General features: G+C 61.1%; 206 protein-coding genes and 1 pseudogene (2 of these 207 cut by a window edge). 127 read left to right on the plus strand and 80 right to left on the minus strand.

What is annotated here, in order from left to right:
- A protein-coding gene (locus BLS41_RS18385) for an SDR family NAD(P)-dependent oxidoreductase (RefSeq protein ID WP_074767370.1) crosses the window boundary here: on the plus strand, positions 1-441 show its 3' portion. It extends 336 nt beyond the left edge of the window; 441 of the gene's 777 nt are visible here — the last part of the coding sequence; its start codon lies beyond the left edge, outside the window; it ends in the stop codon at positions 439-441.
- Between the two features lie 82 nt (positions 442-523).
- Here the strand turns inward: BLS41_RS18385 and BLS41_RS18390 are convergent, their stop codons facing one another.
- Positions 524-922 (minus strand): hypothetical protein, encoded by a 399-nt coding sequence (locus BLS41_RS18390; RefSeq protein WP_074767373.1) that lies wholly within the window; start codon positions 920-922, stop codon positions 524-526.
- 354 nt (positions 923-1276) lie between these two features.
- Between BLS41_RS18390 and BLS41_RS18395 the strand changes: the two genes are divergently transcribed.
- A complete protein-coding gene (locus BLS41_RS18395; protein WP_074767376.1) occupies positions 1277-2581 on the plus strand; it encodes an MFS transporter in 1305 nt (434 codons plus the stop codon).
- On the opposite strand, the gene BLS41_RS18400 is transcribed toward BLS41_RS18395, so the two are convergent.
- Positions 2556-3479 (minus strand): LysR family transcriptional regulator, encoded by a 924-nt coding sequence (locus tag BLS41_RS18400; protein WP_074767379.1) that lies wholly within the window; start codon positions 3477-3479, stop codon positions 2556-2558. The two genes, BLS41_RS18395 and BLS41_RS18400, sit on opposite strands and share 26 nt — an antisense overlap.
- Positions 3480-3621: 142 nt before the next feature.
- Here BLS41_RS18400 and BLS41_RS18405 point away from each other — a divergent pair, with 142 nt between their 5' ends.
- The 4 genes from BLS41_RS18405 to BLS41_RS18420 are packed head-to-tail and all read left to right on the plus strand — an operon-like array spanning position 3622 to position 7935.
- The gene (locus BLS41_RS18405; RefSeq protein ID WP_074767382.1) at positions 3622-4959 is read left to right on the plus strand and encodes an MFS transporter; all 1338 of its coding nucleotides are present in this window, start codon (positions 3622-3624) and stop codon (positions 4957-4959) included.
- 22 nt (positions 4960-4981) lie between these two features.
- Positions 4982-6157, plus strand: coding sequence for an L-rhamnonate dehydratase (locus tag BLS41_RS18410; RefSeq protein WP_074767385.1), 1176 nt, complete (start codon positions 4982-4984; stop codon positions 6155-6157).
- A gap of 31 nt (positions 6158-6188) precedes the next feature.
- Positions 6189-7190: a 4-hydroxythreonine-4-phosphate dehydrogenase PdxA gene (locus BLS41_RS18415; RefSeq protein ID WP_074771037.1), complete on the plus strand. Its 1002-nt coding sequence runs from the start codon at positions 6189-6191 to the stop codon at positions 7188-7190.
- A 19-nt stretch (positions 7191-7209) separates the two neighbouring features.
- Positions 7210-7935 carry a haloacid dehalogenase type II gene (locus BLS41_RS18420; protein ID WP_074767388.1) on the plus strand — a complete coding sequence of 242 codons (726 nt, stop codon included), beginning with the start codon at positions 7210-7212 and terminating at the stop codon, positions 7933-7935.
- A gap of 34 nt (positions 7936-7969) precedes the next feature.
- On the opposite strand, the gene BLS41_RS18425 is transcribed toward BLS41_RS18420, so the two are convergent.
- The gene (locus tag BLS41_RS18425) at positions 7970-8992 is read right to left on the minus strand and encodes a LacI family DNA-binding transcriptional regulator (RefSeq protein ID WP_074767391.1); all 1023 of its coding nucleotides are present in this window, start codon (positions 8990-8992) and stop codon (positions 7970-7972) included.
- 204 nt (positions 8993-9196) lie between these two features.
- Here BLS41_RS18425 and BLS41_RS18430 point away from each other — a divergent pair, with 204 nt between their 5' ends.
- The 6 genes from BLS41_RS18430 to BLS41_RS18455 all read left to right on the plus strand — a co-directional run bounded on the left by BLS41_RS18430 (position 9197) and on the right by BLS41_RS18455 (position 16863).
- Positions 9197-10336, plus strand: coding sequence for an ABC transporter ATP-binding protein (locus BLS41_RS18430; RefSeq protein ID WP_074767394.1), 1140 nt, complete (start codon positions 9197-9199; stop codon positions 10334-10336).
- A 133-nt stretch (positions 10337-10469) separates the two neighbouring features.
- Positions 10470-11729, plus strand: coding sequence for an ABC transporter substrate-binding protein (locus BLS41_RS18435; protein WP_074767397.1), 1260 nt, complete (start codon positions 10470-10472; stop codon positions 11727-11729).
- 64 nt (positions 11730-11793) lie between these two features.
- On the plus strand, positions 11794-12699 hold the full coding sequence (locus BLS41_RS18440; RefSeq protein ID WP_074767400.1) for a carbohydrate ABC transporter permease: 906 nt from the start codon (positions 11794-11796) through the stop codon (positions 12697-12699).
- 19 nt (positions 12700-12718) lie between these two features.
- Positions 12719-13570 (plus strand): carbohydrate ABC transporter permease, encoded by an 852-nt coding sequence (locus BLS41_RS18445; protein ID WP_074767403.1) that lies wholly within the window; start codon positions 12719-12721, stop codon positions 13568-13570.
- A 38-nt stretch (positions 13571-13608) separates the two neighbouring features.
- Positions 13609-15573 (plus strand): beta-galactosidase, encoded by a 1965-nt coding sequence (locus BLS41_RS18450; protein WP_074767406.1) that lies wholly within the window; start codon positions 13609-13611, stop codon positions 15571-15573.
- A gap of 114 nt (positions 15574-15687) precedes the next feature.
- Complete coding sequence (locus tag BLS41_RS18455; RefSeq protein WP_074767409.1) at positions 15688-16863, plus strand: glycoside hydrolase family 53 protein; 1176 nt, start codon at positions 15688-15690, stop codon at positions 16861-16863.
- 68 nt (positions 16864-16931) lie between these two features.
- Here the strand turns inward: BLS41_RS18455 and BLS41_RS18460 are convergent, their stop codons facing one another.
- Positions 16932-17261 (minus strand): hypothetical protein, encoded by a 330-nt coding sequence (locus BLS41_RS18460; protein ID WP_074767412.1) that lies wholly within the window; start codon positions 17259-17261, stop codon positions 16932-16934.
- Positions 17262-17919: 658 nt separating this feature from the next.
- Here BLS41_RS18460 and BLS41_RS18465 point away from each other — a divergent pair.
- Positions 17920-19005, plus strand: a complete 1086-nt coding sequence (locus BLS41_RS18465; protein ID WP_143026312.1) for a hypothetical protein — start codon at positions 17920-17922, stop codon at positions 19003-19005.
- Between the two features lie 105 nt (positions 19006-19110).
- Here BLS41_RS18465 and BLS41_RS18470 read toward each other — a convergent pair whose 3' ends face one another.
- From BLS41_RS18470 to prpR, 3 genes are all read right to left on the minus strand, one after another.
- A complete protein-coding gene (locus tag BLS41_RS18470) occupies positions 19111-20469 on the minus strand; it encodes an MFS transporter (protein ID WP_074767418.1) in 1359 nt (452 codons plus the stop codon).
- Positions 20470-20538: 69 nt separating this feature from the next.
- Positions 20539-21759: a porin gene (locus tag BLS41_RS18475; RefSeq protein WP_074767420.1), complete on the minus strand. Its 1221-nt coding sequence runs from the start codon at positions 21757-21759 to the stop codon at positions 20539-20541.
- Positions 21760-22162: 403 nt separating this feature from the next.
- Entirely contained in the window at positions 22163-24124 is a 1962-nt protein-coding gene (gene prpR, locus BLS41_RS18480) for a propionate catabolism operon regulatory protein PrpR (protein WP_074767423.1), read from the minus strand.
- Between the two features lie 219 nt (positions 24125-24343).
- Here prpR and prpC point away from each other — a divergent pair, with 219 nt between their 5' ends.
- From prpC to BLS41_RS18500, 4 genes are all read left to right on the plus strand, one after another.
- Positions 24344-25513: a bifunctional 2-methylcitrate synthase/citrate synthase gene (gene prpC, locus BLS41_RS18485; RefSeq protein WP_074767426.1), complete on the plus strand. Its 1170-nt coding sequence runs from the start codon at positions 24344-24346 to the stop codon at positions 25511-25513.
- Between the two features lie 284 nt (positions 25514-25797).
- The gene (gene acnD, locus BLS41_RS18490; RefSeq protein ID WP_074767428.1) at positions 25798-28395 is read left to right on the plus strand and encodes a Fe/S-dependent 2-methylisocitrate dehydratase AcnD; all 2598 of its coding nucleotides are present in this window, start codon (positions 25798-25800) and stop codon (positions 28393-28395) included.
- A gap of 104 nt (positions 28396-28499) precedes the next feature.
- Entirely contained in the window at positions 28500-29681 is a 1182-nt protein-coding gene (gene prpF / locus BLS41_RS18495; protein ID WP_074767430.1) for a 2-methylaconitate cis-trans isomerase PrpF, read from the plus strand.
- A 158-nt stretch (positions 29682-29839) separates the two neighbouring features.
- Entirely contained in the window at positions 29840-30085 is a 246-nt protein-coding gene (locus tag BLS41_RS18500) for a hypothetical protein (RefSeq protein WP_074767432.1), read from the plus strand.
- A gap of 118 nt (positions 30086-30203) precedes the next feature.
- On the opposite strand, the gene BLS41_RS18505 is transcribed toward BLS41_RS18500, so the two are convergent.
- Positions 30204-30836 (minus strand): TetR family transcriptional regulator, encoded by a 633-nt coding sequence (locus tag BLS41_RS18505; protein WP_074767434.1) that lies wholly within the window; start codon positions 30834-30836, stop codon positions 30204-30206.
- A gap of 249 nt (positions 30837-31085) precedes the next feature.
- Between BLS41_RS18505 and BLS41_RS18510 the strand changes: the two genes are divergently transcribed.
- The 5 genes from BLS41_RS18510 to BLS41_RS18530 all read left to right on the plus strand — a co-directional run bounded on the left by BLS41_RS18510 (position 31086) and on the right by BLS41_RS18530 (position 40439).
- Positions 31086-32255: an efflux RND transporter periplasmic adaptor subunit gene (locus BLS41_RS18510; RefSeq protein ID WP_074767436.1), complete on the plus strand. Its 1170-nt coding sequence runs from the start codon at positions 31086-31088 to the stop codon at positions 32253-32255.
- 12 nt (positions 32256-32267) lie between these two features.
- On the plus strand, positions 32268-35414 hold the full coding sequence (locus BLS41_RS18515) for an efflux RND transporter permease subunit (RefSeq protein ID WP_074767438.1): 3147 nt from the start codon (positions 32268-32270) through the stop codon (positions 35412-35414).
- Between the two features lies 1 nt (position 35415).
- The gene (locus BLS41_RS18520; RefSeq protein ID WP_074767440.1) at positions 35416-36945 is read left to right on the plus strand and encodes an efflux transporter outer membrane subunit; all 1530 of its coding nucleotides are present in this window, start codon (positions 35416-35418) and stop codon (positions 36943-36945) included.
- Between the two features lie 411 nt (positions 36946-37356).
- Complete coding sequence (locus BLS41_RS18525; RefSeq protein WP_074767442.1) at positions 37357-38682, plus strand: MFS transporter; 1326 nt, start codon at positions 37357-37359, stop codon at positions 38680-38682.
- A complete protein-coding gene (locus tag BLS41_RS18530) occupies positions 38679-40439 on the plus strand; it encodes a winged helix-turn-helix domain-containing protein (protein ID WP_074767444.1) in 1761 nt (586 codons plus the stop codon). The genes BLS41_RS18525 and BLS41_RS18530 overlap by 4 nt, the downstream gene beginning before the upstream one ends.
- A gap of 44 nt (positions 40440-40483) precedes the next feature.
- Here BLS41_RS18530 and BLS41_RS18535 read toward each other — a convergent pair whose 3' ends face one another.
- A complete protein-coding gene (locus BLS41_RS18535; protein WP_074767446.1) occupies positions 40484-40753 on the minus strand; it encodes a hypothetical protein in 270 nt (89 codons plus the stop codon).
- A gap of 291 nt (positions 40754-41044) precedes the next feature.
- Here BLS41_RS18535 and BLS41_RS18540 point away from each other — a divergent pair, with 291 nt between their 5' ends.
- Positions 41045-41608, plus strand: coding sequence for a hypothetical protein (locus BLS41_RS18540; RefSeq protein WP_074767448.1), 564 nt, complete (start codon positions 41045-41047; stop codon positions 41606-41608).
- Here the strand turns inward: BLS41_RS18540 and BLS41_RS39380 are convergent.
- Positions 41593-41955, minus strand: a complete 363-nt coding sequence (locus tag BLS41_RS39380) for a hypothetical protein (protein ID WP_074767450.1) — start codon at positions 41953-41955, stop codon at positions 41593-41595. The genes BLS41_RS18540 and BLS41_RS39380 overlap by 16 nt on opposite strands.
- A gap of 225 nt (positions 41956-42180) precedes the next feature.
- Positions 42181-45714 carry an autotransporter domain-containing protein gene (locus BLS41_RS18550; protein WP_074767452.1) on the minus strand — a complete coding sequence of 1178 codons (3534 nt, stop codon included), beginning with the start codon at positions 45712-45714 and terminating at the stop codon, positions 42181-42183.
- 375 nt (positions 45715-46089) lie between these two features.
- On the opposite strand from BLS41_RS18550, the gene BLS41_RS18555 reads away from it, so the two are divergent.
- Complete coding sequence (locus tag BLS41_RS18555) at positions 46090-47322, plus strand: MFS transporter (RefSeq protein WP_074767454.1); 1233 nt, start codon at positions 46090-46092, stop codon at positions 47320-47322.
- Positions 47323-47431: 109 nt separating this feature from the next.
- Here BLS41_RS18555 and copM read toward each other — a convergent pair whose 3' ends face one another.
- Together copM and BLS41_RS18565 are read right to left on the minus strand one after the other, a co-directional pair.
- Positions 47432-47830, minus strand: coding sequence for a CopM family metallochaperone (gene copM, locus BLS41_RS18560; RefSeq protein WP_074767456.1), 399 nt, complete (start codon positions 47828-47830; stop codon positions 47432-47434).
- A gap of 94 nt (positions 47831-47924) precedes the next feature.
- Complete coding sequence (locus BLS41_RS18565; RefSeq protein WP_074767458.1) at positions 47925-48122, minus strand: heavy-metal-associated domain-containing protein; 198 nt, start codon at positions 48120-48122, stop codon at positions 47925-47927.
- A gap of 260 nt (positions 48123-48382) precedes the next feature.
- Between BLS41_RS18565 and BLS41_RS18570 the strand changes: the two genes are divergently transcribed.
- The 4 genes from BLS41_RS18570 to BLS41_RS18585 all read left to right on the plus strand — a co-directional run bounded on the left by BLS41_RS18570 (position 48383) and on the right by BLS41_RS18585 (position 53105).
- Positions 48383-49990, plus strand: coding sequence for a tetratricopeptide repeat protein (locus tag BLS41_RS18570; protein WP_253189709.1), 1608 nt, complete (start codon positions 48383-48385; stop codon positions 49988-49990).
- A gap of 275 nt (positions 49991-50265) precedes the next feature.
- On the plus strand, positions 50266-51240 hold the full coding sequence (locus BLS41_RS18575; RefSeq protein ID WP_074767460.1) for an O-fucosyltransferase family protein: 975 nt from the start codon (positions 50266-50268) through the stop codon (positions 51238-51240).
- A 191-nt stretch (positions 51241-51431) separates the two neighbouring features.
- The gene (locus tag BLS41_RS18580) at positions 51432-51743 is read left to right on the plus strand and encodes a heme-degrading protein HmuQ (RefSeq protein ID WP_074771039.1); all 312 of its coding nucleotides are present in this window, start codon (positions 51432-51434) and stop codon (positions 51741-51743) included.
- Positions 51744-52097: 354 nt separating this feature from the next.
- On the plus strand, positions 52098-53105 hold the full coding sequence (locus tag BLS41_RS18585; RefSeq protein WP_074767462.1) for a zinc-dependent alcohol dehydrogenase family protein: 1008 nt from the start codon (positions 52098-52100) through the stop codon (positions 53103-53105).
- Positions 53106-53177: 72 nt separating this feature from the next.
- Here the strand turns inward: BLS41_RS18585 and BLS41_RS18590 are convergent, their stop codons facing one another.
- The 3 genes from BLS41_RS18590 to BLS41_RS18600 form a co-directional block, all read right to left on the minus strand.
- Complete coding sequence (locus tag BLS41_RS18590; RefSeq protein WP_074767464.1) at positions 53178-53801, minus strand: ABC transporter ATP-binding protein; 624 nt, start codon at positions 53799-53801, stop codon at positions 53178-53180.
- A gap of 62 nt (positions 53802-53863) precedes the next feature.
- Positions 53864-54706, minus strand: coding sequence for a shikimate dehydrogenase family protein (locus BLS41_RS18595; RefSeq protein WP_074767466.1), 843 nt, complete (start codon positions 54704-54706; stop codon positions 53864-53866).
- 93 nt (positions 54707-54799) lie between these two features.
- Positions 54800-55687, minus strand: coding sequence for an NAD-dependent epimerase/dehydratase family protein (locus BLS41_RS18600; protein WP_074767468.1), 888 nt, complete (start codon positions 55685-55687; stop codon positions 54800-54802).
- 146 nt (positions 55688-55833) lie between these two features.
- On the opposite strand from BLS41_RS18600, the gene BLS41_RS18605 reads away from it, so the two are divergent.
- The 7 genes from BLS41_RS18605 to BLS41_RS18635 all read left to right on the plus strand — a co-directional run bounded on the left by BLS41_RS18605 (position 55834) and on the right by BLS41_RS18635 (position 65811).
- Positions 55834-57627 (plus strand): FAD-dependent oxidoreductase, encoded by a 1794-nt coding sequence (locus BLS41_RS18605; RefSeq protein WP_074767470.1) that lies wholly within the window; start codon positions 55834-55836, stop codon positions 57625-57627.
- 118 nt (positions 57628-57745) lie between these two features.
- Positions 57746-59539, plus strand: a complete 1794-nt coding sequence (locus BLS41_RS18610) for an FAD-dependent oxidoreductase (RefSeq protein ID WP_074767472.1) — start codon at positions 57746-57748, stop codon at positions 59537-59539.
- Positions 59536-60147, plus strand: a complete 612-nt coding sequence (locus BLS41_RS18615) for an NIPSNAP family protein (protein WP_074767474.1) — start codon at positions 59536-59538, stop codon at positions 60145-60147. The genes BLS41_RS18610 and BLS41_RS18615 overlap by 4 nt, the downstream gene beginning before the upstream one ends.
- A 47-nt stretch (positions 60148-60194) precedes the next feature.
- A complete protein-coding gene (locus tag BLS41_RS18620; protein ID WP_074767476.1) occupies positions 60195-61028 on the plus strand; it encodes a sugar phosphate isomerase/epimerase family protein in 834 nt (277 codons plus the stop codon).
- A 93-nt stretch (positions 61029-61121) separates the two neighbouring features.
- Positions 61122-62525, plus strand: a complete 1404-nt coding sequence (locus tag BLS41_RS18625; protein WP_083380022.1) for an MFS transporter — start codon at positions 61122-61124, stop codon at positions 62523-62525.
- 89 nt (positions 62526-62614) lie between these two features.
- The gene (locus tag BLS41_RS18630; RefSeq protein WP_074767478.1) at positions 62615-63469 is read left to right on the plus strand and encodes an IclR family transcriptional regulator; all 855 of its coding nucleotides are present in this window, start codon (positions 62615-62617) and stop codon (positions 63467-63469) included.
- Between the two features lie 437 nt (positions 63470-63906).
- The gene (locus BLS41_RS18635; protein WP_074767480.1) at positions 63907-65811 is read left to right on the plus strand and encodes an AAA family ATPase; all 1905 of its coding nucleotides are present in this window, start codon (positions 63907-63909) and stop codon (positions 65809-65811) included.
- A 74-nt stretch (positions 65812-65885) separates the two neighbouring features.
- Here BLS41_RS18635 and BLS41_RS39635 read toward each other — a convergent pair whose 3' ends face one another.
- From BLS41_RS39635 to BLS41_RS18650, 3 genes are all read right to left on the minus strand, one after another.
- The gene (locus BLS41_RS39635) at positions 65886-66152 is read right to left on the minus strand and encodes a hypothetical protein (protein WP_074767482.1); all 267 of its coding nucleotides are present in this window, start codon (positions 66150-66152) and stop codon (positions 65886-65888) included.
- 54 nt (positions 66153-66206) lie between these two features.
- Positions 66207-67007: a sulfite exporter TauE/SafE family protein gene (locus BLS41_RS18645; RefSeq protein WP_074767484.1), complete on the minus strand. Its 801-nt coding sequence runs from the start codon at positions 67005-67007 to the stop codon at positions 66207-66209.
- A 228-nt stretch (positions 67008-67235) separates the two neighbouring features.
- Positions 67236-68432 (minus strand): acyltransferase family protein, encoded by a 1197-nt coding sequence (locus BLS41_RS18650; protein ID WP_074767486.1) that lies wholly within the window; start codon positions 68430-68432, stop codon positions 67236-67238.
- Between the two features lie 594 nt (positions 68433-69026).
- Between BLS41_RS18650 and BLS41_RS18655 the strand changes: the two genes are divergently transcribed.
- Together BLS41_RS18655 and BLS41_RS18660 are read left to right on the plus strand one after the other, a co-directional pair.
- A complete protein-coding gene (locus BLS41_RS18655; protein ID WP_074767487.1) occupies positions 69027-70163 on the plus strand; it encodes an OpgC domain-containing protein in 1137 nt (378 codons plus the stop codon).
- Entirely contained in the window at positions 70160-71863 is a 1704-nt protein-coding gene (locus tag BLS41_RS18660; protein ID WP_074767488.1) for a tannase/feruloyl esterase family alpha/beta hydrolase, read from the plus strand. Before BLS41_RS18655 ends, BLS41_RS18660 begins: the two co-directional genes overlap by 4 nt.
- 220 nt (positions 71864-72083) lie before the next feature.
- Here BLS41_RS18660 and BLS41_RS39385 read toward each other — a convergent pair whose 3' ends face one another.
- Entirely contained in the window at positions 72084-72497 is a 414-nt protein-coding gene (locus BLS41_RS39385) for a hypothetical protein (RefSeq protein WP_074767489.1), read from the minus strand.
- Between the two features lie 274 nt (positions 72498-72771).
- Here BLS41_RS39385 and BLS41_RS18670 point away from each other — a divergent pair, with 274 nt between their 5' ends.
- Positions 72772-73698 (plus strand): ABC transporter ATP-binding protein, encoded by a 927-nt coding sequence (locus BLS41_RS18670; protein ID WP_074767491.1) that lies wholly within the window; start codon positions 72772-72774, stop codon positions 73696-73698.
- Entirely contained in the window at positions 73695-74456 is a 762-nt protein-coding gene (locus tag BLS41_RS18675) for an ABC transporter permease (protein ID WP_074767493.1), read from the plus strand. The genes BLS41_RS18670 and BLS41_RS18675 overlap by 4 nt, the downstream gene beginning before the upstream one ends.
- A gap of 142 nt (positions 74457-74598) precedes the next feature.
- Here the strand turns inward: BLS41_RS18675 and BLS41_RS18680 are convergent, their stop codons facing one another.
- The gene (locus tag BLS41_RS18680; RefSeq protein ID WP_074771041.1) at positions 74599-75615 is read right to left on the minus strand and encodes a helix-turn-helix transcriptional regulator; all 1017 of its coding nucleotides are present in this window, start codon (positions 75613-75615) and stop codon (positions 74599-74601) included.
- 85 nt (positions 75616-75700) lie between these two features.
- On the opposite strand from BLS41_RS18680, the gene BLS41_RS18685 reads away from it, so the two are divergent.
- The 4 genes from BLS41_RS18685 (at position 75701) to BLS41_RS18700 (ending at position 81495) form a co-directional block, all read left to right on the plus strand.
- Positions 75701-76147, plus strand: a complete 447-nt coding sequence (locus BLS41_RS18685; RefSeq protein ID WP_074767495.1) for a helix-turn-helix domain-containing protein — start codon at positions 75701-75703, stop codon at positions 76145-76147.
- 199 nt (positions 76148-76346) lie between these two features.
- A complete protein-coding gene (locus BLS41_RS18690; RefSeq protein ID WP_074767497.1) occupies positions 76347-76772 on the plus strand; it encodes a DUF3830 family protein in 426 nt (141 codons plus the stop codon).
- A gap of 225 nt (positions 76773-76997) precedes the next feature.
- Positions 76998-78218 (plus strand): sensor histidine kinase, encoded by a 1221-nt coding sequence (locus BLS41_RS18695; protein WP_074767499.1) that lies wholly within the window; start codon positions 76998-77000, stop codon positions 78216-78218.
- A gap of 550 nt (positions 78219-78768) precedes the next feature.
- Entirely contained in the window at positions 78769-81495 is a 2727-nt protein-coding gene (locus BLS41_RS18700; RefSeq protein ID WP_253189710.1) for a YadA family autotransporter adhesin, read from the plus strand.
- 167 nt (positions 81496-81662) lie between these two features.
- Here BLS41_RS18700 and BLS41_RS18705 read toward each other — a convergent pair whose 3' ends face one another.
- The 3 genes from BLS41_RS18705 to shiA all read right to left on the minus strand — a co-directional run bounded on the left by BLS41_RS18705 (position 81663) and on the right by shiA (position 84917).
- The gene (locus BLS41_RS18705; protein WP_074767503.1) at positions 81663-81791 is read right to left on the minus strand and encodes an MFS transporter small subunit; all 129 of its coding nucleotides are present in this window, start codon (positions 81789-81791) and stop codon (positions 81663-81665) included.
- 10 nt (positions 81792-81801) lie between these two features.
- Complete coding sequence (locus BLS41_RS18710; protein WP_074767505.1) at positions 81802-83205, minus strand: L-lactate MFS transporter; 1404 nt, start codon at positions 83203-83205, stop codon at positions 81802-81804.
- A gap of 392 nt (positions 83206-83597) precedes the next feature.
- Complete coding sequence (gene shiA / locus BLS41_RS18715) at positions 83598-84917, minus strand: shikimate transporter (protein ID WP_074767507.1); 1320 nt, start codon at positions 84915-84917, stop codon at positions 83598-83600.
- Between the two features lie 383 nt (positions 84918-85300).
- On the opposite strand from shiA, the gene BLS41_RS18720 reads away from it, so the two are divergent.
- From BLS41_RS18720 to BLS41_RS18745, 6 genes are all read left to right on the plus strand, one after another.
- Positions 85301-85540 carry a hypothetical protein gene (locus BLS41_RS18720; RefSeq protein ID WP_074767509.1) on the plus strand — a complete coding sequence of 80 codons (240 nt, stop codon included), beginning with the start codon at positions 85301-85303 and terminating at the stop codon, positions 85538-85540.
- On the plus strand, positions 85518-86237 hold the full coding sequence (locus tag BLS41_RS18725; protein ID WP_012427873.1) for a GntR family transcriptional regulator: 720 nt from the start codon (positions 85518-85520) through the stop codon (positions 86235-86237). Before BLS41_RS18720 ends, BLS41_RS18725 begins: the two co-directional genes overlap by 23 nt.
- Positions 86238-86797: 560 nt before the next feature.
- Positions 86798-88564 (plus strand): thiamine pyrophosphate-binding protein, encoded by a 1767-nt coding sequence (locus BLS41_RS18730; protein ID WP_074767511.1) that lies wholly within the window; start codon positions 86798-86800, stop codon positions 88562-88564.
- Positions 88565-88588: 24 nt separating this feature from the next.
- Positions 88589-89836, plus strand: a complete 1248-nt coding sequence (frc, locus tag BLS41_RS18735) for a formyl-CoA transferase (protein WP_074767513.1) — start codon at positions 88589-88591, stop codon at positions 89834-89836.
- A gap of 64 nt (positions 89837-89900) precedes the next feature.
- Positions 89901-90713, plus strand: coding sequence for a fumarylacetoacetate hydrolase family protein (locus tag BLS41_RS18740; protein ID WP_074767515.1), 813 nt, complete (start codon positions 89901-89903; stop codon positions 90711-90713).
- A gap of 56 nt (positions 90714-90769) precedes the next feature.
- Entirely contained in the window at positions 90770-91528 is a 759-nt protein-coding gene (locus BLS41_RS18745; protein WP_074767517.1) for an NAD(P)(+) transhydrogenase (Re/Si-specific) subunit beta, read from the plus strand.
- 68 nt (positions 91529-91596) lie between these two features.
- Here BLS41_RS18745 and BLS41_RS18750 read toward each other — a convergent pair whose 3' ends face one another.
- On the minus strand, positions 91597-91896 hold the full coding sequence (locus BLS41_RS18750; protein ID WP_074767519.1) for an HAD family hydrolase: 300 nt from the start codon (positions 91894-91896) through the stop codon (positions 91597-91599).
- A gap of 96 nt (positions 91897-91992) precedes the next feature.
- Positions 91993-92940 (minus strand): LysR family transcriptional regulator, encoded by a 948-nt coding sequence (locus BLS41_RS18755; protein WP_074767521.1) that lies wholly within the window; start codon positions 92938-92940, stop codon positions 91993-91995.
- A 387-nt stretch (positions 92941-93327) separates the two neighbouring features.
- On the opposite strand from BLS41_RS18755, the gene oxlT reads away from it, so the two are divergent.
- The 3 genes from oxlT (at position 93328) to BLS41_RS18770 (ending at position 97243) form a co-directional block, all read left to right on the plus strand.
- Complete coding sequence (gene oxlT, locus BLS41_RS18760; protein WP_074767523.1) at positions 93328-94671, plus strand: oxalate/formate MFS antiporter; 1344 nt, start codon at positions 93328-93330, stop codon at positions 94669-94671.
- Positions 94672-94726: 55 nt separating this feature from the next.
- Positions 94727-95710, plus strand: coding sequence for a LysR family transcriptional regulator (locus BLS41_RS18765; protein WP_074767525.1), 984 nt, complete (start codon positions 94727-94729; stop codon positions 95708-95710).
- An 81-nt stretch (positions 95711-95791) separates the two neighbouring features.
- A complete protein-coding gene (locus BLS41_RS18770; protein WP_074767527.1) occupies positions 95792-97243 on the plus strand; it encodes an aldehyde dehydrogenase family protein in 1452 nt (483 codons plus the stop codon).
- Positions 97244-97309: 66 nt separating this feature from the next.
- Here the strand turns inward: BLS41_RS18770 and BLS41_RS18775 are convergent, their stop codons facing one another.
- The 4 genes from BLS41_RS18775 to BLS41_RS18790 form a co-directional block, all read right to left on the minus strand.
- Positions 97310-98287 (minus strand): 2-dehydropantoate 2-reductase, encoded by a 978-nt coding sequence (locus BLS41_RS18775; protein ID WP_074767529.1) that lies wholly within the window; start codon positions 98285-98287, stop codon positions 97310-97312.
- Positions 98288-98535: 248 nt separating this feature from the next.
- Positions 98536-99156: a LysE family translocator gene (locus BLS41_RS18780; protein WP_074767531.1), complete on the minus strand. Its 621-nt coding sequence runs from the start codon at positions 99154-99156 to the stop codon at positions 98536-98538.
- Positions 99157-99292: 136 nt separating this feature from the next.
- Entirely contained in the window at positions 99293-99832 is a 540-nt protein-coding gene (locus tag BLS41_RS18785) for a hypothetical protein (protein ID WP_074771042.1), read from the minus strand.
- Between the two features lie 332 nt (positions 99833-100164).
- Positions 100165-100749, minus strand: coding sequence for an IMPACT family protein (locus tag BLS41_RS18790; RefSeq protein WP_143026314.1), 585 nt, complete (start codon positions 100747-100749; stop codon positions 100165-100167).
- Positions 100750-100969: 220 nt separating this feature from the next.
- On the opposite strand from BLS41_RS18790, the gene BLS41_RS18795 reads away from it, so the two are divergent.
- Positions 100970-101608, plus strand: a complete 639-nt coding sequence (locus BLS41_RS18795; RefSeq protein WP_074767533.1) for a LysE family translocator — start codon at positions 100970-100972, stop codon at positions 101606-101608.
- 41 nt (positions 101609-101649) lie between these two features.
- Here the strand turns inward: BLS41_RS18795 and BLS41_RS18800 are convergent, their stop codons facing one another.
- Positions 101650-101841 (minus strand): hypothetical protein, encoded by a 192-nt coding sequence (locus tag BLS41_RS18800; RefSeq protein WP_074767535.1) that lies wholly within the window; start codon positions 101839-101841, stop codon positions 101650-101652.
- Positions 101842-101865: 24 nt separating this feature from the next.
- Here BLS41_RS18800 and BLS41_RS18805 point away from each other — a divergent pair, with 24 nt between their 5' ends.
- A complete protein-coding gene (locus tag BLS41_RS18805) occupies positions 101866-102507 on the plus strand; it encodes a 2-hydroxychromene-2-carboxylate isomerase (RefSeq protein ID WP_074767537.1) in 642 nt (213 codons plus the stop codon).
- Positions 102508-102543: 36 nt separating this feature from the next.
- Here the strand turns inward: BLS41_RS18805 and BLS41_RS18810 are convergent, their stop codons facing one another.
- Positions 102544-102801 (minus strand): DUF2866 domain-containing protein, encoded by a 258-nt coding sequence (locus tag BLS41_RS18810; protein WP_074767539.1) that lies wholly within the window; start codon positions 102799-102801, stop codon positions 102544-102546.
- Positions 102802-103062: 261 nt separating this feature from the next.
- On the opposite strand from BLS41_RS18810, the gene BLS41_RS18815 reads away from it, so the two are divergent.
- Positions 103063-104187 (plus strand): GGDEF domain-containing protein, encoded by a 1125-nt coding sequence (locus BLS41_RS18815; protein WP_074767541.1) that lies wholly within the window; start codon positions 103063-103065, stop codon positions 104185-104187.
- 139 nt (positions 104188-104326) lie between these two features.
- Here BLS41_RS18815 and BLS41_RS18820 read toward each other — a convergent pair whose 3' ends face one another.
- From BLS41_RS18820 to BLS41_RS18830, 3 genes are all read right to left on the minus strand, one after another.
- Positions 104327-105790, minus strand: coding sequence for a catalase (locus tag BLS41_RS18820; protein ID WP_074767543.1), 1464 nt, complete (start codon positions 105788-105790; stop codon positions 104327-104329).
- Between the two features lie 239 nt (positions 105791-106029).
- Positions 106030-107781: a peptidoglycan D,D-transpeptidase FtsI family protein gene (locus BLS41_RS18825; RefSeq protein ID WP_074771044.1), complete on the minus strand. Its 1752-nt coding sequence runs from the start codon at positions 107779-107781 to the stop codon at positions 106030-106032.
- Positions 107782-108054: 273 nt separating this feature from the next.
- Positions 108055-109596, minus strand: a complete 1542-nt coding sequence (locus BLS41_RS18830; protein WP_074767545.1) for a methyl-accepting chemotaxis protein — start codon at positions 109594-109596, stop codon at positions 108055-108057.
- Between the two features lie 604 nt (positions 109597-110200).
- Here BLS41_RS18830 and aepX point away from each other — a divergent pair.
- From aepX to BLS41_RS18845, 3 genes are read left to right on the plus strand one after another with little or no spacing between them, the layout of a single operon-like run.
- Complete coding sequence (gene aepX, locus BLS41_RS18835) at positions 110201-111922, plus strand: phosphoenolpyruvate mutase (RefSeq protein ID WP_074767547.1); 1722 nt, start codon at positions 110201-110203, stop codon at positions 111920-111922.
- Entirely contained in the window at positions 111919-113082 is a 1164-nt protein-coding gene (aepY, locus tag BLS41_RS18840; RefSeq protein ID WP_074767549.1) for a phosphonopyruvate decarboxylase, read from the plus strand. Before aepX ends, aepY begins: the two co-directional genes overlap by 4 nt.
- Positions 113083-113098: 16 nt before the next feature.
- Entirely contained in the window at positions 113099-114166 is a 1068-nt protein-coding gene (locus BLS41_RS18845) for a 2-aminoethylphosphonate aminotransferase (RefSeq protein ID WP_074767551.1), read from the plus strand.
- 263 nt (positions 114167-114429) lie between these two features.
- Here the strand turns inward: BLS41_RS18845 and BLS41_RS39070 are convergent, their stop codons facing one another.
- The 7 genes from BLS41_RS39070 to BLS41_RS18875 all read right to left on the minus strand — a co-directional run bounded on the left by BLS41_RS39070 (position 114430) and on the right by BLS41_RS18875 (position 122056).
- A complete protein-coding gene (locus BLS41_RS39070; protein ID WP_008921009.1) occupies positions 114430-114582 on the minus strand; it encodes a hypothetical protein in 153 nt (50 codons plus the stop codon).
- A gap of 110 nt (positions 114583-114692) precedes the next feature.
- On the minus strand, positions 114693-115397 hold the full coding sequence (locus BLS41_RS18850) for a PIG-L deacetylase family protein (protein WP_074767553.1): 705 nt from the start codon (positions 115395-115397) through the stop codon (positions 114693-114695).
- Between the two features lie 300 nt (positions 115398-115697).
- A complete protein-coding gene (locus tag BLS41_RS18855) occupies positions 115698-117155 on the minus strand; it encodes a UdgX family uracil-DNA binding protein (protein ID WP_074767555.1) in 1458 nt (485 codons plus the stop codon).
- A 112-nt stretch (positions 117156-117267) separates the two neighbouring features.
- Positions 117268-117855: a nucleotidyltransferase family protein gene (locus BLS41_RS18860; protein ID WP_074767557.1), complete on the minus strand. Its 588-nt coding sequence runs from the start codon at positions 117853-117855 to the stop codon at positions 117268-117270.
- A 217-nt stretch (positions 117856-118072) separates the two neighbouring features.
- Complete coding sequence (locus tag BLS41_RS18865; RefSeq protein WP_074767559.1) at positions 118073-120286, minus strand: xanthine dehydrogenase family protein molybdopterin-binding subunit; 2214 nt, start codon at positions 120284-120286, stop codon at positions 118073-118075.
- The gene (locus tag BLS41_RS18870; RefSeq protein WP_074767561.1) at positions 120283-121284 is read right to left on the minus strand and encodes an FAD binding domain-containing protein; all 1002 of its coding nucleotides are present in this window, start codon (positions 121282-121284) and stop codon (positions 120283-120285) included. The genes BLS41_RS18865 and BLS41_RS18870 overlap by 4 nt, the downstream gene beginning before the upstream one ends.
- A gap of 13 nt (positions 121285-121297) precedes the next feature.
- Complete coding sequence (locus tag BLS41_RS18875) at positions 121298-122056, minus strand: 2Fe-2S iron-sulfur cluster-binding protein (RefSeq protein ID WP_074767563.1); 759 nt, start codon at positions 122054-122056, stop codon at positions 121298-121300.
- A 280-nt stretch (positions 122057-122336) separates the two neighbouring features.
- Here BLS41_RS18875 and BLS41_RS18880 point away from each other — a divergent pair, with 280 nt between their 5' ends.
- Positions 122337-122561, plus strand: a complete 225-nt coding sequence (locus tag BLS41_RS18880; protein ID WP_074767565.1) for a hypothetical protein — start codon at positions 122337-122339, stop codon at positions 122559-122561.
- Positions 122562-122596: 35 nt separating this feature from the next.
- A complete protein-coding gene (locus tag BLS41_RS18885; RefSeq protein ID WP_083380024.1) occupies positions 122597-123532 on the plus strand; it encodes an exodeoxyribonuclease III in 936 nt (311 codons plus the stop codon).
- A gap of 32 nt (positions 123533-123564) precedes the next feature.
- Here the strand turns inward: BLS41_RS18885 and BLS41_RS18890 are convergent, their stop codons facing one another.
- From BLS41_RS18890 to motA, 4 genes are all read right to left on the minus strand, one after another.
- On the minus strand, positions 123565-123840 hold the full coding sequence (locus BLS41_RS18890) for a CsbD family protein (protein WP_074767567.1): 276 nt from the start codon (positions 123838-123840) through the stop codon (positions 123565-123567).
- Between the two features lie 204 nt (positions 123841-124044).
- Entirely contained in the window at positions 124045-124728 is a 684-nt protein-coding gene (locus tag BLS41_RS18895; protein ID WP_074767569.1) for a Pr6Pr family membrane protein, read from the minus strand.
- Between the two features lie 95 nt (positions 124729-124823).
- Positions 124824-125828, minus strand: coding sequence for a flagellar motor protein MotB (motB, locus tag BLS41_RS18900; RefSeq protein ID WP_074767571.1), 1005 nt, complete (start codon positions 125826-125828; stop codon positions 124824-124826).
- Between the two features lie 22 nt (positions 125829-125850).
- A complete protein-coding gene (gene motA, locus BLS41_RS18905; protein ID WP_074767573.1) occupies positions 125851-126720 on the minus strand; it encodes a flagellar motor stator protein MotA in 870 nt (289 codons plus the stop codon).
- Positions 126721-127109: 389 nt separating this feature from the next.
- Here motA and BLS41_RS18910 point away from each other — a divergent pair, with 389 nt between their 5' ends.
- The 8 genes from BLS41_RS18910 to BLS41_RS18945 all read left to right on the plus strand — a co-directional run bounded on the left by BLS41_RS18910 (position 127110) and on the right by BLS41_RS18945 (position 134515).
- Positions 127110-128522 (plus strand): DUF2252 domain-containing protein, encoded by a 1413-nt coding sequence (locus BLS41_RS18910; RefSeq protein ID WP_074767575.1) that lies wholly within the window; start codon positions 127110-127112, stop codon positions 128520-128522.
- A 225-nt stretch (positions 128523-128747) separates the two neighbouring features.
- Positions 128748-129512, plus strand: a complete 765-nt coding sequence (locus tag BLS41_RS18915) for an SDR family oxidoreductase (RefSeq protein ID WP_074767577.1) — start codon at positions 128748-128750, stop codon at positions 129510-129512.
- Between the two features lie 131 nt (positions 129513-129643).
- Positions 129644-129814: an oxidoreductase-like domain-containing protein gene (locus tag BLS41_RS18920; RefSeq protein ID WP_074767579.1), complete on the plus strand. Its 171-nt coding sequence runs from the start codon at positions 129644-129646 to the stop codon at positions 129812-129814.
- An 88-nt stretch (positions 129815-129902) separates the two neighbouring features.
- Positions 129903-130784 carry an NAD-dependent protein deacetylase gene (locus BLS41_RS18925; RefSeq protein WP_074771045.1) on the plus strand — a complete coding sequence of 294 codons (882 nt, stop codon included), beginning with the start codon at positions 129903-129905 and terminating at the stop codon, positions 130782-130784.
- A gap of 136 nt (positions 130785-130920) precedes the next feature.
- Positions 130921-131526, plus strand: a complete 606-nt coding sequence (locus BLS41_RS18930) for a pyridoxamine 5'-phosphate oxidase family protein (protein WP_074767581.1) — start codon at positions 130921-130923, stop codon at positions 131524-131526.
- A 14-nt stretch (positions 131527-131540) separates the two neighbouring features.
- Positions 131541-132173: a DUF938 domain-containing protein gene (locus BLS41_RS18935; RefSeq protein ID WP_074767583.1), complete on the plus strand. Its 633-nt coding sequence runs from the start codon at positions 131541-131543 to the stop codon at positions 132171-132173.
- Positions 132174-132518: 345 nt separating this feature from the next.
- Positions 132519-133928, plus strand: coding sequence for an NADP-dependent phosphogluconate dehydrogenase (gene gndA, locus BLS41_RS18940; RefSeq protein WP_074767585.1), 1410 nt, complete (start codon positions 132519-132521; stop codon positions 133926-133928).
- 266 nt (positions 133929-134194) lie between these two features.
- Positions 134195-134515: a DUF4148 domain-containing protein gene (locus BLS41_RS18945; protein ID WP_074771046.1), complete on the plus strand. Its 321-nt coding sequence runs from the start codon at positions 134195-134197 to the stop codon at positions 134513-134515.
- 123 nt (positions 134516-134638) lie between these two features.
- Here BLS41_RS18945 and BLS41_RS18950 read toward each other — a convergent pair whose 3' ends face one another.
- Positions 134639-134959 carry a hypothetical protein gene (locus BLS41_RS18950; protein WP_074767588.1) on the minus strand — a complete coding sequence of 107 codons (321 nt, stop codon included), beginning with the start codon at positions 134957-134959 and terminating at the stop codon, positions 134639-134641.
- Positions 134960-135204: 245 nt separating this feature from the next.
- Between BLS41_RS18950 and BLS41_RS18955 the strand changes: the two genes are divergently transcribed.
- The 5 genes from BLS41_RS18955 to BLS41_RS18980 all read left to right on the plus strand — a co-directional run bounded on the left by BLS41_RS18955 (position 135205) and on the right by BLS41_RS18980 (position 139827).
- A complete protein-coding gene (locus BLS41_RS18955; protein WP_074771047.1) occupies positions 135205-135516 on the plus strand; it encodes a cupin domain-containing protein in 312 nt (103 codons plus the stop codon).
- 193 nt (positions 135517-135709) lie between these two features.
- Positions 135710-136477: a peptidoglycan DD-metalloendopeptidase family protein gene (locus tag BLS41_RS18960; protein ID WP_074767590.1), complete on the plus strand. Its 768-nt coding sequence runs from the start codon at positions 135710-135712 to the stop codon at positions 136475-136477.
- Between the two features lie 548 nt (positions 136478-137025).
- On the plus strand, positions 137026-137355 hold the full coding sequence (locus BLS41_RS18965; RefSeq protein ID WP_074767592.1) for a hypothetical protein: 330 nt from the start codon (positions 137026-137028) through the stop codon (positions 137353-137355).
- Positions 137356-138250: 895 nt separating this feature from the next.
- Positions 138251-138481, plus strand: a complete 231-nt coding sequence (locus BLS41_RS40100; protein WP_366486876.1) for a phosphotransferase — start codon at positions 138251-138253, stop codon at positions 138479-138481.
- A gap of 704 nt (positions 138482-139185) precedes the next feature.
- Positions 139186-139827: a hypothetical protein gene (locus BLS41_RS18980; protein ID WP_074767596.1), complete on the plus strand. Its 642-nt coding sequence runs from the start codon at positions 139186-139188 to the stop codon at positions 139825-139827.
- Positions 139828-139864: 37 nt separating this feature from the next.
- On the opposite strand, the gene BLS41_RS18985 is transcribed toward BLS41_RS18980, so the two are convergent.
- Positions 139865-140749: a LysR family transcriptional regulator gene (locus tag BLS41_RS18985; protein ID WP_074767598.1), complete on the minus strand. Its 885-nt coding sequence runs from the start codon at positions 140747-140749 to the stop codon at positions 139865-139867.
- Between the two features lie 112 nt (positions 140750-140861).
- Between BLS41_RS18985 and BLS41_RS18990 the strand changes: the two genes are divergently transcribed.
- Entirely contained in the window at positions 140862-141380 is a 519-nt protein-coding gene (locus BLS41_RS18990) for an SRPBCC family protein (protein WP_074771048.1), read from the plus strand.
- A gap of 214 nt (positions 141381-141594) precedes the next feature.
- Positions 141595-142602: a low-specificity L-threonine aldolase gene (gene ltaE, locus BLS41_RS18995; RefSeq protein ID WP_074767601.1), complete on the plus strand. Its 1008-nt coding sequence runs from the start codon at positions 141595-141597 to the stop codon at positions 142600-142602.
- A gap of 92 nt (positions 142603-142694) precedes the next feature.
- Here ltaE and BLS41_RS19000 read toward each other — a convergent pair whose 3' ends face one another.
- Positions 142695-144062 carry an MFS transporter gene (locus BLS41_RS19000; protein WP_171910268.1) on the minus strand — a complete coding sequence of 456 codons (1368 nt, stop codon included), beginning with the start codon at positions 144060-144062 and terminating at the stop codon, positions 142695-142697.
- Between the two features lie 755 nt (positions 144063-144817).
- Here BLS41_RS19000 and BLS41_RS19010 point away from each other — a divergent pair.
- Complete coding sequence (locus tag BLS41_RS19010) at positions 144818-147271, plus strand: glycogen/starch/alpha-glucan phosphorylase (protein WP_074767607.1); 2454 nt, start codon at positions 144818-144820, stop codon at positions 147269-147271.
- Between the two features lie 115 nt (positions 147272-147386).
- Here the strand turns inward: BLS41_RS19010 and BLS41_RS39075 are convergent, their stop codons facing one another.
- From BLS41_RS39075 to BLS41_RS19025, 4 genes are all read right to left on the minus strand, one after another.
- Positions 147387-147563 carry a hypothetical protein gene (locus tag BLS41_RS39075; protein WP_171910269.1) on the minus strand — a complete coding sequence of 59 codons (177 nt, stop codon included), beginning with the start codon at positions 147561-147563 and terminating at the stop codon, positions 147387-147389.
- Between the two features lie 162 nt (positions 147564-147725).
- A complete protein-coding gene (locus tag BLS41_RS19015) occupies positions 147726-148832 on the minus strand; it encodes a hypothetical protein (protein ID WP_074767609.1) in 1107 nt (368 codons plus the stop codon).
- Positions 148833-149281: 449 nt separating this feature from the next.
- Positions 149282-149665, minus strand: coding sequence for a DUF6232 family protein (locus BLS41_RS19020; protein WP_074767611.1), 384 nt, complete (start codon positions 149663-149665; stop codon positions 149282-149284).
- Between the two features lie 245 nt (positions 149666-149910).
- On the minus strand, positions 149911-150402 hold the full coding sequence (locus tag BLS41_RS19025) for a tyrosine-type recombinase/integrase (protein WP_074767613.1): 492 nt from the start codon (positions 150400-150402) through the stop codon (positions 149911-149913).
- Between BLS41_RS19025 and BLS41_RS40105 the strand changes: the two genes are divergently transcribed.
- Positions 150322-150783 (plus strand): transposase, encoded by a 462-nt coding sequence (locus BLS41_RS40105; protein ID WP_366486497.1) that lies wholly within the window; start codon positions 150322-150324, stop codon positions 150781-150783. The two genes, BLS41_RS19025 and BLS41_RS40105, sit on opposite strands and share 81 nt — an antisense overlap.
- A gap of 605 nt (positions 150784-151388) precedes the next feature.
- Here the strand turns inward: BLS41_RS40105 and BLS41_RS19035 are convergent.
- Entirely contained in the window at positions 151389-153749 is a 2361-nt protein-coding gene (locus BLS41_RS19035; protein ID WP_074767615.1) for a glycosyltransferase, read from the minus strand.
- Between the two features lie 701 nt (positions 153750-154450).
- On the opposite strand from BLS41_RS19035, the gene BLS41_RS19040 reads away from it, so the two are divergent.
- The 7 genes and pseudogenes from BLS41_RS19040 (at position 154451) to BLS41_RS19065 (ending at position 163016) form a co-directional block, all read left to right on the plus strand.
- Positions 154451-155479, plus strand: coding sequence for a glycosyltransferase family 2 protein (locus BLS41_RS19040; RefSeq protein WP_074767617.1), 1029 nt, complete (start codon positions 154451-154453; stop codon positions 155477-155479).
- Positions 155480-155584: 105 nt separating this feature from the next.
- On the plus strand, positions 155585-157288 hold the full coding sequence (locus BLS41_RS19045; protein WP_074767619.1) for a glycosyl hydrolase family 28-related protein: 1704 nt from the start codon (positions 155585-155587) through the stop codon (positions 157286-157288).
- Positions 157289-157357: 69 nt separating this feature from the next.
- Entirely contained in the window at positions 157358-159607 is a 2250-nt protein-coding gene (locus BLS41_RS19050) for a polysaccharide biosynthesis tyrosine autokinase (protein ID WP_074767621.1), read from the plus strand.
- Positions 159604-160644, plus strand: a complete 1041-nt coding sequence (locus tag BLS41_RS19055; RefSeq protein ID WP_074767623.1) for an EpsG family protein — start codon at positions 159604-159606, stop codon at positions 160642-160644. Before BLS41_RS19050 ends, BLS41_RS19055 begins: the two co-directional genes overlap by 4 nt.
- Before the next feature lie 263 nt (positions 160645-160907).
- Complete coding sequence (locus BLS41_RS38480; RefSeq protein WP_143026316.1) at positions 160908-161102, plus strand: hypothetical protein; 195 nt, start codon at positions 160908-160910, stop codon at positions 161100-161102.
- A 124-nt stretch (positions 161103-161226) separates the two neighbouring features.
- Positions 161227-161823 (plus strand): annotated as a pseudogene (locus tag BLS41_RS19060) (sugar transferase); the annotation flags it as partial.
- Positions 161824-161885: 62 nt separating this feature from the next.
- The gene (locus tag BLS41_RS19065; protein WP_074767627.1) at positions 161886-163016 is read left to right on the plus strand and encodes a glycosyltransferase; all 1131 of its coding nucleotides are present in this window, start codon (positions 161886-161888) and stop codon (positions 163014-163016) included.
- Between the two features lie 111 nt (positions 163017-163127).
- Here BLS41_RS19065 and BLS41_RS19070 read toward each other — a convergent pair whose 3' ends face one another.
- Positions 163128-164018, minus strand: coding sequence for a polysaccharide deacetylase family protein (locus BLS41_RS19070; RefSeq protein ID WP_074767629.1), 891 nt, complete (start codon positions 164016-164018; stop codon positions 163128-163130).
- 287 nt (positions 164019-164305) lie between these two features.
- Here BLS41_RS19070 and BLS41_RS19075 point away from each other — a divergent pair, with 287 nt between their 5' ends.
- The 5 genes from BLS41_RS19075 to BLS41_RS19095 all read left to right on the plus strand — a co-directional run bounded on the left by BLS41_RS19075 (position 164306) and on the right by BLS41_RS19095 (position 170316).
- Positions 164306-165316, plus strand: coding sequence for a glycosyltransferase (locus BLS41_RS19075; RefSeq protein ID WP_171910270.1), 1011 nt, complete (start codon positions 164306-164308; stop codon positions 165314-165316).
- Positions 165317-165338: 22 nt separating this feature from the next.
- Positions 165339-166148 (plus strand): hypothetical protein, encoded by an 810-nt coding sequence (locus BLS41_RS19080; RefSeq protein WP_074767633.1) that lies wholly within the window; start codon positions 165339-165341, stop codon positions 166146-166148.
- A gap of 593 nt (positions 166149-166741) precedes the next feature.
- A complete protein-coding gene (locus BLS41_RS19085) occupies positions 166742-168316 on the plus strand; it encodes an amidase (protein WP_074767635.1) in 1575 nt (524 codons plus the stop codon).
- Positions 168317-168551: 235 nt separating this feature from the next.
- On the plus strand, positions 168552-169700 hold the full coding sequence (locus BLS41_RS19090; protein WP_074767637.1) for a transporter substrate-binding domain-containing protein: 1149 nt from the start codon (positions 168552-168554) through the stop codon (positions 169698-169700).
- Between the two features lie 10 nt (positions 169701-169710).
- A complete protein-coding gene (locus BLS41_RS19095; RefSeq protein ID WP_074767639.1) occupies positions 169711-170316 on the plus strand; it encodes an ANTAR domain-containing response regulator in 606 nt (201 codons plus the stop codon).
- 58 nt (positions 170317-170374) lie between these two features.
- On the opposite strand, the gene BLS41_RS19100 is transcribed toward BLS41_RS19095, so the two are convergent.
- Both BLS41_RS19100 and BLS41_RS19105 read right to left on the minus strand, forming a co-directional pair.
- Positions 170375-170983 carry an ANTAR domain-containing response regulator gene (locus BLS41_RS19100; RefSeq protein ID WP_074767641.1) on the minus strand — a complete coding sequence of 203 codons (609 nt, stop codon included), beginning with the start codon at positions 170981-170983 and terminating at the stop codon, positions 170375-170377.
- Positions 170980-172146: a transporter substrate-binding domain-containing protein gene (locus BLS41_RS19105; RefSeq protein WP_074767643.1), complete on the minus strand. Its 1167-nt coding sequence runs from the start codon at positions 172144-172146 to the stop codon at positions 170980-170982. Before BLS41_RS19105 ends, BLS41_RS19100 begins: the two co-directional genes overlap by 4 nt.
- 368 nt (positions 172147-172514) lie before the next feature.
- Between BLS41_RS19105 and urtA the strand changes: the two genes are divergently transcribed.
- The 5 genes from urtA to urtE all read left to right on the plus strand — a co-directional run bounded on the left by urtA (position 172515) and on the right by urtE (position 177240).
- On the plus strand, positions 172515-173705 hold the full coding sequence (gene urtA / locus BLS41_RS19110; protein WP_074767645.1) for an urea ABC transporter substrate-binding protein: 1191 nt from the start codon (positions 172515-172517) through the stop codon (positions 173703-173705).
- A gap of 68 nt (positions 173706-173773) precedes the next feature.
- Entirely contained in the window at positions 173774-174676 is a 903-nt protein-coding gene (urtB, locus tag BLS41_RS19115) for an urea ABC transporter permease subunit UrtB (protein WP_074767647.1), read from the plus strand.
- A gap of 4 nt (positions 174677-174680) precedes the next feature.
- Positions 174681-175814 carry an urea ABC transporter permease subunit UrtC gene (gene urtC / locus BLS41_RS19120; RefSeq protein WP_074767649.1) on the plus strand — a complete coding sequence of 378 codons (1134 nt, stop codon included), beginning with the start codon at positions 174681-174683 and terminating at the stop codon, positions 175812-175814.
- Positions 175811-176548, plus strand: coding sequence for an urea ABC transporter ATP-binding protein UrtD (urtD, locus tag BLS41_RS19125; RefSeq protein ID WP_074767651.1), 738 nt, complete (start codon positions 175811-175813; stop codon positions 176546-176548). The genes urtC and urtD overlap by 4 nt, the downstream gene beginning before the upstream one ends.
- 2 nt (positions 176549-176550) lie before the next feature.
- Positions 176551-177240 carry an urea ABC transporter ATP-binding subunit UrtE gene (gene urtE / locus BLS41_RS19130; RefSeq protein ID WP_074767653.1) on the plus strand — a complete coding sequence of 230 codons (690 nt, stop codon included), beginning with the start codon at positions 176551-176553 and terminating at the stop codon, positions 177238-177240.
- A 144-nt stretch (positions 177241-177384) separates the two neighbouring features.
- Here urtE and BLS41_RS19135 read toward each other — a convergent pair whose 3' ends face one another.
- The 5 genes from BLS41_RS19135 to BLS41_RS19150 form a co-directional block, all read right to left on the minus strand.
- Positions 177385-178551 carry a porin gene (locus BLS41_RS19135; protein ID WP_074767655.1) on the minus strand — a complete coding sequence of 389 codons (1167 nt, stop codon included), beginning with the start codon at positions 178549-178551 and terminating at the stop codon, positions 177385-177387.
- Between the two features lie 19 nt (positions 178552-178570).
- Entirely contained in the window at positions 178571-178900 is a 330-nt protein-coding gene (locus BLS41_RS38490; protein ID WP_143026319.1) for a hypothetical protein, read from the minus strand.
- A gap of 186 nt (positions 178901-179086) precedes the next feature.
- Entirely contained in the window at positions 179087-180202 is a 1116-nt protein-coding gene (locus BLS41_RS19140) for a succinylglutamate desuccinylase/aspartoacylase family protein (RefSeq protein WP_074767657.1), read from the minus strand.
- Between the two features lie 280 nt (positions 180203-180482).
- A complete protein-coding gene (locus BLS41_RS19145; protein ID WP_074767659.1) occupies positions 180483-181265 on the minus strand; it encodes an ABC transporter substrate-binding protein in 783 nt (260 codons plus the stop codon).
- A 249-nt stretch (positions 181266-181514) separates the two neighbouring features.
- Entirely contained in the window at positions 181515-181766 is a 252-nt protein-coding gene (locus BLS41_RS19150; protein ID WP_074767661.1) for a hypothetical protein, read from the minus strand.
- Positions 181767-182470: 704 nt separating this feature from the next.
- On the opposite strand from BLS41_RS19150, the gene BLS41_RS19155 reads away from it, so the two are divergent.
- Both BLS41_RS19155 and BLS41_RS19160 read left to right on the plus strand, forming a co-directional pair.
- On the plus strand, positions 182471-183460 hold the full coding sequence (locus BLS41_RS19155) for an extracellular solute-binding protein (RefSeq protein ID WP_253189712.1): 990 nt from the start codon (positions 182471-182473) through the stop codon (positions 183458-183460).
- Positions 183460-185277, plus strand: coding sequence for a diguanylate cyclase domain-containing protein (locus BLS41_RS19160; RefSeq protein ID WP_074767663.1), 1818 nt, complete (start codon positions 183460-183462; stop codon positions 185275-185277). The genes BLS41_RS19155 and BLS41_RS19160 overlap by 1 nt, the downstream gene beginning before the upstream one ends.
- Before the next feature lie 49 nt (positions 185278-185326).
- Here BLS41_RS19160 and BLS41_RS19165 read toward each other — a convergent pair whose 3' ends face one another.
- Positions 185327-186460: an alpha-D-ribose 1-methylphosphonate 5-triphosphate diphosphatase gene (locus BLS41_RS19165; protein WP_074767665.1), complete on the minus strand. Its 1134-nt coding sequence runs from the start codon at positions 186458-186460 to the stop codon at positions 185327-185329.
- A 226-nt stretch (positions 186461-186686) separates the two neighbouring features.
- Here BLS41_RS19165 and BLS41_RS19170 point away from each other — a divergent pair, with 226 nt between their 5' ends.
- The gene (locus BLS41_RS19170) at positions 186687-187421 is read left to right on the plus strand and encodes a DUF1045 domain-containing protein (protein WP_074767667.1); all 735 of its coding nucleotides are present in this window, start codon (positions 186687-186689) and stop codon (positions 187419-187421) included.
- 106 nt (positions 187422-187527) lie between these two features.
- Positions 187528-187989 carry a hypothetical protein gene (locus tag BLS41_RS19175; RefSeq protein WP_074767669.1) on the plus strand — a complete coding sequence of 154 codons (462 nt, stop codon included), beginning with the start codon at positions 187528-187530 and terminating at the stop codon, positions 187987-187989.
- Between the two features lie 80 nt (positions 187990-188069).
- Here the strand turns inward: BLS41_RS19175 and BLS41_RS19180 are convergent, their stop codons facing one another.
- From BLS41_RS19180 to BLS41_RS19185, 3 genes are read right to left on the minus strand one after another with little or no spacing between them, the layout of a single operon-like run.
- A complete protein-coding gene (locus BLS41_RS19180; protein ID WP_074767671.1) occupies positions 188070-188336 on the minus strand; it encodes a hypothetical protein in 267 nt (88 codons plus the stop codon).
- Between the two features lie 7 nt (positions 188337-188343).
- Entirely contained in the window at positions 188344-188685 is a 342-nt protein-coding gene (locus tag BLS41_RS38495) for a hypothetical protein (RefSeq protein ID WP_143026320.1), read from the minus strand.
- Positions 188686-188710: 25 nt separating this feature from the next.
- On the minus strand, positions 188711-189166 hold the full coding sequence (locus BLS41_RS19185; protein WP_074767673.1) for an NUDIX hydrolase: 456 nt from the start codon (positions 189164-189166) through the stop codon (positions 188711-188713).
- Between the two features lie 285 nt (positions 189167-189451).
- On the opposite strand from BLS41_RS19185, the gene BLS41_RS19190 reads away from it, so the two are divergent.
- Entirely contained in the window at positions 189452-190354 is a 903-nt protein-coding gene (locus BLS41_RS19190) for a CHAD domain-containing protein (protein ID WP_074767675.1), read from the plus strand.
- 18 nt (positions 190355-190372) lie between these two features.
- Here BLS41_RS19190 and BLS41_RS19195 read toward each other — a convergent pair whose 3' ends face one another.
- Both BLS41_RS19195 and pstS read right to left on the minus strand, forming a co-directional pair.
- Complete coding sequence (locus BLS41_RS19195; protein WP_074767677.1) at positions 190373-190621, minus strand: hypothetical protein; 249 nt, start codon at positions 190619-190621, stop codon at positions 190373-190375.
- A 158-nt stretch (positions 190622-190779) separates the two neighbouring features.
- Positions 190780-191799, minus strand: coding sequence for a phosphate ABC transporter substrate-binding protein PstS (pstS, locus tag BLS41_RS19200; RefSeq protein ID WP_074767679.1), 1020 nt, complete (start codon positions 191797-191799; stop codon positions 190780-190782).
- A 564-nt stretch (positions 191800-192363) separates the two neighbouring features.
- On the opposite strand from pstS, the gene BLS41_RS19205 reads away from it, so the two are divergent.
- The gene (locus BLS41_RS19205) at positions 192364-192702 is read left to right on the plus strand and encodes a hypothetical protein (RefSeq protein ID WP_074767681.1); all 339 of its coding nucleotides are present in this window, start codon (positions 192364-192366) and stop codon (positions 192700-192702) included.
- A 50-nt stretch (positions 192703-192752) separates the two neighbouring features.
- On the opposite strand, the gene BLS41_RS19210 is transcribed toward BLS41_RS19205, so the two are convergent.
- On the minus strand, positions 192753-193097 hold the full coding sequence (locus BLS41_RS19210; RefSeq protein WP_074767683.1) for a hypothetical protein: 345 nt from the start codon (positions 193095-193097) through the stop codon (positions 192753-192755).
- A gap of 757 nt (positions 193098-193854) precedes the next feature.
- Between BLS41_RS19210 and BLS41_RS19215 the strand changes: the two genes are divergently transcribed.
- Positions 193855-194931, plus strand: a complete 1077-nt coding sequence (locus BLS41_RS19215; protein WP_074767685.1) for an H-NS family nucleoid-associated regulatory protein — start codon at positions 193855-193857, stop codon at positions 194929-194931.
- A 188-nt stretch (positions 194932-195119) separates the two neighbouring features.
- On the opposite strand, the gene BLS41_RS19220 is transcribed toward BLS41_RS19215, so the two are convergent.
- Positions 195120-195431: a hypothetical protein gene (locus BLS41_RS19220; RefSeq protein ID WP_074767687.1), complete on the minus strand. Its 312-nt coding sequence runs from the start codon at positions 195429-195431 to the stop codon at positions 195120-195122.
- A gap of 280 nt (positions 195432-195711) precedes the next feature.
- Here BLS41_RS19220 and BLS41_RS19225 point away from each other — a divergent pair, with 280 nt between their 5' ends.
- Entirely contained in the window at positions 195712-196902 is a 1191-nt protein-coding gene (locus BLS41_RS19225) for a M20 aminoacylase family protein (RefSeq protein WP_074767689.1), read from the plus strand.
- A gap of 64 nt (positions 196903-196966) precedes the next feature.
- Here the strand turns inward: BLS41_RS19225 and BLS41_RS19230 are convergent, their stop codons facing one another.
- Positions 196967-197791 carry an IclR family transcriptional regulator gene (locus tag BLS41_RS19230; protein WP_074767691.1) on the minus strand — a complete coding sequence of 275 codons (825 nt, stop codon included), beginning with the start codon at positions 197789-197791 and terminating at the stop codon, positions 196967-196969.
- A 207-nt stretch (positions 197792-197998) separates the two neighbouring features.
- Here BLS41_RS19230 and BLS41_RS19235 point away from each other — a divergent pair, with 207 nt between their 5' ends.
- From BLS41_RS19235 to BLS41_RS19270, 8 genes are all read left to right on the plus strand, one after another.
- A complete protein-coding gene (locus BLS41_RS19235; protein WP_074767693.1) occupies positions 197999-198703 on the plus strand; it encodes a FadR/GntR family transcriptional regulator in 705 nt (234 codons plus the stop codon).
- A gap of 98 nt (positions 198704-198801) precedes the next feature.
- Entirely contained in the window at positions 198802-199692 is an 891-nt protein-coding gene (ltnD, locus tag BLS41_RS19240) for an L-threonate dehydrogenase (protein ID WP_074767695.1), read from the plus strand.
- A gap of 15 nt (positions 199693-199707) precedes the next feature.
- Complete coding sequence (gene otnK, locus BLS41_RS19245) at positions 199708-201012, plus strand: 3-oxo-tetronate kinase (protein WP_074767697.1); 1305 nt, start codon at positions 199708-199710, stop codon at positions 201010-201012.
- The gene (gene otnC / locus BLS41_RS19250) at positions 201009-201671 is read left to right on the plus strand and encodes a 3-oxo-tetronate 4-phosphate decarboxylase (protein WP_074767698.1); all 663 of its coding nucleotides are present in this window, start codon (positions 201009-201011) and stop codon (positions 201669-201671) included. Before otnK ends, otnC begins: the two co-directional genes overlap by 4 nt.
- A 167-nt stretch (positions 201672-201838) precedes the next feature.
- Complete coding sequence (gene otnI / locus BLS41_RS19255; protein WP_074767700.1) at positions 201839-202630, plus strand: 2-oxo-tetronate isomerase; 792 nt, start codon at positions 201839-201841, stop codon at positions 202628-202630.
- Between the two features lie 43 nt (positions 202631-202673).
- Positions 202674-203654, plus strand: a complete 981-nt coding sequence (gene denD, locus BLS41_RS19260) for a D-erythronate dehydrogenase (RefSeq protein WP_074767702.1) — start codon at positions 202674-202676, stop codon at positions 203652-203654.
- A gap of 422 nt (positions 203655-204076) precedes the next feature.
- On the plus strand, positions 204077-205279 hold the full coding sequence (gene pcaF, locus BLS41_RS19265) for a 3-oxoadipyl-CoA thiolase (RefSeq protein WP_074767704.1): 1203 nt from the start codon (positions 204077-204079) through the stop codon (positions 205277-205279).
- 191 nt (positions 205280-205470) lie between these two features.
- Positions 205471-206055 carry a hypothetical protein gene (locus tag BLS41_RS19270; RefSeq protein ID WP_436972006.1) on the plus strand — a complete coding sequence of 195 codons (585 nt, stop codon included), beginning with the start codon at positions 205471-205473 and terminating at the stop codon, positions 206053-206055.
- A gap of 40 nt (positions 206056-206095) precedes the next feature.
- On the opposite strand, the gene BLS41_RS19275 is transcribed toward BLS41_RS19270, so the two are convergent.
- Entirely contained in the window at positions 206096-206476 is a 381-nt protein-coding gene (locus tag BLS41_RS19275; RefSeq protein WP_074767706.1) for a DUF2917 domain-containing protein, read from the minus strand.
- A 307-nt stretch (positions 206477-206783) separates the two neighbouring features.
- Here BLS41_RS19275 and BLS41_RS19280 point away from each other — a divergent pair, with 307 nt between their 5' ends.
- The 3 genes from BLS41_RS19280 (at position 206784) to BLS41_RS19290 (ending at position 208853) form a co-directional block, all read left to right on the plus strand.
- Positions 206784-207155 carry a lysozyme inhibitor LprI family protein gene (locus tag BLS41_RS19280; protein WP_074767708.1) on the plus strand — a complete coding sequence of 124 codons (372 nt, stop codon included), beginning with the start codon at positions 206784-206786 and terminating at the stop codon, positions 207153-207155.
- A 235-nt stretch (positions 207156-207390) separates the two neighbouring features.
- Positions 207391-208434 carry a hypothetical protein gene (locus BLS41_RS19285; protein WP_074767710.1) on the plus strand — a complete coding sequence of 348 codons (1044 nt, stop codon included), beginning with the start codon at positions 207391-207393 and terminating at the stop codon, positions 208432-208434.
- A gap of 11 nt (positions 208435-208445) precedes the next feature.
- A complete protein-coding gene (locus tag BLS41_RS19290) occupies positions 208446-208853 on the plus strand; it encodes a hypothetical protein (protein ID WP_143026321.1) in 408 nt (135 codons plus the stop codon).
- A gap of 33 nt (positions 208854-208886) precedes the next feature.
- Here BLS41_RS19290 and BLS41_RS19295 read toward each other — a convergent pair whose 3' ends face one another.
- A complete protein-coding gene (locus BLS41_RS19295) occupies positions 208887-209375 on the minus strand; it encodes a GNAT family N-acetyltransferase (protein ID WP_074767714.1) in 489 nt (162 codons plus the stop codon).
- A 64-nt stretch (positions 209376-209439) separates the two neighbouring features.
- Positions 209440-210657 (minus strand): sensor histidine kinase, encoded by a 1218-nt coding sequence (locus tag BLS41_RS19300; RefSeq protein ID WP_074771052.1) that lies wholly within the window; start codon positions 210655-210657, stop codon positions 209440-209442.
- 291 nt (positions 210658-210948) lie between these two features.
- Here BLS41_RS19300 and BLS41_RS19305 point away from each other — a divergent pair, with 291 nt between their 5' ends.
- Positions 210949-211290 carry a response regulator gene (locus tag BLS41_RS19305; protein ID WP_253189715.1) on the plus strand — a complete coding sequence of 114 codons (342 nt, stop codon included), beginning with the start codon at positions 210949-210951 and terminating at the stop codon, positions 211288-211290.
- A 27-nt stretch (positions 211291-211317) separates the two neighbouring features.
- On the opposite strand, the gene BLS41_RS19310 is transcribed toward BLS41_RS19305, so the two are convergent.
- Positions 211318-212208 (minus strand): LysR family transcriptional regulator, encoded by an 891-nt coding sequence (locus tag BLS41_RS19310; protein ID WP_074767718.1) that lies wholly within the window; start codon positions 212206-212208, stop codon positions 211318-211320.
- 114 nt (positions 212209-212322) lie between these two features.
- Here BLS41_RS19310 and BLS41_RS19315 point away from each other — a divergent pair, with 114 nt between their 5' ends.
- A complete protein-coding gene (locus tag BLS41_RS19315) occupies positions 212323-213201 on the plus strand; it encodes an aldo/keto reductase family oxidoreductase (protein WP_074767720.1) in 879 nt (292 codons plus the stop codon).
- A gap of 7 nt (positions 213202-213208) precedes the next feature.
- Here BLS41_RS19315 and BLS41_RS19320 read toward each other — a convergent pair whose 3' ends face one another.
- A complete protein-coding gene (locus BLS41_RS19320) occupies positions 213209-214117 on the minus strand; it encodes a LysR family transcriptional regulator (protein ID WP_074767722.1) in 909 nt (302 codons plus the stop codon).
- 86 nt (positions 214118-214203) lie between these two features.
- On the opposite strand from BLS41_RS19320, the gene BLS41_RS19325 reads away from it, so the two are divergent.
- Positions 214204-214980, plus strand: coding sequence for an NAD(P)H-dependent oxidoreductase (locus tag BLS41_RS19325; RefSeq protein WP_074767724.1), 777 nt, complete (start codon positions 214204-214206; stop codon positions 214978-214980).
- 255 nt (positions 214981-215235) lie between these two features.
- Positions 215236-216084: an alpha/beta hydrolase gene (locus tag BLS41_RS19330; RefSeq protein WP_074767726.1), complete on the plus strand. Its 849-nt coding sequence runs from the start codon at positions 215236-215238 to the stop codon at positions 216082-216084.
- Between the two features lie 15 nt (positions 216085-216099).
- On the opposite strand, the gene BLS41_RS19335 is transcribed toward BLS41_RS19330, so the two are convergent.
- Positions 216100-217392 carry an aspartate carbamoyltransferase gene (locus BLS41_RS19335; protein WP_074767728.1) on the minus strand — a complete coding sequence of 431 codons (1293 nt, stop codon included), beginning with the start codon at positions 217390-217392 and terminating at the stop codon, positions 216100-216102.
- Positions 217393-217800: 408 nt separating this feature from the next.
- Here BLS41_RS19335 and dapA point away from each other — a divergent pair, with 408 nt between their 5' ends.
- The 4 genes from dapA to BLS41_RS19355 all read left to right on the plus strand — a co-directional run bounded on the left by dapA (position 217801) and on the right by BLS41_RS19355 (position 220974).
- Positions 217801-218679: a 4-hydroxy-tetrahydrodipicolinate synthase gene (dapA, locus tag BLS41_RS19340; RefSeq protein WP_074767730.1), complete on the plus strand. Its 879-nt coding sequence runs from the start codon at positions 217801-217803 to the stop codon at positions 218677-218679.
- Between the two features lie 384 nt (positions 218680-219063).
- Positions 219064-220050 (plus strand): M23 family metallopeptidase, encoded by a 987-nt coding sequence (locus tag BLS41_RS19345; RefSeq protein WP_074767732.1) that lies wholly within the window; start codon positions 219064-219066, stop codon positions 220048-220050.
- Positions 220043-220429: a hypothetical protein gene (locus BLS41_RS19350; RefSeq protein ID WP_074767734.1), complete on the plus strand. Its 387-nt coding sequence runs from the start codon at positions 220043-220045 to the stop codon at positions 220427-220429. The genes BLS41_RS19345 and BLS41_RS19350 overlap by 8 nt, the downstream gene beginning before the upstream one ends.
- 92 nt (positions 220430-220521) lie before the next feature.
- The gene (locus BLS41_RS19355; RefSeq protein ID WP_074767736.1) at positions 220522-220974 is read left to right on the plus strand and encodes a bactofilin family protein; all 453 of its coding nucleotides are present in this window, start codon (positions 220522-220524) and stop codon (positions 220972-220974) included.
- Positions 220975-221133: 159 nt separating this feature from the next.
- Here BLS41_RS19355 and BLS41_RS19360 read toward each other — a convergent pair whose 3' ends face one another.
- Both BLS41_RS19360 and BLS41_RS19365 read right to left on the minus strand, forming a co-directional pair.
- Positions 221134-221940 carry a hypothetical protein gene (locus tag BLS41_RS19360; protein WP_074767738.1) on the minus strand — a complete coding sequence of 269 codons (807 nt, stop codon included), beginning with the start codon at positions 221938-221940 and terminating at the stop codon, positions 221134-221136.
- 142 nt (positions 221941-222082) lie between these two features.
- On the minus strand, positions 222083-224158 hold the full coding sequence (locus tag BLS41_RS19365; RefSeq protein WP_074767740.1) for a putative bifunctional diguanylate cyclase/phosphodiesterase: 2076 nt from the start codon (positions 224156-224158) through the stop codon (positions 222083-222085).
- A gap of 315 nt (positions 224159-224473) precedes the next feature.
- Between BLS41_RS19365 and BLS41_RS19370 the strand changes: the two genes are divergently transcribed.
- From BLS41_RS19370 to BLS41_RS19380, 3 genes are all read left to right on the plus strand, one after another.
- A complete protein-coding gene (locus BLS41_RS19370; RefSeq protein WP_074767742.1) occupies positions 224474-224884 on the plus strand; it encodes a rhodanese-like domain-containing protein in 411 nt (136 codons plus the stop codon).
- Positions 224885-224954: 70 nt separating this feature from the next.
- Entirely contained in the window at positions 224955-225926 is a 972-nt protein-coding gene (gene ftrA / locus BLS41_RS19375) for a transcriptional regulator FtrA (RefSeq protein ID WP_074767744.1), read from the plus strand.
- Between the two features lie 382 nt (positions 225927-226308).
- Positions 226309-227241, plus strand: a complete 933-nt coding sequence (locus BLS41_RS19380) for a tetratricopeptide repeat protein (protein ID WP_143026322.1) — start codon at positions 226309-226311, stop codon at positions 227239-227241.
- A gap of 50 nt (positions 227242-227291) precedes the next feature.
- Here the strand turns inward: BLS41_RS19380 and BLS41_RS39975 are convergent, their stop codons facing one another.
- The gene (locus tag BLS41_RS39975) at positions 227292-227414 is read right to left on the minus strand and encodes a hypothetical protein (protein ID WP_290439526.1); all 123 of its coding nucleotides are present in this window, start codon (positions 227412-227414) and stop codon (positions 227292-227294) included.
- An 87-nt stretch (positions 227415-227501) separates the two neighbouring features.
- On the opposite strand from BLS41_RS39975, the gene BLS41_RS19385 reads away from it, so the two are divergent.
- The 3 genes from BLS41_RS19385 to BLS41_RS19395 form a co-directional block, all read left to right on the plus strand.
- Positions 227502-228719 carry a DUF2252 domain-containing protein gene (locus BLS41_RS19385; RefSeq protein WP_074767748.1) on the plus strand — a complete coding sequence of 406 codons (1218 nt, stop codon included), beginning with the start codon at positions 227502-227504 and terminating at the stop codon, positions 228717-228719.
- 314 nt (positions 228720-229033) lie between these two features.
- Positions 229034-230446, plus strand: coding sequence for a GH1 family beta-glucosidase (locus BLS41_RS19390; protein WP_074767750.1), 1413 nt, complete (start codon positions 229034-229036; stop codon positions 230444-230446).
- Between the two features lie 93 nt (positions 230447-230539).
- Positions 230540-230686, plus strand: partial view of an ABC transporter substrate-binding protein gene (locus BLS41_RS19395; RefSeq protein WP_074767752.1) — the start only. 1092 nt of this gene lie beyond the right edge of the window; the window shows 147 of its 1239 coding nt (coding positions 1-147); its start codon is at positions 230540-230542; the stop codon falls past the right edge of the window.

The raw sequence follows: 230686 nt of genomic DNA on the forward strand, positions 1-230686 counted from the left end.
GCCGTGTTTCTGACGGTCCAGGCCGCGCTTCCGTTGATGAGCGCGGGCGGAGCAATCGTTCTGAACGGCTCCGTGATGCGCGAACTCGGCGCGCCAGGCTCGGCTGCCTATTCCGCCACGAAGGCGGGAATTACGGGCATGGCGAAGGTGTTTGCCTCCGAACTCGTGCAGCGCGGTATTCGCGTGAATACAGTGATTCCTGGCGGCACGCGTACGCCGATCTGGACGCGTGGTGCAAGAGAAGGTGCCACGCTTGACGGAACGGAGCAGGCTCTGGCGCCACGTGTTCCAATGCAACGTCTTGCCGCGCCGGAAGAAGTGGCGGCAGCGGTGCTGTTTCTTGCTTCGGGTGACGCTTCAGGAATTACCGCTGCGGAGATTGTTGTCGATGGCGGCACGATCGGTGCCCCGTGGGGTGCACCGCTTTTCCGCGTGGCTTGATTGAGTGAATCGAGTGCTCTGAATACTTAAACGATCGATTGCCGGAATGGCATTTCCGGCAATCGGTCAATAAACACATGCGTCACTCTGACAAAGGCACATCTTCGATCAACTCCGCCTTTACCGCGCGAATCCGGCGATCGACAAAATACCCGCCGCCTTCGACATAGCGCAGATAAAGACGCCGGCAAGTCGTGCATTGCCAGACGCCGCAGCGGTTATACGGAAAGTACCGCGGCGCTATAGGGGCGTTCTCTGCCCAATAAGTCGTTTTGTCCGGCAAGTACTCGCTGTATGTCGGCTCAGGATTGTCTTCCGGCAGTAACGTGCCAATTTCCTCGAGTTGAGTTTCGTCGAGCGACAATGGCTGCGATTGCCAGCCGTCCAGTGGTGTTCGGGTACACGAACAGGGCTCGGGCGCGCGCAGTTGCGCGGCGCGTGCGAGGTCGAGGAAGGTTGCAGCATTCAGATATTGCGCCATGTGCCCCACAGTCAATTGTTTCTTATCCGGTCCCGATGGAAGAGGCTCGTGCACGGTCGATGACGTGCCGCGCGTCTTCTTCGTTCATTGTCGCTAATGATATCGCCTGGACGCGTCGTTGCGCGGAATCAGGGATTTCTCTTCAATCACCGCAGACTCCCCCCTTAGCGATAACCCCGGGTAATCGCAGTATCGAAAGAATTCATTGGTCAATTATCGCTGAGGTTCAGATAATGGTCCGGTAAAAAACTGAGCGCCGCGTCTGCAATCTCTGCATACAGCGCGGCTAAAGGAATCAGGTAAGCCCGAGCCTCGCGTTCTGACGTGAGTGCCGAGGCAAAACCGGAGGAGACAATGTTCCATCGACCCAAGGTCAGCAGGGCGATTCTCGCGATCATGTGCGCGATGTCGTTCATCATGTATCTCGACCGCGTCAATCTGTCGGCGGCTGCGGGTTTGATCCGCGACGATCTGCATCTCAGCAATACACACGTCGGCCTCGTTTTCGCGGCATTCGCGTACACCTACACAATCTGTCAGGTTATCGGCGGATGGGTTAGCGACCGTTTCGGTGCAAAGGTAACGTTGATTACCTGCGCGAGCATCTGGATCGTCGCAACGATCGCCACCGGTCTGGCGGGCGGCATCGTGTCGCTGTTCTGCGCGCGCATGCTGCTGGGTGTCGGCGAAGGCGCGGCGTTGCCAGCCCAGGCCAGAGCGCTGACCAACTGGTTTCCGTCCAGCAAACGCGGCTTCGTACAGGGACTGACGCATTCGTTCTCCCGCCTTGGCAATGCCATTACGCCACCGTTCGTGGCGTTGCTCGTCGCGTATTCGTCATGGCGTGCATCGTTTCTCGCAGTCGGGGCATTGACGTTTGTGTGGGTCGTGGTCTACGCATGGTATTTCACCGACAACCCGCGCAAGCATCGCCATATGACGGCGCAGGAGGAACTGGAATTGCCGCCTGCGGCCAAGGTGGTCGTCGAAAAAACGCGTGAGCCGACGCCGTGGCTGCGTTTGCTCAAACGCATTGGCCCGACCATGCTCGTGTACTTCTGCTACGGCTGGACCGGCTGGTTGTTCTTCACCTGGTTGCCCACGTTCTTCATGCACGGTCGCGGTCTCGATCTGAAAAGCTCGGCGATGTTCTCGGCCGGTGTGTTTCTATCCGGCGTGATTGGCAATACAGCGGGCGGAGTAATCAGTGACCGTGTGCTGAAGCGCACGCGCAATGTGGTCGCCGCGCGGCGCAACGTGATCATCACGGCCTTTCTCGGCGCATTGATCTTCCTCGCACCAGTGATGGTGGTGAAATCGTTGCCGGTGATGGCGGCGTGCATGAGCCTGTCGTTCTTCTTCCTCGAAATGACGATCGGGCCGATCTGGGCCGTGCCGATGGACATCACGCCGATGCACGTCGGCGTAGCAAGTGGCCTGGTCAATGCAGGCTCGGCAGTCGCGGGGATTTTTACGCCGATTGTGTTCGGTCTCGTCGTCGATCACACGGGTAGCTGGACGCTCCCGTTTGCCGGCTCGCTCGGTTTGCTGGCGGTGGGTATCGTCGCGACGTTCTTCATGCGGCCGGATATTCCGCTTGATTCGATCATCACTCCGGCCACCGAAGCGGGCCTCACGCCGCGCGTATCGAGTCGATGACCAGTTGCGTGGCAGGCGTGATACGGCGGTTCTTGCGCAGAATCAGCCCGTAGGGTGCAAGCCGTCCGCGCAGCGGCGTGGCGACCGCTGCAATCGCGTTCAACTCGACGTAATACTGCGCGACCGAACTCGGCAATACCGCGAGCATGTCCGAGTCGCGCAGTAGCGACAACGTGGTGAGGATCGACGACGTTTCTACCGTGCTGACGGGCGGCGCGACACGCGACTCGCGGAAGGTCTGATCGATCACTTGCCGCATCGGGCTCGGATGCGGCTGAATGATCCACGGGTAGCGTGCGAGTTCGGCGAGTTTGGGGCGCACCGCAGCGTGTGCCATCGGATGGTCGGGGCGTACCACGATCGACAGTGCCTCTTCAGCCAGGGTCTCGAAACTGAGATCGAGCGCCGGGAAGCTATCCGGGATGCGGCCGATCACGATATCCAGCTGGTCCTGCTGCAACGATTGCACGAGCACGTCGCTGGTGTCGATCGTGACGGACATCTGCAAACGAGGATGCGCCTCCTTCAATTTGACGATGGTTTGCGTCAGCAATTCCGGTGATGGCGCCATCACCGCGCCAATCCGAACCTTGCCGATATCACCGGCTTCGATGCCGGCCAGTTCCTCGCGCAATTCGTCGAGATCTTCGAACACCACGCGTGCATAGCGCATGACCGCTTCGCCGAAGATGGTCGGTTCCATGCCGCGCGCGTGCCGCACGAATAGCGATACGCCGATCGTGTCCTCCAGTTCCTGTAAGGCTTTTGTAGCCGCAGGCTGGGTCATCGCCATTTCGTCGGCGGCCCGGCGCAACGATTCGGTTTCCGACAACGCGACCATCAATTGCAGATGGCGAAGACGCAGACGTTTGCGTATGGTGGAGGCGGGCGCGATCATGTGAGCGATAACTCCAGTGAATCAGCTGATTCGATTTATTCAGTGGTCAGTTATTGGATAGTCTCTCACACTAGCGCCTAAGGAACGACTCGCGGATAACACCGAGACGCGGGCCGATTAAAAAAATCCAGGAGACAAATGAATGACGACGATTGCCGGTCCGGCGCTCGACAGCGCGATTGCCAAAGCGCGCACGAGACTGCTGCCGTTTCTGATCCTGATGTACTTGCTGGCTTTCATCGATCGCGCCAATGTGGGCTTCGCGAAGAACGTGCTTCAGGCCGATACCGGTTTGAGCGACGCGGCTTTCGCATTCGGCGCCGGCATCTTCTTTGTGGGTTACGCGGTATTTGAAGTGCCGAGCAATCTTCTCATGTACCGATTTGGCGCACGTGTGTGGATGAGCCGGATCATGGTCACGTGGGGCATTGTTTCCGCGTGTACCGCGCTGGTTCACGACGCATCGAGCTTCTACATTCTGCGCACGCTACTCGGCATTGCCGAAGCGGGCTTCTTCCCCGGCATCATTCTCTTTCTGTCGAACTGGTTTCCGTCGAAGATCCGCTCGCAGGCCCTGGGCATGTTCTATTTCGGCTTCCCGCTTGCCATGCTGCTTGGCAGCCCGGTGTCGGGCATTCTGCTCGATACGGGTAACCCATTCGGTATGCATCCGTGGCAGTGGTTGTTTGTTGTCGAGGGTCTCGCGGCGTCGGTGGTTGGCGTCATCGCGTACTTCTATCTGACGGACCGTCCGTCGAAAGCATCGTGGCTCGATGAAGCGCAACGTCAGGCGCTCGATGGCGCATTGCAGAAAGAAGACGAACATAAGTTGGCGCATGGTCCGGCTTCAGTTATCGGCGCATTGCGCGACTCACGTGTGCTGTTCTGCGGCCTGATCTATTTCGCGGTTCAGATGAGCGTGTACGGCGTGGTGTTTTATCTGCCGACTCGCATTGCAGGACTCACGGGCGGACATGTCGGCACAAAAGTCGGCTTGCTGACCGCTATTCCGTGGATCGTGGCAATCGCCGGCACGTTCGTGGTCACTCGCACGGCCGACCGCTACGGTCATCACCGGACATGGGCCGCGGCCATGCTCGCACTCGCGGCGGTGGGTATCGGTGCAAGTGCGCTCACGTCGTCGGTCACGCTCGCGATTGCGGCATTCTGCGTCGCCGGAATCGGCTTTGTCGCCGTACAGCCGCTCTTCTGGACGCTGCCGACCGGTTATCTCGGCGGCGCGGCGGCCGCAGGCGGTATCGCGCTGATCAACTCGATCGGCAATCTCGGTGGGTTCGTCGCACCCAATCTGAAGGGGCTGGCCGAACACCTTGCCGGTTCCACCCAGGCCGGCATGCTGTCGCTCTCGGCAGTCGGCCTGATTGGTGCCGTACTCCTGCTTACTTTCCGGATGACGCCAGATTCATCCGCAGCCATTTCCCATCGCCCTGTACCGCTCGGCGAACGCCCGGGCCACTAAATTTTTTCGAGGAATCAACGATATGAAAATCAAGCATATCCGCACGCGCGTCTTTGAATGGAAGGGTAAGGTCGTGCCACCGCAAGCGCATTTCTGCACAAATGCGGTAGATATTCTTTACGAGCGCGGCGATGCAATGGGGTCGTTCCGTTTCCACGGCTGGCTGGTGGTGGAAATCGAATGTGACGACGGCACGGTTGGCATTGGTAATTGCGCGCTTGCGCCGCGCATCGCCAAGCAGATCATCGACGAATACCTCGCGCCGATTGCAATTGGCGAAGACCCGTTCGATAACGAGTACATCTGGCAGAAGATGTATCGGCGCACGCTTGCGTGGGGACGCAAAGGAATCGGCATGGCGGCGATTTCGGCTGTGGATATCGCGCTGTGGGACATCATGGGCAAGGCGGTGAAGAAGCCGGTGTTCAAATTGCTGGGCGGCCGCACCAAAGAGAAGATCTGGTGCTATGCGTCGAAGCTCTATAACAACGACGACCGCGATGCATTTCTCGGCGAGGCTCAGGGTTATCTGGAAGACGGTTTCACCGCGATGAAAATGCGCTTCGGCTACGGTCCGAAAGACGGCCCGAAGGGAATGGCAAAAAACATCGAACAGGTACGCCTGTTGCGCGAACTGGTCGGCGACGAAGTCGACATCATGCTCGAATGCTATATGGGCTGGACGCTCGAATACGCGCGACGCATGCTGCCCCGCCTCGCCGAATTCAACCCGCGCTGGATCGAAGAGCCGGTGATTGGCGACGACGTGGAGGGCTACCAGGAACTGAAGAAGCTGAACATCATGCCGATCTCCGGCGGCGAGCATGAATTCACGAGTTACGGTTTCAAGGATCTGCTCGAGCGTCGCGCGATCGACGTGATCCAGTACGACACGAACCGTGTCGGCGGCATTACGGCAGCGCGCAAGATCAATGCGATGGCCGAAGCCTGGTCGGTGCCGGTGATCCCGCACGCGGGTCAGATGCATAACTATCATCTGACCATGGCGAGTACTGCGAGCCCGATGTCGGAGTTCTTCCCGGTGTTCGATGTGGAAGTCGGCAACGAATTGTTCTACTACATCTTCGACGGCGAGCCGCGTCCCGAGAAAGGTTTCCTGCAATTGTCGGACGACACGCCGGGCCTCGGCATTACATTGAGCGACAAGCATCTCGCCGATTTCAACATCGTCGAATAAGACGTTGCGCTACACGAACAGGATCATCAATATGAATCCACGTATTGCAGTTCTTCTCGGCGATCCCGCCGGCATCGGCCCGGAACTGATCGCACGTTTGTTGTCGAAACCTGCGAACCGGGCGCGCGCCGAGCTTCTTATCATCGGCGACCGGCGTGAGCTTGAAACCGGCATGAAGATCGCGGATCAACGCTTCGAATATCAGGTAGTAAATAACGCCGAAGCAGCATTTCAGCAAACAGGCGTACCCTCGCTAATCGATTTTCGTCTGACCGACGACGAGCCTTTCGAACGCGCGACATCGACCGAACGCGGCGGACGTTACAGTCTCGACGCATTCAGAAAAGCACTCGCGCTGACGCAGAAGAACGTCACGCAAGGGATGCTGTTCGCGCCGGTCAACAAGACCTCGCTGCATATGGCTGGCATGGAAACCGGCGACGAAATGGAATGGTTCGCGCGGCAACTCGATTACCCGGGCAGCTTCTGCGAATTCAACGTGCTCGATGAGTTGTGGACCTCGCGCGTCACGTCGCATATGGCGCTCAAAGACGTCAGCGAAAAATTGTCGGTAGAGCGGATAGTCGGTGCAGTGCGGCTGATTCACGACGGCCTGAAACGCGCGGGCAATCCGGCTCCCCGCATCGCAGTGTGCGGGTTTAATCCGCACAATGGCGACAACGGCGCTTTCGGACGTGAGGAAATCGACGTGATTGCGCCTGCCGTCGAAGCTGCGCGCGAACTCGGCTACGATGCACAAGGACCGTTTCCCGCCGACACGATCTTCGTTCGCGCTCGCGACCAGAAGGCATTTGACGGCGTGGTGACGATGTATCACGATCAAGGCCAGATCGCGATGAAGCTGATGGGTTTCTGGCGCGGCGTCACGGTACATGGTGGCTTGCCTGTGCCGATCGCGACACCGGCGCATGGCACCGCATTCGACATACATGGGCAGGGGAAGGCCGACGTCGGCGCGACACAGAAGGCTTTCGACATCGTGACGAAGATGGCGATGGATCGAATGGGTTGAACAACCGCGAGAAACAGGCATGCAACTGACTGACTTCGACACGCTTACCTTTGATTGCTACGGCACCTTGATCGACTGGGAGACCGGTATCTTCGAAGGATTGCGGCCGCTTCTCGAGCGTGTCGAATCGCCGCTCACGCGCGACCAGGTACTTGAGGCGCATGCGCGGCACGAGTCGTCGCAACAGAAGTACACGCCGCACCGGCGTTATCAGGAGTTGCTGCCTGTCGTGTACAAGCGTCTTGCTGAAGAATGGCAGACGCCGTACACACTGGCCGAATGCGTTGCATACGGCCAGTCCATTCGCAACTGGCCCGCATTCGACGATTCAGCGGACGCGCTGCGTTATCTGAAGCAGCATTACAAGCTCGTCATTCTGTCGAATGTCGATAACGAGAGCTTTGCGTTTAGCAACGAAAAATTGCAGGTTGAATTCGACGCGATCATCACGGCGGAAGATGTCGGTTCCTACAAGCCGTCACCGCGCAATTTCGAATACATGCTGGAGAAGCTGGCGGAACGCGGCCTTCATAAGGACAAGATTCTTCACACCGCCGAGAGCCTGTTTCACGATCACAAGCCCGCGAACGAATTCGGACTGGCTTCGTGCTGGATTTATCGACGGCACGCGAAAGAGGGTTTCGGTGCGACGATGAACCCCGGCTCGCAGCCGAAGATCGACTTTCGCTTCAACAGCATGGCTGATTTCGTGAAAGCGCACGAGGCACAATTGCGCAGGCAATAGTGTTCGATCGGTGTGCTGCTGCGGCGTGCGCCGATCACAAATAACCCTTCCTGCAGGGCCCCGTTGATGCCCGGACCACCAGTTCCGGCGGTGGACCGATCACCATCGACGGCGATTGCTCAGGTGTCTGGATCAACCGGATCAGGCAGTCAATCGACAACTCCGCGATTGCCGCTGTCTGGATCGCGACGGTCGTCAACGCCGGGTGAACCTGATGCGCGAGTTGAATGTCGGTAATGCCGATCACCGACACGTCGTCCGGTACTCTGCGGCCCAGCGTGATCAATGCCTGCACGGCGCCGATCGCGAGCAGGTCGTTGGTCGCGAAAATCGCGCTCAGGTGCGGCCGGTTCGCCATCAATTGCATGCACGCGGCGTAGCCCGCGTCGATCGAGTCGCGGATTTGCAGCACCGCCGCTGCATCCGCTTCGATGCCGGCGGCGCGCATGGCCGCGCGAAAGCCGTTTGAACGCGCATCCTGCAAACCGCCGCAACCGTCGCCGATCAACAGGCCGATTTCACGGTGACCGAGTTCGAGTAGGTGCCGCGCGGCCAGTTCGCCCGCCAACGCGAAATCCACGGCAACGCAGGGCAGAGCAGGAGGCGATTCGGGGTGTTCCCACATCGCCAGCAAAATCGGCGCGCTATGCGTGGCCGACGCGCAGAGATCGTTGATCGCGATGTCCGTGTTCATCACCAGCACGCCGTCGGCCAGCGTGCCCGCGATCTGGTTCAGATACGCGCGGCCGATCTCGGCGTCGTCGTCGGTATTGCAGACCATCAGGAAATGGCCCGTTTTACGCGCGGCGCGTTCTGCGGCCAGCACGAACTCCGGATAGAACGGGTTCGAGATATTCGACAACATCAACGCAAGCGTCGACGAGCGACCCTCGGCCAATGCGCGTGCATTCAGATTGGGCCGGTAACCCAATTCGTCGATTGCTTTCAGCACGCGCTCGGCCGTTTCCGGGCGCACTTTCTCGCGATTGCGCAGCACGTTCGAGACGGTGGCGGCAGTGACGTGCGCGCGTTTCGCGACTTCAGACAGCGTGACCATATTCGAGTTATCCCATATTTAGGGAAAGTGATTCAAATGTTGCAAGCGTGCGCCGACGTTGATAAGTTTCTGAAAAACATCCAGGAGACACCCGCCATGACCTTTTCCCTTAAACTCGAATTTAAGCGATTAAATGCCGACCGCACAAGGCCCGGCTGCTTATTTTTTTGTAAAATTTAAGCGGTTAAATCCTACGGAGGCAGCATGGCGACAATTCGTTTGACGGACGTGCAGAAGTCATACGGCGATCATCCGCCGGTGATCCGGCGCGTCAATCTCGAGATCGCGCAGCACGAGTTCTGTGTATTTCTCGGCCCGTCGGGTTGCGGCAAGTCGACCCTGTTACGGATGATCGCCGGTCTGGAAGACCTGAGCGAAGGCGAACTGCATATCGGCGGAAAGCTGGTGAACGATGTGCCTTCGGCACAGCGCGGCGTGGCAATGGTGTTCCAGAGCTACGCGCTGTTCCCGCATATGACCGTGTTCGACAACATGGCGTTTGGCCTGAAGCTCGCGAAGCAGCCGAAGGACGTGATCGATCGCAAGGTTCGCGAAGCTGCGCGCATCCTGCAACTGGACAGCTTGCTGGATCGCTATCCGAAAGCATTGTCAGGCGGTCAGCGGCAACGTGTTGCGATTGGCCGCGCGATTGTGCGCGAGCCGGGCGTGTTCCTGTTCGACGAACCGTTGTCGAATCTCGACGCTGCGCTGCGTGGCCAGACCCGCGTCGAAATCGCGCGCCTGCACCAGCGTTTTGCGGATGCGAGCGTGGTCTACGTGACACACGATCAGGTCGAAGCAATGACGCTCGCCGACCGCATCGTGTTGCTGCATGCAGGCGCCGATGCTGAGCGTTACGGCAGCATCGCGCAGACCGGTGCGCCGCTCGAGTTGTATCACCACCCGAAGTCGCGTTTCGTGGCGGGTTTTATCGGCTCGCCGCGGATGAATTTCATCGATGCAACGGTTGATTCGATTGCACCCGGCAGCGTCACCGTGACGTTGCCGCAAAGCGGCGAGAAACTGGTCGCCAACGTCGACGGCCAGCGTCTTCAACGCGGCCAGAAAGTTACGCTCGGCGTGCGGCCGGAGCACTTGCGGCTCGACGGCGACGAGCAGTTTGTTCAGTGCGCGACGGTGTTGTCCGAGCGACTCGGCGAGCACAGCTACATTCACGCGGATCATGCCACCGGCACGCTGATCGCCAAGGCCATCGGCGATACGCCTATCGGTTCGGGGGAGCGCATTCGCATTCACGTTCCGCCTTCCGCGTGTCATCTGTTCGACGCGGACGGGATCGCTCTGCGGCGCAGTGCGTTCGAGCCTGAACGCGTGGCCGCGTGAACGGTCGGGTAGGGTGCTGAACTTTGCATCGACGGGTTCAGCAGGTTGAATTCCGCCACAGAGCGGGTTACTTCGCTGGCAGCCGTGCGCAAACGCTCGCTGTCAGTCAACAAGGTAGTCAAGGAGACACAAGATGATTGCTCTTCGCCTTCGCCGTTTTGCCCAGTTGTCGGTTGCCGCCGCACTGGTCGCCGGCACCTTCGCCAGCGTGTCGGCCGATGCCGACGCCGCCACGCTCACCGTCAACGTATCGGCGCGCGGTAATCAGCGCTCGACATGGCAGGACGCGTTCGACCAGTTCAAGAAAGCCAATCCCGACATCGATCTGAAAGTGACGTACATCACCGAGGAAGCGTACAAGGTGCAGATGGGCGGCTGGCTCGCCACCGATCCGCCTGATGTGGTGTCGTGGCACGACGGCGAACGCATGGCGTATTACGCGCAGCGCGGCCTGCTCGAAGATCTGTCGCCGGACTGGAGCAAGAACGGCTGGTCGCAACAGTATGCGTCGGTGAAGGAAGCATCGACGTATAAGGGCAAACAGTACGCAGCGCCGCTCGGCTACGACGCGTATGGCTTCTTCTATCGCAAGGATCTGTTCGAGAAGGCCGGCATCAAGAGCGAGCCGAAAACGTGGGATGAGTTTCTCGAAGCGAACAAAAAGCTGAAGGCAATCGGTGTTGCACCGATTGCCGTGGCCGCGCGCGATAGCTGGACGCTCGCCGCGTGGTTCGACTATCTGAACCTGCGTATTAACGGCAATGCGTTCCATCAGCAATTGATGGCCGGTGAAATTCCGTACACCGATCCGCGCGTGAAGAAGGTCTACACCACGTGGAAGACGTTGATCGACGATCACTACTTTATCGACAACGCGCTGTCGTACGATCTCGATTCGATCGCACCGTTCCTCGTGAACGGCAAGGCGTCGATGATGCTGATGGGCACGTTCTTCTCGGCAAGCATTCCACCGTCGATCAAGGCGCAAACCGGCTTCTTCCGATTCCCGGTAATCGACGCGAACGTGCCGATGGCCGAAGACGGCCCCGTCAACGTGCTGCTGGTTCCGGCGAAGGCAAAGAACAAGGCCGACGCGCGCAAGTTGCTGGCCTTCATGGAGCAGCCGAAGATCAACGCGGAACTCGCGAAGGGCTGGGGTCAACTGCCGTCGAACAGTCAGTCGGCTGAACCTGAAGATGCAATCTCGAAGGTCGGCTTTCAGACGCTCGCGAATACGAAGGGCGGCATTGCGCAGTTCTACGACCGCGACATGCAGAAGGAAATGGCCGACGAGGGCATGAAGGCGATGCAGCAGTTCTATAGCGATCCGTCGCAGCTCGACACGGTGCTCGCCCACCTCGAAGCAACGCGCAAGCGCATCTATCAGAAGTAATCCCGAAGTGCCGGCCATGAAGCATGGCCGGCACTCGCCTTAGATTTCCGACGAGGCTCGATCCATGTCTCATTCCGCAGCGAGCCGCCTACCCGCGGCCCGGCGCCGTCACGCCTCTACGACGCGCCGTCATCAGCACCGTGCCGCGTTTTTCTTTCTGTTGCCGGGCTGTGCATTGTTTTGTCTGTGCGTGGTTTATCCGATTATCAGCAGCATCTCGCTCAGTTTCTTTAACTGGGACGGAATGACGCCAAAGACCTTTATTGGTCTCGGCAATTACATTGAGCTATTTCATTCGGATACGTTTTATACGGCGTTGAAGAACAACCTGATCTGGCTTGCGCTATTCCTGCTGGCGCCACCGCTTGGTTTGATGTTCGCGCTATATCTGAATCAGCATGTCCGTGGAATGCGCGTCGTGAAGTCGCTTTTTTTCGCGCCTTTTGTGCTCTCGGGCGTGGTGGTCGGGTTGGTGTTCAGCTGGTTCTACGACCCTGGATTCGGTCTTCTGCGATTGATCGTCGGCCATGGCATTCCGGTACTTGGCGATCCCCATACAGTGACATTCGGGATTATTTTCGCTGCACTCTGGCCGCAAACGCCGTTCTGCATGGTGCTGTATCTGACGGGGCTGACGGGTATCAATCCTGAAGTCGTCGAGGCGGCGCGCATGGAAGGCGCGAAAGGTTTGCGTCTCTTGTGGCACGTGATTCTGCCGCAGTTGCGCCCCGCGACTTTCATGGCCGTCGTGCTGACCGTGATCGGCGCATTGCGCAGTTTCGACCTGATTGCGGTGATGAGCGGCGGTGGTCCTTTCGACAGTTCTACTGTGCTCGCCTATTACATGTACGACCAGGCGATCAAGTACTACCGCGAAGGTTATTCGGCCGCAATTGCCGTCGTGCTGTTCGCCATCATGCTCGTCTACATCGTGTTCCATCTTCGCCGCATGCTGCGCGAAGAGCGCTGATTTTCAGGAGTGATGTGTCATGTATCCGCTTCCCGTTGAACGCTGGAAACCGCTCAATCGCGCGCTTTATAAAGTGTCGTTGCCGATTTCTCTGCTGATCTGGCTATTGCCGATGCTCGCCGTTCTCGTGACGTCGATCCGTTCTTCCGACGAGTTGTCGCAAGGCGATTACTGGGGCTGGCCGAAGCATTTTGCGCTGATCGAAAACTACGGCACCGCACTCACGCAAACGCCGATGCTGCATTACTTCACGAATAGCGTGCTGATTACGGTGCCTTCGGTGATCGGCGCAATCGTGCTGGCGTCGATGGCGGGCTTTGCGTTAGCGACCTACAAATTTCCCGGCAATACAGCGGTGTTATTCGCATTCGTCGCCGGTAATTTTGTGCCCATCCAGATCCTGATGATTCCCGTGCGCGACATGGCGCTGAAAGTGGGACTCTTCAACAGCGTGTGGGCACTGGTGATTTTCCACGTGTCGTTCCAGACTGGCTTCTGCACGCTGTTTCTGCGTAACTTCATCAAGCAGTTGCCGTTCGAGATGATCGAGGCGGCGCGCGTGGAAGGCGCGAGCGAGTGGATGGTTTACTGGCGCATCGTATTGCCGCTGATCCGTCCGGCCCTCGCCGCGCTTGGCATTCTGGTGTTCACGTTCGTGTGGAACGACTATTTCTGGGCACTGTGTCTCACGCAGGGCGACGACGCCGCGCCGATCACCGTGGGCGTCGCCGCGCTCAAAGGGCAATGGACGACCGCGTGGAATCTGGTCGCCGCCGGTTCGGTTCTCGCCGCATTACCTTCCGTGCTGATGTTCTTCGCGATGCAACGGCATTTCGTCGCCGGCCTGACTTTTGGTGCGAGCAAAGGCTGAGCGCCCGCTCGACGTCAACTAACAACGAGACTTCTCTCATGCAACTTGGTGTGTGTTATTACCCGGAACAATGGCCGCGCGACATGTGGGCCGACGACGCAAAGCGTATGGTCGAACTCGGCATTACGCATGTACGTATCGCTGAATTCGCGTGGAGCCGAATGGAGCCGCGCACCGGCGAATATGAATGGCAATGGCTCGACGAAGCCGTCGAAACGCTCGCGAGCGCGGGGCTGAAACTCGTGCTCGGCACGCCGACCGCGTCGCCGCCGAGGTGGCTGATCGACGCGCATCCGGACGTGTTGCCGGTACGTGCCGACGGAACGCGCTGGAATTTCGGCTCGCGCCGTCATTACGACATTTCGAGCGAGACGTATAGGCGCGAATGTCTGCGTATCGTCGACGTGATGGCCGCGCGTTACGGACAGCATCCGTCTATCGTTGCATGGCAAACCGATAATGAACTCGGTTGCCATGAAACCGTGCCGAGTTACTCGCCGGCCGCACTCGAACGTTTCCAGAAGTGGCTCAAGCAGCGCTATGAAACCATCGCGTCGTTGAATGACGTCTGGGGCAATGTGTTCTGGAGCATGGAGTACCCGTCGTTCGAATCGATTGGTTTGCCGAACCTCACGCCGACCGACGCGAATCCGATTCACCTGCTCGACTTCCGCCGCTTCATGTCCGATGAGGTATCGAGTTTTCATCGCGAGCAGATCGATGTATTGCGAGCTCACGCGCCGAATGCGGATTTGCTGCATAACTTCATGGGCTTTTTCACCACGTTCGACCATTACGATTTCGCGAAAGACAACGCGATCGACGTCGCGACCTGGGACAGCTATCCGATCGCTCGCACTGAATCGATCGCATTGCCTGAAGAACAGAAAGCGCGATATGCACGCACCGCGCATCCCGATGTTTCCGCATTCGATCACGACCGTTATCGCGCCATTGGCGGCGGCCGTTTCTGGGTGATGGAGCAGCAGGCGGGTCCGGTCAACTGGGCGCCGTGGAATCCGGTTCCCGCGAAGGGCATGGTGCGTTTGTGGGCGTATGAGGCGTTCGCGCACGGCGCGGAACTGGTGTCGTATTTCCGCTGGCGTCAGTGCCCGTATGCGCAGGAGCAGATGCATTCGGGGCTTAATCTGCCGAACAACGAGTTGTCGCCGGGCGGACTGGAAGTGCAGCAGGCGGCGCGCGAGATTGCGAATTCCGCAGCCTTGTCCACACTCGGTGCGCCCGTGCGTGCAGCTGTCGCGATTCTGTTCGATTACGAAACGCAATGGATGTTCGAGATTCAGCGTCATGGCAAGACGTTCGATTATCAGACGCTGGTGTTCGACTACTACGAATCGCTGCGCGAACTGGGCCTCGATGTCGATATCGTATCGAGCCGCGCCGATCTTTCCGGGTATCGCCTGATCGTTGTGCCGAGCCTTGCTGTGATCGACGACACACTCGTTGCGCAGATCGAGCGCAGCGACGCGCAATGGGTTTTCGGCCCGCGCAGCGGCTCCAAAACAGAAGCCTTTGCGATCCCCGGCAACTTGCCGCCGGGCGCACTGCAGCGCGTTCTGCCGATGCAGGTGCTCGAAGTCGAATCGCTGCGGCCGTCGCTGACGCCTGCGTTGTCGGTCGGCGGCGCGAACGGCACGGCGATCTACTGGCGCGAGCATGTTCGCGCCAACGGCGCGACCCGAGTCGTCGCGCAGTTCGACGATGAATGGCCCGCGATCCTCACGCACGGCAAGGTTCGATATCTGGCGGCGTGGCTGTCGCATGAGTTGCATCGCACGGTGCTGGAGCAGGCCGCTCGCGATGCGGGCCTCGAAACGCAATTGCTCGCCGATGGTTTGCGCATCCGGCGTCGCGGCGATCTGACGTTTGCGTTCAACTTCGGCGCACAGCAGGTGCAGGCGCCCGCGCCCGCAAATGCCGTCTTCGTACTCGGACAAGCCGGACTGAATACCGGCGATGTGTGCGTATGGAAAGACGCCTGAACGGAATCACGTCGTAAGAAGGTGTTGCTGGAAGATTGGCATTCAGTTTCAGACGCTTCAACCCGGACCAGGCAGCCCTGAGAGAGCTGCCATTCAATAGATGGAGGATGACGGATGAACCGAAGAGAAATGCTGGGATGGCTGGCTTCGACAGCGGCAGCGGCAGGCGTCGGCGCGACGGTGGGAGCACCCGCCGCAGCGTCGGCGGCGGAGCGCGAGCCGTCGGCGAAACCGCTCCATGGCAGCCGCTTTGCAATGGGTGCGGACGTGTCGACGCTGCTCGAACTGGAAGCGAACGGTGCTAAATTTTACGAGCACGGCGTACGGCAAGACTGTCTGCGGCTTCTGAAAGACCACGGTGTCGATTCGATTCGAATCAAGGTCTGGAATGATCCTGGCAATCCGAACTTTTTTCCTGCAGACCAGAGTCCTGCAGCCGGTTATAACAATGCAGAACATGTGCGAGTTCTGGCGCGTCGTGCTGCCGCGCTCGGACTGCGCGTACTGATCGATTTCCACTACAGCGACTGGTGGGCCGATCCGGGCAAGCAGTATCCGCCGCATGCGTGGGCCGGTAAGGACATCGTGGAAACCTGTGCGCTGTTGTACGAGTACACGTCGAATGTGCTGAAGATGCTGGCACACGACGGCGTTCGCCCGGAGTGGGTGCAGATCGGCAACGAGATCACTGGCGGCATGTTGTGGCCGCTCGGCAAGTACGATCAACTCGACAACCTCGCGCAATTGCTGAAAGCGGGACATGACGCCGTGAAGTCGGTCGACGAGCGCACCAAGGTCATGTTGCATATCGACAGCGGCGGCGACAACGCGAAGAGCCGCTGGTGGTTCGACGCGGCAACGCAACGAGGCGTGACGTTCGACGTGATTGGCCTGTCGTACTACCCGCAGTGGCAGGGTTCGCTGAGCGATCTGCAGAACAATGCGAACGATCTGGCGACGCGCTACGACAAGGACGTGATGGTGGTGGAAACCGCGTATCCGTGGACCACCAGCGATGGCGATTCCGAGCCCAACGCAATGACCAATGTCGGAACCTCGACTTTCCCGCAGACGCCGGCAGGCCAGGCGCAATTCCTCGGCGCGGTGACGGATATCGTGAAGGCGATTCCCGATGGTCACGGCAAGGGCGTGTTCTGGTGGGAGCCGGAGTGGATTCCGACGCCGAACGTCGGCTGGAAAGTCGGTGCTGGAGATCAGTGGGACAACAACACCGTGTTCGACTTCAAGGGTAATGCGCTGACGTCGATCGACGCGTTCCGCAAGCGCTGATTAGCCGCTGGCAAGCGCGGCGGCAGAGAAAAAATTCTCCGCCGCGCGAAGCTCGCCTGGGCCGCACATTACTGCGCGGCCTTTTGACCTTTTTGCTGATTGGCACACTCCGCCGACACCGCCATGCTCGCCTGATCGGGCGTCATGTGCGGCGCGTCGGGCGCATAGATTTTCTCGATGATCGCGTTGACCGCCTGACGGTCGGCGCTGTCCTGGTAGTACTTGGCCGCCTGATTGAGCGCCTGCGCCTTGGTCTTCTTGTGTGCGCGCCACGACGCAACCTGCCCGGCGATATCGCCGAGCGCAAAACATTGATCGCTGACTGTCTGCGCCACGGCCTGAGCGGCCGGTTGCGCGAGGCACACCGCCAGCAGCGCGGATACGACTACGCGTTTCATTACGGATCCTGTATTTAGATGAGCGACGGTGCGGCCGGGGAGCGACTGACGACTGCGGCGGCCGAAACGGTAAATAGCCGCGTAGTTTACCGGGAAGTGGCGGGGCGCGTTCTTTTTCGGGGATTGGAGGCGCCGCGTATCGGGCCTATCCGCAATGCGTGCGACGCCTTGTCGCAAAGAATGGGCCTTCTGCGCAGGGGCTTTCCCCGGGATGTTCGTATTTAGGGACGATCCGGCGGATGAGCGGATTTGCTATTTATCAATCGGATTGGCCTGATTTTAATTGTCGTTGTCAGTCCACATCAGATTGACTCAGCGCTTCATTTAAGCTAATTTTCGCGCTCGAAAGAAATTGTAAGTCGAGATCGACGAGAACGCATTCAGGCTGGGTTTGGGCGATGCCGGGGCATCGCGGTTGCGGTGAAAAACGCAACCCGGACTTCTAACCTGAGTTACTCATGAAATCAGAGCAAAGCTGGCGGCTCTGCGGCTCGCAACCGTGATGTCGCAGCCTTGTCGCGGTCATCAAAAAGAAATGAAAGCCCTGAATGGATAGTGCAGCATGAATATAAATAACAAAAATCGAACATTGGCCTTCTGTCGATTCTCAATCGTATTTGTCCTGCTGCTCATATGCGCGGGAAATGTCACCAACAGCGTGTTGCTGAAATTCGGCTTTCGCGACGATCACAAGGTAGAAGGCTACACACAAAGTCTCACGCTGGTCAGCATGATGGAGGGCACGGCTCCGCGTCCCTACGTGTACCGGTCGGCCTTTGCAAAGGCGGCGAAATATGCGGCCGGCCAGCTCAGCCCGGCGCTTCAGCAAAAACTGTTCAAGTCCATCAGCCGTTACGACTCGCTACGCCACAGCTATTTCAGCTACATTCCGGACCTGTACTGGACACCGGTCATCGCCCTGGCGTATCACCTCGTCTACTTTGCGGTGGTGCTGTCCACGATATTGACGCTGTTACTGGTCTATAAACTCGCGCGAATGAACGGACTTTCATTTGCTACGGCTCTCGGATTTCTGGCCGCCTTCAGTTTTATCTATCCGCTCACGTTTCAACAGGGTGGCTATTACTACGATTTCATCGAAATACTGGGTGCTTTCAGTGCCTGCTACTTCATGCTGAAACGCCGGATGATCGCTTGCACGCTGATCATTGCGCTGTTCTCGTTCAACAAGGAAACGTTCTTTCTGGTTCCTCTCGCGCTGCTGTTTCTACACACGAAGGAAGTGCCGATGCGCAACCGGCTTGGCTGGCTGGCGCTTCAGTTGGGATGCTGTATGGTGACCCGGCACTACATCATGAGCGGCTATGAATTGAATAGTGGCTCGTTTATTGAGTTTCACGCGAAAGAGAACCTGCTTTTCTGGCTCAATCCGGCTTCGTATACGCGTTTCTACAATCTGATTGCGAAAGGCATTTTTACGCCGAGTTTGCAGAATCCGCTGATCCTCGTGCCGGCCGCGGTGTATTTTCGCACTGCATGGCGCTCGACCGCGCCGCGCTACAAGCGCTACTTTTTCGCGGCGTTTCTTCCGGTCGCGTTTCTGTTCGCACTATTCGGCTATATCGACGAAGTGCGGGCCTTCTCGATAGCATTTCCCGCGATCGTGCTAATCGCACTGAATGGCGCGAACAAGTTTGGCCAGATCTTCACGGAGACGGATTTCGACAGGGCGCCTGCCGTATCGCGTGCACGCGTCACCGTGGAAGCATCCAGCGCAGTTTGACAAAGAAAAAGCGGTATCCCTCGACTTGATGGATACCGCCTCATTCAGCGTGTCTGGCGACGTTTGCGCGCCACGGCTGCTGCGCGCGCACCAGCCAGCATTCAATCAATGCCCGAACGACTCCGTCTTCGCGGCATTCCCCGTCGCCACATGCGGCCGTGCAGCCTGCTTGATCAGCAACGCCACGCACGCAATCAATCCCGCCACCGCGACCATCGCGAAAATCCCGCCAAACGTGAAGTGACGGCGCGTCAGTTCAGCCACCAGAAACGAACCGGCAATGCCGCCAAAACGCCCGATACCGAGCATCCACGCGACGCCGGTGCCGCGACCCTGGGTCGGATAGAACGCGGCGGCGAGTGCGGGCATCGACGATTGCGCGGTGTTCATCAACACCCCGGCGACGAACACGATAAACACCAGCGCGCCCACATTGCCGACCGCCTGGCCGATGAAGTACACGCTCACCGCAGTCAGCGCATAGCATGCAGCAATGATGCGGTTAGCGTTGAATCGATCCATCAGCACGCCGCACAGCACCGCGCCAACGCCGCCGAGCGGGAACAGCGCCGAAATCAGCGTCGCGCGCGCGGGCGTAAGACCGGCGTCCTTCAGCAGGATCGGCATCCAGTTGATCGACGCATAGAAGATCACGAGGCCCATGAAGTAGGCCACCCACAGCATCACCGAGCCGACGATGTACGAGCGCGACAGCACCACGCCCAGACCCTTGCCGCCGGTTTGCGGCGCGGTCTCGGTCATCGTGAAGACGCCGGCTTGCACGGCGTCGCCGGAAATGCGCGCGAGCGCCGCGCGAATCCGCTCCACCGGCTTGTTGTTCGCCACCATGTAGCGCACCGACTCGGGCAGTTTGGTGAGCAGCAGGATCATCAGCAGAAGCGGGGCGATGCCGCCCAGCATCAGCACGCTGCGCCAGCCGAAATGCGGAATCATCCACGCGGCCAGGAAGCCGCCGAACGCCGCGCCTAGCGGAAAGCCGCAGAACATCAGGTTGATCACGGTCGCGCGACGACCGTCCGGACAGTATTCGCCCATCATCGTGACAGCGTTCGGCATAGCCGCGCCCAGGCCGACGCCGGTGATGAAGCGCAAGACGGTCAGTTCCTCGATGCTGGTCGAGAACGCCGAGCCGAAGCACGCTACGCCGAACAGCAGCACGGAGCCGAGCAGCATCGAGCGTCGGCCGAGCCGGTCGGATAGCGGCCCCGAACCGAGCGCGCCGCAAGCGAGGCCGAACAACGCGGCGCTCAGCACCGGCGCGAGCGCCGGTCGGGCGATGCCCCATTCGGAGATCAGCGAAGGCGCAATGAAGCCGATCGCGGCGGTGTCAAAACCGTCCAGCAGGACGATGATGAAGCACATGAAAAAGATCAGCCACTGGAACGGCGAAAACGGATGTTCGTTGATGAAGGTTTGAACGTTCACAGCGTTGCTGCGGTTCATATCGGGTCTCCTGATTGCGAAAAGGCCCGTCAATACGAGCCTTTTCTTTCTTATAGATCGTACGCCGTTTTAGAAGCGGTGCACGATGCCTACGCCCGCGGCAAACTGGCTGCGCGACGAGGACGGCGCGCTCTGGAAGCCGTCGCCGATCGTTGCCGTGGCGCTGATGACATGTCCTGCGCCTGCGTTGCCGAGCGTATTGCCGTTGGTGCGCTGGAATGCCTGCAACGCATAAAGGCCGGTACGCTTGGACAGTGAATAATACTCGGACAGATTGACCTGCTGGTACTGCGCGGAACTCGTGATGCCGTTGGCGCGCGTCGCACGAGTGTAGCTGTAGCCGGTTGCGAAATCCCACACGACCGACGGCTTCCAGTGCAGCACGAGCCCGCCCGTGTTGAAGATCGCCGTATCGTGGAAGCTCGAGCCGACGCCCGGAATGTACTGCACGTTCGAATACGCGCCCGAGATATCCCAGCCGTTGCCGAAGTTATAACCGCCCGTGACCGCGAAGCGCTGTTGCGCCTGCGCCGTCCGGTAACCGTTCGTCACCGCCGACACGCCAACCTGCTGGCCGTTGTTGCCCGCGGTCGACGCCGTGCCCCAGTCGCCGCCGCCTGGCGTCGAATTGTTGATCCGCATGATGCCGACCGCAATCCCGACCGGACCGTTGATGTACTGCGCCGCGCCGCTCCACGTTGAGCCGCTGTTGAAGCTGCCGGGCACGCCGCCGAGCGAATACGAACCGCTGAACGTGAAGCCGTACCATTTCGGCGACGTATAGACCAGCGAGTTGCTCGCGCGGTAGATCGTATCGAGCGCGTCGAGGTCGCCCGGATGCGCGCCGTAGAAACCGGTGAGCCACGTGGTCGGGCTATATGGCGACAGCATCGTGTAGTACGCGGTGTACTGGCGGCCTGCCTGGAACGTACCGTAGCTGTTGTTCGTCACGCCGATCCACGCCTGACGGCCGAACAGCGCGTTGGTGAACTGGGCGCCGCCGGTCGCCGAATTGAAGCCCGACTCCAGCTGGAAAATGGCCTTGGTGCCGCCGCCGAGATCTTCCGAACCCTTCAGGCCGAAGCGGCTGCCCGCCCATACCCCTTGCACCATCTTCGTGTTCGACCGGCCGCCCGAAGTCGCGCCGAGCGTCGGCGCCTGGCTGCTCTGATAGCCGATGCCGTTATCGACGATACCGTACAGCGTGACGTTGCTTTGCGCGAAAACAGGAGCGCTGGCGAATGCTGCAACTGCGAACGCGATCCGGGTCATGGTGATGGTGTGCTTCATGCTGCGTTCTCCAAATTCGATCTGCGAGAAGTCGGGCGACCGGGTCTTCGATAAATTATTTATTTGAAAATGTTCGTATCTAGAACCGAGATTCGTAAAGCGAACGATCGAACTGTAAGCAATCTGACAATGAAGGGCCAATGCGGGAATACCCGAGCGTGTTGCGTATGCACATCGAATGAAAAAATACGTGGACGGCGGGCATGGACAGACGGCCGCAAATGCCGTGTGCGTGGGGCTGGAGGGGAGGGAGACGGACAGGAGCGGAGCCGGTTTTTCGAGCCGGCGGGTATTCGGAAAGTTTCAATAAGCCATCGGAAAACTCACAACAAGCTTTTCCGTAGGAATGCCATCACTTTCTCTCGCCGGGACAGACACCCGGCGGCCGATGGCAACGCGGCCTTTATTCGCCGCGTCCCGCATTCAGCTTGCGCCACAACGTCGTTTTGCTGATACCGAGTGCCTTGCACACCGCATCGCGATCGCCTTCATGCGCTGCGAGCGCAGCGCGAATCTGATCGGCCTCCACGTGACGGCTGCTTTCGCGCAACGTCAGCGGAGTCTGTTTCGTGCGTGCCTGCTGTTCGATTATTTCGGGCGCGACGGTGCGTAGCATGTCGCGCGTGAAAACCGCTTCGCCTGCGGGTAACGTATCCGCATCGGCGAGTTCGACCGCAATGCGTTCGATCACGTTCTGCAACTCGCGCACATTGCCCGGCCACGTATAACGCCGCAACGGCGCGGCAAGCGTCGCGAGCACGCGTTCGGCGGCGGCTGCATCGGGCAGGCGCGCTGCGAGCCTCGGCTCGCGCGTCGCGGCTTGCAGCAGCAATTCGACGGCGAGCGGCAGCAGGTCGGAAGGACGTTCGCGCAGCGGCGGCAACGCGATGCTGAGAATGTTGAGCCGGTAGTACAGATCGGCCCGAAAACTGCCCGCCGCGATGCCTTCGGTCAACGCGCGATGCGTCGCCGCGACGACGCGAATATCCACGCGCATCGGCTCCGTCGAACCGAGCCGTACCACCTCACGTTCCTGTAGCACGCGCAACAGTCTGCTTTGCAGCGACAACGGCATTTCGCCGATTTCGTCGAGAAACAGCGTGCCGCGATGCGCGACTTCGATCAGCCCCGCCTTGCCGCCTTTGCGCGCGCCCGTGAAGGCGCCTTCTTCATAGCCGAACAATTCGCTTTCCAGCAATGCTTCGGGAAACGCGCCGCAATTGATCGCGACAAACGCGAAGTCGCGCCGCGCGCTCAACTGATGCATGCTCTGCGCGACCATTTCCTTGCCGGTTCCGCTCTCGCCGAGAATCAGCACGGTAGCGTCGGACCTCGCGTAGCGTTGCACGAGAGTCCGCACCCGTTCGATCGATTCCGATGCGCCGACGATATCGCCGAGCCGGTAACGCGCGCTGAACTGCTGCACGCGTTGCCGTGAACGCAACGTGCGATCGAGCCGTTCGACAGCGCGCGATTCCTGAAACGTCAGCACGGTTCCGGCCGCTGCGCCGCTGGTGGCGAGCGGTCCGCGATGCACGACGTAGCTCGCGCCACGTACCGTGCAGAACGTGTCGCCGTCCGAGTCCGGCAGACTGCCCGCGAGATCGGGTGCGAGATCGAGCAGCGCGCGGCCCACGGCTTTCGTCGCGTCGATGCCGAGCACGCTGGCGAGGCGCTGATTCATCGCTTCGACACGGCCTTGCGCGTCGAGTGCGACGACGCCGTCGCGCAGATGTTGCAGCAGATTGTCGAGCCGCTGTCGGCGCACCGACTCGCGCCGCGTGGCCTGCGCGACTTCGAGCGCAGTGTCGAACGCGGTGCGCACCGATGCGCGCGAATAGAGAAACACCGCGCCCATGCCCGCGTTGGCTGCGAGATCGGTGACGAGTCCGGGGCCGACCACCACGTCGACCCCGCGATCGCGCAGATCGAGCACGACGCTCTCCGCGTCCTGAGCCGACTGGTACGACGCGAACGTGACATCGAGCGCATACGCGGACGTGAAGCGCTGTACTTCGTCGGGCGCATTGCCGTGCGTGACCAGCGCGACCTTCGCGCCATCACGCCGCGCGCGGGCGAGCGCATGCATCACGTCGAAACCGGTCGGGTTGATCCGCACGACAGGCACCGACACACGCGTTTTCAGATAGGCGCCGTTCGAGCCGCCCGCGATCACGACATCGGGACGACCCGCGCCCGCGCCTTCGATCTCGCGCACCGCGTCTTCGAAAGCGTGCGACACGATGCGCAGATCCGCGCGTTCGACGTACTCGCCCGCGATGTCGAAAAACAGATCGCGCAGACGGCTGATGCTCAACGCCCAGATGCGCGGGCGCTGGGCGGATTCGAACGGAGTTGTGCTCAAGGCGGGCGGCTCGCGAGAGGCTTGGAAGGGTTCATCATTATGCGCGCGTCCATTTCCAATTTGAAATCGAAATTCCATTTGTGAAATCGCGCGCGGGCGGTGCCGTCAGGCCGTCTTTCATGAAATCAGGCACTTAGCGCAGGTGGGCGCGGCTGGCCCATTCTTTGCATTTAAGGGTTCCAGAGCCAACGCTACCCCCACAAATCTGGAGACATGCACATGAGCGAAGCAGACAACAGCACACCGGCCGCGGGCGCGTTCAAGCCCAAAAAATCCGTCGCCCTGTCCGGCGTGACGGCGGGCAATACCGCGCTGTGCACGGTCGGCAAGACCGGCAACGATCTGCACTATCGCGGCTACGACATTCTCGACATCGCGAGCGCGTGCGAATTCGAAGAAATCGCGTATCTGCTGGTCCACGAAAAGCTACCGACGCAGACCGAGCTTCAGGCGTATAAAACCAGACTCAAAGGCATGCGCGGGCTGCCCGCCAACGTCAAGGCCGCGCTCGAGTGGATTCCCGCCGCCGCGCATCCGATGGACGTGATGCGCACCGGCGTGTCCGTGCTCGGCACCGTGCTGCCGGAGAAGGACGGCCACAATCTGCCGGGCGCGCGCGATATCGCCGACAAGCTGATGGCGTCGCTCGGTTCGATGCTGCTGTACTGGTATCACTATTCGCACAACGGCAAGCGCATCGAGGTCGAAACCGACGACGATTCGATCGGCGGCCACTTCCTGCATCTGCTGCATGGCGTCGAGCCGTCGAAGGCTTGGGTCGATGCGATGCATGTGTCGCTGAACCTCTATGCAGAGCATGAATTCAACGCGTCGACCTTCACGGGGCGCGTGATTGCAGGCACGGGGTCCGACATTTACTCGGCGATCACCGGCGCGATCGGCGCATTGCGCGGCCCGAAGCACGGCGGCGCCAACGAAGTCGCGTTCGAGATCCAGTCGCGCTATCAGACGCCCGACGAAGCAGAGGCCGATATCCGCAGGCGCGTTGAAAACAAGGAAGTGGTGATCGGCTTCGGCCATCCGGTGTACACGATCTCCGATCCGCGTAACGTGGTCATCAAGGACGTGGCGAAAAAGCTGTCGAAAGAAGCGGGCAACACGAAGCTGTTCAACATCGCCGAGCGGCTCGAATCGGTGATGTGGGACGCGAAGAAGATGTTCCCGAATCTCGACTGGTTCAGTGCGGTGTCGTATCACATGATGGGCGTGCCGACGGCGATGTTCACGCCGATTTTCGTGATCGCGCGCACGGCCGGATGGAGCGCGCACATCATCGAGCAGCGGGTCGACAACAAGATCATCCGACCCAGTGCGAACTACACCGGACCTGAGAATTTGAAGTACGTGCCGCTTGCCAAACGCGTTTAATCGCGCGGCGTTTCTCCTCGATTGCATTTCCGGAAACGGCGATGCAACGAAGTTAGGCCTTGGCTCGTCAATACCCCGGGCCAGGGCTGTTTTTTGCGGAAACGGATGTGATCGCCAAGCCGCCGCCTGAGCAGCGAAACGCTCAACCGGCTACGCATCAACCAGCGATAAACTACCCAGACTGTCCGCCTGATCCACCAGCGCAATCCCGCTGGAAAAAAGGCTCGGCGGATTGCGAATGGCCGCCGCCATCGTCCCCGGATCAATACTGTTTTCACTACGCCATGAATACTGCAAACCGCAAACGCCTTCCCGGCACCTCGCTGGACTTCTTCGATACGCGTGCTGCGGTCGATGCGATCCAGCCCGGCGCTTACGATACATTGCCGTACACGTCGCGCGTGCTGGCCGAGAATCTCGTGCGCCGCTGCGATCCCGCCACGCTGACTGCGTCGCTCACGCAAATTATCGAACGCAAGCGCGAACTGGATTTTCCGTGGTTTCCGGCGCGCGTGGTGTGTCATGACATTCTCGGGCAGACCGCGCTGGTCGATCTCGCCGGTTTGCGCGATGCGATCGCTGCGCAAGGCGGCGACCCCGCGATGGTGAATCCGGTCGTGCCGACGCAACTCGTGGTTGACCATTCGCTCGCGGTCGAGTGCGGCGGTTTCGATCCCGATGCATTCGACAAGAACCGCGCAATCGAAGATCGCCGCAACGAAGACCGTTTCGATTTCATCAACTGGACAAAGCGCTCGTTCAGGAATGTCGACGTGATTCCGCCGGGCAACGGCATCCTGCATCAGATCAATCTCGAACGGATGAGTCCGGTCGTGCAGGTGAAAGACGGCGTGGCGTTTCCCGACACGCTGGTCGGTACCGACTCGCATACGCCGATGGTCGACGCGCTCGGCGTAATCGCGATCGGTGTCGGCGGACTTGAAGCCGAGAGCGTGATGCTCGGGCGTGCGTCGTATATGCGGCTGCCGGATATCGTCGGCGTGGAACTCACCGGCAAGCCCGGTGAAGGTATTACCGCAACCGACGTCGTGCTGTCGCTGACCGAATTCCTGCGTAAAGAAAAAGTAGTCGGCGCGTACCTCGAATTCTATGGCGAAGGCACGAGCAAACTGACGCTCGGCGACCGCGCGACGATCGCGAACATGGCGCCCGAATTCGGCGCGACGGCCGCGATGTTTTATATCGATGAACAGACCATCAAGTACCTCAAGCTCACGGGTCGCGACGATGAACTCGTGAAACTGGTCGAGACGTACGCGAAGGAAACCGGCTTGTGGGCCGATACGTTGAAGCGCGCCGAATACGAGCGCGTGCTGAGCTTCGATCTGTCGAGCGTGGTGCGTACGCTGGCGGGTCCGTCGAATCCGCATCGACGTTTGCCGGTTGCGGATCTGGCGGCGCGCGGGATTAGCGGCAAGGTCGAGAACGAGCCTGGCCTGATGCCCGATGGCGCGGTGATCATCGCGGCGATTACGAGCTGCACGAATACCAACAATCCCCGCAACATGATCGCGGCGGGTTTGATCGCGCGTAACGCGAACCGGCGCGGATTGACCCGCAAACCGTGGGCCAAAACTTCGCTCGCGCCGGGATCGAAAGCGGTGACGTTGTATCTGGAAGAAGCCGGCTTGCTGCCCGAACTGGAGAAGCTCGGCTTCGGCGTGGTCGCTTATGCGTGTACGTCGTGTAACGGCATGTCCGGCGCGCTGGACCCGGTCATCCAGAAAGAGGTGATCGAACGCGATCTGTATGCGACTGCGGTGCTGTCCGGCAATCGCAATTTCGACGGACGTATTCATCCGTATGCGAAGCAGGCTTTTCTCGCATCGCCGCCGCTAGTGGTCGCGTATGCGATTGCAGGCACGATCCGTTTCGACATCGAGAAAGACGTACTCGGTATCGACGCCGACGGTCATGCGGTGACGTTGAAAGACATCTGGCCGACAGATGAAGAGATCGATGCAGTCGTCGCGGCGAGCGTGAAGCCCGAGCAATTCCGTAAAGTGTACGAACCGATGTTTGCCGTTTCCGTCGATACCGGTGAGAAGGCCAATCCGCTTTACGACTGGCGCGAAATGAGCACGTACATTCGACGTCCCCCGTATTGGGAAGGTGCGCTTGCAGGCGAGCGCACATTGAAGGGCATGCGTCCGCTTGCCGTGCTCGGCGACAACATCACGACCGATCACCTGTCGCCGTCGAACGCGATTCTGCCTGACAGTGCTTCAGGCGAATACCTCGCGAAAATGGGCCTGCCTGAAGAGGATTTCAATTCGTACGCGACTCACCGTGGCGATCATTTGACCGCGCAACGCGCGACTTTTGCGAACCCCACGTTGAAGAACGAGATGGTGCTCGAAGACGGCAAGGTGAAGGCGGGTTCATTGGCGCGCATCGAACCCGAAGGCACGATCACGCGGATGTGGGAAGCGATCGAAACCTACATGGAACGCAAGCAGCCACTGATCGTGATTGCCGGGGCCGATTATGGCCAGGGGTCGTCGCGCGACTGGGCGGCCAAGGGCGTGCGTCTTGCCGGTGCGGAAGCGATTGTGGCGGAAGGCTTCGAACGGATTCACCGCACGAACCTGGTCGGCATGGGCGTGTTGCCGCTGGAATTCAAGGCGGGCGTGAACCGGCTGACACTCGGCATCGACGGCACCGAAACTTTCGATGTGATCGGCGAGCGCACGCCGCGCGCGGACCTGACGCTGGTGATTCATCGAAAGAGCGGTGAGCGTGTGGACGTGCCGGTGACGTGTCGCCTCGACACCGCGGAAGAGGTGTCTATTTACGAAGCCGGCGGCGTGTTGCAACGCTTTGCGCAGGACTTTCTCGAGTCGTCGAAGGCGGCGGCCTGAATGGCTGCATGCCGTTCGGCGACCAACGTAATTACGTAACGCAAGACAGGGCGATATGCGCTTAAGTGCCTGCCGCCCGCTTATCTCATCAGGATGCGATTGTCATGGCCCATCGACCACAGATCAAAATTCCGGCCACCTACATGCGTGGCGGCACCAGCAAAGGCGTGTTCTTCCGCTTGCAGGATTTGCCCGAAGCCGCGCAGGTGCCGGGCGCCGCGCGCGACGCGCTGCTGATGCGCGTGATTGGCAGCCCCGATCCGTATGGCAAGCAGATCGACGGCATGGGCGGCGCGACGTCGAGCACCAGCAAGACGGTGATCATCGCCAGAAGCAGCAGGCCCGATCACGATGTGGACTACCTGTTCGGACAGGTATCGATCGATAAAGCTTTTGTCGACTGGAGCGGTAACTGCGGCAATCTTTCCGCTGCGGTGGGGCCGTTTGCGATTAGCGCGGGGCTGGTCGACGCGAGCCGTATTCCGCGCGACGGCGTTGCGACCGTACGCATCTGGCAGGCCAACATCGGCAAGACGATTATCGGACACGTGCCGATGACCGACGGCGCCGTGCAGGAAACCGGCGACTTCGAACTGGACGGCGTCACGTTTCCCGCCGCCGAAGTGCAACTCGAATTCATGGATCCGGCCGCGGAAGAAGAAGGCGCGGGCGGCTCGATGTTCCCGACTGGCAATGTGGTCGACGATCTCGACGTGCCGGGCGTCGGCACGTTGAAGGCGACGATGATCAACGCAGGCATCCCCACCATTTTCGTGGAGGCGCACGCGATCGGCTACGCAGGCACCGAGTTGCAGGACGCGATCAATAGCGACGAAAAAGCGCTCGCAATGTTCGAAACGATTCGCGCACACGGCGCGTTGCGAATGGGCCTGATCAAGGATCTGAACGAGATCGCGACACGGCAGCACACGCCGAAGGTCGCGTTCGTCGCGCGGCCCGCTGACTATGTGGCGTCGAGCGGCAAGCAGGTGGCGGCAGGCGATATCGATTTGCTGGTGCGCGCGATGTCGATGGGCAAACTGCATCACGCGATGATGGGAACGGCAGCGGTCGCAATCGGCACGGCCGCTGCGATTTCAGGGACGCTGGTGAATCTTGCGGCGGGCGGCGGCGAGCGGGAGGCGGTGCGATTTGGGCATCCGTCGGGGACGTTGCGCGTGGGCGCGGAGGCTCGGCAGGAAGGCGGCGAATGGACCGTCACCAAGGCGATCATGAGCCGGAGCGCGCGCGTTTTGATGGAGGGATGGGTGCGGGTGCCGGGGTGAGGATTCCCTCACATTACAAAGCGAAATCCCGCTAAATTACAAAAACCCTTCGCGCTGCCCGCGCCACTGAACGAATTTTTCCTCCGTGCTACGCTTGGCACCTTTCTCGCCGCACCAGCAGTCGAGTACTTTCAATCAAGCAGTATGCCGGAGGAAATGTGGCATTAGAGCATCGTGGTTTTCGGGTCAACGTAGACGTAGCAGCAGACGAACAGGGCGTGCAGTGGGTGTGCCGCTCGAGCATCGAGCGCATTGACGGCAACAGCGCAGAAGGCGCGCCCGCCGGTGACGAACTCACCATCCCCAAGCTGAAAATCGATCCGCTCATGGCAATTCATACGCTCGAGCATCGCGCAGTCGCCGAGATCGACGAGTTCTACGATCGCGTGCACGCCGCAGCCTGAAGCGCATCGACATGCGCCATATTGTCGCAGTCTGACTGATCCACAATTAGCCAGGCTCGACGATAACCCTCTCCCGACAGTCATCAAACCCGTAACAGCTTATTAGCCTGGTTTACAGTTAATTACGCCCTGCATTGCCAATCGACACACAATCGATACAACGCAACGCAATCTCCACGATCTGCTCGATCTCCGAGTCGGTACTCGCGCACGGCATCATCAACCGCTTGCGAAAATAGCCGCTCAGCGCTGCATGAATGAACGCTGCTGCCTGCTTCGTATCGAGATCGTCACGTAGTTGACCACGACGCACCGCGCAATTCAATGCCGCTTCGATCTGCGTCTCGGCCCGCACGCCCGCCATATGAATGCGCTCGCAGAACTGCAGCGTCTCCGGTGCGCTTTCACATTTGGTAAACGCAATGCTGTAGAGACGCCGCGCGTGCGTGACCTGCAATGCGTCGCGCAGACGCCGATGAAGATCGGCTCTTAACTGACTCAGCGGATCGCCGTCGCTGTTGCACGGCGCAATCGCGAACGGGTCGAGCGGCAAATCGGAACACTCGAACATCGCGTGAAACACGGCCTCCTTGTTCTTGAAGTGGCCGTACACCGCGCCGCGCGTCACGCCGGCTTCCTTTGCTATGTCGTCCAGCGACGTGCGCGTCGCGCCGCGCAAAAAGAACGCGCGCTCTGCCGCGTCGATGATTCTGGCGCGCGTATCGAGCGCCTGCTGCCTGGTCCGTCTCATCCTTCACTTCGCCTTTCCAGCGAATCCCGGTGCGCAAAAGCACCTGGACACTGCTGCCGGTTTAAACACCGTTGCATCTTAATTGAGCGGTCCTGGCTGTTTCATTAATGAATCTTACTGACGGTTTGCAGCAGTAACCCAGCCTCGCGCGATCTCCACTATTGTCGGTCCCCTGACGCGTCCGTGCGTGCTTTTGCTTGTTCATTTCGCGTGCGCGGCGGCTCCTGTCCAACTATTTTCAGGTCGTCCATGCCCAATCCCCTGCATCCGTTTTCCATTCGTCTTGTCGCGGCGCTGGCCGCCGTGTCGTTTGTCGCCGCCTGCGGCGAGAAGCCCGCGGCACCCGCTGCGCAGGTTCCCGAAGTAGGCATCGTTGTCGCTAAACCCACGCCGGTTCCGGTGGTCGTCGAATTGCCCGGCCGGGTCAGCGCGTTCCTCGTTGCGCAGATCATCGCGCGCGTGGACGGCATCGTGCTGAAGCGGGAATTCGTGGAAGGCAGCCAGGTGAAAGCAGGACAGCATCTCTATCAGATCGATCCGGCGCCGTACATCGCCTCGCTGGATAGCGCGAAGGCCACGCTCGCGAAGGCGCAGGCCACGCTGGTGTCCGCGCATGCGCAAACGCAGCGCTACAAGGTGCTGGTCGCGGCCAACGCGGTCAGCAAGCAGGACTACGACAACGCGGTCGCCGCCGAAGGCTCGGATGCTGCGGACGTCGCCGCCGGCAAGGCTGCGGTCGAAACCGCGCAGATCAACCTCGGCTATACGGACATCACGTCGCCGATCACCGGACAGATCGGCAAATCGGCGGTGACGGTGGGCGCTTATGTGCAGACGAGTTCGGCTACAGTGCTTTCGACCGTGCAGCAACTCGATCCCGTCTATGTCGACCTGACGCAGTCGAGTCTCGTCGGACTGAAATTGCGCCGCGATATGCAGGAAGGGCGTCTAAAAACCACCGGCCCGGATGCGGCGAAGATCAAGCTGATTCTCGAAGACGGCCGCGCGTACGACCTGCCCGGCACGCTCAAATTCTCCGACGTGACGGTCGATCAGACGACCGGCTCCGTGACGGTTCGCGCGACGTTCCCGAATCCGAAAAACATCCTGCTGCCCGGCATGTTCGTGCGTGCGGAGATTCAGGAAGGCGTCAACGAAAACGCCATCGTGGTTCCGCAGATCGGCGTGACGCACGATCAGAAGGGCAATCCAACCGCGCTGGTGGTCGACGCGAATAACAAGGTCGAATTGCGTCAACTGGTCACGTCGGGCACCGACGGTTCGAACTGGATCGTCGAGAGCGGCGTGAAGGAAGGCGATCGCGTGATCGTGCAGGGCACCGCGAAGGTGACGCCGGGCATGACCGTGAAGACTGTCGACGCGCAGATGCCGGCCACGCCCGCATCCGCCGCGCAATAAGCGGAGCGTCTGATGGCAAAATTCTTTATTGATCGACCGATCTTTGCATGGGTGATCGCGATCATCCTGATGCTCGCGGGTGTCGCGTCGATTTTCAATCTGCCGGTCGCGCAGTATCCGACCATCGCGCCGCCTTCGGTGCAGATCAGCGCCACCTATCCGGGCGCATCGGCGAAAACGGTGGAAAACACCGTCACGCAGGTGATCGAGCAGCAGATGAGCGGTCTCGACCACTTGCTGTATCTGTCGTCCACCTCGGACGACTCGGGTACCGCCACCATCACGCTGACGTTCGCGGCGGGCACGAATCCCGATATCGCGCAGGTGCAGGTGCAGAACAAGCTGCAACTCGCCACGCCGTTGCTGCCTGAAGCCGTGCAGCAGCAGGGCACCAAGGTTACGAAGTCGAGCAGCAGCTTCCTGATGGTGATGGCGTTCGTTTCGACGGACGGCAGCATGGACCGCTACGACCTCGCGAACTATGTCGCGTCGCACATCGAAGATCCGGTGAGCCGGGTTGACGGCGTGGGTACGGTGCAGCTGTTCGGCACGCAGTTCGCGATGCGCGTGTGGCTCGATGCAGACAAGCTCAACAAGTACAGCCTCACGCCGGTCGATGTCGAAACGGCGTTGACCAACCAGAACGTGCAGATCGCGGGCGGCTCGCTCGGCGGCACGCCGTCGGTGCCGGGCCAGGTATTGCAGGCCACGATCACGCAGGCCACGCTGTTGCAGACGCCCGAGCAGTTCGGCAACGTCTTGCTGAAGGTGAATCAGGACGGCTCGCAGGTGCGGATTCGCGACGTCGGTCACGTTGACCTCGGCGGTGAAAACTACAACTTCGACACCAAGTTCAACGGTCAGCCGACCGCAGGCTTCGGTATTCAGCTCGCTACCGGCGCGAACGCGTTGCAAACCGCAGCCGCGGTCCGCGCGAAGCTCGCCGAATTGTCGAAGAATTTCCCGCACGGTCTGAAGGTGAATTACCCGTACGACACGACGCCGTTCGTCAAGCAGTCGATTGAAGAAGTCGTAAAGACGCTGCTCGAAGGCATCGTGCTGGTGTTCCTGGTGATGTACCTGTTCCTGCAGAACCTGCGCGCGACGTTGATTCCGACGATCGCCGTGCCGGTGGTGCTGCTGGGCACGTTCGCGATCATGAACGTGGCGGGCTTCTCGATCAACACGCTGTCGATGTTCGGGCTCGTGCTGGCCATCGGTCTGCTGGTGGACGACGCGATCGTGGTGGTGGAAAACGTCGAGCGGGTGATGGCGGAAGAAGGCTTATCGCCTCGCGAAGCCACGCGTAAAGCGATGGGCCAGATTACCGGCGCGCTGGTTGGCGTGGCGCTGGTGCTGTCGGCGGTGTTCGTGCCGGTGGCATTCTCGGGCGGCTCGGTCGGCGCCATTTACCGCCAGTTCTCGCTGACGATCGTCGCGGCGATGGTGTTGTCCGTGCTGTGCGCACTGGTGTTGACGCCGGCGTTGTGCGCAACGATTCTCAAGCCGATCCCGCAAGGCCATCACGAAGAAAAGAAGGGCTTTTTCGGCTGGTTCAACCGTACGTTCGATTCGAGCCGCGACAAGTATCACGGCGGCGTGCAACACGTGATCAAACGTTCGGGCCGCTGGCTGATCATTTATCTCGCGGTGATCGCGGCGGTCGGCGTGCTGTTTGTGAAGCTGCCGAAGTCGTTCCTGCCTGACGAAGACCAGGGCCTGATGTTCGTGATCGTGCAGACACCGCCGGGATCGACGCAGGAAACCACGGCAAAGACGCTGAAGAACATCTCCGACTACATGCTCAGCAAGGAGAAAGATGTCGTCGATTCCGTGTTTACGGTGAACGGCTTCAGCTTCGCAGGGCGTGGTCAGAACTCGGGTCTCGTGTTCGTGCGCCTGAAGGATTACTCGCAACGTCAGCGCGCGGATCAGAAGGTGCAGGCGCTGGTCGGCAGAACGTTCGCGCATTACGGGTCGTATAAGGACGCAACGGTGATCGCGGTGAATCCGCCGTCGATTCCCGAGTTGGGCACGGCTTCGGGCTTCGACTTCGAACTCACCGATAACGCGGGCCTCGGCCACGAAGCGCTGATGAACGCGCGTAACCAGTTGCTCGGCATGGCGGCCAAAGATCCGTCGCTCGCGCTGGTGCGTCCTAACGGTCTGAGCGACACGCCGCAGTTCAAGGTGAACATCGACCGCGAAAAAGCGGAAGCACTCGGTGTGTCCGTCGCCGATATCGACCAGACGTTCTCGATTGCGTGGGCTTCGGCATACGTGAACAACTTCCTCGATACGGACGGCCGGATCAAGAAGGTCTACATGCAGGGCGACGCGAAATTCCGCATGAACCCGGAAGACGTCAGCAAGTGGTACGTGCGCGGCAGTTCCGGTTCGATGGTGCCGTTCTCGGCGGTCGCGTCGGGTGAATGGACTTACGGTTCGCCGAAGCTCGAACGCTACAACGGTATTTCGGCAGTGGAAATTCAGGGCGCGGCAGGCGGCGGCAAGAGTACCGGCCAGGCGATGGACGAGATGCAGAAGCTCGCCGCGAAGTTGCCCGCAGGTATCGGCTACGACTGGACCGGGTTGTCGTTCCAGGAGCGTCAGTCGGGCTCGCAGGCGCCGATTCTGTACGGCATCTCGATCCTCGTCGTGTTCCTGTGTCTGGCTGCGCTGTATGAAAGCTGGTCGATCCCGTTCGCGGTGATCATGGTGGTGCCGCTCGGCGTGATCGGCGCACTGCTCGCGGTCACGTTGCGCGGTCTGGAGAACGACGTGTTCTTCCAGGTCGGCTTGCTGACCACCGTCGGGTTGTCCGCGAAGAACGCGATTCTGATCGTCGAATTCGCCCGCGAATTGCAGATGGAGCAGGGGATGTCGCCGGTTGCAGCGGCCATCGAAGCAGCGCGTCTGCGACTGCGCCCGATTCTGATGACATCGCTCGCGTTCATTCTCGGCGTGTTCCCGCTCGCGATCAGCAACGGCGCGGGCTCCGCGAGCCAGCACGCAATCGGCACCGGTGTGATCGGCGGGATGCTGACGGCGACCTTCTTCGCGATTTTCATGATCCCGATGTTCTACGTCGTGATCCGTTCCAAATTCTCCAGTGACGACGCGCCGAAGCTCGACGACGCGAAGCACGAAGGACATTGACATGCAGAAACACGCACTGATCGTGCTCGCAGTCGCGGCATTGGCGGGCGGCTGCACGCTGGCTCCGACGTATCACCGGCCGGACGCGCCGGTGTCCAGCAGCTTCCCGAAAGGCGGCGTGTACGACACGCAGCCGGACGCGTCGTCGTCGGCGCAGGGCGCTAACGGGCGCAGCGCGCAGGGGCGCGCGGCCACCGATATCGGCTGGAGCGATTTCTTCAACGACCCGCGTCTCAAGAGCATCATCCAGCTCGCGCTGCATAACAACCGCGACCTGCGCGTCTCGGTGCTTCAGGTGGCCGAAGCGCGCGACCAGTACCGCGTCGAACGCGCGAACCTGCTGCCGACGTTATCTGCGTCCGGCACCGGCACGCGCACCCGCACGCCGGCAAACCTGTCGTACGTGGGTTACGCGACGACCTCCAGTGAGTACGTGGCCGAAGGCAGCGCGTCGTGGGAACTGGATCTGTTCGGCAAGGTACGCAGCCTGTCCGAGCAGGCAATGCAGACGTATCTGTCGACCGCGCAGGCGCGCAAGGCCGCCGAAATCGCGCTGGTGTCGAGCGTCGCCGATCAGTATCTGACGATGGTCGCCTACGACGACATGTTGAAGGTGACGAAATCGACGCTCGACGTCGCGACGAATTCGTACAAGCTGACCAAGCTTGAATTCGACAACGGCACGGGCTCGGAACTCGATCTGCGTGAAGCGGCCGGCACGATGCAGCAGGCGCAAGCCAACTACGAAAGCCAGCAGCGCTCGCGCGCGCAGGCCGAAAATGCGCTGGTGCTGCTGGTCGGCGAACCGCTGCCGGCCGATCTACCCGCCGGCTTGCCGCTGTCCGACCAGAACCTGCTCGCCGATATTCCGGCGGGGCTGACGTCGGATCTGCTCGCACGCCGCCCCGACATTATGGAAGCGGAAGCGACGCTGAAGGGCTATAACGCGAACATCGGCGCGGCGCGCGCGGCGTTTTTCCCGAGCATCTCGCTGACTGGTAGCGCAGGTGCCGCGAGCCTGAGTCTGGGCACGCTGTTCAAGCCCGGCCAGGCGGCGTGGAATTTCGGCCCGACGATCACGGTGCCGATTTTCAGCGGCGGCGCGAACAAGGCGAACCTCGATCTCGCGCACCTCGAGAAGAACGTGGCGATCGCACAGTATGAAAAAGCGATCCAGACGGCGTTCCGTGAAGTGGCCGACGGTCTCGCGGCACGCGGTACGTACGACCGGCAGATCGCGGATTTGCAGGCTTATGCGCAGTCGCAGCAGCGCCGCTATGACTTGTCGGATCTGCGTTACCGCAACGGCGTCGACAATTATCTGACGGTGCTGACCGCGCAAACCGATCTGTATTCCGCGCAACAGTCGTTGATTACCGCTTCGTTGTCGCGGTTGACCAACCTCGTCGATCTGTATCAATACCTCGGCGGCGGCTGGATCGAACATTCCGGCGACAAGGAACGTGCGCCGGATGCGCCGCTTTATAGCGCGCCTGCGGTTACGCAGACGGCAGGAACCACGACGCAGTAAAGCGTGATGTGATGCAATGAAGTCGCGAAACCGCCCGCCTGCGATTCCCGCAGGCGGGCGTTTCTTTTGGGTCATTCACGGCACGCAGATGAAACAGGACGCTCGATAACATCCCGTGCGCAGACGACCAGAAGCACCACGGTTGTGCGCGATCTGAAATTGGTTATCCTGATCATTCGCGCGATCATTCTCAATTGCCGTGTAGTGATTTGGCGCATCGAATTTTTCTTTACGCGCTCCACGGCGAGCGTGCGAAATCTCCCATCAAACAGGCACAAAAACCTGTGCCCTGCGAATCTCCCGACCTATTCTGTAGATAAATTGTCCGGCAGCGGACAGGCGTGGCGCGCACGATAGCCGGTGGCGCCCAGTTATCCGGCGCGGCCTGGTTATTTGCGATCGGGGTTCGGCATGGCTCACGAATCAACCGCTTCGTACAACGGGCGCATGAGCGCCCACCAACGCTGGATGATCGCGATCGCCAGCACGGGCGGCGCGCTCGAAGTATTCGACTTCGTCATTTACGGGTTTTTCGCGCAGAACATCGGCCGGGCCTTCTTCTCTGCGTCCACGGGTATTGCACCGGCGACGCTGTCGTTTCTCGTACTCGCGACGGGCCAGTTGGCGAGGCTCACGGGCGGCATGCTGCTCGGACGGCTCGGCGATCTTTACGGCCGCCGCCTCGTATTCGCTGCATCGGCGATGATCGCGGGTATTTCCACGCTGCTGATCGGCGTCATTCCACCTTACGCGGTGCTTGGAATCGCGGCGCCTGTCCTGTTGATTCTGCTGCGGATCGCACAGGGGTTTTGTCTCGGCGGAGAGTTGCCCGGCGCAGTGATTTACGCGGTCGAAACAGCCCACGCGCGACGCGGGCTCTTATGTGGGGTGGTGTTTTTTGCGGTGAATATCGCGTTGCTGCTTGCGTCAGGCGGCAATCTGCTTCTTCATATGCTGCTCACACCCGCGCAGATCGACATGTACGGCTGGCGCATCGGCTTTCTCGCAGGCGGCGTGTTTGGTCTCGCCAGTTTCTTTCTGCGCCGCAATCTGACCGAAACCGACGAGTACATCCGCGAATTTCGCGCGCACGGCAACGAGCCTTTGCGCGTGCTGTTCTCCGCGCAACTCGCGCCGACGGTGCGCGGTGTCGCGGCGGCGTCTCTCGTCGGCGTGTCGGGCGGACTGCTGGTCGCGCATTTGCCTGCGTGGTTGCAGGCATTGCATTACGATTCGGCGTCGATTGCCCGCGCGCAATTGTTCTATGCGCTGCTGATTTCTTTCGGTATCCTTGCAACCGCCTATCTCGGCGACTGCGTCCCGCGACGCTATGTGTTTCGCGCAGGCACTGTCATGTGGATGGTGTTCGCGCCGCTTTTCTATCTCGCCGTTCATGCACATGTCGCGAGTCTCACGCTGCTGTTTTCGGCGACGGCTGTCGTCGCGTCGTTCGTGAACGGCACTTATGCGTGTGCAATCGCCGAAATGTTTCCCGTCGACGTGCGGTTCAGCGGTCTCGCGATGGCAATCAACCTGGGCCTCGCGATTCCGATGGGCATTGCGCCGCTCGTCGCGAGCCTGCTGTCGGCTCATCTACGCTCCTCGATCGCGCCTGCACTGCCGATTGTCGTGTGCGCGATGTTCGCGTTCACCGCCTCGTTCGGAATGAATCGTGACGCTTCATCGCAAATAGCACGCACACGGGGGGGCGCGTCGCTGTCGGCTGGTTCCGAATGAATACGCGTTCGATCTTCCGGATCGCCGATATCGAACTCGATGTCGAGCGCTATGAATTGCGGCGCGGCGGCGTGCAGATTCCGCTTGAGCGGCAGCCGATGGAACTGCTCATCATGATGGCGCTGCGTCACGAACAACTGGTGACGCGCGCCGACATTGCGCGTTCGCTATGGGGCGGCAGTGCGTTTCGTGAAACGGATAACGGCATCAACACGGCGATCCGCAAGATTCGCGTCGCGTTGGGCGAGTCGCCGGATCAGCCGGAGTATCTGGTCACGGTCAAGGGCAAAGGGTATCGGCTGAATGTCACGCCGTCGGCGGGCGAAGAGGTAGTGTCGCTGCCTGGCGATGCGTTGCGAATGCTGGTGCTGCCGTTCTCGAATCACACGACGAGCCGCGCGCTCGACCCGTTTTGCGATGCGCTCGCCGACGAAGTATCGGCGGCCATCGGTGCGGTGGACCCGGCCCATGTGCTCGTGATCGCGCGAACCACCGCGGCTCAGTACCGGACCATCACGCACGGTATCGCCGATATCGGCCGCCACCTGTCGCTCGATTACATTCTGGAAGGTTCGGTCGCCATCGACGGAGCGCAGATGCGGATTCTCACTCAACTCGTGCGCTGCATGGATCAGGTGCAGGTATGGAGCGCCGCGTACGAACCTGTGTCGCAAGCTCATTTCGACATTTGCCGGGAAGTGCGGTCCGCATTCGCGCGAGACGTGATGGGCGCACTGACCACGCCGGGATTGCATCCGCTGAGCCGGCGCTCGCCGATCAATCCCGCCGCGCACGACGACTGGTTGCGCGGCCGTTTTTACTGGACCCGTCGCGTGCATTTCGATGCGGGCTTCGCCGCGCATCACGCGTTGAGTGATGAGGATTTCGTGCGCGCGCTGGCTTATTTCGAAAGCGCGGTGGAGCGTGATCCGACTTATGCGCTGGGTTATGTCGGCTTGTCGAACGTGTTCGGCTCGACGGCGGCGCACGGTTTCTATGCGCCTAAAGACGGCTATCCGCGAGCGCGCGAAGCTGCGCTGCACGCGTTGCAACTCGACGCGAATCTGCCCGAAGCGCATCAGGCGCTGGCGGGCGTGCACTATTTCTACGACTGGGACTGGCGATCCGCCGAGGCCGAGTTTCTCGAAGCGTTGCGGATCAACCCGTCGCATGCGGAAACCAGCCGCCTTTATGCACGCCTTTTGCTGGTGCAAGGCCGCGATGCCGAAGGCCGCGCGCAATTCGAACGGGCCGAGCGGGCCGATCCGATCGGCTTCGAAGGCTCGCGTGTGTTCGGTCTGGTCCAATCGGGCCAGTACGACGAAGCGATCGCCGAATACTGCCTACACGAACGGCGCGCGCATTCACCGCTGGTGCATCAACTGGTGGCGACCGCGTTCGAGATTCGCGGTCTCTATGACGACGCCGTCGAGGCCACCGTCGAAGCCCTGTTCTGCAGCAACGCATTCGCGCGCGCGGAAAAGATCCGTGAAGCGTGGGACGCAGGCGGTTATCGCGACGTGCTGCAGTGGTATTTGCGCGATCTGACGGCGCGCGCGGCGCAGCGCTATATCTCGCCGTTTCTGTTCGCCGAACTCTATGCGCGGCTCGCGCAGCCCGAGCCGATGTTTCGCTGGCTCGAAGCGTCGCTGGCTGAACGTTCGCCGCGCATGTGCGAACTGAGGACCAATCCCTGGTTCAGACGGTTCAGGTCGATGGGACGTTTTCGCAGTGTCGAGAAGCGGATTGGCCTTTGACGCACGAGGTGTTCCGTGGTGCCGCCTGGTTGCGTCGCGCAGTGTCAGTTGCCGTGATACAGGTCATGCATCAAACGCGCCTGCTCGCCGGATTGCTCCGAATGGATCAGATCCTGATAGACCTGCTGTCGGCTCGTCGCCGGAATGCCAGCGCCCGAACCCATTGCATTTCCCACTCCACCGACGTCCGCCGAGGGTGGCGCGGCCGAGGTGTCCGACAGGGTGTCCGTCGTCGGGGCTGGCGCGTTTTGCGCCCAGGCGCTGCCAGTCAATGCAGCAACTGCGCAGATCGCCGCAAGTCGTAGAGCTTTCATTTTGTTCACTCCTTTCCTACCCGGGTTGAAATGACAGCAGCGGGCAAACGCACCCGCTGGAGTCCGATAGTGCGCGCAGTGACTCAACCTCTCTATTGATTCAGTCTGAAGAAATCGTTAACTGTCGCGTTGCCGCGAAGGGTGTTGGCGCGTGCATCGGCATGGCGACCGTAATGCTCGCGCGGATTGCCCGCGTTTTCTCGCGTCACGCGCGCCGGGAACCGCGTCCGACGTTGCCGCCAGCACGGTCTATAACGATTACGCCATCCGGCCACCGATAAGGAGATGATCATGAATAGCCATCGTTTGAGTGTTCTTCCGGCAACCGCTGTTGCACTGCTGGCTTTTGGCGGAACAGCGTCGGCCGCAGGTCTCTGTTCGAACCAGACGCTAAGAGGCCCGTATGGGTTCAGCGCGAAAGGGGAGGTTCTCGGTCTGCTCGATGCGAACAAACTGCTGCATCCGTTCACCACGCCCGTGCCGCTCGACGACGTCGCGCTGGTCAACTTCGACGGCAACGGCCATATCGCGCGAACCGACTTCGGCAATGTCAACGGAACGCCTAAAGGCGGGCAGGTGAGTTTCAATCCGGCACAGAACGGCAGCTACAAGGTGAATTCCGATTGCACCGGCAACATGACGATCAAATACGACAACGGTGTGGAGCTGGATCTGCAGATGGTCGTCGACGGCGATGCGAGCGATGTCCAGGCGATCATCGCCACCGAATATGTGCCTGGCGCTGCCAATGCGGCTGATGGAACAGTCTGCGAAACGTCCGGCGTGTCCGGCTGCTGGGAGGGTGTGCAGGTGAGTCTGGAAGGGAAGAAAGTGCTGGTCTACGGGTTCCGGTGATCAGGCGCGTGTTCGATTCGCATCATGCTCATGCGCTGACCGTTAGCGAGCCTCTGCGCGCGCGGCGTAGGATCGAGTGACGGCTCGCTGCGGGAAATCCACGCGAGTCCGTCGCCTTCGATATAAACGGTGAGCGGCCGGTCGGCGCGTGCGATACGCGTGAACGCGGTCAGCTCGAAAGGGCGGGTGTGAATCTGTTCACGCTGAAGACCGGCATTGGCGGCCAGTGCATTGGCGCGTTCGTTGCGATCGGGCAGCGCGCAACCGGCGAGCAGCAGCGCGACGAGAAAGCTGCCCAGCCGCCGCGATAGTGAGGCGCGGTGACGTGCATGAGCCGTCATCGTCATCGAGGCGCGAAGCCTGGCCGCGCCGGTTTGCAAAACCGACGCGGCCCGACAACGATGCTGCGCAAACTGCACGGGCCGTGCAAGTTGCAGAGGCCGCACAAGCCGCACAAGCCGCACAAGCGGTACAAGCCGTACGAGTTGCACAAGCCGAACAAGCCACCCGCGCCACACCAATCGCGTCAATCGCATCGCACCAACTCTTCGAACAGCGTGAACGCGTACCGCCTAGAACATCTGACGCAGTTTCAACGAACCGGTCTGCGAGAGGAAGTGCGAACCCGCCTGCACTTCATAGCGGGCGGTCAGGCTCAGATTGTTCGCACGCAGCAAGGTCACGCCCAACTGGATATCCGCGAAATCGGCGATCGGCGTCGCGCCGACCGTCGTGAACGCGCTCCCGCCGGTCGGATCGGCGGCGAAACTTGCGCCCGTCACCAGTCGAGAGTGGTCGTACTCGTGCGTCCATTGCGCCTGCAGATACGGCACGATGTCGCCGTAACGGCTTGAGAAGCCCTTCTCCAGCTTCAGGCCCGCGTTGCTGCGCACGGAAGTGGTATGCGCGGAATCGACGGCCAATGCCGCGCCGTTGCCGCCGCTTTCCGTGTACGAGCCCTGATGCAGATAGCTGTACGACAGGCTCGCCAGCGGCGTCAGCGTGATGCCGCTGCCGACCGCGAGCGGATAGCCGAACTCCGCGCTCGCCACATATTGCTGACCGTTGAACTGGCCGTTCGCTTCGCCCGAGAAGCCGGTGAAATCGACCACGCGGGTCGAGTCGTAGCGCTGCAGCACCGCGCCCGCCGCGAGGTTCACATACCACGGGTTGCCGCTGTAGCTCGCATAGCCGATCAGGCCGTACGCGTTGACGCGGGTCGAGTCGCCCGCGCTGTTGTCGGTGTTGTTGACGGCGGTATTCGAATAGCTGAACACGCCGCCCGCGCGCCAGTTGTCGGTGATCGAGCGGTCGACGCCGAGCAGCAGGCCGCCATAGTTCGCGCTATAGCCGTCCACGCCGTCCATTTCGCCCTGACCCGCGTGACCGCCGAACGCCTGGCCCCACACGCCCCAGGCGGGCGGTGCGTCGCCGGTGGCGATGCCGGTCGCGCTGTCGGCCTGCGCGAGGCGCAGGCTGTCGGCGTGAGAGCTGACGATGTTCAGTGCGTCGAGCGTCGGCGCTGCGGCGGCGCGGCCCAGCGACATCTGCGCGGCCGGGCTGAGTTGCACGCCCGCTTTGGTGGCCGCCGCGCTCGAGCCGAGGCTCAGTGCGGTCGCCGCGTTGTACAGGTTCAGCAATTGCGCGCTGATGCCGGTGTATTTCGCAAGACCCGCGAGCGACGAGTTGGCATTCGACGTCGTTGCTAGCGAGCTGGCCGGCTGGCCCGCGAGGCTGACCACCAGATCGCTGCGGCCATCCACGTTGACGGCGGTGCCGAACAGCAGGCCGCTATAGCCGAGCGCCGAATAGTCGAGCGTGCTCTCGTTGTAGTTCGTGCCGCTCGCCGACGCGTCGATCACGACGAAGCGCTGGCCCGCCGCGAAGCCGTACGAGCCGGTGTTCACCAGCGCCACCGACGAACCCGCCGCGAGCGTCGCGCTGCCGCCGACGACAAGGTGGCCGTAGCCGCTGTCGGTGCTCAGGTTGCCGGTCGCGACGGCATTGCTGCCGACCCCGACGCTCAACGTCGCGGCCGCGCTTTGCGTGTAATTGCCGGTGATGCTGAGACTGCCGCCGCCGCTCGCGGCCGATACCGTGCCCTGGTTGTCCACGTCGCCGTCGATCGTGCCGTAGCCGGACAGCGTCGCGCCCGATGCCACGTCCACGTCGCTGGTCAGCGAGGCCGTGCTGGACGCGCTGCTGCCGAGCTGGAGCGTGCCCGCCTGCACCGTGGTCGTGCCGGTGTAGGTGTTCGCGCCGTTCAGCACGAGCGTGCCCGTGCCGGTTTTGTCGATGCCGTAGCTGCCGCCCGACTGCCCGATCGCACCGTTTTGCGCCGCCGTATCCGTGCCGTTCACTTCGAGCGTCGTGTCGCCGCCGAGGCTCACCGTGTTCGCCAGCGCCACGCCGTTCAGATACACCACCGCCGAGCCGGACCCGGCCGTGTCGAGCTGGCCGCTGCCGATCGCGCTGCTGTTGCCAAGCACCAGCGTGCCGCCGGTGAGCGTGGTCGTGCCGACATAGGTGCTCGCGCCGTACAGCGTGACGGTGCCCGCGCCGATCGACACGCTCGCGAAGTTCGAGATCGAGTCGTGATAGGTGAAGCTGTTGCCCGCGCCGGGGATGATCGTCAGCGTGCTGGTGCCGGTGCCGCCCGAGATGCTGCCGTTGATCACGGCCGCGCCGCCGAGAATCTCCAGCGTGCTGTTGCCGCTGCCGAGATCGACCGCGCGGCCGCTGCTGTCGGCGGTGATGGTGCCGTAGTCGATCACGGTCGAGTTCTGCGCGCCGGTGCTGATCGCCGCTGCCGTCGCGCCGCCGCCTTCGATCACGCCGCCCGCCAGGTTGGTGATGGTCAGCGAGTACGCGGTCGCCGCGCCGGTCACGGCAATGCCCGAGTCGCTGTCGCCCTTGATCAGGCCGCTGTTGGTGACGGTCGTGTTGCCGTAAATGCCTTGCACAGGAATCGCGTCGCCGGTGGTCGGGTCCTTGTCGAGACCGGCCAGCGTGATGCCGCGGCCCGTCCCCGTGTTGGCCGTGCCGTCGGCATTGGTCGCCGAGTTGATGCCTTCGATCGTGCCCGAGTTGACGATCGTGCCGCCGCCGACAGTCACGCCTTCGCTGGTGTCGTCGTAGGCGTGCAGCGATTTGATCGTGCCGGTGTTGGTCAGGTTGACGAGGCCGTCCACGTCCACGCCGTCGCCGTCGGCGGTGACGCCGTTGCCGGTGATCGTGCCGTGGTTGACGATCGTCACCACTTCGTTGCCGTTGAAACCGTCGATGTTGATGCCCGAGCCGTTGTCACCCTGGATCGTGCCGCCCTGGTTGTTGGTGACGCTCATCGTGAAGGTGCCGTCGGTGGTCACGTCGGTATTGCCGCCCGTGATGCCGTGCCGCGCGCCTTCGATCAGACCCGTCCCCGGCGTGGTCGCCGTGCCGGTCGTCGCGTTGACGATCGTGATGCCGCTGTTGCTTTGCGCGTCGATACCGTCGCTGCCGTCGGTGCTGCCGGGGTTGTTGGTCGAGCGGATCGTGCCGTCGTTGTACACGTAGCCGTTCACGCCGGGACGCACGGCGTCCGCCTCGTTGGCCTGGATCAGACCGGTCGCCGTGTTGATCAGAATGTTGGTGCCGGTGGTGATGGCGTTGAAGTCGATCGCCTGCGAACCGCCCGCCGATGCGTTCAGCGAAGTCAGCGTGCCCGCGTTATAGAACGTGATGTTGCTGTTCGGCTCATTCATCTGGATCACGTCGGCGTCGGCGGTCTGGATCGTCGCGCCCGCGTTGTTGGTGACCGTGAGCGTCAGGCCGCCCGTGTTGTCGCGGATCGCGCGGCCCGTGCCGGTTTGCGTGATGGTGCCGTTGTTGGTGATGGTGGCGTCGCCGGTCACGGTAATCGCCACCGTGCTGCCCGATACCGCGAGGGTGCCGGTTGCGTCGACGGTGCCGGTCGTGCCGCCCGCGCCGAGGCTCTGCGCGGTGCTGGTGGTCGTGCCGCTGCTCACCTCGAAGCTCGCGTTGGAGACGGACTTGGCCCAGACGTGGCCCTGCTCGAAAGCGGCCAGTGCGCCGAGCATGGCCAGGATGATCTGTTTCTTTTGCATGCGTTGGTCGTAGCGTGTAGTTGAAATTCTTCTTACGGGTGCGCACAACGCATCCGGGCCAGCAGGGCGTCGCCGCCAGCATGCGCGGCGTGAGCGGGCCTGAAAGGACACAGCCGTGGCGTGAGAGCGCTGCGTGGTTTGCAGCGTGGAGCAGGGCGCCGCCGGTGAGCAGCGTAAATGGGCCATGATTCTGTCGCGCGGCTGTGACATCGCCGTGACTGTGGCGACGAGCGGGGAGTGGACTGGCCGTCCGCGAGAACCTATAGTCGCGCGGATAAGCCGCGTTCGCGCGGCAACCGGCGGCACGTTGGCGACGCCATATACGACGCGCCGTGCGGACGATGAGAGGACGACAGGCGGTACAGAGGAGGCAGGATGCAGGACAGGCCGGACCCGGCGGATAACGCAGCGCAGACGGCACACGCCCGTCGCGCCGTGCTCGTGATTGCGCTGGCCCAGTTGCTGGGAACCTCGCTGTGGTTCAGCGCGAATGGCGCGATGCGCGACTTGCAGGCCGTCTGGCAATTGAACGCGACCGGCATCGGCTGGCTGACGAATGCGGTGCAGGCCGGCTTTATCGTCGGCACGCTGATTTCGGCGACGACCGGACTCGCGGACCGGATGTCGGCGAGCAAGGTGTTTGCGGTTTGCGGCGTGGCCGGAGCGCTGCTGAACGCGTTGTTCGCGCTGTGCAGCAGCGGGCTGGCTTCGGCTATCGTGTTCCGCTTTGGCGTGGGCGTCGCGCTCGCGGGCATCTATCCGCTCGGGATGAAGCTGCTGGTCACGTGGGACCCGCGCCGCGCCGCGCAAACGCTCGCGTTGCTGGTCGCGATGCTGACGCTCGGCACGGCGTCGGTGCATGCGATACGCGCGTTGTTCCCCGGTGTGCGGTGGCAGGCGGTGGTGCTGGCGTCGTCGGGGCTGGCGGTGATCGGCGCGGCGTTGGTGCTGGCGCTTGGCGAAGGGCCGCATGCGCGTCGCTCGGGCAAACGTCGGGCGGGGTTATCCGCGGGGATCGGCGAAGTGCTGCGGATCAGCGAGTTTCGCGCGGCGGCCCTCGGCTATTTCGGGCACATGTGGGAGCTTTACGCGTTCTGGACCCTGACGCCGCTTCTCGTGCAGCGGGCGTTCGCGCACGACGTTTCCGCGCCCGCGTCCGCCAGTACGGTCGCGATGTGGTCGTTCCTGATTATCGCGGTCGGCGCGGCGGGCTGCGTGCTCGGCGGCAAGCTCAGCCAGTCGGTGGGAAGCGCGCGCACCGCTGCGCTCGCGTTGACGGTGTCGGGATTCCTGTGCGCGGTCTATCCGCTTTCTTCGTCGCTCGGGACGGCGGGGCAACTCGCATTGCTGCTGGTGTGGGGGATCAGCGTGATCGCGGATTCGCCGCAGTTTTCGGCGTTGTCGGTGAAGGCGTGTCCGGCCGACAGGATCGGCGGCGCGCTGACCTTGCAGAACAGCTTCGGCTTCTTTCTGTCGGCGTGTTCGATTCTGTGGTCGACCAGCGCCTACCATTCGCTCGATGCACGGGTCGCGTGGCTCCTGCTGCCCGGACCCGTCATCGGTTTGATCGCGATGACACCGTTACTGCGCAAACGGCCGCGCTGGTGATGGATGTCGTTGCGGCGGCATCGATCGCGTCACGCCGCGCGCTCAGGTTACGCGGCGTTATCAGGATCGATTCGACGCCTGGTCGCCGGTCACCCGTTCTTCAAGACGTTCACTTGGCGCCGTGCTTTGCCTGCCAGCGGTGCATGAACTCGATTTCATCGTGCTGGGCCTTGATGATGTTGCGTGCGAGGCGCTTCAACTCCGGGTCCTTGCCGTACTTCAATTCCGTCTGCGCCATTTCGATCGCCCCCTGATGATGCGGGATCATGTGCGCGACGAAATCCTTGTCGGCGTCGCCGGTGTACTCGGGCGCGGTCATGTCGTGCATCATTTTGTCGTCGGCGGCCTTGAACGCCTGCGTTGAGCCGTCAGCGCCGCCGTGAGCCGCACCGGACATGTCCATGCCCTGCATCGCGGCCGGTTGTTCGGCATGGGCGGGCAGGGTCGCTACAGCAAACGAAAGACCGCTGAACAGGCAGAGAGCGTGAAAGGCGCGAAGGTTTTTCATAGTGGATGTCCGTGGTTGAATGGTTGTGTCGAGCGGCGCTGCTATCGGGAAGCGGAAGTTTAGCCGGATTCATGCGTGTTCCGGCATGGTGCGCTCAGGCTCTCAACGAGGGATGAAACCCAGCCGCCTCGATTGTCTCGGCGAGCCGTTGCGCCGGCAGCGTCGACGTGATTCTGACCGTTTTGACGGGCACGTCGATGTCGAGCGTCGCGTCTGGGTCGAGCTGGTTGACCGCGCGGGTGATGGCCCTGGCGCAGCCGCCGCAGGTCATGTCGGGAATGGCGAATTCCATCGTTTATCTCCAGTAAGGAAGAGGTGTCAGCCTCAAGCGTGGACCTTCCCACGGCGGTAAGGTCAAGCGCTCTCCGCGTGATCGTTGCGAGGCCGTTTCGGAGCGCTCCTGGAGACGGCCTTTCATGCAATGTCGATAATCCGGCCCGGTAACGCGCAAACCGCCGACAAGTCGGTCCGCGAGCGTTACCCGCCGCACATCCTCATTGCCGTGCGTCGATCCAATATCACCGTCTACGGCGCCCTCGCGCAGTCCGCTCAATGCAACTCCACTCGCCGACCATGCCAAGCCAACCTCCGCCGCCGCCCGAAGCTATCGCGATCTGGTTCACCGAAGCCGAAGAGGCGCGCCATGCGGGTCATTTCGACGTAGCGCGCGCGAGGCTCGACCAGGTGCTCGCGCACGACCCCGCTCACGCACGCGCGATGCATGCGCAAGCGCAGGTGGCGCTCGCGTCGAATGAGTTGGAACCGGCGCAGCAATGGGTGACGCGCGCCATCGCGACGCACGCCGAGGCTGCGTTTTACGGCACGTTATGTGTCATCCAGATCAGGCAGGGCGCGTATGCGGAGGCATTGCAAACGGCGCAACGCGGGCTCGCACTGGCGCCGGAATCGACCGCGCTTCTTTACTATCAGGCGCTGATGCTGCAAGTACACGGCAGCCCCGACGAGGCCGCCAGGGTCTACTTCACGCTGCTCGAACTTGAGCCGGACCATCCGCGAGCGCTGGCGAACCTGGGCGTGGTTCTCAAAGACCTAGGGTCGTTGAGCGAAGCTGAGCGGTATCTGAGGCAGGTGATCGACATCGAGCCGTCCAACCGTGGCGCGCGGGCCAATCTCGGGCTGGTTCTGCTGGCGGCGGGCCATTACGAAGAGGCGTGGCCGTATTTCGAAGACCGCGCAGCCAATTTCGTCGATGCAGAGGGGCGGCCCATCGCGAGCAACGTGCGGCTGCCGCTGCCCGAATGGCGCGGCGAGCGCATCGACGGTGCAAATGAAGACGATGCAGCGGCAAGCAGCGGCAAACGTCTGCTGGTCGTTCCCGAGCAGGGCTTCGGCGACAGCCTGCAATTCGTCCGCTATCTGCCGCTGTTGCTCGAACGCTTTTCACAGGTCGGCTATATCTGCCGGCAACCCTTGCGGCGTCTTTACGAACAGTCGCTGTCCGCTCGCTGGCCCGGCCTCGTCATGCTCGACGACGCCTATCCCGATGTAAGCGACTGGGATTATCAGTGCCCGTTAATGTCTCTGCCGATGGCGTTCGGCACACGCGTCGAGACGATCCCCGCGTCGGTCTATCTGCACGCGGACGCGGAGCACAGCGCGGCATGGCGCGCGCGGCTCGACGCGTTGCCCGAAGCGGGCTTGCCGCGCGTCGGGATCGTGTGGGCCGGCGGCCATTCCGGTTTGACCGACGACATGGCGCGCAGCCTCACGTTCGCGCGGATCGCGCCGTTGCTGGCGACGCACGGCGTCCGCTGGATCAGCCTGCAAAAGACCGACGACGACACCAGGCGAGCCGACGCCGGAACGAGTAGTACGCGCCTGATCGACTGGATGGACGAAGTCACCGATTTCGCCGATACCGCCGCACTGATCGACAATCTCGATCTGGTGATCGCGGTCGATATATCGGTCGCGCATCTGGCTGCTGCGATGGGCAAACCTGTGTGGCTGCTCAATCGTTTTGCGGGCTGCTGGCGCTGGCTGCGTCAACGGGATGACAGCCCGTGGTATCCGGGCGTGCGCATTTTCACGCAACCGCAACGCGGCGACTGGAACGACGTGCTGAGCCGCGTGGCGATCGCGTTGCAGCAACGCTACTTGCTGGGTGACGGCTCGGGGGCGCCGATGACGAAGCATTAATCTGCGGATTGAAAAGCGCGATAGATCCTTCTTTCAGAAGACCGGCGATATATGGTCGTTCACGTTTACGGCACCCGCGCCTACATGGAGCGAGCCTCGCCATTCCATTTGACAATCCGGGGAAAACCTTACCGGTGCTATGTGCGCTTGCTCACCCACGCAGGCCAAACTTACTCGACGCGCTGTTCTGAACTGCTATTCTGGGTCCGTTCAATTTTCTGCGGTAACGGGCCACATGCCTTATCGAACAAAACCTAATTGATCAGGAGTTCGGCATGTTGAAAAAGGTAGTCGACCGGGCCAGACAGATCCGGCGCAGCGAGGGTTTCAAGCATTCCGTGGCGACGCCTTTGCGGCTTTCGCTACACGCGCGGCAGCGCTTCAATCGCGGTGTGTTTGCCATCGAGATTCAGGAGAACTCCGGCTTCTTCTCCGTGATGCAGATGGTCCTGTTCATCCTGATGCATTGCGACGAAAAACGCCTCACGCCCTGCATCAGCGCGCGCGGCGGTCTCTATGGCGATGCTGAACGCAGGATCGACTGGTTCTCCCATTTCTTCGAACCGGTCATGACATCGTCGGCGGTGGAGGCGACGCAGAAGATCAGGACGTCGACGGTCCGGGACCTGGTGCAACTGGGATTTCGTCAGCGCTACGAAGCGCGGCTGCGACTCGGTAGCGCGAGCGAACTCTTCTTCTCGCACTACCGGCTGGCTTCGCACATCGAAGCGGAAGTCGATGCGATCTGTGCGGCACTCGACATCAATACGCGTACGCTCGGCGTGCATTTCAGAGGCACCGATAAAGCGCTGGAAGCCATTCCGGTTTCGTGGAGCAATTTCTGCCGCCAGGTGGACGCGACGCTCACCGATAATCCGCATCTCGCCAACGTCTTTGTTTCGAGCGACGAACCCGCATTCCTCGACTACTTCGCCGCATGGCCGTTTCGCAAGCCCGTCAGGATCGCGCCCGCGAAACTGCTTGCGCGGGGTAACACGCCGGTTCATTTCAGCGGCTATCCAGGGCTGGAGATAGGCCGCGAAGCACTGGTGTCGAGTCTGCTGTTATCGCGTTGCGGATTTCTGATCAAGACGCCTTCGTATCTGTCCGCGTGGTCGAAGATATTCAATCCTTCTTTGCCGGTCAAACTCGTTTCGCCGCCACGTCAGGACGCATTCTGGTTTCCCGATAGCCGCATCTGGCTCGAACAGGCCGCTCACGAAAAGGCGGCGCAAGAAAAGGCCGCTTGAGCGCGCGCGGCGCATTGGCTTCTTTGCAACCGGGCAACACGGCTGGCGGATTCAGCAGACGCAGCGGACGCTTCAAAAAAGACCTGCGGAGGCAGGCCTATAATCGACGTTCGCTTCGCGAGCTGCGTGCGATTATTTTGCGCGAGCCCGCAACCTGCCAACTGTATTGCTACCGCAAAGAGGCTGACAGTATGTATATCGCCATGAACCGTTTCAAAGTGAGCCCGGGTTCCGAGACCGCGTTCGAGGAGCTTTGGACGACTCGCGACACCCATCTGAAAGAGGTTCCGGGCTTCGTCGAATTTCATCTGCTGAAGGGGCCGCAGCGGGAAGATCATGTGCTGTATTCGAGCCATACGATCTGGCGCGATCATGCGTCGTTCGATGCATGGACAAAGTCGGAAGCCTTCCGGGCCGCGCACCGGAATGCGGGCGATAACCGCGTGCATTATCTCGGGCATCCGGAATTCGAAGGCTTTGAAGTGGTTCAGACTGTGAAGTGAATGTTGCAGGTAGGCGGCCTGCAGTTCGCGTGCGAATGATGCGCGTGAGGTGCGGGCCGCGGCTTTACAATCGCCTCGTTTTACCTTCTTTCGCCGCGTGCGCTGAAAAGCCTTAGGCAAATGCAGGGCGCTTCCAAAAGCGCCACGTTCGCAAACGGCGTAACTATTGGTCACATTGCTTCGCCCCGCGAATCGCGACGATGCACCTCGTCGCGGCTATCAACGCCCCCCCCACTCGAACACTCCTGAGCATCCGCCGACGCGCAAATCGGCCTTGCGGTATGCTTTTCGGCTCGCAGGGCAAGCTTCAATCCTGCCGCCGTGCGTCTGTGCAACAACCAGAGGAACGAATCCATGAAAGCCGTCAAAATCGGGTCGCCCGCCACCGTGGCGAATCTGCAAGTGGTCGATATCGCGGACCCTGGTCAACCCGCAGCGGGTCAGATTCGCGTGCGCATTCACGCGAACTCGCTGAATTTTCACGACTACGGAGTCGTCACCGGCAATCTGCCCGCCGACGCGGGCCGCATTCCGATGGCCGACGGCGCGGGCGTCGTCGAAGCAGTCGGTGAAGGTGTAACCGGATTCAAGCCGGGCGATCACGTGGTGTCGTGCTTTTTCCCGTTCTGGGAAAACGGGCCGCCCGCTATCGCCGATTTCAGCACGACGCCCGGCGATGGCGTCGACGGCTACGCGCGCGAAGTCGTCGTGCTGCCGGGCCATTACTTCACACATGCTCCGCGCGGCTACAGCCACGCTGAAGCTGCCACGCTCACCACGGCCGGACTCACCGCGTGGCGTGCGCTCATCGTGGACGGTCAGCTGAAAGCAGGCAGCACGGTGCTCGTGCTCGGCACGGGCGGTGTGTCGATTTTCGGCTTGCAGCTGGCGAAAGCGATGGGGGCGTCGGTGATCGCCACGTCTTCATCGGATGCCAAACTCGCGAAGCTGCGCGAACTGGGCGCGGACCATACGATCAACTATCGCGACAACCCCGAATGGGGCAAACAGGTTCGTCAATTGACCGATGGACGCGGTGTCGATCACGTGATCGAAGTGGGTGGTCCGGGCACCTTGCCGCAATCGATCACCGCTTGCCGGATCGGCGGCCATATCGCGTTGATCGGCGTGCTGACCGGACGCGCGGGTCCGGTGCCGACCGCCGCGCTGATGGCGCGGCAGCAGCGTTTGCAAGGGTTGATTGTCGGCAGCCGCCAGGATCAGCTCGATATGATTCGCGCGCTCGAAGTAACGGGCATTCGACCCGTGATCGACAGTACGTTCGCTCTGGAGAAGTTGGGCGATGCGTTCACGCACGAAGCGTCGGGCGCGCACTTCGGCAAGATTTGCGTGGCGGTTTGAGCGGCTTTTTCGCGCGGAAATAGTTCGGATCTTTCCGGTTCTATTTCCGCAAATCGATTGCTCAACTTCGGTCTAGGCTTTTCTCGCGAGGTCGGTGAATTGAATGCTCGCCGCCTCGCAAGTTTCGGTGAACGCCGTGTCGTAGCTCGTGAAAAACACGGTACGTGTACGGGATAACGTTCTGAACAGATCGGCCAGCACTGCGCGAGCCGACGCGTCGAGTCCACCTGCGGGTTCGTCTGCGATCAGCACATGGGTTTCGCCAAGCACCGACGCCGTTAAAAATATCTTCTTGCGCGTACCGAACGACATTTGCTCGAAGCGTTTGTCGAGATGCGGCGTGAGGCCGAAGCGATCCGCGAGATCGAGCGTGTCGGCAGCGAGCGCTACTTTTCGCTCCAACGCCACCTGATTCAAATACTCGCGACCGGTCTGCGTCGAATACGGCATGCAGTCTTCCGGCACATACGTCAGCGAAGATTTTGCGGCCAGCGGCTCGGTGCGCAGCGAATGTCCACCGAGCCATACTTCGCCCGAGTCGGCTGCGAGCTCGCCCGCGAGAATGCCGAGCAACGTCGATTTGCCGCTGCCGGATTCGTCGTTCAACGCGACGCAGCCCGATGCCGCGTCGTAGTGCAATCCTTGAAAAATAACGCGGTCGCTGTACCGCTTGCTGAGGTTCTCGAATCGAAGCATGGGGTCGAGCGTGGGTCCGTTGGTTGGCGTCGCGCAAGTGTAGCAGCGCAACGCCGCCGGAATTACTGGCCCGCTTCGAGCAGGAACGTCACCATCCGGTCGCACACGCGTCCGAACATCTGCGTGCCGGTGACAGTCGGACAGCCGCGCGCGCGAGCCGCTTCGATCAGCGGCGTGAGCGGCGGTTTCGTCACGACATCGCCGACGAAGGTGCTTGCCTGGAAATCCGACACATCGATAGGAAGCGGATCGTCCGCGCGCATGCCGAGCGGCGACGCGTTCACCACGACGTCGTACTCGTGCGCTGCCACGCTGGCCGGCACGCTGCGCGCTTCGCCCTGGCCGAGCGCGTTCAGACGGCTGGTCAGCGAAGCAGTGCGGTCGGCGTCGTTATCGCGCACGTCGAGCGAACCTACGCCGCTTTGAACCAGCGCGTGTCCGATCGCCGATCCCGCGCCACCTGCGCCAATTAACAACGCGCGTTTACCGCGCAATTCGCAGCCCGCATCGACGAGCGCGGCGACAAAACCCGTGCCGTCGAACATGCCGCCGTGCCACTGGCCGTCCGCCGTGCGGCGCAGCGTGTTGACCGCGCCGAGGAACGACGCCTCGGTCGACAGCGTCGCGCAATATTCCGCCGCGCTGAACTTGTGCGGCACGGTAATGATGATGCCGTCGACATTGCGCATCGGCGTGACGCCCGCGAAGAACGCGGGCAGGTCGGCGGGGGCGACGTGCGCGGGAACCACCAGCGCATCGCGGCCTGCCGTGCGCAAAGCGGCCGTCACGCCGGACGGCGAACGCACCTGCGCAATCGGATCGCCGACGATGAAATACACGCGGGTCGCGCCGCTCAGACCCTCGTCGAGCGAGGCGGAAAAAGAAACTGCGTCGGTTTGCGTCATGTTCAACTTCTCCTGAAAGTGGAGCCTGTAGGTATCGTGCACGATACCGGACTGTCCTGCCTGATTGGGTGATCGGGCTAGCGGCTTAGCGGGTTAGCGATAGAACGCCACGGTTTCGCGCAATCCCTGTTCGAGCGATGTGTGCGGTAAATCAGGCAGCCATTGCGCGAGCAACGGATCGGCAGGAAACGAAGTGGCAATGGGCAACGGCGCACCGTTTGCGTCGATTCGAGCACTGGGCACGATCGCACCGATTCGTGCGATCACCTCATTGACTTCGACGATGTCGCCCGCGAGCGTGAATGCGTGTGCACCGCGAGGCGCCGCGAATAGCGCGGCTTCGTAAGCGGCGGCGACGTCGCCCGCGTAAACGAGACCGGTCGAGCCGGTGAACGGAATCGCGTACGGCTCGCCGCGTGCCGCGGCGCGGCACGCGAGGCTCGGCCCGGCGCTCGATCCGGTTTCGCGGCCCGCGCCATACACGACCAGCGGCCGGAAACCGATGCTGGCGATGCCGTGATCGTGCCAGTACGCGCGCGCCGCGCCTTCGCACGCGAGCTTGAACGCGCCGTATAAGGTCTGCGGAGAGGGCACGGCGCCATCGTCGGGGCCGAACACCCCCGCGCTGCTCGCGTACAGCACGTTTTCCAGATTGGCGGCGCGCGCTGCCTCGAACACATTGAGTGTGCCGATCAGATTGATTTGCGCACCGCGCACCGGGTCGAGCGCGCAGGCCGGGGTCAGGATTCCCGCAAGATGAATGACCGCGTCGCAACCGTCCATTGCGCGTGATACGTCGCTGGCGAGGGCGATATCGCCGGTCGACCATTGCACCGCCGCAGCCCATTCCGGCGCGAGCGATTCCAGCAGTGGCGAGCCCGCGCGCAAGTCGAAAGCCCTCACGCTCAGGCCTCTGTCAAGCAGGCGCCGCATGATCCACGCCGCCAGAAAACCACTTCCTCCTGTTACCAGTACGCGCATTGCTGTGTCTCCGTCAATGTTCGAATGCTTTGCTTTTTTGCTATTTCAGAATAGTATTCCAATATCAAAGCAAATTCTAGTTGATGCGGTGAACAGGAAAAACGCCTGATTCGTCGCCCGCAAAAAAGGGACGCAAGGAGCACGTCATGGTGGAGACACTCAGCGGTTTGAAGCAGGATGAAACGTTCGACGTCGTGGTGATCGGCGCGGGCGGGGCAGGGATGTCGGCGGCGCTGTTCGCGGCTATCGACGGCGCGCGCGTGCTGCTGGTCGAGAGCACGGAATACGTGGGCGGTACGACGGCCTACTCGGCGGGCACCACATGGATACCGGATTCGATGCACGGTCCGGCGATCAATCCCGATGACAGCAGCGCGAATGCCGAAGCCTTTCTGCGTCGCGCGGTCGGCGAGCGCAGCAGCGAGGCGCTGCGCCGCGCGTTCCTGAAAGCCGGGCCGCAGGCCGTCGCGCATATCGAGGCGAATTCGGACGTGAAGTACCGCGCGCGGCCATTTCACCCGGACTATCTATCCGAACTCGAAGGATCAACGCTGCGTGGCCGCGCGCTCGAACCGCTCGCGTTCGACGGCCGCAAGCTCGGCAACGCGTTTTCGCTGATCCGCCCGCCGATCCCTGAGTTCACGGTGCTGGGCGGCATGATGGTCGATCGCGACGATGTCGGGCATCTGCTGAACATGACGAAGTCGTTCAGGTCGCTGCGTCACGCGGTGAAACTGCTCGCACGTCATGGCAGCGACCGTATCCGCTGGCCGCGCGGCACGCGTCTCGTGATGGGGAATGCGTTGATCGGCCGTCTGTTGCATTCGCTGCTCGCACGCGATGTCACCGTGCTGGTGAGTACGAAACTGGAGTCGTTGCGGACCGGGCGCGATGGTCAGATCGACGGCATCACGCTGAGCCAGAACGGCCAGCGCCGTCAAATCACGGTGACAGGTGGCGTGATTCTCGCGAGCGGCGGTTTCAACCGTCATCCGCAACGGCGTCGCGCGATGCTGCCGGGCGTCGATTCGAGCTGGTGCCCGGGAGCGCCGGGACACACCGGCAGCGCACACGATCTCGCGCTCGCAATCGGTGCGCGTTATGGCGAAGGCGCGTTGAGCAACGCGTTCTGGGCGCCGGTCTCGGTGCGCAAACGCAGTGACGGCACGACCGCCGTTTTCCCTCACTTCATGATGGATCGCGGCAAACCTGGCATGGTCGTGGTCAACAAGGAAGGCCGGCGCTTTCTGAACGAAAACACCTCGTATCACCTGTTTGGTATCGCGATGCAGGAAGCGAACCGCAAGGTGCCGTCGGTGCCCGCCTATCTCGTCACGGACGCGGAAGGCCTGCGCAAATACGGGCTGGGCATGGTGCGCCCCGGCGGCAAGGGCCTGCAGCCGTTCCTCTCTGATGGCTATCTGGTGCGCGCCGACACGCTTGCCGAACTCGCGGCGAAGCTCGATATCGATCCCGCCGGACTCGCCGACAGCGTTGCGCGCATCGGCGAATACGCGAAGACGGGTGTCGATCCCGATTTTCAGCGCGGCACCACCGACTACCAGCGCGCCAACGGCGACGCGAACTGGCACGGGCCGAATCCCTGCCTGGGCCCGATCCGGCAAGCACCTTTCTACGCAGTGCGGCTTTATCCGGGCGATATCGGCGCGGCCACGGGGCTCGTCAGCGACGACACGGCTCGCGTGCTGGATCGCGGCGATCGACCGATTGGCGGCCTCTACGCGTGCGGCAACGATATGCAATCGGTGATGGGCGGCGTGTATCCGGGCCCCGGCATCACGCTGGGGCCGGGGCTCGCGTTTGCCTATCTCGCGGGACGTGACGCGGCAGCGCGCGCGAAGGCCGCGCAAACATCGCTGTCTTCATCCACGCGCAGAGATGAAGCGCCGCAGCGCGCAAAAGAAAAGATCACCGGATAAACCAGGGCGTCACCTGGTTTGGATGCACGTTATAAAGTGGAATAGTATTCAACAAATGAGTTATGCCCGATCTTTTTCCCGTGATTCAAACGTATCCAGCGAACGAAGCAAACTGACGATGAAGCGCGAACCGATTCTCGAATGCGATGTACTGGTGCTGGGTTCTGGCGCGGCCGGTCTCGCCACGGCCGTGACGGCAGCGACGCGCGGTTTGCGCGTGATAGTGGCGGAGAAGGCCGACGTGTTTGGCGGCACGAGCGCATGGTCGGGCGGCTGGATGTGGATTCCCGGCAACCCGCTTGCCACGCGCGCCGGAATTATCGAGGAACCCGAAGCATCGCGCACGTATCTTCGTAACGAACTCGGCGCGCATTTCGATGCAGACAAGGTCGACGCATTGCTCGAATCCGGTCCTGAAATGGTGGAGTATTTCGAGCGGCACACGTCGATGCGTTTTATCGATGGCAATCGTGTTCCCGATTTTCATACGACGCCGGGTGCTGCAACCGGCGGCCGTTCGGTTTGCGCGATGCCGTTCGATGGTCGCGAACTTGGGCCGCTGATCGACCGGCTGCGCCCACCGCTTGGCGTCGTGACGATCAAAGGCATGGCGATCGGCTCAGGTCAGGATCTCGCGCATTTTTTCAACGCGACGCGCTCGGTGCGCTCGGCGTGGCACGTGTTGCGGCGGCTCGCTGCGTTTGCGGGTCACAAGCTGCGTCATGGCCGCTCGATGTATCTGGTGAACGGGAATGCGCTGGTGGCGCGTCTGCTGAAATCGGCGCACGACCTCGGGGTCGATCTGCGCACCCATGCGAAGGCGGTGGCATTGCTGCGCGAGCCGGGCGATGCAGCGGGCCGCGTGACTGGCGCAACGGTCGAGATCGAAGGCGTCGTGCATCAGGTGCGGGCCACGCGAGGCGTCGTGCTCGCGTGCGGTGGCTATCCGCACGATCTTTCGCGCCGCGCGCAGACCTTCGCTTATACGCCGTCGGGGCGCGAGCACTGGTCCGCTGCGCCGTCGACCAATACCGGCGACGGTATTCGTCTCGGCGAATCGATCGGCGGGCATTTCGACGCGTCGCTAGAAACACCCGCCGCGTGGGCGCCGGTTTCGCTCGTGCCTCAAGGCAGCGGGCAACCCGCTGTCGCGTTCCCGCATCTGATCGAGCGCGCGAAGCCTGGTGTGATTGCGGTGACGCGTGCCGGGCAACGCTTTGTCAACGAGGCGTCGTCGTATCACGACTTCATCAACGCGTTGATCGGCACGACGCCCGCCGGTGAACAGGTCTGCGCGTGGCTGATTGGCGATCATCGTTTCCAGCGCCTTTACGGGCTCGGTTTTTCGAAGCCGTTTCCGTTTCCCACTGGCCCGTATCGACGGTCGGGTTATCTGAAACGCGCGAGCAGCCTCGCCGATCTGGCCGTGCAATGCGGGATCGATCCGCAAGGACTCGAAAGCACGGTGGCCGCGTACAACAGCTACGCGAAAGACGGCTTCGATCCGCAATTTCACAAAGGCTCGACGCCGTATAACCGCGTGCAGGGCGACGCCCGGCACACGCCGAACCCCTGCCTCGCGCCGCTTGAAAACGGCCCGTTCTACGCGGTCAAGCTGCTGCCCGGCAGCCTCGGCACGTTCGCGGGTCTTGCCACCGACGCCAACGCTCGCGTTCTCGACGACGCAGGTCAGCCGATGCCCGGTCTCTACGCGGTCGGCAACGACGCCGCCAGCATGATGGGCGGTTGCTATCCGAGCGGCGGCATCACGCTCGGTCCCGCGATGACCTTCGGTTATCGCGCGGGCCTTTTCCTCGCCGAAGCAGACGCCGAAGCGGATCAATCAACGCCGCCCACAGCGGCCACCCAATCGACGAATCCCACTATTCATTCACAAGGACACATGCAATGACTCTCTACGACACAGTCACACTCACCGTGAAAATCGGCGCGAATGCGCAGGTCTTTGAAAGCATCAAGGCAAGCGGCGATCAACCCGGCTCGAAGCTGCTCGGCTGCTGGTACTCCGACATCGGCGCGCTGGGCCAGGTGATGGTATTGCGCGGATTCGATTCGGAAGCCGCGCTCATCGCCGAACGCAAACGGCTGCTGCTCGAAGGCAATCCGTTCGGCTGCGGCGAATTCGTCACCGACGTGAAGATCGACAGCTATGCGCTGTTCCCGTTTCTTCCGCCGATCGAACCGGCGGTCCACGGCGGCATCTACGAGATGCGGGTGTACGGCACGAAGCTAGCGAGCCTGCAACACACCATCGACGCATGGGAGAAAGCGGTGCCCGAGCGCACGCAGCGCTCGCCGCTCGTCGGCGCGATGTATTCGCTCGACGGCACCGTGCCGCGTTTTCTGAACATCTGGCCGTATGCGAGCGTCGACGAACGCTCGCGGATTCGCGCCGAAGCGGTGAAAGACGGCATCTGGCCGCCGAAGGGCGGCCCCGCGCATCTGACGACGATGGAGTCGACTATTTACGTGCCCGCGCCTTTCTCGCCGCTGCGTTAAACGCTGAACGCCATTGGCCGAGCCACGGCCAGAACTCAGGAGACAACATGACCCAGCACCATTCGCGCGCGCTTTCCCTATCCGCGTTGACCGTGCTCGAACTCACGCCGCCGCAGATGGTGGAGTGCGCGGCGCAGGCGGGCTACGACTTCGTCGGACTGCGCCTCGTGCCCGCCACCGATCATGAAGTGCGCCACGAGATCGTCGGCGCGACGCCGTTGAAGCGCGAAACGCTCGCGCGTTTGCGTGACACCGGCATCAAGGTGCTCGACGTCGAGATCTTGCGACTCAAGCCCGATACCGACGTGAACGCGTGCAAGCCGATGCTCGACACCGCCGCCGAATTGGGCGCGCGCTACGTGCTGGTGGCGGGCAACGATCCCGACGAAGCGCGCACCGCCGAGCGGCTCGCGCAATTGTGCGATCTCGCCGCGCCGCTCGGGCTGTCGCCGTCGCTCGAACCGATGCCGTGGACGGACGTGAAGGACATCACGCAAGGCGCGCGCATCGTGAAGGCGGCGGCGCGGGCTAACACGGGGCTGATCGTCGATCCGCTGCATTTCGACCGCGCGGGTTCGTCGACGCAAACCTTGCATGCGTTGCCGCGTGAGTACTTCGGCTACGTGCAGTTTTGCGACGCGCCGGCCGAGCGTCCTACCGATCTCGACACGCTGCTGTTTCAGGCCCGTTGCGAACGGATGATTCCCGGCGAGGGTGGTCTCGATCTCACGGGCATTCTGCGCGCGCTGCCGGATCACTTGCCAGTCAGCGTCGAAGTCCCCACTCAGCAATGGGCGCAAACCGCGCCCGCACTCGAGCGCGCCCGCAAGCTGCGCGACGCGACGCTCGGCGTACTCGAACGGACTTACGCGATGACGTAAGCCGTATATCGCGCGCCGGTCCCCCTCAACGCACGATAAAGATGCGACGGGGACGACGCGCCCATCCGATAGAGAAGACGGTCTGGAGACACCATGAAACCTTCGATCACGACGGCGGGGCCGAACACGCCTGTTGCATCCCTATCACCCGTTTCACGCGCCATCGATGTGCAGCAGTTGCTCGACGAACAACCCGTCGGCCGCTTTCAGATTCTCATGTTGCTGATGTGCATGTTCATTGTCACGCTCGATGGACTCGACACCGTGATGGTCGGTTTCATCGCGCCCGCGTTGTCGAACGCATGGGCGATTCCGCGCGACGCGTTGGGGCCGGTGATGAGCGGCGGCCTGCTCGGCCTCGCGTTCGGCGCGCTGGGCGCAGGGCCGCTCGCGGACCGCTTCGGCCGCAAAACGGTGATGACCGGCGCGGTGCTGTTCTTCGGCATCTGGAGTCTCGGCTCGGCGTTCGCGACCAACATCACCGAGCTGACCGCGCTGCGCTTTCTAACCGGCCTCGGTCTCGGCGCATCAATGCCGAATGCCGCGACGCTGATGGCCGAATACGCGCCGCAACGCTGCCGCGCGCTGATGGTGACGACCGTGTTCTGCGGTTTCACGCTCGGCGCGGCGAGCGGCGGCTTCGTGAGCGCGTGGCTGATCGCATCGCACGGCTGGCACTCGGTGCTGGTTCTCGGCGGCGTACTGCCCATTCTTTACGTGCCGTTCATGATCAGGTGGCTGCCCGAGTCGGCGCGTTTTCTGGCGCTGAAAGAGAGCCGCCGCGCACGCCTCGTCACGGTGATGAACCGCCTCGAACCCGGCATGGCCGATCACACGACGCGCTTCGTCGCGCATGAAACACCGCAGCGCGAGCGCAGCCCGGTCCGTCTGATCCTGTCGCGCGAATACGCGTTCGGCACCTTGATGCTGTGGGTCTGCTACTTCGCCGGCCTGCTGACGGTGTACCTGCTAGGTAGCTGGCTGCCGACGCTGATTCGCGGCGCGGGCTTCACGCTCGGCGAAGCGGCCGTGGTCGGCGCGTTGTTCCAGGCGGGCGGCACGATCGGCTCGCTCGCGATCGGCTGGCTGATGGACCGCTTCAATCCGCATCGGGCGCTGGGCGCGACGGTGTTCATCGGCGGCGTGCTGGCGTGGGGGATGGGCCTGCCCGGTCACGGCTTCGCTGCGATCTGCGTACTCGCGTTCGGCATGGGCTATTGCATGAACGGCTCGAATACCGGCTTCTGTGCGTTGGCCGCGGGTTCGTATCCGACCCGGATGCGCGCCACCGGCACGAGCTGGATGCTCGGTATCGGGCGTTTCGGCGGGATCGCGGGGGCCATGCTCGGCGCGGGCATGCTGCACGCGAACTGGGGTTTCGGCGACGTGTTCACGTCGCTGGCGATCCCGGCGGCAGTGGGCGCGGCGGCAGTGCTGCTGAAGGGCGCCCGGCATCGCGGACCGGTTTTGCGGGTGAGCGCAGGCGTCGGGCACTGACCCGTGTAAGCGCCGTATCCGCTGCGTGCTTGAATTCCGATATGGAATCGTGTTCTCATTCGGGATTGAAATCGAACTGAGAGTGGATCATGGCGGGGAATCTCGAGCGGGCGCTGTCCATCATCGAACTGCTGGCGCGGCAGGGCGGCAGCCTGCAACTGGCCGCCATCGCCGATACGCTGAACATTCCGCGCAGCGGCACGCACCGGCTGCTGGCGGAGTTGGCCGAAGAAGGCTACGTGCGGCAGGACGAGCACGGCGAATACGTGCTGGCGCTCAAGCTGGTGTCGCTCGCGCTGATGTGGCTGTCCACCGGCGGCGTGCTCGATATTTCGCAGCCGGTGCTCGACCGGCTCGCGGCGGCGTCGGGCGAACTGGCGCGGCTCGGCGTGGTCGAGGACGATCACATCACGTTCGTCGGCAAGGCGCAGGGTGCGAAGTCGGGCTTGCGCTACGACCCGGACATGGGCAGCCAGCCGCCGCTGCATTGCACCGCGAGCGGTCAGGCGTGGCTCTCGACGATGAGCGACGAAGAAGCGCTCGAACTCGTGTCGCGCCAGGGCGGCATCGGCAAGGCGGGGCCGCGCGGTCCCAAGGCGCCGAAGACGATTCAGCAGTTTCTTCAGGACCTGAACGGCGCGCGCAAACGCGGCTATGGGATCGCTAGCGAGACGTACGAAGCGGGCATGACGTCGATGGCGGCGGTGATCCGGCATCCGGTAACCGGGCTGGTGGTCGGCATTGTCAGTCTCGCGGGGCCGACCAGCCGTCTGCCGGATGCGCGGCTCAAGGACCTCGCGCCAGCGTTGCTCGAAGCCGCGTCGGACATGGGCGCGGCCACGTTGAGTTCGCCTTATTTCAAACGCAGCCTGCGGGTCGCGCCGGTGGCGGCGGTGGTGCAGCCGGTCGAGGCGAAACGCAAGGGACGGCCCCGCGCGGCTTGAGTTTTCTTTTCTCTATGGCGACGAGGACGCGCCCGCGTCCATCGCTTTTATCAGCGCGATAAAAATCTTTGCCGTAACTTTTTCCGCTTCTAAATAGGGCGCGGTTAATAATAGTTATGCGAAGTACGCGATCAATTTAGCGCTGATAAACTGTGCGCCTGAGCAGCAAATTGCGTGTTGAGCGCATCGCTCGCTCCCTACATTTCCGGCCTCGTAAATGGCTGGATAGACGGAAGAAATAGGCCTTTTCCCCGATTTGGAATACGTTTTCACCCAGCATAATGGGCCGGGTGAAAACGGTTAAAAGGGACGCATGTTTGGTTGTCCTAGATTCCTTCGACGGAACCCATGTATCGCAAGCCCATTTTCCCGCCGTCCTCACATACCTGTTTTGACCAGTACCAGGGTTCGCTTGAGCCCGTTTTTGGAAGTGACTCATGAAGCCGGGAAATAACTCGCTTGGGAAAAGACGCGTACGGAAAATCGCCATGGCGGTGGCTGCTGTTGTGCTCGTCATGCTGCTTGCCGGGGTGCTGTGGTATGCCCAGCATCGCAACGAGCCGGACGCGGCGGCGCTGACCGGCGTCGCAAGCCAGATGCGTAACGACCCTGCCGCGTGGACGCATGAAGAGAAAGACGCGTCCGAGATGCTGCGCGATATTCACGATGCAAAAGTCACGGCGATCGGCGTGAGTCCCAGCGCGATCCTGGTGTCGAGGCGCGACGGTCTGAAGTACTTCGTCACCGATCACAACGCGACGTTCTCGCATGCGCTTCTGCTCGGCGAACCCAAGTCGGGTGAAGCCGCGCCGTATCAACTCGTCTGGCTTCCCGATGCCGATATCCGCACCGGCGGCGCGCGCTGGGTGCAGGCATTCGACCAGTTCCGCGACGCGATCAGCGTGTTGTTGCCGCTGTTGCTGATCGGCGGAATGGTGTGGTTCATGCGGCGCGAAATGCGCGGCGGCGCGACGTTGCTGAGCGAAGCGCCCACGCTGCGCTTCGACGACGTAATCGGCGCAGGCGAGGCGAAGGCCGCGCTCGCAGACATTCGCGGCTATCTGTCCGATCCCACGCAATTCACGTCGATGGGCGTGCGCGCACCGTGCGGCATCCTGATGGTGGGCGGCCCCGGCGTCGGCAAGACGCGACTGGCGCAGGCGCTGGCCGGCGAATGCGGCGCGAGCTTCATCTCGATCACCGGTAGCTACTTCAGCGCGAAGTATTACGGCGTCGGTATCCAGAAGGTCAAACATCTGTTCGAACTGGCGCGCAAGAATGCGCCCACGGTAATCTTTATCGACGAAGCCGACGGTCTCGCAAAACGCACCGATACGGGCGGCGGTCCGGTTGAAGCCGAGAGCAACCGCATCATCAATCAACTGCTCGCGGAAATGGATGGCTTCGCTTCGAACGAAGGCGTCATCATCGTGGCCGCGACCAATCATCCGGACAATCTCGACGAAGCGTTGCGCCGTCCCGGCCGTTTCGATCGTACGGTGCAGGTTCGTTTGCCGGATCGCGAAGACCGCGCGAAGATTTTCCGCTTCTACGCGGAAAGGCTGAAATCGAAATCCGCGGATATCGACTACGACCAGCTTGCCCGTCTGACTACCGGTTTGTCGCCGGCAACGGTGGCGATGGTGGTGAATCAGGCGGGGCTCGTCGCGCGCAAAGCGGGCGACACCGAGATCACGTCGAAGCATTTCATGGAAGCGATCAAGATCGCGCGCATCGGCGACGTGAGCGGCGCCGAGCGCGCGCTCAGCGAAGACGAACGCACGCGCATCGCGGTGCACGAGGCGGGGCATGGGCTGGTCGCGGCGCTGCTGGGCACAGGCGTACTCGAAGAAGTGACGATCCTTCCGCGAGGCGGCGCGTTAGGCGTGGCGCTCATCACCAAAGCGCAAGACAAGCACCTGTACCGCGAAACTGAAATTCGCAACGAAATTCAGGTCCTGCTCGGCGGACGTAACGCGGAGATTCTAACGTTCTCGGAAGCATCGAGCGGTGCCGCATCGGACTTGCAGGAAGCGTCGCGCATCAGTCTCGACATGGTGTCGAAATTCGGTTTCAACCAGGACGGCGATCTGTTCAGCCTTGCTGCATTGCCTTCGCAATACGCGGGCTTGCAGATGAAAAGTGCGATCGAACACGCCAATGTTCTGCTGAAGGAATTGAACGAACTGTGCTTCGGACTGTTGCATTCGTACGAGCCGGTGCTGCGCGCAATTGCCGACGAATTGCTCGAACAGGAAACCGTGCCCGGAGAAACGGTGTATCGCCTGATCAGGGAGCACAAAAGTACGCTCAAGATCGTCCACGAGCCGGAAGCTGCGTGAGGTTATTTAAGCGGGCCTCGCAAGCTTAGTCGTGCGGGGCCCGCAATCGAATCTGCGAATCGGAACCCGCGAGCCTACGCAAAATCCGATTCCCCAGGTGACGGAACACCTGGCGGCGTTTCGGTGTCGCCGAGTGCATCTAGTGGATCGGACGCACCCCCAGCCGGATCTACAGCAGGTGGCGGGTTTTCGCCTTTTTTCGGCAGCGGCTGATCCAGGCCGGGCTCGACCGGCGTGGGAATGGCGTCGCCAATGGGCTTGGATACTTCGGTGGGCGGGCTGCCGGGGTCCTCTTCAGCCTGACGTTCAGGCTCTTTCGGGGAATTGGCTATATTGGCCACAACGACTCTCCAGTTGATGGAACAAGTCATTGATCAGCAAAGCGCGTACCACCCCTACGCGTGAAAAATCCCCGATTTCCAGATCATCTGCGCGGCGGCCATCGCCACGAACACCAGAACCAGCACCCGGAAGGCACCCGGCGGCAGACGATCCCGCAGCGGACGCACCAGCAGAATGCCTGCAATGACCGGCACGCTCGCGCAGGCCGAGATCGCCAGATCGCTCCAGCTCGCATGCGCACCGCCGCTGAACGCGACGACCAGCGTAATGATCGACACCACGAGAATGATCGCAATCTGCTTCGTGAACGCCTTGCCCGTCGCGCCGGTCGCGATCAGATACATCGCCAGCAAAGGGCCGGGCACGGAGGCGATGCTCTCCATCAGCGCCGCACCGAATCCCAGTATGAGCCCAGCAGGCTTCGCCCATTTCGGCGACAACGTCAGCCGTGGCGACGCGAGCAACAGCAGCGCCGCGACCATCAGCAACGCCCCGGCGGCCGCCTGAGCGCGATGCGGTGCGAGCGAGATCAGCACCATCACGCCGACCAGGTTACCGACGATCGTGCCGATCAGCGGCGCGGCAATCCGGCGGATGGTGGGGAGCATCTCACCGCCTTCCAGCGCCTGCGGAATATTGCCGAGGATGATCGGCATCGACAGCAGTAACACGGCTGCCTTGATCGGCAGAAACTGGCTCAGGATCGGCATGGCGACGAGCGGCACGCCGATGCTGACGATCCCCTTGACCATCCCGCCGAGCAGAAGCGCAGCGACGATGCCGAGCAACGCGTAGAGATCGAGCGTGTGCAGGGCGCCGCCGAGAATGCCGTCGGCTAAATTGAAATGAGACATCGTTGAGGTCCGCGAACCAGGCGCGCGGATCGAAGCGGTGGCGTCGCGCGTGGCTTGTTTTTATCGTTGGTCTGTTCCGTGCCTGCGCGTCGTGCGTTGTGTGTCCTGCTTTGCGCGTGGCCGGAAACAGCCGGCTTGTGGTGAGGCCGCATGATACCGCGCCGTCAAAGCGGCTGCATGTCAGCGCAACTCGAAGCACACCCGGAAGCGCAACGAATACGCGCGTGATTACACCACGTCCGAAGCGGTGCTGTCTTCGCGCAGTCTGCGTTCGGCGCGTGCGGCTGACGAGGTTCCGCGCGCTGGCATCGTCACTGGTTGGGCGGCGTCAGGCTGTGCACGCGAGCGCGTCTTGAGTCGCAGCACGGGTTCCTCGATCAGCCGCCACGACAGAACCGCTATCGCCAGCGAGATCGCAAACGACGCGACGATACCCGCCGCATGCGCCCACATCGGCACCGTGCCGCCGAACAGCGCTTCTGCGTGACGGTTGCGGGTCAGGTCGGGTATCAGATTGTGATAGAGATAGAAGCCGTAGCTGATGCGTCCAAAGCTCACCAGCCAGCGCGTTTCGAGAAAGCCGATCACCACCGCGTTGCGGCAGCACGCAATGGAACCCACGAGCGCCGCAATGCAGACCCCGTACGCGCCGCTAATCGCTGTGAACAACAACGGGTTGTCCACCTGACTCCACGTCGGCTCGGTGGCGCACAGCGCGACCAGTGCAAGACACACCACAAACAGCGTGATGCCGTGACCGAGCCACGCGCGCGTTCGCGCCTGCTGATGTTTTCCCGCGACCATCAATCCGCCGATTCCTCCCAGCGCAAGCAGCCAGAAGTTCGTCAACGGATGCGTGTAGATCGTGATCTCCTGCCAATGCGCGGCACGCATCGCCAGTAACGAAAACAGGCCGAGCGCGACGATCGCCCAGCACGCCGCGCGATGCCGCCGCGTCGCGAGCAGCAGCAATAGCGGCGCGACCACCAGATAAAACTGTTCCTCGATCGCGAGACTCCACAAATGCGAGTAGCGTCCCGGCCACGAATGCAACACGGAGCCGATCCAGATATTCGACAGATACGCGAAGTGAAACGGCATGCCGCTCGCGAGTTCGGGACTCGCGAATCCGAAAGCCATCAGCACGCACATCACCACCAGCATCAGGTAGTAAATCGGAAAGATGCGCACGGTCCGGCGAAACAGGAAGCGCTTGAGTTCCGCGCCGAAGCGGGTGCCGCCCGCTTCGATCCGCGCGCGTTGTCCGGACAGAATGCCGATGATCAGAAAACCGCTCAGCGCGAAGAAAATCCAGACGCCGAGATGGCCGATCTCGCCGATGTCGCCAAACAGGCGGTGCTGAAAAAATACCATCAGGACTGCGATGGCGCGCAATCCGTCGAAGCCGGCAATCCTGTTGTTCATGGGTCGTCTTCCTCGGCGAAGGTGGCGCGCGTGGCGCTGCCGTTCAGGGCGGTAAGGGTGACAGCGGTACGCATCGGCAACGGTAAGGTCGACCGTGGCGAATGGACGGCGTCGTCATGACGCTCAGCGGACAAGCATGTCCGGTCCACACGAATGGCTGCCGCGTAATAAGTGCACCTCGGGGAGCACCGCAAAGGGCGCCGCGCGATGCGCGCGAACTCATGCGGTCGAGCATGAAGGCATCGTCCGATGAAAAAAAGCGAAAAAAATCGCGCGTTACGTTCAGAAATTCTTTTCGCCGTTAATGACCGGTTGTATTCCCATTTCGCGATTTAAAGCCGCAAATCTTGCCGCAAACCCGAAGACGCTGCGACTCAGTATTACCGCCCGCCGACAACTGAATTTCAGATTGCCATGCGACCTCGCATAACCAAAGGCCGGTTGTCAGCGCGCGAGGGCCTCGCGCGCAAACGTGATGGGAACAATTTATTCTCATGGTGTTCCTACGAACAGTAGCGGCGCGTCGACGTCTCGTCGCCTTGTCGCCGCTATTCACAGCGTGAGCGCAAACGCGCGTCAATCAGTGAGAATCGAATGGCAATCCGTCACGCTCGCACCGGAGGAAGTCCCGCTGGGGGACGTTCGATCGAAGTGGATTTCTTTCGCGGCCTCGTGCTGATCGTGATCGTGCTCGACCATATTCCGGGCAGCACGCTATCGCATCTGATGTTGCACGCGTACGCGATGTGCGATTCCGCGGAAGTGTTCGTGTTCCTCGGCGGCTATGCGTCGGCGGCGGCTTATACGGCGGTGCTCGCGGGCCGTGGCGAGAGCGCGGCGAAGATGCGCTTCGTCCGACGCTGCTGGGAAATCTATCGCGCGTATCTGTTGACGGCCGTGCTGACGCTCGTGTCGGGCGCGCTCCTTGCGCTGTTGCATCTGAACCCGCCGATGGTCGAGTTGAGCGGCTGGCCGCCGTTCGCCGGCCAGCCGCTGCGTCAGGCGTTCGACATCGCCGTGTTGCGGCGTCAACCGTATCTGTCGAGCGTGTTGCCCATGTACGTGATATTCGCGCTCTGCGTGCCGTTCGTGGTGCCGCTCGCGCGCCGCGCGTCGGTGCTGGCGCTCGCATTGAGCGTGGCGATCTGGGCGCTGGCGCGTCCGCTAGCCTCGTTATTCAGCATTGACGATATGTCCGACTGGGCTTTTAATCCGTTTGCGTGGCAGCTGATGTTCGTATTCGGCGTACTGTGCCGCGTGCAGCCTGTCAGCGAAAGTTTTCACACGAGCCGCGCCGCGCGCTGGCTGACGCGTGCGGCAATCGTCGCCGCGCTGACCTTCGCAATCGTCAAACTTTTCGTGCTGACGCAACCGTTGCCCGGCACGCTTAAACAGAACCTTTCCGTGGACCGCGTGATCAACTTCATCGTCATTGCCTGGCTCGCCGCGCAGTTGGTGCGTATGGGTGGCATTGCGTGGCTTGCGCAGCGGCTGCCTGCGGTCGTCACGGTCGGGCGCACAGGGCTGGTTTGTTTCGTCGCCGGTACGCTGGTTTCGCTGATCGTCGATACCGCCACGCCGCACATGTTTCATGGCTTTCGCGGCGTGCTGGTTGGACTCGGCGGCGATCTGGTCGCGATCGGCGCGGTGCTGATGATCGCGCGCGGCTGGAGCGGCTGGAAAAGCCAGCAGGCGGCTGCGCCCGCCAACAACGGCGCGGGTGCCGGATGACGGTGCGATGGCGCCGCCCACGTTTGACAGCCAATGCTCGGATGGCCCGCGCGTTCTCCTGGTTCGCTCCCGTTGTCGTGTCGATCGGTATTGGCACGGCTTCGTGTCTGCTCGCTGAGCCCGCTTTCGCCGCGTCTGGCGATACACCGCTCGCCATGCATTGCACCGACCTGGCCGGCGCGGCGGTGTCCGCTGAACTCATCGGATTGCCGACTGCGGGCGCGCAGATCGAAACCGCAGCAATGGTGGGCGCGACCGCGCAGGGCAACCAGCAGGGCGGCGAATATTGCCGCATAACCGGCCGCATCAAGGCGCTCGAAGCGACCACGCCCGATATCCGTTTCGATCTGAATCTGCCGCGTCGCTGGAATGGTCGCGCGTTGCAGATTGGCGGTGGGGGTTACAACGGCGTGGTCGTCAGCGGCACGGGTGTGATGCCGTTCTCGCCGAACCGCGCGCCGCTCGCGCAAGGCTATGCGACGTTCGGCGACGACTCGGGGCACGTCGGCGATTCGTCGCTCGCGGTGTTCGGTCTGGTCGACGAGGCGGTGACGAATTTCGGTTACGCACATCTGAAGAAAACGCACGACGTCGCGCTCGCACTGATTGCGCGCGCGTACGGCAAGCCGCCGCAGCGGATGTATTTCGCCGGTGGCTCGACCGGCGGCCGCGAAGGCTACACCGTAATGCAGCGCTATCCCGACGACTACGACGGCGTGATCGCTAACTCGCCAGCGCTGAATTTTTCGGGTGTGAGGCTGCTCGGCGTGAAACTCGGCAACGCCGAATACGGCACACCTGGCGGCTTCATTCCGCCGCCGTTGCTGGAGCATGTTTATCAGCGAACGCTTGCGGTGTGCGACCGGCTCGATGGCGCAGCCGATGGCATCGTCAGCAATGTCGAGGCTTGCCGCAAGCAGGAAGCGGACATCATCGAGTCGCTGCGTTGCACTGCCGGTTCAGCCTCAGCCGATGAATGCCTCACGGACCCGCAACTCGCGACCTTGCTCGTGATGCGCGACGGTCTGAGCCTGCCGTACAAACTCGCGTGGGATGTCGGCGGCTATCGCGGCTACAACATTTTTCAGGGCACGCATCTGACGGGAATGCTGGGGCTCGCGCATCAACCCGGGCGCTTGCCGGTGCCGACGTTTTTCGATAACGGCTATCTGTTCGCGCAAGGTGACGGTTATGTCCGCTACTTCGTCACGCGCGATGCACGTTTCGATTCGCTCAAATTGGATCCGCAACGGCCGGGCAAATATCGCGCGCAACTGGTCGCGCTGTCGCAGACGATCGGCGCGATGAATCCCGACCTGTCGCGCTACATCGCGCGCGGCGGCAAGCTCATCACATTGCAAGGTCTCGCCGACGAAGTCATCAGCCCGAATCAGACCATCGGCTACTACGAGGCGCTGATGGATCGCTTCGGCGCGGATCAGGTGAATGGATTCATGCGGCTTTATATGGTGCCGGGTTTTCAGCACGGTGGCGGCGTGTTCATTCCTTCGGTCGATCTGCTGGGCGCGCTCGATAACTGGGTGACGCACGGCGTTGCGCCTGAAACGTTGACGGCCACCGATATCGCCGCGGCGACCAATGGACGCTCGCGTCCGTTGTGCCGTTATCCGCTGTTTCCGCGCTATGTGGGCAAGGGGAATGTGAATCTTGCCGGTAGCTTTACTTGCGCGGAGCCGTGAGACAGTCCGTGGGTTTTGCGAGCGCACTACGAAGTGCCGTGTCTTCCTGAAAAAAGTGCGCAGCGGTTGGAAATTCGACTTGGTTCAGCGGCGGCATTGACTCCCTAAAGTTGAGAGCGCGACAAAAAGGGCGGCGCCGCCACTTCCGGCTGCGCCGCCCGTATCAACTTGCAAACCGCAACTTCCCGATCTTCAATTCCACTACACGACGAATCGGAGATCACTGTCCGTTCTGCATCGTGCCCGTGTTGCCGTTCATGTTATTGCCCGTGCCGTTGTTCATGCCATTGCTCATGTTGCCGCCGGAGCCCTTCATCGACGGGCTATTCGGCGAGGCTCCAGTGCCCGTGCCCATGCCGCCGCCCGTCCCGGTCACGCCCGGCGAGCCGTAGCCCGAGGAATTCGGCGAGCGCATCGTGTTCGGGCCGACACCGGGCGATGCGGTCCCGCCTGCGCCGCCCGTCGTGCCGCCGCCCGCACCTACGCCATTGCCGCCCACTCCAGCGCCAGCACTCCCTCCAGCACCGCCGCCTGCGCCGCCACCGGCACCTGCTCCGGCTGCTTGTGCATACGCACCGCCCGACAGCGCCATCACGAGTGCCGACGCCAGAACCGCTTTCGTAACGTGTTTCATGGTCCACCTCCATCGATTGGATTGATTTCACGCGAGCGTCTGTCGCTCGCATGCATGGACTGCCGCAAGCGGTGTGCCTCAGCCGTCAAGCTGCGAGTTCCGGCCGGAGGCAAGGAGTCCACGGGCACGTCACAGGGTTCACCCGGGGCGCGCAGATCGGAGCGCTGCACGCTTTGCCACTTTCCATTACATTGCGGGTGCGCTCGCGCGATTGCAGCGCTTTTTCCAACCCAGCTTTTTCAACCCAACAACGGTGTCTGCCATCGTCGACTCCATGCAGCCAATCGTCTCGGTCAAGAACCTGTCGAAAACCTATGCCAGCGGTTTTCATGCGCTAAAAAATATCAATCTGGCGATCAACCCCGGAGAAATCTTTGCGTTGCTCGGGCCGAACGGCGCGGGCAAAACGACCCTCATCAGCATCATCTGCGGCATCGTCAACGCGAGCGAAGGCAGCGTGACGGTGGACGGCCGCAACATCGCCACCGACTATCGCGGTGCCCGCTCGCTGATCGGCCTCGTGCCGCAGGAGCTAACCACCGACTCGTTCGAAACCGTCTGGGCGACCGTGTCGTTCAGCCGTGGGCTATTCGGCAAGCCGAAGAATCCGGCGTATATCGAGAAGGTTTTGCGCGATCTGTCGTTGTGGGAAAAGCGCGACAGCAAGATCATCACGCTGTCGGGCGGCATGAAGCGGCGAGTGCTGATCGCGAAGGCGCTGTCGCACGAACCGCGCGTGCTGTTTCTCGACGAACCGACCGCCGGCGTCGACGTCGAATTGCGGCGCGATATGTGGAAGCTGGTGCGCTCGCTGGCCGAAAGCGGCGTGACGATCATCCTCACCACGCACTACATCGACGAAGCGGAGCAGATGGCCGACCGCATCGGCGTGATCAGTGCGGGCGAAATCATGCTGGTCGAAGAAAAGACCGAGTTGATGCGCAAGCTCGGCAAGAAGCAGTTGACGCTGCAACTCGAGAGCCCGCTCGCGCAGGTGCCGCCGTCGCTGGCCGGTTATGCGCTGGGTCTGGAGAAGGGCGGCAACGAATTGATCTATACGTATGAAGGCGAGGGCGGCCGCACCGACATCATCGCGCTGCTGAAGGCGCTCGATGACGCCGGCATCCGCTTCAAGGATCTGCACACCACGCAGAGTTCGCTTGAAGATATCTTCGTCAGTCTGCTCCGGGGTGGTCAATGAATATTCACGCAATCCGCGCGATCTACAAGTTCGAGATGGCGCGCACCTGGCGCACGTTGATGCAGAGCATCATCGCGCCGGTGATTTCAACGTCGCTCTATTTCGTCGTGTTCGGCGCGGCAATCGGCTCGCGCATCAAGGAAGTGGACGGCATCAGTTACGGCTCGTTCATCGTGCCGGGGCTGATCATGTTGTCGCTGCTGTCGCAGAGCATTTCGAATGCGTCGTTCGGCATCTACTTTCCGCGCTTCACGGGCACGATTTACGAGTTGCTGTCTGCGCCGGTCTCGTATCTGGAGATCGTCGTGAGTTACGTGGGCGCGGCCGCCACCAAATCGATCCTGCTCGGGCTGATCATTCTTGCCACGGCGGGGTTGTTCGTGCCGCTGCAAATCCAGCATCCGTTCTGGATGATGCTTTTTCTCGTGCTCACGGCGGTGACCTTCAGCCTGCTCGGGTTCATCATCGGCATATGGGCGGATAGTTTCGAGAAGCTGCAACTCGTGCCGCTGCTGATCATTACACCGTTGACCTTTCTCGGTGGAAGCTTCTACTCGGTCAACATGCTTCCCGATTTCTGGCGCGTCGTGACGCTGTTCAATCCGATCGTTTATCTCGTCAGCGGCTTTCGATGGAGCTTTTTCGGACTCGCCGATGTGAACGTCGGCATCAGCCTCGCGATGACCGCGCTGTTTCTCGCGGTGTTTCTGCTGATCGTGGGCTGGATCTTCAGAACGGGTTATCGCTTGAAAAGCTGACGGCATTCATGAAGGCGGCATGAGAAGCTGGCCGGGACCTTTGCTACTGAGCCGCCAGCTTTCATGTCCGTCGAACTGAGTCTGCCCGACACGCTCACCGCGCAGGTGACGGCTTTCGCCGTCACGTCATCCACGCTTCGAACTACGACACATAAGCCTGCGCGACATTGATCAACTGCACGCGATTGCGCACGTTGAACAACTGCCGCAACCGACGCAGGTGATAGTCGACGTTATGCGGCGACAGTCCGAGGAAATACGCAATTTCCTTGTCACGCTGACCCTGTACGACCCCCTTCAACACCGCATGCTGCAACTCGCTCAACGCAACGGGCTGCTGCTGGGCGGGCGCGATGCCGATCGCGCTTTTCGCATGCGTCCAGATGAATTCGTGGATCGTGTGCGCGAACATCAGCGTTTCGGCGACGATCGACTCCGTCATCCAGCGCGGGTTGCCGATCTCCGAGTTGAAGCACAGGCTCGCGCTCAGTTCCGGCTCGGGCAGCGGCATTCGCGTGAGAATCCCGCTTTTGCGGCCGGTGGCCTCCAGCATGTCGATCAAACCGCCAAGCCGTTCGCTGCGCAGTTGCGCGCGCGGCAGGTCGGCGCGCAAATCGGCGGTATTCCACAGCAACGGCATGCCGGTCGGCGACGCCAGCGCCACCCGCGGGTCCAGTTCGAAATAGCGCTCGCGGAAATAGCGCGTGAGCCAGGTCTGCGATTCGTAGCTGCTGAGCACGAACATCGTCTTGTGATGCGCGGACGTGCGCGTCGCCGTATAGCTGAACGAGTCGAAACCCAGCTGTTTGATGCGCCGCCGCACGAAGTCGATGCGGTCCTGCGCATTGTTGAACCGGCCAAGCGGACTGATGAACGGCGCACTGCGCCGTGTAGCCGGCGACGGCGTGCCGATCTCCTCCTCGGTGAAGAGCGTGAGAAAGCCTTTGGGCGCCGCCCCCGCACCCGCTGCGGTGCGGGTCGCGGTTTCCGGGATGCCCGATGCTTCAGCCGCGTGGGCTGACGCCCCCGGTTGCCGCGTGCCGGCCGGGTAGGCCGGTTGGGCGGACACCGCAGGGTTACAGGCTGCCGATGCGTGCCCGGCTTCGCCTTGCGGCGGGCCGGTCAGCCAATGCGGCAGCGTATCGCATTCGTGTTCCATGAAACGGTAGCTCCGGGGTTCGAAACGCATGAAAGACGACAAGCAGAATGATTAGCGATTTCCGGAAATTACGGTAGCCGGTTCCTTGCTATCATTTTCGGGTTCTTGCGCTGGCCGTGAAAAACTGGCCGGACTGGGCAGTATCCATTTCGCGCGCCTGTTTCGTCTTGAGACCGGCGAGACCAACGAGGCGCCGCACGAATTCGTCACGCGTTTGCGGCTTGAAGAATCGGCGAGGCTGCTGCGGACCACCTGTCAGACCGTGCTGCAGATTGCAATTGCGGTGGGTTTCGGGGGCACCAGCCACTTCTCCGCGCGGTGCGGGCGTGACGATGACGTGATTCCACTGGCTGATCGGCTACCCGCTTGCAGGATGAACGCCCGGCGAACAGAGCGACCGGGTCGCAAGGGTACGGGCATCGCAGCCGGTTCGTCTGCGTCAGCAAATCACGCGCGTTTCGCAGTTTGCTGCGCATTGCGTGGCTTGCAAACTACGAACTTTCGTGGCGGCGAGTGGTTAGACCTGGCATGAATTTGTTTGACCAGCACGTCCAACGGCTTTCGACGGCGCGGTTGCGGCCGGTCTAACTGGCCTGACCGCCTGAAATGCAATCGTATCTGTTGGACCCTTGCGCGGGGCGACAGAATAACGCCCACCTGCCTTGGCCGAGGCCGCGTTTGACCGACCGTTCCATTCAAGCTCATTCAACCCGTCACCTGGAAATTCTGCGATGACCCGACTCCGAATCACGTCCTGCGGCCACGAATTCATTGCCGAAACCCATCCCGACGCGCCCGACACCGTCGCCGCGTTCATGAAGCTGCTGCCGTACCGCCAGAAGATCATTCACGTGCGATGGAGCGGCGAGGGCTGCTGGGTGCCGCTCGGCGATTTCAAGCTGGAAAACGACGGCGTCGCGGTCAGCTTCGAGAATCACACGAGCCATCCGTCGGTCGGCGACATTCTGTTTTACCCGGGCGGCTACAGCGAGACCGAGATCATTCTCGCGTACGGCTCCTGCTGCTTTGCGAGCAAGATGGGGCAACTGGCGGGCAACCATTTCCTGACTATCGTCGAAGGCCGCGAGAAGCTGCGCGAACTCGGCACCAAGGTGTTGTGGGAAGGCGCGCAGGAAGTGCTGTTCGAAAAAATCTGAACGCAGAGCCGCAGCGGACACGCAACAGCGCGTCCTAACCCTGGTTAATTTCCGTTCCGTAAATCGCGCATACTGGAGGCGCAGGAGCGGCCCGTGAAGCGCGCGGGACGCGCCTCCTGAGTGTCTTTCGAGTGTCTCCCGAGCGTGGCTGCTGCCGTTGCCGCGCGCCGGCCAAGGCGCGAAACATTCATTTTTGCGGCCGCCACGCGGCACCAGGTCTCCTACATGCCGGACTCGCCTCTCTCTCCGCTCGCCGCCTTCGCCGCACATCTGCGGCAGCACCAGGTCGATTTGACCGAACGCTGGATGAAGGCCGTCTTTCACGATGCCGATCTGACCGAATCCGACCGGCTCACCTACGAGCAACTCGCCGACCACATCCCGAATATTCTCGACGAGATTTGCAGCGTGCTGGAAAACCAGGACCTCGATCATGTCGAGACCGCCATCGAACGGGACGCGCGGCTGCACGGCAAATTGCGCTGGAAACAGGGCTACCGGATCGACGAACTGGTGCGCGAACTCGACCTGTTCCGGCAGATGCTGACGGGCGCGATCGTCGAATACAGCGAAACGCGGCCGTCGTTCACGCGGCGTCACGAAGAGCGCGCACGGCATTTCATCGACGAGGCCGTGAGTTTCGTCACGCTGACGTCGATCCGCGAGGTCGTCAACGAGCGCGACCGCAAGATCGACGACTACACCGGGCGGCTCGAACGGGTCAATCACGAACTGACGCTCAAGCAGCGGTTGGTCGGCGAACTGCACGAATCGCGGATGCAGATCACGCGCAGTGTCGTGCACGATCTGCGTAACTTTCTCAATGTGTTTTCGATGGCGCTGCAACTGATGAGCCGCGCGCCGTCGAAAACCGAGACCGCGCTCGCACTGGCAAACCGCCAGGCCGCGGATATGAAAACGCTGGTGGACGAACTGGTCGAATATTCAGTCGTACTTGGCGACACCAGCCCGCTCGCGCTGGAACGTTTCGCGCTGCGCGAGCTGTTCGACGAGTTGGCGATCTCGTGCGAGCCCGCCATCGAGGCGAAGGGGCTGCGCCTGCAGACCTCGTTCGACATCGCGCTGACCGAGGTCGTCTCGAACCGGCTGAAGCTCAAACAGGTCGCGCTCAACCTGCTGACCAACGCCGCGAAATACACGCGCGCGGGGCAGGTCGATCTGACCATGACCGCGACGGAAAACGATCGCTGGCGGCTGCGCGTGTCGGATACCGGCGTGGGAATCGGCGCGGCCGACCGCGAGCGGGTATTCAAGGAGTTCGAACGCGCTACCGATGACGATATCCCCGGCGCCGGTCTGGGTCTCGCGATCGTCAAGGAGTTGTGCCGGGTGCTCGAAGGGGAGATCCGCTTCGATTCACAGGAAGGCGAGGGGACGGTCTTCGAGATTACTTTTCCGATGCATCTGCAAGCCGGTGAGTCTTGAAGGGCTCTGGTCCGGTTAAGAGTGATTGGGGTTTTTTGCCGTCTTGGCTTAGGCCTCGCGGTATTTCGTCTTAATTATTCTATGTATTTTTAAGGTGAATTCCGGTTGTTTCTTGTTGCTTGGCTTCTCATTTTAGAAGTCTGGAATTAATTCGAATTTCAGCTTGTTTAATGCAACTCTGGGTAAGAAAAGCGGCTGATTTTAGCTATTTCGCCCGAGTGGTGTTATGCCTTTTATCCTGATCAAGTTGTTCCGTAGCTTTTTTAGGAGTAGTCGTATTCTCGATGCGACCTGCTTCACGGCACACTTGGCATTGCGTTTTTTTCAATCAAACGAAAGCGTAATGCGCTCCTAATTTCCCATTGGTTTAATCCAATTTATTAGGATGTCATAAGAAATGTCTCGGTTAATAAGCTGAGCAAAAGGATGAGAGGACATGTTGAGTAAGAGCTATAAGAATGTGCTTATTAAAGCGCCCCGTATTGCCGAAGCTGTACCGACTTTTGCAAAGCGAAGTGGACTGAAAGCCGCATTGGCGTGCCGGACGCTGATGGCAGCCAGTGCCGGTTTGTTGAGCGCGCTGACGCTGGCTCAACCCGCTCGCGCCGAAACCTGCGCGCCGCAGGCGCAGGACTGTCCCAGCGTCGAACAGGTGTTGACGGCGTTTGCGCAAAGCGCGTCGGCGGATGCAACCAGTCCGACGGCCGCGACGAATAGCATGAGCGGAATCGCGAGCACCCAGGAGGTCGCGGCGCAACCGCAAATTGCCGCGGTCGCGGCCACGGCTCCTTCCGTGACCGACTACATCTCCGTCAGCGAAAACGTCGTGCAGGGCACCCGCACCAGCGCGTCGAGCGCGCTGAATGCAATGGCGATCGGCCCAACCGCTGCGGCGACGGGTATCAATGCGGTGGCTGTCGGCGCAGGTTCCGCTGCGGGGAGCGACGCGTCCACGGCGATCGGTTCGGGTGCGGGCGCGTTGTCCATCCACTCGACCGCCATCGGCGCGGGAACGACGGTGGGCGTGCTGTCCGACAACTCGGTGGCGATCGGCTACAACGCCCGCTCGAGCGCGCTCAACAGCATGTCGATTGGCGGCTTTGCCAGCGCGACCTCGGCCGGGTCGGTAGCGATTGGCTATAACGTGTTTGTCGCGCAGGCGGCCACGAACTCGCTGTCACTGGGATCGAACTCCTCGGTCAGTGCAGCCAATTCGGTCGCGCTCGGCAGCGGGTCAGTCGCGGATCGCGCCAACGTGGTCGCGGTGGGCAACGCGACGCAAAGCAGACAGATCGTGTCGGTCGCGGACGGCACGCAGGCCACTGACGCGGCCAACGTCGGCCAGCTTTCCCGCGTGGCGAATGCGCTGGGCGGCGGCGCGTCGATCGATACGAACGGTGCGATGGTCGCGCCGGCTTACACCATCGGCGCAGCGACTTATAGCGACGTCGGCTCGGCGCTCGCGGCAGCGGTCACAGCGGGAGTGCAGGCCAGTACCGACTCCGTTCAGTACGATTCGACCGCGCATGACGTGGTGACGTTGGGCAACGCGGGCACGCCGGTCCGGATCGCCAACGTGGGCGCCGCCAATCTCGCAGCGGATAGCTCGGATGCGGTGAACGGCGGTCAACTGTTCGCGACCAACCAGGTTGTCGAGGAGAACACGAGCAACATCACGAACCTCGATCAGCGCGTGACTGACAACACGTCGAGCATCACGAACCTCGACCAGCGCGTGACTGACAACACGTCGAGCATCAACAACCTCGACCAGCGCGTGACCGACAACACATCGACCATCAACAACCTCGACACGCGGACCACCACGATCGAAGGGGACGTGACGAACATCACGAACCAGATCACTAAAGGAGAAATCGGGCTGGTCCAGCAAGACGAGGCGTCGCGCGATCTCAGCGTGGCGAAAGATACCGATGGTGCGCGCGTCGATTTCAGCGGCACTTCAGGTGCGCGTGAATTGACGGGCGTGGCGGCGGGCACTACAGACGAGTCTGCAGTCAACCTGAGCCAGCTTAAACCGGTGGCGGCCGCGCTGGGCGGCGGCGCGCAGATCAACGCGGACGGCTCGTTCACCGCTCCCACGTATCACGTGCAGCGCGGCACGCAAAGCACGGTCGGCGACGCGCTCGGCTCGCTCGACAGCGGACTCAGCACGCTGCAGCAGAACATGGCGAACGGCGGCATCGGCGTGGTCACGCAAGACCCGGTGACGCGCGCGATCAACGTCGGTGCAACGATGGACGGCTCGCTCGTCAACATGGCCGGCACAGCGGGTAAGCGGGTTGTCAGCGGCGTCGCGCAGGGCGCGGTTAGCGCCGCGAGTAGCGACGCGGTCAACGGTTCGCAACTGTATGCGCAGGCGGCAAGCACGGCGGTGGCGCTCGGCGGCGGCTCGACTGTGGCGGCGGATGGCACGGTGACCGCGCCTTCGTATAGCGTCGACGGGACGATGGTGAACAACGTCGGCAGTGCAATCACGAATCTGGACACCCGCACGTCGCAAAACAGCAATGACATTGCGAGTTTGCAGACGACGGTCGGCAGCATCAATGGATCGGTCGCGAACGCGGTGCAGTACGACAGTGCCGCTCACGACAGGATCACGCTCGGCGGCACCTCGGCCGACGCGTCGAAGGTCACGCTGACCAACCTGCAGGCCGGCGAGGTATCGGCCACCAGTAGCGATGCGGTGACCGGCGCGCAACTCTGGCAAACCAACCAGCAGATCACCAATATCAGCCAGTCCGTGCAGAACTTCCAGGGCACTGGCGACGCTTATATGTCGGTCAACAGCGCCGGTAACGCGGCACAGGCGATTGGCAACAGTTCGGTGGCGATTGGCGGCGGCGCGCAGGCATCCGCACCGAATTCGGTGGCGATCGGCGAGGGTTCGGTGGCCGACCAGACCGGCACGGTCTCGGTAGGCTCGTCGGGCAACGAGCGTCGCATCACCAATGTCGGTGCAGGGCAGGCGCCTACCGACGCCGTCAACATGCAGCAGTTCCAGGGCGGCATGGACAAGATTGCGCGCAATGCTTATTCGGGCACGGCGTCGGCCATCGCGCTGACCATGGTTCCAGAAGTCGACGCGAGCAAAAACCTGGCGATCGGTGTCGCAACAGCTGGTTATAAGGGATATCAGGCAGTGGCCGTGGGTTTCTCGGCGCGTGTCACGCCTAGCCTGAAGGTGAAAATCGGCGCGGGTATCAGCGCGGCAACGACGACGGTCGGGGCGGGCGCCGCGTACCAGTGGTAGCAGAAGACCAATGTTTTACACGCGTGCCGGCCGGAGCATGGCCTTACGCGCATAACTTCTCGCATGCGTAAAAGCGAAAACCGGCAGCGAAGCATCGCAACAGAACGTTGCAACATGCACTCGCTGCCGGTTGTCGTTACCCGAGCGGACGGGCGAAGCAGTCGAACTTATTTGAACAGCTTCATCGCCTGCATGAGCGTGTTAACCACGCCCCATGCGAGCGGAAGTGTCACGTACAGCCAGAAGATCGCGAGCTTCGCCTTGCTGGTCGGATGCGGAGTGTGAAGGGTCGACATGCGGATCTCCTTAGTTGCCTTTGGCGAGTTGTTCGTCAGTCATGTGGTGCTTCTCGTCCACACGCTTGACCAGCAGATTGCAGACAAAGCCGATCACCAGCAGCGCCGCCATGATGTGGACGGTCATCGTGTACGCATCCGCTTTGGCGACACCGTTCGCGACTTCATATGCGCGAATGTAGTTCACCAGCACCGGACCGGCGACACCCGCAGCGGCCCACGCGGTCAGCAGCCGCCCGTGAATGCCGCCGACGAATGCCGTGCCGAACATGTCCGCGAGATAGGCGGGCACCGTGGCAAAACCGCCGCCGTACATCGTCAGGATCACGCAGTACGCGAGCACGAACAGCGCGATCTGGCCGGAGGCCGCGAAGCCCGGCACCAGGTAGTACAGCACCGCGCCGAGCGCGAAGAAAATGAAGTACGTGTTCTTGCGGCCGATCCAGTCCGACGCCGACGCCCACACGAAACGGCCGCCCATGTTGAACAGCGACAGCAGCCCCACGAAACCTGCGGCAGCCGCCGCCGATACCGTGTTCTTGAAGCTTTCCTGGATCATCACCGAGGCCTGGCCGAGAATGCCGATGCCGGCCGTCACGTTCAGGAACAGCACCAGCCAGATCAGATAGAACTGCGGCGTCTTCAGTGCCTGGTCGATATGAACGTGGTTGCGCGAAATCATCTTCTTCTGGCTGGTTGCGGGCGGCGTCCAGCCGGCTGGCTTCCAGTCCGCCGGCGGCACGCGGATCGCGAGTGCGCCGATCGACATCGAGATGAAATACGCGATGCCGAGCACGACGAACGTCTCCGCCACGCCGACGCTGGTGGCGCTGCGGAAGTGGTTCATCAGCGCGACCGACAGCGGTGCGGCAATCATCGCGCCGCCGCCGAAGCCCATGATCGCCATGCCGGTCGCCATGCCGCGACGATCCGGGAACCAGCGGATCAGCGTTGAAACCGGCGACACATAACCGAGCCCAAGCCCGATTCCGCCGATCACGCCGTAGCCGAGATAAAGCAGTGCGATCTGATGCAACTGCACGCCGAGCGCGGCCACCAGGAAGCCGCCGCCGAAGCAGCACGCGGCGGTGAACATCGTGCGGCGCGGGCCGACACGTTCGAGCCATTTACCCGCAAAAGCCGCCGACAAACCGAGGAAAACGATCGCCAGCGAAAAGATCCAGCCGAGCGAGGTCAGCGACCAGTCGTCGGCGGTGGATTGCGTGATGCCAATCACCTTGGTCAGCGGACCGTTGAACACGGAGAACGCGTAGGCCTGGCCGATACACAGGTGAACGGCGAGGGCGGCGGGCGGCACCATCCAGCGCGAAAAACCCGGTTTCGCGACGGTGGCCTGCTTGGAAAAGAATGGGGTAGAGCCGGACGCCCCGCCTGGCTCGGTGATGCTGCTCATGGTCTGTCTCCGTTGACGAAGTATTTGTTATCGGCGTTCACACGCGATGCTTGAGGCGTCGCGCTGAAAAGTCCGCTGATTCCCGTATCGTCAAAATATGAAATGAATTTTCATGTTTAGCGGGTTCATGTCGCCAAGAAACCCGCCTGGTCGAACGATATGGGGTGAACTTCGCCTTTGCAATATGAGATAGCAAAGCATAAGGCGTTCACCCGATGGAGGCGCGATTGTAATCGGACGAATGGAGGCCGTAAGGGGTCGTGCGCGGTGACGTGTGAAATTCAGTGGTAATCAGACCTTGGCAAAGCAAAATGCAGCGCAAAAAACAAAACGGGCCGGCGGTGGCTTCTTCGCCACTCGCCGGCCCGTTCGGCCTTGTTGCTCCGCGAGATTCAGGCGGTGCCGCGGCCCGTTTTCATTTTTGCCGCGACCGCTACCGAGATCGCGCAGCCAATCGCGAGATAGGCCGCTACCGGATGCCACGAGCCGCCCGCAAAGCTGACCAGCGCCACCGCGATAAACGGCGTGAAACCGCCGCCCACCACGCTCGCCACCTGATAGCCCACGCCCGCGCCGCTATAGCGATACTCGGTGCCGAACAGTTCGGTGAACATCGGCTGTTGCACGCTGACCACCATGTCGTGCGCGACGTTCGCGAGCATCACCGCGAAGACGACGATCCACACCGTCGAGCGTGCGTCGAGTGCGAGGAAGAACGGCACCGCGCTCAACATGCCGATCACCGCGCCGATGATGTACACACGGCGGCGGCCGAAGCGGTCCGCGAGCAGTGCAAAGCAGGGAATCGTCACGCAGCTCAACGCGCCGACCAGCAGGCCGATCGTGAGGAAGAACTCGCGCGGCATGTGCAGGTTCGCGGTCGAGTAGTTAAGCGCGAATGCGGTGACGATATACATCGTGAACAATTCGGCCAGACGCAGCGCGATGATCAGCAGGAACGCTTTCGGATGACGCAACAGCGCTTCGACGATCGGCAGACGGACACTGCGCTCGCCCTTTTTGCCGACCTTTTCGACGAACTCCTTCGACTCTTCCATGCTCGAGCGGATCCACAGCGCGATCAGCACGAGCACGACGCTGAACAGGAACGGCAGACGCCAGCCCCAGCTGAGGAACGACTCGTTATCCATCGAGCGGCTGATGATCGCCACCAATCCGGTCGACAGCACGAGGCCCACGCCGTAGCCGACCTGCACGCCGCTGCTGTAGAACGCTTTCTTCTTCTCCGGCGCGCTTTCGACCGCCATCAGCGCTGCGCCGCCCCATTCGCCGCCGACGGCGAAGCCCTGGATCGCACGCAACGTCACGAGCAGAACGGGCGCCCACCAGCCGATGGTGGAGAAGGCCGGCAACAGTCCGATTGCCGCCGTGGACAGGCCCATCATCATCACGGTCAATACCAGCATGCGTTTGCGGCCGAGGCGGTCGCCATAGTGGCCGAACACGAAGCCGCCGAGCGGGCGGAACAGGAAGCCGACGCCGAAGGTGGCGAACGCCGCCAGCGTGCCCATGGCCGGGCTGACCTTCGGGAAGAATTCGGCGTTGAAGACCAGCGCCGCGACGATGCCGTACAGCAGGAAGTCGTACCAGTCGACCACGGCGCCGACGAAGCTGCCGAGTGCCGCTTTGCGTGCCTGGCTGCGCGTGGCGCGGTTATCGGCCATTGTGGCCGTCGGGATGGTGGTGCTCATGACGCAGGTCTCCTTGAAACTTGGGCGGCAGGGTGGGATCGGGCGGCGCAGTCAGGCGGGCGTAAGGCCAAGCTCGGGGCCGCAGTCGATCCATGCCGGATGTCCCGAAGATTAATGACGCAACGCGGATATCACAATCCGCATTCGAATGAAATTGCGCGATCATCGCACGGAAGTGCGCGCATAGCGCGCGTTTTGCGCGTATACACCAAGCATCTTTGCTTTGTTCGAAGCGGCGAACCCGTCGTGCTCGCACCGTGCTAACGTGAGACTGCATCCTGAAAACAACATTTTCGTTGATATACTACATACGGAATATTGAAAAATGCGGCGTTGCAGCATATGATTGAGTGGTTCGCTCACTTAATCGTCTGGAGTTGCAAATGGAGTTTGTGCCTCTTGCGCTGTTCGCCGTTGCTGTTGTGGGTTTAGGCGCTGCCGCCACCGTTTTGTTGACCGACTGGATTCCGCAATCGGTCGCGCAACTTGCGTCGCAACATGGCCGTTTTATTGGCCTGGGTGAGCAAGCTGGCGGGGCAGGTGCAGCGCACGCAATGTCCGCAGTGCCGGTTTGCGCGCATGTCCAACCAGAGGCGATGAATGTCGTCAGAACTTCAAACTGAAGCAGTGGCTACTCCGCTGACCTTGTCGTTGCAGCCCATCGGCGCGAGCGCGAGCTTGCGCGATCAGGCGTATGCGATGCTCCGCCAGGCGATTGCCGATGCGGATATCTACCAGAACCGCGAAGAAATCCGGCTCGACGAGCGCGTGCTGAGCGAGTCGCTCGGCGTGAGCCGAACGCCGGTGCGCGAGGCGATGACCTTGCTCGAACAGGAAGGTTTTTTGCGGATGGTGCCGCGGCGCGGCATTTACATCGTGCGCAAAAGCAAGCGTGAAATTGTCGAGATGATCCAGATGTGGGCGGCGCTCGAAAGCATGGCGGCGCGACTCGCCACGCTGCACGCTACCGACGAGGAAATCGCCCGTTTGCGGCACATGTTCGACAATTTCCGCGACGCGACGCCGGCCGAGCATATTGCCGAATATTCGGACGCCAACATCGCGTTCCACCAGGCGATCGTCGAGTTGTCGAAGTCGCAGATCATCCTCGATACGATCAAGAACATCTTCATCCACGTGCGGGCGATTCGGCGCATGACGATCTCGCAGAGCGATCGCGCGTCGCGCTCGATCGTCGATCATCTGCGGATTATCGAAGCGCTGGAAAAGCGGGATACGGAACTCGCCGAGCGTCTGACGCGCCAGCACTCGCTGGATCTCGCGGCGTTTGTCGAAGCGAATTGCGATTTTCTGGATTGAGGTTGGATGCCGATGTGAGCGCGTAAGCGCAGTAGCAAAATCTGGAGAGGCCCGCAGTGTGAAAACACTGCGGGCCTTTTTGTTTTGGTTCTTTCTTTGGCGCGGTGCCGCACGAGGCTTCGGGATAAACCCTTCCTTGACGCTCTTAAAAATAAGGTATGTGATATATCAACAGCGATCAGGGTGCGTGCAAGAAGTGGGTGGTTTCCCTTGTCGGGTTTGAGTTGGCTCAGTTTTTGGCATAAAGCCTTGCCAGATAAGGTTTTTTGTCGAATCAGGAGCAGTCATGCGACGTGAATTCGGCCTTGCTTGAGTGTGATATATCACATACGGTATGTATCTACTTGGGTCAGATGAAGTTGCCGGAATCGACAGCCGTTGCACTACCGAGTGAGCAGCAACAGTTTTCATGGGGCCGAGTAAGCGCCAAGGCGCTCACTCCCACCGACAGCGTTGCATGGGGTGGGAGTAAGCGCTAAAGCGCTAACTCCCACCGACAGCGTTGCATGGGCTCCAAGTAAGCGCTAAAGCGCTAACTTGGAGCGACACAGGAGACGACCATGTCTGCAGTTGTTTCATCGTTGACCTCAGCCACAAACAGCGCCACCACCGCCGACGACACCCTCAAGCAGAAGACGCGCAACGCCGGCGTCATCTCCGGCGGCCATCTGGTGGCGAAAGCACTGAAAAACGAAGGCGTCGACACGATCTTCACGCTGTGTGGCGGCCACATCATCGATATCTACGACGGCTGTGTCGATGAAGGAATCCGCATCATCGACGTGCGGCACGAACAGGTCGCCGCGCACGCCGCCGATGGCTACGCGCGGCAAACCGGCAAGCTCGGCTGCGTCGTCACGACTGCGGGCCCAGGCTGCACGAATGCGGTGACGGGCATCGCCACCGCGTTCCGTTCCGAAAGCCCGATCCTGCATATCGGCGGACAGGGCGCGCTTACCCAACACAAGATGGGCTCGCTGCAAGACCTGCCGCACGTCGACATCATGGCGCCGATCACCAAGTTCGCCGCCAGCGTGTCGAGCACCGAGCGGGTCGCGGACATGATTTCGATGGCCGCGCGCGAGTGCTTCAACGGCGCGCCCGGTCCGTCGTACCTGGAGATTCCGCGCGACGTGCTTGACCGCGAAGTCGACCTGACGCGCGCCGTGGTGCCGCAGCCGGGTCACTATCGGGCGTCGACGAAATCGGTCGGCGATCCGCGCGATATCGAAAAACTGGCGGACGTCCTCGTGAATTCGGAGCGTCCCGCGATTCTGTACGGGCAGCAGGTGTGGACCGCGCGCGGTCATGAAGAGGCGATCGCGTTGCTGCGCGGGCTCGACAGTCCCGGCTATTTCAACGGCGCGAGCCGTGGGCTGCTGCCGCCGGGCGATCCCCATCATTTCGACCGCACCCGTTCGCAGGCTTTTGCGAATGCGGATGTGCTGATCGTCGTCGGCACGCCGTTCGATTTCCGCATGGGTTACGGCAAGCGCATCAGCAAAGAGTTGACGCTCGTGCAGATCGATATGGACTACCGGACGGTCGGCAAGAATCGCGATATCGATTTCGGCCTGGTCGGCGATCCCGGTGCAATTCTGGCGGCGGTGCTGCAAGCCGCGAGCGGGCGTCTGAAGGATGACAAACGTCAGGCACGCCGCAAATGGATGGCGCAATTGCAGGACGCGGAAGCCACCGCAACCGAAAAGCTGATGCCGCTTTTCAAATCGAATAGCACACCGATTCATCCATACCGGGTCGCTTACGAACTCAACGAATTCCTCTCCGACGACACCGTGTATATCGGCGATGGCGGCGATGTCGTGACGATTTCCGCGCAAGCGGTGCGCCCGCGCCGGCCGGGTCAATGGATGGACCCGGGCGCGCTCGGCTCGCTCGGCGTCGGCACCGGCTTCGCACTCGCGGCGAAGCTGGCACATCCGCAAAAAGAAGTGCTGTGCTACTACGGCGACGGCTCATTCGGCATGACCGCGTTCGACATGGAAACCGCGAACCGCTTCGGCGCACCGTACCTCGCGGTCATCGGCAACAACTCTGCGATGAACCAGATTCGCTACGGCCAACTTGCCAAGTACGGCGACGAACGCGGCAACGTCGGCAATTTATTGAGTGATGTGCCGTTCAGCAAGTTCGCTGAAATGCTCGGCGGTCACGGCGAAGAAGTGCGCGACCCCGCGCAGATCGCCGGCGCGTTGCAGCGTGCACGTGAAGCGATTCATCGCACCGGACGTTCGGCGGTGGTCAACATCTGGGTCGATCCGCGCGAATACGCTCCCGGAACAAAAAATCAAACCATGTACAAATAAGCGGCAGCCTTCAGGAGACATGACATGAGCAAAGCACTCGACGGTGTGCGCATTCTCGATTTCACGCACGTTCAATCGGGGCCGACCTGCACGCAATTGCTGGCGTGGTTCGGTGCCGATGTGATCAAGGTGGAGCGAGCGGGCGCGGGAGATATAACGCGTGAGCAACTGCGCGATATTCCCGACGTAGACAGCCTGTACTTCACGATGCTCAATCACAATAAGCGCTCGGTCACGATCGATACGAAAAATCCTGAAGGCAAGCAGGTTCTCGAAGCACTGATCCAGAAATGCGATGTGCTGGTGGAGAACTTTGCACCTGGCGCGCTGGATCGAATGGGATTCACATGGGAGCGGATCCAGGAGTTGAATCCGCAGATGATCGTCGCATCGGTAAAGGGCTTTGGCCCTGGTCCTTATGAAGACTGCAAGGTCTATGAGAACGTCGCGCAATGTGCGGGCGGCGCGGCATCGACAACCGGTTTTGACGACGGGCCACCCGTCGTGACCGGCGCGCAGATCGGCGATAGCGGCACGGGTTTGCATCTGGCGCTCGGCATTGTCACCGCGCTATATCAGCGCACGCATACCGGTCGCGGACAGCGCGTACTCGCTGCAATGCAGGACGGCGTGCTCAACCTGTGCCGCGTGAAATTGCGCGATCAGCAACGGCTCGACCGCACCGGCACGATGAAAGAGTATCCGCAATATCCGAATGGGAATTTCGGTGAAGCGGTGCCGCGCTCGGGCAATGCATCGGGCGGCGGTCAGCCTGGCTGGATTCTGAAGTGCAAAGGCTGGGAGACCGATCCGAACGCTTATATCTACTTCATCACGCAGGCGCCGGTGTGGGCGAAGATCTGCAATGTGATCGGCAAGGAAGAGTGGGCGACGGACCCCGACTATGCAACGCCCGCCGCGCGCTTGCCGCATCTGAAGGATATCTTCGACGAGATCGAACGCTGGACGATGACCAAGACCAAGTTCGAGGCGATGCAGATTCTCAACAAATACGATATTCCGTGCGGCCCGATTCTATCGATGAAAGAAATCGCAGAAGAACCGTCGCTGCGTAAAACAGGCACGATTGTCGAAGTGGATCACCCGACGCGTGGCAAGTATCTGACCGTGGGTAATCCGATCAAATTGTCCGATAGCCCCACTGAAGTGAAACGCTCGCCCCTACTCGGTGAACATACCGACGAAGTGATGGCCGAACTCGGCTACTCACTCGAACAGATCAGCGCGCTGCGTACTGCCGGCGCGATCTAGCGCGTCACTCGCTGAGTCCGTCGTCAAAGAAACAGATCGTGCCGAAGCGCTCAAGGAGCGATGTATGGATACGTGGATGCGGTTCATGTCGGGCAATGGCGATATCGTGTTCGGTCGTGTGGAAGGTGGTTATCTGCACGAGTACGAAAGTATCGAGCGGCCGGTGCCGACCGGTGCGGTGTTGTCGACGCGCGCTCTGACGCCAGTCGCTCCGTGTGCGCCAGGCAAGATCGTCGCGCTGTGGAATAACTATCACGCGCTGGCGGCGAAGCTCGACAAACCCGTGCCCACGCATCCGCTCTTTTTGCTCAAGCCTGCCGGCTCGGTGATAGGGACGGGCGAGCCGATTCGTCGGCCGCCTGGTTACGCGGGCAAGATCGTCTATGAAGGCGAACTCGGCATTGTGATTGGCCGACGCTGTCGCAATGCAAGCGTTGAAGAAGCGGCCGATGCGATCTTCGGCTACACGCTGATCAATGATGTGACGGCCGCCGATCTGCTGAACGAGAATCCGCATTTTCCGCAATGGTGCCGCGCGAAAGGCTTCGATACGTTCTGTTGTATCGGGCCCGCTATCGTGTCCGGTTTCGACTGGCAGCGCGCGAATCTTGTCACATCGCTCGATGGCGTCGAACGGCAAAACTATCCTTTCGCCGATATGGTGTTCTCGCCCGCCGAGCAGGTCAGTCTCATCTCGCAGGATCTCACGTTCGAACCCGGTGACGTGATTGCGTGCGGCACGTCGATCGGAGTCGGCTCGATCAAGGAAGGTGCAACGGTGTCTATTACCGTCGATGGAATCGGCACGCTTAGCAATACATTGATCGCAGCAAACGCGACGGCGGCTAAAAAGGCAGAGCGCGTCGCGGCGGTCTGACTGGATGGATGGTTGGATGGCCAAACGTCGTCACATCGCAATACGGAGAACAAGGCATGCCGCTAGCGTCTGACAGTACCGCGTGGATGTGTTCTTTGTCAGAATCCGGCCTCGGTGTCGTGCCCGCCTCTGCAATGGCCTTGACGATTGGGATTGCTGTAATCGTTGCGCTTGCGGCAGTTGTACGGCGCAGAGTCGATCACGGATCCACACGTCGTGCGCTTCTCGCGTCCATGCTGGGAAGCGCAGCGGGATTCGCTTTCATGTCAGGCGGCTGCGCGCTTTATCTGTCGTCGTCAGCTTGGGCCAATATGGAGCGCGCCGAAATCGATGGCGCGGTATTTATCGGCGCACTCGTTTTCGCTTCATCCGCTATTGCGCTCTGCAAATTGCGTGGCGCATTGCCACTGAAAACGGTTGCACGTCCGGGGCACGGCATCGTCAATCTGATTGCGATCCTCTTATGCGCCTGGCTCGGTTATGGATTCGTGACCGAGCAGGCGCAACCGTTCGGACTCGCCGCATTACTCGCAACAGGTGCCTTGGCATGCGCTATCGGCGTACACATTACGACCAGTCGTGAGTACTCCGGTGAGCACGCGCTTGCAACTCTTGCAACCGGCAGGGCAGGGGTACTGTCATGCATCGAATGGCGTGGCGGAGATGAACCGGCATGGGTGTTGCGCGAAATACTGCCTGGCAGTGTGCGCACGGCAGCATATCGACATCGTCGCGACTGGCATAACGGCCATGGCAGATCGGGAGCGTGCGTGCGCCACCGGTTGACTCAATTGACGACTCGTCGCCGGCTATGAACGTACATACCTATCGGAGATCACGCATGCCGGAAGACGGGATCATGATCTCGTCTCCAGACTCATCTTTATGCAGCAGAGAACTCGCTGTAGTACTGCTCTTTCTTGTGCAGGATCATTTGCGCGAGAAAGTCGGCGTCGTAAGCACGATGAAGATGACTGTGATAACGCTCGATATAGGCCGTAATACGCGCCACTTCTCCGTTGAATTCCTTGAGGAGATCGAGCGTGTCACGGTCCCAGCGGAATCGCAAACCGAGATCGCTGAACGCTGCGTTATAAGCACTCAAGTGGGCGTCGTCGGGATGGCGTTGAGTAACGCGGGCAGAGCGGGCACTGCTGTCGGATTCAACCTGAGTGTGGTTCATGATCGGCCTCCTCGGCTAACGAGTAGAAGAACTCGTTTGCAGGATAGAAGCACCGATGAATTTGTAATAGTTAAAGTTTTATTGGTTATCCATAGCCTACTGCTTATACACGCTCAGTTCCTTCACACGCGTGATCTTCTCGATCAGATGCGCGCCTTCTTCCATCAGGAAGCTTTTGAACGCTACGGCAACCGGCGGCAGACGTTTGTTCTTTCTATGCACGACATACCAGTTGAGCATGACGGGAAAGCTCTCGACATCCAGCACGACCAGATGGCCCAGTTGCAATTCGAGGCTGATGGTATGGGCCGACAGGAACGCGATGCCCATGCCGGCAATCACCGCCTGCTTGATCGTTTCGGTACTCTTTATTTCCATCGCGATCTTCAGATTGGAGAGGCGCCCGGCAAAACCTTCTTCCATCGAATTCCACGTGTCGGAGCCGCGTTCGCGCACGATGAATGCTTCGTTAGCGAGCTGGCTCATCCTGATGTTGCGCTTGTGTGCAAGCGGATGTGTTGGCGCTGCCACGATCACGTAAGGGTGGGGCGCGAACGGTTCGTTGGTGGCGTCGGTTTCATGGGGCGGACGCACCATGACCGCGAGATCGGTTTGATTCGTCGACAACTGATGCAGCAGTTCTTCCCGATTGTGCACTGCGAGGTTGAGAACGACACCGGCATAGCGGCGCGTGAATTCGGCGAGCAGGCGCGGAAAAAAGTAGTCGCCCGCACTAATTACCGCCACATTGAGTTTGCCGCCCGAGACGCCCTTGAGCTGACTCATGGCCTCGTCGACTTCGTGGAATTGCTGAATGATCGCGCGGCTGTAGTGAAGCATTTCGGTGCCGGCCGGCGTGAGGTAGATCTTTTTGCCGAGTTGTTCGAACAACGGCAGGCCCGCGTGTTCTTCGAGTTGCCGAACCTGGGTGGAGACCGCAGGTTGCGTCAGATGCAATTCTTCGGCGGCACGCGAGAAACTCAGATGGCGCGCCACCGTTTCGAACACCTTTAGTTGCCGCAGAGTCGCATTGCGCATCGTCATGGCCGATGTATAAGCAAATGTGAATCGACATAATAACAAACTTTAATTATTGGTAATTCAGCAATGACCCTAGCATGTAACTGTAAGAAGCGGAATTGCCGCCTTGATACCCGGGTTAACGTGTGTATCCGGTGAGGAAGGAGGAACGGCTTGTCAGTACTTCTGGAACACGCAATTGAATGATCGGAATAAAAGAACTTCCGAAAAAGCGATGATTGATCGACATCGCCTTTATAGAAAAGAACTGGGAGACAAATAATAAATTTTCCCGAAGAGCAAGGCTTTTCGGGTCACAACCAAAAGGGACTCAACAGCACGGCGTGTCCTCCGGAGAACTTCCTCCGGAGCGTTGACCGGCTGCACTAATAAATAGTGGAGACAAGGCTCATGGACAATATCACCCAGCAAACGCCCCGGCTATTTTTGGGGAACCGTTGGTGGCAACTCGTCATCGGCATGGTGTGCATGGCTCTGGTGGCGAATCTGCAATACGCGTGGACATTGTTCGTCACACCGATGAACGCGCGGCATCACTGGAGCGAAGCGTCCATTCAACTTGCCTTTACGATCTTCATTCTCACCGAGACGTGGCTCGTGCCATTGGAAGGCTTGCTGGTCGACAAATTCGGACCTCGGCCAGTGGTTGCCGTGGGTGCGATATGCGCGGGTCTGTCGTGGGTGATGAATTCGTATGCGACGACGCTCGGTGTTCTCTACCTTTCCGCCGTGATCGGCGGCATCGGCGCGGGTGGCGTGTACGGTACCTGCGTCGGCAATGCGCTCAAGTGGTTCCCCGATCGACGCGGGCTCGCAGCAGGGCTGACTGCTGCGGGCTTCGGCGCGGGCGCGGCGATTACCGTCATCCCCATTGCCAACATGATTACCCGCTCCGGCTACGAGCACGCGTTTTTCTTCTTCGGCATCTTGCAGGGCGTCAGCATTCTGATTCTTGCGCTGACGTTGCGCAGGCCGACGCCGCGTCAGCAGGCGGTGCGCAAGACCCGCTTCGCGGTGTCGAAAGTCGACTTCACTGCGGGACAGATGATCAGAACACCCGTGTTCTGGGTCATGTATGTGTCGTTTGTCGCTGTAGCAGCAGGCGGTTTGATGGCCACCGCGCAAATCGGTCCGATTGCAAAAGACTGGGGCCTTGCTCGTATTCCGATGTCGCTTTTCGGCATGACCCTGCCGCTGCTTACCGCCACGCTTTCTATCGACAATATCTTCAACGGCTTGACGCGTCCGTTGTGCGGTTTTATTTCCGACAAGATTGGCCGCGAAAACACGATGTTCGTGATCTTTATCGGCGAAGGTCTGGCCTTGCTCGGCATGATGCAGTTCGGCACCAATCCCTACGCGTTCATGACCTTCGCCGCTCTGATCTTCCTTTTCTGGGGCGAGATCTTTTCGATCTTTCCGGCAATCTGCGCCGATACATTCGGCAGTAAATATGCAACGGCCAATGCCGGAACGTTGTACACCGCCAAAGGCACGGCGGCGCTTCTCGTGCCGATTGCTTCGGTGCTCGCGGCCATGGGCGGATGGAGTCTCGTATTCACCGTCTCTGCAGTGATCACGATTGCTGCGGGCATTTCGGCGAAGTTTGTCCTTGCGCCGATGCGTTCACGCTGGATCGAGTCGCATAACGAACCTCAGGGCGTGCTGGCGGTTGCAGGCAATGGGCACGGTCCGTCGCGGCTGAGCAACTGGCCTGAGCAGACAGGGGAATAGGCGTGAGCCACGCGCGCGCGACAGCGATATCGGTAGCCGCTTCGGTCATCGCGTCATGAACGTCTCATTGCAGCAACTCAAGGTATTCGTCGCCGTCGCGCGTGAGCGAAGTTTTACTCGTGCGGCGCGCGAATTCGATCTGACGCAATCGGCGGTGAGCCGGTGCGTGCGCGAACTCGAAGACGCCGTCGAATTGAAACTCTTCGATCGCACTACGCGTCAGGTCGAATTGACGAATGCAGGTGCAAGTCTCGAAAGAAGAATCGGCAGGCTACTGGACGAAATAGAACTGACATTGCGGGAAGAACGCGCAGCGTACGACGGACATACCGGCGTCGTGGTGGTCGCGAGTAATCCCGTGTTGTCGTCAGGTTGGGTCGCGCAGTCTCTTGCCCGTTGTGCCGACGCTTATCCAGACCTGGTCGTGTCGATTAAAGATCAACCGCAAAGTAGCGTGCTCGCGAGTGTCGAGCAGGGCGAAGTGGACTTTGGCGTAGTGTCCGTTGCCGAGCCACTCGCTGGCGACTTGCTACATGCGCAGGTGCTTTTCACGACTCCGCTGCATGCGCTTATACCGGCCGTGCATCCATTGGCGAAGCGTAATCATGTCGAATGGCGCGAGTTGAATGAATGGACGCTCATCACGCTAAACGGCGATGCAGGAATACGCGCCGCGCTCGAAGTAGCGTTCAACACGAATCAATTGAAACGGCGACCGTTGCAGGAACTCGGTCACGTTGCCGCTGTTTCTCGCATGGTCGAACTGGGAATGGGCGTCGGCGTTTTGCCAATCGACGGGCATTGGCCGTTGCCCGCAGCGTCGCTGGTCACGCGTCCACTCGTTCCTGAGACGACGGTGACAACAGTGCTGGTGCAGCGGCGGAATCGTTCTCTGCGGCCCAACGCCACTGCGGCATGGGCTCAATTTGCTGCCACTGTCATTGCCAGCGACTCGTCGCCGCTAACGGCACCTCTCGCTTCGCAGAATTTCAGTTGGAAGGCTGCAACGTCAGGCCATACCGTTTTGCACGAACCCTAGTTTCGTTCCGGTTGCCAGCACCCGTTCACGATCGATACGCCGGCAGTCAGCCGCATAACATCACACACACGGAGCTTCATGATGGAAACTGATACCGACCTCAGGCATCACGATCTGCTGATCGACGGCAAGCGCCTGCCGCCCGGCACCGGAGAATATTCCGTCGACATCAACCCGGCTACCGAAGAACCGATTGCGCTGGTAGCGCAAGGCAGCGCCGCCGATGTCGATGCCGCCGTGCGCGCCGCGCGTGCCGCGCTGAAAGTGTGGAACGCGTTGCGAGCGGCAGAACGTGGCCGCATTCTGATGCGACTTGCCGGATTGATGCGCGCGAACCTCGACGAACTTGCCGCGCTCGAAAGCCTCGACGCCGGTAAGCCGATTGCCGCCGTGATGCGTCAGGACATTCCCGCCGCGATCGATACGCTCGAATATTACGCAGGCTGGTGCGACAAGATCAATGGCCAGGTGGTGCCGACGCGCCCCGATGCATTGACGTACACGTTGCGTGAGCCGGTGGGCGTGGTCGGCGCAATCGTGCCGTGGAATTTCCCGTTGATGATCGGCATGTGGAAGATCGCGCCCGCTCTTGCATGCGGTTGCACGCTGATCGTCAAGCCCGCTGAAATTACGCCGCTCACTGCATTGCGTATCGGCGAACTGGCGCTCGAAGCGGGCGTGCCTCCCGGCGTGTTGAATATCGTCACCGGCAAGGGGCGCGTGGTGGGGGATGCGATGGTGGCGCATCCAGGCATCGACAAGGTGACGTTCACCGGATCGCCGTCGGTCGGGCGCGGCATTTTGCAGGGTGCGGCCGGCAACTTCAAACGCGTCACGCTGGAGTTGGGCGGCAAATCCGCCAACCTGATTTTCCCAGATGCGAATCTCGATAACGCCGTGCGTGCAGCAGCATCGGGCATTTTCTTCAACACCGGGCAAGTGTGTTCAGCAGGCTCGCGGATTCTTGCGCATCGCGATGTGTATGACGAAGTCGTAGAGCGCCTGGCCGCACGCGCGAGGTCGATCAAGATAGGTGATCCGTCGGCGCGCGAAACGTCGATGGGGCCGCTGATTTCCGCGTCACAAATGAAAACGGTGCTGGGTTATGTCGACGCGGGCCGCGCCGAAGGTGCGCGACTCGTGACTGGCGGCGCGCGGGTAGGCGAGCGCGGTTTCTTCGTCGAACCTACTGTTTTTGCGGACGTCGAGCACGAAATGCGCATTTCGCAAGAAGAGATTTTCGGACCTGTAGCCAGCGTGATTCGTTTCGAAGACGAAGCCGATGCAATCAGAATTGCCAACGGCACGTTGTACAGTCTCGCGGCCGGCGTGTGGAGTGCGGATATCGGGCGAGTACATCGGGTCGCGCGAGACCTGAAGGCGGGGACCGTGTGGATCAATACGTACGGCTACACCGATGTGCGGTTACCGTGGGGCGGTTCCGGCGATTCGGGCTTTGGTCGCGAGCACGGGGATGTCGCCATTGAGAACTTCACTGAACCGAAAGCGGTGTGGCTGGCAATTGACCAATAAATAGCCCGCGATTTAACGGCATAAAAAAGGATCGAACGCGATTTGCGTTCGATCCTTTTTGTCTATTCAATCCCCTTGCAATGCCATTCGCTCGCGCAGTTTGATCAGCGCCAGCACCACGTCGATGGTGGGCGTAGGCTCGGACACGAGACGGCCCATTTCCTGAACCACCGTCAATAGCGGATCGATTTCCATCGGCCGGCGATTTTCCAGATCGACCAGCGTCGACGTTTTATGCGCGCCGACCGCGCCCGCGCCATCAATGCGCTTTTCCACGTCGACGCGAAAGTGCACGCCGAATTGATCGGCAATGCGCTTCGCCTCGAGCATCATCGTGCGTGATACCGCGCGGGTGCCGGGGTCGCTGGTGAGCACGTCGAGCGTTGCATGTGTCAACGCGCTGATCGGGTTAAAACACAGATTACCCCATAATTTAAGCCATATTTCGTCGCGGATATTGTCACGGATCGGCGCTTCAAAACCTGCCGACTGCATGATCTCGTGCAATTGCTGAATGCGCGGCGTGCGCTCGCCACCGGGCTCGCCAATCGGGAATTTCTTGCCGTACACATGTTTGATGACGCCCGGTTCGACAATTTCCGCTGCAGGATAGAGCACGCAACCAATCGCCCGTTCAGGGCCGAGTTTGGTCCATTGACCACCGTCCGGGTCGACACTCGCGAGGCGCGTGCCGGCAAAGCGTCCACCATGCTGATAGAAGTACCAGTACGGAATGCCGTTCACGCCCGTGACGATGGCTGTGTGTTTGCCGAGCAGAGGCTGCATTGCATCCACCACGCCGGGGAGCGAGTGCGCTTTCAACGTAACGATCACGAAGTCCTGCACGCCCAGCTCACGCGGGTCGGACGTGCAGCGTACGGGCGCGCTGAAAGTCTCGCCGTCCATGATCAGACGTGCGCCGTGTTCGCGCATTGCGGCCAGATGTGCGCCGCGTGCAATAAAGCTCACGTCCGCGCCGGCGCGTGCCAGTTGCACACCCATCAAGCCGCCGATTGCGCCCGCGCCATAAATGCAGATCTTCATGATGCCGCTCCCTTGACTGTAAAAAGTCTCTCGCCGCGCCGCATCATTCCATGCGTGTTCAGCAACGGCGCCTTTGCCTGAGGATATGAGGGTGCGACGAATACGGATAGTTAAAGTTTCTCGGGGGATGTATTAAGGATGGCTTATGGGTGATTCGCTATCCAGAGTATTGGATCAGCTATTCGATCCGCGAGTGTTGTCAGGCGGTTGATATGCGTGGCCTGCCACAATCAAGGTCTGTAACTCAATCACCCCCTCCGAACCGCCAAAAAACTTACCCCAATCGCGGCCAGAAAACCCCCACAGCATCGATTGAACCAGCGCCGTACTTTTGCCCGCATTAACCATTTCCCGAGATACATTCCTGCCCACGAATAAAGCGCAATGGCGACCCATTCGAGCACCAGAAAACTCGCGCCTAATACCGCGAATTGAGGAAGTACCGGCTGCGTGACATTCACGAATTGCGGCAGAAAAGCGGTGAAAACGAGAATTGCCTTCGGATTGCCGGCAGCCACGAGGAACTCTTGCCGCGCAATGCGCGCAAGCGATGCATCCTGAGGCTGCGACGTGTCGATAGCGGGCGCGTCGCTGCGCCAGAGTTGAATGGCAAGCCAGATCAGATAACCCGCGCCGGCCAGTTTGATCGCGAGAAAAAACCATGCGGATGCATGCAGGACGACAGCGAGTCCGGTGGCGGCAAGCACAAGCATCATCGCAAATGCGACCAGCCTTCCTGTGCCGCCGATGCAGGCCGTCATGAAACCGTGGCGTGCGGCCACATTGATCGACAGCAGATTATTGGGCCCCGGCGCGAGATTGATCGCGAAGCAGGCGGGCAGGAAGAACAGCCAGGCGGTAAGGGACATGACGGCTCGCACGGTAAGCTGAATTTGTAGCGAATCGCGCAGTGGGGGAGCGGGCGCGATAACCTGGTCAAATCCGAATTGTAGCGAGACTGTGGAATGCCGGTGTCGTCGATACTCTTATCGAGTACCGTTCAATTCAATTTACCGCTTTAACGAAGCCGGGATCGCCGATCAACGTATCGACGCTCAGCTTGACCGTATCTTCAATGGCAATTGTGCTGCTGGTGAATTTCGGCGACTTCTGCCGGACCGTTTGGGTGGTCGAGTACACGACCTTGTGGGTGGCAGCATCGGTAACCACGTAGTGCATCTTCAAGGTCCAGATGGTCGGCGACCGGGCGTCGTCCACCTTGAACATTTCGATGCTGCCGCTGAGTACCCGCTTGCTCGCGCTCAGATGAAACCCGGCAACCTGCAGGCTGTTCGCGACGCTATTGCGCACCACCTCGCAAATATCGTCCTTGAGGATGATGCCGGTCATTGCCGTATTTTCAATCCGATTCGGCGACACCTGTCCGCTGAGGGCCGGCATATAGGCGAAGTCGTGGGCAGGAGCCACGCTCAGCCATCCGGTGGAATGCACGGCCGCGCGCGGGGCGCTGTTCAGGCCGAACCACGACCAGGAGCAGGCGGACAGCATCAACGGCAACGCAACTGTGCCGCAGCCCTTGAGCACGGTCGATCGCAACGACGCGCGCGCGGTGCGCGGTAGAGACCGGCTCCGTTGCAGTGACTCAGGTGCTGTACTGGAAAAAGCGTCGATCGAGGTCAGAGGAATTGGCCTTTCAAATGAAGTTCATCCCGGCAGATAGCAGCATGGTAACAGCGCTGTGGACCCATGCCCGTTTCGGGGCGCTTACGCAGAGTGAATTCCCGCTGGCTCGCTGGTCATGCAGGCCATTTCTTCAATGCCGCTTCTGCCGGGAAAATCCGCGCAGCAGAGGTTATCTCACGACAATAACCGCAGTGTGTGAAAGTCGTATGCCGGCTCGTTTTAAAGGTGAGCGTTCAGGGGAAGCCGGCCTTGCCCTGAGTCATATCCACCAAAGAGAGCTGCGCGGCGTCGAGCGCATTGACCGGCAAACGGATTGTCATCTTCACCAGCATTGCGTAGGCGCTATCCGCGAGTGCATATCCTTCGGCGTCGATCCATCGGCGCACTTTGGCTTCATCCGCGTAGCTCACTTCGACGGTCAGCGAAACCTGAGCAATCCTCTCGATCCTCGGTGCGTCCAGCAAGGCGGACGCGATTGCATCGGTATAGGCGCGCACCAGCCCGCCCGCGCCGAGTTTCACGCCGCCGTAATAGCGCACGACGGCGGCCAGCACGCCGTCCAGATCGTGATGCCGCAGCACTTCGAGAATCGGCCTGCCGGCGGTGCCGGACGGCTCGCCGTCGTCGGACATGCCGGACTGGCCGCCTGCCAGCAGTGCCCAGCACACGTGAGTCGCAGCAGCATGTTCTTCACGTAGCCGACGCAATTCGGCCATCGCCGCGTCGCGGTCGGCAACCGGTATCGCGTACGCGATGAAACGGCTCTTGCGAATGTCGAGTTCCGCGCTCAGCGCCGCGGGCAAGGTATAGGTGGGCACGGCAAAAACTTCGGTAGATAAAAGGTGCGGGCCTCGTGCGGTCCGTTTGCCGCCATGGTAACGGATCGCGGCGCGGGCCGAAGTCCCGGAAAAGAATGCGGGCTTGCCCACGGGCGTTCGGGCGAGCACGAGGCGGGCGGATCGGCCTTCACGTGTTCGTCTACAATTGGCGGCTAAACACGCGCATCCACCAGGGCTGGCGCGTCAAACAGGAGACGACATGCTTGATCTAGCCACGTTGGGGACTTTCGTAGCCGTTGTGCTCGGACTCTTTCTGATTCCCGGGCCGGCCGTGCTGCTTGTTTTGACTCGCACCGTGCATGGCGGACGCAAAGCCGGCATTCTCACGGGGCTCGGCATCGCGGCGGGCGATTTCATTCATACGCTGGCTGCGTCGATCGGTCTGTCGGCGCTGTTGATGACGTCGGCACTGGCTTTCAACGCAGTGAAATTTGTCGGCGCCGCGTACCTCGTTTATCTCGGCGTCCGCGCGTTGCGCGAAAAGCCGTCGAACGACGGACAGGCCGCGGTTGCTCCTGCACCGGTATCGATATCGGCGTCGAAGGCGTTTTTTCAGGCCATTCCCGCAGAAGTTCTGAATCCCAAGACGGCGCTGTTCTTTCTCGCGTTCCTGCCGCAATTCGTGCGGCCCGAACACGGATCGACGTTTTTTCAGTTCACCACGCTTGGGTTGATCTTCGTTGGCATGAGTGCGCTTTATACGACGCTGATCGTGTTGACCATTCGTCCGCTGGGCAAACTCGTCAAGCGGATGACGTGGCTGGCTCGCTGGCAGAACAAGATTATCGGTGTGCTGTTTATTTCGCTTGGGCTGCGTGTTGCAACGCAAACGCGCTGACCGTGTCACGCCGGTGCTTTCGTTTAAAGCGCAGCACCGGATCAGTGAGCGATAGACAACGCCAGCAAAATCGTCGAAGAAACGATGGTGATAAAAAGGCAGGTGGCGATGAGCATGTTGTACGGATAGGTCATGGCAGGGTCGTCGATCGTGGCGGGCGGAATGGGGCATGATAGGCAGAACAGTTCCACCCGACTGTCAACCATTGCAAAATGCAGCGCGGGCAACGACATGTCCGCGCGATTTCCGAGCCGACCATGCGTGACATTCCCTCTTCCACAACGCCCGAATCTGCGCCGGACATCGAATTCTGGTTCGATTTCGGCAGCAACTACAGCTACCTCAGCGTCATGCGTATCGAAGCGCGAGCGCTGGCGCATGGCGTGAATATTCGCTGGCGTCCGTTCCTGCTTGGCCCTGTTTTTCGTGACCTCGGTTTCGAGAATTCTCCATTTGTATTGCAGAAGGAGAAGGGCGCGTACGTATGGAAAGATATGGAGCGGCAATGCCGCAAATACGGCATTGCGCTAGTGCGTCCGAGTACATTCCCGCGCGCCGCGCTGCTCGCCATGCGCGTGGCGTTGCTGGGCGCAGAGGAGCAATGGATTGGCGCGTGGTGCCGCAAGATCATGCAGCTCAATTTCGCCGACGACCGCGATATCGGTTCAATTGAAGTCGTGACTGAAGCGCTGGAAGAATTGGGCCTGCCCGCGCAGCAGATCATTGCCGATGCGCAGAGCGACGCCAACAAGCTGCGTCTGCGGGAACAAACGGCGGCCGCTGCGGCCAGGGGTATTTTTGGCGCACCGACGTTTTTTGTCGGAGATGAAATGTTCTGGGGCAATGATCGTCTGGACGATGCGCTCGACTATTGCGATTCGATCGCAACGCACAACTGACGGGGAAGAACCTGATCGGCTGACTGCTGGAAGCTGCTATTCGTCGCCATGCTGGCAGAAGCGGCGGCCCGGCACATGCGACACGACAGCCTGAGCGATCTCAAGGGCGGTGCTCTCCGCGGGGACCACGCGGCGGCTCGATTCGGGGTTGTGTTTCATGGTCCATTCGACGAGCCGGTATGAGCGTCCCCACGGCGGCTGCAGTGGGTCGGAGACCTTGCATGAGTTGATCTGCCGGGCCCATTCGTTGCCGGGCATGGCGCGCAGGTATTCGACTACCGTCTCTTCAACCATGGTTTGACTCCTTCTTCGCGGGCGTTTGCCCGTTGTTCGGCGTGTCGTCGATGTTCCGGAGAAAAGGCGCCGCCGGTGCTCTGGCGGCTCAACAGGGGATGTTGTGCGTGCATGGTTGCAGGGAAGAATTAAGCGAAACTTAAAAGGCATAAACCCGCGCCCGCCGCGAATTTTTTCTCAAGACTGAGTCGGATTGGCCGTTATTACAGCGGTTGGGGCTGCAAAACCCCGTTTCGCCTTCGGGCCCGCCTTGCTGATAACGTGACGAATCTCGCTCAAACGCCGCTTTCCGACCGCCTGCGCTCGCTCGTCGACACGGTTCAACACAACGAGCGCACCCTGCGCCGATTTCAGAATGTCGAATTGCGTTTGATCGGCTCGCGGGACTTCGCGTCGTTCCTCGACACCTTGTTCCGTCATTTGCCGGAGGAGTTTTCCCTGTCGCGTGTGACGCTGTGGCTCGACGATCGCGCGCCAATGCTGCTCGAACTGCTCGACCCCTCTGCGTTGCGCGACCTCGATTACGCCAGTCTGAAGACCTCGCGCGAGGGCGGTCTCGCCGCGCAAGGCCTGTGCGAAGAGGGGCGACCGTGGTTGGGGCGGCCGCATGAACTGGATGACACGTTTCGCCACGCGTTCTTCGGCAGTGCGCCGGCGCCGGCCAGCGCGATTCTGCTGCCGCTTGCCGCGGGCGATACCGTCAGCGGCTATCTGTGCCTCGGCAGCGACGACCGGGGGCGTTTCGGTGAAGGCATGGCGACGGACATTCTGGAGCGCTTTGCGAGCATCGTCACGGCCAGTCTGGACAACGTCGCGCATCGCGAGCGGCTCAAGCAGCTCGGCATGACCGACTCGCTGACCGGCCTCGCCAACCGCCGTTATTTCGACGAGCGGCTGCGCGAGGAACTGATGCGTGCGGTTCGTTATGGCGTGCCGGTGGGCTGTCTATTTATCGATATCGATTGTTTCAAGCGTATCAACGATACGTACGGCCATCAGACCGGCGACCGCGCGTTAGCCGCCGTCGCCGCGTGTGTGCGCCAGCAGGTGCGGCTCGGCGATACCGTCGCGCGATATGGCGGCGAGGAATTCGCGGCGTTGCTGCAAGGCGACCGGGCCGACGCGCTCACGGTCGCCGAACGCGTGCGGCTGGCGGTCGAGCGGCTGGATTTGCAGGACGATCACGGCGAGCGCATTGCGTTGACCGTGTCGATCGGGGTCGCGGCGCGCACGGTCAACGGTGCGCCCGCGGAGGCTGTCACGCTGGGTCGCGCGATCATGGAAGAGGCGGACCGCGCGATGTATCAGGCCAAACGCAATGGCCGTAACCGGATCGAGGCGCTGGTTAGAGCCGACGGCGATCAGGTCGCTCAGACGGAGCGGTGAAGCTGCAGCGGGCCGCGTTCGAAAATCTCTAAAGCCTGGCGTTGCCGGTTCCACATGCAACCGGCAACGCGCCTTGAAGCCGCAGAGACCCCGTTAGGGCCGCCTGAAGCCGCTTAACAAAGCGGCCTCAACACCCCACTTACGGCAGCGCCGTTTCCGAAACCGGCGGCGTCTTGCCCAGTTCCTTCCTCACGCCTTCCGCGTAACTCGGGTCGATCTTTTCGAACAATGCCAGTTGCCGTTCGATGATTTCTTTCGACACACCCGCCATGCCTTCCGCGATGTTGCAGAAGAAGCGCTCACGTTGCGCTGCATCAAACAGCTTGAACAACGCCCGCGGATGGCTGAAATAGTCGTCGTCCTCGCGATGATCGTAGCGCTGGATCGTGCCCTCCGCCTTCAGCGGCGGCTCGTTCACCGACGGGTCCTGCGCAAACGCGCCAAAGCGGTTCGGCTCGTAGTTCGGCGTGGCGCCGAGATTGCCGTCCGTGCGCATGCCGCCGTCGCGATGATAGGTGTTCACATTCGGCGCACGCGGTGCGTTGACCGGAATCTGATGATGGTTGATGCCGAGGCGATAGCGGTGCGTGTCGCCGTACGAAAAGAGCCGGCCCTGCAGCAGACGATCCGGCGAGAAGCCGATGCCCGGCACGATATTGGCCGGCGTGAACGCGGCCTGTTCGACATCCGCGAAATAGTTTTCGGGGTTTTTGTTCAGTTCGAGCACGCCGACATCGATCAGCGGATAGTCCTTGTGCGACCACGTTTTCGTGATGTCGAACGGATTTTCCTTGCGCGAATAAGCTTCGGCTTCGGTCATGACCTGAATGCAGAAGCGCCATTGCGGGAAGTTCTTCTTCTCGATCTCTTCGAACAGATCGCGTTGCGCGCTTTCCCGATCGCGGCCGATCAACGCGGTCGCCTCGGCATTCGTGTAATTCTCGACGCCCTGTTTCGACTTGAAGTGGAACTTCACGTAGAAACGCTCGTTTTGCGCATTGATCAGCGAGAACGTGTGCGAGCCGAAGCCGTGCATTTGACGGTAGTTCTTCGGAATGCCGCGATCGCTCATCAGAATCGTCACCTGATGCAGCGATTCGGGATTGCGCGACCAGAAGTCCCACACCATGTTCGCGTCGCGCAGGTTGTTCTTCGGGTCGCGCTTTTGCGTGTGAATGAAATCGGGGAATTTCAGCGGATCGCGGATAAAGAACACCGGCGTGTTATTGCCGACCAGATCCCAGTTGCCTTCTTCCGTATAGAACTTGATCGAGAAGCCGCGCACGTCACGCTCGGCGTCGGCCGCGCCGCGTTCGCCCGCGACGGTCGAAAAACGCAGGAACAGCGGCGTGACTTTGCCGGGTTCGAAGACCTTGGCCTTGCTGTAACGGGTGATGTCGTGCGTCACGGTGAGCGTGCCGAATGCGCCGGAGCCTTTGGCGTGAACGCGGCGCTCGGGAATGACTTCACGGTCGAAATGCGCGAGTTTTTCGATCAGCCAGAAGTCTTGCAGCGTAATCGGACCGCGCGGACCGACGGTTTCGGAATTCTGGTTGTCGCCCACCGGCGCGCCGGCGGCGGTCGTCAAAGTTCGATTCGTCATTGCGATTCCTTAGCTTTCTTGCGGGGGAGATGCATGGATCGCTCTTCGGCGACCGATGCGAAACGTTGCGCCGGACGGCCAGCCAGGCGATCCAGTGCGACTTTTAGTCTAGCAAGGCTTGTGGGGCGTTGCTGAGTCAAAAGTTGTTAATAGATCTGAACAGACCAGGCGGCGCATTGGCGCTTATGCCCAACGGCCGGGCCGCCTTTCCTATCGGTCGCGACGCATTTAAACCCCTGCTAAACCCCCGGCGCGTCCGGCAGTACGCCGAGCAACTGCAACGCGCCGGCCGTTACGCTGCTGAATACCGGTCCGGCCACCGTGCCGCCGTAGAACGCCTTGCCGGCCGGGTCGTCGATCATCACGGCGACGATCAACTGCGGGTCGCTCATCGGCGCCATGCCGACGAACAGCGCGCGGTAGCGGTTTTTCGCATACGTCGCACCGACCTGCTTGCGCGCCGTGCCGGTCTTGCCACCCGTCCGGTAGCCTTCCACGTTGGCCGCGCGCCCGGTGCCGCCCACGCCGGTGGCCATCTCCAGCATCGCGCGGATCGAGCGCGCGGTGGCCGGCCCGGTCACCCGCTGATGCCGGTTCGACGGCAACGCGGTCTCCGTGCCTTCTGCGCCACGCTCTGCGTCCTGCCGCAACAGACTCACGCGATGCATCGTGCCGTCGCCGGCATAAGCGGTGTAGACCTGGGCGATCTGCAATAAAGACGTGGACAGCCCGTAGCCATACGCCATCGTCGCCTGTTCGATCGGACGCCAGCGTTTGTACGGGCGCACCTTGCCCGACGCCACGCCCGGAAAGGTCAGTTCGGGCCGCACGCCGAGTCCGTATTCCTGATATTTGTTCCAGATTTTCTCGGCGGGCAGGTTCAGCGCGAGTTTGGCGAGCGCGATATTGCTCGACTTCTGCACCGCCTCGGCGACGGTCATCGCGCCGTGATTCGACGTGTCGTGGATCACGGCCGGGCCGATCTTGTACCAGCCGGGCGCGGTGTCGATGATGCTTTGCGGCCGCACCTTGCCTTCGTCGATGGAGAGCGCGACGACCACCGGTTTGATCGTCGAGCCAGGCTCGAAGGTATCGACCACGGCCCGGTTGCGCAGTTGCCGCCCGGTCAGCCCCGCGCGGTGGTTCGGATCGAAGCTCGGATAGTTGGCGAGCGCGAGAATCTCGCCGTTGCGCGCGTCGAGCACCACGACGCTGCCGGCTTCGGCGTGATGTTTCGTGACGGCGTCCTTCAGCTGCGCGTATGCGAGTTGCTGGATGCGCCGGTCGATCGTCAGGTGGATGGTGTCGCCGTTCTGCGCGGGCACTCGTGGCCCGATGTCGGACACCACCCGCCCGAGCCGGTCGCGGATCACCTCGCGCTGGCCCGGCACGCCAAGCAACTGCTCGTTGGCCGCGAGTTCGACGCCTTCCTGGCCGTTGTCCTCGATATCCGTGAAGCCGACCACGTGCGCCGCCGATTCGCCTTCAGGGTAAAAGCGCTTCGAATCGGCGATCTGCGTGATGCCCGCAATGCCTTCTTTCGACAGACGCGCGGCCGTGTCGGCATCCACCTGGCGCTTGAGCAGCACGAAGCTCCTGTTGCCGTTCAGACGGCGGCGTAATTCATCGCGCGGCAAGTCGAGCAGCCTGGCCAGCGGTACAAAGGCAGTTTCGTCGATCAGCTTGGGGGAGGCCCAGATTTCGTACGTCGCGAGGCTGACCGCGAGCATCGAGCCGTTGCGGTCGACGATCCGCCCGCGCGTTGCATCGAGTTCGATCGTGCGCTGGTAGCGCTTTTGCCCCTGATCGACATAGAAGTCCTGATTAACCACCTGAATCCAGAACGCGCGTCCCGCCAGCGACGCGAACGCGGCGAATACCAGCAGCAACACGAATCTCGAGCGCCATTGCGGCAAACGCGCGGCCAGCAGCGGATTTTTCGTCACGGGTGCGTACTGATCTTGCGACTGCGATTTCTTGTTCTGGATCATGGGCGCGGAAAACGGACAGTTCGATTGACGATAATGGCCCTGATTGTAAAGAAAACGTAATGTTGACGCGAGCGCCGCGAAAGGTAGCCGGTTCAATCGGCCTTCGCCATGGCAGCGCCGCGTCCCGCAATAAAAAAGCCGCGCGGACTTATAAAATCCGCACGGCTCTCTCGTTCGATTAATGCGTCGACTCCGACGCGGCGTGTTAAAGAGGCGCTCCCGGCCTGTCGAGCGCCTTCTTTTTTCGCTTACGTTTGCTGGCTCAACTCCTCCTCAAACCGGCAGCGCAAAGCTCGAAATCGCCTCGCGCAGCACGCCCACCTGGTCCTTCAGCGAGTGGGCGGCAGCAGCGGCCTGCTCGACCAGCGCGGCGTTCTGCTGCGTGACCTGATCCATCTCGCCGACTGCACGATTCACCTGTTCGATGCCTGCGCTCTGCTCGCGCGACGCGTTGCTGATCTCCTCCAGAATCTCGTTCACGCGACGCACCGACTGCACGATCTCGCCCATCGTCGAACCGGCATTGGCGACCAGCGACGCGCCCGCTTCGACGGTATCCGTCGAGGTTTCGATCAGCGCCTTGATCTCCTTGGCGGCCGTGGCCGAGCGCTGCGCGAGGCTGCGCACTTCGGCAGCAACCACCGCGAAGCCGCGACCCTGTTCGCCCGCGCGGGCTGCTTCGACGGCGGCGTTGAGCGCCAGAATATTGGTCTGGAACGCAATGCCGTCGATCACGCCGATGATGTCGCCGATCTGCCGCGAGCTGCTGGTGATCTCGCCCATGGTCCGCACCACGTCGTCGACGACGCGGCTGCCGCGCGTTGCGACGTCCGCCGCCTGACCGGCGAGGTGCGCGGCCTGCATTGCGCTGTCCGCGTTCTGTTTCACGTTGACCGTCATCTGATCCATGCTCGACGCGGTTTCGACCAGCGCGGCCGCTTGTTCCTCGGTGCGCTGCGACAGGTCGGTATTGCCGGCGGCGATTTCCGTGGCGCCGACGTTGATGTTCTCCGTCCCCAGCCGCACGCGCGAGACGGTTTCGACCAGCCCGGCCTGCATCGTCTGAAGTGCGTGGAGCAGGCTGCCATTTGCGTTAGGAGACACCTGCACGCGAGTGGCGAGATCGCCGCGCGCCATCAGTTGTGCATGTTCGACGGCCACTTCGAGATCGCCGCCGAGCGAGCGGCGAATGCTGCGCAACACCAGCAGCATCACGGCCGTGGCGACTGCGCCGAGCGCCACCGTGATCGCAAGCCAGCGCAACAGGTTCGCGTAGAACGCGCTTTGCACGTCGTCCATGTACATGCCGGTGACGAGATACCAGTCCCACGGCGCGAAGCGGGCCGAGTAGCTGGTCTTCGGCACTGGCTTTTCGCTACCGGGCTTCGCCCACAGATAGTCGACGAAACCGCCGCCCTCATGATTGCCCTGATTGACCATGTCGACGAACAGGTGATTGCCGAGCGGGTCGGTGAATTGCGCGACGTTCTTGCCGTTCAGTTCGGGCTTGATCGGGTGCATCAGGATGACGGGCTGCGAATCGTTGACGGAGATATAGCCGTCCTTGCCGTAGCGCATGCTCGCCAGCATGTCGAGCGCCTGCTTTTTCGCTTCGTCTTCGGGGAGTGTGTGTTGTTGGGCCAGCGCGTAATAGTGGCCGACGATGTGATTGGCCTGGTCGATCAGCGAGATCAACTGGGCGCGTCGGTCGGAGATCATCGACGCGCGGTTTTGCCATGCGCCGAAGCTGCCGATCAGGATCAGACCAATCCAGAGGACCGCGATCATCGAGGCGAGTTTTTTGTTCAGAGTCATAGCAATGGGGAGGGCTTTCGCAAGGAGGTCGGTCAGAGTGGATTTGCTTGTAATAGCTGGCTGCCAGCTAACTGTGTTTACGGCGCGCGCGGATTTATTCCGCAGGCAGGGGAAACCCGCTGTTTTTTAAGCCGTATTTGTCTGATCTATTGACCCCTGCACGAGCTTTATCGCGATTTTTTCAATTTGCTTTATGAGGTGTTTATCCGATTGTCTATTGCGGAGTTTTATATTGACCCAGCCGGTTGGATATGTGAATGGCAGATATTGGGAGGCAGTAAATAATTCGCTTTTGTTAAATAGGTACGGAGATTAAAAATCGGGATGCACGTCGGCCTTTAAATGCCGAGTAAGCAGTCATCTGAGCCGCCGATCCTTGCCTGTCATGAGTTGCGTCACGATTCCACAAAACGCCAATTAAATCCAAAATTATCCGCAAATGGCGAAGAACGCAAAAAACGACACATTTCTCCACTTAATCGCAACGACGGAAAATCTTCGTCATCAAAAAGACGCATTAATAAAAATTCCGCTATAGTCGCCATTTTCCAGTCGCCAGCCGGGCAAAAAGAGTATCGATAAGCCCGCTATCAGGAGTAGAAAAATGAACGCCCGCGAACCCGCATTTATCGCCACTTCCCGCAGCGCACGTTTGCGCCAGATGCTGTTGAGCAACGAACTCGAATTCATCATGGAGGCCCATAACGGCCTGTCCGCGCGAATCGTTCGTGAAGCCGGCTTCAAGGCGATCTGGGGCTCGGGTCTCGCGATTTCCGCGCAATACGGTGTGCGCGACAACAACGAAGCGAGCTGGACCCAGGTCGTCGATACGCTCGAATTCATGGCCGACGCGAGTGATCTGCCGATCCTGCTCGACGGCGATACCGGCTACGGCAACTTCAACAACGTGCGCCGCCTCGTGCGCAAGCTCGAACAACGCGGCATTGCCGGCGTGTGTATCGAAGACAAGCAGTTCCCGAAAACGAACAGCTTCATCAACGGCGAAGCGCAGCCGCTCGCCGACATGGACGAGTTCTGCGGCAAGATCAAGGCCGGTAAAGACTCGCAGTCGGATGAAAATTTCTCGATCGTCGCGCGCGTCGAAGCGCTGATCGCGGGCTGGGGCATGGACGAAGCGCTGCGTCGCGCGGAGGCGTACCGGCAAGCCGGCGCCGACGCGATCCTGATTCACAGCAAGCTGTCGCGTCCTGACGAAATTCTCGAATTCGCGCGCGAATGGGCCGGTCGCGGTCCGCTCGTGATCGTGCCGACCAAGTACTACAGCACGCCGACCGAAGTGTTCCGCGAGGCGGGCATCAGCACGGTGATCTGGGCGAACCATCTGATCCGCTCGGCCACCTCGGCAATGCAGGCGGTCGCGAAGGAAATTCATTCGAGCGAAACGCTGGTCAACGTCGAGGACAGCATTGCTGCGGTCAACGAAATTTTCCGTCTGCAGGATGCCGACGAATACTCGGAAGCGGAAGACCGCTATCTGTCGAGCGGCCGCGCGGCCGGCGCAGCGGTCGTGCTCGCGGCGAGCCGGGGCAAGGGCCTCGAAGCCGTGACCGAAGACCGTCCGAAAGTGATGCTGCCGATCGCCGGCAAGCCGCTCTTGCGCTGGCTGGTCGACTCGTTCAAGAAGCAGGGCGTCAACGACATCACCGTGGTCGGCGGCTATCGTGCCGATGCGATCGAAACGGCGGGCATCAAGCTGGTCGTCAACGAACAGCATGCGCAAACCGGCGAACTCGCTTCGCTCGCCTGCGCCATCGACAAACTCGCGGGCGACACCGTGATCTCGTACGGCGATCTGCTGTTCCGCAGCTACATCCTGCGCGATCTGGTGGAAAGCGAAGCGGCGTTCAGCGTGGTGGTGGACTCGTCGCTGACCGACGCGGAAAACGCCAGCGTGCGCGATTTCGCATGGTGCTCGACAGCCGACGATCGCGGCCTGTTCGGCAGCAAGGTGACGCTGCGTCATGTGTCGAGCGGACAGGATGCGTCGGCGGCAATCGCTTCGCAAACGCCGCATGGCCGCTGGGTCGGTCTGCTGAACGTACGCGATGCAGGCCGCGAGCGTTTGCAAAAGGTGATGAGCCAGTTGCAGGCGCGTCCCGACTTTGCGTCGCTCGACATGCCCGCGCTGCTGAACGCGCTGATCGAAGCAGGTGAGTCGATCGAAGTGCAATACGTGCACGGTCACTGGCGCGGTGTGAACGACCTCGAAGACTTCCGTCGCGCCGGCGATTTCGCGCACGCGCAAGCGCCGTTCGCCACCGGCGACAACGCGGCGAAGGGCGCGAAGAACGGAGCCGCGCAATGATCGAGGCGGCACAGTTCGTCGAGGCGGCGCGCGAGCGCGGCTTCGACTGGTACGCGGGCGTGCCGTGTTCGTATCTGACGCCGTTTATCAATTACGTGCTGCAGGACGAATCGTTGCATTACGTATCGGCAGCTAATGAGGGCGATGCGGTTGCGTTGATCGCGGGCGTCGCGCTGGGCGCGCAGAACGGCCGGCGCGGCATCACGATGATGCAGAACTCCGGCCTCGGCAATGCGGTGAGCCCGCTCACGTCGCTCACGTGGACCTTCCGTCTGCCGCAATTGCTGATCGTCACGTGGCGCGGCCAGCCCGGTGTCGCCGACGAACCGCAGCACGCGCTGATGGGCCCCGTCACGCCCGCGATGCTCGACACGATGGAAATTCCGTGGGAGACCTTCCCGACCGAAGCCGATGCCATCGGCCCGGCACTGGATCGCGCCACCGCCTACATGGACGAAACCGGCCGCCCGTATGCGCTCGTGATGCAGAAGGGCAGCGTCGCGCCGTACGAGTTAAAGGACAGCGGCGTTAGCTCGCGCCGCGCTGCGATTGCGCCGCGTGCGCAGTTCCGCGATGTCGCCGCGAGCGAACTCGCCACGCGCCACGACGCGCTGCAGAAGGTGATCGCGCATACGGCTCTCGACTCGACGGTGGTGCTGGCATCGACTGGATTTTGCGGCCGCGAACTCTACGCAATCGACGACCGTCCGAACCAGTTGTACATGGTCGGCTCGATGGGTTGTGTGACGCCGTTCGCGCTGGGTCTCGCGATGTCGCGTCCCGACCTGCACGTGGTCGCGGTCGACGGCGACGGCGCCGCGCTGATGCGGATGGGCGCGTTCGCGACGCTCGGCGCGTATGGTCCGTCGAATCTCACGCATGTGTTGCTCGATAACGGCGCGCACGACTCGACCGGCGGCCAGGCGACGGTGTCGTCGCAGGTGTCGTTTGCGGGCGTGGCTGCGGCGTGCGGTTATGCGTCGGCGGTGGAGAGCGACGACCCGGCCGTGATCGACGAACTGTTCGACGCGCCGCTCGCCGACGGTCCGCGCTTCGTGCGCCTCGCGATTCGCCGCGGCACGCCCGATGGCCTGCCGCGTCCCACCATCACGCCGCCCGATGTGAAGACGCGTTTGATGCGCCACATCGGCGCGGCATAGAGCAAGGAGAGCACTGATGTTGCTGCTGAACCCAGGTCCGGTGACGCTGACCGAACGCGTTCGCAACAGCCTGTTGCAGACCGATTTGTGCCATCGAGAAAGCGAGTTCTTCGACTTGCAGGAAGAGGCGCGCACGCGTCTGGTCGAGTTGTACGGTCTCGACGCCGCCGAATGGCAAGCCGTGCTGATGACCGGCTCGGGCACGGCGGCGGTCGAAAGCATGACGGCGGCGCTGGTGCCGCACAACGGCAAGCTGCTGGTCGTCGAAAACGGCGTGTACGGCGAGCGTATTTCGCAGATCGCCACGCAGTACGGCATCGCGCATGAAGCGCTGAAGCACGACTGGATGCAGGCGCCCGATCTCGCGAAGATCGTCGAACGTCTCGACGCGGACAAGGCGTTCACGCACGTCGCGGTGATCCATCACGAAACCACGACAGGCCGCCTGAACGATCTGGCCGCACTGGGCGAGTTGTGCCGCGCGCGCGGCTTGCGATTGCTGGTGGACGGCGTCAGCAGCTTCGGCGCGGAGCCGATCGATTTCGCCGATACCAGTCTCGACGCAGTCGCGGCCACCGCGAACAAGTGTCTGCATGGCGTGCCGGGTGCGTCGTTCGTGCTGGTGCGGCGTGCCGCGCTCGCGCAGGCGGCGAGCCGCACTTACTACCTCGACCTCGGGCGTCTTGCGCGTTTGCAGGATCAGCGCAATACGCCGTTCACGCCGTCGGTTCACGCGTATTACGCGCTGGTCGAAGCGTTGCGCGAAATCGCCGACGAGGGCGGCTGGCGCGCACGTCACCAGCGTTATGCGGCGCTTGCCGAGCAGGCGCGCGCGGGCCTGGCCGAGCGTGGAATGGCGAGCGTGTTGCCGCCGGAGCAGTCGTCGGTGGTGTTGCGCGCGTACCGGTTGCCGGAGGGCATCGCGTATCCGCAACTGCACGATGCGTTGAAGGCGCGCGGCTTCGTCATCTATGCCGGGCAGGGCGGTTTGTCGGCTGAACTGTTCCGTATTTCGACGATGGGCAATATTCATGCTGCCGATATCGACCGGCTGTTGCAGGGGTTTTCCGAGTTGATGCGGTGAGGGCCACACGCCGCCTGGGCACTGAGATGCGCGGGCGGGGTTGAGTCGTGACCATGCAGTGGACGGCGGCGGTAAGGCTGGCCGTCGGCGTGTAGTCGAAGTGACTTAACCTTGTCACGCAACCCGGTAACGGCGGGATGCCGTATGACACGGGCCGGAGCCAGGCGGCGGATCGCAACTGCATTCGCCGCCGCTTTCTCAGGACCAGGGCCCGCGCGCCGTGTGCATATCTTGCAATGCCGCCCGGCGACCGCGCGCAGGAATCACACCGGGTCTTTATCCGGCGGCCCATCGGGCCGTTGCGGCTCCTCCACATGATGACCGGGCGACGGCGGGACCAGTGGATCGGCTTCCGGGTCGCGGTTCGGATCCGCATTCGGATCGGGAATCGGACTGGTATGCATGTCGTAACTCATGACCTCACCTCGTAGTGAAAGCGCGTATCCAGCCGGGCGATGAAGCCCGGCCGCGCGCCAATTCCATCGGTTTTCCTCAAGCGTAGACGCTGGCGGCGCGCGTCGCCTCGTTACTTTTTCGATCGACGGCCAACGCTCAATTGCCAGTAGCGCTCAGTGGCGAAGATATCGTCGTAATTGCCTGCGCCGAATGCCCGCAACTGGCTCGCGTACGCATTGACCGCTTCGCGCTTGAGTTGCAGGCGACGCTGGACGTCGATCGTATGGCCCGCGCTCGGATGCGCGGGCGTTGCCACCACGCCGCGCTGCGCGAGGTCCGCGAGACGCGCCTGAACGACGCCGGGCGTGCGCCGGTGGATCGCCTCCTCGTAACCGAACCACGCCAGATGCGACAGCCGAGGCAGAATTTCGCAGCAGGCTTCGAAAACCCGCACGTGATCGTCGTGATACAGACCGAGCGGCATCAGCAGCGTGTTCGCGGTCGTGCGATAAATGGTTTCCTCCAGCGCGGCGGCCATCTTGCTGATCGATGGCGAGTCCGAATACTGGCTGTCGCGAAACGGCATGCGCAGCGGGATCGCGTCGAGTACCTCGAGCGCGCGGTTGTCCTCCAGCGTGCGCTCGTGGATCGCCTCGGAGGCACTCGCGAAGCCCGACTTTTCATCCCATTCCGTGTGCATTTCGTGCTCGGGCGGTGCGGCGAACACAGTGCAGACGGCCGTGTCCGGGTGAGCGGCGAGCAGGGCGCCGCAACTGAAGACGGCGTCGTCGAAATGGGGCGAGACGATGAAAAGGCGTGGGCTGGTTTCGCTCATTGGACCGGGGCGGTTGGGGTGTGCGGTTGCCTGGCTGCGTTTTGAAGCGTGGGCTGGTTTGGGTTTGTAGCGGCGCGCGCGAAAAACGCGGCGTCACATCAGCTTAGGCGGAATCGGGGCGGCTTGCGCAGCGGTTGTGGGGTCGCAAGGGGTGTGCCTGGGATGGGGGTATGGAGTCGCTCGCTATTTGCACCAACTCATCGCCTCCCGCAGAAGCTCACCATAAAACGCCCAGCGTTCCCGAATCGGCTCACCTTACCCAACCGAATGCGCACGCGCTCGCAGCCTCAACGAACCAGACTACCCGCCCTCCGCCGCCAACACAGCCGCGCGCCGGAACGCCATCACAATCGCCTCGACGATGTCTTCCCGCAACCCGGCATCCGCCGTTCTCAGCGCGTAGGACGGATGCCAGGTCGGCACGATCAGCCGCCCGTCATGAGCGATGGTCTGCCCCAAATATTCCGACAGGTTCACATGAAGCCCAGTGAGGGTTTTCAGCGCGGTCGCCCCAAGCGCGACGACCACACGCGGCGCGACCTGCGACAACTCCTGCGCCAGCCAGAACTGGCATGCCTCGACCTCGCGAGGCTCGGGTGCGCGATGAACCCGCTGCTGACCGGCTTGCCGCCGAAGCTGTTGATCGGGCGCCTCCCACTTGTAATGTTTGACCGCATAGGTCAGATACAGCCGGTCGCGGTCGAGACCGGCGCGCTCCAGCACGACGTCCAGCAGTTGTCCGGCCGCGCCCGTAAAGGGCTTGCCGTGCCGATTCTCGTGCTCACCGGGTTGTTCGCCGACCGCCATGATCGTCGCGTGCGACGGCCCGACGCCCGCGACGGCCTGCTGCGCGTTGCGCCACAACGCGCAACGCCGGCAGGTGGCGAGCGGACCGTCCGGATCGCGGAATGGCGGCGTTATCGCGGAGTATTCGACCGGCGGAGGCGGCGGCACGGTGACGACAGCGCTTTGTGCACCGAGACGGCTGCGCGCGCGAGCCAGAGGCGCGGGCAGCGGCGGCCCGGCAGGCGGCATTCGCCAGTAGAGCAACGACACGGTCGCCGGGACGGTACCGGAGACGCTGGCACTGGCGTAATACGCGAGCCAGAGAGCCTCGGTGGGTTCGCTGGTGACTGCTTCGCCGCACATCGCGCTAGCTGACGGAGCCTGCGCGGTTGCGGCGGGTTCTTCTATTTCTACCAACGATTGGCCGATACGCAGCAGCATGCCGTTCCAGAACACTGCGCCGCGTGGCGTGGCCAGCATCCACGTGGATTCGCCCATGGGTCCGGCGAATATATCTGCGGCCCGCTCCAGCAGATCGTGCTGCGGCTCCTGCCAGCCGACGAACTCCGGCGGTCCCATTGAAGGGTCGCGCCTGCGAAACCGCGTGAGACTTCGCAGCTTGTCGGTTTCCGGTTCGACAGCCTGGACGCGTTGCGCCAGCAGCGCGCCGTCGGGATCTTCCGGGCTGATGACGTGCCGTTCGCCATGTGCCCAGCGCCAGAGGACGCGATAGAGCAAGTGCCATCGATCCGGCGCCGGGAAACAGGCAGCGTCCTTTAGCCGGTTGAGCAGATCACGCGGTATTGCCGGAGGGTTTGGGGCCGCAGCCGCCGGCTGCCGGCTGTCTGAAAACGCTGAATTTTCTGTACCTTCGAGCCACTCGACCGACGCCGGTTCGACTCCTTGACGCAGCAGTTCGCGCGCCGCGTGGCGCCATGCGGCAAAGGACGGTTCGATCGAAATGCGTTTCATGCGAACACGCGATGGCACGCGCGGTGAGAACACCACCACGCAAGGCAAAGCGGACAAAATACTGTATGGATATACAGTATGCGCCTAAAGCCGCATCGGAATCAACCCGCAGCTAAACGTTGCGCAGATCCTCGGGTGTATCCACGTCGCGCAGAATGCCCGGGTCGTCGACGTCCAGCCTCGTCACGAATTGCGACATCAGTAAGGATTTCGCGCCGGTGTCTCCGTCTAGCGTGAGGAGGGCATCGCGGTGCTCGATGCCGAAGCCGACCGGATGACCCCGCTGTCCCAGATAGAACGGCGCGGCGAGCGACGCGCCGTCGTCGAGCGCGCGGGCCACGGTTTCAATGGTGGTGGTGGCGATGCGCGGCATGTCCGCCAGTGCGACGATCCAGCCGTCGGCGTCGTCGCTGGCCTCGATCCCGGCCGCGAGGCTCGCGCCCATGCCGCGTCCGGCGTCGTGCGCAAACACCACGTCGCAACCGGCGTCGTTCAACAGCCGCGCGAGGGCGTCGGAACCGGGCCGCACCACAGCTAGCACGCGCGTCACGACCCGCAGCAAACGGTGCGCGGATTCATGCGCGACCGGCGTGCCATCGGGCATACGTGCAAGCAGCTTGTTATGCAGACCTTCCGGATCGAAGCGCGATCCGAAGCCGGCGGCGAGCAACACGCCAGTGGCGAGCGAAGCGTAGGCCATGGGCGGGCACCGGTAGAGAGAGTGACGTCGATTGTGCGATGCAACGCGGTCACAGGCAAGCGCGAATAAAGTCTTATCGCGGCTGCTTTGAGTGCGTTTTCAGGCAAAAGGATTTCGCCGCGCAATGCGTTACGTCGCGTCGGCGAAAATCCTTTTCACTGTGAAACGAACGACAGGGCGCGGAGCGCGTGAATGTGTGTCGGGCGTATCGAGACCACTACACCCGCATCACCTTGTCGAGCGTAACCGGCAGATCCCGCACCCTCACGCCGGTCGCGTGATACACCGCATTCGCGATCGCCGCCGACACCCCGGTAATCCCGATCTCGCCGATTCCCCGTACGCCAAGCGAGTTGATATACGGATCGGGCCGGTCGATAAACGTGATGTCCAGCGAGCCGATATCGGCATTCACCGGCACGTGATATTCCGCGAGATTCGCGTTGGTGAAGCGCCCATACCGCGTATCCACCGTGGTCTCTTCCTGCAGCGCCGCGCCGATGCCCCACACGATCCCGCCCATCAACTGACTGCGCGCCGTTTTCAGATTGAGCACGCGCCCCACGTCATACACGCCCACTACGCGCGGCACGCGTATCGTCCCGAGATCGGCGTCGACATGCACCTCGACGAACACCGCGCCGAACGAGTGAAACGAGTACTTCTGCTTTTCGTCGCCGGGCTTGACCGTGGAGTTCGCCTCGATCGGCTTGCCGCCCGAGCGCGCAATGATCGCCGCTGCCGGATCGCGCTTCGCGGGTTGCGAGCGGCTCGTGACCCAGCCGTTTTCCACGGTGATGTCGTCGAGCGCAATGCCGTATACGGGCGACGCCTGATCCGCGAGCGCCAGTGCGATCAACTGGCTGCGCGCCTGGCTCGCCGCGTCGCGCACGGCCGGCGAGACGCTCGCCGCCGATTGCGATCCGCCCGACACCGGCGCGCGCGGCAAGGTGGAATCGCCGAGCGCGAAGTGGATGTTTTCGGGCGCGAAGCCGAGCGCATCGGCGGCGACCTGGGTCATCACCGTGTACGTGCCGGTGCCGATGTCCTGCGTGCCCGAGGCCACCATCGCGGTGCCGTCCGGCAAGATCCGCGCGACCGCCGCGGCTTCGCTGCGATTGGCCGGATAGGTCGCGGTCGCCATGCCGAGCCCGATCAGCGTGTTGCCTTCGCGCATCGAACGCGGCGTGCTGGTGCGCCGCGACCAGCCGAATTTCTGCGCGCCGATCTGATAGCACTCATGCAGCGATTTGCCCGAAAACGGCTTGTTTTCCTGCGGATCGGCATCCGCATAATTTTTGATGCGCAGCGCGAGCGGGTCCATGTTCAGCGCGACGGCGAGTTCGTCCATCGCCGATTCCAGCGCGAACGAGCCGGTGGTTTCGCCGGGGGCGCGCATGAAGGTCGGCGTGCCGAGATTGAGCGGCACGATGCGATGCGTGGTCACCTGATTGGGCACGGCATACAGCATGCGCGTGACCATGCAGCAGGTCTCCGTCCAGTCCTCGATGACCGATGTATTGGAAACGCTGTCGTGACGCATCGCGGTCAGCGTGCCGTCGTGCCGCGCGGCGAGCGCGAAATGCTGCTCGGTGCGCGGCCGCGCGCCGACCGGGCCGAACATCTGCGGCCGTTCGAGCACGAGCCGCACCGGTCGTCCGGTTTGTTTCGACGCCATCGCGCACAACGACACGTGCGACCACGACGAGCCTTTGCAACCAAATCCGCCGCCGACGAACGGCGAAATCACGCGCACGTCGCCGGGCGAAACGCCGAGCGTTTTCGCGACCGCCAGCGCCGCGCTGCTGACGCCCTGGGTCGAATCGTAGAGCGTGAGTTGCGGGCCGTCCCAGATCGCCATCGTCGCGTGCGGCTCCATCGGGTTGTGATGTTCGATCGGCGTCGTGTAGGTGGCATCGACGTGCACCGGGCCGCTTTGCATGCCGTCTTCGAAGCTGCCGCGCTGCGTGTCGGTCTGACGTCCTTGCGGTTTGACGGGCGCGTGCGCGTTCGGCTTTGCCAGCGCGAAATCGACCGTTGCGGCACTCTGCTGATAGACGATCTGCAGCTGGCGCGCGGCGTCGGTTGCATGTTCGAGCGTGTCGGCGACGACCACCGCGACCGGCTCGTTGCTGTAGTGCACCTGGTTGTCCTGCAACAGCGACAGACGGCGACCGGCGGGCGGCGCGAGCGGCGGCTTGCCGCCGTTCGGCAGTCGCGGCGCGTTCTGGTAGGTCATCACGAGCAGCACGCCGGGGACGGCCTGTGCGCGGCTCGCGTCGATCGACGCAATCGTGCCGCTGGCAATCGTGCTCGTGACGAGCACCCCATGCGCGAGCCGCGCTTCGGGAAATTCGGCGGCGTAACGCGCTTCGCCGATCACTTTGAGCAGACCGTCGATACGGTCGACTGGTTGACCGATGAGATTCATGCGACACCTCCCGTGCGGCCGGCGGCCTGATTGACCGCGCGTACGATCGCGCGCTGCGCGAGCTGCACCTTGAAGCGGTTGTCGTGCTGCGGTTGCGCGTTGCTCAGCGCGGCGGCGGCGGCGTTTTTCAGCGTGGTTTGCGTGAGCGGCTGACCGTTGAGCATCTGTTCCGCCGCGCTCGCGCGCCACGGTTTGTGCGCGACGCCGCCCAACGCGATGCGCGCGGTGCGTACGCGATCGCCGTCCATCTGCAACGCAGCCGCGACCGACACCAGTGCGAATGCGTAACTGGCGCGGTCACGCACTTTCAGATAGTGCGAGTTCGCGCTGAACAGCGGCGGCGGAAGATCGACGGCAGTGATCAGTTCGCCGGGCCGCAACGTGGTGTCGACATCGGGCCGGTCGGCGGGCAGGCGGTGAAAGTCGGCGAATGCAATAGTCCGCTCGCCAGTGGGTCCGTTCACGCGGACGAGCGCGTCGAGCGCGGCTAGCGCCACGCTCATATCCGACGGATTCACCGCGATGCATTGCGGACTCGCGCCGAGAATCGCATGCGTGCGATTGTGGCCGCCGAGGGCCGCGCAACCGCTGCCGGGCACGCGCTTGTTGCACTGCGTGAAAGCGGTGTCGTAAAAGTAGCCGCAGCGCGTACGTTGCAGCAGATTGCCGCCCACGGTCGCCATATTGCGCAATTGCGACGATGCGCCCGCGAGCAACGCCTGCGACAACAGCGGATATTGCTCGCGTACCAATGCATGATTCGCAGCGTCGCTGTTACGCACCAGCGCGCCGATGCGGATGCCGCCGTCGGGCAGCGTGGAGACCGTATCGAGTCCGCTGATATGCGTGATGTCGATGAGCCGCATGGGTCGCTCGACGCCGCCTTTCATCAGATCGAGCAGGTTCGTGCCGCCGCCGATAAACACCGCGCCCGGCTGCTGCGCCGCCCGCACTGCGCTGGCGATATCGCCGGCGCGTTCGTAAGAGATCGCATCCATGCTGGTCGCTCCGTCAGGCGTTACGGTGATGGTCGAATGTGACGGCCGCGCCGCTGCTCTCGCTGCTGCCGTCGTGCACCGCGCGCACGGCGGCGACGATGTTCGCATAGGCGCCGCAGCGGCAGATGTTGCCGCTCATCCGCTCGCGGATTTCTTCGTCGGAAAGTTGGGGCGGGCGATGGCGTACGTCGGCGGTTACCGTGCTTGCCGTGCCGTTGCGAAATTCGTTCAGAAGGGCGGTCGCGGAACACAACTGCCCGGGCGTACAGTAGCCGCACTGGAACGCATCGTGTTCGATAAACGCGCGTTGCATCGGGCTCAGCGTGTTATTCGCGGCGAGCCCTTCGACTGTGGTGAGGTTCTCGCCTTCGTGCATCACCGCGAGCGTCAGACACGAGTTGATGCGGCGGCCATCGGCGAGCACCGTGCATGCGCCGCATTGTCCGCGGTCGCAGCCTTTTTTCGTGCCCATTAACCCCGCATATTCCCGCAGTGCGTCGAGCAGCGTGACGCGCGGTTCGAGTTGCAGCGTATGAGCGCGACCGTTGATAGTCAGCGTGACAGGGCGCGGCGGTACTACGGGATTAGTTTGCGCGGGCGGTGCCTGGGTCGGCGCTTGCGTTTGCGCTCGCAGATGCGGAGCCGCGCCAACGGTTGCCGCAGCGGCAGCGGACTGAAGAAAGCGGCGGCGTGAGAGTTGTGATGGTTGCGCGGGTTGTTGAGGCGTGTCGGCTGTGTCGCCGGAATCCTGACATTCGTTATGCTTGGACATGACGTTCTGTTGACTCCACTGAAAGGTCAATGCAGGCTGGCGATGCGTCGATATCCGAAGCGTCGCGTTCAAATGACTTCGGTTAGATTTCGGGACTTCCACTGTGACATAAGTAGCAAATTCAGTGCCGTTGCAGAAACAACGTTTTTAGAAACACCGTATTTTGCAAATGAGGGGGAAAGCGGGGTTGACTAGCGTGCGTACGGCTTTATCACCTCATATTTTTCAGGTACGGACAATGCTGTTGCTATCCGGATGAAGCCCGTTAAAAGGAGCGTTCATGCAGTTCGACTACAGGCATTTTCATATCGATTGCCGCGCCCGTCACGCGGACGAAGGCGTCTATTACGCGAGAGCGAAAATCACCCGGGTGCCGCAAAAGAACGAGCGCTTCCAGTCGCATGATTCGGGTGATATCGATTCCTTCCCGAACGAAGCCGATGCCATTTCATGCGCGCGATCCTGGGCGATGGAGTGGTGCGACATGGCGATAGCGGCGAAATAAGCAGCGAAGCAAGCCGCTCTCAACGAGGACAGATCGTGGCGAAACTGCGGATCGCGACTTTCAATATCAACGGTATCCGTTCGCGGTTGCCTGCGCTGCTGCAATGGCTCGAGCGCGAGGCACCGGACATTGTGTGCCTGCAGGAACTCAAAGCCGTGGACAGCGCCTTTCCCGCCGATCAATTGCGCGCTGCGGGCTACGGCGCTGTCTGGCAAGGGCAAAGCGCATGGAACGGCGTGGCGATTCTGTCGAAGGGAGACGCGCCGGTAGAAAGCCGCCGCGGCTTGCCCGGCTTCGAAGAAGACACGCATAGCCGTTATCTCGAAGCCGCGGTTGGCGGCGTGCTGATTGCGTGTCTCTATCTTCCGAATGGCAATCCGCAACCCGGTCCCAAGTTCGATTACAAACTCGCGTGGTTCGATCATTTCATCGCGCATGCGGCGAAGCTTTTCAGAAGCGGACACCCTGTGGTGCTGGCGGGCGATTTCAACGTTGTGCCCACTGACGAAGACATCTATAACCCGCGCTCATGGTTGAAGGATGCGCTGCTACAACCCGAAAGCCGCGAGCGTTATCGCAAGCTGCTCGCGCAAGGTTGGACCGACGCGCTGCGCACGCATTTCGGCGACGAACGTGTCTATACCTTCTGGGATTATTTCCGCCGCCACTGGGATACGAACTCGGGCTTGCGCATCGATCATCTTTTGCTGAGCGCCGACCTTGCGCCGCGTTTGAGCGATGCGGGCGTCGACCGGTGGGTACGTGGCGAACCGCATGCAAGCGATCACGCGCCAACGTGGATCGAGCTGGATATGAAGCCGAAAAGGGCCCCGCAGAAGAGCACGAAGACGAAAAAGGAAACTGGCCAAGAACCTGCTGCAAAAGCAGTTCAAAAGATGCCAGCACAAAAGCGGGTACGCAAAAAAAGCGTACCCGTTGGGAAATCAGCTCGGGCGACCGCTAGCAAATAGCAATTCGCCCGCCATTCAGGGCTTCAAAAAAATCAGCGACGATAATCGCGATCGCCCGCGCCACGTGACCACAGCGCCCCGGCGACAAACCCTGCAAGCGCGACCACCGCAATCGCGGTAAAGGGACTTTCCGCTGTGGTCTCACGTACGAGACTGGTCGTGCTTGCGCATAGCTGTTGCGCTTTACCGCTGAGTTCGCGCGCCTTGCCGGCCAGTTGTGTGCCGGTGTCGCCCAGCACGTCGCCTACTGCGCCCTGAACCTTGCCTGCCACTTCATTCACTGCGCCTTCCGCTGAATTGATGTCCATCGAATTTGCTCCCAATGTCATATTTACGTGCGAGCGCTCCGCAATTGCAACGTGCTCGCCTCAAGGGGTTGCGCAAGCCCCGCGTGACAACGGCGGCTTACGTCCACCAGACAGCGCGCAAGAAGCGCGCCCGCGAAAAAGAGTGACGGAATATGAAGCAGGCTTTTAAGGCGGGCGCTAATTTTTGCGCCCGCGTCGTCGACGCTAGCGTCTGCGCCGGAAGTTGATTGCGATGAACACGGCCATCAGCATTAAAAACCCGCCGAATAGCAGCGCGGAATTGACGAGAACATGCTCGACGCCAAGCGTGTCCACATTGATGAAAGGGTACGGATAAAAATCCGACAGACTTCCTCGCCAGAAAGTCACGACGAGATACGCAACCGGATAAACAAGCCACAGCAGACAATGCCGCCACCGCAAATGAAAACGCGGCACGAATAGCACCCAGTAGAGCGCGGAAAGCATCGGCAGAACGCTGTGCAGCGATTCGTTGAGTATGCGCCTGAGCGGCGTGGGCGACCAGTAACCGCGCAGCAGCAGGTTATACGCGATGCCGACAAAAACCATATACACGACAACTGCGGTGACGACGGTCGGTTGCCGGAAGAACCGCACGACAGGAGACTTGTGTCCACGCCAGGCCACGCAGGCGAAGCACACGGCGCAGGCGAGCACGGTCAGATTGGTGAGGTAACTGCTCATGCGCGCCAGTCCGTCGAACACGGTCAGCCCGCGCGCGAGGGTGCGGTCGATCGTGAGATTGGCTTGTGCAACGAGCGCGACCCATGCAATGACGGCGATGACGGACGCCAACGTCACCGACGACACACTGGGCGTATGCAACGGAAGCTCAGGCTCCCGTTGTTGGGGCGGGGTAGGGTGCATGCGAACGATTCTAACCACACGTCCCGCGTTTTGCAGTGCGTGTTAAAAAATCGCCCGCTACGTTGCCTGCTGTCATGCAGGCATGCGAAGTCGCGTTACGGCGTGCCGTGCGAACCGGTCACCGGCTGCAAATGTTCGACTACGGCGGGAATCGCCGCACTCGCGGGCGACGCTTCGTCGATCGTGGTCCGTCCGCCGTCGTGGAAAAACGCCTGTTCTGCAGCCTTATTCAGAATCAGAATGCTGATCCGCCGATTCACCGGCTGATCGACCACGTTCTTGTCGAGTGGTAAAACGTCCGCCAGTCCGCGTACCTGAAGTAGTTTTTCATCGTGCATGCCGCCTTCCACCAGTGCGCGGCGCGCAGCGTTTGCGCGTTCCGACGACAACTCCCAGTTCGAATAGCCGTCAGGGCCGGCGGTGTACGGCACCGCGTCGGTATGACCGGCAATCGAAATGCGATTGTCGACATCATTCAGCGCCGCGCCGATCTGCGTGAGGATCGTCACCGCGTACGGTTGCAGTTTCGAGCTGCCCGAAGCGAACATCGGGCGGTTCTGCGAGTCGACGATCTCGATACGCAAGCCTTCATTGGTGATCGAAATGCGGATCTGATCCTTGAACGCCTTCAGTGCGGGAGTCTGTTCGATCAGCGTTGAGAGCTTCGCCTTCAATTGCTCCAGGCGGGCGGTGTCCGCCGGGGACACGGTTGGCGCGGCAGCGTCAGGGGCACGAGCGGGCGGCGTCGGCTCGGTCTGACTCTTCTTGCCGACCCCGGGCCGCGAGTCGGAGATGTCGCGCCCGCCGCCCTGTACCACGCTAGGCCGCGCGGCGGCCGTGCCCTCATTGCCGCCGAGCAGGCTCGACAAAGGCGTGTTGAAGTAGTCTTCGATGCCCTGCTTCTCGTACTTCGACGTGGAGCCGAGCAACCACATCAGCAGGAAGAACGCCATCATTGCGGTGACGAAGTCGGCGTACGCGATTTTCCATGCGCCGCCGTGATGTGCGCCATGGTCGCCGCCCTTTTTCGAGCGGCGCACGATCACCGGCGCGGGCGCGGTGTCGGCTTGATCCGACCCGCGCGATCTTCTTTCGCTCATCGTGCTGCTCCCGTATCCGTGATCAGGCCGACTTCGGCATCTTGGTGGCGCGCACGGCGTCGTCGAGTTCCTGGAAGCTCGGTCGGTCAGCGGTGAACAGCACCTTGCGGCCGAATTCGACGGCGATCGGCGGCGCGTAACCCGACAGCGACGCGAGCAATACTGCCTTCACGCACTGAAACGGCTTGGCTTCAGCGCGGCCCTTGGCAGTCAGAAGATCCGCGACGGGGCCGATAAAACCATACGCAAGCAGAATGCCGAGGAAGGTGCCGACCAGCGCCCCGGCGATCATTTCGCCGAGCACGGCGGGCGGAGCGCCGACCGAACCCATTGTATGAACCACGCCCATCACGGCAGCGACAATGCCGAAAGCGGGCAGGCCGTCGGCCATTTTCTGAATCGCGTTGGCCGCGACCGACGACTCCGCGTGATGCGTTGCCAGTTCCTCGTCCATCAGATCCTGCACTTCGAGCACGTTCACGTTGCCGCCGGACATCATCCGCAAATAGTCGACGATGAAATCGAGCAGATGATGATCGTGCAGCACGTGCGAGTACTTCTGGAAAATCACGCTTTCTTCGGGCGCGCCCACATCCGCTTCGAGCGACATCATCCCTTCCTTGCGCGCCTTCTGAAGCAGTTCATAAAGCAGCGCGATCAGTTCGAGATACTTTTCTTTCGTGTAGCCGCCGCCCTTGAAACAGGAAGGAATTGCCTTGAGGGTTTTCTTCAGCGTGGAAGTCGGATTGCTCACGACGAACGCCCCAATTGCCGCGCCGAAAATACACAGCAATTCAAACGGCTGAATGAGTGCCGGCAGATGCCCACCCACGCCGACAAAACTGCCGATGACAGAAGCGATAACCACGACCCAGCCGATTGCGACAAACATACACTCTCCCTGACCTTGCGCGACGCGGGTTCAATCAGAACAGGCCCTATTCCGGGGCCTTTTTCATGCGTCTTAAAGTTTTCTATACATGGGTAACGGCTGGAATCGCCGCGGCTGAAGTGCAGGGCGACGGGAAAAAAGAAAAATTCACCGAATAGTTAGTTTTGACCGGTCGTGATCCGGTAATTTTGTCCGTTTAGCAATCCGATTGATCGGTGGGCGAGAGGCGGCGGCCGGATAGCAGTCAGGGCCGCAACATTTTTACCGATCGTCTGCCGAGCCGTTATGATCGCGTTTCGCAGGTACTGTTCAGATGTTTTCGCTTTTGTCGCGCCAGTAGAAGCAGTCGCTGGAATCGCCAGTCAAGACTTGCCTGAAACGGAGAGAGCATGAAAGCCAGCACCATCGCCGAACGCGAAGCGCGTGGCCGCGCAGCACGCGAACATTCGAAACGGTCCAGTCATCGCGCGGTCGGCGAACTGGACCGCAATCCGATCGAGCTTCTCAGGCAAAGCAGCGAAGGCCGCATCGAGAATCTGGTGCCGTTGCGCTACGGACGCATGGCCGCTTCGCCTTTCACGTTTTTTCGCGGCACCGCGATCCTGCAGGCTCACGATCTCAGCAAGATTCACCACACCGGCCTGACCATGCCCATTTGCGGCGACGGCCATCTGATGAACTTCGGTGGTTTCGCCACACCCGAACGGCAACTCATATTCGATCTGAATGACTTCGACGAAGTGTCGATCGGGCCATTCGAATGGGATCTGAAGCGACTCACCGCGAGTCTCGTGGTGGCCGCGCGCCATATGCGCCTGAGCCGGGGCACCGCTGACAGTCTGGTGATGACGGCAGTCGGCGAATATCGCGACCGGATGGCGCAGTACGCGCAATGCGGAGCGCTCGAACTCTGGTACGACCGCATCACGTTCGACCGGATGGCCGAAACGGCGCTGACACCCGAACGCCGGCGCACCGTGCGGCGCGGCATGGAAAAAGCCGCGAGCCGGACCCACGAAAACCTGCTCGAAAAAATGGCCGTGCATGACGGCGATCACTGGACGATCCGCGATGCGCCGCCCGCGCTGTTTCATGTGCTTGGCACAAACACGCTATTCACGCAGGAAGAAGCCGAGCCGTTCAAGGTCGGCAACTCGCGCAAGATGCTCGAACGCATGTGGGGCGAGTATCTGAAGACGATGTCGCATGACCGCCGCGAACTGCTCGATCATTTCACCGTGCAGGATATGGTGTTCAAGGTGGTGGGCGTGGGTAGCGTGGGCACGCGTTGCATGGTGGTGCTGCTGGTCGATCACATGAACAAGCCGCTGTTTCTGCAAATGAAGGAAGCGCGGCCTTCGGTGATCGGGCAGTTTTTTCCATCGACGGGCGTCAAACACGAGGGTGAGCGCGTCGTGCAGGGGCAGCGCATGTTGCAGGCGGCTAGCGATATTTTTCTCGGCTGGGCCACGGGGCCGCTTGGGCGGCAGTTCTATTTCCGGCAACTGCGCGACATGAAACTGTCGGCGAATATCGAGCTGTTCGACAACGATCTGCTCGACGGTTATGCGCGACTGTGCGGCTGGATCATGGCGCGCGCGCATGCGAAGGCGAGCGGCCAGGCGATCGAAGTCAGCGCGTATATCGGCCGGGGCGACCAGTTTGCCGAGTCGCTGACGGGCTATGCGGCGGCCTACGCGGATCAGGTCGAGCGCGACTATGACGTGTTCCTCAAAGCGTGTCGCAGCGGTGAGTTGTCAGCGCGTACGGACGAGGACATGGCGGCGGATTTCCGCGTCTAGCCGCGGGCGAAAACATCGTGCATGCGTCCCGGCTCATGAAGCCGGATGAAACGAAAGCGCATTGAAAGATGCGTAGCCAGCAACGGCCATCCGCGACATTTGTGATGGACGACCCGCTGTTGTAATGTGCTGGGTCAACGGTGAGGTGCGAACCGCGACCCGAAAGATTCGGAAGGCTCGTCAGGATCGCGCGCAGCCATTTACGCAAAACCACGGAGATACGTTGTGACGGCAACAGGAATCAAGAAGGTGGCACTGGTAACGGGTGCGGGCAGCGGGATTGGCCGCGCGTGCGCGCTGAAGATGCTGGAACACGGTTACAGCGTCGTGCTGGCCGGGCGTCGCCAGGCGCCGCTCGACGCGGTGGTCGACGAGGCGCAGCACCTTGGTGGCGACGCGCTGGCCGTCGCGTGCGACGTGACCGACGCCGACAGCGTCGCGGCGCTGTTCAACACGATCCGCGAACGACGCGGCCGGCTCGACGTGCTGTTCAACAACGCGGGCCGGGGCAATTCACCGGTCGATATCGACGAACTCTCCATCGACGAATGGCGCTCGGTGGTCGACACCAATCTCACCGGCGTGTTCCTGTGCACGCGCGAGGCGTTCGGCCTGATGAAAACGCAGAGTCCGCGAGGCGGCCGGATCATTAACAACGGCTCGATTTCGGCGCACGCACCGCGCCCGAACAGCATCGCCTATACGGCGACCAAACACGCGATTACCGGCCTCACCAAATCGGTATCGCTCGACGGCCGCAAGTACGACATCGTGTGCGGGCAGATCGACATCGGCAATGCGGAAACGGAAATGGCCGCGCGGATGGCGCGCGGCGTGCCGCAAGCCAACGGCGAAATCGCGATCGAGCCGCTGATGGACGTACAGCACGTCGCCGACGCCGTGTTGCATATGGCGGAGTTGCCGTTGTCGGCGAACGTGCAGTTCATGACGATCATGGCGACCAAGATGCCGTTTGTCGGGCGGGGCTGACCAGCGCGAAGCTGAGGCGGTGGTGCGGTGCGGCTCGGTGAGCGGCCGAAGCGCTCGAACGGACCCAGAGCGCCCCGCCCGGGATCAACTTATACTGGGCGCTTCCCGCCTTTACGGAACGCGTTTTCGCCGTGCCCCAAGCCATATCTGTCGACGACCCGCAACCGCAGCCGCCCGTGCCGCCCGAGCTTGAAGACTGTTGTCATAGCGGCTGCAGTCCGTGTATTTTCGATCTCTACGACGATGCGCTCGAACGCTATCGGGCCGCTCTCGCCGAATGGAAAAAGCGGCAGGAGCTATGAGTGTGCGAGAGCCTGCCGCCCGCGCGTTCTCCGCGTGCGCGTCGCTGACGCGCTTCCGTTCAGGCTGCCGCCATCCACCGTGCCCGTTATGACCGACCTTGCCCCCGCGCCCGTTGCGCCGCTTAGCGAACCGCTGATCGAATCGCACACGCTCGACGATCTGCACAGCTTCGTGCAGCGCTATCCGCGCCTGTTCGTGCTGACCGGCGCGGGCATCAGCACCGACTCCGGCATCCCCGGTTATCGCGACGACAACGGCGCATGGAAGCGCTCGCCGCCTATCACGTTGCAGGAGTTTCTCGGCACGCAGACGATGCGTCAGCGCTACTGGGCGCGCAGCATGGTCGGCTGGCCGGTCGTCGCGCAGGCGCAGCCCAATGCCGCGCATACCGCGTTGGCCCGGCTCGAAACCGCCGGTCATGTGCCGACGCTGGTGACGCAAAACGTCGACGGTCTGCATCAACGCGCGGGCAGCCGCGAGGTGATCGAACTGCATGGCGGCATCAACGGCGTCACGTGCCTGGACTGTGGGATGCAGCATGCGCGCGCGTCGATCCAGCAGACGCTGGAAGCGGACAATCCCGCGCTGCTGAACGTCACCGCCGAAACCGCCGCCGACGGCGACGCCCATCTCGAATGGCACGACCTCGGCGGATTCCGCATTCCCCGCTGCCCGAATTGCAACGGCCTGCTGAAGCCGTCGGTGGTGTTTTTCGGCGAAAGCGTGCCGAAGGAACGGGTCGACGCGGCGTCGCACGCGCTCGAATCGGCGGATGCGATGCTGGTGGTCGGCTCGTCGCTGATGGTCTATTCCGGCTACCGTTTTTGCGTGTGGGCGCAGAAGCAGGGCAAGCCGGTCGTCGCGATCAATCTGGGACGTACGCGCGCCGATCCGCTGCTGTCGCTGAAGATCACGGCGCCGTGCGCGGACACGCTGACCGCGCTGGCTGGCCGCCTGGCGCTGGATTGACCGGCCCGCGGGCGATGGTGTGCATCAACCGTAGCCGACATATCCGCCTCGTTCGAGCCGCAGCGGTATAGCGCTGCGAGTGCGCCTGAGCGCAATGCCATGTTTCCGTATTCAGACAACAGCCGAAGGAGCGCCGATGTTGACGACGATCGAACAGCTCGAAGCCCTCTACGATCAGCCGCACGAACGCGCGCTGGCGAAAGAGATCGACTACGTCAACGACGACTATCGCGCGTTCATCGACGTTGCGCCGTTTGCGGTGCTCGCCACCGCAGGCCCGGACGGTCTCGACTGTTCGCCGCGTGGCGATGCGCCGGGTTTCGTCCGCGTGGTCGACAGACGGACGCTCGCGTTGCCGGATCGCCCCGGCAACAACCGGCTCGACAGTCTGCGCAATATCATCGTCGAACCACGGCTCGCGCTGCTGTTCATCATCCCCGGAATTGGCGAAAGTTTGCGGGTGAACGGCCGTGGCCGGATTACGAATGAGCCTGAATGGCTGGACAGTTTCGCCGTCGAAGGTAAACTGCCGCGCACCGTGCTGCTGATCGACGTCGATTCTGTGTACTTTCACTGCTCGAAAGCGCTGGTTCGCTCGAAGCTGTGGGACCCGGCGCGGCATATCGAGCGGTCGCGGCTGCCGAGCGCGGGTGAGATTCACCGGCACATCAACGGCGCGCATTTCGATGCCGCGACCTACGACCGCGAACTCGCGGAACGCGTACGCACGGCCCTGTACTGACATAAAGACCGACCATGACTGAATCCCATCCGGCGCTGCGGCAACGTTCGCCTTCCGCTGAACGTAACCGCGAGCCGATCCTCGCGGTGCTTCGCGAAGCGCTGCCCGCCACCGGCCGCGTGCTCGAAATCGCCAGCGGCACCGGCCAGCACGCGATGTGTTTCGCCGCCGCGCTGCCCGGCCTCGACTGGCAACCGAGCGACGCCGATGCCGACGCGCGCGCGTCGATCGCCGCGTGGATCGCGCACGACGGCTTGCCGAACGTGCGCGCGCCGCTGGCGCTCGACGTTCATCAGCCGGACTGGGGCGTGGATTCGCTCGATGCCGTGGTCTGCATCAACATGATCCACATCTCACCGTGGAGCGCGACGCAGGCATTGTTCGCGGGCGCGAGCCGCCGTCTGGCCGACGGCGGTGTACTGTACCTTTACGGCCCATACAAACGCGGCGGCGCGCATACTTCGCCGAGCAACGAAGCATTCGATCAACAGTTGCGCAGCCGCGATCCGGCCTGGGGCGTGCGAGATATGGAAACTGTGGTGACGTTGGGTGCATCGCTTGGGTTGGTCTGCGATGAACCGATCGCGATGCCGGCCAATAATTTCAGTCTGGTGTTCAGGAAACGACCGGGGGCCACGCAGGTCTGAGAAGCATGGATTCGGTAGCTGCAACGTGAAAGCGGGTTGCGCGCAGTGCATGCGCGAGTTGCATCACCTTGTATCTAATGAGTTTTTTGCCGCATGGGTAGGCCGGCATGTCTGACGGGTGTCGCGCGGGGTCGCCGCGCACGACGCGCCTCGTCAGCTGCTTCCGGTCTCGCAGCACAGAGTAGACGCGCAGTAGACACACAATGAACGCAGTACGCAGCACCGCCCGTTGCCGGTCAGCGAGCGGCAAGCTCGCATTTCTTTTATTCTTTCACCCTCGACGTTGCGCCAACGAAGCTTGCGGCGTGGCGTCTCGACATTTTTTTGGACTCTGGAGAATTCAACATGGGCAAACAGGCAATCGGCGTGGTGGGGCTAGCGGTGATGGGCCGCAATCTGGCACTCAACATCGAGAGCCGCGGCCACGCGGTGTCGGTGTACAACCGTAGCCGCGAGAAAACCGACGAACTCATCGCCGAATATCCGGACAGGAAACTGGTGCCGGCTTTCACGCTGGAAGAATTCGTGGAGTCGCTGGAAAAGCCGCGCCGCATTCTGCTGATGGTCAAGGCAGGCGAAGGCACCGACGCCACCATCAACTCGCTCAAGCCGCTGCTCGACAAGGGCGACATTCTGATCGACGGCGGCAATACGCATTTCACCGACACCATCCGCCGCAATCAGGAACTGGCGAAGGCCGGTCTGCATTTCATCGGCACGGGCGTGTCGGGCGGCGAGGAAGGCGCGCTGAAAGGCCCGTCGATCATGCCCGGCGGCCAGCGCGAAGCGTACGACCTGGTCGCCCCGATCCTTACCGAAATCGCCGCGAAGGCGCCGGACGGCGAGCCGTGCGTCGCATACATGGGACCGGACGGCGCGGGCCACTTCGTGAAGATGGTGCACAACGGCATCGAGTACGGCGACATGCAGCTGATCGCCGAAAGCTATGCGGTGCTCAAGCAGGTAGTGGGTCTGTCGAACGAAGAACTCGGCAAGGTCTACACCGAGTGGAACGAAGGCGAGCTCGACAGCTACCTGATCGAAATCACGTCGAAGATTTTCAGCAAGAAAGACGACGAAACCGGCAAGGATCTGGTCGACGTGATCCTCGATCGCGCGGCACAGAAGGGCACCGGCAAGTGGACCAGCCAGAACGCGCTCGACCTCGGCGCGCCGCTGCCGCTGATCACCGAAGCCGTGTTCGCACGCGTGCTGTCGTCGCTGAAGGATCAGCGCGTGGCCGCGAGCAAGGTGCTCGAAGGGCCGCAGGCCAAGCCGCTGGGCGTCGAGCGGGATGCGTTCATCGAGTCGGTGCGCCGTGCGCTGTACTTCAGCAAGGTGATTTCGTACGCACAGGGCTTCGCGCAACTGCGCGCAGCGTCGGAAGAGTACAAGTGGGACCTGGATTTCGGCACGATCGCGAAGATTTTCCGCGCTGGCTGTATCATCCGCGCCCGCTTCCTGCAAAAGATCACGGACGCCTACACGAAGGACAAGGCGATCGCGAATCTGCTGCTCGATCCGTACTTCCGCGACATCGCGAAGAACTACCAGGCTGCGCTGCGTGAAGTCGTGGTGGCCGCGATCAATGCAGGCGTGCCGGTGCCGGCGTTTGCGTCGGCGGTTGCGTATTTCGACGCTTATCGCTCGGAACGTCTGCCGGCAAATCTGGTGCAGGCGCAACGCGATTTCTTCGGCGCGCACACGTTCGAACGTACCGACAAGCCGGGTAGCTTCCACGCAAACTGGAGCTAAACGAGTTTGAATCGCAACCCGGCGCGCAGCCAGAACAAGGCGCGCCGGGTTGCGCCACCGCTTGAAATATCTGCGTTGTATTGTTGCTGAAAGTATTAGTCAAACGTAATCGATGCGATTTAGCTTCGCTATTGTTTCGAAAATCGAAATAGAGTTTCGTCGTTTTAAGTGTTTCCCCTAGATGTCAACCCTTCTAGACTTGTTCTTAAGCGCTTCGGGAGTAACAACCCCAGCGCACTACAAAACAAGTTATGGAGGTTTACATCATGAAGACCCTGATCTCTGCAGTTGTTGTCGCTGCCGCTCTGGTTGCTCCGGTCGCATCGTTCGCACAATCGACGAACCAGCCGCTCACGCGCGCCGAGGTCCGCGCTCAACTGGTCCAGCTCGAAAAGGCCGGCTACAACCCGATCGGCGACCACACCGATTACCCCAGCAATCTGCTGGCTGCGCAAGCCCGCGTCGATGCGCAAAACGGTAACGCTCAGGCTGCGAACAGCGGCTATGGCGCTCCGGCCGTCGGCACGTCGCAATCGGGCCGCTCGGTCAGCAGCACCGACCGTAACTCGGTTTATTTCGGCAACTAAGTTTCTGTAGGCAGGTTTGTAGCTAGCCGGACCTTTGGTCCGGCCACGCAGCAGGCAATAAAAAACGCCATCCGGCTTGATCGGATGGCGTTTTGTCGTTTACGGCGCGGATTTCTTCGCGCGCTAATGCAAGGTGCGGTGGCGTCGGCCGATTTCGTCGAACAGCGCTCGGCTCGGTTCCAGCGCGAGCAGCCACGATTCGTCGTAGCCGCTCAGATTGTCCAGCGCCTCGCGCAGCCGCTCGATCGCCACGGCGGGAATCTCGACGCTCGCCTCGACCCCGCTCGACAACCCCGCGATGCTGGCCAGCTGCACCAGCGCATCGGCGGCTTCGGCGACGTCGGCGGCGAAAACGAGGTGGGTGTTCAGCAATTCGACCAGACCGGGCGACGCCGCGATATCGTCGACGTTGAGTTGCACGGCCAGAAAGGTGGCTTTGTTCATCCCCAACTCCTCGCAGGATTCAGATGTTGTCGTGGGTGCATAACGAGCAGGTTGAACGAGTATAGGCGAGCCCTCTCAGGTTGCAATATTCAGACGAATTTGGTGGAAAGGGTTGCAGCGCGGGGCTGGCGGCCCGAGCGACCTATAATAAGGGCCAGCCGGAACACTGGTCGCGCAAGTCAGCGAGCTTCTCGCAGGCGGCGAAAACCGGCGCGACGGTTTCGTCATTTCAATTGCCCACCGCCATGAAGATCATCCGCAGCAGGAGTTTTACCGCTACGCATCCATGGGGCGCGCTCGATATCGCCAACATGGGCGGCATCACCACGCGCCTGCATTGGACCGATCAGCCGTACAAGTGGCACGTCAATGACGGCGAGGAAGTGTTTGCGGTGCTCGATGGCCGCGTCGAGATGCGCTATCGGCAGGATGGGGTCGAGCAGTCCGCGATTCTGGAAACCGGCGACGTGTTCTACGCGTCTATCGGCACCGAGCACGTCGCTCATCCGATCGGCGCGGCGCGTGTTCTGGTGGTTGAGTCGCAGGGCAGCGTCTGACGATGCCCTCGCACGCGCGAGCCGTGACCGCTGGCGGCGCGTAGGGCGGCATAATGGCGGGCGGGTTACCGCCGCCTGCCATACCGTACGAATAAGCGTACAAGTCAGCGTTCAGGCAGCGTCAAGCCTGGCGGCACGACAAATGCTTGGGCATCGATTGAATCCGATTGAAATAAGTGTCGAGGAAAATCACATGACAAGACAATGGCGATTGACGGGGACCCGATTGCTGACAACAGCCGCGCTGGCCGTGTTGTTCGGGGGCTGCACGAGCATGCCGTGGGAAAGCACGCCGTTCTATAGCAGCGCGCCGACCAGCCCGACCACACTCAGCACGGTTCCAGTTCCCGCTGGTTTCTACCGCGTCAATCCGGGCGACACGATTGGCGGCATCGCATCGGCGTATGGCCGAAACCCTCAGGAAATCGCAGCGTGGAACGGTCTCACGGCCAATTCGCCGGTCAGTCCGGGCCAGGTGTTGCGCGTGTCTCCACCGATGACCTCCGGCAGCGTCGTGACGCCGCCGGTTGCCGTGTCGCCGGGCGCGCCCGCTGCGCCCGCCGCGCCGGTTGCATCAACGGGGCCGCAGCAGGGCGTGTTGCAGTGGCCGTTACGCGGTCCGATTCTGAAAACTTTCGCGCCGGGCCGTTCGAACGGAGTGGTAATCGGCGGTCGCCCTGGCGATCCGGTCAAGGCAGCCGCCACCGGACGCGTGGTCTACGCGGGTTCGGGTATCGAGGCGTATGGTCCGCTGATCATCATCAAACATGACGACTCGCTGATTACCGCCTACGGGCAGAACAGCGCGCTGCTGGTGAAGGAAGGCGATGCCGTTGCGCAGGGGCAGACCATCGGCCAGGTCGGGGTGGACAGCCATGGCACGGCGGGCATCCAGTTCGAAGTCCGTCAGAATGGACAGCCGGTCGATCCGCTTGCGTGGTTGCCGAAGTCGGGTGAGTGAGCGGGTCTTTTGCCCGGTCCTGAGGGGTATTTGTTGCGGATAGCCTGGCGCTGTGTCGCTTGGCGCAGAGGAGGCAGGGAATGCGGTTTTTCCGATTCCCTGCTGCCATTATTTCAATGGATAGTTGTCGGATTGGCGCATCGAGACTTTGAGCATCAACGGGCTGCTCGCGCCTCTCGGGCAACCCGTTCCAAACCTGCAAGTGACGAACTGCCGTCGCGACCGCGCCCGTGACCTAATATGAACGGAGCGTCCGGCGGAGGTCCATCATGTACCACGATCCGATTCAAATCCCCGCACTGATTGAAATAACGTTGCTGGTCGTTGTGCTGATCGCCGTCAGCATAGTCCGCGCACGGCGGCGAAGGTCGCGGCAGCGGAACCGCGTCGGCGCGGGTACGCATACCGGCTAATGTCACGCGTGAACGCAGCCTGCGCTGCCGCTTCGCATGTCGGCCTCAACCGGCCGATCCTGACGCGACGCGCGGATACCGACGCAGAGGGAAAACCCGATGGTTAGCACTGCCCGATCATTCCGCGCGGCCGTTATGTTCGGTGCGCTCACATTCGTTGTGTTGAGTCTGCACAGCAAGCCGGTGAGCGCAGCCGCGACTTCTTCGGATCTTTTCAGCTGGCCCGCATCGCTCGCGCCGATCGGAAACGGCTACCCAAAGGAAGGAGATGCATGCCGCCGACTCGGCGAATCGTCCGCAACAGCCGATTACCTCGACCATACGGCGACGTTAATCGGCTGTCCGGGTGACGCTGACAACGCCAGTGTCCGGGCAATGCTGACTGATTACCGCGCGCATGTCGTGGGTAAAGCCGACGGCGTCACGTTGATTTCAATTTCCAATGGTTTTCGCCGGCGAAAATAGCCTGGGTGTCAATAAAGATTCATTGGCGAATTAATATCCGACGCCGATCCGAATTCCATTGGCAATCCGCAAATACGATAGCAGCGGTTATTGGCGCTATTCGTCGATATCGACCAGAGTATCGATATCCTCTTGAATACGCTCGTTCTAACTCGCTGCGGCCTGATCTGGATTCGACCATCGGCCGAACGGGGAGCGGGGAATCGGCAGACCTTCCACAAATGCCCTTGCGCAACGCACCGCGAACTCAAACGCACAGCTTTGGCTCGCAAACTGACCAAGATCGCCTAATGAAGTGGAGTCGCCGTCTTCTTTCAGAATGCACGCGCGAGCTACGAATGTATTGCCATACCTGATAGTCGACGCCTGAATCGCTGCGCCACGGTGGAATAGAACCATTGAACATGTCCTCCGATCCAGTTGGTGGAAGGCTATTGTAATGTCGTCTTTTTTGTGTGTGGTAACTGTTACCATTTCGCAGAGAGCGCTTAAGTAAATTCACCGCAAATTGCGAACTACGCAATGAAAACTCTGCTGGAATAATTCAGTTGACGGTAGTCGTCGTCATTGAGTCTGTGTTACGTCTTTATGCATCCATTCAAGATGCGCGACATCGATGGATGAGTATGAATAAAGACCATGACAAACAGACCCGGCGATTCACACGATGAAATCCCGCTAAGCGGTAGACGCCATGCCGTTGGGGTGGTTCGCGTGGGCGACACGGTACGCAGGCCGTATCAACGCGTCGTCGCCATTTGAGCACCGGCTTTTGCTGCATCTTGAGAGCGTCGGTTAAGCATGTGCGCCGCGCTATCTCGGTCGCGACGTGCTCGGCTATATCTCCGGATGGGTGCCTGCGAAATTCAAACGCTTCGCCAACGGGCCAAATTGCATGCTGCTCAGATCGTTTCACGACGCCACTCGGGGAAGCGGCCTCGCTGGCGCACATCAGGTGATGTTTCACGATGATCCTGGTCCGAACAACATGATGTTCCAGCACGGCCGACCAGCGGCCTTCATCGACTTCGATTTCGCCGCACCAGCACAATTCTGGAGGACGTCGGCTATCTGGCCTCGACATGGCATGTCGGCAAATCCGGCGCGAGGAGCCCGCCGGATTTGAGACTGCGCAACTCAAGATTCTCTCGGATGCATAAGGTCTGGAGCCGAGCGACCGCGCGGCAATCGTCACCGTGACGCTGGAGCGGCAGGCCCGCCATATTCCGTTCTGGAACGAACGTATGAACTGCTGCGACATCCGCCGGACAAGCCCTGCGGAAATTCAGGAGCGTATCGACTGGACCCGGCGAAATGGCATTTAACCCATGCCGACCGGGTACTTTTTCTGACGATATTGGGCGTTGAATCGAATAGCGTCCTATAGCAGAACGAATTGGTCAATAGAGAGGTGTGCTCTGTTGATCAATCACGACTCCCGTCCGATACTCGCAACATCGTCCTTAGCCCCACAAAACATGGCCTCGCCGACGATGAAAACCGACCGCTTTGCCGCCGCTTTTCATCGGATCGCGCGTGAGGCTGAAAAGCAATGTTGAGCGGGGCGGTCAGGTTCTGATTCACGGCAAGCCGCCAGTTCCGGTCGAGCAAAAACGTTCGCTAACGTGCAAAAGCCGGGCTGACCAGAAAGCGCATTAACGGCATATTCAACCGCGTGGCCGTCAACGGGATTGGAGCGTCCCGTTGACTGAGCTTAAAACCGAACTTGTAGCTGAGTTCGGCAGTCTGGCTTTTCCCAATTTTGCGGAACGGGTGGCGGACAAGGCAAAAAAGGCAAGCGCGACTCTAGAGGACTAAAGGGGGCCTGAAATGGTGCATGCCGATCTGGCTGTACTCGGGGGCGTTGGAATTCTCGCGCTTGCCTGCCTCGCCGTGTGCGGCGTCTATCTCTACTGGGGCAGCGACGCCTATCGCTCCCGCCGCCGCCGGCGCGAATTCGAAGCGCGGATACTCAGGCCGCCATCAGCGAAACTCTCCGAATTACCCAGGAAGCAAAAGAGCGCGCCTCGCGCAATTGCATCGAACGACGAAGAGTTCTCAGGAGCCACCGCGACCATGGGCACGCAACTTAGCCAGCGCTGCAAGACCTCGTTGTATCGTGCCGTATTCAACGCGGCTCACGGCGAAAGCATCGTATTCCTGATTGCTGACAGCCGCGACGATGCACGAACGCGTGCGACCGGCGCACTCGCCGCCATCTACGGAATCGACTCGCATAACGTCGGTTTGTCGAACCTGGCGGCGTTCCGCGAGCTGGTCGATATCGGTATCAGCGAGGATGAGGACATGCGCATCTTCGAGATGGCCTGGAAGGGAACGGATGTCAGCGCGTGGGTCCAGCATCCGCTCTTCCTGACCGATGAACCCAGCTTGCTGGGCAAATGGGCCGAGCTATACGCGGATCTCGCGCGCGAACTGGCGAGCAGTGCAATCGAAAAAGCGCGGCATTGAGCGCCTGCTCCTTGCCATCAAAGCGGCGCGCGTCCGCTCAACACGCGCACGTTTGAACCAGCAGCGCGCGCGCCCATTTGTGCCCGGGCGCGTGATGCGTGCGCTCGTGCCACGCGACGGTCTTGGTGAAACCCGGAATCTCGACCGGCGGCACGAAGATCGCCAGACCGTCGGCGTGCAGGGCAAGCCGTCGTGGCACCACTGCGATCAGATCGCTCGAACGCAAAATTTCCGGCAGTACCAGAAAGCCCGTGACCGAGACGGTCACGCGCCGAGCGCGGCCGATTTTCGCGAGCGCTTCGTCGGTTACGCCGCTGAGGCTGCCGCCGTGGTACGACACCAGCGCGTGATCGAGCGCGCAAAAGCGGTCGAGTGAAAGCGCATCGACCGCCGCGTCCGGGTGATCGTCACGCATCACGCATACATACCGTTCGTCGAACAGACGCCGCGCGTGCAGGTCCGGCGGCGTTGTATCGGGCGTGATCAGCGCGAGGTCGATATCGCCGCGCTGAAGCTGTCCGGCCAGCCGTTCGTGCTGAACCGGCAGCACGACCGCGCGGATGCCGGGCGCGTGACGGCGAAGTTCGCTGAGAAACGGCACCACCACGGCTTGCAGCGCGTAGTCGGTGGCGGCGATGGTCAACGTCATCTCGGCGACTGCGGGATCGAACGACGGCGGCTGCAGCATCGTTTCGACATCCGCGAGAATCTGCTTGAGCGGGCCCGCGAGTTCCAGCGCGCGCGCCGTCGGGGTGATGCCGCGCTGCGTGCGCACGAACAGCGGGTCGCCGAAACTTTCGCGCAAACGCGTCAGCATCGCGCTGACCGCAGGCTGCGTCAGCGATAGACGCTGCGCAGCGCGCGTGACGTTGCGCTCGTCCAGCAGCGCATCGAGCGCTTTCAGCAGATTCAGGTCGATCATTCTGTAATCATTTCTGTGGATGACAGAAATAATAATAATCGATTGGATTTATTTCAGCGCGACACCGATCATGAGGTTTATCCGATCACCGAACACAAGGATGTACCTCGCAATGAACGAAATCTTCTGGCCGGAAGGCTATCTGCCTGGCACGACCGACAACTTTGCATCGAACGAAATGATCGTGGCGGGGCTGAGCGCCACCGACGTGTGGCCGTTCCTCGCGAACGCGCCGTTGTGGCCGACTTACTACGCAAATTCCGCGGATATCCGTTTCCACAACGGCAAAGGCCCGATTCTCGAAGACGGCGCGCGCTTTTACTTCAGCACGTTCGGTTTTCCGGTCGAAGCGCAGGTCACGGAATATGTGGCGCCAGCGGCCGGCCAGCCCGGGCGCGTTGCGTGGCACGGCTGGACGGGCGAAAACGAGACGCGTCTCGACGTTCATCACGCGTGGCTGATCGAAGACCTGGCGGGTGGGCGCGTGCGCATCCTCACGCAAGAAACGCAGAAGGGTAAGCCTGCCGGGGATCTCGCGAAGGCGCGGCCGAATCCGATGATCAACGGTCATCAGGAGTGGCTGGACGGGTTGATCGACGCGGCGCGCAACGCGAAAAACGAACGGAAATGATAGACAGCGAGCGGGTAAAGTTGCGCAATGCGGCGAACTCGCTCGTCTCCGGAATAAGCCCTGCTGCGTTGCACCAATGACAAATGCGCGGTCAAAAAGCACAATGAGCGGCTCACCAGCCGCTGCCGTACCACTGCGTCGAAACATTCGAAACATCGCGTAGCGCGTGCGCCGGCTGAAGCAGGCAGCCATCCACAGACGCACAGGGACTCAAATGATCGATTTGCGCAGCGACACCGTAACCCGTCCGACCCAACCGATGCTTGCCGCCATGTCGGCCGCCGAAGTCGGCGACGACGTCTGGGGCGACGACTCCACAGTGCTGCGTCTGCAAGCCACGGTCGCCGAACGCGCGGGCAAGGAAGCCGGCCTGTTCTTCCCGAGCGGCACGCAAAGCAATCTCGCGGCGTTGATGGCGCATTGCGCGCGCGGCGACGAATACATCGTCGGCCAGCTCGCGCACACGTACAAATACGAAGGCGGCGGCGCGGCGGTGCTCGGCAGCATCCAGCCGCAGCCGCTCGAAAATGCCGCCGACGGTTCGATCCCACTGGAGAAAATCGCCGCCGCCATCAAACCGATCGACAACCACTTCGCGCGCACGCGGTTGCTGGCGCTGGAAAACACCATCGGCGGAAAGGTGCTACCGGCGGGGTATGTCGCCGAGGCCGTTCAACTGGCGCGTCAACGCGGGCTGTCCGCTCACCTGGACGGCGCGCGCGTGTACAACGCGGCGGTCGCGTCGGGCAAGCCGGTTGCGGCGTTGTGCGAGCCGTTCGACTCCGTGTCGATCTGCTTCTCGAAGGGATTGGGTGCGCCGGTCGGCTCGGTGCTGGTCGGCAGCCAGGCGTTGATCGATGTCGCTCATCGCTGGCGCAAGGTGCTGGGCGGCGGCATGCGCCAGGCCGGGGTGCTCGCGGCAGCTTGCCTGTACGCGCTGGATCACAACGTCGAGCGCCTCGCCGACGACCACGCGAACGCCGCGCATCTGGCTGCGGGTCTGGAATCGATCGATCAGGTCAAGGTGCAGTCCGTCGCCACCAACATGGTGTTCGCGCAATTCCCGCAGCAGCATTGCGCGCCGCTCGAAGCGTGGTTGAACGAGCGGGGCATTCTCACGCAGATGCTGTACGCGTCGCGATTCGTTACGCATAAAGACGTGTCGCGTGCCGATATCGATACGTTTATTGCCGCCGTGAAGGGTTATTTTGCCGCGCATTGATCGGCGGTGGATTGCCGGGTTTAGACCTGGCGATTCTCAGAGATAAGAGAAAAAACAAAACGGGCGCGCTGTGTTAGCAGCGCGCCCGTTTTCTATTTCGCCGACGCCTTCACATGACCGCCCGCGCGATGCGACGGCGCGAACAGCCGCAATCCGCTCGCCAGGCTTGCCGCTCCGGCGAAGAACGCGCCCGCGCCGAGCGCGAGCGTCGGACCATGGCGGCCCGCGATCCCAAAGCTCAACGCGACCAGCGCCGCGCCCGTGGTCTGCCCGAGCAGCCGCGCGGTCGCGACGATCCCGCTGGCGCCGCCGCTGCGTTCCGGCGGCGCGCTGGCCATCAGCGCCTTCAGATTCGGTGACTGGAAAAAGCCGAAGCCCGCGCCGCAAACGGCCATCCGTATTCCGATGTCGAGCACATGCGGGTGCGCGGGCAACAACGCCAGCGACGCCATCCCGGCCGACAACACCGCCAGTCCGATCGCGCCCAGCAAGCCAGGCGGATAGCGATCCGACAGATTGCCCGCGAGCGGCGCGGCCAGCGCTACCACCACGGGCCACGGCGTCATCAGGAAGCCGGTTTCGACCTGGCTCCGATGCAGCACATCCTCGAAATAGAACGGCAGCGACACGAACGCGAGACCTTGCGCGGCGAACGAACACACGGCTGTCAAAGCCGACAACGCGAACACCGGCCGCTTGAACAGATCGACCGGCAGCATCGGCGCGGGGTGGCCGCTTTCGCGGCGAATCATCAGGTAGCCGAACACCACGGCAATCGCCGCCGCGCTCAGCACCAGTTGCGTCGACGCCCGCTGTGCCGCTTCGCCGAGCGCAAAAATCAGCGCGGAGAAGGTGATCACGTTCAGCAGCGCGGCGACCGGATCGAAAGCGTGCTTGCCGCGCGTGGTCTGCGGCAGCGCCGGCCACGCGAAGGTCAGCGCGATCACGCCGAGCGGCACGTTCACGGCAAAGAGCCACGGCCAGGTCGCGAACGACAGGATCAGCGATGCCACCGTCGGCCCGACCGCGAACGACACGCCGACGATCAGCGCATTCACCCCGAGGCCGCGTCCGAGCCGGTGCGGCGGATAGAGATAGCGGATCAGCGCGGTATTCACGCTCATGATCGCGCTCGCGCCAAGACCTTGCAGGATGCGGGCGGCGGCGAGCAACGGCAGCGTCGAAGCCAGCGAGCACGCAAGCGACGCCACCGTGAACAGCGCAATGCCGCCGATGTAAATCCGCCGATGCCCGACGATATCGCCCAGCGCGGCGAGCGGCAGCAACGTGGCGACCAACGCAAGCTGGTACGCGTTGATGATCCACACCGAGGCAGCGGGCGCCGCGTGCAGATCGGCGGCGATGGTGGGCAGGGCGGTGTTGGCGATTGCCGTGTCGAGCGTCGCGAGGGCGACGGCGAGCATGATCGCCGTCATCGCGCGTCGATTGGCGGCGGACATGGGGCCGTCCGCGGGAAGTGTTGATTCGATCGTGGCGCTGGGTTTATCGGACAACGCGAGACTCGTCGGGTTATGCATGCCGTATAGCGCGACGTGTCTGCGAGAGACGCGGCGCGGTCGTGATAAGCGGCAGGGTTTGCGTGAGATGAAATGCGCAGGCTCTTACAACAAAGGAGGCCATGCGCGCGGCGAATGTAGCGATTGTTACAGAGACGCGCCAAGTCTGCTGCGCGGCGCTCGCACAGAAAGCTGTTCGTATGCGTGCCCGTTTGAATCTCAATTTACGCAACTAACTGTCAAGCGCGAAAGGCATCTACGAAACTGATCCGCTCTCACCTTGTCACACGCGTTTCCAGCACAACCGTTCAGCAGATGAAGGAGGTGATTTGACCACGACTCGTAGCGATCCCTTTGTTCATGCACGCGACATGACCTCGACATGTAGCGAAAAAATAATGACGTTGCCAGGCTCGCAAAAACCTTCACGGATGCGCAATCGTTTGCCTGATTTGTGCGAGCCGATGCACGCGCGCAGTGCTGCCCCGCCGCGATTTGCACCGCCCGTGTGCGCGAAACCGTTGCAGCGGCGCGTGTCGCCGGGCATGGCATGTGCGTGAGCAAGCGCTCGCACTGGCCGGTGTCCGGCAGCCGTAAAATGTCCTACTCTGTTTGTTAACCCGCCTGACCGGCACGCGCCTCCCGTCCGTCACCTGTGCGGTTCGCGTATGTCGCGTCGTTCTTTCCCGGAGGCTTCGATGACAGCCGTCGATCTGGAATTCGACCAGCTCAACAGTACCGTCGACGCGCTACGGCGCTCAATTTCCAATCGCATGATGTACGGCGTCGGCAAGGACGCTGTCACCGCGCATCCGCATGACTGGCTGCACGCGGCGGCGCTCGCTGTGCGCGACCGGCTGGTTGCGCGCTGGATGAAAACCACGCGCCTGCAATACGAACAGGACGTCAAACGTGTCTATTACCTGTCGATGGAATTCCTGATCGGCAGAACCTTTACGAATGCGTTGCTCGCGCTCGGCATTCACGACCAGATGAAGGAAGCGCTCGCGAGTCTCGGTGTGGATATGGACACGCTGACCGATATCGAGCCCGACGCCGCGCTCGGCAACGGCGGCCTCGGCCGTCTCGCGGCCTGTTTTCTCGATTCGATGGCGACGCTCGGCATCCCCGGTTTCGGCTACGGGATTCGCTACGAGTATGGGATGTTCCGTCAGGAGATCGTCAACGGCGAGCAGGTCGAGGCGCCGGATTACTGGTTGCGCGCGGGCAATCCGTGGGAATTTCCGCGCTCCGAGATCAAGTACATGGTGCACTTCGGCGGCCGCACGGTGCAGCGTGGCGAACACGTCGAGTGGATCGACACCCAGCACGTGAACGCGACCGCTTACGATACGGTCATTCCAGGCTACGCGACCGACGCGACCAACACGCTGCGTTTGTGGTCCGCGCGCGCGACCGAAGAGCTCGATCTCGGCGCGTTCAATCGCGGCGATTATCGGAATGCGGTCGATACGAAGAACATGTCGGAGAACGTGTCGCGTCTGCTGTATCCGGACGACTCGACACCGGCCGGCCGTGAATTGCGTTTGCGTCAGGAGTACTTTTTCGTCTCGGCGACGATGCAGGATCTGATTCGCCGATATCAACGCACGCACAGTACATTCGGGCGTTTCAGCGAAAAGGTCGCGGTGCATCTGAACGATACGCACCCCGTGCTTGCGATTCCCGAGTTGATGCGTTTGCTGGTGGACATACATCATCTGCCTTGGGACAAGGCGTGGAAGCACGTCACGCAGATTTTCTCGTACACGAATCACACGTTGATGCCCGAAGCGCTCGAAACGTGGGACGTCGAGATGCTTGCACGTTTGCTGCCGCGCCATCTCGAGATTATCTTCGAGATCAATGCGCAGTTTTTGAAGCACGTGAGCGAGCAGTCGGGGCACGACGGCGAGATGATCCGCCGCATTTCTCTCGTCGACGAATACGGGCAGCGGCGCGTGCGAATGGCGTATCTGGCGATCGTCGCGAGTCACAAGGTGAACGGCGTGTCGAAGCTGCATTCGCAACTGATGACACGCGATATCTTCGCCGACTTCGCGCGCGTCTATCCCGACCGCTTCACGAATGTGACCAATGGCATTACGCCGCGTCGCTGGCTTGCACAGGCGAGTCCGTCGCTGTCGTCGCTGATCGATCAGCAGATCGGCAAACATTGGCGCAGCAATCTGTTCGAGCTGGAGCAACTGCGAAATCTGCGCACCGATAGCGGTTTTATCGACGCGTTCCGCGAGGCCAAGCGGCAGAGCAAATTGCGGCTTGTGCATCGGCTCGCGCATCACACGAAGCTGCATTTCGATCCGGAAGCGCTGTTCGATTTGCAGGTCAAGCGCATTCACGAATACAAGCGGCAACTGCTCAACCTGCTGCATGTGATCGTGCGATACAACCAGATTCGCGAGAACCCCGAGCGCGACTGGGTGCCGCGTGTCGTGCTGTTCGCGGGCAAGGCGGCGTCCGCGTACCGGATGGCGAAGACGATCATCAAACTGATCGGCGATGTCAGCCAGAAGGTCAATCACGATCCGCTGATCGGCGACCGGTTGAAGGTGGTGTTCGTGCCGAACTACGGCGTGAGCGTTGCCGAGTTGATCATTCCGGCCGCCGATCTGTCCGAGCAGATTTCGATGGCCGGCACGGAGGCATCTGGCACCGGCAACATGAAGCTCGCGCTCAACGGTGCGCTGACGATCGGCACGATGGACGGCGCGAACATCGAGATCTGCGATGCGGTAGGCCGCGAGAACATTTTCATCTTCGGCCATACCGCTGATGAAGTGGATTCGTTGCGCGCGACCGGTTACCGGCCACGGCAAATCTACGAGGAAAACGCGGAACTGCGCATGGCGCTCGACCAGATTCGCACAGGCTTTTTCTCACCGGACGACCCGCTGCGCTTCTCGGACATCTTCCACACGCTGGTCGATTGGGGCGATCACTACATGGTGCTCGCCGACTTCGCGGCATTCGCGAAAGCGCAGGACGAAGTGGACGCGCGTTTCGTCGACAAGCGCGCGTGGACGGAGAGCGCGATCGAGAACGTCGCCGGCATGGGGCAGTTTTCTTCGGACCGTACGATCGGCGAATATGCGCGAAACATCTGGCACGTGAATCCGCTGAATATGGAATGACGATTCTTTAGCGAAGAAACGGAAAAGGCCGTGCGCAATTCCAATGCGCACGGCCTTTTTGATGAAGCGTTGCAGATTGCAGCGTGAGCCTATCTATCCGGCTCGCGTTTCGGCTTTACCACCTGCCGTGTCCGCCGTAATAACCGCCCCCGACGCCCACGCTGATGCTAGGCGCGGCATAGTAGCCTGGCGCATAGCCATAGGCCGGAGCCGGGGCGTAAGCGTAAGGCGGCGCGACGACACAACCGGCGAGCCCCACTGCACATAACGTTGCTATCAATAGTCTGATCATGATTTCCTCCCTTTGCAGGCTTTAGCATTGGAGAAATGGCACGCGCGATTCGTTCGGTCTCGCATGTGACGGCAAATTACCTGCGCGCGCTTTTGCAGGGCTTCATTAACAGTTGCTTACGTTCGTGCGTGTTGATCGGCCGGCTTGACTCGGCGAAGCCGCTCAGGGCGCAAAGCTCTCGCTCGCCTTCGCCGCATACAATCCCAACTGACCGCGCGAAAAATCGAACAGCACGTCAATGTTCTGCATCGCCATCAAGCCCACCACGATGCGGTTCGTATCCGGTTTCGCCTTGACGATCGTCACCTGGGCCTTCTCGTAGCGGTGCGTCCACGACCCCACGCCGATCGCCGTCTCATAGTTGCCCTGGTTGAGAACCTTGCCGATCTCGTCGTCGCCGGTCCAGGTCGGGGCCTTGTCCATTTCGATGCGGATCATCCCGGAGGTGCCGGTCGCGAACACCAGCGGCGCGCAGAAGGTCATCTTGTCGCCGACCCGTACGCAGCCGGTGGGCCATTGCGACGCGCCATTTTTCGACGCCGCCATCGGCACCATCGTGTAGTCCTTCGTGAGCGCGTCCGACGGACTCAGCAGCAGAAACGGCTTCGCGACGTTCGCGCGCACGAGGTACCGTTGACCGATGCTGCCCGGCAGTGCGCGCAACGGTTGGGTGCAGCAATTCTCGCCGGGCAGGTCGGCACCGACGCCCGCGATACCGGAAAACGCCCAGCCGAATTCGCCGGTATAGCCGTCGATGGCGACGCAACCACGCGCGCCGGACTGGCAGCGCACGGTATCGACAGCCTGCACGACGACCGGCGCGGCTTTCGTGGCGGCCACGCTGAACGGCACGGTGACCAGCGACCCCACCACCTCGGAGCCGTTCGCGAGCGCGTGCGACGTGACGCCACCGGCGCCTGGATAGCTCGACCCCGGCAGCGCCGAGCGCAGCACACGCACGCCTTGTGTGCCGGTGTCCAATGCGACATAGCGCGGCGTGCCGTCGAGCTGGACCGGCAGGCCGAGGCGCGCGTGATCCTCGTCGGCGCGCTCGACGTGCAGCGGAATCAGCAGGCCGTCACGTCCACCGTTGATCAGCGTGGCATTGACGGCGGGCGGCGTGGGCGGCGGAAAGGTGGTGCCGCAGCCGGTCAGCGCGACAGAGGCGAGCAGCATGGCCGCACTGGCGCGACGCCGATTGATCGACAGGAAGGCTGGCAAACGAAGACGAACATACCGGCGGGCGGCATCGAGAGACGGCAGGGACATGGATCACGCTTCGCAAAAGGGCGGGTCCCTGACCGGGCGCGGCATCGTTGGCGGTAAGCCGGGTGCCGGACGGTGCCTGCGGCGATCGCCATGTGGATGGCCGCAGCGTGGCGGAGAAGCCGGGCGCTTGCGAAAGCCCGCGGGGAAGGGACACGCGATGACAGGAGCGGCGACTCTACAGGGCCGCTCGAGTGAGATTGCAAAGATGTGTCAACGTGCGCGACGACGGCGCGTTTGCAGCCGGTGACGGGCTGGGATTGACGGGGGCGATCGCCGGGATGATGGTGCGGGCGGGCCATATCGTATCGGGAGTGCGGCGGCAGGGACCGATTCCTTCTGATCCGCGCGGGCCCGTTACGTCATGAACAGATTGCAAACGAAGCGGCCGCCGCGCTGAAATTCACGCGCGGGGCCATGCCTGCCACTTCGGATGAGATTGCGTGCAGCGCTCAGCTCTTCGCAGCAGCCGCCTTCGCTTCATTCACGGCCGCACTGACCCGTTCGACGAACTCGCGATCGGTGCTCATGAGCGCCTCACGTTCGCCGGTGGCCGTCTGCACGATCAGACGATGCGTGATGTCCTGCGTCGCCCATGTGAGCCAGCCGACAACGGTCAGCATGACGCCGCACACGATGCCGACCGGCGAGCGGAATATCCCACCGACTACAGCGCCGACCAGGCCGATCAGCGAAATAAGGCGCGGCAGCAGTTTGTTTTTCGGCACGGTGACGACCTGCACGCCGACGATGTCGCGCAGCGGAAAGACCTGTCCGGCCGACGAGAGTGCGTTACGCGTGACCGACACGCCGCGATCATTGAAAGGTGTTTCCATCGAGTCGAATACAAGCGGTAGCAAAGCGCGCAGCGTACCAGACTTTACTTTCCTAACGTTATGGGGATTTCGCTGGCCGCTAACCGTTGCCGTGCATGCCACTGATCGCGCATTGCGTAAAATTTAGAAATATGGAAATTTATGAATAAATTTTGAATCCCGGAGTCAATCGCTGCCATACGATGGTGTCCCGGGCTCCCCACAGACTGGAACTCGGCCTTACGGAAAGCTTCGCAGAAGGCCGATTATGCCAAGTCGTTGATTATGGAAAGTAGCACGCCGGAGCTCGCCCCGATATCTGATGGAAAGCGGCAAGCACGAATTCCGGTCTTTGCATAATCACGCGCCTTCAGGAAGTTGAGCAGCGAGTCAGGTGCCCGATAGCGGGGGACTTTGCTTCCTGGTTCGTGACGCCTGGCAAGCGCGCGCTCCTTTATATTCAGGTCGGCTTCGACGTAATGGTGCGTCGTGACGGGGCTCTCATGTCCGAGCCACAGCGCGGCGCGGATATCCACGCCAGCCTGTAGCAAGTGCATGGCCGTGGTGTGCCGGATGGTATGGGGCGATACGTGCCGCTCCCCCAGACCGGGAGAGGAACGGACTGAGTTCCTGGCAGCCAACGTCAGCCTCAACACGACATTGGCTCTCGTCGTTGCGTGACCGTTCCAATTCGGAAGCAGCGACGATGTCGGCTGGAATTCCCGATTGACCCGCAACCATGCCCGTGCCGTTTTCACGGTAGAGCGCTAAAGCGGCACACTGTCATCGCCGACGGCGCGAGCTACAGCATCGAACGCGCAGAGACCTTCTCACGCGCGGGTGTGACTCCCGTCATCCCACCGCCGGCCCATGCTGGCGTGCACGGCGACGAGGACACACGCTGGCATGATCAGAGCGTCAAATACATCCAGAACAAAGGTATTTACGCATTCCACAAGAAATACGGCTATGGTCTGCGCTCGCGAGTTGAGACACGAATCTCGCGCATCAAGCGCTGCATTGGCGCGACCCTGCTAACGAAGAGGATCGCCTCGCAGCAGAGAGAGGGCGTCATCATCGCCAACCTCATTAACCTGCGGAACGGCTTTGGCAAGCCGGTTTGCCGCAAAAATGCCTAGTCGCGTCCGTAGCACGGGAACTCATACCTTTTCGAACAAAACCCACCCGCAAGTATGAGGGGCACAGGCGATCCACTTGCATTCAGTGAGCGCCGTTCCGACCTCGACTTGAACTCACTTTATTTATTCTCCCGATCGTCTTTAGGCGTTCTTGAACGCGCAACGCACAGGGCGCATACAAACACGCCGATAACCACGCCGATGAGTAAACACGCAGCATGCGTGAAAAAACTTACCATCCTTGACCCCTTAGCAATGTCAAACTTTCCGCGTCGTAAAACGACCTGGTGCGGCGCTGGGTCATGCGCCCCAGCCCCCGGCGCGTCAGGCGATGTCCCACAGGCAGTTGAAAGCTGGGACGGCGGAAGTTGCATAGGTTAGGCAGACTTCAGATCAGGGTCAACGACTTTTTCCGCAGTGAGATGAAATAATTTTGAAAGAAATCGAATGTCGTTCGTGCCGCTGTTTTCCACGGTGGTTCCGAGCTTCCGGAAGGCCAGTGCAACACGGCCTCAACGGGTGCCCGTTACGATTCGGCATCGGGTGCGGGCGCGCTGGAGTCAGCCTGGGTAGGCGCCCGGTAGAGTTGGGGTCACCTCAGCGGGTCAAGTCCGCCCGTTCTGAGTCGTATGCGACCGAATGCGGCTCTGCAATAGCGCAACCAGGCTTTCCCAGGTCATCTGGCTTGCGCAATAAGCCTGCTGGTCGCCTCTCATCGTTTCGAGATCGATCTTCCCGTCGACGATCGCCTGGAAAACCTGGGCGAAACCATCAGTGGTCCCATTTTCGACGATCGTGCCGAAGCGCCCATTGTCCGTGATCTCGCGGGCGCCACCGACGTCCGTCGTTACGATGTAATTGCCGAAATAAGCTGCCTCCGACAAGACCAGCGCAAAGCCTTCCCACCGAGAGGTCAGACAAAAGACACTGGCCTTTGCGTACAAAGCATAGAGATGCGTTTTGTCGAGGGGGCCGGTCAATTCTATTGCGCAAGCCAGGTCGGGCCGCTTCGTCAGCAATCCGTCGATCATCGCTTCGAAATCCGGCTCGACCGGGCCGGCAAAAACAATCCGCCAGCCTTCACGCCGTTCCAGTTTGCAAAAGGCGTCGATAGCGAGTTCGTTGTTCTTCTGCGCTGTGCCGATACGACCCACGCAAAGAATTACTTTCTCGCGCTGCTCGACCTTGGAAGTCGACGACGCATGTTCCGCCCAAATGCCGTTCGGCATGAAAAACAGATTCCGGCGAAATGCCGAAGCATGATCTCGCAGCGGCCGGAAGATAGCTTGGGTTTCAGCGGAAATCAAGTCGATTCGCCCTGCCATGAACAGCGAAACCTTCGACTTGAAAGCGCCAAACCCAATGCGCCGTGTGGTAATCCAGGCGAGCGAGCGTAGATCCATGTCAAGCTTCAAATAGCGGGTTATGTCCGGCCGAATCAGCCTGAGGAGTTCAAAGAAAAACAGATTTTCCTTCGAAAAATGATAAAGATTGACGACGGTGATCTCTTTGTTGCCCCACAGATACGCCAACGCCTTGGCATAGAAAATTGCTTTGGATCTCGCGCCAAGTTCAACCAGCGTCAGGTCGGCGGTGAATTCGGGAGGCACTGAAAGTGCGGCCTTTTTGCGGCGATAGATGATGATCGAGGTCTGTCCGAATTTGAGCCTTGAATAAAGTGCAGGAATGCAGCCGACGTCCTTGTGGAAATGCTGTTCGTCAAAATCGTCGAAAACGGTGGCGAATCTGTTCAGCTTCTTTTCACCGGCCACCTGTGCGGAGCTGCTGCTGTGTAGATACAACATCACGAAAACTCCAACAGTCTCACCACCGAGCAGACCAAGAAGCGCTGAGGCGAAACCGACCCTATGCAGAAACGCGAGAAAGATGGTGACGCTGATCACCGCGACAAACGTGTTTGATACGGTCGTGAACCGTTCGCGATGTAGCGGTATGCTGACCTGCGTGTCGATATAGACCGCGACGGAGGTTGCTACGAAAATCGCGGCAAGCAAAGCCATATGGTCGCTCGCGGCATCGAACTTAGGTCCCGCGAAAAAACGTATGGCGGGTCCGCCGAACAGCCACATGCCTAGTGCCAGAAGAATGACGGTCGCACCGCAGACGGACGCCGTCTTGCAGATATAGGCGCGGCGTCGCCCACGAGCGAAAGCGTGAACGGCCGCGGGCATCAGGACACGGCTCGCGGAACCCACTACCATATTGGCAACAGCCAGAATCTGTTTGCACACGTTCAGATAGGCCAGGTTTTCCTTGGTCGACAGAATGCCCATCAAGAACTGGTCCGCGAACTGGTAAATCGATCCGACGGAGGCGTTGGCAAGAAAATAGCGGGCGGCAGCGAGCCTTTTATACGCGCTGACGTCGAACCGGAGCGGGTGGCGCCTAACCACAAAGATGAACGAGACGACATTCGGAAGAACTATGAAGATTGCCGAAATGGCGGCATACGTCATCACGTCGCTTTTCGTCCTGACGGCGTAGAAAAGAACTGCAATGGAGGCAAGGCGAAGGGAAGCCGTCCGCCAGAAAAAGATATCCATTCTATCGGCGACATAGAAAAACCAGTCGACATTAAGAAATGAAAGTAGCGTCACGCCGACATAAATTAAATAGATCGGGTCTGGTTTACCCTCTCCGATGAAGGCAATTGCAATCACAATGATGTGAAGCAACGTCCCGATGCACGCGGCAAAGATCTGCAATGAAACAAGGCCGGAAAGCTCATGGTCACCGTCGCTGGCGCTCTGAAGCAGCCTGCTCGAATACTGGCGGGTGCAGTAGTTCGACATGCCGAGAACCAGCACGCTCGTGATCCACGTTGACAAGATCAACGCATGCACCGCTCGGCCATACGCTTCGGGACCAAGGACGCGAAGCACGTACGGCACCGTAACGAGCGGACCGAGCAGGCCCGCGACGTTGGTGAGAATGGAATAACTCATTCCGCGTAGCATACGCATTACGCGACCGTAGACGCGTCAATGTAAATGAAAACATAAAAAAAATTACGCATTGGCCGCCTTGTTCTCGATTGTTTTCGTTGCATTAACTTCCACGATATAAGGTCTACCAGATTGTTTGTCCAGCGCCGATCAGGTTTGTTGGGAAGCAATGGAAGTTGTCCGAATTTTATGAGTTAGCGTGTCACGTTCATGGCTTCCCAGTGACCTCGATAGTGTCCTATACCTGATGCGACTACAAGGGTTCTCCGGCTATCGGGTTCTCCCGCGACTCTCGATCTGAACCTGGGTTCATCAGTAGTGGCTAAATGCCGTTCGGTTGTGATGGGAAGGTATACATAAAGCAGCGTTCTGAAAGAATAAGTGTCCGATTACGCAGGGGTCTTGTCGCCATCAATCCGTCGTTGCATCGAATACTGTGAGAGAGAGATCGTTGCTCTCTCATCCGTTTTTGCGAATAGAGTTCTCATATATCGAATAAGCTAATGATGTGATTTTTGAAAATAGTTGCTGGTGTAGATTCGGAGTGCATAATTATAAGGCAGCGTTACTGTAATTTGACACTCGCGTGGCTGGCCCGTGATCGTCGCCGTAGAGCGATCGCTTTCCCTGCCAGTTAACTGCACGACGAACCTAGGTGGCGAAGTTAGCGTTTCGCCCACCCATCGTTTGGGAGCGCAACAATGGATACAAGCGGAGCGTCCACGACTGCAAGCACGAACACGGTTGCTGTTTCCATCATTATTCCTGCTTACAACGCGGCTCGATATGTCGAGGAGGCAGTTCGCGCGATGCTCGTGCAGAGCTGGTCCGACTTCGAGCTACTGATTCTCGACGACGGTTCGACCGACGATACATGGCATATCGTTCAGAAGCTTGCGCAAGAGGATGGTCGGATCCGGGCCGTCAGGAATGAATCGAATTGCGGGATCGTGGCAGCGTTGAACAGGGGAATGAGCCTGGCGGCGGGGCGTTACATAGCTCGTATGGATGCAGACGATTACAGTCCGCCGCATCGGTTGGCGCGTCAGGTAGCCTATTTCGAGGCGCATGAGGACGTGGTTGTGGTCGGCTCGAATGCCCGGTATTTCGGCGACAAGACAGGCGCGCTCAAGCTGCCTCAATCGGCTTCGGCAGTTCGCACTAGGCTGCTTTTCGACAACCCGATCGTTCACAGTTCAGTGCTGATGCGCAAGACGTGGCTGATCGAGCGCGGCATTCGCTATCGGGCGAAGGCGGTTCATTCAGAAGATTATGACTTGTGGGTCCAGGTCGTCGAGGCGGGCGGGAAGATCATCAATCTTCCTGATGAACTGCTGCATTACCGTGTTCATAGTATGAGCATCACTCGCAGCAAGCAGGAAGAGCTGGAGAAGACATCCGGCGAGATTCGGCGGAGTCAACTGGCACGACTAGGGTGTCGCTTTACCGCAGAGGAAATCGATATTCTGGATACGCTGATGTTCAAAGGACGCTACTCGGTGACGAAGAGTGAGAGCGTGTTGTTGCACAGCATTTACGTCAAGCTCCTGCTTCTTCCCATACCTGTTGGCGCGCTAAAACGTCGGTACGAGACAGGAAGATTCATTGCGTCGCTCTTCTGTCGTCCGCGGAGTCTATTCGACAAAGTGAGGCTTATGCTGGCGCTCGGAAGAATCCAGCCGTTGACAGCTGCAGTATTCACGGTGCTTTTTGTATTCGGTGAACCGTAGCAGGCTGCAGAGCGACAGAGACCAGTCGTGGCGCGGCGGGAGTGACCAGAAATTTTTGATCGCCACGCGCGGTAGCGCGGACACACCAGCTTACCCGGGCGCACGATGGATAGACGCAAGCTACTCAACGTATCGGCAACTGGCGCGTGGCTCGTCGCGGCGCCGGCGATCGGTCGCGCGGACTCAGCTCGGCTATCGACTCCCGATGCGGGCGTGCCATCGCACCGGGTCAGTCTGCGAGGCTCATCGTTCGACGGTCTTCACTCTATTAGAGACTTCGGTGCGTTGGGGGACGGCGTAGCTGACGACACCGCAGCGTTGCAGCGCGCAATCAGCCACGTCATGAATGAAGGGGTAAAGCAAAGCGATACTTCCCATTTACCTGGTGTTCTTTTGCCTGCAGGTCACTACAAATTGAGCGACACGATCGCCACTGCGCCGTGGATAAAGCTGTGTAGCGCGGGCGGCGTGTTGCTGGACTTCACGTCCCTCGCGCTCAATAAAAACGGCATTGTCTGTCGCAACGAGGTGATGTTTGGCCCTGGTGACTTGCGCTATCCGGGCAATCGTTCGCCGTTTCTCGACGGATCACGCGGAACCATTTCGGTACTCGGGCCCGGCTCACAGCGCTCAGATGGGTGGGGCGTCGTGATGGGCAACACAGACTCAAAATTTAAGGGCGAAGTGCGCGATGCGGGCGGTCGCAACATCGTTATCACGGGCTGGCGCGGTGCGCTTCGCATCGACTCGATCAACACCTATCTGATTGCATGGACGTCGAGTCGTTTCGAGCAAAACCGCGAGGCCGCCATCTACGTTCCAGCGCTACGCGGACCAAGCGTCAATAGTGGCGAAAGGATGAGCTTCTTTGACTGTACGTTCGCGAGTTCCACGCACGCGCTTTACGTGGATACGGATAGCCAGGACTTTGTCTTCGATGCGTGTTCGTTCGATTTCAATGGAGATGTCATCAGCTTCGGTCCGCGGTCGGGGTACGGCACAGTCGCCCTGAGCCACTGTCACGCGGAGGGTTTCGACGGGATGCTGGTCGACGCAGTGAAGGCAGGGGACCGGATTCGCGTCACGATCAGCCATTCCACCATCTTGCCTCGTCGGTGGCTGCAGGGACATCTTCCAAACGCACCGCGTCAGTTGATAGCTGGGCACTGTAGCTTTTCCTCGACTGCGGTTGAATTCCGGTTTGAGAGGCCGCAGATCGACACGCACGAAGTACTGATTGGCGATGAAGTTCAAGTGGAGGCGCTCAGCGGTTTGAGCTTCCAGGGGTATGACCTGCTGCCCGCGCGCGTCCGATGCCTCAACCCCGACGCGGAGTTTCGTCACGATGCAGCCGGTACGCTGGTTGATCGCCTGGAACACTGGAAAGCCGCAACGGGAGACCAGGCCGTGTCCGGCCGCGTCATGACAGTAGCCGATGCCGGCAATGGTGCGGTGGTACCACCCAGATCAAATCGTGCGCTTGTGTTGAAAGCGCCGGTCACGGGGGGCGCCAAGCTTGTCCTGAGTGCGAGATCGGCCTTTATGGTGACGCCTGGAGAAACGGTGTGCGCAGTGTGCTGCGTGTCAGGAGGAGGGACGCTCGGAAATATCGTTGTTTCCATCGATTTTCTTGCTTCCGATGGCTCCGTTTTTCTCAATATTTCGACGCCGTCTTCGCGGGGACCTGGCATCGCTACCCTGCGTGCGGTAGCTCCGGCGGGTGCAACGCAGGGAAGGTTGGTGGCAGGTTTCAACAACTGGCTGGGCGACCTGTCGGTCACTCGTCTGGCTGCGTGGCGTGCAGCATGAGACCGTTTTGGTGAGCGCAAGTGAATCGAAATTATTTCTCGCATTGCAGGGCGAAGCATGGAGACAGCAATGAGTCATGTCATGGATCGGCGCGAACCTGCGGCGCAGCCAACCGGGTTTGTTCTTGCCGCGTTGCTCGACGTTTTCGTCCTGCATCGAAAGATGATGTTCTGGATCTTCGGCTCGATCGCTTTGCTCGGCGTAAGCTGGGCATTTCTGTCCAGTCCCGTCTATCAGGCGGACATTCTGGTGCAGATCGATGAACCGGTGAGCGACGCTTCGGGGCGCTCGCCGCTTGGCGATGTCGCAACTATGTTCGATGTCAAGTCGTCCGCCGACTCTGAAATGAGGGTGCTTGCATCGCGTTCGGTGATGGCCAACGCTGTCGACCTTCTACATCTCGACATCGAGGCGAGGCCGGTTCGGTTCCCGCTGATCGGCAATGCAATCTCCAGGGCCAATCGGAGCTTGTCGACTCCGGGTCTGTTCGGAATAGGCGGTTATACGTGGGGAAGCGAGCGCATCGCGGTTAGCTCATTCGACGTGCCAGTTGACCTTGAGGGTGCTTCCTTTGATTTGACCGTTACGGATGCTGGCCACTTCCGGCTATCCGGCCCTGGCCTTGACGGCGATCAGGCTGGAGTAATTGGAGCGCCCACCACGTTTCAGAGCGCAAGCGGACCGCTCACGCTAAACGTTCAATCGATCGCGGCGAAACCTGGTGCGCGTTTTCGTTTGACTCGCCACTCTCGGGTCGACACTGTCAATGAGCTTCAGCGCGACATCACAGTCAGCCGGAAAGGCAAGGATGAGATTGACGTAATCGAGGCCAGCTTGCGAGGTCCAGATCCACAGCGTATCGCCGAGACGCTCAACGCCGTCGCACTCTTCTATGTCAAGCAGAACATCGACCGTAAGACCGAAGAAGCGAACAGCTCCCGCGCTTTTCTCGAGGCGCAGTTGGGTCCGCTGAAGGACAAGCTCGATGCAGCGGAAGCCGCGCTATTTGATTTGCGCAGCCGGCTGAGTTCGGTGGACATCAGTGGCGAGGCTCAGGTGCTGCTCCAGCAGTCAGCGGCGAACGAAACGCTGATTACTCAAGCCAGGCAACAGCGCGCGGGGCTGATGGCCCAATTTGGCCCGACCTTCCCGACGGTTGTCGCAATGGACGAGAAGATCGCGATTCTGCGCGCGCAATCTGATTCGTTGAAGACGCGGATCGACTTGCTGCCGCAGCAGCAACGGGAGATCGTGCGGGCCGAGCGCGATGTGAAGGTCAACAAGGACCTGTATATGGGCACGCTGAACAATATTGGCCAGTTAAATATGTTGCAGGCCAGTCCAATCGGCAATGTGCGGCTGATTGATAGCGCGCTGGTATCCCACCAGCCGGTCCCGAAGCGACGTCAGGTGATCATTGCCGCCGCCTTGATAGTGGGTGCTTTAGCTGCCGTCGCTGCCGCCTATCTGCGCGATATGCTGTTCTCCGGTGTCTCGGATGTTCGGGAGATCGAGCAGGCGGTAGGGCTGCCCGTGTTCGCTGCCGTGCCGCTCGCGTCGCGTTCCCGATCGGTGCGCATGCTCCCTCCTTTGCGACATTCGCGCGCGCGGGGCCTGCTCGCATTGACCGATCCCGGAGACCCCGCCATAGAAAGTATTCGCAGCTTGCGAGCCGCATTGCAGCATTCAATGCTGAGTACGGGTAACAACGTGGTGATGTTTACCAGTCCATCGCCACTCATCGGCAAGTCGTTTGTGTCTTCTAATTTTGCAGCAGTGTTGGCGGCGGCTGGCAAGCGCGTATTGCTGATCGATGGCGATCTGCGGCGCGGAAAACTCAGCGAGATGTTTGCCAATGACTCGAGCAACGGTTTCGCCGACGTAGTTGCGCAGGCGATCCCGATCAAGGCCGCGATTATACAAACCGGCGTACCGAATCTCGACTTCCTGCCAGCCGGATCGCGTCCCCGTATCGTTGGCGACCTGCTGGCCAGCAGGCGACTCGACCATGTCATGAGGGAATTGTCCGCAGGGTATGACGTCGTCGTGCTGGACACGGCGCCGCTTCTCGCCGTACCGGACGCTGCCATTCTCGCGCCGTTTGCGGCGGGCAATGTCTTTGTGCTGGCGCGGGCAGGTTTCACCAAACTAGGTGCGTTGGATGAGACCGTGCGGCGCTTGCAGCAGGTTGGCGTAGAAGTGGCCGGCGTGATTCTCAATGGCATCGATCCTCACGCCGGCCACTTCCGTTATGGGACATCGCAAGATTGGTATCGGTATCCTGCCACCGAGTCTAGAAAAGAGATGGATGCCTCATGATCTACTATCTCGTTCCGCTGTCCATTTTCTATTTTGGCATCGCACTGTCTGTCAGCTATGGGGGGACCAGCAAGGCTGTCCTCTTTATCACTTCGATGCCGCTGATTTTGTTGGTGTGCCTGCGCGGACATGCCGGCACCGATACTGCGTCGTATTACTCAGCGTTCACCAATCCGGACAGTTTTCGAGTTTATGGCGGCGAGCCACTGTTCGGTCTCTTAGCCGCGTTCTTGTGGGATATTTGGGCCGATCCACGGTTCGTAGTCAATGGGATTTCTCTGGCCACCGCCGTGCTTCTGATCTGGGGAATTGCGGGTACTCGCTATGGTGCGTGGTTTGGCGGTTTGCTGCTGGTGCCTGCGATGTTCTTCGAGTTGACCATGAACCTGATGCGATTCGGTCTCGCATCGTCGATCTTTCTGCTGGCAACGCAGGTGCCGATGAACAGGAAACCCGTTCGCTATCTGATCTTGGCGATTGTCGCCACTGGCATGCATTTTTCGGCGGCACTGCTCTTTATCCTTTTCGTTGCGATCACGCAGCGACCCCAACGGGTTTGGGTGGTCTTGCTCATGATTCTGGCCGTCGCCGGCACGCTCGTCATGCCTGGCTATCTTGAGAACAAGGGCGACATGTATGAAGAGATGGTGGCGCCAAGCGTGACGTCGGGACTGGCGCTGCTGATGATGCAAGCGCTGATGATTGGCGCGATCCTGCGTTTCAGGCGCGATTTCGATATTCCGAACGTCGGACTGGGTCTATGTGCGCTGGTTGCGTTGGGCGCCTATGCAACTACGCAGTTTACCTACGCGGGCATCCGTTTTCAGATGATCGGTGTTTACCTGCTGGCTGTAGTCATGCTCAGGCAATATGCGCCCGCGTCGGGGCGAGTTTCACACGGTCTGGCTATGTGGCTGTTGGTGATCGGATTGCTGGGATTAGCCGGGCGACTTCATAACATGGTCGACGAGGCAGGTCAGGGGAGATCGCCTTTCCTACCCTATCGGACTATGCCCGCGCTGCAGGACTACTACTAGACACATAGATGGTAATGCGCGCGAGTCAGAAAAGATGCATCAACCACTGCGTTTCTATCTGAAGCATAAATTCATATAAGAGTTCGCATAACGGATAAAACCGGGTAAGTCATATGATTTACCGTAGTACTTTGCTGGCAAGAGTCGTTTGTTGTTGATGTCTGTGAGTTCTGAAGTTTGTCTGAAAGACATAGGTTGCGGTCGTCGTCTGTGAACGACATGAACCGTAAAACGGTTTATGTTATTTGTGAAGTTTGATTCTGATGCGTCGGGTTCTGGCCGATCTTCTGGCTCGATCTCGTGTCGATCTTCCGTTCACACCGCCAGCCGCCTTTCTGTCGTCGAAGGTCGCAATTCATATCTTCAGCCCGCGCGATCCGCCACATCGCCACATTGTTTTAAAGCGCGGACAAATAGAAATCGAAGATATGTTTCTCGAGGAGGAAGAAAATGCATAATTGGGAGAAACGCATCGAGCCAGACTCATCTGAGCCGTCTGACGATGTAGCCGTGAGCCGTTCGACATCTTTTGATGATCTGGCTGCGGCCGGATTGAAACCGGCGCACGGGGTGACAGGTTTCATTAAGCGGTCCATCGATATTTCGGCCGCTCTATTCCTGATCACGATACTGCTTCCGGTGCTGGTCTTCCTTGCTTTGCTGATCACGAGGGACGGAGGCCACGCGGTGTTTGGGCATGTCCGTATTGGTCGGGGGGGGCGGCCTTTTCGATGCTGGAAATTCCGCTCGATGGTCAAAGATGCCGATGCGGTTCTCGAACAACTGCTTTGCTCCAGTCCGCAAGCGCGCGCTGAATGGGCTCGCGACTTCAAGCTGAAGAACGATATCCGCATTACGCCGATGGGCAAGATATTACGCAGTACCAGCCTCGACGAGTTGCCTCAGCTTTGGAACGTGCTTCGCGGAGACATGAGTCTGGTCGGCCCGCGACCTATTGTCGAACAGGAACTGGCAAGGTACGGCCCTGACGCGTCCTACTATTTGATGGTCAAACCCGGCATCACAGGATTATGGCAAGTAAGCGGGCGAAATGACGTTGACTATGCGACGCGGATCTCGCTCGACGTGTCTTACGCAAAGAACTGTTCCCTGTTACTGGATATATCGATTCTCTTGCGAACGTTCAAGGTGGTGTGGGAGCGAGACGGGGCCTATTAACCTGAACGTGTGTGGTAGACCCGCTGGTTGGTACGTATATCGCGCATTGAGGAGTTAGACAGATGAAAATACTTCACGTGATGGAGTCGACTGCCACTGGGACTTTATCGATTGTCTGTACGATCGCGAACCGGCTGGCAAGAGAGGGCAACGAGGTGTATGTGATCTATTCGGTGCGCGACAATACGCCGAAGGACTTGACCTTACTGTTTCACCCGAACGTTATTCTCCGACGATTTCAGATGCGCGATCAGTCCATTGCCCGGACCCTGATCGGGCTACGAAGGGAGATCTGTGGCCTGAGCCCAGATATTGTTCATCTGCACTCGTCATTCGCAGGTTTTCTAGGGCGCCTGTCGACGCTCTTCTGTTTGCGATCCACCGTATTTTTTTATAGTCCACACTGCATCTCTTTTATGCGTGCGGACGTTCGAAGAACGACGAAGCTTTGCTTTGCCGCTTTGGAATGGCTGGCATGCGCGAAAAAGTGCCTGTACATAGGTTGCTCGGAAAGCGAATGCCTGGCAATACGCCGCTATTTGCGTAGGCGCGCCGTTCTCGTTGAAAACGCCGTCGACGACGCGATCTTGGCGAGAGGCAGTGTGGTGCAGACAGAGGCTCGTAGATCCGGCGCCAGACGGATTGTTACCGTAGCGGGAATCAGGAAGCAGAAGAATCCGGCGCTTTTCGCACAGATAGCTTGCCTTCTTGAGCGGAAAAACTTGGAGATTCTTTGGATAGGGGACGGGGATCCGGATGCCACGAGGCTGCTTCGCGATGCAGGTGTCGAGGTGACAGGCTGGCTTAGTCGGGATGCGGCTCTGGAAAGAGTCGGGCAGGCTGACGTCTTTCTGTCCACATCGTCGTGGGAAGGGATGCCGGTGTCCGTGATCGAGGCTATGGCGCTGGGAACGCCTGTGGTGGCATCGCGTTGCGCAGGAAACGTGGACACCATTCGCCATTTGGAGACGGGGCTGGTATTCGATAGCGCGACAGAGGCGGCCGAGCTGTTAAGCGGTTTGCTCGACAACGAAGAGTTGGGTCTCGCCATTGCGACGCGCGCGATGATCGAGGCGCGGGAGCGATTCAGCGAGGATCGGTTCTTTCGCGAAGTGACTTCGCTTTACGCGGCTCAACCACAGGGTCGAGGAAGGGAACTCCGTGCTGACTTCCGGGCGGACTTGGAAGCCTGAGGGTCTGTGGTAGGAGCACTTCCGGAGTCATTGTGCGAGCAGCTGAAGGAGCGTTTGAGACGATCTTCTCGTGCACTTCGCGATTGACAAGGTCAACAAGGTGCAAGGGGTTCAAAGCTGTGGTTTCCGGCCCCTTATCCCACCGCCAAGCAGCACATAGCGCAGGTATTGCGGAATGCCAGTCAGTTGTGCAGCAAGCCAGGCTACGGAGGAATCGTCGTGGATGTCGAACGCCTTGAGCCGGAAGGGATCGCTTGTCGGGCCGTTCCAGCCGATGTCGCACGTGCGTGCTGTCCGATATCCCGCCGCTTTCGCGCCCTCGATCTCGCGTTGGCCATAGTCGCCATTCGGATAGGAGAAGTGTTCGCATGGCCGTCCTGACAAAGTTTCGACTTCGAATTTTGAGCCCATGAGTTCGTCAGCGCACTCGACGTCATCGCAGCGCGTTAGGATGGGATGAAAACGGGTGTGGGACTGGAAATCGACATATGGGCGCATCGCTTCTATCTGCTCGACGCTAAGTCCCGTGATATGCGTGTCGGTCGCCGTGGCGTCCTCACGGAAGCCCCGGGCGCGCAGTTCTTTGAGACGCTCTCGGTTTGCCATGCGTTTGAGCCGCTCTATACCTGCCGTTTGCGCGCCCGGATGCATCCACCAATGTGTACGTGGTTGCGCGACGATGCTACTACAGAGGTAAATAGTGGGGCGTACGTTGTGTTTGATAAAGATAGGTAGCAATCTGGCATTGTTGGCATGGCCGTCGTCGAGCGTGATGACCGCGCGAGGCCGGCCGCGCCCCGGTGAATAGATTTCCGCCAAAGAAACGATGTCACTGAATTTTTTCAGATACTGGAGATGCGCGTCGAGCGCGGCGGGTTCTGGCGCATGGTAGAGCAGGACGGCAACCCGATCTTTCCAGAGTAGGGCACGTGTCCCCCTCGCAAGGCCGGTGAACAATACGAACCAGGTGAAGGCTGAACGCAGCAAGATTTTTGAGTTCATCTGAACCTCAGTTTTTTGAGTCGATTGATTCACTCGTGCAGTGATTGCCAGATCAAAATGCGTGCGTGCTCTGTGGCATGGAATAGAACAGGAGTGAGTTGCCGGGCGTTGCTCTCAGCGGACAGATACTGGTAAGGAATGCTGGGTGAAACTTATGCTATCAGGCCTTCTTGGGCGGTGGGTATTTTTTCAGAAGTTGTCGGAAAAGCACAGGACTCTGCGACCAGATGCACCGTTCAGCGTTCTTCGCAGAGGACCCGATGAAGCAACTCGAGTCGGAGGGAGGTATGAAAAATAAAGACATCCTGTATTCCGGTTTTAGCTGGGAGCATCACGATGGTGAGGCGGGGTATCACCACGTAGTCATGTCGAAAAGCGACTACGTCGACGGCGGGGCATTATGGGGCAGTGAAGGGAGTGTGCGGTCGCTCAAGCGACGAATCAATTTCGTGTTGACCGATATGCTGACGATCGTTCGAGCCGTCCCTTATCGGGCGGTGCTTCTCTTTTACCCCGAGCAAACCAGTTACCTGTCGCCAATGATCTTGAGGCTGATGGGAAAGAAGGTCGTTTATGTCATTCACCTGGGCGAAGATTACTGGTTGCAAGACGACGGCTCATTGATTCGGAACCTCAAGCGTTTCAACTTGCGGTTTGTCAGCAAGTTCATTACTTTGACCGTTCAGCAGAGTCTGCTGTTCGAGGAACGTTTTCCCGGGCGCGTTGTAAAGATACCTCATGGCGCGTGGTGCAGGAAAAGGGAGCGCGCGGGAGCCGAGGATCTGCCACACGGAGACAGAACTCACATTATCGTCGTGGGCGACACTTATCGCGACTACGCATTGCTAACGCGCATCGTCCAGTTTTTCGCTCAGCACTTCCCGTTTGCACATTTCGACCTTGTCGGTATGAAGTCCGAGAAGCTAGGAGAGATTCAGGATTACCCAAACGTCACCTGTTTCGGGTGGTTAGACAATGTGCAATATGAAAGGACTATCCGCAACGCGCTTTTCATGTTGTTGCCGCTGGAGTTCGCCACCGCCAATAACGCGCTGCTGGAAGGTCTAAAGTCAGGCGTTCCAGTTATCTGCAGCGCTGTATCAGGAGTGCGGGAATATCTTCCGCAGGGCGACTATGTATTCAGTTCTGTCGGAGAACTGGCGAGCAAATTCGAGCAAAGGCGCCGGCTCACGCAATCGGAGCGGGACTGTGAAGCTGAGATGCTGGTTGCGTATGCGGCGGAACATTATTCATGGGAGGTCATTCGTGACCGTGTCGCCAACTACTGCCTGTCCTGACAAAAAAAGGGAGGAACTAGTCATGAAGAGAGTTTCAGAAGGGCCGCTATTTCATGCATTTTTCCTGGGATTTTATAAAGACAATGTGAGACACGGGCTATCGGAGTTCATATCGCTGATGCGCCGGGTCACTCCGGACTTCGAACTGTATTTTATTGACAATGGACGCAACGGGCCGGACTCGCTGCCCGGCGCGGTGCGCTATATCGAAGGGGATAATTCACGCTGGGAATTTTCAGGCTGGGACGCCGGGATGCATCACGCGGGGGGAGGCGACGATCGCGACGTCTATATCTTTTGCAACGATACCTTTTGCTTCAACCGCGACTGGTCTGCTGCGGAGTCTGCGCGATTTGTGAAAGCATTCCGCAAACTGGCACGCATTGACGGACCCGCTCTGTCGGGTGAATTCAATTCTTTCGACAAGAGATTCACGCTGAATGGGGTGCAGCTTAGCGGCTGGGTCAGCACTTACTTATTTGGTATGTCAGGGACACTTCTCAAGACGATGGGTTCGCGACTGACAGTGCCGGATGACGTATTGAATCAGCTTTTCCTGACGATACAAGACCAAAAGATAGTCTGGGGAGAGGATATCGATCCCATCCTGTCGGCGCATATTTCGCGCTGGATGTTTCCTAAGGATGCCGGAGCCGGCTGGTACAAGTCGAGCGGCGCATCAGACGAGTTAAAGATCAATAAGGTACGGGCGATACTTAACGAGAAATATTTGACGGCTTGCTGTATTCGGCTCGGCGGAAAACTCGTTCGGACAAATCCGGGCATTGTGCAACGCGCCTTCAGAAAAGCGAAAAGCGCAATCTGCATGTAGAGAAGGACAGATCCTATGCAGGACTGGTCCACGGAACGCACCCGACGCCGTTCATAGAATTAGCCGCGTGGCCGTTACTCAAAGGAGAGGATCATGCGCACAGTTCAGGTAAACAAGAGACATTCCGAAACGCTCGTACTGGCCGTGTCTCTGGAGCTGGCTGTGGCGAAGTGGAAGGTTGCGTTACCAGATGGTCGCGTGCACACGGTAGCGGAGCCGCAAGCCGCATCCCGTTTGCAGACGTGAGTCGCGCAAGTGCCTGCTTGACGCGCGCATTTTGCCATGCAATATTCAACGCACCGCGCGGTCTCCTCTCAGGCCACCGCCGGTACGGGGAACACAGTAAAGTTTCCTTTGTGATCGAGGCATGCGGTTCCCTCGCCTCCATCCACCCTGACAACGGCGTCAGATTCCCTTCAGGTAGTGTCCTTTCACTTCGCGGCTGCAAGCTCGCGTTGCGGTGACGTGTTTTCGCGCGCATCGCGCCTGAAACGATCCTCAATTTTCCAGTCGCGTCGACTGTTCAGTCGGCCGCCACCTGCGCGGCCGGCTCGCGATCGACGTTGAACCGACGTTCCCTATCGGACTTGAACATGACACATGACGTTTCAACGATACAGCCTGGCACGAATCACAAAGCCGACATCGATCTGTCGACGCTCACCGTGCAATCGGTGCAGGAAGGCTTCGCGGCTGGGCGTTTTACCGCGGAGTCGCTTGCGCGAGCCTGCTTCGAACAGATCGAGACTTATAACGCGAAATACAACGCGATCATTTTCCTGAACGAGGCCGCTCTCGACGATGCACGCGAGATCGACCGGCGACGCGCCGCTGGCGAGGTGCTGGGGCCTCTCGCGGGCGTGCCGGTCGTCATCAAGGATCCGATGGACATGGTCGGCTTTCCGACCACGGCGGGCTGGTCGCAGCTCTACAGCAAAACGGGCGGCGTCGACCTGATGCCAGCCACCGACGCACCCGTCGTGGCCCGCATGCGCGCGGCCGGAGCGATCATGCTCGGCAAGACCAACGTGCCTGTTCTAAGCCATTCCGGCACGCATGCAAACGACAGTTGGGCCGGTCCCACGTTGAACGTCGTGATTCCTGACCGCGTGCCGGGCGCGAGCAGCGCGGGCACGGCGGCGGCCGTCGCAGCGGCAATGGCGGTATTGGGGCTCGCCGAGGAAACGGGTGGCTCGATCCAGAACCCGGCGTCATCGCAGGACCTGGCGGGGATCAAGCCGACCATCGGACTCGTCCCCAACGCGGGCGTGGTGCCTCTGTCCGGCAATCGCGACGTGGTCGGCCCGATCGCGCGCACGGTGCGCGACGCGGCGCTGTGCCTCGACGTGCTGGCCGGTTATTCGTCCGAAGACCCCAAGACCCTGGCATCGGTCGGACATCAGCCGGAAGGGGGCTATACGGCCGCGCTAAGTGTCGATTCGTTGAAGGGCAAGCGCATCGGTCTGTATGGCGCGGGTTGGCGCACGCAGCCGTTGTCGGAAGAAGCGGCGCAACTGTACGAACGCGCGAAGCGGGAACTGGAAGCGGCGGGCGCGATCCTCGTCGACGATCCGTTCGCGGGATCGGACTTCGCGGCCTTGCGCGAGCCGACCTTGCCGCTGCCCAATTTCGACGCGCGCGGTCTCGAGTCGATTCCTTACGACGTGCATCAATATCTGCAACGACTGGGTCCGGATGCTGCGCTGAAGACCTTCGACGACTTCGCTAAAGCCACTGCATCGCAAAACGCGTTTGGTCCGGGAGGCGTGTTGAATTTCATGCACACGTTGCCGGAATTCGTCGCTGCACTCGCCAATCCGACGGCGCCGCCGGATATCTCCGGCTTCATCGCATTGAAGGCGAGTTATCTGCGCATTTTCAACGCGGTGATGGACGGCCAGCAGATTGATGCACTCGCGTTTCCGCAAATGCGCTGCGAACTGCCGCCGCTTCACGGCAAGGAGACGATCCAGGAAACCACGGTGGGTGAAATCAACATCGCGGGTTTGCCGGGTGTCACGGTGCCGGCCGGGTACTACGCATCGGGCTCGCCGTTCGGCATCATTTTCGTCGGGCGTCAGTGGGACGAGGCCGCATTGATCGCGATGGCCTACGCGTACGAGCAGGCGACGCAACATCGCAAGGCGCCTGCGCTGACGTCGGTGTGAAGGGCGAATTGGGTCCCGACATACACGGCGTAATTTTGATTCGATTGACGATGCGAGCGTCGTAATGCTATAAAAATAGCGCGATGCCGCTTCTCGATGAGGCCGCATCACCCAGTTACGGCGTGTCGTTCAGCGCCAAGGGCAACGAAGCCCCGTCCCGCACTCAGGTGTGGGACGGGGCTTTTTTTTCGCCGTCTCGCGGGCATACAAGGCTTCAATCCGTCAGGATTTTTTGATGAGCAACTCGGTATGGAAGGTCGGCGTTCTGTTCTCGGAGACGGGTGTGACCGCTGCCGTAGAGAAAACGCAGCGTGCGGCGACGCTGCTCGCAATCGACGAAATCAACCGTCGCGGCGGTGTTCATGGGCGTCAGATTCAGGCCATTGCGTACGATCCGCGGGCCAGGCCCACGCTGTTTCGCGACTACGCGCGCCGGTTGTGCGACGAGGACGGTGTCAGGATTATCTTCGGCTGCAAGATGTCTAGCGCACGCAAGGCGGTGCTGCCTGTGGTCGAGGCGCGCGAGGCGCTTCTGTTTTATCCGACCCTGTACGAAGGCTTCGAATACTCGCAGCACTGCATTTATACGGGCGCCGCGCCCAATCAGAATTCAGTGCAACTGGTGAACTATCTCGCCACGCACTACGGAAAGCGGGTGTATCTGATCGGCTCGAATTACGTGTTTCCTTATGAGTCGAATCGCGTGGTGGGTGAGTTGTTCAGGCTGGCTGGCGGCTGCGTTGCAGGAGAACGATATCTGCCGCTAGAAGTCGAACAGGCCGATATTGAAGGCGCACTGGCCGCGATCGAAGCCGCGCAACCGGACGTGATCTATTCGAGTCTGGTCGGCGATGGAACGGCTTTTTTCTACGACGCATATCGCCGCCATGGCTTCGATCCGGCCACGATGCCAATAGGCAGTCTCTCGACTAACGAAGCCGAAATTGCCCAGATGCAGCCAGGTTCGGCCGAAGGGCATATCGTTGCCGCGCCTTATTTCAGCACCTTGTCTACCGAACGCAATGTGGACTTTCTTGCCGCGATGGCCCGTGCGGGAGGTGTCGGCATGCCGGTAACGAGTAACGCGGAAGCGGCCTATTTTCAGGTGCATCTATTCGCGAAGGCGCTCGAACTGTCGCACAGCGACCGCATCGAGCCGCTGCTTGACGCGCTCTACAGCATCGATTTCGACGCGCCTCAGGGCACGGTCCGCGTCGAGCGGGAAAACAACCACACCTATCTATGGCCGAAGGTCGGACGTGTCAACGCACGCGGCACGATCGACGTCGTATTCGACCCGGGCCGCTGCGTAAGGCCCGACCCTTTCATGATCGATTTACAGCCACAGGCGGCGCTGCTGAATGCGTCCGTCGTGGTGCACTGAGAGAGGCGTCATGTCGGCATTTCTGCGCGATCTACGAGGTCTGAATGTGCTTACCGTGAATCCGGAGGATTCCGAGGGGCAGTTCCTGATCACTCATTTGCGGCGAATCGGCTGTCGCGTCAATAGCGTCTGGCCGATTCCCGATACGCTGCCGCCCGCTGTGGACGTCGTATTCCTGTCGATTCACGACGAAGCGCTCCCGGCGGTGCGCAAGCTGCTGCAATCGGTCAAGGACGCGGGACCCACCATGATCGCCATCGTCAATTATGAAAACCCGGCCATTCTGCAGATCGTGCTGGAATCGCGGTTCTTCGCGGTGATCGAGCGTCCGTTGCGTGCGTTCGGATTGCTCGCCAATCTGGCGATAGCGCGCACGCTGTGGAAGCAGTATCAGCAGACCTTGAAAGACAGTCATCGGTACAAGCGCCGCGCGTTGGGGGATCAGGCGGTTGCGCGCGCGAAGGTCATTCTGATGGCGTCCGGACTGGATGAGTCACAAGCACACAACGAGATCAGGACGCGAGCGCAGGCCGCACGAATGCCGATCGAAGCGTTTGCGGAATCTATTGTGAGCGGCAATGCGGTGTCGTCGGAGAAAGCGGGAGCAATGCGGTAACAATGCGGTAACAACCGCGCGACGCCCTGGCCGAATCAGTGCCCGGCGCCGCGCGGTTTCAAAGCTTCAGCAGACTGCTCGCCTTGATGATCGAGTTCGCGACCTGTTCGATGGGCGTGCGCTCGGCCATCGATTTTGCGCGCAGCAGTTCATACGCCTTCTCTTCGGAGATCGCGTTGGTCTCGCTCAGAATCGCTGTAGCGCGCTGGATATGGCGCCGCTCGCTGGTTTTTTCGTCGGTCCGTTTGAGGCGCCGCTCCATCTGCTGACGGCTGCGATGCTGGAATGTAGTCACTGCAATCGCGGTCAGCACGCCGAACGAGCGCACGGGCGACGGAATCACGCAATGCGCCTGCAACAACATCACAGCTTCGATGATGATCGGGTTTTCGTAGGTCACAACCGGTATTACGGGAGGCGCGCCTTTGCGTTCGCGCCACGTCAGTTCGACCGCAAGTGACTCGGGACGCACGGCGAGAAACACCAGGTCTATGTCGTCGGGCAAGTCGTCGGCACGCGGCCAGAAGGTCTGGATGCTGCAGCCGATGCGGTTCAGTTGTGCGAGCAACTCTTCGCGGTCTTCGTCGTCGGGATGAATGACGGCGACTTTGAGCGACCTGATGTCGCGAAGAATCTCCGGCGTGCGGGCGGTGTAAGGGGCCTTCATTCGCTGGCCTCTTCAGTCTTCGCTTGCGTGGTGTCGGCTTCGTCGAGGCTATACGAAATGACGAAGGGGTCGGCGCGAACCCAGTTGGGCGCTTCATGGATGATGTCGAACTGACCGTGCCGGTTGAGCCTGCCGATGCGCGGGCGCAGATACGTATGATGGTTCTGTTCGTCGATGCGCACGCGACCTTGTGGCGCGTCGAGTTCCATGCCGGGCAGCGTGTGAAGCAGCGCGTCGGGATCGGCGTTGCCGGTGCGTCGCATGGCGTCCGCCAGCAGATGCATCTGGAAATAGGCCGCTTCCCAGCACATATCGGTCACGACCTCGTCGCCGAACCGGCGCTTGAAGCGCGTGATCACATCCCGGTTGACCGCGGTGTCGACCGACTGGAAATACGGGGCCGACGTGATATGTCCTTCGCCGAGGTCGGCCCCCATCGCAGTGAATTCGGTCTCTGTCGTGGACAATGTTGCAATCGGGCATTTGCACGGATCGAGGCCGGCTTCGGCGTAGGCGCGATAGAGATGCGCCATGCCCATGCCGACCACCGTGGAATAAATGAAGTCCGGTTCGGCCGCGACAATCTTCTTCACGACTTCCTGATAGCTCGGGTAGTCGGCGTTCAGCGGCAGGTAGATTTCTTCGAGCTTCTCACCGCCGTTTTCGAAGATCAGGTCGCTCATGACGCGATTGGCCTCGTACGGGTAGATGTAATCCGAGCCGACCATGAACACGCGTTTGCCGTGATGTTTCAACATATAGCCCGCTAGCGGCAGGCTGTTCTGATTCGGCGCCGCACCGGTGTAGATCACGTTGCGGCTGCACTCGAAGCCCTCATACAGCGTGGGGTAGAGCAGCAGCGCGTTGTGCCGTTCGAGGATAGGCAACACGGCCTTGCGTGTACTCGACATATAGCAGCCGACGATCACGCGGGTCTGCGCGCCGGCGATCATTTCGTTCATCAGTTCCGCGTAACGCGCGGGGCGTGACTCGGTATCGCACAGAATCAACTGCAATTCGCGGCCGTCGATGCCGCCCGCTGCGTTGATCTCTTCGGTTGCGAAGATGGTGGCGCGTTGCTGCGACGATTCGATGGGAGCGGTGACACCGCTTGCAGAGAAGAGAACGCCGACCTTGATCGGGTCCCGGTTGGATTGGGTCATGTCGATTGTCTGAACAGAAGAGCCGGAATTACGTTGTGCACATCAGTGCACGCATAGTGCAGTTGCACTGATGTGTAGCGCAATCGCACTGCACGTGTGCAAGGATAAGTGCAAACGTGAATATACGCATAGTGCGCGACGCTAAGAAAATACCGTACATCAGCACGTATCCGGAAGAGTTTTGTTTTTCGCCGTTGCTGGCACAGTCGTTGCATTAAGATAATCGACCACGGGACACAGTCCCCTCGTCATACCGAATACCGCGTTACCGGACAAAGGCGTCCGGTGGTGCACCGGCCGCCAAAGCCCGAAGTCCAGCGTTAGCTGGCTTCGGGCTTTTTTTTGTCTTCAACTTTTGAAAGAGCGCAATGAAAGCAAATCGTCGCACGTTTATCAAGAATGCTCTGGCCGCTGCCGCCGCAACGGCGCTGCCCGCAGCCGCTACGTTTGGAAGCCGTTCGGCGATGGCCGCCGAACCGATCAAGGTCGGGATTCTGCACTCGCTGACTGGCACGCTCGCGATTGCAGAAGCGCATATCGTCGATGCCGAAAAGATGGCGATCGACGAACTCAATGCGAGCGGCGGCGTGCTCGGCCGTCCTTTGCAACCGATCGTCGAAGACGGCGCGAGCGACTGGCCGACCTTTGCCGAGAAAGCCCAGAAGCTGCTCGAGAGCGACAAGGTTTCGGTGATTTTCGGCTGCCATACATCGGCGTCGCGCAAGGCCGTATTGCCGGTGATGGAGCGCTATAACGGGCTGCTTTACTACCCTTGTTATTACGAGGGGCTGGAGATGTCGAAGAACATCATGTACACCGGACAGGAGGCGACACAGTCGGTGATTCCAGCGATCAACTGGCTCGCGAAGAACAAGGGCAAGAAGTTCTTCCTGATCGGTTCCGACTACGTGTGGCCGCGCACGATCAACCGTATCGCGCACCCGGTGGTCGCGAAGGCAGGCGGCACGGTGGTCGGTGAAGATTATTTCCCACTGGGCGCAGTCGAGTTCTCGTCGGTGATCAACAAGATCAAGGCAGCGAAACCGGATGTGATCCTGTCGACGATTGTCGGCGGCTCGAATGTGGCGCTGTTCAAGCAGTTGAACTCCGCGGGCATCACCGGCAAGAACCAGGCAATCATGGCGCTCGCTGTCAGCGAAGAAGAAGCGTACGGCATCGGCAAGGAGAACCTTGTCGGCGTGATGAGCTGCATGGGTTACTTCCAGAGTATCGACACGCCCGCCAACAAGACCTTTGTTTCCGCATTCAAGAAGCGTTATGGCGCGGACCGCGTGGTCGGCGACACGATGGAAGCGAGCTATACGTCGGTCCATTTATGGAAGCTGGCAGCAGAAAAGGCGGGTGGATTGCAGGTGGAAAAAGTCGTGGCGGCGTCGTCGGGTCTTGAGTGGGATGCGCCGGAAGGGCACGTCAAATTTCACGCGACTAATCATCACCTGTGGAAACACGCACGAATCGGCGCGTTCCGCCCGGATGGCCAGGTCGACATTCTGTACGAGTCGCCATTGCTCGAACCGAATCCGTTTCCGAAGCTTTAAGCGGCTGTCGCGTCTTTGCCACCTGGCGTGGATGCAGCACGTCCACGCCCATTCTCGCGTTTTTGCAAATGACACTCGATACCTTTCTTCCGCAGATTTTCAACGGCCTCTCTCTGTTCACCGTGCTGGCGCTGATGGCGCTGGGTCTGTCGATCGTGTTCGGCCTGATGGGCGTGATCAACATGGCGCACGGCGAGTTGATGGCGCTCGGTGCGTACATGACGTATCTGTCGTCGCAGGTGTTCCAGCGTTTCGCGCCTTCGGTGATGGGCGCGTATTTCATCGTCGGCATAGCGGTGGCGTTCGTTACCACCTTCGCGGTGGGTCTGCTGCTGGAGCGAGTAATGATCCGGCATCTGTACAAACGGCCGCTCGACACGATGCTCGCGACATGGGGTCTTTCGCTCGTGATGCAGCAGCTATTCCGGCAAATTTTCGGACCGGTGGACGTCAGCGTGCCGACGGTGAGCTGGCTGCAGGGCGCATGGAATGCGACGGCCAATACGGCCATTCCGCTGAGCCGACTGTTCATCATCGGACTGACCGCGGTGGTTGCGATTGCCGTCTATCTATTCCTGTTTCGCAGCCGATGGGGCTTGCGTATTCGCTGCGTGATGCAAAACCGTCCGATGGCGGGCGCGGCGGGCATCAACGTCGCGCGGGTGGATGCTGTGACATTTGCACTCGGTTGCGGACTCGCGGGGATCGCCGGTAGTGCGTTGACCTTGCTCGCATCGACGGGACCCGTGACAGGGCAGCAATACATTGTCGACACGTTCATCGTCGTCGTGTTCGGCGGCGTCGAAAGTTTGCTCGGTACTTTCCTGTCGGCCTTTTCGATTGGACAGATGCAGTCGCTATTCGAGTTGTTCCTGAGTGGCTCGATGGCCAAGGCAGCCATTCTGATGCTGGTGATCGTCGCGCTGTATTTCCGCCCGAATGGTCTGTTCGCTCTAAAGATGAGACGGTGAATTCATGAAAAACGCTTCTTCTGCTTCGCTCCCGCGTGCGTCGTCGCCGTTTGCGGCGACCGGCGCGAACCTGATCGCACTCTCTGGACGTTACAGCTTTGTGCTGCTCGCGGCGCTGCTGCTTGTCGCCATTCCGTTACTGTGCGGTGTATTCCGGCTCGGTCTTTACGCCAAGTATCTGAGCTTCGCTTTCTGTGCGGTAGGGCTGGTGCTGACCTGGGGTTACGGCGGCATTCTGAGCCTTGGGCAAGGCATTTTCTTCGGGCTCGGCAGCTACATGATGGCGATGTACATGAAGCTCGAAGCGAGCGCGGCAGATCCAGCCGCTGCCGTATTCGGCGGCGACGGCCCACCTGTGCCCGACTTCATGACGTGGAACAGCATCACGACATTACCCACCTGGTGGCAGCCGTTCACGCATATCTGGTTTGTGATACCCGCGATCCTGATCCTGCCGGCGCTGGTTGCTTTCGTTCTCGCCTATGCCAATTTCCGCAAGCGTGTGGGTGGCGTGTACTTCTCGATCGTCACGCTGGCGCTCGCGTCGATCATGTCGATTGTGATCATTGGGCAGCAGGGTTACACGGGCGGTATCAACGGCATTACCAATTTGCCGACGTTTATGGGCTATAGCGTTCAGAGCAATACCGCCGTCTACGTGATGTACTACGTTGGCGCAGTGCTGCTGTTACTGGCGGTTCTGGTGAGCGGATTTATCGTGCGCAGCCGGCTCGGCAAGGTACTGGTCGCGATTCGGGATCGTGAAGATCGTATCCGCTTTTCCGGCTACGACCCGGCGCTGTTCAAGGGCTTTATTTTTGCCGTAGCCGCATTGTTCTCGGCGATTGGCGGTGCGCTGTTCACGATGCAGGTGGGATTCGCATCGCCCTCGTTGTGCGGCATCGTGCCGTCGATCGAAATGGTGATTTATGCGGCCGTCGGCGGGCGGCTATCACCGATCGGCGCGGTGTATGGCGCACTCGTGGTGGGCGTCGCGAAGAGCTACCTGTCAGAGCATTTTGTCGGCTTCTGGGTGTACCTGATCGGCGCACTGTTTATCTTCGTGCCGATGTTCCTGCCGAAGGGGCTCGCGGGTCTGCTGCAATCGTCGCCGGAAGAAAAAGGGAGCGCGCAATGAGTCAGATGATTCTTTCGGTAGAAAACCTGACGGTGAGCTTCGACGGTTTCAAAGCGGTCGACGACTTGAACTTCTACGTCGAAACCAACGAACTGCACGTCGTAATCGGACCGAACGGGGCGGGCAAGACTACGCTGCTAGACATGATTTGCGGCAAAACCAAACCGACAGCCGGCACGATCTCGTTCAAGGGGCTCAACCTCGAACGGATGCTTGAATATCAGATCACGAGAGCCGGTGTCGGGCGCAAGTTTCAGAACCCGATGGTCTACGAGGAACTCACCGTTGAAGAGAATCTGGAGATCTCCTATCCGCACAAGCGCGATGTATTCGGCAGTCTGTTTTTCCGGCGCGATGCGCGATTGCGGGATCGTATCGATCAGACAGCAGAGGAGATTTTCCTCGGCGATCAATTGAAGCGTCGCGCGGGGCTGCTGTCGCATGGTCAGAAGCAGTGGCTTGAAATCGGCATGTTGCTGATGCAGGAGCCGGACCTGCTATTGCTGGACGAACCCGTGGCGGGTATGAGCGCGAAAGAGCGCGAGCTGACTGGCGAATTGCTGAAGCGTATTGCGCAAGGGCGCTCGGTGGTGGTGATCGAGCATGACATGGAGTTCGTCAAGGCGATCGCGCATAAGGTGACGGTGCTGCACCAAGGCAAGAAGCTTGTTGAAGGGTCGATGAGCAAGGTGCAAAGCGATCCGCGAGTCATTGAAGTTTATCTGGGGCACTGACCATGCTGAATGTCGAAAATCTGAATGTCTTCTATGGCGAGAGTCATGTGCTGCATGACCTGAGTTTCAATCTCGCGGCAGGAGAGACGCTGGCGGTGATGGGCCGCAATGGGATGGGCAAGACGACCTTGCTGAAGTCGCTGATCGGGATGATTCCATCGCGCAGCGGGCGCATTGAACTCGAAGGAAAGGATCTTGCCGGTGCAAAGAGTTATCAGCGCGTGGCGGCGGGTTTCGGTTACGTTCCGCAGGGGCGCATGATCTTTCCGAATATCAGTGTGGAAGAGAACATTCTGAGCGGAATGGATCACGTTAGAAAACCGGTGATTCCCGAGTACATTTTCGAAGCCTTTCCGGTACTGCGGGAAATGCGCAAGCGGCGCGGCGGTAATCTCTCAGGTGGTCAGCAGCAGCAACTGGCAATTGCCCGGGCGCTGGTGTCCGATCCGAGCGTGCTGATTCTGGATGAACCCACAGAAGGTATCCAGCCGTCGATCATCAAGGAAATCGCGCGGACGTTGAACCGGCTGAAACGCGAGCGTGGTTTTGCGCTGGTTGTGTCGGAGCAGGTACTGTCGTTCACGCTGGATATCGCCGACCGCTTTCTGATCATCGAGAAGGGCCGGTTTGTACATGCCGACCGTCGAGAGGACGTAGACGCGGAGAAGATCATGCGATTTCTGACGGTGTAGATGAGGTAGGGAGAACGCGCGCTGCCACGGCTAACGTCATTTGAGTTCCTGCTGGCAACCACAAAAAGAAAAACGCCCCGTAGGGCGTTTTTTCGAATCTCGTCACAGCAGGAAACCCGAAGGCTCCCGCCGAGAAAGACGCGCTTAGAACTTGTGACGGATACCGACGCGGAATGCGAGCTGGTTGTCCGAACCCGTACCCGACGTGCTGAAGTAGCTCGTGCTCGAACCGATCTGAGCTTGCAGATCCGTGCCCTTGTTGTTACCCGAAGCGAGTTGGTAGATACCCAGTGCGTAGACGTCCGTACGCTTGCTCAGTGCGTAGTCGACGCTCAGGTCGACCTGGTTCCAGTGACCCGTATTCGCGCCGCTCAGGTGCATGTACGTGTAGCCTGCGCCCGTCGTCAGTGCCGGCGTGAACGCGTACTTCGCGCCTGCTTCGTACGCGGAGAACGTCGTCGAACCACCCGTGATCGGCTCGAAGCGCGTGTTCGTGTACAACGCCCACAGCGTAGCAGCAGCGATCGTGTAACGGCCGCCAACACCGAACGTGCGCAGATCGCGGACCGTGCCGGTGGTCACGTTAGCCAGCGCCGTCGAGAACGCCGGCGACGATTGTGCCGGGTACGAGATGTCCGTGTACGCTGCGCCGACGGCGAACGGGCCGTTTGCGTAGTTCAGGCCGAAGCTGTAAGCGCGCGACGAACCAGCGGTCGTCGTCGTGCCCGAGGTCGTCGAATTCGCACCTGCGAATGCGCCAGCCTGATTCGAGAAGCCGTACAACGCGCCGAACGTCAGGCCCGAGAAGTTCGCGCTGCTGAACTTGACCGAGTTGTTGATACGGCTCGACGTCAGTTGGTCCACGTCGTTGATGTGGAAAGCGTAGTTACCCGCAACCGTGTTGCCACCGGTCGAGTAGTTGCCGCCCAGATAGTCGGTCGAGAACGAGTACTGGCGACCGAACGTCAGCGAGCCGACGTTGTTTTGCGACAGACCAACGTATGCCTGACGGCCGAACAGTGCGCCGCCCTGGCCAGCTGCGCCCGTGCCGCTGCTGAAGCCGTTTTCCAACACGAACAGCGCCTTCAGGCCGCCACCCAGGTCTTCCGTGCCACGCAGGCCCCAACGGCTGCCTTGTGCAACGCCGTCGTCGTACTTGAAGAGACGGTCGCTACCACCAGCGGCGTTCTTCGAGTTGTTCACGTAGCTGATACCGGCATCGATAATGCCGTACAGCGAGACGCTGCTTTGTGCGTGTGCTGCGGATGCGAAGATGGCCAGCGTAGCGGCGGTCAGTACTTTCTTGTTCAAGACTTTCTCCAATTAAAAATTAAGCGATCGCGGCGTCGAGCTCTGTGGTCGGATCGAGCGATGGGCGAAATTTAAGGGAACGCAGAGAAACGTATGTGACACCTTCTGTTATTTTTTGAATCTGTGGCATTGACGCGACACTTACATAGCTTTGCAAGCTGAAATCGCGCAAGGCCATCTGCGTATAAGCTTTGTTCGAATCGTGGATATAGCCGGGTGAAAAAAACAAACTGTTTTCCGGTGTTGAAACCGGCAAATGAGGGTGCCCGTCGCGAATGTGTATTTTTGAGAAATCTTCCGGAATGCAGCCGTTATTGCTGAATTTTCTTTGACGAAAACGTTTGCGCACGCCAATTGAATCCGCTCGCGGCGTGCTGCTTCATGGGGAGTCTGACGAAAAGCCGGCGTGTAAACGCAAATCGCCCGCGATGCTAGCGGGCGATTTGCCTAGGTTGCTGAACCGAGGTGGACGGGCTAACTCGCACCCTCACGGAAAGCCCGCTCGATGACGGGTTTCCCGCTTCCAGCCGCAGTATCAATTGCTCAGTAGCGAGCCGCTGCGGAATGCCGTCGCGCCGGCAATGCGCGCGAATTCGAGTCCGGCCGTCGCGAAGCGCGTCAGATGTCGCGCATACAGCACGCCGGCCACCGTGTTCCTGATGGTGACGACGCTATCCGTCAACGGGTCGACGATATCGGCGATTGGCTGATCGGCGTCGATCCAGGTGCCGACTTCGCAGCGGTACACCAGCACGCCGCTGACCGGAGCGACCAGCGGTTCGGTGCCGGCCAGCGGCGTGGCGGCGAATTCGAGCGGGGGCAGCGGGGCAGCCGTGCCTTCGATCACGCCGCGCGAGGTCAGGTATTCGATGATCGCCTGCGCGTCTTTTTCAGCGAGTTCATACGACACTTCGCGCTGGCCGCGCAGTTCGATCGTCACCGAGATCGAGCCGTTCGGGATCGGGAAGCGGTCGCCGTAACGGCCGCGCAGATCCGACCAGCAGAAGCTGTGAATCTCGTCGAACGGATTGCCCACCGAGTTGAGCGCCAGCAGCGACGCCTTGGCGTCCAGATAACAGGCGAGCGGCTCGACTTCCGGCCACAGGTCGGGATTCGTGTACAGGTGCATCGCGGCTTCCCAATCGCAATGCAGATCGAGCACGACATCGGCGTCGTAGGACAGCTTTTGCAGCGCGAGACGCTGCGAGTCGAGTTCGGTGTGCGGCGTTTGCGCGTCGAGCGCCTCGCGCATGGCCGTGCGGATCGCCGCACGGTTTGCGTCGATGTCGCCGGTCAGGCGAGATTCGATCACCGGCTGCACCAGCGCCGACAGATCGTGGAAATTGCGGTTGAAATTCTGCGCGGTGAGGGTTTCGAAGCGCCCCGTCAGGTGGCCGAGAAAGTGCTGGTTCAGGCCGATCGGGTTTGCCACCGGCACGATCACGACTTCGCCGCGTACCTTGCCCGCGGCTTCCAGCGCGGCCAGCTTGCGGCGCAGCTCAAACGACACCAGCATGCCGGGCAACTCGTCGGCATGCAGCGACGACTGGATATAGATCTTCTGGCCGCCGCCGGAACCGTAATGAAAACTCGTCAGGTTGCGGGCGGTGCCGAGCGTCGGGGCAATCAGCGGATGAGTTTGGGTTTGCATGGTTGTCAGATCCGCGGCCAGATGGAGCGTGCCGCGCTATGTCGTTGATTTCAGTGGAAAAGCGAGCGTCTCTGGGGGCCGCCTGGGCGGCGTTTTCAAGTGCCTTGCGGCCGTGTTTTACAGGCTGCGGGCGGCGCAGTCCGGGCCGCCGCGATCGCACGATCTTAGCCGATATGACGCGTTGCGTGGCTTTATGCGGCGGCGCAAACGAAACGGGCCCCGCAAAAGCGGGGCCCGTCGTGCCAGCCGATACGCGCGCCGTCAGACGCGCGTGACGGGCTTAGCCGCCGTACACGTCGAAGTCGAAATACTTCTTCTCGAGCTTCTTGTACGTACCGTCCTTGATGATCTCGGCGATCGCCTTGTCGACCTTCGCCTTCAGATCGGTATCTTCCTTGCGCATGCCGATGCCTGCGCCGTTGCCGAGCGTCTTCGGATCGTCGAGATCCTTGCCCGCAAACGCGAAGCCTGCGCCGCGCGGCGTCTTCAGGAAGCCGATTTCAGCTTGCACCGCGTCTTGCAGCGCCGCGTCCAGACGACCCGACAGCAGGTCGGCATAGACCTGATCCTGGTTCTGATACGGCACGACCTTCACGCCCTTCGGCTCCCAGTACGTTTTCGCGTAGGTTTCCTGGATCGTGCCCTGTTCGACGCCAACCGACTTGCCCTTCAGCGAGTCAGCCGTCGGCAGGATGCCCGAACCCGACTTCGCGACGAGACGCGTCGGCGTGTTGAACAGCTTCGACGAGAACGCGACCTGTTCGGCGCGTTGCGGCGTCATCGACATGGACGACAGCACGCCGTCGAACTTCTTCGCCTTCAGCGCCGGGATCATCCCGTCGAAGTCGTTTTCGACCCACACGCACTTCGCACCCACGCGCTTGCAGATTTCATTGCCGAGGTCGATATCGAAGCCAACGAGCTTGCCGTCCGAGCCCTTCGACTCAAACGGGGGGTAGCTGGCGTCAACGCCAAAACGGATCGTCGACCAATCTTTAGCGTGTGCGCCAATCGAGACGGTGGCAAGCAGAGCAACCGTCAAAGCCGCTAGCAGTTTTTTCACTCTTTAACTCCTCGGTGTAGTTCAAATACTCCCGCGTCCGGTCGTGCCGCTGCGGGACGCCCGGCGTGTCTCACGACCGGGCTTGGGTTATGCCGCAGGCCGGGGAGGCCTGCAGCGCGGGGCAAGCTTATCAGGTCAAAAATATTGGGTAGCTAGTGAAACACCGGATGGCGTGCGAGGATCGCCTCTAGAGTGGTTTTTATGCCGATCGGCCAGCGCGCTCGCGTGGGGTTTTGGCGCTCGTTGCGCTTATTGCGCGCCGAGTGTGGCCGGCGAATTCGCGTGCGCGGCATCGATCGTGCCGCACCACATCGCGCCTTTGTCCATCGTCTGCGTGTCCTGCACGGACATGCCCGCGCAGTAGCTGTGCGAGTCCGGCGTGTCGCGCTGAAGTCGCGCCAGCGCCGCGCGGCTCATTTCCCCCTGAAGCCAGCTGCCGAAGCAGGCTATCGATCCGGCCACGACGGCCACTCCCATCCACTCGGTTTTTCTCAGGCGCATCGTTTGATTTCTTGTCCGGCTCGTCGACGCCCGTCATCGCGCGCGCGAAACGGATCGGGCGAAGCGGCGGCGGGGCAAGCCATCGTTATCGGCAATGGCAGCACGCTTCTTTAGATGCCGTATTAGATGCCGTAGGTCGCGTCCGGTAATCGCGGCGGGATTATCCACGGTGCCATTTGTGACACCTGCGGTTCCTTTCAGATTTGTCAGCCATTAAAGCAACTGATTCCGCTTTCGCGCGCGCCCGGCGTTTAAATCGCGAAGCGGTAAAACTAAAGATTCCGCATAAATTGTCGTTAAAAGTGGATGGACGGATTTGTCGCGCATTGGCGCGTAACAAGCCGTGGATTATTTGCCGATGCCGACCGGATAATCGGCAAAAAATTATTGCTTTGGCGCTATCATCGATGCTCCTTGGGCCAGTGACCCCTTTCAGCGTCGCGGGCATATCAGTATGAAGAAAGTCATCGAGTACTTCATTCGCGCATAAACGCCGCGTGTTTGTGCTCGTTCAAACGGCCTTCGAAATGGTGTCGTACATGTACATGATGTTGATGGCGGATGAAATGCGCTGTTCTAAACAGTCCTTTCAGCGGCAGTTCACGGCCGCTTCCGCTTTCGCATGCGCGCATTTACAGCAGCGCCGTGTATGCACGCGATTCCTGTCGCTTCTGATCTGCGTGGTTTTCTGCATCGGTGCCGGCATGTCGCTGCCGGCGAGGGCGGATGGGAAAGTCTTGCGGGTTCTTGCATGGCCCGGTTATGCCGACGCCGACGTGGTAAAGACGTTCGAAGAGCGCTACCACGCCAGGGTGGAGGTGACGCTGGTCGATTCCGACGAAGCGCTGTGGGCCCAGATGCACGCTAAAGACGAGCCGGGCTTCGACGTGCTCGCGGCCAACACCGCAGAAATCCGCCGTTATACGCAGGCCGGTCTGCTTGCCCCGCTCGATCTGGGCAGCCTGCCGAACACGAAGAACCAGTTGCCGCGCTTCCAGGCGCGTTCGTCGATCGAAGGGCTCACGTCGGACGGTAACGTTTACGCGATCCCGTTCACCTATTCGTCGATGGGCCTGATCTACGATCGCCGGCAGATTGCCGTTGCGCCGCACTCCATGCGCGAATTGTGGAACCCGCAATACCGCGGCAAGGTGCTCGACTTCAACAGCGCGCAGCACAATTTCTCGTTCACGGCGCTGGCGCTCGGTTATCCGCATCCGTTTCAACTCGACGACGCGCAAATCCGCGCGATTGCCCACAAGCTCGTCGATCTGCGCCGCAATCTGTTGACCTATTACACGTTGCCGGAAGAAGCGACCGCGTTCTTCATCCAGCACAAGGTCGCGCTGATGTTCGGCAACTACGGCACGCAGCAGGTCGAACTGCTGCGCCGCGCGGGCGCGGATGTCGGTTATGTGATTCCCGACGAAGGCGTGCTCGCGTGGCTCGATTGCTGGTCGATGACGCGCGCGGCCACCGACCAGCCGCTCGCGCTCGCGTGGATCAATTACATGCTCGATCCGCAGGTGAACGCGTTGCTCACGCAACGGCAAGGCCTCGCCAACACGCTGACCGCGCCGGTCGACAGCAGCGGCAGTGGGCACATCGTGTGGATCGGCCCGGTGGAAAATATCCAGCGGCGTGAGGACCTGTGGGCCCGCATCGTCTCCGGCGATCGCTCGGAGCGTTTCTGATGATCCGGCCAGGCCTGACCTTCAAGCTATCGGTGCTGCTTGCGTGCATCGGCGTGATCGCGTCGGGCGCGACCGGCTACTACGCGTACCGTGCCAATCGCACGATGCTGGTGAACGAAGCCGAACATAGCCTGCTGACCTCGACGGAATTGCTGGGGCAGCGCTTCTCCATCTCGATCGACGACGTCGGTGCGGATGCGCTGGTGCTCGCGACCATGCCGTCGTCGGCGAGTGTTGCCGAGACCGACGACGGCGTCGGAGAAAACACCGGCCGCGAACGGCTCGCGCAGGTGTATGCGAGCTTCATGGTGCATCACCCGGAATATCTGCAGATCAGGTTGATCACCAGGCAGCATTACGGGCTCGAGCTGATCCGTTTCGACCGCGACGCGGACGGCCTCGTGCGGGTGCAAGGCAACGATCTGCAGGAAAAAGGCCAGTTCGCGTACGTGTTCGACACGCTGGCGTTTTCGCCCGGCCGTGTTTATACGTCGCCGATTTCGGTCAATCACGAATACGGCGCGCACGGCGCCGAGGGCAAGCCGACGCTGCGGCTCGGCACGCCGGTGGCCGACGCGAACGGCACGGTGGTGGGCGTGGTCGTGATCGACATCGATCTGGCCGGTATGCTCAAGCGCTTGCAGAGCGATTTGCCGAGCGACTACCAGGTCTATCTCGCCAACGAATGGGGCGACTTCCTGGTTCATCCCGACCCGTCGAAAACCTTCGGCTTCGACCGTGGCCGGCGGGTGCTGATGCAGGACAGTTTCTCCGTGACGAAGCCGCTGTTCGATCAGTCGCAAAGCGAGGTGCTGGTCAATGGGCTGTCGGGGCCGCAGCAGGCGGCCGGTCAGGTTCTCGCGTTCGTGCGCCGGCCGTTTGGCGGTTCCGAGGGCAACCGCTTTATCGTGCTCGGCATCGCGAAGCCGCTGGAAGACGTGTTGTCGGGTGCGCATGTGCTGGGCGAGAGAATTATCCGCATGGTGCTGATTTTCAGCTGCCTCTCGGTGTTGCTGGCGATCGTGGCCGCGCGCGCGGTGACCAAGCCGCTGCATATTCTTGCGCACGCCGCGACCCATCTGTTCGCCGAGCACGCGATGCATACGCTGCCGCTCAAACGCACCGATGAAATCGGCGTGCTGGCGCGCTGTTTCGATCGTCTGCGGCGCGAGATCAAAGGGCAGATGGATGTGCTGCACAACAAGCAGCGAGAACTCGTGCACCTCGCCACGCACGACACGCTCACCGGTTTGCCGAACCGCATGCTGTTCATGCAGAAGCTCGAAAGCGCAATCGAGCAGGCGTCGCGGCGCGAGGAAGGGCTGGCCGTGCTGTTCGTCGACCTGGACCGCTTCAAGCAGATCAACGACCAGTTCGGTCACTCGATCGGCGACAAGGTGTTGTCGGCGGTCGCGCGGCGGCTCAAGCAGGGGCTCTTTACCGACGATGTCGTGGCGCGGCTCGGCGGCGACGAGTTCATCGTGCTGATCGAAGGGCCGCGCGTCGCGCAGGCCGTGCCCAGCATTGCATCGCGCATCATGAACACGTTGAACGAACCGCTGGTGATGGACGGTCACCGCATGACGGTGGGCGCGAGCATCGGCATCAGCCAGTTCCCCGACGACAGCGGCACGGCCGAGGAGCTGCTGCTCAATGCCGACGCAGCGATGTACGCGGCGAAATCCGGTGGACGCTGCGGATATCTGCGCTATCAGGACGTACTCGAAGCGCGTTTGCGCGAACAGATGGAGCTTGCCGCGCGAGCCCACGCCGGCGAGGACGTGACCCAGGGTCGCGAGGCCGAACCGACGGCCTGATGCATCGACCGCGCGCGGGACTCACCAGCTAACCGGCAAGAAAAACGCGTCAGACGATTCGCGCTCCGCTGCGATACGTCGCGCGCGGAACCGGCAGTGAATCGAGCATGGTCACTCGCACGAAGTCGGCGCGCAAACCCGCTTCGATCGCGCCGCGATCATCCAGCCCGGCCGTGCGAGCCGGTTCGGCGGAGACGGTAGCCAGCGCGTGCGGCAGGCTCCAGCCGGCCTTGTCGACCAGCTCGAAGACGGCGGTCATCAAACTCGACGGCACGTAATCGGACGAGAGGATATCGAGCAGGCCGGCTTTCGCCAGTTCGAGCGCCGACACGTTGCCTGCATGCGAGCCGCCGCGCACGATATTCGGCGCGCCCATGATCGTCGAAATGCCGTGCGCGTGCGCGGCCTCGGCGGCAATGCGGGTGGTCGGGAATTCGGCCAGCACCACACCTTCCGCGCGGGCCTGTTCGACGTGCTCGATCAGCGTGTCGTCGTGGCTCGCCACCGGAATGCCAAGCCGCTTGCAGCGCGCGACGATCTCGCTGCGATGCGCGTCGGCGTAACGTTCCTGCTCGATCGACAACTCGGCCAGCGCGTTCTCGACGTGTTCGTCGCTCAGCTTGCCGTGGCGCTCCTGGAAGCGGCGCCATTGTTCGCGGTCGTGCCATTGACGCTGACCGGGCGTGTGGTCCATCACCGAAGCAAGGCGCAGCAGCGGATGCGTGCACAGCGCATCGAACATGTCGACCACGTCGGCGGAGGCGATTTCACAGCGCAGATGCAGGAAGTGTTCGGCACGCAGCAGCTTGCGCGCGGACAGCCGGTTCAGCGAAGCGGCGCATTGCATTTGCAGATCGCGGCCACGCAATCCGGCATTCGCGCGCGAACCGATCGCGAGCGCGTCGAATACGGTGGTGATGCCGGCGGCCGCTACCTGCGCATCGTGGATCACGAATGCGGCGTCGGTATTCCATTGCACGCCGGGGCGCGGCGCGAGATGTTTTTCGAGGTTGTCCGTATGCAGTTCGATCAGACCGGGCAACAGATAATCGCCATCCCAATCTTCCGCTTCGCGCGCGGCAGTCGTGCCGCGTTCTACATCGCGAATCACGCCGTCTTCGACGCGAAGCACGCCGGTGAAAACCTCGTCTCGCGTCACGATGCGGGCGTTCCTGATCAGCATCGAATGGGCTCCGTAGTCAGCCGGGTTTGAGTGCGCCCGCCGGGTTTTATTCTGGAGAATGGCATGGTGTGCCACTCGATTTAATGCGTCATTCTAGTGCCGTTTCAAACTTTCATCGCGACTCGCCCGCACTACAATGCACGTCATCGTGATGAATCGAACGTAGGAATAACCGCACCATGATATCGAACCGCAACGCGCGAACTGCTCTCGTGGAGCACGCCCGATGAGCGACGTGACGTGGAGTGACGGCGCGCGTTTCGCCGTGTATTACGCGCCGTCGCATGAGTCGGCATGGTGGCGTGCCGGTTCGACGTGGCTCGGTCGCGATGCGCAAAGCGGCATGGCATGCGTGCCGCCGCAACCGGCGGGCTTGCAACGTCCGTTGATGGAATTGACCGAAGCGCCGCGTCGATATGGATGGCATGGCACGCTCGTCGCGCCGTTCCGGCTGGCTGATGGCGCGACGCAGCACGACGTGCTGGCCGCGACGCGGGAATGGGCGGCGACGCAACGCCCGTTCGCGTTGCCGGTTGAGGCGGCCACGTTAGGCGAATTCGTCGCGTTGCGCCCGGTGGATCAGTGCGGTGAAGCAAACGTTCGCGCAGTGGCGACTAGCGCGTTGCAAGCGCTCGATGCATTGCGCGCGAAACCGTCGGCGGCCGATCTTGCGCGACGTCTCGCCGCGCCGCTCAGCGAGCGTCAACGTGAATTGCTGATCGAGTGGGGCTATCCGTATGTGTTCGACGAATTCCGTTTTCACATGACGCTTTCCAACTCGCTCGCGGATGCTGGCGAACGCACGGCGCTGGTTGCGTGGTGGCAAGCGCAAACGCCGGCGCTGGGACCGCTGACTGTCGATCATGCCGCGCTGTTCGTCGAACCGTCGCCTGGTGAGCCGTTCGTGTTGTGGCAGCGCGTGCCGTTCCAGAGCGACGCGCCGGGCCACGAAATGAAATAGCGACGCGGGTTTTCAAAGCCCGAAGCGGTTGTTCAGTACCGCGCCACTTCGAAGCCGGGCAAAAACTGTATATACTGTTTATATCGATGATAAACAGAAGCTGACAATGACCGAACCGACCATTAAAAAACCGACAAAGAAAACTTTCCATTTCCCGAAGGCGGCTGAGAACGTCCCCGCTGAAAAGAAGGAAGTCGTAGCGAGCGCCCCGGTTGTGGAATCGCCCAAAAAATCGGCAACCGTGAAAAAATCGGCAACCGTCAAGAAAGCCGCGAAAAAAGTCGAGGCCGGCCCGACGATCAGAAAGGCGGTTAAATCCAGTCCGGTTGTCAAAGCGAAACGCGCGAAGAAGGACAAGGTTGTCCGCGACAGTTTCACGATGCCGAAATCCGATTACGAAAAAATCGCAGCGCTCAAGCTTAAGTGCGAGGAAGCGGGCGTGTCGGTCAAGAAGAGCGAACTGTTGCGCGCGGGTCTGCTGATGCTCGAAGCGGCTTCGCCGAAGCGATTGCTGGCGGCGGTGTCGGCGGTGGAGCAGGTCAAGACTGGGCGTCCTGCTAAATCCTGACTTGGCGGAGTGCGGGAGCCGCCGTCATGGGCGGCGCTTCGCTGCAAATAAGTGAGTTTGTTCCGGGCGCTCGTCGAATTTTACGAGTGCCGCTTTGCATGGCCGTTGATTGCTCCATCAACAGGATAGCGGCCTTCAAACGTCTGGTGCATCCGCTTCAATAGCGAGATGTACCGCTGCCCCTCTACCGTATGAACGGTTTGCGCCGCGATGGCGTTCGCCTCGTCCCAGAGCCTTTCGAATTTGTCGCGCGCGGCATCCGTTGGCATTTTCGACGCCATCAGATCGGCAAAGTCCTGGTCGATGGCTTCGGGTGTTCGCGCGGGCGGTGGCGTTTTATCAGGCATCTCGCGTCTACTCGAAAACAGGTTGAGATTGGCGTGGCGTCGAAAGCGGGACGAATGAACATTGCAGCGCAGCTTTCTTCAGCAAGCGGGCACCAATGTCTGTCATCGTTTCGTCATAAAAGTGCAAGACTCGCTTTTCAAAACCGGCGCTAATCAAAAAGAATAGTACGGAGATGTCGATCACGAAAAATATAACGTGTCGTTTCTGTGCTGGGGAAATGCTGCGAGAAGCGTAACGGCCGGAGCCTTGCTTCGAGAATGGGCCGGGTGCCGGTTCTGGCAGTTGCGCTCCGGCGTTGTGGATCGGGATGTGCTTGCGTCGAAAAGCCTGCTTGAATAAAGCGGTCAAGATACGCCGCGTGCTGCGGACGCTGCTATCCGCAGAAAATCGAGTCCTTGTGAGCGGCCCGTAGGTTGCGAACGAAAGCCTGCGTCCGCTGATAACGACTTGCCGTTCGAGGCTCCTGCAGGGCGCTCAACGACAGGATCTCGATAATTCCCCGCGTACAGGTACTGGTTGCGTAGTGACGGACGTCCGCCACCTTGACCCAACGGCAGTGCGTAATTTCGTTGTCTGGAACCGGCGTTTGATCTTCGTGGATATTCGCAACGAAAACGTGATGACACGTGCGAACGCCAGCGAAGTTAAATAGATATCGCATGTCTAACGCGAGCAGGCCGGTTTCTTCCATCAACTCGCGCGATGCCGCGCCTTGCAAGCTTTCGCCACTGGACGCTTTGCCGCCCGGCAACGACCATCGCGAGCCTTCCTTGCTCACCAGCAGAATTCTCGCGCCAAGCTGACAAACGACGGTCGCTCGCTGTTTCACTTTGTCTCTTCCATGATTGGTGCGCCTGCTGAATTCGTATTATTCCGTCGTCGTCACGAGGCTTGTCGGGGGAATATCGAACTAGGGAAGATGGTGGTTGGCTAATGTGACATTCGTGTGGCGTCGCGCCCTGAAACGAGGCTTTTCCGCAGATTTCGCCTGTAAATCGAGCATCCCTTTGGACTTTCTCGGTTTAGCACCCAGTGAGTCGAGCCTGAATTTATTCTGGTTGCTTTAATATGCCTTCTGTTATTGCGCTCCCAGTTCGCGATGGAAGAAGGTGACATGACTTCGCGTCCCCATCCCGCTGACGATCAGAATACTTCGCAGCCGCCTCGCGTGGGCCGGGCAGAGGGCTGTATTGCACCGGCTACATCGATTGGCGACGCTTTCAATATTCTTTCTTCTGCGGCGACTGGCGAAGCACTCAAGAGAGTTCGCGAACTCAACTCAAACTCGGAACCCGAAGTCCTGCACAAGCTGCGTGTTGCATTGCGTCGACTGCGAACGCTGTGGTGGGTGTTTCAGCCCTTGCTCGACAAGCAGGACGCCAGGTCTCATCGCGGCGAATTCAAGTCGCTGGCAGCGGCTGCCGGGAAAACACGAGACTGGGACGTGTTGCGCGAATTGCTGTCGGCAGCGCCGTCGGGCGATTCTTTCGAAGCGTTGATCGCGCGCGTCGACCAGCATCGAAGCAGCGCGCTCGCATTCAGCAACCGGATCATCGGCAACGCCGGTGTCGAACGGATTGTCGAGCACGCGGTGCGGGTCGCGCGAAATCAGATCGAGGCTCAGACTACGCCCATGCGCCTCGATGAGTTCGCGACGACGCGCGCCGGGCGGGCAGAGGTGATGTTAAAGAAGCGCATCAAACGCGTTGCTTCCAACCCGAACGCGGACTATGCCGATCTTCATGAAATACGCATTGCTGGAAAGCGATTGCGATATTCGCTCGAATTTTTAGCGCCGGTGCTCGACGGTCATTATGTGGCGACGATTGAACGGCTCGCGCAAGTTCAGCAGCAACTTGGCGATTTGAACGATCTGGTAACGGGCGAAACTTTGCTTCGCGAATATGCGTTCCAACTGGGCGAATCGCATGCGTCGAAGAAAGCGATTAAATATCTGGAGGAGCAGCAGCGACTGCGGAAAATCGCTGCGCACGACATGCTGCGAGCCAACTTTTAATGCATCGTCAAAACTTTTTTATGGCAATACCCCGCCTGTTGCCCGGCGCTTTTTCGACTGAACGCCGTTCGACTCGACACGGCGTGCGAGATCGGTGAGAAGCCATCGGGCCACCACGTCCGGCCTGTTCATGTCATGACTCGCAAACTTTATTTCATTGTCGAAGTAGACGATAACCGTACCGTTCATCACGCGATATCGACCTCGAAACACGGTGCCATTGAGTTCAATTTCGATTCCCTTGGCTGTTTCATAATCTTCGACCATTGACTCCGCTCTGTTTAATTTTTTGAGGCATGGAACTTACCTAAGCGGATGTCGTACGTCAATGATTAAGGTGTAAAGTTCCTTACATTTTTTTCTCGAACGGAAGATCGCGAGTCAAACGCGGGATTTCGATTTCCTATTCGCTTCCTTTTGATGTGCTATTGCGTGGTAATCGACTTGCTGGACAGATTTTTAATCCTCGCCCGTAATTGCGTACGGACCTCGTCCGTCACGGCGGCGGGAAGCGGAATGTAGTCGAGGTTTTCGGCAGCCTGTTGACCATTGGTGAGCGCCCAATCGAAGAACTTCAGCGTTTCGCCGCTGCGCTCTGGTAGTGCGGACGCGTTTCGAAGCAGCACAAACGTTGCGCCGACAACCGGCCACGCGTTCTTGCCAGGCTCATTCGTCAGAATCGGTACGAGTGAATGGGACCAGTCGGCGCTGGCTGCTGCTGCTTTGAATGTCTCCGGGCCCGGTTTAACCACGACACCGGCTGCATTTTTCATCGCGACATACGACATGCGGTTCTGCTTCGTGAAGTCCCATGCAACGTAGCCGATTGCGCCCGGCAGGATCTGCACGAAGGTCGCCACGCCTTCGTTGCCTTTGCCGCCTATACCACGGGGCCAGCGTACGGTCGTGCCTTCTCCGATCCTGCTTTTCCATTCCGGGTTGACCTGCGACAGAAAGTGCGTCCAGATTAGCGTCGTGCCGGAACCGTCGAGACGCCGGACTACGGCAATCGGCGTATCGGGCATTTTCATTCCGGGGTTGATCGCAACGATCGCGGGATCGTCCCAGTAAATTATTTTGCCGAGAAAGATGTCGCCGAGCACCTGGCCCGTCAACGTCACCTCGCCCGATTTGATACCGGGAAGATTGACGACCGGCACGACGCCGCCGATCACCGTCGGAAACTGGAACAGGCCGTCTTTCACGAGTTCTGCGTCGCTGAGCGGCGCGTCGGAGCCGGCGAAATCCACCTGGCTTGCGACTATCTGTCTGAGACCGTCGGTTGAGCCGACGCCGCGATAATTGACCTTGCCGCCTCCGGCTCCCTGATACGCGCTGGCCCAGCGGGTGTAGATAGGCGCGGCGAAAGTGCTGCCGGCACCGGTAATGTCAGCGGCGCGGCCTGAAATGGCGGATACGGCGCTCACCAGACCTATCGTCAGCATCAGAATATGTCTCACGAAAACCTCACTTGAATTGTTGTTGAAGATCGTTAAGTGAAGCTCGCCGAAGAATCGCGGCGTGAAAATACTATTGTTTGTCGGGCAAACCTCGATGCTGGAAACGGCGATGTCGACTCGCTGTTTTCGCTGGGTTTCGTGTGCCCCACTTCTGAACACTAGACCTTGTGTGGGGCATTTTCAAAGCACGCCTTCGCAAGTACGCGGACTTCATCAAAGGACGATGACGGGGGAGGGGGATTGAAATTCTCCAGCACGGTTGACGGTCATTCGGCGAAAACCGTGCCAGTGTCGCGGGTCGGAACGCATCCGAAAATCCGCTCGCAAAGTGCGTTGATGCCGGGTTCGTAAAGCGCAAGCACGCGCACCCGGATACCGTTAAGCGTATTTCGAAATTGCCGGGCAAATGGGCTCTGAAGTCAGCCTTAAAAATTCAGATGGACGGACGTAAAAACGTGCTTCTGTTTTTTATATTAAGCCGCTTATAGTTCGTACATTGCTGTCAGATAGACTCTCTGACAGCAACTCATTCACGCGACGGAGAAAGACATGACAAACGCATCCGGGGCGAGTATCAGCCGGCAGGGGCCGCAATTGGAAGCGCTACAGGTTCTGGCCGAGTATCTCGAGTTATCGCTCGATGCCGGCGCGAGCCTGATCGTGATGCGTCATTCGAACGATATCGCCACGCTTTATGTCGGTGATCCGGCGGGGCCGCGCGAGGAGTTGAAGCGGCGCGGAACGATTGCCGCATCGCTTGCTAACGAGATTCTCAACGTGACGGACGCGGGCATCAACCGGATTGAAATCGAAGGTAAAACGTACCGGTTTTTCCGCAGCTTCACGCATCTGGAAGAAGTCGCAGCAGTCGTGTTTGCTTCGACCTGACAGGATATTTTTTTACGGCGAGGGGCGCCCCGCGTCTTTCGCCTGCACGATTAAAGCGCGTCGTGACAGAGCGCCATCATTCGCTGAACCATGGTGCTTGCTTCATTGAGTTCCATCTCGTTGGTGAAGAGCAGGTTCACGCTCGACAACCGCACCGCGACACCGGCCTCCAGCAAATCCTTGCTCGCGATTTTCAGCGCGAGTTGACCGATGCGAACCCGGTCCAGCCAGTCCATCTGCAGCCGGTTTTTCTCCAGCCACTGACGACAGCACTGAACCACATGGTCTACCCGCCAGTCGTTGGTCAACGCGTACGACGCCGCTGCGACGGCGACGAGGAAACACAGCAGGTCGGGTCGCGCACTTTCGCGCTCGCTAAATTCAGGTTTCATCATGTCTTTCGGCTTGCCGGCTGCGGTTAAGCAAACCCAATACATATGGGCTACGGAGGACGATTCAATGTGGACGTAATTCGACACTGCTTTTTTCAACGTGGCCAACGCAAACCGCCACGCGAAAGTGGACACTTTACTGCAAGTCGGGATGACTTCGTGTGCTGCAGGGCAACGGCATGATCTTTCGCAGCATCATGATGAACCGATATGCTGTGCGGCCGTGTGAAAAGCAAGGCTAAAAAGCTGGCGGCCTGCTTTCTGCCGGGTTACCGGAATCCGGGAAATGTTTTCGTCTGCGCACGCAGGCAAAAAAAGCAAGCTCGTACCGACAGGTTTTACACGCTCTCCGCGTGTGCAGCGGGAAAAATTGTGACGCCTGAGCCGCGTTGGAATTTTTTATCTGCGAGATTCGGTCGCAGTTCGGCGATGCGCTATTCGTGCCGCGCAACGTCGGGTCGCGGTACACGGAACGCGCGAAACCTTCGCGGTTTGGGCCGATGGAATCTCAAAACGGATTTCTGAAGTTGACCTGCCTATTGCCGTACGCAAACGCATTTTCACCAGCCAGGCCACCCACTTCTCGCTGAGTTTTTTTAGCTGCCGCATACATCGGGAACTATTGTTGCGGGCGCATTACGTTGCCGCCGATTCAACAGGGGTTTTACTTCGTAACCTTCCCTCGTCTATGCACTCATAGCGTTAATTTTATGCCCGTGGCATAGTGCGCACCGCAATACCATTTAAACGGGGAGTCAATATGGCAACACTGGAACAAATTCAGGCAAAGATGGACAAGCTCAAGGCGCAAGCCGAGGCATTGGCCGCAAAGAACGCACAGGCCATCGTGGACAAGATTCGAGGTCTCATGCTTCAGCATGGACTGACGACGAAAGACATCGAAGCCGACGCAAAGACGAAGCGCGCGGCGAAAACCGTCGGCGGTAAAGCTGCGGATGCGGCGAAAGCATCGAAGAAATCCGGCGTCAAAGTCGCGGCCAAATATCAGGATCCGAAGACCGGTGCAACGTGGACGGGTCGCGGACGCGCGCCGGCCTGGATTGCCAGTGCAAAAGATCGAAGCAAGTTTCTGATTGGCAGCGGCGCAAGCGCGGTGGCCGTTTCGAATTCGGCTGCCGGCAAGGTGAAGGCGAAGGCGGATGTGAAAGCTAAGGGCAACGCTTCGGCTTCGGCTGTGAAAAAAGCGTCGACCGCTGGCGCAGCGACGGCTCCCAAGGGTCAGCAGAAAGCTGACCAGGCTCCCCGCTACCGCGATCCAAAATCGGGCGCGACGTGGAGCGGTCGTGGTCGTGCGCCGTTGTGGATCGCGGGCGCGAAAGACCGCAACAAGTTTTTGATCGACGCCGCGCAAGCCGTTGCTCCGGTCGCGAAGACGAACAAGCCGAAGGCAGTTGTTACCAAGGCAGTGGTCGCAAAGACGAACAAGCCGAAGGCAGCGGTTACCAAGGCCGCGGTTGCGAAGACCAATGAGCCGAAGGCAGTTGTTACCAAGGCCGCGGTTGCGAAGACGAATAAGCCGAAGGCAGTTGTTACCAAAGCAGCAGTGACGAAAGCAGCAGTGACGAAAGCGCCGGTGACGAAAGCAGCAGCGACGAAAGCGCCAGCGGTCAAGAAAGTAAGCGCGGTCAAGGAACCCGGGGTTGTGAAATCGCCCGTTGCTGACGAGAAGGTTGTAGCGAAGAAAGCCGCGGTGTCGCCGGCAAAGCCCAAGGCAGTGAAGAAGGTCGTCGCTAAAAAGGCAGACCCGGTCGCTGTTGTTGCCGCAAGTTCCGACGTGCCCGCAGCACCGGTAGCGTCAGCCGAAGTGGCCGCATAAGCGAAAACCAGCGTAAGCGTAACCTACGCAGTCCGATGCCAGCAGACCCGAGGTCTGCTGGCATCGGCACATTTGCGGTTCACGAAAATCGCAGGCAAATCGCAGGCACGCGAATGGTCCGCGTTGCTGCCAGAAAGTACGCCGACGGGCGCAATAACTCGCCCGTCATTGACCACTCGCAAACCAGTCTACGATTTCCCTTTGAGGGTGAACGGCGCGAGCAGCGCCTGCACATCGACGCGTTGGCCCTGAAGTAAAAGCAGGCGCGCATGAAGCACCGTGTTTTCCAGAACGAGCTTGGCGGTGCTCAGCAGATACAACGCATGAATCTCGGACACCGACATGTTGCCCGCTTCAACCTGGTGATGGCGCTCGACGAGTGAGGTCATGACCAGCCGCCGCAGCTCCTGCTCGCCGAATGGAAGGTCCGCGTAATCGATCGGGTCTTCGGCTTCAACTTCTCGCAGCATGTCAACAAGCGCTTCTGTGCTCACTTCCATGTGTCCGCTCCCGGAGTTGGTTGGGACCAGCATAGCTAAACAGCGGTTCGCGCACAATGCCGCAAAAATGGCGTGGCGTTGAACGCGCTCCGGGTTCGTTCATATCCGTAAGCCGTTCGAAACAGTCGCCGCGCGATTCAGTCTTTGCCACAATACGCATTTCACTGTCTGCGCACCGGCTCATGCCGCGTTCCTCAAGCGGGAACCCTACGGCAGATGATCCGCAGCGCAGGGCTGTTTGCCGCTGTCGTCAGCGGCATGCTTTCACGGAGCAATCAAGATGAACGACGCCGTCCGCCTGACCGAAGTGTCCGACCTGGAACCCGCCGCACAAAGTCTGCGCGAAATTCGCCATCACATTCACCATCATCCTGAACTCGCGTACGAGGAAGTGCAGACCGGCGCGCTGGTCGCGGAGAAGCTCGAGCAATGGGGCTGGCAGGTCACGCGTGGGGTCGGTCAGACTGGCGTGGTCGGGACATTGAAAGCGGGCGATGGCAAGCGCAGCATCGGGATTCGCGCCGATATGGACGCGTTGCCGATCATCGAGCAAACCGGCCTGCCGTACGCGAGCGGCACGCACGGCAAAATGCACGCGTGCGGTCACGACGGTCACACGACCATGCTGCTCGGCGCTGCGCAACGCCTCGCGGCCACGCGCAATTTCTCGGGCACCGTGCATCTGTATTTCCAGCCGGCAGAAGAGAGCGGCATTGATAGCGGCGCGCAGAAAATGATCGCCGACGGCCTGTTCGAGCGCTTTCCCTGCGACGCGGTATTCGGCGTTCACAACCATCCCGGTGAAGAGCCCGGCACGTTGCTGTTTCGCAAGGGGCCGTTCATGTCGGCGGGCGACAAGGCGATCATCACGATCGAAGGTGTCGGCGGACACGCGGCGCGTCCGCATCTGACGGTCGATCCGGTGGTGGTGGCGGCAAGCATCGTGATGGCGTTGCAGACCGTCGTCGCGCGCAATGTCGATCCGTCGCAACCCGCCGTGGTCACAGTCGGCTCGATGCACGCTGGCACCGCGAACAATGTGATTTCGAGCAGCGCGAAACTGGAACTGAGCGTGCGGTCGTTCAGCCCCGAAGTCCGCGCGCTATTGAAGAAGCGCATCACCGAACTCGCGGAATCGCAGGCCGCGAGTTATGGCGGCAAGGCGATCGTCGAGTACATCGAAGGCTACCCGGTCGTCGTGAATTCCGAGGCGGAAACCGATTTCGCGATTCAGGTGGCGCGCGAACTGGTCGGTGACGACAAGGTGGTCGCGCACACAGACATCCTCATGGGCAGCGAAGACTTTGCGTTCATGCTGCAAAAGCGGCCGGGTACGTTTCTGCGGATCGGCAACGGCGCGGGCGAGGACGGCTGCATGGTGCACAACCCGCACTACGATTTCAACGACCGTAATCTGCCGGTCGGCGCCGCGTTCTGGACGCGGCTGGTGGAGCGCTATCTGGCTCAGTGAACCGGCATTGCGACGTGCGCGCTGCAATGCCGATAGCGGGCGCCAGCGCGCCCGCCGATCATTTTCAACCGCGTCGCGCGACCATATCCGAGACGGTTTGCGCGGCCTTTTGCAGCGGCTCCAGAAACGCCTTCACCATCTGCTTCGCCGAATTGCGCTGCGCATTTCCGCTGATGTTCATCGCCGCGATCACACGCCCCTGGCGATTGCGGATCGGCGCGGACAGCGAAATCAAACCACCTTCGAGTTCCTGATCGACGATAGCCCAGCCCTGGGTCCGCACCTGCGCGATCAGTTTCTTCAACTCGTCCTTGTCGGTCACCGTGCGCGGTGTGTGCGCGTAAAGCGGCGCCGAATTCAACGTGGCTTCGAGCGTTTCGTCGTCGAGTGCGGACAACAGCACGCGGCCCATCGACGTGCAATAAGCGGGCAAACGGCTGCCGATCGACAGGTTGATCGTCATGATCTTGTGGGTCGGCACACGCAGCACGTAAACGATCTCGGTGCGATCCAGCACGGCCGCCGAACAGCTCTCGTGAACCTCCGCCGACAAGCCCTCCATGACCGGCTCGGCCAGATTCCAGAATGGCATCGACGTCAGATACGCGAAACCGAGGTCGAGAATTTTCGGCGTGAGGCGGAACAGGCGGCCTTCGGCTTCCACGTAGCCGAGCGTCTGCAAGGTCAGCAGGATGCGGCGTGCGCCCGCGCGCGTGAGACCGGTGGCGGCGGCGACGTCGGTGAGCGTCTGTTCGGGGCGCGTGGCGTCGAACGCGCGGATGACCGCGAGGCCGCGCGCGAACGACTGCACATACGAGTCGCCCGGCTTGTCCGGGGCCGGTTCGGCGCTGACGGGAACGACGGTAGACGGCGGCAGGGCTTTGCTCATGGGCCTTGAAAGATGCGTTCGAAGAAAGCGCGCACGACGGCCGCGCCGGTTGCCCGACGCGCTGCTGCGCAAAGGCGTGACGATAGCTTAAGCCTTCTGTTTCGCCAACTTGACGTGTGATCGCGTAAAAATCCCAGGGTTTGCGCGGATGCCGAGTTCATCTCAAATTTGTATGATGACCCGACAACATGACGAGTCGAGGCCTCGATGTTCGACAAGATTCCTGCGCGGGCGTTGAGCGACACGGTCGCGCAGCAGCTCCTCACGCAGATCGACAAAGGCACCTTCGAGCGCGGCGGCAAGCTGCCGACCGAGGCCGTCCTGGCGCAGCAGTTCGGCGTGAGCCGCACGGTGATCCGCGAGGCGATTTCGCGGCTGAAGAACGAGGGCGTGGTCGAACCGCGCCAGGGTAGCGGCGTGTTCATCGCGGGGCACGGCGCGGTCCGGCCGCTGCGGATCGATTACGCGGAAGCAGTCGAGCCTGGCTCGGTCGTGCAGATTCTCGCGCTGCGCCGGGCGATCGAAGCGGAAGTCGCATCCGAAGCCGCGCTGTGCCGCAGCGCCGCCGATATCGCGTCGATCGACGCCGCGCTCGCGCACATCGACGAAGCGGTGGCCGACGGCAGCGACGGTGTCGCGCAAGACGTCGCGTTTCATCGCGCGATTGCGGCGGCGACCGGCAATCCGTATTTCCTCAAAACGCTCACTTTCCTGAATCAGTATCTGGAGGCCGGCACGGTCGTCACGCGCCGCAACGAATCGTTGCGCGAGGACTTTTCGCGTCAGGTGCGCGACGAGCACGCGGCGATCGCCGCGGCAATTCGCGCGGGCGATCCGGTAGCGGCGCGCAACGCGGCGCAGACGCATATGTACAACGCCGCGCGCCGGCTCGCGGAAGCGGGCATCTGCTAGCGACTGAAGTAACGGACAAGAAGCTGGAAGCGGTCAGGTCCCATGAGCGCCCGCGCTCATCGGGTGCGAACACATCACGCAATTGACAGAGGTCACGCATGTCCAGAAATGTCGGAGTCATCGGTCTAGGTGCAATGGGTCTGGGTGTCGCGCGCTCATTGCGGCGCGCGGGTTTTCGGGTGCATGCGTGCGATTTGCGCCAGGAGGTGGTGCAGGCGTTTGTCGCCGAGGGCGGTGTCGGTTGTGCGACGCCCGCGGAGCTCGGCGCGCAATGCGAGGTGGTCGTCACGGTCGTCGTGAATGCCGAGCAGACCGAGGCCGTGCTGTTCGGCGAGCAGGGCGCGGTCGCGGCGATGAAAAAAGGCAGTGTGGTGATCGCAAGCGCGACAGTGCCGCCTGAATTCGCGATAGATCTCGGCAAGCGGATCGAAGCGGCGGGTCTGCAGATGCTCGATGCGCCGCTTTCGGGCGGCGCAGCGCGCGCCGCATCCGGTGAGATGACGATGATGACTTCGGGCCCCGCGCAAGCCTATGCCGCCTGCCAGGACGTGCTGATCGCGATGGCGGGCAAGGTCTACCGGCTCGGCACTGCGCATGGCGCGGGATCGAAAGTGAAGATCATCAATCAGTTGCTGGCGGGCGTGCATATCGCGGTCGCCGCCGAGGCGATGGCACTCGGTCTGCGCGAGGGCGTCGATCCGAAGGCGCTGTACGAGGTGATCACGAACAGCGCGGGCAATTCGTGGATGTTCGAGAACCGTGTGCCGCACATTCTCAATGGCGATTACACGCCGCTGTCGGCGGTCGATATTTTCGTCAAGGACCTGGGGCTCGTGCTCGATACCGCGCGCCGCTCGAAATTCCCGCTGCCGTTGTCGGCGGCCGCGCATCAGATGTTCATGATGGCGTCCACGGCCGGTCATGGTGGCGAGGACGATTCGGCGGTCATCAAGATTTTCCCGGGCATCGACGTGCCGGCCGCGAAGTAAGCGGGGGCTGATGTCATGACGTCCACGACGAAACGCGCGTTGCTCGGCTGCATCGCCGACGACTTCACCGGCGCGACCGATCTCGCCAATATGCTGGTGCGCGGCGGCATGCGCACGGTGCAGACGATCGGCGTACCCGCGTCGAATGAAGCGCTCGAAGCCGATGCGCTGGTGGTCGCGCTGAAGTCGCGCACGATTCCCGCCGCCGACGCCATCGCGCAATCGCTCGCCGCGCTCGACTGGTTGCGCGCGCAAGGCTGCCGCCAGTTCTTCTTCAAATACTGCTCGACCTTCGATTCGACCGACGCTGGCAACATCGGTCAGGTGACCGATGCGCTGCTCGACGCGCTGTCTTCCGATGGCGCGGGTTTCACGATTGCGTGCCCTGCGTTTCCTGAAAACGGCCGCACGATTTTCCGGGGCCATCTGTTTGTCGGCGATACGCTGCTCAATGAATCGGGCATGGAAAACCACCCGCTCACGCCGATGCGCGACGCGAATCTCGTGCGCGTGCTGCAACGTCAGACGCAATCGAAAGTGGGTCTCGTGCGTTACGACGCGGTGGCCAAGGGTGTGCCGGGCGTGCGTGCGGCATTCGACGCGCTCCGCGAAAACGGCGCGCGCATGGCGATTGCCGACGCGGTGTCCGACGCCGATCTGCACGTGCTAGGCGAAGCCTGCGCCGATCTCACACTGATCACGGGCGGCTCCGGCATTGCGTTGGGCTTGCCCGCGAATTTCCGTCGCGCGGGATGGTTGAACGAGCAGGCCGATGCCGCGCAGTTGCCGCGTATCGATGGTTTGTCGGTGGTTCTTGCCGGGAGCGCGTCGAAAGCGACCAACGCACAGGTCGCGGCGTGGCGTGAAACGCGCCCGGCGTTTCGCATCGATCCGCTGGCGGCGGCGCGCGGTGAAGACGTCGTCGCGCAGGCGCTCGACTTCGCCCAGCCGTATCTCGACCGGTGCGAAGCCGTGCTGATCTACGCGACCGCCACGCCTGACGAAGTCAAGGCGGTGCAGCGCGAACTCGGTGTCAACGAAGCGGGGCATCTGGTGGAATCGACATTGGCGTCGATTGCGCGCGCTCTGCGCGAGCGCGGCGTGCGCAAGTTCGTGGTGGCGGGCGGCGAGACTTCGGGTGCGGTCGTGCAGGCGCTCGACGTGCGCACGCTGCGCATCGGCGGCCAGATCGACCCGGGCGTGCCGGCCACGGCGACCACCGGCGCCGACCCTCTGGCGCTCGCGCTGAAGTCCGGCAATTTCGGCTCGACCGATTTCTTCGACAAGGCGCTGCGTCATCTGGACGGGGCCGCGCAATGACCGCGTCGCCCGCACTTCACACGACGAACGAAGCGCGCGTGCGCGAGGAAATCTGCGTGAGCGGCGCGAGTCTGTATCAGCGCGGCTATACGGTGGGCACCGCCGGCAACATCAGCGCGCGGCTCGACGACGGCTGGCTGATCACGCCGACCGATGCCTGCCTCGGCCGGCTCGATCCCGCCGAAATCGCCAAAGTCGATCTGAGCGGCAACGCCGTGTCGGGCGCGAAGCCGTCGAAAACGCTGGCGCTGCATCGCGGCATCTATGCGCGTAACGGCGACGCACGCGGCGTCGTCCATACGCATTCGACCCATCTGGTCGCGCTGACGCTCGCGGGCGTCTGGAGCGAAACGGATGTGCTGCCGCCGCTCACGCCGTACTACGTGATGAAAGTGGGACACGTACCGCTGATTCGCTACCGCCGCCCCGGCGATCTGCAAGTGGCTGCCGAGATCGCCGCGCTGGCCGGTTCGGTCCGCGCGGCTTTGCTCGACCGTCTGGGGCCGGTGGTGTGGGAGCGTTCCGTCGCGCAGGCGTCGTACGCGCTCGAAGAACTGGAGGAGACCGCGCGCTTGTGGCTGATGACGAATCCGCGGCCCGCGCCGCTCGATGAAGCCGCGCTCGAAGAGTTGCGTGCGGTGTTCGGCGCGCGCTGGTAGCGCACGCTACGGGACATTCCCGCATGGGCCGCGCGTGGGTTCGCGTGATTCATGCGGTCGCGCGGTCTTGTAGTTGAGGCCGCCTGAATATTCGACACGCGCCAGAAACGAGCATCGACGGCTCGATCCTCGGCGCTGAATCAAACTGTTACCTGGGAGTTGTCGCCATGCCCCGTTTTGCCGCCAATCTGACGATGATGTACACCGAGCACGCTTTCCTCGACCGTTTCGCCGCCGCCGCGCAAGACGGTTTCGAAGCGGTCGAATACCTGTTTCCCTACGATTTTCCGGCCAGCGAAATCAAGGCGCGGCTCGATGCCAATCATCTGACGCAGGCGCTGTTCAATGCGCCGCCCGGCGACTGGGCAGGCGGCGAACGCGGAATAGCCGCGCTGCCGGGCCGCGAAGACGAGTTTCAGCGCAGCATCGCTACCGCGCTCGACTACGCGCGCGTGCTCGGCAATCGCAAGCTGCATGTGATGGCCGGTCTGATCGGCGCGGATCATTCGCGAGCCGAATGTCGCGACGTGTACGTGAAAAATCTCGCGTATGCCGCGAAGGCTGCGCTAGCCGAGAACATCATGGTCGTGATCGAGCCGATCAATACGCGCGACATGCCCGGCTATTTCCTGAATCGTCAGGACGATGCCCACGCGATTTGCGCGGAAGTCGGCGCACCGAATCTGAAGGTGCAATTCGATTGCTATCACTGCCAGATCGTCGAAGGCGATCTCGCGGTGAAACTCAAACGCGATATGGCCGGCATCGGCCACATTCAGATCGCGGGCGTGCCCGAGCGGCACGAACCCGACACCGGCGAATTGAACTACCCGTATCTGCTGGAATTGATCGACTCGCTGGGTTACGACGGCTACATCGGTTGCGAATACCGACCGCGTGGTGAAACGTCGGCGGGGCTTGGCTGGCTGAAGCCGTATCTGAAGAACGCCGGGCAATGAACTGCGAATTCACCTGATTCACGATCTCGATGGAAAGCCAATCATGAAAGTTCTGATTACCGGCGGCGCGGGTTTTCTCGGTCAGCGCCTCGCCCGTGAACTGCTCGCGCGCGGTTCGCTGAACGACGCGCAAGGCAAACCGCAAGCGATTACCGAACTGCTTCTGCTCGACGTGGTTCATGCCGCCGATTCCGGCGACAGCCGCGTGCGAAGCGAAGTGGGCGATATCGCCGAACGCAGCGTGCTGGAACACGCAATCGACGGGAACACCGAAGCGATCTTCCATCTCGCGGCGATCGTGAGCGGCCAGGCGGAAGCGGATTTCGATCTCGGCATGCGCATCAATCTCGACGCGTCGCGCCTGCTGCTCGAAACGTGCCGGCAACGCGGGCATCGGCCGCGCGTGGTGTTCACGAGTTCGGTCGCGGTTTATGGCGGCGATCTGCCGGATGTCGTGCAAAACGATACGGCGCTGAATCCGCAATCGTCGTATGGCGCGCAGAAGGCGATCGCGGAATTGCTGCTCAACGATTACACGCGACGCGGTTTTGTCGACGGCCGCGTGCTGCGCTTGCCGACCATCAGCGTGCGTCCGGGGCGGCCGAATGCGGCGGCGTCGTCGTTTGCGAGCGGGATTATTCGCGAGCCGCTGAATGGCGAGGCGGCGGTGTGTCCGGTGGCGGGATCGACGCGGCTGTGGCTGCTGTCGCCGCGCCAGGCGATCGCAAGCCTGATCGCCGGGCTCGAACTCGATGCGGCGGCGCTCGGTCAGCAGCGCGTGCTGAACCTGCCGGGGATTTCGGTGAGTGTCGACGACATGGTCGCGGCGCTGCGCGAAGTGGCGGGCGACGAGGTCGCGAACCGGATCGTGTGGGAGCCTGATACGCGCGTGGAGAAGATCGTCGGCAGCTGGCCGGGACGGTGGGATACGTCGCGCGCCGAGCGGCTGGGCCTGAGCGGCGAGCGGAGTTTCGCTGACGTGATCCGCAGCTATATCGCTGACGAGGGGATCCAGGTTCGGTGAGAGGCCGGGCTTGCGGAACATGAAACTTCTCCGCAAGCCTTTCCCGCAACGCAACGCCACGACGGCATCGGCCACTCTGCGCCAAATCCCCGCGTGACCACTCAGAACCCGCCCCCGCCGTCTGCACGTATTCCCTAATGCCAACCGGTCCACGCTTGACATGGTTTCGCGCACGCGCCTATTATCGAGGCTCATTGTTCGATATATGACCGTACGTTCGCGTAAAGAACAAATGGCCTGAATCTCGAGCCCAAGGTTTACCATCCTGCGCTAAGCTGATCCGACGTGAAGGCTGCCGTGCCGCCACCTGTCCGTGGGCGTGGCCGGCCCGATGCCACCGCGCATCCAGCCCGCGTCATCGCGTGACTACCGATTCACCGGCCACGGCGCAGCGCACGCAGCACATCAACTGGAGACATCACATGACCGAAGCATTCCTGTGCGACGCGATTCGCACCCCCATTGGCCGCTATGCGGGTTCGCTGTCGTCGGTGCGTGCCGACGATCTGGGCGCCGTGCCGCTCAAGGCGCTGATGGAGCGCAACAAGGACGTCGACTGGAGCGCGATCGACGACGTGATCTACGGCTGCGCGAACCAGGCCGGTGACGACAACCGCAACGTCGCGCGCATGTCGCTGCTGCTGGCGGGCTTGCCGCTAGACGTGCCGGGCTCGACGGTCAACCGCCTGTGCGGTTCGGGCATGGACGCAGTCGGCATCGCGGCGCGCGCGATCAAATCGGGCGAAGCCGCGTTGATGGTGGCGGGCGGTGTCGAAAGCATGAGCCGTGCGCCGTTCGTGATGCCCAAGGCAGGCAGCGCGTTTTCGCGCCAGGCCGAGATTTACGACACGACGATCGGCTGGCGCTTCGTCAACCCGCTGATGAAAAAGCTCTACGGCGTCGACTCGATGCCGGAAACCGGCGAAAACGTCGCCACCGACTACAACATCAGCCGCGCTGATCAGGACGCGTTCGCACTGCGCAGCCAGCAGAAAGCAGCTCGCGCGCAACGCGACGGCACGCTCGCGCAGGAAATCGTCGGCGTGACGATTGCGCAGAAGAAAGGCGATCCGGTTACGGTGCTGCAGGACGAGCATCCGCGTGAAACCAGTCTCGAAACGCTCGCCAAGCTGAAGGGCGTCGTGCGTCCGGACGGCACGGTCACGGCGGGCAATGCATCGGGCGTGAACGACGGCGCAGCGGCTCTGCTGCTCGCCAACGAAGCCACCGCGAAGCGCTTCGGCCTCACGCCGCGCGCTCGCGTGCTGGGTATCGCCACGGCCGGCGTCGCGCCGCGCGTGATGGGCATCGGCCCGGCGCCGGCTACGCAAAAGCTGCTGGCGCGTCTGGGTATGACCATCGACCAATTCGACGTGATCGAACTGAACGAGGCGTTCGCGTCGCAAGGTATTGCGGTGTTGCGCGCGCTGGGCGTGGCCGACGACGACGCTCGCGTGAACCCGAACGGCGGCGCGATTGCACTCGGCCATCCGCTCGGCATGAGCGGCGCGCGCCTGGTGACGACCGCGATGTATCAACTGCAGCGCGCGCAAGGTCGCTTTGCGCTGTGCACGATGTGTATCGGCGTCGGTCAGGGCATCGCAATCGCAATCGAACGCGTTTGATGCTTTAGCCTGATCTGGAACCGACGCGCCATGTCCGGCGCTTCAAAACGAACAGCCCCAGCGCGAAAGCGCTGGGGCTGTTTTGTTTGTGGCGTTCGGATCATTCGGAGTGAGGCGTTGTGCGAGCCGGGTACGCGATTTGCGATTGGGGATCGGGACGATGCTCGAACCACTTCTCAAGGAGAGCGCAGATGAAGGCAGCGATGACAGCGGCAACGGCAGCGTTGATGATCGCGGCATTCGCCGCCGCTCAGCCTGCCTGCGCGCAAGACTCAATGGCGAGCACCGCCCAGGCCGTGATCGACGCGGCCGAGCCGGTGCATCTGAACGCAGAGATTGCCGCTATCGATCCTGGCAGCCGGACACTCACGCTCAAGGGCCCTGACGGTAACGCCTTGGTCGTGCTGGTGAGTCAGCAGCTTGCCGGTTTCGATCAACTGAAAGTGGGAGACCGGGTCGACGTGCTCTACAGGAACGCGCTGCTCGTGAATGCCGAGAAAGTCGCCGGCGCGGATAAGGACATTCGCAAACGCGTCGACAAGCGGGTGACGACGCCGACCCCGGACGGTTTTGAATCGGCGGGACAGACCGAGGTGCTGGCGACGGTGCAGAAGATCGATCGCAAGAAACGCCTCGTGACGTTGCGCGGCGTGTCGCAGACACGGACGTTCGAAGCGGGTCCGGCGGTCGATCTGTCAACGGTGAAGGTGGGCGATACGATTCACGCGGTGTTCGTATCGGCGGCGGCAGTGCAGGTCACGCCCGCCGCGCAGTGAACCTTGCGCACGCGGGCGGCGGTACTTGCGAGCATTGTCGTCAACGCGGCGACGGCGCACCCAGTCCGAGCCCGGCGAGCCGCCCGAGCCAGCGTCCGATCAACCCGCGTCGCACGGGCAATATGCTGGTCAACGTGACGCGCGCCGCATGTGCGCCATCGGTGCTGAGCCACACACGTTCGCCGCGATGCAGCCGGATTTCCGCGCCCGGCGTAAGCCAGTGATCGTAAGGGGAGCTGATGCGGGTCAGCCAGATGCGCGCACCCTGAACCGCGAGCGTGCTGTCCGCTTCGATACGCCACGTGAGCGTCGCGCCTGGGATCACAGAAAAATGCACGACGATTGTCGGCTGACGCTCGTCCGGTTGATACGCCGTCAGACTCGAGTCGTCATCCATGCATTGCGGGCTTGCCTGATCCATCTTTTGCTCTCCGTCATCGAGCCGGCTGGCGGAGGAGGCACCCCAAAACAAAAGGCCCCTTCCGTTACCGGCGGGGCCTTGGGGGTCTTGTTTGCAGATTCAGACTGCTAACGCGCACATGCTCCCAATGGCCAGCCGATTATGGCTCGCGTTGGGTGATTAATCGCTTTGGCGATGGAGGTGTGCGTCAACATGAAATCGAGTGTGCCGTTTTGCCGCTTGGGCTGTCAATAAAAATGTGTCAATTCATGCCTGTTGATACACGTGCATCTGAAATGGACCCGCAATTATTCAGGAGGAATAGCAGATGAATCCCGACCATTCTCCGTGCATCAAACGATGTCTTCGAACGATGCTGTTCACGCTCGCCGCGTTGAGTTCGGCGTCGACATTTGCCGCGAGTTTCGATTGCGCACACGCACGTTTGCCGGATGAAAAAGCAGTCTGCGCATCGCGGCAACTGAGCGAACTGGATGTCGAGATGTCTGTCCGCTATCAGATGCTGACGGGGCTGGTCGCGATGGGCACACGCGGCGACATGCAGGACCAGCAACAGACGTGGCTGAAGTCGAGGCACGCGTGCGGCGAAAGCAAGTCGTGTCTGCTCGACCTTTACCGTCAGCGGATTGCGAAGCTGAAAGAGCAGTATGCGCAGCTCGCGAGGCGCGGGCCGTTCTGAGTTGGAGAGTCGATCTGCAACGTCGCGCGCAAACGCCGGTTCCGCGCGCGGCAATCTATGTCGAAATATGTCGCCGCACTTTTAAATCGTCCGCAAAGCCTTGTCGCGCGGGCCTTCACCGTGGTGAAACAGCGCGACATATCTTCGCTGATGATTTACCGGATGCGTCCTTCTATAGTCCGTTCGTCGCCACGCAGCAGTGACGCAAGTGGCCCGAATCCTCGAAGGACATCCCGTGAAAAACCGTTCATTCTTCATCCCGGCCAACGCCGCTTGCCTCGCTTCATCGACGACTCTTTCCGCCACGCGAGGCGGCGCGCTCCGCAAGCTCGTATTGAGCGCAACCGTCGCGGTGCTCGCGTTCAGCAGCGCGTCGGCTTTCGCGTGGTCGCAGCACGGCACCGCGTACACGTCGCGCGGCACCTATAGCGGCGCGCACTTTGGCTCCTGCGGCGGCGGTAGCTGTTCGCATGCAGGCGGCGTGGCCGGCCCCTACGGCGGCTTCGCGAGCAATACCGGCACGGTGACGCGCAATGCACCGGGCCAGTTCTCGAATTCAGGCACGGCGACAGGGCGCTACGGCAATTCGGTCCAGCACTCCGGCGACACGAATTGCGCTGGCGGCACCTGCGCGCATACCGGCTCGATGACCGGCCCCGACGGCAAAACCGCCACGACTTCCGGCGATGTGACGAGAACCGCGCCGGGTCAATATTCGTCGTCGGGATCGGTGACGGGGTCGAACGGCAACACGGTCAACCACTCGGCATCGACGAACTGCGCCGGCTCTACCTGCTCGCGATCGGGCACCGTGACGGGTTCGGAGGGCGGCACGGTCGACCATTCCGGCTCCGCCACTCGGGTTGCGCCGGGCGTCGTGACGACATCGACGAGTATCACCGGCACGCACAGCAATACGGTGACGACGAGTGGAACCGTAGTGACCGGGGGTGTCGTCGCGACGGGCGGGACGACGGTCGTCGTGGCAGCGAAGCCGGTGGTCGTGCCGCCACCGGTGGTTTATGCGCCGCCGCCGGTGGTCGTGCCGCCTCCGGTGGTTTATGTTCCGCCGAAGCCGGTCGTGGTCGCGCCTCCGGTGGTCTACGTTCCGCCGAAGCCGGTTGTGGTCACGCCGCCGGTTGTCTATGCACCGCCGCCGCCCCCGCCGGCCGTGTATGTCGCGCCGCGCGCGGTGTATGTGGCCCCGGCGCCGCGTCCGGTGGTGTGGGTGCCGGGGCACTGGATCGGACGTGTGTGGGTGCCGGCGCATTGGGCGTGAAGGACGCAGTCATGCGAGTCAAGAACTCCATCACGTGGAGACGATCGTGGCGCGATGCAACGCAGGCAGCGGACGTACTGCAAGCCGACGCGCCAGCTTCGCGTTCACGGGCGATGGTCAAGGCGGCGTCGCTGATGGCGATCGCCGCAGCGATAACCTGGGGGACCACCTGGCCGCTAGCATCGAGCGATGTGATGACCGGAGTCGGCCTCTCTCGCTCCTACCCGACGAACAGCGCAACCCCCACCCGCGATGCTCCACGAAACTGCTCCGCCCGCTACGCGGCGTTGCTCGACCTCGCCGAACTGGCGAGGCGCGACGGCAAATCGTCGGAGGTGGTGATTCGAGGGTTGAGCGACCGGCGCGGCGCGATGAGCGGCTGCCTGCCGATCAATCGCGCTGAACCCGCCAATCCTTGAGCGTAATAACTCGTCGGAAAAAACGCCGCCTCTTCAGTCCGGCAGCGCCGACGCCCGCGTCAGATCGCACTCCAGAAATATCGCCCCCGGAATCGGATTGAAAACATAAGCCGGAATCGGCTCGAATCCCAATGACTCGTAAAGGCTAAGCGCTGCATGCATGGTCGGCAGCGTGTCGAGACGGATGCGGCTATAGCCGAGTTCGCGGGCCGTCGCGCAAATCAGCGTGGCCAACTGCTTGCCCGCTTGCAGACCGCGTCCCGATGGTCGAATGTAAAGCCGCTTCATTTCGCAGATGGCATCGTCGATAGGTCGCAACGCCACGCACCCGATCACCTCGGCGCCGTAATAGGCAAGCAGCACCTCGCCGCGGGGCGCGGCGAATTTGCCGGGCAGATCGGCGAGTTCGGAATCAAATTGCTGGAAGCTGAGATCGATGCCGAGGCTTTGCGCATATTCCCGGAAAATGCCCCGGACAGCTTCGACCTGCTCAGGGAATCGGGCGGGATGGATCTGGATCATTGGTACGTATTTGTGCGCTTTTCTGTTTGATGAAGCGTTGTTTAAATGCCGCATCCGCGCCGACTCATTGCGATTCGGCGAGAACCAGCGGAAAGCGGATATCGAACCTCGTTCCCACCCCTTCGCGGGATGAGAAATCGATCTGCCCATCCAGCACGCGGCACAACTCGCTGACGATCGCGAGGCCGAGGCCCGTGCCGGGAATATCGTCGCCCGAGGCTCGCTCGAACTCGTCGAACACGCGCTCTGCATCGGACGCCGCAATGCCCACACCGGTATCCGACACGCGAATCGACCAGTGGTCGGGGCCGGCCATCGCGAAGCGGAATTCGACCTGTCCCGACTTCGTGTACTTGGTCGCGTTGGACAGCAGGTTGACCGCGATCTGCTTCAGCTTCAGCCGGTTCGACGTCACTGCGGACAGAGCCGGATCGAATTCCGCGCGCAAGGTCAGCCCCTTGGCTTCGATTGCCGGACGCGAGGCCGCGACGAGTTCATCGTAAAGCTCGCGCGTTTGCACCTGTTCCAGCGCGAGCGGCGCGGCATCGCCGAGTACGACTGAATACTCGACCATCTGCTCGACCAGCAGCTTCATGTCGGCCGCCTGCCGGTTCGCCAGCGTCAACGCGTTGTCGGCTCTGGCGGGTGCGCGCGCGACCAGTTGCAGCGCGATCGAAAACCCGTTCAGAAAATTGCGCAGATCGTGCACCACGCTGCGGGTGATCTGCATCCGCGATTCGTAGAGATCGCTGACCAGCCGCTGTTTCAACGTGAGTTCGTGATTCGCGCGTTCGAGCTGTCCGGTGTATTCGTCGATCTTGCGGTCGCGTTCGCTCACCACTTCCTTGATCGACGTGTACGAGACCAGGCTGAAGGTTTCCGCGATCATCCGCCGCGCGCGGCTTTCGTGGCGGCGCGTGAAGGTGCTGTCGCGGCCGGCGAAATCGTCGAGCGCGCCGGCCAGCACCTGATGAAACAGATCGAGTTCGCGCACAAGTTCCTCAATCCGGTAGCCCTGACGCCAGCGGACCTTGCCGTGTTTTCTCGCATTGCGTTCGAGCGACGGCTCGACCCGTTCGAGGTCTTCGACATCGAGCGCCGCGCAGAGTCCTTCGAGGATTTCCGGCAGATGATCGGCGAGTTGCTGGTACGTCAGCTTGTCCGCCTCGACGAGATCGACGTCGCTGGAGACATCGGTCATCCACTGCTCGGTGAGCGGGATTCGCTCCGCGCGGATGAAGTCGGCGAAATTGCGCAGCGGGCTTATACGGGTGTCGGTCATGGTGGGGTGCAGGGATGAAGTTTCTACAACATACAAATGCTCGAACCACACCCGGCGCGTCGAACGGCAGAGAGTGCGTGCGCCTGATGCGAAAAGAAACTTCCGCTGGAAGGAATCAAAGGCTTGGCCAGCGGGCTTTTCGCTCTGACAGCGGTCGAAAATCGTGTGTTTTCGGCCGCCGGTCCGCATCATTATCACCGCAATCGCCGTGTGTGGAACATGTCTTGCGTGGCCGCTCGTAGATGACAAAAACGTTTAACCCGGCGGTTCCTGATGCACTCAATCCTGTTGGTGGACGACGAGCCGGAAATCTTGGCAGCGTGGCGCCTTATTCTTGAAAACGAGGGTTATGAAGTCGGCTGCGCGAGCAATGGCGCCGAAGCAGTCGCGCGCATGCGCTCAGTTGTTCCGGACCTGATTATCACCGACTGGATGATGCCGGTGATGGACGGCGCGGAATTGTGCCGTCGGCTGAAAGCGACTCCCGAACTGGTCGATGTGCCGGTTCTGCTTCACACGGCAGTCCCGCCGCCGGACGGCGAGGGCAGGGACTGGAATCTGTGTTTGAGAAAGCCAGTCGGCGCGGATGTTTTTTTGCGGACCGTGGCGCGAATGTGCGAGCGGGACGATTAGATTGCGCGCAGGACTCCAGCCGAATTTTCATAGCGCCTTCAGAAAATCGACGAAAGCGCGCAGCGGCGCGGGCAGATGGCGGCGTCCGGGATAGTAGAGAAACGGACCGGAAAACGGTTGCCACCAGGGTTCGAGAATCGGCTCCAGCGCGCCGCTGTCGAGATGCGGCCGCAGCATGTCTTCGAACAGATGGATGACGCCGACGCCCGCAATCGCGCAACTCACCGCCAGATCGATGGCCGCGCCGGGGCGCACGAGCAAAGGCCCCGAAGGATTCAGTTGCAGCACTTCGCCGTCACGTTCGAAAAACCAGGTGGGCGTCGCGCCGCCCGCGAATTGCCCGCGCAGGCACGCGTGCGCAAGCAGTTCGCGTGGATGCCCGGGACGTCCGTGCGCGTCGAGATAAGCGGGTGACGCCGCTGTTGCGAAACGCTGCACGCGCGGCCCAATCGGGATCGCGATCATGTCCTGTTCAAGCCGCTCGTCATAGCGGATGCCCGCGTCGCAGCCAATCGAGAGCACGTCGACGAAACCGTCTTCGACCACCACTTCGACGCGAATATCCGGATACGCTTGCAGGAATGGCGCGATCACGCCGGGCAGCACGATCCGCGCGGCGCTCGACGGTACGTTCAGCTTGAGCGTGCCGGTTGGTTTGTCGCGGAAACCGTTGAGCACGTCCAGCGCGGCTTCCATTTCGCCGAACAGCGGCGCGAGCTTGTCGAGCAGGCGCTCGCCGGCCTCGGTCGGCGCGACGCTGCGGGTGGTGCGGTTCAGCAGACGCAATTCGAGCCGGTTTTCAAGCCGTCGCACGGCAACGCTGAGGCTCGACGCGGACACGCCGCTCGCGCGCGCGGCGTCGCGAAACCCGCCCGCGCGGCAGACGGAAACAAAAGCGGCAAGGTCGTTCAGTTCCATGGCGAGTGTGGGTGATTGTTCATTTTTCTGCACAACCCGTACACGTTAGACCTTTTTATTAAACAGCGCAATTCCGGCGATACTGCCTGTCAACCACTTATCGAGGAGAGCGGCATGTCGAACTTCACTTCCCAGCAGACGTTCAAACTGGCCGGCCACACGGTTCGGCGGATGGGTTACGGCGCGATGCAACTGGCGGGGCCGGGCGTGTTCGGGCCGCCGAAAAACCGCGACGCCGCTCTCGCGGTGCTGCGCGAAGCGGTGGCGGCGGGCGTGAATCACATCGACACCAGCGATTTCTACGGGCCGCATATCACGAATCAACTGATTCGCGAGGCGCTGCACCCGTATCCCGACGATCTCGTGATCGTCACCAAAGTCGGCGCGGTTCGCGGCAGCGACGGTGCGTGGTTGCCCGCGCTCGAACCGCAGGATATCGAGCGGGGCGTCCACGACAATCTGCGCAACCTCGGCCTCGACGCGATGGAAATCGTCAATATGCGCTGCATGGGCGACGTGCACGCGCCGTCGGAAGGGTCGATTGAAAAGCAGGTGACCGCGCTGGCCGAGCTTCAGCAGCGCGGGCTCGTCAAGCACATTGGCTTGAGCAACGTGACCGCGACGCAGATTGCCGAGGCGCGCCGCATCGTCGACGTGGTGTGCGTGCAGAATCACTACAACCTCGTGCATCGCGAAGACGACGCGCTGATCGACGACCTCGCGGGCAAGGGCATTGCGTACGTGCCGTTCTTCCCGCTTGGCGGATTTACGCCGATCCAGTCGTCGGCGCTGTCGGACCTTGCGCAAACGCTCGACGCAACGCCGATGCAGGTGGCGCTTGCATGGCTGTTGCATCGTGCGCCTAACATTCTGCTGATTCCGGGGACGTCGTCGACGGGGCATCTGCACGAAAACCTGAAGGCCGCCGAACTGGAGTTGAGCGACGACGTGCTGGACCAGTTGAATGAAATCGGCGGCGCGGCGAGCGCGTGAAAGCGCGTCACACCGAATCGGCGATAAATTCCCTTAGCCACCGGTGTGCCGGATCGCGATGCGAGCGCTCATGCCAGAGCATCGCCATCTCGTAACCCGGCACGTCGACCGGCGGCTGGACCATGCAATGCGCGCCGGAGCCGCGCACCAGCCGCTCGGGCAGCAGACCCACGAGGTCGGTGCTCGCCAGCACCGACAGCATGAACAGGAAGTGCGGCACCGACAGCACCACTTTGCGCGTGAGTCCCGCGCGGGCGAGCACATCGTCGGTGACGCCGACGAAACCGCCGCCGTCCGGCGACACGATCACATGCTCCAGCTTGCAGAACTGCGCGAGCGTCGGCCGACGCTTCAGCCGCGGATGACCCGCGCGACCCGCGAGCACGTAGCGTTCGGCAAACAGAACGCGGCGGCGCAGTCCTTCGGGAGCGCCGTGGCTGGTATGAAATCCGACATCGATATCACCCTGTTCAGCCTGCTTCGCGAGCCTTGGCGGCGCAGCTTCGACGACCGCTAGCCGCGTGCCAGGTGCCGCTGAGCGCAAACCGCTCAGCGTCGGCAGGATGATCGTGGATTCCGCGTAGTCGCTTGCCGCCACGCGCCACGTGTGAGTCGCGATGGCCGGCTCGAATGCGCTCGCGGGCGCGACTGCGCGTTGCAGCGCCTCTAGCGCTTCGCGCAATGGCTCGCGCAGCGCTTCGGCGCGCGCAGTGGGCCGCATGCCGCGTGGTCCTGGCAACAGCAGCGGATCGCCGAAAACCTCACGCAATTTCGCCAGATGCACGCTGACCGACGGTTGCGAAAAGTTCAGCCGTTCGGCGGCGCGGGTCACGTTGTGCTCGGACAGCAGCACGTCGAGTGTGACCAGCAGGTTGAGGTCCAGCGTTCTGAGATTAACCAAGTTAATACCTGACATATTGGGAATTCATTTCCAATATACCTGAGCGGCGCCTATCGTACGTTCCATCGATCACAAACGTACGACATCTCATAGGCACGATCATGAAAGTTCTTCTCGTTTATGCACACCCCGAACCGAAATCGTTGAACGGCTCCTTGAGGGACTTCACGGTCGAACGTCTCGAACGGGCGGGGCATGTCGTTCAGGTATCCGATCTTTACGCGATGAAATGGAAGGCGCCGCTCGATGCGGACGACAGCGTCGAGCGATTGTCCGATGAGCGTTTTTATCCGTCGCGCGAGTCGAAGCATGCGCTGGAAAACGGCCTGCAAAGTGACGACATCGTTCGCGAACAGGAAAAGCTTGTGTGGGCGGACGCAGTCATTCTGCAGTTTCCGATGTGGTGGTTCTCGATGCCGGCCATTCTCAAAGGCTGGGTCGAACGCGTATATGCATACGGTTTTGCGTACGGCGTGGGAGAGCATTCCGATGCGCGCTGGGGCGAGCGTTACGGCGAGGGGAAGTTCGCAGGCAAGCGGGCGATGCTGGTCGTGACGACGGGCGGCTGGGAGTCGCATTACAGCCCGCGAGGCATCAATGGTCCGATGGACGACGTGCTGTTCCCGATCCAGCACGGCATTCTCTACTACCCCGGCTTCGACGTGCTGCCGCCGTTCGTGGTGTACCGGACCAGCAGGATCGACGACACGAACTATGCGCAGGTTCGCGATGCATTGGGGCAGCGTCTCGACGAATTGTGGACGACCGCGCCGATTCCTTTCCGTCAGCAGAACGCGGGCGCGTACACGATTCCGCAGCTCACATTGCGGGACGAGGTTGCGCCGGGCAAGGCGGGTTTTGCAGCGCACGTTGAATAAATCGGGCGACTTGCCGGTTACGCTTTGTTAAAACGTCGCGACGGCGGGCGGCGGCCGCAAAGAACCCGCACCCGCCACACCGTTCGACAAACCGGCGCCCGGCCTTCCCATTACTTACGACACCACCCCACAAACGGGATCGTATGTTTCGCTGAAATTTGGTTGTAAGTCGCCATTGCTAGAGTCGTCGGCGGAGATTTGCCGCTGCATGCCGGACCGTGTTCTTCGGACGCCTATCAAGGAGAGCGACAAACCATGAATCCAGCCCGTGCGTTCTGGCTCATTCTGCTGATGCTCGTCACGTCGCCCGTGTGGGCGTTTCACTCGGAAGTCGTGAGCATTCCAAGCGCCGCGATGCATCAATCGTTCGACGCGACCGTGGTAGTGCCCGATCAATATGGGCATGGCAAGCCGACCGACCGTTTCCCGGTCGTCTATCTGCTGCATGGTTCGGGTGGCGATTACACCGACTGGACCGCGAATTCGCACATCGGCAAGCTGGCCGACCGTTATCACGTGATTCTGGTGATGCCCGACGGCGGGCACGAGAGCTGGTATATCGACAGCCCGGTCAATCCGCGCAGTCTTTACGAAACTTATGTAGGCACTGAAGTCGTGGCTTATATCGACGGCCATTTCCGCACGATCGCGACGAAGCAGGCGCGTGCGATTACCGGCCTGAGCATGGGCGGATTCGGCGCACTGCATATCGCGCTCGGTCGCCCCGATGAGTTCGGCGCGGCAGGCAGCATCAGCGGGGCAGTGGACCCGCGCGGCTGCGAGGACGAGCCGGGTATCGAGCAGGTTTTCGGCGATCCTGCGCGTCACGCGGATTTCTGGAACAACGAGGCCATCATCGAGAATGCGCGCAACTTCAGCGGCGCGCATATCGCGTTGACGATCGACTGCGGCGTGAACGACTCGCTGGTTCAATCGAACCGGACGCTGCATGAGCGGCTGATCGAACTCGGCGTGCCGCACGATTATGCGGAGCGGCCCGGCGGTCATACGTGGAAGTACTGGTCGAACGCGGTGCAGTATCAGGTGCTGTTTTTCGCCGGCGCGTTCAAGCGCGCGGCGAGCGAGGCAAGCACGGCGACCTGATTCGCCGCGCGCGAATCAGTCGATGCCGTGGAATACGGCGTCGTCCGGACCGAGATAAACGGGCGGGCGCCACGCGGCATCGCGCATCGAATGCTGGACCAGTTTTTCAACGCCCAGCAGTACCGCGAAAATCGCCATCCGCACCGGAATGCCGTTGTCGGTCTGCCGGAAAATCGCCAGACGCGAATCGTGATTCAGGTCCACGCTCAGATCGTTTGCGCCGGGCCGGCTGTCGCGCGGCAGCGGGTGCATGATCAGGGTGTCGGGGCCGCAGACGCTGTCCATCAGCGCCTGGTTGATCTGGAAATCCGGCGTATAGCCTTCGAACGATTCGTCGGTAAAGCGCTCTTTCTGGATACGCGTCGCGTACACCACGTCCGCGCCGCTCAGCCCCTGGCGCAGGTCGTTGGTCTGCTCGATCACATGACCGTTCCGCGAAATCTGCTCGATGATGTAGGTGGGCATTTCGAGCATCGGCGGCGAAATCAGCGTGAATTTGATACCGCGATACAGCGCCAGCAGTTTCACCAGCGAATGTACCGTCCGCCCGTATTTCAGATCGCCGACCAGCGCAATATGCGCGCCGTCCACGATCTTGCCGAGCCGCGAGAACTCGCGCTGGATCGTGTAGAGGTCGAGCAGCGCCTGGCTCGGATGCTCGCCGGGACCGTCGCCGCCGTTGATCACCGGCACGTTGGTCGCGCGCGCGAATTCGGCCACCGAGCCTTGCTCGGGGTGGCGGATCACCAGCGCGTCGACGTAGCCGCTCATCACGCGGCTGGTGTCGTAGATCGACTCGCCCTTGGCCATCGACGAAAACGTGAAGCCCGTGGTGTCGCACACCGAGCCGCCGAGCCGGCAGAACGCCGCGCCGAAGCTCACGCGGGTCCGCGTGCTGGCCTCGAAGAACAGATTGCCGAGCACCGCGCCTTCCAGCACGCGCGAGATCTTTCGACGCCGCGCGATGGGCTGCATGATGTCGGCCACGCGGAACAGCGCCTCGACGGAGTCGCGTGAAAACTGATCCACCGACAGCAACTGCGGTTTGCCCTCGAACAGCATCTGGCTAGCGAGCGATTGTGAATCTACGCTTTGCGTATATTTGTCCGACGGCTCGCCGTGCACCACGATTTCCGACACGAAACGCTCGACGATCTCCGGCATGGCCCGCGATTCCTGCGAGTCGTCCGGCAGGAGCCAGGTGTCCAACGCCCGACGCGACACGCCGATACGGCTGGCGAAGGTGTCGCGCGTCATGTTCAGGCGACGCATCGCATCGCGTAGGAAGGCTTGTTGTGGGACGTTCATGAGGGCACCTGTCGGGGAGTGATTTGGCAGTGAATATACGCGATGCGTATATTAGTTCGCCCGACGTAGAAGTCAAGCGCTTTTCGAGATAGCTTTGCAAGACGTCGCCCGACGCGGTTAAACTGCGTGTCATGCATTCCGGCCTGATGTTCCGACCCCGTCTGTCGACCCTCGCAAACTCGTTCGCTCCGGCGTTCGTCGCCGTTGCGCGCGCGGGCGAGTCACACGATTCGCGCGATTCGACCATCAACGCCAAAGCCAAAAAACAGCCGCTCATCTGACCGGAGCACGCTGTTCCGTCAGATGATGCGACGGAACAGAACGGTCACCGCCCGCTCGCGGCACCTCCAGTTTTTCCTCCCTCGCACTGTCTGACGGAATCGATACGGTCGTCATCGAGGTAAAAACATGTCTGATTTTTCGGGTATCTGGGTTCCGCTCATCACGCCGTTTGCAAATGGCGCGGTCGATCATGCCGCGTTGCGCGCTCTGGTGCGCCGCTATGCCGACGCCGGTATCGCCGGACTGGTCGCGCTCGGCACGACCGGCGAGCCGGCCGCGCTCGACGCCGCCGAGCAGGACGCCGTGCTGGCGACCATCCTCGACGCGGCACAGCGCGTTGAGCGCGCCACGCCGCTGCCGGTGGTGGTCGGCGTATCGGGCAACCACACGGCGAGCATGCGCGAGCGGATCGAGCAGTTGAATGCGCTGCCGATTGCCGGCGTGCTGATCGCGGCGCCGTATTACATCCGGCCGTCGCAGGCTGGGATCGTCGGGCATTTCACTGCGCTGGCCGACGCGAGCGAAAAGCCCGTGGTGCTGTACGACATCCCGTATCGCACCGGCGTGCGGCTCGAACTCGACACGTTGCTCACGCTCGCCGCGCATCCACGAATCCGGGCGGTGAAGGACTGTTCGGGTTCGCTCGAGACCACGCTCGCGCTGATTCGCGACGGCCGTTTGCAAGTGCTCGCCGGCGAGGACATTGCGATGTTCAACACGCTGTGTCTGGGCGGCAGCGGGGCGATTGCTGCGTCCGCGCATGTGCAGCCCGCGCGTTTTGTCGCGCTGTATCGCGCGTTGGCCGAGGGGCGGCTCGACGAAGGACGGCGCATTTTTCACGCGCTTACACCGATGATCCAACTGGCGTTCGCCGAACCGAATCCCGCGCCGGTGAAGGCGTTGCTGGCCGCGCAAGGATTGATCCGCGACGAACTGCGCATGCCGATGACGCGCGCGAGCGACGCATTGGTCGCGCGGCTTACAGCGCTCGATGGGACTGAGTAAGCGCGGCAGGCTCGTTGAGCTGAGAGAGAAGGGTAGCGGGCGGCGAACGTGCCGCGCATCGCCGCAGATGCGCAGCACGTTCGCTACACCGCCTTCCGGTGCATCGCGTGGTTGTTCCCTATTTGAGATGAAGCTTCGCATGACCAGGTAATAATCGATGCCCTCTGTCACTCATCGCGACCGGTCTGTCTCCGGTCGATGCCGCATGCAGTCAGTCCTGCTCTCCGATTTTTCGTGCTGTTTGCCCGGGCTTCATCAGACTTGCCGGCTGTGCGTGGCAGTCATGCGGAATGCCCGGTCGTCCAATAGCGTTTGCCGCCACGTGCGCGCAAGATTTCGCACCTCGTTCTGTGCCGCACGTCGCGTGCGGCCCGGGAGCCGCTGATGGCCTCCGTGTTTCGCGCCGGCAGTCAGCTTGCGAGCGGTTCGATCGATTTCGTCACGCGTCGCACGGCCGTGGCGCTGGCGGTGGGCGTGGCCTGCGGCGCGGCGGCGCTGGCGCTTGCCGCGGGCGTCGCGATCGGCATGCTGTGGTCCGCGCATCGCCTCGACGATCCGCGCGACGCTGCCGGTAACCGACTCGCAAACAGCGTCGAGCGCGATTACGCAATCGATCAGATCGGCAAGCTCAGCGCGTCGGTTGCGCAGATCGAACCGCGCATCGCGCGTCTGACGAAACAGGTCGACACATTGCGCGATTTCGAAGCGCGTCTGCATACGCCCCGGCCTGCGCCACGCGCACCGGCTGCCGTCGATTTGCCATCGGATACGTCCGCCACCGACAGCATTGGCGAAGGCGCGGGCGGTCCGGCGCTGCCGCCACGGCGTTGCTCGGAACTTGCCGCGCAGTCGCGCGGGCGTGCCAATGCCGCCCGCACCGGCGAGCAACTGGATTGCCTGAGCAGCACGCTGTCGGCGCTCGAACACGAGATTGCCGATCACACCCTGGCTTACGCCGCTTTTCCAGGCCGCATGCCCGCCGACGGCGCGCGCTTCGGCTCGCCGTTCGGCAATCGCAGCGATCCGTTCACGCATCGGTTGAATTTCCATTCGGGTATCGATCTGGTGGCGAAAACCGGCACGCCGATTCTCGCCGCAGCGGGCGGGCGCGTGGTGTTCGCGGGCGAGGAAGCGGGTTATGGCAATGCCGTCGAAATCGATCACGGCAACGGTCTGATGACCCGCTACGGCCACGCGTCGAAGCTTGTCGTGCATGCCGGCGATCTGGTGCTGCCGCGTCAATACATTGCCGATGTCGGCTCGACCGGTCGCTCGACCGGGCCGCATCTGCATTTCGAAGTGCTGGTCAACGGCATGCCGGTCGATCCGTCGGCTTACCTCGCGCTGTTCGCGCCGACGGCTCATGGCTGAGCGCCGGGGTCGCCGCATCGCGGACAGTCTGAGCCAGGGCGACTTCACGCTCGAACGCACGCGCCCGCCGCTATTTCGCGCGATGCTGCGCGCGCTGGTGTGCGTGTTCTGCGCAGTGGCCGGCGCAGTGGGCATCACGGCGTGGCATGCGTATCGCGCGGATCTGCCGCCGCAACCGTGCGTCGCGCTTCCCGTCGACGAAAACCAGCAGCAGACCGAACTGGCACGCGCGCGGCTTGCTCTCGCCGAGGAATCGGCGGCGCGCGCGGCCGTGCAGACCAGCGCCGACAAAGCCGCCGCGGAAGTCGCCCGGCTCGCCGCCGAATTGCGTTTCCTGCGCGGTCAGAGCGGCGGCCAGAGTGCATCGCCGCGCCATTGAGAGGGCGCGGCACGACTGCCCGTACCTGGCAGGGCGGGTCGTCGGCCCGCAGCGCATTACGCGCCGAATCTTTTTATTTTCGGGAGACCGTTATGTTCAGCAAGAAAAAACCCGTCGGCGTGCAGCAGACCAAGCTCGCCACCCTGATCGCCAACGACGTGCGGATTGCGGGCGATCTCCAGTTCAGTGAAGGTCTGCGGATGGACGGTCACGTGAAGGGCAATGTAAGCGGGGTGCCTGGCAGTCAGACGTTGCTCGTACTGAGCGACCGTGGCTCGATCGAGGGCAATGTTCACGGCTACGACGTGGTGGTCAACGGACGGATCATCGGCGATCTGATTGCCGATCATTTCGTCGAGCTGCAAGGCAACGCGCATGTGACAGGCAACATCTACTACCAGCAGTTGCGGATGGACTGTGGCGCGTCGGTCGACGGCAAGCTGACGAAGCGGGAGACGGTGCAGGCAGGTCAGGCGATGCCGGCGGTACAGGGTTCGTCGCCGTTGCTGATGGCGGCGGACGAAGTGTTGCGCGAGGAACGCTAGGCGGGTTGGGCGTTGCGTGGCGCTTTAGCCGGTTGCGCTGCGGTTCAGATGGTTATGCTGCGAGTCAGGCGGCTTCGCAGCGCTTCAGATGGCTGCGCTTCGCTTCGGGCGATTCACACCGCGCATCGGGCTTCGCGGCCAGCGGCTTGAACCAGCCGCTCAAACCGTCCACGGCAGCGAACGCGGGCGTCCCGGAAAATCGTGTCCGGCGACCCAGCCGAGCGGCCGGCGCGCGCCGCGTTGCGCGCGCACCTCACGCGCTCTCGCGAGATGTTCCGACGCGCCGCGATCGATCGCGGCCAGCATGTCGCGCTCGACCGACAGTCGCTTGAACGCCAGCACCAGCAGCCCGCACGCCAGCAACAGATCGCCCGCGAAGACCACCGCGTAGACCGCCGATGTGGTTTGCGGATTGCCGAGCAGCAGCGACAGGTCGATGCGATCGAGCAGCGCCAGCGTGAGCGGCACGATCGCATTGAGCGTGGAAATCGATGCGCCGATTGCCGCGATCAGACGGGCTCCGCCAAGATGCGCACGGCGTCGGCGGCACACTTCATAGAGCGCGCCCGCGCGGCACGGCAGGAAGAACGCTACGAGCAACATCGCGCGCAGCACGACTGGCGCGTCGAACTTCAGCGCGGCGGCATACAGCACGCAGAACACCGCTGTCACGCCGAGGCCGGCGCGCCACCGTGCCGTGGCGCCGAACAGCTCGCGAGTGCCGCCCCAGATCAGCAGACGGCTTTGCAGCGCAAGCGTCGCGGAGGCGACCATCAGCAGATCGTGCTGCCACGTGAAGTGCAAGGCGAAACATGCGCTCGACGCAGCGAGCAGGAAGAAAGCGATAGCCCAGAAACGGAACGCAGCGGTCGTCGCGAACATGCGCGCGAGCGCCGTCGTAATGAGTGCGCAGCATAAAAACGTGATCAGCCACAACGAGGTCAGCGTTGCTACGTCGAATTTCATGGAATTTCCAGCCCTTGATCTGCCTGCTATCGCAGGTCGTAAAAGTGCGAATCCGGCAGCGGATCGTCGCGCAATCTACGCAACCCGCAGATGAGGAGCGAACCACGCCCGCTCCAGTAATAGCTTTTTTCAAACGGCATCTTCACGCGCCCACCGGCTCCAGCCGCCCTTTGAGCATCGCGCCGAAGTCTTCGGCGCTCACGGGCTTGCCGAGCAGGAAGCCCTGCATTTCGTCGCACATCATCGACTTGAGCTTGTCGAGTTGCGATTCGGTTTCGACGCCCTCGGCCACCACGTCCATTTCCAGCGAGTGCGCGAGCGCGATGATCGCCGACACGATCGCGCTGCCTTCCGGGCCGTGCTCGTCGAGTCCGTTGGTGAAGAAGCGGTCGATCTTCAGTTGCTTCACGCGAAAACGTTGCAGATAGGCGAGGCTCGAATAGCCGGTGCCGAAATCGTCGATCGCGATCTCAAAGCCACTGTCCTGGAACTCGCGGATCATCTCGATGGTTTTCGGCGCGTCGTGCATCGCCACCGTTTCGGTGATTTCGAACATGATCTGCGTGCACTCGACCCCTTCGGCCCGGACGATCTCCAGCATGTTCGCGACCAGATCCGGCTGTAGAAGCTGACGCGGCGACAGGTTGATCGCCACCTTCACCGCCGGCAGCCCCTCTTCGATCCAGCCGCGAATCCGGCGGCAGGTCTCGCGGACCACCCAGTAGCCGATCTGCACGATCTGCCCCGAGCGCTCGGCGAGCGGGATGAATTCGAGCGGCGTCAGCGCGCCAAGCTGCGGATGATTCAGGCGGATCAGCGCCTCGGCGCCCGCGAGTGAATCGCTGCCGCCGTGAAACTTCGGCTGGAAGTGCAGCGAGAAATGACCGGCGGTCAGCGCATCGTGCAGCGCGTTCTGGATTTGCAGCGTGCGCGTGGCGGCCTCGTTCATGCTCCGTTCGAAGAAGCGGTAGGTGCTGCGGCCCGCGCGCTTGGCTTCATACATCGCGGCGTCCGCGTGCTTCAGCAGCAGTTCGACGCTGTCGCCGTCTTGCGGATACAGCGCAATGCCGATGCTCGGCATCACCTGAAGCGGCTGTGTATCGGTCCAGCGGCCACGGCGCATGCGGTCGAGCACGCCCTCGGCGAGTCTGGCCGCATCTTCGCGCGAGCCGATGTTTTCCGACAGCACCACGAATTCGTCGCCACCCAGCCGCGCGACGGTGTCGCTCATGCGCACGCATTGCTGCAGCCGCTGCGCGAACGCGGACAGCACCTGGTCGCCGGCCGAGTGGCCGAGCGAATCGTTGATGGTCTTGAAGCCGTCCAGGTCCATGAACAGGATCGCGAAACTCGAGCGCTGGCGGCGCGCCTGGTGGATCGCCCGTTCGATGCGCTCGGTCAGCGTGGTGCGGTTCGGCAGGCCGGTGAGGGTGTCGAGCGTGGCGAGCCGCACGATCTGGCCGTTCAGCTTCGACACCGCGCTCACGAGGAAGGTGGTGCGCGCGTCGAAACGCGACAGCATAAGCGTGACGATCAGGATCGCGAAGGTGGACAGGATCACCGCCGTAGCCAGCCACGTGGTATTCACGCCCTTGGCCGCACCGCAGATCGCGTCGGGCAGAAACTGCGCGGCGGCCATGCCGGAGTAGTGCATGCCGCTGATCGCGACGCCCATGACCAGCGCCGCGCCAACGCGCTTGCGCATGACATGGCGTTCGTCGTCGTTACTGAGGATGCGCGCCATCCACAGCGCGGCGGTCGACGCGCCGATCGCAATCGCAATCGAACCCGCGACCCATGCCGGCTGGTACGCGATGCCCGGCGTCATCTGCATGGCGGCCATGCCGGTGTAGTGCATGCCCGCGATGGCGATGCCCATCAGCACGCCGCCCGCCAGCAGATGGCCGAGCGTGAGCCGCATCTGGGTCGTGATGTGCAGCGCCAGAAACGACGCGCCGACTGCCAGTGCGAGCGAACACGCGGTGGTCGAGAAATCGTAGCCGAGCGGGATAGGCAGCGAAAACGCCAGCATCGCGATGAAGTGCATCGACCAGATGCCGACGCCCAGCGCCATAGCTCCGCCAAGCCGCCACGCAAGCCGCAGGTACGTCGATGTCAGCGAGAAGATGCGGCCGGTCAGGTCGAGCGCGGTGAACGACGCAAGCGTCGCAACCACGAACGAAATGGCGACCAGCCAAAAATTGTAGGAACTCTGCATGTTGGTCCAACCGTCGGAAGGAGGCGGCTCAGCATGTTATCGACAGTTCAGACGATTTATTTAATTCGTTCTTAATAAGTTATCTCCGGCTGTGGTTATTTTGTGACCGGTAACGTTTATGCAGTATGGATGGTTCTCGAAACGCGTAATTCTGAGTACACTTGCGAACGATTCTCATTGTTGGTTGGGTAGAACCGCTGCGAGGTGGTTTTGCTCGTGGCGTGATGTTGCCGGAAGTTGTCGATTGCGCCACTGTCGTGGAGCTTTGGCGAACTCGATAATCACTGTCACCCACACCCATGAGGAGCCAGAAAGATGTCGCACGTATCCGCTGTCCCCGCTGCCGAAAGCGCCGCCGCCATTGCCCACTTCAGCGCGTCGCTCGCGTTCGAAACCGATTGTTCCGATGTCCACAGCGCCTTCGCCGGCGATCCGGCTGCGGTCGACTTCGTGCTGCTCGATGTGCGCAGTCCCGCGCTGTTCGCGCGCGGCCACGTGCCGGGCGCGGTGAACCTGCCGCACGGCAAGATCGTCGAGTCGAAACTCGCCGGTTATCCGGCCGATACGCTGTTCGTCACCTATTGCGCGGGTCCGCATTGCAACGGCGCGACGCGTGGCGCGATCCGGCTGGCGCAGCTTGGCCGGCCGGTCAAGGTGATGATCGGCGGCGTGACCGGCTGGCTGGACGAAGGCTTCGAACTGGCAAGCGTCGTTGAAGCTGTTTGACCTCGTGCATCGCATTTGACGCATCACCGGCGCGACTGGCGCGATGACTATGATCCGGTAACATCGCGCCATGAAAAACCATCTCGTCGTCGCGCTGGCCTACGACCGGCTCTGCACCTTCGAATTCGGCTGCGTCACCGAACTGTTTGCGCTCGAACGCCCGGAACTCGGCGTGGACTGGTATCGCTTCGCGGTCTGCGCTGGCGAGCCGGGTCCGATTCGCGCGGCGGGCGGCATCACCGTGGCCGCGCTGCACACGCTCAAGCTGCTCGATCGCGCGGACACCATCGTCATTCCCGGCTGGCGCGATGCGGATGAAGTGCCGCCCGAAGCTCTGCTGAAAAAAATTCGCGCCGCGTACGAGCGCGGCGCGCGTCTGTGTTCGATCTGCTCGGGCGTGTTCGTGCTGGCCGCAGCAGGCGTGCTGGACGGCAAGGCCGTCACGACCCACTGGCGTTACGCCGAAAAATTGCAGGCGCGCTACCCGCAATTGCAGGTGCGCCCCGATGCGCTGTATGTCGATGAAGGGTCGATCATCACGTCGGCGGGATCGGCGGCGGGGCTCGACATGCTGCTGCATCTGGTCCGGCGCGATCACGGCAGCGCGGTCGCGAACCGGGTCGCGCAGCGGCTGGTGGTGCCGCCGCATCGCGACGGCGGTCAGGCGCAGTTCGTGCCGCGTCCGATGCCGCAGGACGAAAGCGGCCGCCTCGCGCGCTTGATGGACTGGGTGCGCAGTCATCCCGCGCAGCCGCATACGCTGCGCTCGCTGGCCGAGCGGGCGGCGATGAGTCCGCGGACGTTGCAGCGGCAGTTTCACGATGCCACCGGCATGGCGCCTTATGAATGGCTCGTACGCGAGCGCGTGGCCGTCGCGCGTGAGTTGCTCGAAGCGCCGTCGCCGCTGCCGATGGGGCGCGTCGCGGAACTCGCGGGTTTCGGTTCCGAGGAATCGTTGCGGCGGCATTTCAGGCGGATCGCGTTGACGAGTCCCGGCGCGTACCGGAAGAAATTCGGCGCGAGGGAGGCGGCCCAGGTTTGACATGGGCCTGAAGTGGACGCGTTGCAAGCGTGTCTGAACCACCTCGCGCGGCTTCTTGGCCCATGCGTTGCGTGACATGGGCTCCATTAGCTATCCCGGTAGCCATTTGACGGGCCATCTCATGCGTGCGGCATGCACCGCAACTGCACTGCGTATGTGCGGTGCATTTAGCATCCATTTACCGCGCATTTACGACGCATTTGCCCCACATTTACCGCGTTAACACCTACCTCCACACCCCGCGCAATTGACGATTTTCTGTCAGCATCTCCGCACAGCGCCTGTGCTCGCGCAGCACTGACAGGCCGTACTCGGGAATCAGCCAAGCGTGTCTTCGAAGCGGACCGCCAACTCGCTTCATCGTCACCGTCTTCTCGTGCTCATGAACGTCAAAACCGCTTTTGCCGCTGTCGTGGTTGCCGTGGCCGCTGCCAGCGCCGCGCTCGCGCCGGGTATCGGCGCCGCCCAGACGCAGCAGCCGGAGTCGCGCGCCGAACTGTATCGGCGGAATCTGCTGGCGGCCCGCGACGTGCCGTGCCGTACCAATGCGTCGTGCGCCGCGCTCGGCGTGGCGGCGCTGGAGGCCGGACGGATCGACGACGCGCAAACGCTGGTCGCGATGGAGGCCGCGCTGGCCGAGGCCACCGTCATGCAGGCCGCCGAAGACAACTCACCGAAGGCCAGCAGCTCGGCGCGGGCGCGCGCGACGATGGCGCTCGTCCATCTCGGCGACGTGCAACTGAAGCTCGGCGCGTTGTCGAACGCGCGGGCTTACTACCGCAGCGCGATCAGCCGCGCCGGCGATTTTCCGAACGACGCACTGCTCAGTCGCGCCGTGGACGCCGCCCAGGCGCGGCTGGACGCGATCGCTCACAAGTCGCTCGTGAAAGGCGTGCCGCCGGACGGCGCGCGATTCACCCGCTACATGTTTTTCGGCGCGTCGAACCGGATCGACGTGAAGCCGGTGAAAGGGCGACGCGGCGTCTACCGGATCGACGGCGAGTTCGTCTATCCGACCGTGGACGTTGCCGGGCAACCCGGCGCGAACCTGGGCAATCTGTCGGCGTATGTGCGGTTTTACGGCGGCGTGGCACGGGTTCCGCTGACCGACGTCGGCAGCGCGGCGCCTGTCGACGCCACGGCGAAGATCGGCAATCTCGCCGCGTACGATAAGCACGAGGACAAATGCCTGATCGAGTTCGTGCTGTCCGCGCCGGAAACGCTCGATGTGCGCACTTATGGCTCGGTGCTGCATTGCGGCTTCGGCCACAACGTCAGCGCCGACGGACGTTACTATTTGATGACCGGCTTCTGAGCGCGGTCGAATTGCGGGTGTCAATTCATTCTCCGCTGGCTTCACGCGGATCACGCGCCGCGTGGACCGTTGATATCGGCGATCGACGCGAACAACAGCGACAATGTCAGCGGCACGACCGGTAACAGCGCCGCGTGCGCCGTTAGTGCGCCGACCAGCAGATTCGCGCACATGGCTTGATCGCCATGCGCTGGTCGCGTCGATGCGTCCGCAGTGAGCAACCGGATATCTTTGAATAGCACCTGTTTAACGGAAGTTTTATGAACGACATTGCGAAGATCATCGCCGGTTTCAATGCCGGTCGTGACCCCGAACGGCTGGCGATGAAATACAAAGCCATGCGCAGTTCGCCGTTTGTGTTTTTGCGCGGCACCTGTCATCTGTTCTACGAACGTTTGCCGCGCGCCAAGGTGCTCGACGATGCGCCGCCCGTATGGATCTGCGGCGATATGCATCTGGAAAATTTCGGCAGCTACAAGGCCGACAACCGGCTGATTTACTTCGATAACAACGACTTTGACGAAGCCTGCCTCGCGCCCGCCCTCTATGAACTCGTGCGTCTGCTGACCAGTGTGCTGGTCGGCGCGGCCGATCTGAAGCTGAGCCGCGCACAGGCGCTGGCGCTGTGCCATACGGCGGTCGATTCGTACGCCGGCGCGCTTGCGTTCGGCAAGTCACGCTGGATCGAAGCGGAGACGGCGGTCGGCATGGTCCGCGATCTGTTCGACGCGCTCGCGAGCCGTACGCGCGCCGCGCATCTGGACCGGCGCACGATTCTGAAGGGCAAGACGCGCACGCTGAAGGTGGACGGCAAGAAGGCGCTGCCGGTGACCGACAAGCAACGCGCGGCTGTCACCGCGTTCATGAACCGGTTCGCGGCGAGCGAACCGAATCCCGACTTTTATCGCATTCTCGACGTGGCGCGGCGGATTGCCGGCACTGGCAGTCTCGGCGTGGATCGCTATGTGATCCTCGTCGAAGGGAAGGGCTCGCCGGACGGCAATTTTCTGATCGATCTGAAAGAGGCGCTGCCTTCGTCGGTGATGCCGCATGTGCGCGTGCCGCAGCCGAAGTGGGACACCGAGGCGCAGCGCGTGGTCGAGGTGCAGCGGCGCAACCAGGCGGTGTCGCAGGCGTTTTTGCACGCCGTCGAATTCAATCAGCGTTCCTATGTGCTGCGCAGCTTGCAGCCGTCGGAAGACCGTGTCGCGCTGAGCGACTGGGACGGCAAGCTGCCGCGTCTCGAAGCGGTGGTCAACAGCATGGCGGAATTGAGCGCGTGGGCGCATTTGCGCAGCGGCGGCCGGCAGAAATCGTCGATCGCGGACGAGTTGATTGCGTTCGGTAATCGCAAGGACTGGCAATTACCGCTGATCGAACTCGCGACGCAATGCGAAACGCAGGTTGCGGACGACTGGAAAGCGTATTGCGATGCTTACGATCGCGGCGTGTTTGATTTGACGGCGGCGAAAGGCTGAAATTTTTCGGCGACGGTGAGTGCGGTTGCGAAAGCGACTGCGAAGGCGACTGCGGCCGTGACGGCCACCGCCACCGCCGCCTTAACCACAGTTTCGGCAGTACAGCCCGCCGCCAAACCCACGCCTTAATGCACCGCGCATAACCCCCGTAAGGCGTGCCAGCGCCGCTCCAGACAAACCCTGATTGCTGCTGCGAATCCGTCGCTGCTATCGTTCGCTGGTTCGTGTGGAAGCGCTTCCACTTCATCCTTCGGTGAGGTCGCGCAGCGACTTCCGCCATCGCCGGTTCAACGACTTCAGCGCAGGAGAAAACCGTGGCAAACGATTCATCCGCTGTACTCGACGCAATTTCCCCCCATTCCTCCGACTCCCTTGCCGACCCGTTTTCGCCGCCCGCCGACTCGTCGCTGTGGCAAAAGAATTTCCTGCTCGGCGCGGCCACGGCCTCGTATCAGATCGAAGGCGCGGTGCATGAGGACGGCCGCCTGCCGTCGATCTGGGACACCTTCTCGGCGACGCCCGGCAAGGTGCTGGCCGGCGACACCGGCGAATTCGCCTGCGATCACTATCACCGCTGGGAATCGGACGTCGAATTGCTGACGGGCCTCGGTCTCGAAGGCTATCGGCTTTCCACCGCATGGCCGCGTGTGATGGACGAGGCAGGCGCACCGAATCGTAAAGGCCTCGACTTCTACAAGCGTCTGCTGACGCGCCTGAAAGAGAAGGGCATCACGACGATGGTCACGCTGTATCACTGGGACCTGCCGCAGCATCTGGAAGATCGCGGCGGCTGGCTCAATCGCGATACCGCTTACCGTTTCGCCGATTACGCCGACCTGATGAGCCGCGAACTGACCGGCCTCGTCGATTCGTGGGCGACGCTCAACGAACCATGGTGTTCGGCGTATCTCGGCTATGGCAACGGCCACCACGCGCCGGGTCTCGCGAACGGCCGTTACGCGACGCAGGCGATGCATCATCTGCTGCTTGCGCACGGTCTCGCGGTGCCGATCCTGCGCGCCAACGATCCGGCTTCGCAGAAGGGCATCGTCGCGAACGTCGGCCGTGGCACCGCGAACAGCGACAGCGCCGCCGATCAGCGCGCCGCGCATCTGTTCGAAGTCCAGCACAACGCGTGGATTCTCGATCCGCTGCTCAAGGGCGCGTATCCGCAGGACCTGTTCGAACTGTGGCCGCATACCGAGCCGCTCGTGCTCGAAGGCGACATGCAGACGATTGCCGCGCCGCTCGATTTCCTCGGCATCAACTATTATTTCCGCACCAATGTCGAGAGCGACGGTGCGCATGGTTTCACGGAAGCGCCGCCCGAAGGTGTGGAGCGCACGCAGATGGGTTGGGAAGTGCATCCCGACGGTCTGCGCGACTTGCTGACCGGTTTCCACAAGACGTATGCAAACCTGCCGCCGATCTACATCACCGAAAACGGTATGGCGTCGGACGACAAGGTGATCGACGGCAAGGTGGACGACGCGCAGCGCATCTCGTTCCTCAAGCGCCACCTCGCCGCCGTCGATCAGGCGATCAAGGCAGGCGTGAAGATTCGCGGCTATTTCCTGTGGTCGCTGATGGATAACTTCGAGTGGGCGTTCGGCTACGAGCGGCGTTTCGGCATCGTGCATGTCGATTACGACACGCAGAAACGCACGGTCAAGCGCAGCGCCGAACTGGTGTCGAAATTCCTGAAGGAGCGTAAGGCGCGGGGTTGATAGCCCGAAGCAGAAGTGGCGGTGAAAAAGCAGCAAAAAAGAGCTGGTTTGTATGTCGACTGAAACACAGGTACTAAACCTGGAGGAGACGGAATGAACAGCAGGAAAATGGTCTTGCGAGGCGTCGTCGCGGCACTGGCGTTGTATGGCGTCGTCGCGCATGCGGAGCCGCTGAAGGCCAACGTGATTCACTGGTGGACCTCGGGCGGCGAATCGGCCGCGATCAAACAGTTTGCCGAT

The sequence above is a fragment of the Paraburkholderia fungorum genome (assembly GCF_900099835.1).
GTDB lineage: Bacteria > Pseudomonadota > Gammaproteobacteria > Burkholderiales > Burkholderiaceae > Paraburkholderia > Paraburkholderia fungorum_A.

What these genes read in the sequence shown, in the direction of transcription:
- BLS41_RS18390 (WP_074767373.1), bottom strand. Translation starts at nt 922, where the DNA reads ATGGCGCAATATCTGAATGCTGCAACCTTCCTCGACCTCGCACGCGCC.
- BLS41_RS18395 (WP_074767376.1), top strand. Translation starts at nt 1,277, where the DNA reads ATGTTCCATCGACCCAAGGTCAGCAGGGCGATTCTCGCGATCATGTGC.
- BLS41_RS18400 (WP_074767379.1), bottom strand. Translation starts at nt 3,479, where the DNA reads ATGATCGCGCCCGCCTCCACCATACGCAAACGTCTGCGTCTTCGCCAT.
- BLS41_RS18405 (WP_074767382.1), top strand. Translation starts at nt 3,622, where the DNA reads ATGACGACGATTGCCGGTCCGGCGCTCGACAGCGCGATTGCCAAAGCG.
- BLS41_RS18410 (WP_074767385.1), top strand. Translation starts at nt 4,982, where the DNA reads ATGAAAATCAAGCATATCCGCACGCGCGTCTTTGAATGGAAGGGTAAG.
- BLS41_RS18415 (WP_074771037.1), top strand. Translation starts at nt 6,189, where the DNA reads ATGAATCCACGTATTGCAGTTCTTCTCGGCGATCCCGCCGGCATCGGC.
- BLS41_RS18420 (WP_074767388.1), top strand. Translation starts at nt 7,210, where the DNA reads ATGCAACTGACTGACTTCGACACGCTTACCTTTGATTGCTACGGCACC.
- BLS41_RS18425 (WP_074767391.1), bottom strand. Translation starts at nt 8,992, where the DNA reads ATGGTCACGCTGTCTGAAGTCGCGAAACGCGCGCACGTCACTGCCGCC.
- BLS41_RS18430 (WP_074767394.1), top strand. Translation starts at nt 9,197, where the DNA reads ATGGCGACAATTCGTTTGACGGACGTGCAGAAGTCATACGGCGATCAT.
- BLS41_RS18435 (WP_074767397.1), top strand. Translation starts at nt 10,470, where the DNA reads ATGATTGCTCTTCGCCTTCGCCGTTTTGCCCAGTTGTCGGTTGCCGCC.
- BLS41_RS18440 (WP_074767400.1), top strand. Translation starts at nt 11,794, where the DNA reads ATGTCTCATTCCGCAGCGAGCCGCCTACCCGCGGCCCGGCGCCGTCAC.
- BLS41_RS18445 (WP_074767403.1), top strand. Translation starts at nt 12,719, where the DNA reads ATGTATCCGCTTCCCGTTGAACGCTGGAAACCGCTCAATCGCGCGCTT.
- BLS41_RS18450 (WP_074767406.1), top strand. Translation starts at nt 13,609, where the DNA reads ATGCAACTTGGTGTGTGTTATTACCCGGAACAATGGCCGCGCGACATG.
- BLS41_RS18455 (WP_074767409.1), top strand. Translation starts at nt 15,688, where the DNA reads ATGAACCGAAGAGAAATGCTGGGATGGCTGGCTTCGACAGCGGCAGCG.
- BLS41_RS18460 (WP_074767412.1), bottom strand. Translation starts at nt 17,261, where the DNA reads ATGAAACGCGTAGTCGTATCCGCGCTGCTGGCGGTGTGCCTCGCGCAA.
- BLS41_RS18470 (WP_074767418.1), bottom strand. Translation starts at nt 20,469, where the DNA reads ATGAACCGCAGCAACGCTGTGAACGTTCAAACCTTCATCAACGAACAT.
- BLS41_RS18475 (WP_074767420.1), bottom strand. Translation starts at nt 21,759, where the DNA reads ATGAAGCACACCATCACCATGACCCGGATCGCGTTCGCAGTTGCAGCA.
- prpC (WP_074767426.1), top strand. Translation starts at nt 24,344, where the DNA reads ATGAGCGAAGCAGACAACAGCACACCGGCCGCGGGCGCGTTCAAGCCC.
- acnD (WP_074767428.1), top strand. Translation starts at nt 25,798, where the DNA reads ATGAATACTGCAAACCGCAAACGCCTTCCCGGCACCTCGCTGGACTTC.
- prpF (WP_074767430.1), top strand. Translation starts at nt 28,500, where the DNA reads ATGGCCCATCGACCACAGATCAAAATTCCGGCCACCTACATGCGTGGC.
- BLS41_RS18505 (WP_074767434.1), bottom strand. Translation starts at nt 30,836, where the DNA reads ATGAGACGGACCAGGCAGCAGGCGCTCGATACGCGCGCCAGAATCATC.
- BLS41_RS18510 (WP_074767436.1), top strand. Translation starts at nt 31,086, where the DNA reads ATGCCCAATCCCCTGCATCCGTTTTCCATTCGTCTTGTCGCGGCGCTG.
- BLS41_RS18515 (WP_074767438.1), top strand. Translation starts at nt 32,268, where the DNA reads ATGGCAAAATTCTTTATTGATCGACCGATCTTTGCATGGGTGATCGCG.
- BLS41_RS18520 (WP_074767440.1), top strand. Translation starts at nt 35,416, where the DNA reads ATGCAGAAACACGCACTGATCGTGCTCGCAGTCGCGGCATTGGCGGGC.
- BLS41_RS18525 (WP_074767442.1), top strand. Translation starts at nt 37,357, where the DNA reads ATGGCTCACGAATCAACCGCTTCGTACAACGGGCGCATGAGCGCCCAC.
- BLS41_RS18530 (WP_074767444.1), top strand. Translation starts at nt 38,679, where the DNA reads ATGAATACGCGTTCGATCTTCCGGATCGCCGATATCGAACTCGATGTC.
- BLS41_RS18535 (WP_074767446.1), bottom strand. Translation starts at nt 40,753, where the DNA reads ATGAAAGCTCTACGACTTGCGGCGATCTGCGCAGTTGCTGCATTGACT.
- BLS41_RS18540 (WP_074767448.1), top strand. Translation starts at nt 41,045, where the DNA reads ATGAATAGCCATCGTTTGAGTGTTCTTCCGGCAACCGCTGTTGCACTG.
- BLS41_RS39380 (WP_074767450.1), bottom strand. Translation starts at nt 41,955, where the DNA reads ATGACGATGACGGCTCATGCACGTCACCGCGCCTCACTATCGCGGCGG.
- BLS41_RS18550 (WP_074767452.1), bottom strand. Translation starts at nt 45,714, where the DNA reads ATGCAAAAGAAACAGATCATCCTGGCCATGCTCGGCGCACTGGCCGCT.
- BLS41_RS18555 (WP_074767454.1), top strand. Translation starts at nt 46,090, where the DNA reads ATGCAGGACAGGCCGGACCCGGCGGATAACGCAGCGCAGACGGCACAC.
- copM (WP_074767456.1), bottom strand. Translation starts at nt 47,830, where the DNA reads ATGAAAAACCTTCGCGCCTTTCACGCTCTCTGCCTGTTCAGCGGTCTT.
- BLS41_RS18565 (WP_074767458.1), bottom strand. Translation starts at nt 48,122, where the DNA reads ATGGAATTCGCCATTCCCGACATGACCTGCGGCGGCTGCGCCAGGGCC.
- BLS41_RS18570 (WP_253189709.1), top strand. Translation starts at nt 48,383, where the DNA reads ATGCAACTCCACTCGCCGACCATGCCAAGCCAACCTCCGCCGCCGCCC.
- BLS41_RS18575 (WP_074767460.1), top strand. Translation starts at nt 50,266, where the DNA reads ATGTTGAAAAAGGTAGTCGACCGGGCCAGACAGATCCGGCGCAGCGAG.
- BLS41_RS18580 (WP_074771039.1), top strand. Translation starts at nt 51,432, where the DNA reads ATGTATATCGCCATGAACCGTTTCAAAGTGAGCCCGGGTTCCGAGACC.
- BLS41_RS18585 (WP_074767462.1), top strand. Translation starts at nt 52,098, where the DNA reads ATGAAAGCCGTCAAAATCGGGTCGCCCGCCACCGTGGCGAATCTGCAA.
- BLS41_RS18590 (WP_074767464.1), bottom strand. Translation starts at nt 53,801, where the DNA reads ATGCTTCGATTCGAGAACCTCAGCAAGCGGTACAGCGACCGCGTTATT.
- BLS41_RS18595 (WP_074767466.1), bottom strand. Translation starts at nt 54,706, where the DNA reads ATGACGCAAACCGACGCAGTTTCTTTTTCCGCCTCGCTCGACGAGGGT.
- BLS41_RS18600 (WP_074767468.1), bottom strand. Translation starts at nt 55,687, where the DNA reads ATGCGCGTACTGGTAACAGGAGGAAGTGGTTTTCTGGCGGCGTGGATC.
- BLS41_RS18605 (WP_074767470.1), top strand. Translation starts at nt 55,834, where the DNA reads ATGGTGGAGACACTCAGCGGTTTGAAGCAGGATGAAACGTTCGACGTC.
- BLS41_RS18610 (WP_074767472.1), top strand. Translation starts at nt 57,746, where the DNA reads ATGAAGCGCGAACCGATTCTCGAATGCGATGTACTGGTGCTGGGTTCT.
- BLS41_RS18615 (WP_074767474.1), top strand. Translation starts at nt 59,536, where the DNA reads ATGACTCTCTACGACACAGTCACACTCACCGTGAAAATCGGCGCGAAT.
- BLS41_RS18620 (WP_074767476.1), top strand. Translation starts at nt 60,195, where the DNA reads ATGACCCAGCACCATTCGCGCGCGCTTTCCCTATCCGCGTTGACCGTG.
- BLS41_RS18625 (WP_083380022.1), top strand. Translation starts at nt 61,122, where the DNA reads ATGAAACCTTCGATCACGACGGCGGGGCCGAACACGCCTGTTGCATCC.
- BLS41_RS18630 (WP_074767478.1), top strand. Translation starts at nt 62,615, where the DNA reads ATGGCGGGGAATCTCGAGCGGGCGCTGTCCATCATCGAACTGCTGGCG.
- BLS41_RS18635 (WP_074767480.1), top strand. Translation starts at nt 63,907, where the DNA reads ATGAAGCCGGGAAATAACTCGCTTGGGAAAAGACGCGTACGGAAAATC.
- BLS41_RS18645 (WP_074767484.1), bottom strand. Translation starts at nt 67,007, where the DNA reads ATGTCTCATTTCAATTTAGCCGACGGCATTCTCGGCGGCGCCCTGCAC.
- BLS41_RS18650 (WP_074767486.1), bottom strand. Translation starts at nt 68,432, where the DNA reads ATGAACAACAGGATTGCCGGCTTCGACGGATTGCGCGCCATCGCAGTC.
- BLS41_RS18655 (WP_074767487.1), top strand. Translation starts at nt 69,027, where the DNA reads ATGGCAATCCGTCACGCTCGCACCGGAGGAAGTCCCGCTGGGGGACGT.
- BLS41_RS18660 (WP_074767488.1), top strand. Translation starts at nt 70,160, where the DNA reads ATGACGGTGCGATGGCGCCGCCCACGTTTGACAGCCAATGCTCGGATG.
- BLS41_RS39385 (WP_074767489.1), bottom strand. Translation starts at nt 72,497, where the DNA reads ATGAAACACGTTACGAAAGCGGTTCTGGCGTCGGCACTCGTGATGGCG.
- BLS41_RS18670 (WP_074767491.1), top strand. Translation starts at nt 72,772, where the DNA reads ATGCAGCCAATCGTCTCGGTCAAGAACCTGTCGAAAACCTATGCCAGC.
- BLS41_RS18675 (WP_074767493.1), top strand. Translation starts at nt 73,695, where the DNA reads ATGAATATTCACGCAATCCGCGCGATCTACAAGTTCGAGATGGCGCGC.
- BLS41_RS18680 (WP_074771041.1), bottom strand. Translation starts at nt 75,615, where the DNA reads ATGGAACACGAATGCGATACGCTGCCGCATTGGCTGACCGGCCCGCCG.
- BLS41_RS18690 (WP_074767497.1), top strand. Translation starts at nt 76,347, where the DNA reads ATGACCCGACTCCGAATCACGTCCTGCGGCCACGAATTCATTGCCGAA.
- BLS41_RS18695 (WP_074767499.1), top strand. Translation starts at nt 76,998, where the DNA reads ATGCCGGACTCGCCTCTCTCTCCGCTCGCCGCCTTCGCCGCACATCTG.
- BLS41_RS18700 (WP_253189710.1), top strand. Translation starts at nt 78,769, where the DNA reads ATGGCAGCCAGTGCCGGTTTGTTGAGCGCGCTGACGCTGGCTCAACCC.
- BLS41_RS18705 (WP_074767503.1), bottom strand. Translation starts at nt 81,791, where the DNA reads ATGTCGACCCTTCACACTCCGCATCCGACCAGCAAGGCGAAGCTCGCG.
- BLS41_RS18710 (WP_074767505.1), bottom strand. Translation starts at nt 83,205, where the DNA reads ATGAGCAGCATCACCGAGCCAGGCGGGGCGTCCGGCTCTACCCCATTC.
- shiA (WP_074767507.1), bottom strand. Translation starts at nt 84,917, where the DNA reads ATGAGCACCACCATCCCGACGGCCACAATGGCCGATAACCGCGCCACG.
- BLS41_RS18720 (WP_074767509.1), top strand. Translation starts at nt 85,301, where the DNA reads ATGGAGTTTGTGCCTCTTGCGCTGTTCGCCGTTGCTGTTGTGGGTTTA.
- BLS41_RS18725 (WP_012427873.1), top strand. Translation starts at nt 85,518, where the DNA reads ATGTCGTCAGAACTTCAAACTGAAGCAGTGGCTACTCCGCTGACCTTG.
- BLS41_RS18730 (WP_074767511.1), top strand. Translation starts at nt 86,798, where the DNA reads ATGTCTGCAGTTGTTTCATCGTTGACCTCAGCCACAAACAGCGCCACC.
- frc (WP_074767513.1), top strand. Translation starts at nt 88,589, where the DNA reads ATGAGCAAAGCACTCGACGGTGTGCGCATTCTCGATTTCACGCACGTT.
- BLS41_RS18740 (WP_074767515.1), top strand. Translation starts at nt 89,901, where the DNA reads ATGGATACGTGGATGCGGTTCATGTCGGGCAATGGCGATATCGTGTTC.
- BLS41_RS18745 (WP_074767517.1), top strand. Translation starts at nt 90,770, where the DNA reads ATGCCGCTAGCGTCTGACAGTACCGCGTGGATGTGTTCTTTGTCAGAA.
- BLS41_RS18750 (WP_074767519.1), bottom strand. Translation starts at nt 91,896, where the DNA reads ATGAACCACACTCAGGTTGAATCCGACAGCAGTGCCCGCTCTGCCCGC.
- BLS41_RS18755 (WP_074767521.1), bottom strand. Translation starts at nt 92,940, where the DNA reads ATGACGATGCGCAATGCGACTCTGCGGCAACTAAAGGTGTTCGAAACG.
- oxlT (WP_074767523.1), top strand. Translation starts at nt 93,328, where the DNA reads ATGGACAATATCACCCAGCAAACGCCCCGGCTATTTTTGGGGAACCGT.
- BLS41_RS18765 (WP_074767525.1), top strand. Translation starts at nt 94,727, where the DNA reads ATGAACGTCTCATTGCAGCAACTCAAGGTATTCGTCGCCGTCGCGCGT.
- BLS41_RS18770 (WP_074767527.1), top strand. Translation starts at nt 95,792, where the DNA reads ATGGAAACTGATACCGACCTCAGGCATCACGATCTGCTGATCGACGGC.
- BLS41_RS18775 (WP_074767529.1), bottom strand. Translation starts at nt 98,287, where the DNA reads ATGAAGATCTGCATTTATGGCGCGGGCGCAATCGGCGGCTTGATGGGT.
- BLS41_RS18780 (WP_074767531.1), bottom strand. Translation starts at nt 99,156, where the DNA reads ATGTCCCTTACCGCCTGGCTGTTCTTCCTGCCCGCCTGCTTCGCGATC.
- BLS41_RS18795 (WP_074767533.1), top strand. Translation starts at nt 100,970, where the DNA reads ATGCTTGATCTAGCCACGTTGGGGACTTTCGTAGCCGTTGTGCTCGGA.
- BLS41_RS18800 (WP_074767535.1), bottom strand. Translation starts at nt 101,841, where the DNA reads ATGTCGTTGCCCGCGCTGCATTTTGCAATGGTTGACAGTCGGGTGGAA.
- BLS41_RS18805 (WP_074767537.1), top strand. Translation starts at nt 101,866, where the DNA reads ATGCGTGACATTCCCTCTTCCACAACGCCCGAATCTGCGCCGGACATC.
- BLS41_RS18810 (WP_074767539.1), bottom strand. Translation starts at nt 102,801, where the DNA reads ATGGTTGAAGAGACGGTAGTCGAATACCTGCGCGCCATGCCCGGCAAC.
- BLS41_RS18820 (WP_074767543.1), bottom strand. Translation starts at nt 105,790, where the DNA reads ATGACGAATCGAACTTTGACGACCGCCGCCGGCGCGCCGGTGGGCGAC.
- BLS41_RS18825 (WP_074771044.1), bottom strand. Translation starts at nt 107,781, where the DNA reads ATGATCCAGAACAAGAAATCGCAGTCGCAAGATCAGTACGCACCCGTG.
- BLS41_RS18830 (WP_074767545.1), bottom strand. Translation starts at nt 109,596, where the DNA reads ATGACTCTGAACAAAAAACTCGCCTCGATGATCGCGGTCCTCTGGATT.
- aepX (WP_074767547.1), top strand. Translation starts at nt 110,201, where the DNA reads ATGAACGCCCGCGAACCCGCATTTATCGCCACTTCCCGCAGCGCACGT.
- aepY (WP_074767549.1), top strand. Translation starts at nt 111,919, where the DNA reads ATGATCGAGGCGGCACAGTTCGTCGAGGCGGCGCGCGAGCGCGGCTTC.
- BLS41_RS18845 (WP_074767551.1), top strand. Translation starts at nt 113,099, where the DNA reads ATGTTGCTGCTGAACCCAGGTCCGGTGACGCTGACCGAACGCGTTCGC.
- BLS41_RS39070 (WP_008921009.1), bottom strand. Translation starts at nt 114,582, where the DNA reads ATGAGTTACGACATGCATACCAGTCCGATTCCCGATCCGAATGCGGAT.
- BLS41_RS18850 (WP_074767553.1), bottom strand. Translation starts at nt 115,397, where the DNA reads ATGAGCGAAACCAGCCCACGCCTTTTCATCGTCTCGCCCCATTTCGAC.
- BLS41_RS18855 (WP_074767555.1), bottom strand. Translation starts at nt 117,155, where the DNA reads ATGAAACGCATTTCGATCGAACCGTCCTTTGCCGCATGGCGCCACGCG.
- BLS41_RS18860 (WP_074767557.1), bottom strand. Translation starts at nt 117,855, where the DNA reads ATGGCCTACGCTTCGCTCGCCACTGGCGTGTTGCTCGCCGCCGGCTTC.
- BLS41_RS18865 (WP_074767559.1), bottom strand. Translation starts at nt 120,286, where the DNA reads ATGAATCTCATCGGTCAACCAGTCGACCGTATCGACGGTCTGCTCAAA.
- BLS41_RS18870 (WP_074767561.1), bottom strand. Translation starts at nt 121,284, where the DNA reads ATGGATGCGATCTCTTACGAACGCGCCGGCGATATCGCCAGCGCAGTG.
- BLS41_RS18875 (WP_074767563.1), bottom strand. Translation starts at nt 122,056, where the DNA reads ATGTCCAAGCATAACGAATGTCAGGATTCCGGCGACACAGCCGACACG.
- BLS41_RS18880 (WP_074767565.1), top strand. Translation starts at nt 122,337, where the DNA reads ATGCAGTTCGACTACAGGCATTTTCATATCGATTGCCGCGCCCGTCAC.
- BLS41_RS18890 (WP_074767567.1), bottom strand. Translation starts at nt 123,840, where the DNA reads ATGGACATCAATTCAGCGGAAGGCGCAGTGAATGAAGTGGCAGGCAAG.
- BLS41_RS18895 (WP_074767569.1), bottom strand. Translation starts at nt 124,728, where the DNA reads ATGCACCCTACCCCGCCCCAACAACGGGAGCCTGAGCTTCCGTTGCAT.
- motB (WP_074767571.1), bottom strand. Translation starts at nt 125,828, where the DNA reads ATGAGCGAAAGAAGATCGCGCGGGTCGGATCAAGCCGACACCGCGCCC.
- motA (WP_074767573.1), bottom strand. Translation starts at nt 126,720, where the DNA reads ATGTTTGTCGCAATCGGCTGGGTCGTGGTTATCGCTTCTGTCATCGGC.
- BLS41_RS18910 (WP_074767575.1), top strand. Translation starts at nt 127,110, where the DNA reads ATGAAAGCCAGCACCATCGCCGAACGCGAAGCGCGTGGCCGCGCAGCA.
- BLS41_RS18925 (WP_074771045.1), top strand. Translation starts at nt 129,903, where the DNA reads ATGACCGACCTTGCCCCCGCGCCCGTTGCGCCGCTTAGCGAACCGCTG.
- BLS41_RS18930 (WP_074767581.1), top strand. Translation starts at nt 130,921, where the DNA reads ATGTTGACGACGATCGAACAGCTCGAAGCCCTCTACGATCAGCCGCAC.
- BLS41_RS18935 (WP_074767583.1), top strand. Translation starts at nt 131,541, where the DNA reads ATGACTGAATCCCATCCGGCGCTGCGGCAACGTTCGCCTTCCGCTGAA.
- gndA (WP_074767585.1), top strand. Translation starts at nt 132,519, where the DNA reads ATGGGCAAACAGGCAATCGGCGTGGTGGGGCTAGCGGTGATGGGCCGC.
- BLS41_RS18945 (WP_074771046.1), top strand. Translation starts at nt 134,195, where the DNA reads ATGAAGACCCTGATCTCTGCAGTTGTTGTCGCTGCCGCTCTGGTTGCT.
- BLS41_RS18950 (WP_074767588.1), bottom strand. Translation starts at nt 134,959, where the DNA reads ATGAACAAAGCCACCTTTCTGGCCGTGCAACTCAACGTCGACGATATC.
- BLS41_RS18955 (WP_074771047.1), top strand. Translation starts at nt 135,205, where the DNA reads ATGAAGATCATCCGCAGCAGGAGTTTTACCGCTACGCATCCATGGGGC.
- BLS41_RS18960 (WP_074767590.1), top strand. Translation starts at nt 135,710, where the DNA reads ATGACAAGACAATGGCGATTGACGGGGACCCGATTGCTGACAACAGCC.
- BLS41_RS18965 (WP_074767592.1), top strand. Translation starts at nt 137,026, where the DNA reads ATGTTCGGTGCGCTCACATTCGTTGTGTTGAGTCTGCACAGCAAGCCG.
- BLS41_RS40100 (WP_366486876.1), top strand. Translation starts at nt 138,251, where the DNA reads ATGCTGCTCAGATCGTTTCACGACGCCACTCGGGGAAGCGGCCTCGCT.
- BLS41_RS18980 (WP_074767596.1), top strand. Translation starts at nt 139,186, where the DNA reads ATGGTGCATGCCGATCTGGCTGTACTCGGGGGCGTTGGAATTCTCGCG.
- BLS41_RS18985 (WP_074767598.1), bottom strand. Translation starts at nt 140,749, where the DNA reads ATGATCGACCTGAATCTGCTGAAAGCGCTCGATGCGCTGCTGGACGAG.
- BLS41_RS18990 (WP_074771048.1), top strand. Translation starts at nt 140,862, where the DNA reads ATGAACGAAATCTTCTGGCCGGAAGGCTATCTGCCTGGCACGACCGAC.
- ltaE (WP_074767601.1), top strand. Translation starts at nt 141,595, where the DNA reads ATGATCGATTTGCGCAGCGACACCGTAACCCGTCCGACCCAACCGATG.
- BLS41_RS19000 (WP_171910268.1), bottom strand. Translation starts at nt 144,062, where the DNA reads ATGTCCGCCGCCAATCGACGCGCGATGACGGCGATCATGCTCGCCGTC.
- BLS41_RS19010 (WP_074767607.1), top strand. Translation starts at nt 144,818, where the DNA reads ATGACAGCCGTCGATCTGGAATTCGACCAGCTCAACAGTACCGTCGAC.
- BLS41_RS39075 (WP_171910269.1), bottom strand. Translation starts at nt 147,563, where the DNA reads ATGATCAGACTATTGATAGCAACGTTATGTGCAGTGGGGCTCGCCGGT.
- BLS41_RS19015 (WP_074767609.1), bottom strand. Translation starts at nt 148,832, where the DNA reads ATGTCCCTGCCGTCTCTCGATGCCGCCCGCCGGTATGTTCGTCTTCGT.
- BLS41_RS19020 (WP_074767611.1), bottom strand. Translation starts at nt 149,665, where the DNA reads ATGGAAACACCTTTCAATGATCGCGGCGTGTCGGTCACGCGTAACGCA.
- BLS41_RS19035 (WP_074767615.1), bottom strand. Translation starts at nt 153,749, where the DNA reads ATGAGTTATTCCATTCTCACCAACGTCGCGGGCCTGCTCGGTCCGCTC.
- BLS41_RS19040 (WP_074767617.1), top strand. Translation starts at nt 154,451, where the DNA reads ATGGATACAAGCGGAGCGTCCACGACTGCAAGCACGAACACGGTTGCT.
- BLS41_RS19045 (WP_074767619.1), top strand. Translation starts at nt 155,585, where the DNA reads ATGGATAGACGCAAGCTACTCAACGTATCGGCAACTGGCGCGTGGCTC.
- BLS41_RS19050 (WP_074767621.1), top strand. Translation starts at nt 157,358, where the DNA reads ATGAGTCATGTCATGGATCGGCGCGAACCTGCGGCGCAGCCAACCGGG.
- BLS41_RS19055 (WP_074767623.1), top strand. Translation starts at nt 159,604, where the DNA reads ATGATCTACTATCTCGTTCCGCTGTCCATTTTCTATTTTGGCATCGCA.
- BLS41_RS38480 (WP_143026316.1), top strand. Translation starts at nt 160,908, where the DNA reads ATGCGTCGGGTTCTGGCCGATCTTCTGGCTCGATCTCGTGTCGATCTT.
- BLS41_RS19065 (WP_074767627.1), top strand. Translation starts at nt 161,886, where the DNA reads ATGAAAATACTTCACGTGATGGAGTCGACTGCCACTGGGACTTTATCG.
- BLS41_RS19070 (WP_074767629.1), bottom strand. Translation starts at nt 164,018, where the DNA reads ATGAACTCAAAAATCTTGCTGCGTTCAGCCTTCACCTGGTTCGTATTG.
- BLS41_RS19075 (WP_171910270.1), top strand. Translation starts at nt 164,306, where the DNA reads ATGAAAAATAAAGACATCCTGTATTCCGGTTTTAGCTGGGAGCATCAC.
- BLS41_RS19080 (WP_074767633.1), top strand. Translation starts at nt 165,339, where the DNA reads ATGAAGAGAGTTTCAGAAGGGCCGCTATTTCATGCATTTTTCCTGGGA.
- BLS41_RS19085 (WP_074767635.1), top strand. Translation starts at nt 166,742, where the DNA reads ATGACACATGACGTTTCAACGATACAGCCTGGCACGAATCACAAAGCC.
- BLS41_RS19090 (WP_074767637.1), top strand. Translation starts at nt 168,552, where the DNA reads ATGAGCAACTCGGTATGGAAGGTCGGCGTTCTGTTCTCGGAGACGGGT.
- BLS41_RS19095 (WP_074767639.1), top strand. Translation starts at nt 169,711, where the DNA reads ATGTCGGCATTTCTGCGCGATCTACGAGGTCTGAATGTGCTTACCGTG.
- BLS41_RS19100 (WP_074767641.1), bottom strand. Translation starts at nt 170,983, where the DNA reads ATGAAGGCCCCTTACACCGCCCGCACGCCGGAGATTCTTCGCGACATC.
- BLS41_RS19105 (WP_074767643.1), bottom strand. Translation starts at nt 172,146, where the DNA reads ATGACCCAATCCAACCGGGACCCGATCAAGGTCGGCGTTCTCTTCTCT.
- urtA (WP_074767645.1), top strand. Translation starts at nt 172,515, where the DNA reads ATGAAAGCAAATCGTCGCACGTTTATCAAGAATGCTCTGGCCGCTGCC.
- urtB (WP_074767647.1), top strand. Translation starts at nt 173,774, where the DNA reads ATGACACTCGATACCTTTCTTCCGCAGATTTTCAACGGCCTCTCTCTG.
- urtC (WP_074767649.1), top strand. Translation starts at nt 174,681, where the DNA reads ATGAAAAACGCTTCTTCTGCTTCGCTCCCGCGTGCGTCGTCGCCGTTT.
- urtD (WP_074767651.1), top strand. Translation starts at nt 175,811, where the DNA reads ATGAGTCAGATGATTCTTTCGGTAGAAAACCTGACGGTGAGCTTCGAC.
- urtE (WP_074767653.1), top strand. Translation starts at nt 176,551, where the DNA reads ATGCTGAATGTCGAAAATCTGAATGTCTTCTATGGCGAGAGTCATGTG.
- BLS41_RS19140 (WP_074767657.1), bottom strand. Translation starts at nt 180,202, where the DNA reads ATGCAAACCCAAACTCATCCGCTGATTGCCCCGACGCTCGGCACCGCC.
- BLS41_RS19150 (WP_074767661.1), bottom strand. Translation starts at nt 181,766, where the DNA reads ATGCGCCTGAGAAAAACCGAGTGGATGGGAGTGGCCGTCGTGGCCGGA.
- BLS41_RS19155 (WP_253189712.1), top strand. Translation starts at nt 182,471, where the DNA reads ATGTCGCTGCCGGCGAGGGCGGATGGGAAAGTCTTGCGGGTTCTTGCA.
- BLS41_RS19160 (WP_074767663.1), top strand. Translation starts at nt 183,460, where the DNA reads ATGATCCGGCCAGGCCTGACCTTCAAGCTATCGGTGCTGCTTGCGTGC.
- BLS41_RS19165 (WP_074767665.1), bottom strand. Translation starts at nt 186,460, where the DNA reads ATGCTGATCAGGAACGCCCGCATCGTGACGCGAGACGAGGTTTTCACC.
- BLS41_RS19170 (WP_074767667.1), top strand. Translation starts at nt 186,687, where the DNA reads ATGAGCGACGTGACGTGGAGTGACGGCGCGCGTTTCGCCGTGTATTAC.
- BLS41_RS19175 (WP_074767669.1), top strand. Translation starts at nt 187,528, where the DNA reads ATGACCGAACCGACCATTAAAAAACCGACAAAGAAAACTTTCCATTTC.
- BLS41_RS19180 (WP_074767671.1), bottom strand. Translation starts at nt 188,336, where the DNA reads ATGCCTGATAAAACGCCACCGCCCGCGCGAACACCCGAAGCCATCGAC.
- BLS41_RS19190 (WP_074767675.1), top strand. Translation starts at nt 189,452, where the DNA reads ATGACTTCGCGTCCCCATCCCGCTGACGATCAGAATACTTCGCAGCCG.
- BLS41_RS19195 (WP_074767677.1), bottom strand. Translation starts at nt 190,621, where the DNA reads ATGGTCGAAGATTATGAAACAGCCAAGGGAATCGAAATTGAACTCAAT.
- pstS (WP_074767679.1), bottom strand. Translation starts at nt 191,799, where the DNA reads ATGCTGACGATAGGTCTGGTGAGCGCCGTATCCGCCATTTCAGGCCGC.
- BLS41_RS19205 (WP_074767681.1), top strand. Translation starts at nt 192,364, where the DNA reads ATGACAAACGCATCCGGGGCGAGTATCAGCCGGCAGGGGCCGCAATTG.
- BLS41_RS19210 (WP_074767683.1), bottom strand. Translation starts at nt 193,097, where the DNA reads ATGATGAAACCTGAATTTAGCGAGCGCGAAAGTGCGCGACCCGACCTG.
- BLS41_RS19215 (WP_074767685.1), top strand. Translation starts at nt 193,855, where the DNA reads ATGGCAACACTGGAACAAATTCAGGCAAAGATGGACAAGCTCAAGGCG.
- BLS41_RS19220 (WP_074767687.1), bottom strand. Translation starts at nt 195,431, where the DNA reads ATGGAAGTGAGCACAGAAGCGCTTGTTGACATGCTGCGAGAAGTTGAA.
- BLS41_RS19225 (WP_074767689.1), top strand. Translation starts at nt 195,712, where the DNA reads ATGAACGACGCCGTCCGCCTGACCGAAGTGTCCGACCTGGAACCCGCC.
- BLS41_RS19230 (WP_074767691.1), bottom strand. Translation starts at nt 197,791, where the DNA reads ATGAGCAAAGCCCTGCCGCCGTCTACCGTCGTTCCCGTCAGCGCCGAA.
- BLS41_RS19235 (WP_074767693.1), top strand. Translation starts at nt 197,999, where the DNA reads ATGTTCGACAAGATTCCTGCGCGGGCGTTGAGCGACACGGTCGCGCAG.
- ltnD (WP_074767695.1), top strand. Translation starts at nt 198,802, where the DNA reads ATGTCCAGAAATGTCGGAGTCATCGGTCTAGGTGCAATGGGTCTGGGT.
- otnK (WP_074767697.1), top strand. Translation starts at nt 199,708, where the DNA reads ATGACGTCCACGACGAAACGCGCGTTGCTCGGCTGCATCGCCGACGAC.
- otnC (WP_074767698.1), top strand. Translation starts at nt 201,009, where the DNA reads ATGACCGCGTCGCCCGCACTTCACACGACGAACGAAGCGCGCGTGCGC.
- otnI (WP_074767700.1), top strand. Translation starts at nt 201,839, where the DNA reads ATGCCCCGTTTTGCCGCCAATCTGACGATGATGTACACCGAGCACGCT.
- denD (WP_074767702.1), top strand. Translation starts at nt 202,674, where the DNA reads ATGAAAGTTCTGATTACCGGCGGCGCGGGTTTTCTCGGTCAGCGCCTC.
- pcaF (WP_074767704.1), top strand. Translation starts at nt 204,077, where the DNA reads ATGACCGAAGCATTCCTGTGCGACGCGATTCGCACCCCCATTGGCCGC.
- BLS41_RS19270 (WP_436972006.1), top strand. Translation starts at nt 205,471, where the DNA reads ATGAAGGCAGCGATGACAGCGGCAACGGCAGCGTTGATGATCGCGGCA.
- BLS41_RS19275 (WP_074767706.1), bottom strand. Translation starts at nt 206,476, where the DNA reads ATGGATCAGGCAAGCCCGCAATGCATGGATGACGACTCGAGTCTGACG.
- BLS41_RS19280 (WP_074767708.1), top strand. Translation starts at nt 206,784, where the DNA reads ATGAATCCCGACCATTCTCCGTGCATCAAACGATGTCTTCGAACGATG.
- BLS41_RS19290 (WP_143026321.1), top strand. Translation starts at nt 208,446, where the DNA reads ATGCGAGTCAAGAACTCCATCACGTGGAGACGATCGTGGCGCGATGCA.
- BLS41_RS19295 (WP_074767714.1), bottom strand. Translation starts at nt 209,375, where the DNA reads ATGATCCAGATCCATCCCGCCCGATTCCCTGAGCAGGTCGAAGCTGTC.
- BLS41_RS19300 (WP_074771052.1), bottom strand. Translation starts at nt 210,657, where the DNA reads ATGACCGACACCCGTATAAGCCCGCTGCGCAATTTCGCCGACTTCATC.
- BLS41_RS19310 (WP_074767718.1), bottom strand. Translation starts at nt 212,208, where the DNA reads ATGGAACTGAACGACCTTGCCGCTTTTGTTTCCGTCTGCCGCGCGGGC.
- BLS41_RS19315 (WP_074767720.1), top strand. Translation starts at nt 212,323, where the DNA reads ATGTCGAACTTCACTTCCCAGCAGACGTTCAAACTGGCCGGCCACACG.
- BLS41_RS19320 (WP_074767722.1), bottom strand. Translation starts at nt 214,117, where the DNA reads ATGTCAGGTATTAACTTGGTTAATCTCAGAACGCTGGACCTCAACCTG.
- BLS41_RS19325 (WP_074767724.1), top strand. Translation starts at nt 214,204, where the DNA reads ATGAAAGTTCTTCTCGTTTATGCACACCCCGAACCGAAATCGTTGAAC.
- BLS41_RS19330 (WP_074767726.1), top strand. Translation starts at nt 215,236, where the DNA reads ATGAATCCAGCCCGTGCGTTCTGGCTCATTCTGCTGATGCTCGTCACG.
- BLS41_RS19335 (WP_074767728.1), bottom strand. Translation starts at nt 217,392, where the DNA reads ATGAACGTCCCACAACAAGCCTTCCTACGCGATGCGATGCGTCGCCTG.
- dapA (WP_074767730.1), top strand. Translation starts at nt 217,801, where the DNA reads ATGTCTGATTTTTCGGGTATCTGGGTTCCGCTCATCACGCCGTTTGCA.
- BLS41_RS19345 (WP_074767732.1), top strand. Translation starts at nt 219,064, where the DNA reads ATGGCCTCCGTGTTTCGCGCCGGCAGTCAGCTTGCGAGCGGTTCGATC.
- BLS41_RS19350 (WP_074767734.1), top strand. Translation starts at nt 220,043, where the DNA reads ATGGCTGAGCGCCGGGGTCGCCGCATCGCGGACAGTCTGAGCCAGGGC.
- BLS41_RS19355 (WP_074767736.1), top strand. Translation starts at nt 220,522, where the DNA reads ATGTTCAGCAAGAAAAAACCCGTCGGCGTGCAGCAGACCAAGCTCGCC.
- BLS41_RS19360 (WP_074767738.1), bottom strand. Translation starts at nt 221,940, where the DNA reads ATGAAATTCGACGTAGCAACGCTGACCTCGTTGTGGCTGATCACGTTT.
- BLS41_RS19365 (WP_074767740.1), bottom strand. Translation starts at nt 224,158, where the DNA reads ATGCAGAGTTCCTACAATTTTTGGCTGGTCGCCATTTCGTTCGTGGTT.
- BLS41_RS19370 (WP_074767742.1), top strand. Translation starts at nt 224,474, where the DNA reads ATGTCGCACGTATCCGCTGTCCCCGCTGCCGAAAGCGCCGCCGCCATT.
- ftrA (WP_074767744.1), top strand. Translation starts at nt 224,955, where the DNA reads ATGAAAAACCATCTCGTCGTCGCGCTGGCCTACGACCGGCTCTGCACC.
- BLS41_RS19380 (WP_143026322.1), top strand. Translation starts at nt 226,309, where the DNA reads ATGAACGTCAAAACCGCTTTTGCCGCTGTCGTGGTTGCCGTGGCCGCT.
- BLS41_RS39975 (WP_290439526.1), bottom strand. Translation starts at nt 227,414, where the DNA reads ATGTGCGCGAATCTGCTGGTCGGCGCACTAACGGCGCACGCGGCGCTG.
- BLS41_RS19385 (WP_074767748.1), top strand. Translation starts at nt 227,502, where the DNA reads ATGAACGACATTGCGAAGATCATCGCCGGTTTCAATGCCGGTCGTGAC.